Origin of the sequence: Wolbachia endosymbiont (group A) of Anthophora plumipes (assembly GCF_964028115.1) — a bacterium.
Taxonomy (GTDB): domain Bacteria; phylum Pseudomonadota; class Alphaproteobacteria; order Rickettsiales; family Anaplasmataceae; genus Wolbachia.
Genome location: NZ_OZ034756.1, coordinates 922,745 through 1,153,430, shown reverse-complemented (window position 1 = coordinate 1,153,430; position 230,686 = coordinate 922,745). Strand labels below are relative to the sequence as shown.

The 230,686-nt window shown below is 35.3% G+C and carries 222 protein-coding genes, 3 tRNA genes, 3 other RNA genes, 8 pseudogenes and 1 riboswitch (2 of these 237 cut by a window edge); of the genes and pseudogenes, 123 read left to right on the top strand and 113 right to left on the bottom strand.

The window, feature by feature from the left end; genetic code table 11:
* The 6 genes from ABWU75_RS05780 to ABWU75_RS05755 all read right to left on the bottom strand — a co-directional run.
* Positions 1–87, bottom strand: partial view of a type VI secretion protein gene (locus ABWU75_RS05780; RefSeq protein WP_353286805.1) — the start only. Its footprint begins 2,268 nt before the window's first position; only the first 87 of its 2,355 coding nucleotides appear in the window; the start codon lies at positions 85–87; its stop codon lies off the left edge, out of view.
* A gap of 44 nt (positions 88–131) precedes the next feature.
* On the bottom strand, positions 132–503 hold the full coding sequence (locus ABWU75_RS05775) for a hypothetical protein (protein ID WP_187297371.1): 372 nt from the start codon (positions 501–503) through the stop codon (positions 132–134).
* 101 nt (positions 504–604) lie between these two features.
* Positions 605–1,930 (bottom strand): DUF350 domain-containing protein, encoded by a 1,326-nt coding sequence (locus tag ABWU75_RS05770; RefSeq protein WP_353286804.1) that lies wholly within the window; start codon positions 1,928–1,930, stop codon positions 605–607.
* 109 nt (positions 1,931–2,039) lie between these two features.
* Positions 2,040–3,035, bottom strand: coding sequence for an NAD(P)H-dependent flavin oxidoreductase (locus ABWU75_RS05765; RefSeq protein ID WP_353286803.1), 996 nt, complete (start codon positions 3,033–3,035; stop codon positions 2,040–2,042).
* Positions 3,036–3,040: 5 nt separating this feature from the next.
* A complete protein-coding gene (locus tag ABWU75_RS05760) occupies positions 3,041–3,562 on the bottom strand; it encodes a cytochrome b (RefSeq protein WP_353286802.1) in 522 nt (173 codons plus the stop codon).
* Between the two features lie 940 nt (positions 3,563–4,502).
* On the bottom strand, positions 4,503–5,525 hold the full coding sequence (locus tag ABWU75_RS05755; protein ID WP_353286589.1) for an IS110 family transposase: 1,023 nt from the start codon (positions 5,523–5,525) through the stop codon (positions 4,503–4,505).
* A 650-nt stretch (positions 5,526–6,175) separates the two neighbouring features.
* Here ABWU75_RS05755 and ABWU75_RS05750 point away from each other — a divergent pair.
* Positions 6,176–6,709 (top strand): HK97 family phage prohead protease, encoded by a 534-nt coding sequence (locus tag ABWU75_RS05750; RefSeq protein WP_253309059.1) that lies wholly within the window; start codon positions 6,176–6,178, stop codon positions 6,707–6,709.
* Positions 6,710–6,881: 172 nt separating this feature from the next.
* Positions 6,882–8,396 carry a hypothetical protein gene (locus tag ABWU75_RS05745; protein WP_353286801.1) on the top strand — a complete coding sequence of 505 codons (1,515 nt, stop codon included), beginning with the start codon at positions 6,882–6,884 and terminating at the stop codon, positions 8,394–8,396.
* Here ABWU75_RS05745 and ABWU75_RS05740 read toward each other — a convergent pair.
* Together ABWU75_RS05740 and ABWU75_RS05735 are read right to left on the bottom strand one after the other, a co-directional pair.
* A complete protein-coding gene (locus ABWU75_RS05740) occupies positions 8,380–9,552 on the bottom strand; it encodes a CCA tRNA nucleotidyltransferase (RefSeq protein ID WP_353286800.1) in 1,173 nt (390 codons plus the stop codon). The two genes, ABWU75_RS05745 and ABWU75_RS05740, sit on opposite strands and share 17 nt — an antisense overlap.
* 82 nt (positions 9,553–9,634) lie before the next feature.
* Positions 9,635–10,672, bottom strand: a complete 1,038-nt coding sequence (locus tag ABWU75_RS05735; protein ID WP_353286799.1) for a hypothetical protein — start codon at positions 10,670–10,672, stop codon at positions 9,635–9,637.
* 118 nt (positions 10,673–10,790) lie between these two features.
* Here ABWU75_RS05735 and ychF point away from each other — a divergent pair, with 118 nt between their 5' ends.
* From ychF to ABWU75_RS05700, 8 genes are all read left to right on the top strand, one after another.
* Positions 10,791–11,885 (top strand): redox-regulated ATPase YchF, encoded by a 1,095-nt coding sequence (ychF, locus tag ABWU75_RS05730; protein ID WP_353286798.1) that lies wholly within the window; start codon positions 10,791–10,793, stop codon positions 11,883–11,885.
* The gene (locus ABWU75_RS05915) at positions 11,878–12,072 is read left to right on the top strand and encodes a hypothetical protein (protein WP_410529701.1); all 195 of its coding nucleotides are present in this window, start codon (positions 11,878–11,880) and stop codon (positions 12,070–12,072) included. Before ychF ends, ABWU75_RS05915 begins: the two co-directional genes overlap by 8 nt.
* A gap of 488 nt (positions 12,073–12,560) precedes the next feature.
* Positions 12,561–13,754 carry an ankyrin repeat domain-containing protein gene (locus ABWU75_RS05725; protein WP_353286797.1) on the top strand — a complete coding sequence of 398 codons (1,194 nt, stop codon included), beginning with the start codon at positions 12,561–12,563 and terminating at the stop codon, positions 13,752–13,754.
* A complete protein-coding gene (locus tag ABWU75_RS05720) occupies positions 13,747–15,552 on the top strand; it encodes a pentapeptide repeat-containing protein (protein WP_264732545.1) in 1,806 nt (601 codons plus the stop codon). Before ABWU75_RS05725 ends, ABWU75_RS05720 begins: the two co-directional genes overlap by 8 nt.
* Entirely contained in the window at positions 15,536–16,144 is a 609-nt protein-coding gene (gene gmk / locus ABWU75_RS05715; RefSeq protein ID WP_353287075.1) for a guanylate kinase, read from the top strand. The genes ABWU75_RS05720 and gmk overlap by 17 nt, the downstream gene beginning before the upstream one ends.
* A 444-nt stretch (positions 16,145–16,588) precedes the next feature.
* Positions 16,589–19,102, top strand: coding sequence for an ankyrin repeat domain-containing protein (locus tag ABWU75_RS05710; RefSeq protein ID WP_353286796.1), 2,514 nt, complete (start codon positions 16,589–16,591; stop codon positions 19,100–19,102).
* Between the two features lie 455 nt (positions 19,103–19,557).
* Positions 19,558–20,247 carry a hypothetical protein gene (locus ABWU75_RS05705; RefSeq protein WP_353286795.1) on the top strand — a complete coding sequence of 230 codons (690 nt, stop codon included), beginning with the start codon at positions 19,558–19,560 and terminating at the stop codon, positions 20,245–20,247.
* Positions 20,248–20,418: 171 nt separating this feature from the next.
* Positions 20,419–21,795 carry an ankyrin repeat domain-containing protein gene (locus ABWU75_RS05700; protein WP_353286794.1) on the top strand — a complete coding sequence of 459 codons (1,377 nt, stop codon included), beginning with the start codon at positions 20,419–20,421 and terminating at the stop codon, positions 21,793–21,795.
* A gap of 7 nt (positions 21,796–21,802) precedes the next feature.
* On the opposite strand, the gene sdhA is transcribed toward ABWU75_RS05700, so the two are convergent.
* Positions 21,803–23,608: a succinate dehydrogenase flavoprotein subunit gene (gene sdhA, locus ABWU75_RS05695; protein ID WP_353286793.1), complete on the bottom strand. Its 1,806-nt coding sequence runs from the start codon at positions 23,606–23,608 to the stop codon at positions 21,803–21,805.
* 180 nt (positions 23,609–23,788) lie between these two features.
* On the opposite strand from sdhA, the gene ABWU75_RS05690 reads away from it, so the two are divergent.
* The 3 genes from ABWU75_RS05690 to gatC all read left to right on the top strand — a co-directional run bounded on the left by ABWU75_RS05690 (position 23,789) and on the right by gatC (position 25,607).
* The gene (locus tag ABWU75_RS05690; protein ID WP_264732250.1) at positions 23,789–23,986 is read left to right on the top strand and encodes a hypothetical protein; all 198 of its coding nucleotides are present in this window, start codon (positions 23,789–23,791) and stop codon (positions 23,984–23,986) included.
* Between the two features lie 351 nt (positions 23,987–24,337).
* A complete protein-coding gene (locus ABWU75_RS05685) occupies positions 24,338–25,264 on the top strand; it encodes a ribose-phosphate diphosphokinase (protein WP_264732252.1) in 927 nt (308 codons plus the stop codon).
* Positions 25,254–25,607 (top strand): Asp-tRNA(Asn)/Glu-tRNA(Gln) amidotransferase subunit GatC, encoded by a 354-nt coding sequence (gatC, locus tag ABWU75_RS05680; RefSeq protein WP_353286792.1) that lies wholly within the window; start codon positions 25,254–25,256, stop codon positions 25,605–25,607. The genes ABWU75_RS05685 and gatC overlap by 11 nt, the downstream gene beginning before the upstream one ends.
* 181 nt (positions 25,608–25,788) lie before the next feature.
* Here the strand turns inward: gatC and ABWU75_RS05675 are convergent, their stop codons facing one another.
* Positions 25,789–26,034: a hypothetical protein gene (locus ABWU75_RS05675; RefSeq protein ID WP_353286791.1), complete on the bottom strand. Its 246-nt coding sequence runs from the start codon at positions 26,032–26,034 to the stop codon at positions 25,789–25,791.
* A 92-nt stretch (positions 26,035–26,126) separates the two neighbouring features.
* Between ABWU75_RS05675 and ABWU75_RS05670 the strand changes: the two genes are divergently transcribed.
* The 3 genes from ABWU75_RS05670 to ABWU75_RS05660 all read left to right on the top strand — a co-directional run bounded on the left by ABWU75_RS05670 (position 26,127) and on the right by ABWU75_RS05660 (position 29,705).
* Positions 26,127–26,630 (top strand): DUF2924 domain-containing protein, encoded by a 504-nt coding sequence (locus tag ABWU75_RS05670; protein WP_341822264.1) that lies wholly within the window; start codon positions 26,127–26,129, stop codon positions 26,628–26,630.
* A 105-nt stretch (positions 26,631–26,735) separates the two neighbouring features.
* Positions 26,736–28,298 (top strand): glutamine-hydrolyzing GMP synthase, encoded by a 1,563-nt coding sequence (gene guaA, locus ABWU75_RS05665; RefSeq protein ID WP_353286790.1) that lies wholly within the window; start codon positions 26,736–26,738, stop codon positions 28,296–28,298.
* A 309-nt stretch (positions 28,299–28,607) separates the two neighbouring features.
* Positions 28,608–29,705, top strand: a complete 1,098-nt coding sequence (locus ABWU75_RS05660) for an ankyrin repeat domain-containing protein (protein ID WP_353286789.1) — start codon at positions 28,608–28,610, stop codon at positions 29,703–29,705.
* A 3-nt stretch (positions 29,706–29,708) separates the two neighbouring features.
* Here ABWU75_RS05660 and secA read toward each other — a convergent pair whose 3' ends face one another.
* On the bottom strand, positions 29,709–32,369 hold the full coding sequence (gene secA, locus ABWU75_RS05655) for a preprotein translocase subunit SecA (protein ID WP_353286788.1): 2,661 nt from the start codon (positions 32,367–32,369) through the stop codon (positions 29,709–29,711).
* A gap of 219 nt (positions 32,370–32,588) precedes the next feature.
* On the opposite strand from secA, the gene ABWU75_RS05650 reads away from it, so the two are divergent.
* Together ABWU75_RS05650 and ABWU75_RS05645 are read left to right on the top strand one after the other, a co-directional pair.
* Positions 32,589–34,793 (top strand): NB-ARC domain-containing protein, encoded by a 2,205-nt coding sequence (locus ABWU75_RS05650; protein ID WP_353286787.1) that lies wholly within the window; start codon positions 32,589–32,591, stop codon positions 34,791–34,793.
* Positions 34,736–35,080, top strand: coding sequence for a tetratricopeptide repeat protein (locus ABWU75_RS05645; protein WP_353286786.1), 345 nt, complete (start codon positions 34,736–34,738; stop codon positions 35,078–35,080). Before ABWU75_RS05650 ends, ABWU75_RS05645 begins: the two co-directional genes overlap by 58 nt.
* A 40-nt stretch (positions 35,081–35,120) precedes the next feature.
* Here ABWU75_RS05645 and odhB read toward each other — a convergent pair whose 3' ends face one another.
* Positions 35,121–36,293 (bottom strand): 2-oxoglutarate dehydrogenase complex dihydrolipoyllysine-residue succinyltransferase, encoded by a 1,173-nt coding sequence (gene odhB, locus ABWU75_RS05640; protein WP_264732269.1) that lies wholly within the window; start codon positions 36,291–36,293, stop codon positions 35,121–35,123.
* A 262-nt stretch (positions 36,294–36,555) separates the two neighbouring features.
* Between odhB and ABWU75_RS05635 the strand changes: the two genes are divergently transcribed.
* Positions 36,556–37,263: a pyridoxine 5'-phosphate synthase gene (locus ABWU75_RS05635; RefSeq protein WP_253309395.1), complete on the top strand. Its 708-nt coding sequence runs from the start codon at positions 36,556–36,558 to the stop codon at positions 37,261–37,263.
* Here the strand turns inward: ABWU75_RS05635 and ABWU75_RS05630 are convergent.
* The 3 genes from ABWU75_RS05630 to rplM all read right to left on the bottom strand — a co-directional run bounded on the left by ABWU75_RS05630 (position 37,256) and on the right by rplM (position 38,637).
* Complete coding sequence (locus ABWU75_RS05630; RefSeq protein WP_264688310.1) at positions 37,256–37,567, bottom strand: HU family DNA-binding protein; 312 nt, start codon at positions 37,565–37,567, stop codon at positions 37,256–37,258. The two genes, ABWU75_RS05635 and ABWU75_RS05630, sit on opposite strands and share 8 nt — an antisense overlap.
* Positions 37,568–37,712: 145 nt before the next feature.
* Complete coding sequence (rpsI, locus tag ABWU75_RS05625) at positions 37,713–38,168, bottom strand: 30S ribosomal protein S9 (RefSeq protein ID WP_353286785.1); 456 nt, start codon at positions 38,166–38,168, stop codon at positions 37,713–37,715.
* Between the two features lie 10 nt (positions 38,169–38,178).
* The gene (rplM, locus tag ABWU75_RS05620) at positions 38,179–38,637 is read right to left on the bottom strand and encodes a 50S ribosomal protein L13 (protein ID WP_253309391.1); all 459 of its coding nucleotides are present in this window, start codon (positions 38,635–38,637) and stop codon (positions 38,179–38,181) included.
* A 132-nt stretch (positions 38,638–38,769) separates the two neighbouring features.
* Between rplM and ABWU75_RS05615 the strand changes: the two genes are divergently transcribed.
* The 3 genes from ABWU75_RS05615 (at position 38,770) to ABWU75_RS05605 (ending at position 41,255) form a co-directional block, all read left to right on the top strand.
* Positions 38,770–40,005: a TolC family protein gene (locus tag ABWU75_RS05615; RefSeq protein WP_264732273.1), complete on the top strand. Its 1,236-nt coding sequence runs from the start codon at positions 38,770–38,772 to the stop codon at positions 40,003–40,005.
* A 19-nt stretch (positions 40,006–40,024) separates the two neighbouring features.
* Positions 40,025–40,600 (top strand): PopZ family protein, encoded by a 576-nt coding sequence (locus ABWU75_RS05610; protein WP_264732275.1) that lies wholly within the window; start codon positions 40,025–40,027, stop codon positions 40,598–40,600.
* 76 nt (positions 40,601–40,676) lie between these two features.
* Positions 40,677–41,255, top strand: a complete 579-nt coding sequence (locus ABWU75_RS05605; RefSeq protein WP_264736312.1) for an RlmE family RNA methyltransferase — start codon at positions 40,677–40,679, stop codon at positions 41,253–41,255.
* Positions 41,256–41,845: 590 nt separating this feature from the next.
* On the opposite strand, the gene ABWU75_RS05600 is transcribed toward ABWU75_RS05605, so the two are convergent.
* Positions 41,846–42,007, bottom strand: coding sequence for a hypothetical protein (locus ABWU75_RS05600; protein WP_353286784.1), 162 nt, complete (start codon positions 42,005–42,007; stop codon positions 41,846–41,848).
* Between the two features lie 150 nt (positions 42,008–42,157).
* Between ABWU75_RS05600 and ABWU75_RS05595 the strand changes: the two genes are divergently transcribed.
* The 8 genes and pseudogenes from ABWU75_RS05595 to ABWU75_RS05560 all read left to right on the top strand — a co-directional run bounded on the left by ABWU75_RS05595 (position 42,158) and on the right by ABWU75_RS05560 (position 47,280).
* Entirely contained in the window at positions 42,158–42,469 is a 312-nt protein-coding gene (locus tag ABWU75_RS05595; RefSeq protein WP_007548422.1) for a hypothetical protein, read from the top strand.
* Between the two features lie 402 nt (positions 42,470–42,871).
* On the top strand, positions 42,872–43,420 hold the full coding sequence (locus ABWU75_RS05590; protein ID WP_353286783.1) for a head-tail connector protein: 549 nt from the start codon (positions 42,872–42,874) through the stop codon (positions 43,418–43,420).
* 200 nt (positions 43,421–43,620) lie between these two features.
* A pseudogene (locus tag ABWU75_RS05585) lies at positions 43,621–43,707 on the top strand (DUF3168 domain-containing protein); the annotation flags it as partial.
* Positions 43,700–44,149, top strand: a complete 450-nt coding sequence (locus tag ABWU75_RS05580) for a DUF3168 domain-containing protein (protein ID WP_353286782.1) — start codon at positions 43,700–43,702, stop codon at positions 44,147–44,149. The pseudogene ABWU75_RS05585 and the gene ABWU75_RS05580, both read left to right, overlap by 8 nt.
* A complete protein-coding gene (locus tag ABWU75_RS05575) occupies positions 44,124–44,513 on the top strand; it encodes a phage tail tube protein (protein ID WP_182159821.1) in 390 nt (129 codons plus the stop codon). Before ABWU75_RS05580 ends, ABWU75_RS05575 begins: the two co-directional genes overlap by 26 nt.
* A 65-nt stretch (positions 44,514–44,578) precedes the next feature.
* Positions 44,579–45,355, top strand: a complete 777-nt coding sequence (locus tag ABWU75_RS05570; RefSeq protein WP_353286781.1) for a hypothetical protein — start codon at positions 44,579–44,581, stop codon at positions 45,353–45,355.
* Between the two features lie 253 nt (positions 45,356–45,608).
* Positions 45,609–45,710, top strand: a pseudogene (locus tag ABWU75_RS05910) (IS630 family transposase); the annotation flags it as partial.
* Positions 45,711–46,278: 568 nt separating this feature from the next.
* A complete protein-coding gene (locus ABWU75_RS05560) occupies positions 46,279–47,280 on the top strand; it encodes a latrotoxin-related protein (RefSeq protein WP_353286780.1) in 1,002 nt (333 codons plus the stop codon).
* 34 nt (positions 47,281–47,314) lie between these two features.
* Here the strand turns inward: ABWU75_RS05560 and ABWU75_RS05555 are convergent, their stop codons facing one another.
* Positions 47,315–48,214, bottom strand: coding sequence for an Rpn family recombination-promoting nuclease/putative transposase (locus tag ABWU75_RS05555; RefSeq protein ID WP_264732295.1), 900 nt, complete (start codon positions 48,212–48,214; stop codon positions 47,315–47,317).
* 396 nt (positions 48,215–48,610) lie between these two features.
* Here ABWU75_RS05555 and ABWU75_RS05550 point away from each other — a divergent pair, with 396 nt between their 5' ends.
* Entirely contained in the window at positions 48,611–49,705 is a 1,095-nt protein-coding gene (locus tag ABWU75_RS05550) for a helix-turn-helix domain-containing protein (RefSeq protein ID WP_264732297.1), read from the top strand.
* 450 nt (positions 49,706–50,155) lie between these two features.
* On the opposite strand, the gene pth is transcribed toward ABWU75_RS05550, so the two are convergent.
* Complete coding sequence (pth, locus tag ABWU75_RS05545) at positions 50,156–50,704, bottom strand: aminoacyl-tRNA hydrolase (protein WP_253309378.1); 549 nt, start codon at positions 50,702–50,704, stop codon at positions 50,156–50,158.
* 2 nt (positions 50,705–50,706) lie between these two features.
* Positions 50,707–51,315: a 50S ribosomal protein L25/general stress protein Ctc gene (locus tag ABWU75_RS05540; RefSeq protein WP_250295275.1), complete on the bottom strand. Its 609-nt coding sequence runs from the start codon at positions 51,313–51,315 to the stop codon at positions 50,707–50,709.
* Positions 51,316–51,460: 145 nt separating this feature from the next.
* Between ABWU75_RS05540 and ABWU75_RS05535 the strand changes: the two genes are divergently transcribed.
* Positions 51,461–51,760, top strand: coding sequence for an ETC complex I subunit (locus ABWU75_RS05535; RefSeq protein WP_253309377.1), 300 nt, complete (start codon positions 51,461–51,463; stop codon positions 51,758–51,760).
* Between the two features lie 51 nt (positions 51,761–51,811).
* Here the strand turns inward: ABWU75_RS05535 and ABWU75_RS05530 are convergent, their stop codons facing one another.
* On the bottom strand, positions 51,812–52,117 hold the full coding sequence (locus ABWU75_RS05530) for a hypothetical protein (RefSeq protein WP_096617865.1): 306 nt from the start codon (positions 52,115–52,117) through the stop codon (positions 51,812–51,814).
* Positions 52,114–53,067, bottom strand: a complete 954-nt coding sequence (gene rsmH, locus ABWU75_RS05525) for a 16S rRNA (cytosine(1402)-N(4))-methyltransferase RsmH (RefSeq protein ID WP_253309686.1) — start codon at positions 53,065–53,067, stop codon at positions 52,114–52,116. Before rsmH ends, ABWU75_RS05530 begins: the two co-directional genes overlap by 4 nt.
* Before the next feature lie 220 nt (positions 53,068–53,287).
* Here rsmH and ABWU75_RS05520 point away from each other — a divergent pair.
* Positions 53,288–54,498: pseudogene (locus ABWU75_RS05520) on the top strand (MFS transporter).
* Positions 54,499–54,548: 50 nt separating this feature from the next.
* Here ABWU75_RS05520 and map read toward each other — a convergent pair.
* From map to ftsA, 3 genes are all read right to left on the bottom strand, one after another.
* Positions 54,549–55,331, bottom strand: coding sequence for a type I methionyl aminopeptidase (map, locus tag ABWU75_RS05515; protein WP_264732301.1), 783 nt, complete (start codon positions 55,329–55,331; stop codon positions 54,549–54,551).
* Between the two features lie 150 nt (positions 55,332–55,481).
* Positions 55,482–55,883, bottom strand: coding sequence for a nucleoside triphosphate pyrophosphohydrolase (locus tag ABWU75_RS05510; RefSeq protein ID WP_353286779.1), 402 nt, complete (start codon positions 55,881–55,883; stop codon positions 55,482–55,484).
* A 41-nt stretch (positions 55,884–55,924) separates the two neighbouring features.
* Positions 55,925–57,163 carry a cell division protein FtsA gene (gene ftsA / locus ABWU75_RS05505; RefSeq protein WP_264732303.1) on the bottom strand — a complete coding sequence of 413 codons (1,239 nt, stop codon included), beginning with the start codon at positions 57,161–57,163 and terminating at the stop codon, positions 55,925–55,927.
* Between the two features lie 138 nt (positions 57,164–57,301).
* Here ftsA and def point away from each other — a divergent pair, with 138 nt between their 5' ends.
* Both def and ABWU75_RS05495 read left to right on the top strand, forming a co-directional pair.
* Positions 57,302–57,841, top strand: coding sequence for a peptide deformylase (def, locus tag ABWU75_RS05500; protein WP_353286778.1), 540 nt, complete (start codon positions 57,302–57,304; stop codon positions 57,839–57,841).
* Entirely contained in the window at positions 57,831–58,652 is an 822-nt protein-coding gene (locus ABWU75_RS05495) for a uracil-DNA glycosylase family protein (protein WP_253309680.1), read from the top strand. Before def ends, ABWU75_RS05495 begins: the two co-directional genes overlap by 11 nt.
* An 89-nt stretch (positions 58,653–58,741) precedes the next feature.
* Here ABWU75_RS05495 and ABWU75_RS05490 read toward each other — a convergent pair whose 3' ends face one another.
* On the bottom strand, positions 58,742–59,014 hold the full coding sequence (locus tag ABWU75_RS05490) for a hypothetical protein (protein ID WP_264329155.1): 273 nt from the start codon (positions 59,012–59,014) through the stop codon (positions 58,742–58,744).
* Positions 59,015–59,313: 299 nt separating this feature from the next.
* Between ABWU75_RS05490 and ABWU75_RS05485 the strand changes: the two genes are divergently transcribed.
* The gene (locus ABWU75_RS05485; protein WP_353286777.1) at positions 59,314–59,412 is read left to right on the top strand and encodes a hypothetical protein; all 99 of its coding nucleotides are present in this window, start codon (positions 59,314–59,316) and stop codon (positions 59,410–59,412) included.
* On the opposite strand, the gene ABWU75_RS05480 is transcribed toward ABWU75_RS05485, so the two are convergent.
* Entirely contained in the window at positions 59,372–59,686 is a 315-nt protein-coding gene (locus ABWU75_RS05480; RefSeq protein WP_353286776.1) for a helix-turn-helix domain-containing protein, read from the bottom strand. The two genes, ABWU75_RS05485 and ABWU75_RS05480, sit on opposite strands and share 41 nt — an antisense overlap.
* Before the next feature lie 388 nt (positions 59,687–60,074).
* On the opposite strand from ABWU75_RS05480, the gene ABWU75_RS05475 reads away from it, so the two are divergent.
* The 3 genes from ABWU75_RS05475 to ABWU75_RS05465 are packed head-to-tail and all read left to right on the top strand — an operon-like array spanning position 60,075 to position 61,737.
* Positions 60,075–60,995: an Rpn family recombination-promoting nuclease/putative transposase gene (locus ABWU75_RS05475; protein ID WP_353286775.1), complete on the top strand. Its 921-nt coding sequence runs from the start codon at positions 60,075–60,077 to the stop codon at positions 60,993–60,995.
* Positions 60,996–61,015: 20 nt separating this feature from the next.
* Positions 61,016–61,540 carry a pyrimidine dimer DNA glycosylase/endonuclease V gene (locus tag ABWU75_RS05470; RefSeq protein WP_253309106.1) on the top strand — a complete coding sequence of 175 codons (525 nt, stop codon included), beginning with the start codon at positions 61,016–61,018 and terminating at the stop codon, positions 61,538–61,540.
* Entirely contained in the window at positions 61,513–61,737 is a 225-nt protein-coding gene (locus ABWU75_RS05465) for a hypothetical protein (protein WP_253309107.1), read from the top strand. The genes ABWU75_RS05470 and ABWU75_RS05465 overlap by 28 nt, the downstream gene beginning before the upstream one ends.
* Positions 61,738–61,818: 81 nt before the next feature.
* Here ABWU75_RS05465 and ABWU75_RS05460 read toward each other — a convergent pair whose 3' ends face one another.
* The 4 genes from ABWU75_RS05460 to ABWU75_RS05445 form a co-directional block, all read right to left on the bottom strand.
* Positions 61,819–62,604 (bottom strand): latrotoxin-related protein, encoded by a 786-nt coding sequence (locus tag ABWU75_RS05460; RefSeq protein WP_341822463.1) that lies wholly within the window; start codon positions 62,602–62,604, stop codon positions 61,819–61,821.
* Positions 62,605–62,927: 323 nt separating this feature from the next.
* Positions 62,928–65,051 carry a hypothetical protein gene (locus ABWU75_RS05455; RefSeq protein WP_353286774.1) on the bottom strand — a complete coding sequence of 708 codons (2,124 nt, stop codon included), beginning with the start codon at positions 65,049–65,051 and terminating at the stop codon, positions 62,928–62,930.
* Positions 65,052–65,067: 16 nt separating this feature from the next.
* Positions 65,068–65,322, bottom strand: coding sequence for a DUF1016 N-terminal domain-containing protein (locus ABWU75_RS05450; protein WP_264688114.1), 255 nt, complete (start codon positions 65,320–65,322; stop codon positions 65,068–65,070).
* A 163-nt stretch (positions 65,323–65,485) separates the two neighbouring features.
* On the bottom strand, positions 65,486–66,172 hold the full coding sequence (locus tag ABWU75_RS05445) for a TerC family protein (protein WP_253309112.1): 687 nt from the start codon (positions 66,170–66,172) through the stop codon (positions 65,486–65,488).
* 269 nt (positions 66,173–66,441) lie between these two features.
* Between ABWU75_RS05445 and ABWU75_RS05440 the strand changes: the two genes are divergently transcribed.
* The 4 genes from ABWU75_RS05440 (at position 66,442) to mutS (ending at position 71,713) form a co-directional block, all read left to right on the top strand.
* A complete protein-coding gene (locus ABWU75_RS05440) occupies positions 66,442–67,599 on the top strand; it encodes a Fic family protein (protein ID WP_353286773.1) in 1,158 nt (385 codons plus the stop codon).
* 185 nt (positions 67,600–67,784) lie between these two features.
* Positions 67,785–68,594, top strand: coding sequence for an ankyrin repeat domain-containing protein (locus tag ABWU75_RS05435; RefSeq protein WP_264732319.1), 810 nt, complete (start codon positions 67,785–67,787; stop codon positions 68,592–68,594).
* Positions 68,595–68,836: 242 nt separating this feature from the next.
* Complete coding sequence (locus ABWU75_RS05430; RefSeq protein WP_353286772.1) at positions 68,837–68,974, top strand: hypothetical protein; 138 nt, start codon at positions 68,837–68,839, stop codon at positions 68,972–68,974.
* Positions 68,975–69,199: 225 nt separating this feature from the next.
* Positions 69,200–71,713, top strand: coding sequence for a DNA mismatch repair protein MutS (gene mutS, locus ABWU75_RS05425; RefSeq protein WP_264732324.1), 2,514 nt, complete (start codon positions 69,200–69,202; stop codon positions 71,711–71,713).
* A 186-nt stretch (positions 71,714–71,899) separates the two neighbouring features.
* Here mutS and ABWU75_RS05420 read toward each other — a convergent pair whose 3' ends face one another.
* From ABWU75_RS05420 to ABWU75_RS05410, 3 genes are all read right to left on the bottom strand, one after another.
* Positions 71,900–73,063, bottom strand: coding sequence for a porin (locus tag ABWU75_RS05420; RefSeq protein WP_264732547.1), 1,164 nt, complete (start codon positions 73,061–73,063; stop codon positions 71,900–71,902).
* Between the two features lie 62 nt (positions 73,064–73,125).
* Entirely contained in the window at positions 73,126–73,695 is a 570-nt protein-coding gene (locus ABWU75_RS05415; RefSeq protein ID WP_264732326.1) for a hypothetical protein, read from the bottom strand.
* On the bottom strand, positions 73,692–73,940 hold the full coding sequence (locus ABWU75_RS05410) for a hypothetical protein (protein WP_353286771.1): 249 nt from the start codon (positions 73,938–73,940) through the stop codon (positions 73,692–73,694). The genes ABWU75_RS05415 and ABWU75_RS05410 overlap by 4 nt, the downstream gene beginning before the upstream one ends.
* A gap of 439 nt (positions 73,941–74,379) precedes the next feature.
* Between ABWU75_RS05410 and ABWU75_RS05405 the strand changes: the two genes are divergently transcribed.
* From ABWU75_RS05405 to ABWU75_RS05385, 5 genes are all read left to right on the top strand, one after another.
* On the top strand, positions 74,380–74,592 hold the full coding sequence (locus ABWU75_RS05405) for a hypothetical protein (protein ID WP_353286770.1): 213 nt from the start codon (positions 74,380–74,382) through the stop codon (positions 74,590–74,592).
* Between the two features lie 206 nt (positions 74,593–74,798).
* A tRNA-Arg gene (locus ABWU75_RS05400) sits at positions 74,799–74,876 on the top strand.
* An 82-nt stretch (positions 74,877–74,958) separates the two neighbouring features.
* Positions 74,959–76,077, top strand: coding sequence for a molecular chaperone DnaJ (gene dnaJ / locus ABWU75_RS05395; protein ID WP_264732332.1), 1,119 nt, complete (start codon positions 74,959–74,961; stop codon positions 76,075–76,077).
* A gap of 217 nt (positions 76,078–76,294) precedes the next feature.
* On the top strand, positions 76,295–77,929 hold the full coding sequence (locus tag ABWU75_RS05390) for a ribonuclease J (RefSeq protein ID WP_353286769.1): 1,635 nt from the start codon (positions 76,295–76,297) through the stop codon (positions 77,927–77,929).
* Positions 77,930–77,938: 9 nt separating this feature from the next.
* Complete coding sequence (locus ABWU75_RS05385) at positions 77,939–79,201, top strand: Tol-Pal system protein TolB (protein WP_253309121.1); 1,263 nt, start codon at positions 77,939–77,941, stop codon at positions 79,199–79,201.
* Here ABWU75_RS05385 and ABWU75_RS05380 read toward each other — a convergent pair.
* Complete coding sequence (locus ABWU75_RS05380; protein WP_264732636.1) at positions 79,192–79,488, bottom strand: hypothetical protein; 297 nt, start codon at positions 79,486–79,488, stop codon at positions 79,192–79,194. The genes ABWU75_RS05385 and ABWU75_RS05380 overlap by 10 nt on opposite strands.
* Between ABWU75_RS05380 and ABWU75_RS05375 the strand changes: the two are divergent.
* A pseudogene (locus tag ABWU75_RS05375) lies at positions 79,450–79,728 on the top strand (IS66 family transposase); the annotation flags it as partial. The gene ABWU75_RS05380 and the pseudogene ABWU75_RS05375 sit on opposite strands and share 39 nt — an antisense overlap.
* A 52-nt stretch (positions 79,729–79,780) precedes the next feature.
* On the opposite strand, the gene ABWU75_RS05370 reads toward ABWU75_RS05375, so the two are convergent.
* From ABWU75_RS05370 to ABWU75_RS05350, 5 genes are all read right to left on the bottom strand, one after another.
* Complete coding sequence (locus tag ABWU75_RS05370) at positions 79,781–80,374, bottom strand: Maf family nucleotide pyrophosphatase (protein ID WP_064125248.1); 594 nt, start codon at positions 80,372–80,374, stop codon at positions 79,781–79,783.
* Positions 80,352–80,615 (bottom strand): translation initiation factor IF-1, encoded by a 264-nt coding sequence (infA, locus tag ABWU75_RS05365; protein ID WP_164224845.1) that lies wholly within the window; start codon positions 80,613–80,615, stop codon positions 80,352–80,354. Before infA ends, ABWU75_RS05370 begins: the two co-directional genes overlap by 23 nt.
* A 28-nt stretch (positions 80,616–80,643) precedes the next feature.
* Positions 80,644–80,775, bottom strand: a complete 132-nt coding sequence (locus ABWU75_RS05360) for a hypothetical protein (protein WP_264732335.1) — start codon at positions 80,773–80,775, stop codon at positions 80,644–80,646.
* Positions 80,776–80,812: 37 nt separating this feature from the next.
* Entirely contained in the window at positions 80,813–83,734 is a 2,922-nt protein-coding gene (locus tag ABWU75_RS05355; protein WP_353286768.1) for a hypothetical protein, read from the bottom strand.
* A 317-nt stretch (positions 83,735–84,051) separates the two neighbouring features.
* The gene (locus ABWU75_RS05350; RefSeq protein ID WP_353287074.1) at positions 84,052–85,329 is read right to left on the bottom strand and encodes an adenylosuccinate synthase; all 1,278 of its coding nucleotides are present in this window, start codon (positions 85,327–85,329) and stop codon (positions 84,052–84,054) included.
* 180 nt (positions 85,330–85,509) lie between these two features.
* Here ABWU75_RS05350 and ABWU75_RS05345 point away from each other — a divergent pair, with 180 nt between their 5' ends.
* Positions 85,510–87,177 (top strand): hypothetical protein, encoded by a 1,668-nt coding sequence (locus tag ABWU75_RS05345; RefSeq protein WP_264735789.1) that lies wholly within the window; start codon positions 85,510–85,512, stop codon positions 87,175–87,177.
* A 67-nt stretch (positions 87,178–87,244) separates the two neighbouring features.
* Here the strand turns inward: ABWU75_RS05345 and ABWU75_RS05340 are convergent, their stop codons facing one another.
* Positions 87,245–87,412: a hypothetical protein gene (locus ABWU75_RS05340; protein WP_264688104.1), complete on the bottom strand. Its 168-nt coding sequence runs from the start codon at positions 87,410–87,412 to the stop codon at positions 87,245–87,247.
* Between the two features lie 71 nt (positions 87,413–87,483).
* On the bottom strand, positions 87,484–88,194 hold the full coding sequence (gene ccmC / locus ABWU75_RS05335; RefSeq protein WP_264732341.1) for a heme ABC transporter permease CcmC: 711 nt from the start codon (positions 88,192–88,194) through the stop codon (positions 87,484–87,486).
* Between the two features lie 149 nt (positions 88,195–88,343).
* Between ccmC and ABWU75_RS05330 the strand changes: the two genes are divergently transcribed.
* From ABWU75_RS05330 to ABWU75_RS05315, 4 genes are all read left to right on the top strand, one after another.
* Positions 88,344–89,162, top strand: a complete 819-nt coding sequence (locus ABWU75_RS05330) for a pyruvate, water dikinase regulatory protein (RefSeq protein WP_353286767.1) — start codon at positions 88,344–88,346, stop codon at positions 89,160–89,162.
* 69 nt (positions 89,163–89,231) lie between these two features.
* Positions 89,232–89,360, top strand: a complete 129-nt coding sequence (gene ykgO / locus ABWU75_RS05325; protein ID WP_006279631.1) for a type B 50S ribosomal protein L36 — start codon at positions 89,232–89,234, stop codon at positions 89,358–89,360.
* 49 nt (positions 89,361–89,409) lie between these two features.
* Positions 89,410–89,724, top strand: coding sequence for an FtsB family cell division protein (locus ABWU75_RS05320; RefSeq protein ID WP_264732344.1), 315 nt, complete (start codon positions 89,410–89,412; stop codon positions 89,722–89,724).
* Positions 89,693–89,830: a hypothetical protein gene (locus tag ABWU75_RS05315; protein WP_264688100.1), complete on the top strand. Its 138-nt coding sequence runs from the start codon at positions 89,693–89,695 to the stop codon at positions 89,828–89,830. Before ABWU75_RS05320 ends, ABWU75_RS05315 begins: the two co-directional genes overlap by 32 nt.
* Before the next feature lie 189 nt (positions 89,831–90,019).
* Here ABWU75_RS05315 and ABWU75_RS05310 read toward each other — a convergent pair whose 3' ends face one another.
* Entirely contained in the window at positions 90,020–90,949 is a 930-nt protein-coding gene (locus ABWU75_RS05310; protein ID WP_253309260.1) for an AEC family transporter, read from the bottom strand.
* 466 nt (positions 90,950–91,415) lie between these two features.
* Here ABWU75_RS05310 and ABWU75_RS05305 point away from each other — a divergent pair, with 466 nt between their 5' ends.
* Positions 91,416–92,579, top strand: coding sequence for a multidrug effflux MFS transporter (locus ABWU75_RS05305; RefSeq protein WP_353286766.1), 1,164 nt, complete (start codon positions 91,416–91,418; stop codon positions 92,577–92,579).
* A gap of 28 nt (positions 92,580–92,607) precedes the next feature.
* Here ABWU75_RS05305 and prfA read toward each other — a convergent pair whose 3' ends face one another.
* Complete coding sequence (gene prfA, locus ABWU75_RS05300; protein ID WP_264732350.1) at positions 92,608–93,687, bottom strand: peptide chain release factor 1; 1,080 nt, start codon at positions 93,685–93,687, stop codon at positions 92,608–92,610.
* Positions 93,688–93,790: 103 nt separating this feature from the next.
* On the opposite strand from prfA, the gene yihA reads away from it, so the two are divergent.
* Both yihA and argB read left to right on the top strand, forming a co-directional pair.
* Complete coding sequence (gene yihA / locus ABWU75_RS05295; RefSeq protein ID WP_406719219.1) at positions 93,791–94,387, top strand: ribosome biogenesis GTP-binding protein YihA/YsxC; 597 nt, start codon at positions 93,791–93,793, stop codon at positions 94,385–94,387.
* Between the two features lie 4 nt (positions 94,388–94,391).
* Positions 94,392–95,303, top strand: coding sequence for an acetylglutamate kinase (argB, locus tag ABWU75_RS05290; protein ID WP_319803924.1), 912 nt, complete (start codon positions 94,392–94,394; stop codon positions 95,301–95,303).
* A 429-nt stretch (positions 95,304–95,732) separates the two neighbouring features.
* Here the strand turns inward: argB and ABWU75_RS05285 are convergent, their stop codons facing one another.
* On the bottom strand, positions 95,733–95,936 hold the full coding sequence (locus ABWU75_RS05285; RefSeq protein WP_309166368.1) for a hypothetical protein: 204 nt from the start codon (positions 95,934–95,936) through the stop codon (positions 95,733–95,735).
* 265 nt (positions 95,937–96,201) lie between these two features.
* Here ABWU75_RS05285 and ABWU75_RS05280 point away from each other — a divergent pair, with 265 nt between their 5' ends.
* The 7 genes from ABWU75_RS05280 (at position 96,202) to ABWU75_RS05250 (ending at position 103,408) form a co-directional block, all read left to right on the top strand.
* Positions 96,202–97,917, top strand: coding sequence for an ABC transporter ATP-binding protein (locus ABWU75_RS05280; RefSeq protein ID WP_353286765.1), 1,716 nt, complete (start codon positions 96,202–96,204; stop codon positions 97,915–97,917).
* Between the two features lie 267 nt (positions 97,918–98,184).
* Complete coding sequence (locus tag ABWU75_RS05275) at positions 98,185–98,457, top strand: hypothetical protein (RefSeq protein WP_353286764.1); 273 nt, start codon at positions 98,185–98,187, stop codon at positions 98,455–98,457.
* 86 nt (positions 98,458–98,543) lie between these two features.
* The gene (locus ABWU75_RS05270; protein WP_353286763.1) at positions 98,544–99,692 is read left to right on the top strand and encodes a hypothetical protein; all 1,149 of its coding nucleotides are present in this window, start codon (positions 98,544–98,546) and stop codon (positions 99,690–99,692) included.
* A gap of 347 nt (positions 99,693–100,039) precedes the next feature.
* Positions 100,040–101,746: an arginine--tRNA ligase gene (gene argS / locus ABWU75_RS05265; protein WP_353286762.1), complete on the top strand. Its 1,707-nt coding sequence runs from the start codon at positions 100,040–100,042 to the stop codon at positions 101,744–101,746.
* A 95-nt stretch (positions 101,747–101,841) separates the two neighbouring features.
* The gene (locus ABWU75_RS05260) at positions 101,842–102,066 is read left to right on the top strand and encodes a hypothetical protein (RefSeq protein WP_264732366.1); all 225 of its coding nucleotides are present in this window, start codon (positions 101,842–101,844) and stop codon (positions 102,064–102,066) included.
* A complete protein-coding gene (locus ABWU75_RS05255) occupies positions 102,044–102,346 on the top strand; it encodes a type II toxin-antitoxin system RelE family toxin (protein WP_353286761.1) in 303 nt (100 codons plus the stop codon). The genes ABWU75_RS05260 and ABWU75_RS05255 overlap by 23 nt, the downstream gene beginning before the upstream one ends.
* Before the next feature lie 144 nt (positions 102,347–102,490).
* Positions 102,491–103,408 (top strand): ankyrin repeat domain-containing protein, encoded by a 918-nt coding sequence (locus ABWU75_RS05250; protein WP_353286760.1) that lies wholly within the window; start codon positions 102,491–102,493, stop codon positions 103,406–103,408.
* A 463-nt stretch (positions 103,409–103,871) separates the two neighbouring features.
* Here ABWU75_RS05250 and ABWU75_RS05245 read toward each other — a convergent pair whose 3' ends face one another.
* From ABWU75_RS05245 to rpsD, 8 genes are all read right to left on the bottom strand, one after another.
* Positions 103,872–104,978: an FtsW/RodA/SpoVE family cell cycle protein gene (locus tag ABWU75_RS05245; protein WP_264732371.1), complete on the bottom strand. Its 1,107-nt coding sequence runs from the start codon at positions 104,976–104,978 to the stop codon at positions 103,872–103,874.
* Positions 104,975–105,691 (bottom strand): bifunctional demethylmenaquinone methyltransferase/2-methoxy-6-polyprenyl-1,4-benzoquinol methylase UbiE, encoded by a 717-nt coding sequence (gene ubiE, locus ABWU75_RS05240; protein WP_353286759.1) that lies wholly within the window; start codon positions 105,689–105,691, stop codon positions 104,975–104,977. The genes ABWU75_RS05245 and ubiE overlap by 4 nt, the downstream gene beginning before the upstream one ends.
* Positions 105,692–105,751: 60 nt before the next feature.
* On the bottom strand, positions 105,752–106,615 hold the full coding sequence (lipA, locus tag ABWU75_RS05235) for a lipoyl synthase (protein ID WP_353286758.1): 864 nt from the start codon (positions 106,613–106,615) through the stop codon (positions 105,752–105,754).
* A complete protein-coding gene (gene rpmB / locus ABWU75_RS05230; RefSeq protein WP_006279619.1) occupies positions 106,608–106,922 on the bottom strand; it encodes a 50S ribosomal protein L28 in 315 nt (104 codons plus the stop codon). Before rpmB ends, lipA begins: the two co-directional genes overlap by 8 nt.
* A 37-nt stretch (positions 106,923–106,959) precedes the next feature.
* Positions 106,960–107,301, bottom strand: coding sequence for a DUF721 domain-containing protein (locus ABWU75_RS05225; RefSeq protein ID WP_182182927.1), 342 nt, complete (start codon positions 107,299–107,301; stop codon positions 106,960–106,962).
* 478 nt (positions 107,302–107,779) lie between these two features.
* Positions 107,780–107,974: a Fe-S cluster assembly protein IscX gene (iscX, locus tag ABWU75_RS05220; RefSeq protein WP_353286757.1), complete on the bottom strand. Its 195-nt coding sequence runs from the start codon at positions 107,972–107,974 to the stop codon at positions 107,780–107,782.
* 30 nt (positions 107,975–108,004) lie between these two features.
* Positions 108,005–108,091, bottom strand: a tRNA-Leu gene (locus ABWU75_RS05215).
* Positions 108,092–108,101: 10 nt separating this feature from the next.
* Positions 108,102–108,716 (bottom strand): 30S ribosomal protein S4, encoded by a 615-nt coding sequence (rpsD, locus tag ABWU75_RS05210; protein WP_264732377.1) that lies wholly within the window; start codon positions 108,714–108,716, stop codon positions 108,102–108,104.
* A gap of 113 nt (positions 108,717–108,829) precedes the next feature.
* Between rpsD and ABWU75_RS05205 the strand changes: the two genes are divergently transcribed.
* From ABWU75_RS05205 to ABWU75_RS05180, 6 genes are all read left to right on the top strand, one after another.
* Positions 108,830–110,974: a transketolase family protein gene (locus ABWU75_RS05205; protein WP_353286756.1), complete on the top strand. Its 2,145-nt coding sequence runs from the start codon at positions 108,830–108,832 to the stop codon at positions 110,972–110,974.
* 748 nt (positions 110,975–111,722) lie between these two features.
* The gene (locus tag ABWU75_RS05200) at positions 111,723–112,358 is read left to right on the top strand and encodes a hypothetical protein (RefSeq protein WP_353286755.1); all 636 of its coding nucleotides are present in this window, start codon (positions 111,723–111,725) and stop codon (positions 112,356–112,358) included.
* 465 nt (positions 112,359–112,823) lie between these two features.
* Positions 112,824–114,098, top strand: coding sequence for an MFS transporter (locus tag ABWU75_RS05195; RefSeq protein WP_264732440.1), 1,275 nt, complete (start codon positions 112,824–112,826; stop codon positions 114,096–114,098).
* Between the two features lie 383 nt (positions 114,099–114,481).
* Positions 114,482–117,784 carry a carbamoyl-phosphate synthase large subunit gene (carB, locus tag ABWU75_RS05190; protein WP_353286754.1) on the top strand — a complete coding sequence of 1,101 codons (3,303 nt, stop codon included), beginning with the start codon at positions 114,482–114,484 and terminating at the stop codon, positions 117,782–117,784.
* A 129-nt stretch (positions 117,785–117,913) separates the two neighbouring features.
* Positions 117,914–118,075: a hypothetical protein gene (locus tag ABWU75_RS05185; RefSeq protein WP_264688451.1), complete on the top strand. Its 162-nt coding sequence runs from the start codon at positions 117,914–117,916 to the stop codon at positions 118,073–118,075.
* Between the two features lie 29 nt (positions 118,076–118,104).
* Positions 118,105–119,385 (top strand): hypothetical protein, encoded by a 1,281-nt coding sequence (locus tag ABWU75_RS05180; RefSeq protein WP_264731774.1) that lies wholly within the window; start codon positions 118,105–118,107, stop codon positions 119,383–119,385.
* A 284-nt stretch (positions 119,386–119,669) separates the two neighbouring features.
* Here ABWU75_RS05180 and ABWU75_RS05175 read toward each other — a convergent pair whose 3' ends face one another.
* Positions 119,670–120,485, bottom strand: a complete 816-nt coding sequence (locus ABWU75_RS05175) for an SDR family oxidoreductase (protein ID WP_264731773.1) — start codon at positions 120,483–120,485, stop codon at positions 119,670–119,672.
* A 5-nt stretch (positions 120,486–120,490) separates the two neighbouring features.
* Entirely contained in the window at positions 120,491–121,135 is a 645-nt protein-coding gene (locus tag ABWU75_RS05170; protein ID WP_309166945.1) for an alpha/beta hydrolase, read from the bottom strand.
* A gap of 540 nt (positions 121,136–121,675) precedes the next feature.
* On the opposite strand from ABWU75_RS05170, the gene ABWU75_RS05165 reads away from it, so the two are divergent.
* Positions 121,676–121,912 carry a transposase gene (locus tag ABWU75_RS05165; protein ID WP_353286753.1) on the top strand — a complete coding sequence of 79 codons (237 nt, stop codon included), beginning with the start codon at positions 121,676–121,678 and terminating at the stop codon, positions 121,910–121,912.
* A 122-nt stretch (positions 121,913–122,034) separates the two neighbouring features.
* Here the strand turns inward: ABWU75_RS05165 and folD are convergent, their stop codons facing one another.
* The 5 genes from folD to ABWU75_RS05140 all read right to left on the bottom strand — a co-directional run bounded on the left by folD (position 122,035) and on the right by ABWU75_RS05140 (position 126,385).
* Positions 122,035–122,913, bottom strand: coding sequence for a bifunctional methylenetetrahydrofolate dehydrogenase/methenyltetrahydrofolate cyclohydrolase FolD (gene folD, locus ABWU75_RS05160; RefSeq protein ID WP_264731772.1), 879 nt, complete (start codon positions 122,911–122,913; stop codon positions 122,035–122,037).
* A complete protein-coding gene (locus tag ABWU75_RS05155) occupies positions 122,897–123,562 on the bottom strand; it encodes a UbiX family flavin prenyltransferase (RefSeq protein WP_253309371.1) in 666 nt (221 codons plus the stop codon). Before ABWU75_RS05155 ends, folD begins: the two co-directional genes overlap by 17 nt.
* Positions 123,555–123,821 carry a DUF2312 domain-containing protein gene (locus tag ABWU75_RS05150; protein WP_064125346.1) on the bottom strand — a complete coding sequence of 89 codons (267 nt, stop codon included), beginning with the start codon at positions 123,819–123,821 and terminating at the stop codon, positions 123,555–123,557. Before ABWU75_RS05150 ends, ABWU75_RS05155 begins: the two co-directional genes overlap by 8 nt.
* A 13-nt stretch (positions 123,822–123,834) precedes the next feature.
* Positions 123,835–125,118, bottom strand: a complete 1,284-nt coding sequence (locus ABWU75_RS05145; protein ID WP_253309372.1) for an HlyC/CorC family transporter — start codon at positions 125,116–125,118, stop codon at positions 123,835–123,837.
* An 88-nt stretch (positions 125,119–125,206) separates the two neighbouring features.
* Positions 125,207–126,385 (bottom strand): aspartate aminotransferase family protein, encoded by a 1,179-nt coding sequence (locus ABWU75_RS05140; RefSeq protein ID WP_353286752.1) that lies wholly within the window; start codon positions 126,383–126,385, stop codon positions 125,207–125,209.
* 274 nt (positions 126,386–126,659) lie between these two features.
* Between ABWU75_RS05140 and ABWU75_RS05135 the strand changes: the two genes are divergently transcribed.
* On the top strand, positions 126,660–127,832 hold the full coding sequence (locus ABWU75_RS05135; protein WP_264731771.1) for an NADH-quinone oxidoreductase subunit D: 1,173 nt from the start codon (positions 126,660–126,662) through the stop codon (positions 127,830–127,832).
* Positions 127,833–127,850: 18 nt separating this feature from the next.
* Here the strand turns inward: ABWU75_RS05135 and recJ are convergent, their stop codons facing one another.
* On the bottom strand, positions 127,851–129,590 hold the full coding sequence (gene recJ / locus ABWU75_RS05130) for a single-stranded-DNA-specific exonuclease RecJ (protein ID WP_353286751.1): 1,740 nt from the start codon (positions 129,588–129,590) through the stop codon (positions 127,851–127,853).
* A 126-nt stretch (positions 129,591–129,716) separates the two neighbouring features.
* Between recJ and ABWU75_RS05125 the strand changes: the two are divergent.
* Both ABWU75_RS05125 and ABWU75_RS05120 read left to right on the top strand, forming a co-directional pair.
* Positions 129,717–130,644, top strand: a pseudogene (locus ABWU75_RS05125) (IS481 family transposase); the annotation flags it as partial.
* A 90-nt stretch (positions 130,645–130,734) separates the two neighbouring features.
* Positions 130,735–131,901 (top strand): aspartate kinase, encoded by a 1,167-nt coding sequence (locus tag ABWU75_RS05120; protein ID WP_253309957.1) that lies wholly within the window; start codon positions 130,735–130,737, stop codon positions 131,899–131,901.
* A gap of 178 nt (positions 131,902–132,079) precedes the next feature.
* Here the strand turns inward: ABWU75_RS05120 and ABWU75_RS05115 are convergent, their stop codons facing one another.
* The gene (locus tag ABWU75_RS05115; protein ID WP_151807721.1) at positions 132,080–132,568 is read right to left on the bottom strand and encodes a transposase; all 489 of its coding nucleotides are present in this window, start codon (positions 132,566–132,568) and stop codon (positions 132,080–132,082) included.
* A 158-nt stretch (positions 132,569–132,726) separates the two neighbouring features.
* On the bottom strand, positions 132,727–133,020 hold the full coding sequence (locus tag ABWU75_RS05110; protein ID WP_253309376.1) for a transposase: 294 nt from the start codon (positions 133,018–133,020) through the stop codon (positions 132,727–132,729).
* A 178-nt stretch (positions 133,021–133,198) separates the two neighbouring features.
* Between ABWU75_RS05110 and ABWU75_RS05105 the strand changes: the two genes are divergently transcribed.
* From ABWU75_RS05105 to ABWU75_RS05095, 3 genes and pseudogenes are all read left to right on the top strand, one after another.
* The gene (locus ABWU75_RS05105) at positions 133,199–133,300 is read left to right on the top strand and encodes an IS630 transposase-related protein (protein WP_253309320.1); all 102 of its coding nucleotides are present in this window, start codon (positions 133,199–133,201) and stop codon (positions 133,298–133,300) included.
* Between the two features lie 52 nt (positions 133,301–133,352).
* Positions 133,353–133,637: pseudogene (locus ABWU75_RS05100) on the top strand (IS630 transposase-related protein); the annotation flags it as partial.
* Between the two features lie 184 nt (positions 133,638–133,821).
* Positions 133,822–134,040: a transposase gene (locus ABWU75_RS05095; RefSeq protein WP_264736254.1), complete on the top strand. Its 219-nt coding sequence runs from the start codon at positions 133,822–133,824 to the stop codon at positions 134,038–134,040.
* A 26-nt stretch (positions 134,041–134,066) separates the two neighbouring features.
* On the opposite strand, the pseudogene ABWU75_RS05090 reads toward ABWU75_RS05095, so the two are convergent.
* A pseudogene (locus ABWU75_RS05090) lies at positions 134,067–134,511 on the bottom strand (winged helix-turn-helix domain-containing protein); the annotation flags it as partial.
* A gap of 75 nt (positions 134,512–134,586) precedes the next feature.
* On the opposite strand from ABWU75_RS05090, the gene ABWU75_RS05085 reads away from it, so the two are divergent.
* Entirely contained in the window at positions 134,587–135,099 is a 513-nt protein-coding gene (locus ABWU75_RS05085; protein WP_264731566.1) for a hypothetical protein, read from the top strand.
* A 43-nt stretch (positions 135,100–135,142) separates the two neighbouring features.
* Here ABWU75_RS05085 and ABWU75_RS05080 read toward each other — a convergent pair whose 3' ends face one another.
* Both ABWU75_RS05080 and ABWU75_RS05075 read right to left on the bottom strand, forming a co-directional pair.
* Entirely contained in the window at positions 135,143–135,418 is a 276-nt protein-coding gene (locus ABWU75_RS05080) for a type II toxin-antitoxin system RelE family toxin (RefSeq protein WP_353269801.1), read from the bottom strand.
* Complete coding sequence (locus ABWU75_RS05075; protein ID WP_253309216.1) at positions 135,409–135,630, bottom strand: hypothetical protein; 222 nt, start codon at positions 135,628–135,630, stop codon at positions 135,409–135,411. The genes ABWU75_RS05080 and ABWU75_RS05075 overlap by 10 nt, the downstream gene beginning before the upstream one ends.
* A gap of 97 nt (positions 135,631–135,727) precedes the next feature.
* Between ABWU75_RS05075 and ABWU75_RS05070 the strand changes: the two genes are divergently transcribed.
* Positions 135,728–136,549: a hypothetical protein gene (locus ABWU75_RS05070; protein WP_353286750.1), complete on the top strand. Its 822-nt coding sequence runs from the start codon at positions 135,728–135,730 to the stop codon at positions 136,547–136,549.
* 742 nt (positions 136,550–137,291) lie between these two features.
* Positions 137,292–140,126 (top strand): ankyrin repeat domain-containing protein, encoded by a 2,835-nt coding sequence (locus ABWU75_RS05065; protein WP_353286749.1) that lies wholly within the window; start codon positions 137,292–137,294, stop codon positions 140,124–140,126.
* A gap of 72 nt (positions 140,127–140,198) precedes the next feature.
* Here ABWU75_RS05065 and thyX read toward each other — a convergent pair whose 3' ends face one another.
* From thyX to acpP, 4 genes are all read right to left on the bottom strand, one after another.
* A complete protein-coding gene (thyX, locus tag ABWU75_RS05060) occupies positions 140,199–141,053 on the bottom strand; it encodes an FAD-dependent thymidylate synthase (protein ID WP_265017404.1) in 855 nt (284 codons plus the stop codon).
* Positions 141,054–141,062: 9 nt separating this feature from the next.
* Positions 141,063–142,340, bottom strand: a complete 1,278-nt coding sequence (murA, locus tag ABWU75_RS05055) for a UDP-N-acetylglucosamine 1-carboxyvinyltransferase (RefSeq protein ID WP_264687745.1) — start codon at positions 142,338–142,340, stop codon at positions 141,063–141,065.
* A gap of 122 nt (positions 142,341–142,462) precedes the next feature.
* Positions 142,463–143,731 carry a beta-ketoacyl-ACP synthase II gene (fabF, locus tag ABWU75_RS05050; RefSeq protein ID WP_253309221.1) on the bottom strand — a complete coding sequence of 423 codons (1,269 nt, stop codon included), beginning with the start codon at positions 143,729–143,731 and terminating at the stop codon, positions 142,463–142,465.
* A gap of 13 nt (positions 143,732–143,744) precedes the next feature.
* Positions 143,745–144,005, bottom strand: coding sequence for an acyl carrier protein (acpP, locus tag ABWU75_RS05045; RefSeq protein WP_341811841.1), 261 nt, complete (start codon positions 144,003–144,005; stop codon positions 143,745–143,747).
* 145 nt (positions 144,006–144,150) lie between these two features.
* Between acpP and ABWU75_RS05040 the strand changes: the two genes are divergently transcribed.
* Entirely contained in the window at positions 144,151–144,942 is a 792-nt protein-coding gene (locus tag ABWU75_RS05040) for a polyprenyl synthetase family protein (protein ID WP_253309222.1), read from the top strand.
* Complete coding sequence (locus tag ABWU75_RS05035) at positions 144,935–145,876, top strand: FKBP-type peptidyl-prolyl cis-trans isomerase (protein ID WP_353286748.1); 942 nt, start codon at positions 144,935–144,937, stop codon at positions 145,874–145,876. Before ABWU75_RS05040 ends, ABWU75_RS05035 begins: the two co-directional genes overlap by 8 nt.
* A 68-nt stretch (positions 145,877–145,944) precedes the next feature.
* Here ABWU75_RS05035 and hslU read toward each other — a convergent pair whose 3' ends face one another.
* Together hslU and hslV are read right to left on the bottom strand one after the other, a co-directional pair.
* Positions 145,945–147,435 carry an ATP-dependent protease ATPase subunit HslU gene (gene hslU / locus ABWU75_RS05030; protein WP_253309224.1) on the bottom strand — a complete coding sequence of 497 codons (1,491 nt, stop codon included), beginning with the start codon at positions 147,433–147,435 and terminating at the stop codon, positions 145,945–145,947.
* A gap of 1 nt (position 147,436) precedes the next feature.
* Entirely contained in the window at positions 147,437–147,991 is a 555-nt protein-coding gene (hslV, locus tag ABWU75_RS05025; RefSeq protein WP_096617344.1) for an ATP-dependent protease subunit HslV, read from the bottom strand.
* Positions 147,992–148,106: 115 nt separating this feature from the next.
* Between hslV and gshA the strand changes: the two genes are divergently transcribed.
* Positions 148,107–149,267: a glutamate--cysteine ligase gene (gene gshA / locus ABWU75_RS05020; RefSeq protein WP_353286747.1), complete on the top strand. Its 1,161-nt coding sequence runs from the start codon at positions 148,107–148,109 to the stop codon at positions 149,265–149,267.
* 3 nt (positions 149,268–149,270) lie between these two features.
* Here the strand turns inward: gshA and ABWU75_RS05015 are convergent, their stop codons facing one another.
* The 3 genes from ABWU75_RS05015 to ABWU75_RS05005 all read right to left on the bottom strand — a co-directional run bounded on the left by ABWU75_RS05015 (position 149,271) and on the right by ABWU75_RS05005 (position 151,880).
* Positions 149,271–150,092 (bottom strand): hypothetical protein, encoded by an 822-nt coding sequence (locus ABWU75_RS05015; RefSeq protein ID WP_353286746.1) that lies wholly within the window; start codon positions 150,090–150,092, stop codon positions 149,271–149,273.
* A gap of 78 nt (positions 150,093–150,170) precedes the next feature.
* Positions 150,171–151,118, bottom strand: coding sequence for a ferrochelatase (gene hemH / locus ABWU75_RS05010; RefSeq protein WP_353286745.1), 948 nt, complete (start codon positions 151,116–151,118; stop codon positions 150,171–150,173).
* A complete protein-coding gene (locus tag ABWU75_RS05005) occupies positions 151,119–151,880 on the bottom strand; it encodes a hypothetical protein (protein WP_353286744.1) in 762 nt (253 codons plus the stop codon).
* 113 nt (positions 151,881–151,993) lie between these two features.
* Here ABWU75_RS05005 and ndk point away from each other — a divergent pair, with 113 nt between their 5' ends.
* On the top strand, positions 151,994–152,413 hold the full coding sequence (gene ndk / locus ABWU75_RS05000; protein WP_253309229.1) for a nucleoside-diphosphate kinase: 420 nt from the start codon (positions 151,994–151,996) through the stop codon (positions 152,411–152,413).
* Between the two features lie 660 nt (positions 152,414–153,073).
* Here the strand turns inward: ndk and ABWU75_RS04995 are convergent.
* Both ABWU75_RS04995 and ABWU75_RS04990 read right to left on the bottom strand, forming a co-directional pair.
* Entirely contained in the window at positions 153,074–154,363 is a 1,290-nt protein-coding gene (locus ABWU75_RS04995; RefSeq protein WP_264731590.1) for a bifunctional folylpolyglutamate synthase/dihydrofolate synthase, read from the bottom strand.
* The gene (locus ABWU75_RS04990; protein ID WP_353286743.1) at positions 154,360–154,950 is read right to left on the bottom strand and encodes a phospholipid-binding protein MlaC; all 591 of its coding nucleotides are present in this window, start codon (positions 154,948–154,950) and stop codon (positions 154,360–154,362) included. Before ABWU75_RS04990 ends, ABWU75_RS04995 begins: the two co-directional genes overlap by 4 nt.
* Positions 154,951–155,059: 109 nt before the next feature.
* Here ABWU75_RS04990 and ssrS point away from each other — a divergent pair.
* From ssrS to ABWU75_RS04975, 3 genes are all read left to right on the top strand, one after another.
* A non-coding RNA gene (ssrS, locus tag ABWU75_RS04985) (6S RNA) lies at positions 155,060–155,221 on the top strand.
* Positions 155,222–155,240: 19 nt separating this feature from the next.
* A complete protein-coding gene (locus ABWU75_RS04980; RefSeq protein ID WP_353286742.1) occupies positions 155,241–155,702 on the top strand; it encodes a type II toxin-antitoxin system RatA family toxin in 462 nt (153 codons plus the stop codon).
* A 53-nt stretch (positions 155,703–155,755) separates the two neighbouring features.
* A complete protein-coding gene (locus ABWU75_RS04975; RefSeq protein ID WP_353286741.1) occupies positions 155,756–156,454 on the top strand; it encodes a DsbA family protein in 699 nt (232 codons plus the stop codon).
* 29 nt (positions 156,455–156,483) lie between these two features.
* On the opposite strand, the gene ABWU75_RS04970 is transcribed toward ABWU75_RS04975, so the two are convergent.
* Positions 156,484–156,762 (bottom strand): DUF2671 domain-containing protein, encoded by a 279-nt coding sequence (locus tag ABWU75_RS04970; protein WP_253309235.1) that lies wholly within the window; start codon positions 156,760–156,762, stop codon positions 156,484–156,486.
* A 258-nt stretch (positions 156,763–157,020) separates the two neighbouring features.
* On the opposite strand from ABWU75_RS04970, the gene ABWU75_RS04965 reads away from it, so the two are divergent.
* Complete coding sequence (locus ABWU75_RS04965) at positions 157,021–157,668, top strand: O-methyltransferase (RefSeq protein WP_253309236.1); 648 nt, start codon at positions 157,021–157,023, stop codon at positions 157,666–157,668.
* 1 nt (position 157,669) lies between these two features.
* Here ABWU75_RS04965 and ABWU75_RS04960 read toward each other — a convergent pair whose 3' ends face one another.
* Entirely contained in the window at positions 157,670–158,323 is a 654-nt protein-coding gene (locus ABWU75_RS04960) for a glutathione S-transferase family protein (RefSeq protein ID WP_353286740.1), read from the bottom strand.
* The gene (locus ABWU75_RS04955) at positions 158,320–158,484 is read right to left on the bottom strand and encodes a hypothetical protein (protein ID WP_353286739.1); all 165 of its coding nucleotides are present in this window, start codon (positions 158,482–158,484) and stop codon (positions 158,320–158,322) included. The genes ABWU75_RS04960 and ABWU75_RS04955 overlap by 4 nt, the downstream gene beginning before the upstream one ends.
* Before the next feature lie 62 nt (positions 158,485–158,546).
* Between ABWU75_RS04955 and ffs the strand changes: the two genes are divergently transcribed.
* The 7 genes from ffs to ABWU75_RS04920 all read left to right on the top strand — a co-directional run bounded on the left by ffs (position 158,547) and on the right by ABWU75_RS04920 (position 164,478).
* Positions 158,547–158,636, top strand: an RNA gene (gene ffs, locus ABWU75_RS04950) — signal recognition particle sRNA small type.
* Between the two features lie 21 nt (positions 158,637–158,657).
* A complete protein-coding gene (gene dnaX / locus ABWU75_RS04945; protein WP_265016627.1) occupies positions 158,658–160,142 on the top strand; it encodes a DNA polymerase III subunit gamma/tau in 1,485 nt (494 codons plus the stop codon).
* Positions 160,143–160,163: 21 nt separating this feature from the next.
* Positions 160,164–160,478: a YbaB/EbfC family nucleoid-associated protein gene (locus ABWU75_RS04940; RefSeq protein ID WP_064125278.1), complete on the top strand. Its 315-nt coding sequence runs from the start codon at positions 160,164–160,166 to the stop codon at positions 160,476–160,478.
* Positions 160,479–160,970: 492 nt separating this feature from the next.
* On the top strand, positions 160,971–161,669 hold the full coding sequence (locus ABWU75_RS04935) for a P44/Msp2 family outer membrane protein (RefSeq protein ID WP_353286738.1): 699 nt from the start codon (positions 160,971–160,973) through the stop codon (positions 161,667–161,669).
* A 141-nt stretch (positions 161,670–161,810) separates the two neighbouring features.
* Entirely contained in the window at positions 161,811–161,969 is a 159-nt protein-coding gene (locus tag ABWU75_RS04930; RefSeq protein ID WP_253309240.1) for a hypothetical protein, read from the top strand.
* Between the two features lie 271 nt (positions 161,970–162,240).
* The gene (gene mtaB / locus ABWU75_RS04925; RefSeq protein ID WP_353286737.1) at positions 162,241–163,476 is read left to right on the top strand and encodes a tRNA (N(6)-L-threonylcarbamoyladenosine(37)-C(2))-methylthiotransferase MtaB; all 1,236 of its coding nucleotides are present in this window, start codon (positions 162,241–162,243) and stop codon (positions 163,474–163,476) included.
* 66 nt (positions 163,477–163,542) lie between these two features.
* Positions 163,543–164,478 (top strand): outer membrane protein, encoded by a 936-nt coding sequence (locus ABWU75_RS04920; RefSeq protein ID WP_253309242.1) that lies wholly within the window; start codon positions 163,543–163,545, stop codon positions 164,476–164,478.
* Positions 164,479–164,485: 7 nt separating this feature from the next.
* Here the strand turns inward: ABWU75_RS04920 and ABWU75_RS04915 are convergent, their stop codons facing one another.
* The 4 genes from ABWU75_RS04915 to ABWU75_RS04900 all read right to left on the bottom strand — a co-directional run bounded on the left by ABWU75_RS04915 (position 164,486) and on the right by ABWU75_RS04900 (position 170,782).
* A complete protein-coding gene (locus tag ABWU75_RS04915; protein ID WP_353286736.1) occupies positions 164,486–166,000 on the bottom strand; it encodes a type II secretion system protein GspD in 1,515 nt (504 codons plus the stop codon).
* Between the two features lie 622 nt (positions 166,001–166,622).
* Positions 166,623–167,678, bottom strand: a complete 1,056-nt coding sequence (locus ABWU75_RS04910) for an ankyrin repeat domain-containing protein (RefSeq protein WP_353286735.1) — start codon at positions 167,676–167,678, stop codon at positions 166,623–166,625.
* A 753-nt stretch (positions 167,679–168,431) separates the two neighbouring features.
* Complete coding sequence (locus tag ABWU75_RS04905; protein ID WP_353286734.1) at positions 168,432–169,988, bottom strand: penicillin-binding transpeptidase domain-containing protein; 1,557 nt, start codon at positions 169,986–169,988, stop codon at positions 168,432–168,434.
* Positions 169,943–170,782, bottom strand: coding sequence for a polysaccharide deacetylase family protein (locus ABWU75_RS04900; protein ID WP_319803083.1), 840 nt, complete (start codon positions 170,780–170,782; stop codon positions 169,943–169,945). Before ABWU75_RS04900 ends, ABWU75_RS04905 begins: the two co-directional genes overlap by 46 nt.
* A 125-nt stretch (positions 170,783–170,907) precedes the next feature.
* Between ABWU75_RS04900 and ABWU75_RS04895 the strand changes: the two genes are divergently transcribed.
* From ABWU75_RS04895 to ABWU75_RS04870, 6 genes are all read left to right on the top strand, one after another.
* On the top strand, positions 170,908–172,416 hold the full coding sequence (locus ABWU75_RS04895) for a YifB family Mg chelatase-like AAA ATPase (protein WP_264731608.1): 1,509 nt from the start codon (positions 170,908–170,910) through the stop codon (positions 172,414–172,416).
* Between the two features lie 84 nt (positions 172,417–172,500).
* Complete coding sequence (locus ABWU75_RS04890; RefSeq protein WP_353286733.1) at positions 172,501–172,956, top strand: hypothetical protein; 456 nt, start codon at positions 172,501–172,503, stop codon at positions 172,954–172,956.
* A 244-nt stretch (positions 172,957–173,200) separates the two neighbouring features.
* Positions 173,201–174,397, top strand: a complete 1,197-nt coding sequence (gene ftsZ / locus ABWU75_RS04885; RefSeq protein ID WP_253309308.1) for a cell division protein FtsZ — start codon at positions 173,201–173,203, stop codon at positions 174,395–174,397.
* Positions 174,397–174,795: an EVE domain-containing protein gene (locus tag ABWU75_RS04880; RefSeq protein WP_253309309.1), complete on the top strand. Its 399-nt coding sequence runs from the start codon at positions 174,397–174,399 to the stop codon at positions 174,793–174,795. The genes ftsZ and ABWU75_RS04880 overlap by 1 nt, the downstream gene beginning before the upstream one ends.
* Positions 174,789–175,241 carry an rRNA maturation RNase YbeY gene (gene ybeY / locus ABWU75_RS04875; RefSeq protein WP_253309310.1) on the top strand — a complete coding sequence of 151 codons (453 nt, stop codon included), beginning with the start codon at positions 174,789–174,791 and terminating at the stop codon, positions 175,239–175,241. The genes ABWU75_RS04880 and ybeY overlap by 7 nt, the downstream gene beginning before the upstream one ends.
* 86 nt (positions 175,242–175,327) lie before the next feature.
* Positions 175,328–176,116 (top strand): succinate dehydrogenase iron-sulfur subunit, encoded by a 789-nt coding sequence (locus ABWU75_RS04870; protein WP_353286732.1) that lies wholly within the window; start codon positions 175,328–175,330, stop codon positions 176,114–176,116.
* A 3-nt stretch (positions 176,117–176,119) separates the two neighbouring features.
* Here ABWU75_RS04870 and ABWU75_RS04865 read toward each other — a convergent pair whose 3' ends face one another.
* Genes ABWU75_RS04865 through ABWU75_RS04850 form a run of 4 tightly spaced genes read right to left on the bottom strand, consistent with a single transcriptional unit; the run spans position 176,120 to position 179,553 of the window.
* On the bottom strand, positions 176,120–177,256 hold the full coding sequence (locus ABWU75_RS04865; protein WP_264731617.1) for a hypothetical protein: 1,137 nt from the start codon (positions 177,254–177,256) through the stop codon (positions 176,120–176,122).
* A gap of 42 nt (positions 177,257–177,298) precedes the next feature.
* Positions 177,299–178,078: a GNAT family N-acetyltransferase gene (locus ABWU75_RS04860; protein ID WP_253309312.1), complete on the bottom strand. Its 780-nt coding sequence runs from the start codon at positions 178,076–178,078 to the stop codon at positions 177,299–177,301.
* On the bottom strand, positions 178,068–178,550 hold the full coding sequence (locus ABWU75_RS04855; protein ID WP_264731620.1) for a phosphatidylglycerophosphatase A: 483 nt from the start codon (positions 178,548–178,550) through the stop codon (positions 178,068–178,070). Before ABWU75_RS04855 ends, ABWU75_RS04860 begins: the two co-directional genes overlap by 11 nt.
* A gap of 19 nt (positions 178,551–178,569) precedes the next feature.
* A complete protein-coding gene (locus ABWU75_RS04850) occupies positions 178,570–179,553 on the bottom strand; it encodes an NAD(P)H-dependent glycerol-3-phosphate dehydrogenase (RefSeq protein ID WP_096616583.1) in 984 nt (327 codons plus the stop codon).
* A gap of 325 nt (positions 179,554–179,878) precedes the next feature.
* Here ABWU75_RS04850 and ABWU75_RS04845 point away from each other — a divergent pair, with 325 nt between their 5' ends.
* On the top strand, positions 179,879–180,649 hold the full coding sequence (locus tag ABWU75_RS04845; RefSeq protein ID WP_096616586.1) for a response regulator transcription factor: 771 nt from the start codon (positions 179,879–179,881) through the stop codon (positions 180,647–180,649).
* Positions 180,650–180,697: 48 nt separating this feature from the next.
* On the opposite strand, the gene rnpB is transcribed toward ABWU75_RS04845, so the two are convergent.
* From rnpB to ABWU75_RS04830, 3 genes are all read right to left on the bottom strand, one after another.
* Positions 180,698–181,046, bottom strand: an RNA gene (gene rnpB / locus ABWU75_RS04840) — RNase P RNA component class A.
* A gap of 157 nt (positions 181,047–181,203) precedes the next feature.
* The gene (locus ABWU75_RS04835) at positions 181,204–183,231 is read right to left on the bottom strand and encodes a hypothetical protein (protein ID WP_353286731.1); all 2,028 of its coding nucleotides are present in this window, start codon (positions 183,229–183,231) and stop codon (positions 181,204–181,206) included.
* A gap of 261 nt (positions 183,232–183,492) precedes the next feature.
* Positions 183,493–183,942, bottom strand: a complete 450-nt coding sequence (locus ABWU75_RS04830; RefSeq protein ID WP_265016635.1) for a hypothetical protein — start codon at positions 183,940–183,942, stop codon at positions 183,493–183,495.
* Positions 183,943–184,285: 343 nt separating this feature from the next.
* Between ABWU75_RS04830 and nuoE the strand changes: the two genes are divergently transcribed.
* The 3 genes from nuoE (at position 184,286) to ABWU75_RS04815 (ending at position 187,818) form a co-directional block, all read left to right on the top strand.
* Complete coding sequence (gene nuoE, locus ABWU75_RS04825) at positions 184,286–184,786, top strand: NADH-quinone oxidoreductase subunit NuoE (RefSeq protein ID WP_264731629.1); 501 nt, start codon at positions 184,286–184,288, stop codon at positions 184,784–184,786.
* Positions 184,787–186,004 (top strand): tRNA guanosine(34) transglycosylase Tgt, encoded by a 1,218-nt coding sequence (gene tgt, locus ABWU75_RS04820; RefSeq protein WP_353286730.1) that lies wholly within the window; start codon positions 184,787–184,789, stop codon positions 186,002–186,004.
* 143 nt (positions 186,005–186,147) lie between these two features.
* Complete coding sequence (locus ABWU75_RS04815; RefSeq protein ID WP_353286729.1) at positions 186,148–187,818, top strand: hypothetical protein; 1,671 nt, start codon at positions 186,148–186,150, stop codon at positions 187,816–187,818.
* A 103-nt stretch (positions 187,819–187,921) separates the two neighbouring features.
* Here ABWU75_RS04815 and ABWU75_RS04810 read toward each other — a convergent pair whose 3' ends face one another.
* Complete coding sequence (locus ABWU75_RS04810; RefSeq protein ID WP_353286728.1) at positions 187,922–189,193, bottom strand: M16 family metallopeptidase; 1,272 nt, start codon at positions 189,191–189,193, stop codon at positions 187,922–187,924.
* Between the two features lies 1 nt (position 189,194).
* A complete protein-coding gene (locus ABWU75_RS04805) occupies positions 189,195–189,803 on the bottom strand; it encodes a superoxide dismutase (protein WP_264731636.1) in 609 nt (202 codons plus the stop codon).
* A 697-nt stretch (positions 189,804–190,500) separates the two neighbouring features.
* Between ABWU75_RS04805 and ABWU75_RS04800 the strand changes: the two genes are divergently transcribed.
* On the top strand, positions 190,501–190,704 hold the full coding sequence (locus tag ABWU75_RS04800) for a hypothetical protein (protein ID WP_353286727.1): 204 nt from the start codon (positions 190,501–190,503) through the stop codon (positions 190,702–190,704).
* Here the strand turns inward: ABWU75_RS04800 and ABWU75_RS04795 are convergent.
* On the bottom strand, positions 190,701–190,880 hold the full coding sequence (locus ABWU75_RS04795) for a WPE palindromic element domain-containing protein (RefSeq protein WP_353286726.1): 180 nt from the start codon (positions 190,878–190,880) through the stop codon (positions 190,701–190,703). The two genes, ABWU75_RS04800 and ABWU75_RS04795, sit on opposite strands and share 4 nt — an antisense overlap.
* A 6-nt stretch (positions 190,881–190,886) precedes the next feature.
* On the opposite strand from ABWU75_RS04795, the gene terL reads away from it, so the two are divergent.
* The 3 genes from terL to ABWU75_RS04780 all read left to right on the top strand — a co-directional run bounded on the left by terL (position 190,887) and on the right by ABWU75_RS04780 (position 193,360).
* Entirely contained in the window at positions 190,887–192,347 is a 1,461-nt protein-coding gene (gene terL, locus ABWU75_RS04790; protein ID WP_353286725.1) for a phage terminase large subunit, read from the top strand.
* Between the two features lie 119 nt (positions 192,348–192,466).
* On the top strand, positions 192,467–192,718 hold the full coding sequence (locus ABWU75_RS04785) for a hypothetical protein (protein ID WP_353286724.1): 252 nt from the start codon (positions 192,467–192,469) through the stop codon (positions 192,716–192,718).
* 12 nt (positions 192,719–192,730) lie between these two features.
* Positions 192,731–193,360 (top strand): ankyrin repeat domain-containing protein, encoded by a 630-nt coding sequence (locus tag ABWU75_RS04780; RefSeq protein WP_353286723.1) that lies wholly within the window; start codon positions 192,731–192,733, stop codon positions 193,358–193,360.
* A 283-nt stretch (positions 193,361–193,643) separates the two neighbouring features.
* Here the strand turns inward: ABWU75_RS04780 and ABWU75_RS04775 are convergent, their stop codons facing one another.
* Entirely contained in the window at positions 193,644–194,708 is a 1,065-nt protein-coding gene (locus tag ABWU75_RS04775; protein ID WP_264731642.1) for a 5-(carboxyamino)imidazole ribonucleotide synthase, read from the bottom strand.
* A gap of 96 nt (positions 194,709–194,804) precedes the next feature.
* Between ABWU75_RS04775 and apaG the strand changes: the two genes are divergently transcribed.
* Both apaG and ABWU75_RS04765 read left to right on the top strand, forming a co-directional pair.
* Positions 194,805–195,206, top strand: coding sequence for a Co2+/Mg2+ efflux protein ApaG (gene apaG / locus ABWU75_RS04770; protein WP_353286722.1), 402 nt, complete (start codon positions 194,805–194,807; stop codon positions 195,204–195,206).
* A 341-nt stretch (positions 195,207–195,547) separates the two neighbouring features.
* Positions 195,548–196,441, top strand: a complete 894-nt coding sequence (locus ABWU75_RS04765) for an Rpn family recombination-promoting nuclease/putative transposase (RefSeq protein WP_353286721.1) — start codon at positions 195,548–195,550, stop codon at positions 196,439–196,441.
* Positions 196,442–196,451: 10 nt separating this feature from the next.
* Here the strand turns inward: ABWU75_RS04765 and ABWU75_RS04760 are convergent, their stop codons facing one another.
* Entirely contained in the window at positions 196,452–198,050 is a 1,599-nt protein-coding gene (locus ABWU75_RS04760; protein WP_264687949.1) for an ABC transporter permease, read from the bottom strand.
* A 129-nt stretch (positions 198,051–198,179) separates the two neighbouring features.
* Here ABWU75_RS04760 and ABWU75_RS04755 point away from each other — a divergent pair, with 129 nt between their 5' ends.
* Positions 198,180–198,986, top strand: coding sequence for a rhodanese-related sulfurtransferase (locus ABWU75_RS04755; RefSeq protein WP_264731646.1), 807 nt, complete (start codon positions 198,180–198,182; stop codon positions 198,984–198,986).
* Between the two features lie 185 nt (positions 198,987–199,171).
* Here the strand turns inward: ABWU75_RS04755 and topA are convergent, their stop codons facing one another.
* Positions 199,172–201,622, bottom strand: coding sequence for a type I DNA topoisomerase (topA, locus tag ABWU75_RS04750; protein ID WP_353286720.1), 2,451 nt, complete (start codon positions 201,620–201,622; stop codon positions 199,172–199,174).
* 293 nt (positions 201,623–201,915) lie between these two features.
* Between topA and ABWU75_RS04745 the strand changes: the two genes are divergently transcribed.
* Both ABWU75_RS04745 and ABWU75_RS04740 read left to right on the top strand, forming a co-directional pair.
* Positions 201,916–202,038 (top strand): hypothetical protein, encoded by a 123-nt coding sequence (locus ABWU75_RS04745; protein ID WP_353286719.1) that lies wholly within the window; start codon positions 201,916–201,918, stop codon positions 202,036–202,038.
* 301 nt (positions 202,039–202,339) lie between these two features.
* On the top strand, positions 202,340–203,338 hold the full coding sequence (locus tag ABWU75_RS04740; RefSeq protein ID WP_264731652.1) for a pyruvate dehydrogenase complex E1 component subunit beta: 999 nt from the start codon (positions 202,340–202,342) through the stop codon (positions 203,336–203,338).
* A 2-nt stretch (positions 203,339–203,340) separates the two neighbouring features.
* Here the strand turns inward: ABWU75_RS04740 and ABWU75_RS04735 are convergent, their stop codons facing one another.
* The 11 genes from ABWU75_RS04735 to pgsA all read right to left on the bottom strand — a co-directional run bounded on the left by ABWU75_RS04735 (position 203,341) and on the right by pgsA (position 215,164).
* The gene (locus ABWU75_RS04735) at positions 203,341–203,697 is read right to left on the bottom strand and encodes a TrbC/VirB2 family protein (RefSeq protein WP_264731653.1); all 357 of its coding nucleotides are present in this window, start codon (positions 203,695–203,697) and stop codon (positions 203,341–203,343) included.
* Between the two features lie 1,081 nt (positions 203,698–204,778).
* Entirely contained in the window at positions 204,779–206,575 is a 1,797-nt protein-coding gene (lepA, locus tag ABWU75_RS04730) for a translation elongation factor 4 (RefSeq protein WP_353286718.1), read from the bottom strand.
* A 79-nt stretch (positions 206,576–206,654) separates the two neighbouring features.
* Entirely contained in the window at positions 206,655–208,058 is a 1,404-nt protein-coding gene (locus ABWU75_RS04725; RefSeq protein WP_353286717.1) for a malonyl-CoA decarboxylase, read from the bottom strand.
* Positions 208,059–209,046: 988 nt separating this feature from the next.
* The gene (locus ABWU75_RS04720; protein WP_353286716.1) at positions 209,047–209,736 is read right to left on the bottom strand and encodes a thiamine diphosphokinase; all 690 of its coding nucleotides are present in this window, start codon (positions 209,734–209,736) and stop codon (positions 209,047–209,049) included.
* A complete protein-coding gene (locus tag ABWU75_RS04715) occupies positions 209,717–209,992 on the bottom strand; it encodes a SemiSWEET family sugar transporter (protein ID WP_353286715.1) in 276 nt (91 codons plus the stop codon). The genes ABWU75_RS04720 and ABWU75_RS04715 overlap by 20 nt, the downstream gene beginning before the upstream one ends.
* A riboswitch (TPP riboswitch) is annotated at positions 209,981–210,083 on the bottom strand. Its footprint overlaps the gene before it by 12 nt.
* 76 nt (positions 210,084–210,159) lie before the next feature.
* Entirely contained in the window at positions 210,160–211,005 is an 846-nt protein-coding gene (locus tag ABWU75_RS04710) for an SPFH domain-containing protein (protein WP_264688468.1), read from the bottom strand.
* Positions 211,006–211,012: 7 nt separating this feature from the next.
* Positions 211,013–211,951: a M23 family metallopeptidase gene (locus ABWU75_RS04705; protein WP_353287073.1), complete on the bottom strand. Its 939-nt coding sequence runs from the start codon at positions 211,949–211,951 to the stop codon at positions 211,013–211,015.
* Positions 211,952–211,954: 3 nt separating this feature from the next.
* The gene (locus ABWU75_RS04700) at positions 211,955–212,695 is read right to left on the bottom strand and encodes a YebC/PmpR family DNA-binding transcriptional regulator (protein WP_353286714.1); all 741 of its coding nucleotides are present in this window, start codon (positions 212,693–212,695) and stop codon (positions 211,955–211,957) included.
* 59 nt (positions 212,696–212,754) lie between these two features.
* Positions 212,755–213,462: an outer membrane protein assembly factor BamD gene (locus tag ABWU75_RS04695; RefSeq protein ID WP_264735694.1), complete on the bottom strand. Its 708-nt coding sequence runs from the start codon at positions 213,460–213,462 to the stop codon at positions 212,755–212,757.
* A 60-nt stretch (positions 213,463–213,522) separates the two neighbouring features.
* Complete coding sequence (locus ABWU75_RS04690) at positions 213,523–214,521, bottom strand: hypothetical protein (protein WP_353286713.1); 999 nt, start codon at positions 214,519–214,521, stop codon at positions 213,523–213,525.
* Between the two features lie 100 nt (positions 214,522–214,621).
* Entirely contained in the window at positions 214,622–215,164 is a 543-nt protein-coding gene (gene pgsA, locus ABWU75_RS04685) for a CDP-diacylglycerol--glycerol-3-phosphate 3-phosphatidyltransferase (protein ID WP_253309177.1), read from the bottom strand.
* 126 nt (positions 215,165–215,290) lie between these two features.
* Here pgsA and ABWU75_RS04680 point away from each other — a divergent pair, with 126 nt between their 5' ends.
* From ABWU75_RS04680 to grxD, 3 genes are all read left to right on the top strand, one after another.
* A complete protein-coding gene (locus ABWU75_RS04680) occupies positions 215,291–216,613 on the top strand; it encodes a malic enzyme-like NAD(P)-binding protein (RefSeq protein WP_353286712.1) in 1,323 nt (440 codons plus the stop codon).
* A 78-nt stretch (positions 216,614–216,691) separates the two neighbouring features.
* Positions 216,692–216,910: a BolA/IbaG family iron-sulfur metabolism protein gene (locus ABWU75_RS04675; protein WP_353286711.1), complete on the top strand. Its 219-nt coding sequence runs from the start codon at positions 216,692–216,694 to the stop codon at positions 216,908–216,910.
* Positions 216,911–216,925: 15 nt separating this feature from the next.
* The gene (gene grxD / locus ABWU75_RS04670; protein WP_164224629.1) at positions 216,926–217,249 is read left to right on the top strand and encodes a Grx4 family monothiol glutaredoxin; all 324 of its coding nucleotides are present in this window, start codon (positions 216,926–216,928) and stop codon (positions 217,247–217,249) included.
* Positions 217,250–217,322: 73 nt separating this feature from the next.
* Here the strand turns inward: grxD and ABWU75_RS04665 are convergent, their stop codons facing one another.
* Together ABWU75_RS04665 and dnaG are read right to left on the bottom strand one after the other, a co-directional pair.
* Positions 217,323–218,405 (bottom strand): efflux RND transporter periplasmic adaptor subunit, encoded by a 1,083-nt coding sequence (locus tag ABWU75_RS04665; RefSeq protein ID WP_353286710.1) that lies wholly within the window; start codon positions 218,403–218,405, stop codon positions 217,323–217,325.
* A gap of 184 nt (positions 218,406–218,589) precedes the next feature.
* Positions 218,590–220,338 (bottom strand): DNA primase, encoded by a 1,749-nt coding sequence (dnaG, locus tag ABWU75_RS04660; protein ID WP_353286709.1) that lies wholly within the window; start codon positions 220,336–220,338, stop codon positions 218,590–218,592.
* A 175-nt stretch (positions 220,339–220,513) separates the two neighbouring features.
* Between dnaG and ubiG the strand changes: the two genes are divergently transcribed.
* A complete protein-coding gene (gene ubiG / locus ABWU75_RS04655; protein WP_353286708.1) occupies positions 220,514–221,683 on the top strand; it encodes a bifunctional 2-polyprenyl-6-hydroxyphenol methylase/3-demethylubiquinol 3-O-methyltransferase UbiG in 1,170 nt (389 codons plus the stop codon).
* A gap of 205 nt (positions 221,684–221,888) precedes the next feature.
* Here ubiG and ABWU75_RS04650 read toward each other — a convergent pair.
* Positions 221,889–222,163 (bottom strand): annotated as a pseudogene (locus tag ABWU75_RS04650) (TrbC/VirB2 family protein); the annotation flags it as partial.
* 157 nt (positions 222,164–222,320) lie between these two features.
* On the opposite strand from ABWU75_RS04650, the gene metG reads away from it, so the two are divergent.
* Positions 222,321–223,910, top strand: a complete 1,590-nt coding sequence (metG, locus tag ABWU75_RS04645; protein ID WP_353286707.1) for a methionine--tRNA ligase — start codon at positions 222,321–222,323, stop codon at positions 223,908–223,910.
* A gap of 30 nt (positions 223,911–223,940) precedes the next feature.
* On the opposite strand, the gene ABWU75_RS04640 is transcribed toward metG, so the two are convergent.
* Together ABWU75_RS04640 and ABWU75_RS04635 are read right to left on the bottom strand one after the other, a co-directional pair.
* The gene (locus tag ABWU75_RS04640; protein ID WP_353286706.1) at positions 223,941–225,092 is read right to left on the bottom strand and encodes a hypothetical protein; all 1,152 of its coding nucleotides are present in this window, start codon (positions 225,090–225,092) and stop codon (positions 223,941–223,943) included.
* A 120-nt stretch (positions 225,093–225,212) separates the two neighbouring features.
* Positions 225,213–226,664 carry a replicative DNA helicase gene (locus tag ABWU75_RS04635; protein ID WP_353286705.1) on the bottom strand — a complete coding sequence of 484 codons (1,452 nt, stop codon included), beginning with the start codon at positions 226,662–226,664 and terminating at the stop codon, positions 225,213–225,215.
* Positions 226,665–226,771: 107 nt separating this feature from the next.
* Between ABWU75_RS04635 and ABWU75_RS04630 the strand changes: the two genes are divergently transcribed.
* Positions 226,772–226,854 (top strand) — tRNA-Leu (locus ABWU75_RS04630).
* Positions 226,855–226,878: 24 nt separating this feature from the next.
* Entirely contained in the window at positions 226,879–227,475 is a 597-nt protein-coding gene (locus tag ABWU75_RS04625) for an RDD family protein (protein ID WP_353286704.1), read from the top strand.
* Positions 227,476–227,508: 33 nt separating this feature from the next.
* On the opposite strand, the gene ABWU75_RS04620 is transcribed toward ABWU75_RS04625, so the two are convergent.
* A complete protein-coding gene (locus ABWU75_RS04620) occupies positions 227,509–229,044 on the bottom strand; it encodes a lysine--tRNA ligase (protein WP_265016662.1) in 1,536 nt (511 codons plus the stop codon).
* A 116-nt stretch (positions 229,045–229,160) separates the two neighbouring features.
* Between ABWU75_RS04620 and ABWU75_RS04615 the strand changes: the two genes are divergently transcribed.
* Both ABWU75_RS04615 and ABWU75_RS04610 read left to right on the top strand, forming a co-directional pair.
* Entirely contained in the window at positions 229,161–229,457 is a 297-nt protein-coding gene (locus tag ABWU75_RS04615; protein WP_253307377.1) for a type IV secretion system protein VirB3, read from the top strand.
* A 9-nt stretch (positions 229,458–229,466) separates the two neighbouring features.
* On the top strand, positions 229,467–230,686 hold the 5' portion of the coding sequence (locus ABWU75_RS04610; RefSeq protein WP_353287072.1) for a VirB4 family type IV secretion/conjugal transfer ATPase. The gene runs 1,186 nt beyond the window's last position; only the first 1,220 of its 2,406 coding nucleotides appear in the window; the start codon lies at positions 229,467–229,469; its stop codon lies off the right edge, out of view.

Genomic DNA, 230,686 nt, shown 5'->3' with positions numbered 1-230,686 from the left:
AATGAAATCTAAATCAATGCTCTCTAGTAATGCTAAGTTGTTCTTTTTTTCAAACTTAGAGTTAATTGCTTGTACTTTTAGCTGCATATGCGTATTCAATAAAGATAATTAAAAAAGATAAAAATACTATCTTAATTTTTATCTTTTTTTTCGCTATCGGATTGTAATTTTATATCTTTTGCAAAATTAAATTTTTCTTTTAAGTAGTCTGTTGCCTTTTCTGTACTACCAAACATCATGATCAGTACACCAAACATTATCATAAAAAAGATTAGACCTCTGAACACTACTGCAAGTATCACCGCAGCTATACACAACCCTATGATTGTTGAAGGACTCATATTTTCTACAGTATCTTTAATTGAAAATGAAGAAATAAAATCTTTTACCGTTTCTTGTACATCCTTTAATTCATCACTCACCGAAGCTTCGCTAGAATATGATGCAAAAATGAAACTTAATAAGGCTATAAAAACCAAAACTTTATTCAATTGAATGCGCATCAACTAAATACCCTTTAAATATTCCTCAAATATAACAACTTTTATATCAATATGCAAGAACTGAATTCACTTATCCACTACAAGTAACACATATTTAATTTTTACAGATGTGAACATGCTGTAAGCTTTTTATCATCAATAAGAGGTTCCACATTAATGGATGTTAATTTACTTGATAGGAAGTTTGAATGCAATTCAGCTACTGCTGCTATAGCAAACACTGCAGCCATAGCAAGTAGTCCTGCTCCTACCAGTCCTGATGTCATTGCTCCTGCAACAATGCACCCTATTGTAGAGAGAGCACAACCTGCTACGAGTGCAACGTGAAGATTTCTGTTATTGGGTTGTTTAACTTTACTCTTATTTTCGTAATTAGCAGCTTCTTTTTTTTCGGATTGCATTGCCTGACTACCTGTCACTGAGATCACACACTGAGGTGACTCTTTTTTAACTTGATCTTCAATCTTTTCATGATATTTAGAAGGAGATCTTCGTCCGCTTGGCCCTTTGGGCCTGGTTTTGGTTAGGTGTGCTAATTTTGTCTCTCCTTCATCCTTTGGTTGCAAACTATTACTTTCTTCAGCTGAGCTTACACTTTCCTCAGATGAATTGCTTGCTACTGAAGTTAAGCTGCTCCTTCTGCTACTTGATACCAAGCCAGATGAATTTATTCCACTATCTGAGTCATTTTTTAAATCTTTACAATCAATCGAAAGGTCAGATTGACTAGAGAAACCATTCAATTGTGATTGTGGGATCTCCTTTCTTGCTTGTGATTGTTCTGATGTAGGAGTTATTAAAGCACCATAATAACCTGAACTTCTCAAAGGATTATATGTTCCAGAGATTCCTGTTCCACCTACACCCTTGTCTACAGAATCCTCTTCCTGAGGAGTCATATCCGAACTTGTAGAATTTGGAACTTCACCAGAAAAACTTTGTTTGTTAAATGGTTTCATAACATTACCTTGTCTATCTGTTTGATTATTTCTAGAACCTTTTTGATTTTGAATAGTGCTACTAGAATAATTTTTGTCACTACTTTTATTGGTAATCCCTGTAATCTCTAAAATTATTCCTAATATTTTTGCTTTTATTGTTGGTGATCTTTGTGATGATTTTTCTTCATTGTTAAGTACTGAAGGTTTCATTAATTCCTCTGACTCTGTCACTTTTGTTTCCAATGCTGGAAGAAATTTCTCGGTGTAATAATTATGGTATTTTTGATATTTTTCTTGCTCTCTCAGTGATTTTTCTAATTGAATTAATACGTTAGGGTCAGCTCCTTTGTTGAACAACTCTATGCATTTTGCGATAGTTCCATCTCCATTTTTTTTTGGACTTTGATTACTATGTGTTTTTTTTGTTACCTTTTTGTATATAGTGTCGCGCAATTGTTGGTTAATATCTTTTTTAGAACTTGGCATAGACTCCTCCATACATAATAAAATGTATAGATACCCCTTTAGCGTTAATTTTACATTAAAACTGGGCAATTATGCTATATTATGGATAATTATGGTTAACTATTTACTTCTACATTTCAATATAATTGTTCGCTTGTTGAACTAACATATTCACTACTTCTTTTACAGGCTTTTCCCTATCAACCATGCCAACACTTTGACCGGCCATTAAAGATCCCGTTTCAACATCTCCATCAATTACTGCTCTTCTTAAAGCCCCAGCCCAGAACTTTTCTATTTCAAGCTGCCCATCTTCTTTTGAGATCTGTCCCTTTTGGTATTCATCAATAACTTTTTTTTGATGCTTCATAAAATCATCACTTGCTTTGTTGGCTATAGCTCTTACTGGAATTACAGGAAAATCAGCACTTATCTGTACAGAAGGTATTGCATTACGTGCGGCTGATTTAATAAACACTTTCTTAAAATTTTTGTGGGCAATTGACTCATTAGTGCAGACAAATAATGTACCTATTTGACAGCCACTTGCCCCCATTTCTAAGTAATTAACTATCATTTCACCTCTTCCTATTCCACCTGCAACAAACACTGGTATTTGTTCATTTTTAAAATGAGGCAATATCTCTTGTGCGAGAACAGAAGTGCTAACTGGCCCTATGTGCCCGCCTGCTTCCATTCCTTCTATTATTAACGCATCTACTCCCATTTTTACTAACCTTTTCGCAAGGCTTAATGCTGGTGCAAAGCACATAACTTCAATGCCCGCACTCTTGATTTTTTCTATATTAGGCTTCGTTGGCAGTCCACCGGCAAGAACTATGTGGCTTACTTTCGTTTCAATACACACATCTATCAACTCACTCAACTTTGGGTGCATAGTAATTAGGTTTACACCAAATGATTTGTTAGTTAATTTCTGTGTTTCTATGATTTCTTTTTTCAATAGGTCTGGAAACATTGCACCACATGCAATTACACCAAAACCACCAGCGTTTGAGATTGCCGAAACCAAGTTTCTCTCTGAAACCCAGCTCATAGCACCACCCATTATCGCAAACTCACTACCAAGAAAATCTGTTCCTTTTTTCCAGAGGCTACTTAACATATAACCTATATCATACGTTTAAAAATGTTTTGCTTATCTGTAAATGTGTGTTTCAAAGCGCCAAGTATATGCAAGATTATAAAGAGTACCATAAAACATGCAAGCATCGAATGTAGCTGATTAGCCGTGTTAGCTAGATCTTTGTTTTGATTAATCAACAAAGGGATATGAAAAAAATACTTGATCTTTTTGCCAGAAGCAGAAGACATAACATAGCCAGATAGTGGCATTAGCACCATTAAAGAATATAAACCAAAGTGTACTGTTTTACTTGCATTGATTACAAACCGAGAAAAATTTGCTGGAAGTCGTGGAACATAAGTAAAGACGCGAAAAAATATGCGTACTATGATTAGTCCAAGAATAGTGATACCGCAAGCCTTATGAATAGCGTATATGTTGAACTTAATCTCATTGCTAAGTGGTAAGCTTTTCATATAAAGTCCAGAGCAAAGCATACCAATAATAAAAACAGCCATCAACCAATGGATAACTCTTAAACCTAGGCTATATTTATCGTCTTCCATTTTGATTACCCTAAAGTAGCATTTATATAATAGAAAAACTATTTTTCAATCAAAATTATTAAAGCAATTTAGATTTACCGACAATGTAGCTATACAAATTCGACCCAGCCGGGAGTCAAATAGCTGGCCGGCACCTAAGCCATAAACGGATTAAATGCAAAACTTCCTTGACAAACTCCGCCAGCCCCCTTATTGTAGTATTAAGGGTATTTCTGACTCAAAACTTGTTTTTGACCTGCAGGCTCAATGACAAAATTCAGTAAAAAACTTAGGGTATTTTTTGGCGGATTACATAAAATTATAGCGGCTGCATGTCTTTTAAATTTTTTCTACATTCAGCCAAATCGCGCTTATTTTAAGCGTTAGCACATTATTACAGCGCCACTTACAGTAATATAGAGTCAAAACTCGCACCACGGGGCTTCTTTTGCCTTTTTTTTCGTTTGGTAAATTTCTTAATGTTTGTAGCTAAAAGAGCCCAAGAGAGGTGTCATCCCGCTGCTTGTTAGCGGGATCTATGTTAAGAGATACCGCGAATGAATCGCGGTATGACGTGGGACTGCTGTCATTCCAGTGCTCCTTTTTTTGTCATCCCAGTGCGTGACACTGGGATCTAGAAAAAAAGAACCAGTGTCAGCTACTTTCATGACATCATCATAAAGTAAACCAGTGTCAAGCTACTTGGATGACAGGAGATACCGTCTTGTTAGTCAACAAAAAAATTATAAAAATTTCCCAAGTTGCATCATAAAATCAAAAAATACTTCCAATTGTGTAACAGTACACAGATTATAGTTAGTGGATATGTTGATAAGTAAATTAGTTTTATACGCACAAAACAGATGAAGTTTACTTATCAACATATCCACTAACCAACAACACTCAATAAATTTGTGTAAGATACCACTTTACATAAGATAGATAGGAAGCATTTTTGATTTTAAAGTACTAAACCTTCAGTCAACCTCCTAGCCCTGTAGTTTTTGATATGGTTAGGATCAAAAGCACTTTTGGATGTCAGAATACCGAAAATGATATGGAGTAGCTTACGCATTGCAGCACCAACGATGGCCATATTATGCTTACCCTTTTCCTTTAATCTTTGGCAAAAGCTCATAATGATAGGATTGTGATTCTTAGCTACTATGGCAGGAAAGAAAAGTGCCTTACGTAATGTTTGTGAACCGGATTTACTTAATCTGGGTTTGGCATATACAGAGGAACCTGACGTCATATTTCGTGGTATAACTCCTGTATATGCTGCCAATTGCCTGGCATCTCTAAAAACCTCTATATCAGAAACTTCAGCTAAAATAGCTATTGCTGATTCTTCTCCTATGCCTGGAATAGTCAATAGAAGTTGAAAATTTTCCAACAATTCTTTGTGTTGATTTAATAGTTCACGTACGGAGTTTTTTATTGTTTCTATTTTTTGAGCTATATTCATTGCAAGGTCTTCCCAAGCATTTGCAACTTCTTTAGGCAGTCTCTCTTTTTTTTCTAAGTGGTTATTTACTAATGTTAACTCATCTTTTAACGCAACTGAGCAACGATAAAGATGTTTTAATTTTTTCATTTCAGGAGAAGGTGGTGTCCAACTAGAAGGTTCCTGTCTTTGGCAATAATCAGCAATAACTTCTGCATCGGTCTGATCATTCTTTTGTCGTATCAGCTTACTCCTTGCATAAGATTTTATGCAATAAGGATTTACAACACTTACAAAATGTCCAGCATTGTGTAGAAATTCAGCCAGTGCTTCGCTATAACAACCAGTAGATTCCATGCAGGTTTTTACTTTTTCTACATTATGTTTGTGTAGAAAATTCAGTAGACTTTGAAACCCATGATCATCGTTCTTAAAGCTTCTTTTTCTAGTTTCACGCTTTCCTTTTTTGCTTATAAATGAGAGAAAAACATCAAAGCGATCTTTTGATATATCTATGCCCAAAAAGTTGTTGATCATATATAACCCCATACGTTACCATTAAAAATGAAAAGTAAGGCTAGTCTTGTGAATACAGAATTAGAACCATTCAGGTCTTTCTACGATACCGTCCAGCCTATACTTTTGAGAAGGGAATTCTTATCTCCTCTACAGATTTTATATCTAAGAGGAAGCACAGAGTTCCTCCCTTCTCCACCTAATGCTTAAGCTTAAAACATTAGATGCTTTTGACAAGATACAAGAAGGAGGCACTGGGATGACATCATCATAAAGTAAAATGAGATCCCAGTGTCACGCACTGGGATGACATTATAGGGGCTACTGGGATGACATTATAGGGGGCTACTGGGATGACATTATAGAGAGGCACTGGGATGACACCCTGACAATCGTCATCCCGCTGCTTGTTAGCGGGATCTAGAGGTACCGCGGCGGTATGACGGTTCGCGGTGGCATCTCGTTATCCCGCTGCTTGTTAGCGGGATCTAGAGATACCGCGGCGGTATGATGTAGAAGCTATACTTTTATAACCCAGTGTCCAATCTGGATTCCAGTTAGCGTTTTTAGTAACTAAGAAAAGTGCTTCCCCTTTTTAGAGAACTGCATATAATAGATTTGACATTGCAGTGCATTGTGCAAACAAAATTCCCAATACTACAGGAGGCTTTATGAATAAGAAATTTCTCTATTCACCATTGTCAATAAAAAGCATAGGAGAAAACGGTGTATTTTCTGGTTATGCTAGCGTTTTTAATATAGTTGATAAACAAAATGACCTGATCTTACCCGGAGCATTTAAGGAAAATTTAAACAGAAATAAAATAAAACTCCTTTGGCAGCACAATCCAGGTGAACCTATAGGTAATATTATAGATATTTGCGAAAATGATGTTGGCCTGTATATAACCGCACACTTACTTTTGGGCATCCAAAAAGCAAAGGAAGCGTACTTAATGCTCAAAACTGGAGTAATCAATGGACTTTCCATCGGCTATATACCTATAGAGTATGATGTTGATCATAAAAGCGGAGCTAGAGTGTTAAAACAAGTGGAATTATGGGAAGTCAGTTTGGTCACTTTTCCTGCAAACTTAGCTGCTCAGGTAATCAATGTGAAAAATCAGAACAATGAACAGGAAATGTTAGCAAGAGCGATAGAAAAAGCAAATGCTGTACTTACAGACATGTACATTTCTGCTTAAAGTGTATTAGGCGGGCAAAGACTTTACCATAATTTGATACCTGCGTTAGTATTTATTTAACATTTATACTAATATATATAACTTTACTACTGTTAAAATTTTCTGTAAATCGAAGTTAAAAAATAAGGTAATTTTATGCTAAATACTAACAATACGGTTAATTATGAAATTAATGTTAAACGAAAGGAAAAAAAATACAGTTGGTCTACTGTATTTGCTTGGTGAACGCAAAATGCATGAGGAAAGTCAGCGTGAGTTAGAACGCAAATTAGAGAGCTTGGGAAGTCAATTAAGAACTGCTGAAGTAGAGAAAAAGAGCTCAGAAAATGAGGTTGCTAGGTTGCAAGAACAAGTGCAGATCTTAGAAGGAAGTAAAGAATGGGAGTTAGCTGGAATAGGTGATACCTTAAATAAAACTTCTTTGAGCGTGATGGAATTGTTAGCGCAGCAACTACCACTAAATAATCAAGAGCAACAACTACAGGGAAAAAAAGTTGACTTAGAAGATAAATTAAAAATTTTAATCAGTCAGCTAAACGCTACTGAAGAAGAAAAGCAGATCTTAGAAGGAAATAAAGCTGAAGAAATAGAAAGACTAAAGGCAGAATTAAAGAAAGAATCAGATGAAGCGTTACAAGAAAAGCTTGCAGAACAAGAGAAGTTGATTAAGCAGTTACAAAAGGAGCAGCAGCAAGTAGAAGATCAATTGAAAGCTGATATTAAGAAACTACAGGGAGAAAAAGAAAACATGGAAGAACAATTAAAAATAATGCAACAACAACTGTTAAATAATCAAGAACAACAAAAGTTGGAAGAAAAGTTAAAGGATGTTGATAAAAGGTTAGAAGATATTGATGAAGAAACTCAAAAATCACAAGGACAAACAAAAACTAAAGCGTCAGATACAGTGAGTTTGGTAAGCGCAGCATCTACTGCAAAATCAACTACTGAATCAACTCTTTCAAAATTACGAAACTTGCCCAATAAGCTTTTTGGGGATAAGAATCTCAATAACTTTTTATCTAGGAAAAACGAGGAGTTAAAAAAAGGTTTTCCTGAATTTAAAGAAAAGCACTTTTGCCATAACGTGCTTGATGAAACCATAAAATCTCTATCAAATAAAAATAGTGGAAAATTTGAAAGTAAAGAATTACTTAAATTATTAGAAAGTAATTTAAAACAATCCGCAAGGGAGATCATAGAAGCCAAGGTTAAAGAAGTTGTCAACAAACATTGCATTGAAAAAAATATAGGTAAAGAACTACGAGATGACACGTTAAAAGCCAAGTTGTTAACTTCTGTTAAGCAATGCATGAAAAAATTAAATTTTAACGAAAAAGATGCAGTTGCAACTAGAGATTCTATCTTGCACAGCTTTAATAGCAAAAATAATAATAATAACGACTCAGGAAAATTACTTAAAGAAATTGTTGTGAAAGAGCTAGTAGAAGCTAGAATGAGATTTTTTTCAGATAAGATTCAAGAGTTACAGCTGACATCAAGCATAAGAGATAAATTTTTATCTCCAGATCAGAAAATGTGTAATCAAACTCAAGGAGGAGTAAACGAATACCAATTAACAGAAAAAGCTAAAAAAGAATACACACCTAATTCCTCGATGAGTCACACTAATATTGCAAGCATACATTCATTGAACAGTCGGAAAGCAGTTAGAGTAGGCTCTTAGCATAAAGCACCAGCTCCTCTTTTGTTAAAGTGTAGGAGCTGTCTTCCCAATGTTGTTTTAGCAATTCCAAGCTCCTACCTAAACTTTTTCCTGGCTGGTGACCTATACTTATTAAATCATCGCCAGATAAAGGAAATTTTGGAATATTGAATGTATTAGCAAACGAAATGTATTTATCAACATTTTCTCCAGACTCAACACCACAAATTTTTACTAAATCACAATATAATTCTCTACCAAATAAAGATATGTATTTTTTTTGCTCTTTTTCTGAAAGTTCTGTTTTGATATCGTTGGATAGTAAAAATAGCAGCTTTTTCTTTTGCTTGTTTGAAAGACGTAAAAATTTGCTTACATATTCTCCAAGACTTAGCCTGTCATTTTTGGTGGTCCTAAGGAGTAACGCTAATTTTACTAGTGCATCAGTGCCGAAAAGAAGTGACGAAGACAGAATTTCGCATTTTACTTCTTTTGGGATAATCTTTTGCAAAACATCAGATTCTTGCATGCTCTTAAGTGTTGGAAAAGGATCATTGCACTCCAGCAATTTAAGTATTTCATCTCTTATTCTCTCTCCAGAGAGGTTTTGGATCATATGCGAATGCTTTTTGCATACGCTTAGTATTTCATCACTCAAATCTCCGACACATATTTTTGCATGAAAACGAAATGCTCTTAAAATACGTAGATAGTCTTCTTTAATTCTATCTTCAGCGTTGCCTATAAAGTTTAACCTTCGCGCCTTTAAATCCTCGATACCACCAAAGTAATCATATATATGGCCATGCTTATCTGCATATAGAGCGTTAAATGTAAAGTCACGCCTTGAAGCATCAGCTTGCCAATTATTAGTAAATTCTACTTTCGCATGCCTGCCATCACATTTCACATCATGCCTTAGTGTTGTGATCTCAAAAGATCTTTGATTTAGAACCGCAGTTATAGTCCCATGTTTTAAGCCAGTTGGAATAGTTTTTATATTACGGAGTTTTAGCGCTTTCATCACCTGATCAGGAAGCAAATTGGTAGCGAGATCAATATCATGGACATCACGCTGCAAAATTGAGTCTCTCACACACCCGCCGACAAGCCTAGCCTCACCACCAAATTTCTCTATGGCATCGATGATTAAACTAGTTTCATGGTCAACTTGCATTTAGGTTAGTATGTACTGCAAGTTCATATTATATGAAATGCTTGCAAAAGCCCTATATAAAAATATACAGGGCTATGAAGATTTACTTTACAAGTATTGGTTGCTGCTGATGAAATGGTTGTTCTGCCATCGATTCCGTACCACATCTTGAACTTAGTAAACTTGAAGGGTTTTGCTCTTCAGAGCGCTCTATGCGCTGCTTTATATCACTAACGCACTGCTCTACAACATCACAAATTTTTCCATTAGCATTTTCTGCCAATAACTCATCAAATCTCTTTTCAACCTCTGCTCTCTCAGAGATATCCTTTGAAACGTTACAATATTCCAAGATCTCATCTACCTGAAGTTTTTTTGCTAATAGGAAATCTTTTTGTTCTTGCTCTTGTTTAAGTTTGGTTTCCTCTTGCAGTTGTTTTGCTAAACTTTTGTTTATATCAAGCAATGGTTCGAAATGAGCATAGCCTTTGTTTATTACATGCAAAACACTACTGTCGTCGTAATTAACTTTATTGTATTCACCTGCATTTTTTGAACCTGAATTGTCTATTAATTGATGCAAGAACGGGTCTTGTTGATTGTCAGCAACACGCAATGGGTTACTCTCTACAACATGCAATTTCACACCATACTTTCCACAAAGTATTCTGCCTTCAACTTCAGGATCACCCCATCTATTGTTGTCCATGATATTTGCTGTATAATCACTTGCAGTCTCATTACGGCGCTGGCCATCATTATCGTAACTGTTAGCAGTAGAATGTACAAACCATTCTGGCGGATTGTTTTGTGCAAATTCCTTGCAGTCCACCCGTAGCTGTTCAACAGTAACCTTTATCTCTTTCTGCTGCTCTAAACTTTGTCTAAATGAATCAAAAAAGCAGCTTCCATTACCAATTGCTTGCCCTACATAAAAATTGTCAGGGTGAGGATTACTATTTAAAGAAGCTATTTCTTGCCCGGAGCTCTTGAGCCTTTTCGGACTTTCAACACCGTGAAAATCACTTGATAGTTTCCGTTTCCTAGGTACATTCATTTGCCCTGAGATCTTGGGCCTTTTTATTCCAACCTCAACATCATGAAAATCACTTAGTAGCTTCTGTTCCCTAGATTGAAGCATAATTTTTACCTTAATTTAAGCTATATATTACTATACCAACAAAACTGTCAATAAGTAACTAATTAAGTATAGCAGAAATTCTTAAATTGTGCAATAATTATGGCTTTAAATAGCAAATATGAGCTTTAACTGTGGTATAGTTGGGTTACCAAACATAGGAAAATCAACTTTATTTAATGCACTTACAGAGTCAAGTGCAGCCGAAGCTGCAAATTATCCTTTTTGCACAATCGAGCCAAATATAGGCAAGATTTCGATAAAAGATCAGCGTTTGAAACAAATCGCAGCAATTGCCGGTTCAGAGAAGATAATTTATAATCAATTAGAAGTTGTGGATATTGCAGGTCTTGTAAAGGGCGCAAGCAAAGGTGAAGGACTCGGCAATAAATTTTTAAGCCATATCAGAGAAGTTGATGCCATCGTGCATCTGCTCAGGTGCTTTACGGATGACGATATCAGCCATGTACACAGTAAAATAGATCCAATATCAGATGCTGAAGTGGTGGAAATGGAATTAATCCTAGCTGATATTGACAGCATAGAAAAAAGGCTTCCTCAATTGGAAAAGAAAGCAAAACAAGGTGATAAAGAGCTAAAGAGACAACTTGAATTAATGCAAGAGGTATTAGCTACTTTAAAACTCGGTAACCCTGCAAGAAGTTTGGAAAACATGGACGAAGCCGAAATGAAGTCACTTCAATTGCTGACAACAAAGCCCGTTATGTACGTTTGCAATGTTGAAGATACAAATGTTATAACTGGCAATGAATTATCTCAAAAGGTAGAGAGAATGGCAGAGGAAAATAAAAGCAAATTTTATTGCATTTCAGCAAAACTTGAAGCAGATATTGCAAATCTTGATAGTGAAGAGGAAAAACAGAGTTTTTTATCAGAATTTGGCTTACAAGAATCAGGCCTTGATGGAGTAGCGCGTATTATGTATGAAGTGCTGAGTATGATAACTTTCTTTACTGTGGGCCCCAAAGAAGCACGGGCATGGCCAGTAAAAATAGGATCAACAGCTGATAAGGCAGCAGGTGTAATCCACACTGATTTTGAGAAAGGCTTCATAAAAGCAGAAACTATAAGCTTTGCAGACTACATAAAGTATGGAAGTGAATCAGCTTGCAAAGACGCAGGAAAAATTCGCTTTGAAGGCAGAGATTACATCGTGCAAGATGGTGATATAATGCACTTTAGGTTTAATGTGTAGTTTATTATGCAGCCACTTATTTAAAGTTAAGTTTTCTGGATCCCAGTGTCTGGGCACTGGGATGACAAGAAAGGGAGCACTGGAATTTTTGTTTCAATATTTGTACATTAGCCATGCATCTGAACAGATACCTCCCCTAAACGGATACACTGTAGAAGGAGAGTTTCTTCTCCCCAGTAAAGACTAGATTCCAGACTGGAATGACAGCAGTCCTACGTCATACCGCGATTCATTCGCGGTATCTCTTAGCATAGATCCCGCTAACAAGTAGCGGGATGACGGTTGTCAGGGTGTCATGCAAGTAGCTGACACTGGTTCCTTTATGACGGCAGTGCTCGACACTGGAATCCAGCTTTTAATACAACCCCTCACCAAAAATATTGTGTTTTAACATAAGGTTAGCTACTTTTATACTCACCAACTTAATCTCTAATCAAAATTCCTGGATCCAAGTAGTCAGGGCACTGGGATGACATCCTCCCTAGCGGAGATTGCTCTCAAATCACAATGTTCGTACAGTAAGCACTGACCACTTTGCTTCAATATTTGCGATGCCCCTGAACAGATACAAAAAATCTATTGTTTTTTTATAAATTAAATCCTAAGGCATTTTTTACTGTAGATTAATCATTTGATTATAGTATCATCTTAATTAAGCTTATGCTTGGAATATTTATGAAGAGTATTTTATACTTTGTATTATTAGTTGTTGTATTTGGATCACTGAGTCTATTTGCTGTAGAGCAATTTGAAGAAAAGAAAATTGAATCAGTTCATAAAAACGAAAATGTAGGTGTAAGGAAGCAAGATAGCACAAATCAAAAAGATGAGTTGAAAAGCAACGTCGATGCTAAACAAACACAAGAGGCTGAGAGCAAAAGAGTAACCGATAAAGAGAAGCTGCAACACAACGAGAATAAAGCTTCTGTGGTTGAAAAAACTATAAGTGAAGGTGAAAGGATTGATAAAGATTTGCCAAATGGCCAGCTAGAAGAAAGTACAGGCGAATTTGCTCGAAATTTACCAAATGTGGCCAATAAAGAAGTGAATAAAGATTTGAAACCAGAGCCTTTGCCTTTAAGTGCTGATTTAAATGAGAATACAACTGACCCGCAAAAAAATCTACAAGCTGATCAGAAGATTGATATAAAAGATAATGAACTTTCAAAAAGTGATGCGAGTCAATTATTAGAGGGAAAAAAAGAAAAAGTAGAGAATCAGTTTGAAGAAAAAAAAGTGAAAGAAACAAACAATAATTCTAAGGACCGCAATAGAGTAAAACCTATAACTAAAAAAGATGAAGAAGAGCAAAGTGAAAAGAAAAATTTACAAAAATGGACAAAGCTAAACAGAGAACCAATAAAAGAATGGGGTCATAAAGATATACAAAGCAAGTCAATATATAAACGACAATATGATAGCCTTAATGAGCATCTTCCTACAACTGTATTTATTGATGATTACAGTAAGCAATTTTTTTACTGTATTAAGAAGAACAACTTAACTTGCTTAAGGGGAATAATAAGCAAGTTAGAAAAAATTGGATTAACAACTCAAGAGATACTAAGGTTTAGAAATAAATTGGGTGATACTCCTCTCATTTATTCAGTTAAACAAGGTGAGGTAGACATAGTGCGCTTTCTCTTATTACAAGGCGCTGATCTTAGAGTAGTTAATAATAATTTTCAATCCCCAATTGATATAGCAATCGAAAAAAAGCAGATCAATATAATAAATGCGATTGCCGAAATGATGCCACACCTTTTGGAGGATAGAAAAATAGACAATAAAGAAAGCTCAGCAATTTACGATTGGGCTGTGAAAACGAAAGAAAACAATGAGTCGCAGTGCGATAAGCAAGATGATTAGATTTTTGATATTAATTTTAGTTGGTCATTTATGTTATGGAAACGAAACAAATGATGAAAAAAATCAGATTAGTGATTTTTTAAACGCTCTACATGATGCAAAATACGTATCTTACAGTAAAAAAGACTTTGCTGAATTTTTGGTGCAGTGCCACAAAGAGGGCGTGCCAGAAGATTTTAAGAAAGGTTTTGGCTCTAACTTAAATGGAGCTAATTTTAGCCAATTGTACCTAAGTGGATCTGTTTTTGATGGAGTAAGTCTGATTGGTGCTGATTTTTCTAACACCGATTTATCCGACGTGTCTTTCATTGATGTTGATTTACGTGGTGCTAATTTCTCCAATGCTAATTTACGTGGCATTAAAATAAAAGGTACAAATTTGAGTTTTACAAAATTTGTTTCTGCAAACTTAACAGATATCGTATTTGATCAGTCTCATGTTAGTTATGCTGATTTTATCAGTTCCGATCTCAAAAAAGTAAGTATGCACAACGTAATTGGTTTGCATACTAATTTCTCGAATGTGCAAATGAATCTTTCCAACTTATCAAACTCGAATGTTAGCTACGTAAATTTTAATGATAGTGAAATAAACGATACTGTTATGCAGAAAAATAACCTTGATAATGCAAGTTTCTTTGGAGTGGATGCATATAAATTAAAGATACAATTTTCTTCATTAAAAAATGCTAACATATATGGTGCAGAGTTAAAAGAATCAGACTTTACAGGTAGCAATCTTTCCGATGCCTGCCTTAATTCTTCTATCATAATTAACAGTAACTTCGACGAAGCTAATTTAAGCAACACACAAATTTCCTATGTGAATGACGATAATTCAAGTTTTGTTCAATCTATACTAAATGGTTCCAAGATAAAACATGTATATGTTTCTGGAGCAAGTCTTCAGGATGCTGATTTATCCAATATTGATTTTAGTTTTAGTGAACTGCATCAAGTTAATGTCTCTAATGCTGACATTCGTCACGGAAAGTTTCATAATACTAAAGTTGCGAATTCTGACATGAATGGCTCATTTTTTGACCATTCACTATTCACCTCTGCGAAGATAGAAGATTCAGACCTTTCTACAACTTCAATGTATAAGATAAAAATCCAAGACTCTCAAGTTTATAACAGTACACTTTTTCACCATAATATTGATTCCAGTGAAATAGAAAATTCAACATTCTTTAATTTATTAGCTGATAATTCGAGCTGGTCCAATTTAAAAGTAACTAATTCAAATTTTATTGAAAGCGATTTCAGATCTTCTTTGCTTCACGCTAATGCCTTTAGGAAAACTAGCTTTTTTCTTAGCAATTTGAGCAATTCAACAATTAGTGATATGTCTTTTCACTCTTCAAGCATATATAAAAGTTCAGTTGCTGATGCTCATTTAACAGATTGCAAGTTTGATAATTCAATTTTGATTGACAATCAAGGGCAGAAAAAACTTGCAGGGTTAGAAAATGCTATAACTTCAATTGGAGATTTGCAAGAGAAAATATCACAGGGTGAAAAATTTAATGTAAATTATTCTTACTTTGAATTTAAGAATATGAATTTAGAAAATGCTGATTTTTCTAATTCAACATTGAGTAGAGCAAAGTTTGTAAACGTTAATTTGAATAAGGCAAATCTTGAAAAAACCGATTTGCGCTATACTGTCTTTGATAACTCTTCTCTCATTGGCACCAACTTATCAAATTCTAATTTAGAAGGTTCTAGCTTTTTAAACTCTGATCCAAAAAGCGCCATATTAAAAAATGCAAAGAAAAATGACCATAAAAAGTGAGGGCATATTATTGGTTCTATCCTCTCCTTCTGGAGCTGGAAAAACTACTATATCAGAAAAATTACTTGAGCAATCAACTAATTTAGTTAGGTCTGTTTCTACGACTACGCGCAAGCCTCGCTCTGGCGAAATAAATGGAAAAGACTATTTTTTCGTTACCGAAGAAAAATTTCACGAGTTATGCGAAGCTGGTCAGATGCTTGAATACGCCAAAGTTTTTGAGAATTTTTATGGTATACCAAGAGATTTTATAGAGCAAAACTTAAGCAGTGGAATAAGCGTTTTACTAAGCATAGACTGGCAAGGGGCATTTCACTTATTCAAGCTCATGAGAAAAAAAGTTGTAAGTGTTTTTATACTTCCCCCTTCAATAGAAGAGCTGAGGTTACGCCTGCAAAAGCGTAATAGCAACAGTGCGGATGAAATAGAGCGCAGATTAGCCGAAGCTCAAAAAGAGATAAGCAAACGTGATAAATATGATTATGTAATAATCAATGATGATATTGATAAAAGTGTAGAAGAGATAAGCTCCATACTAAATAAAGAAAGACTTAAAAAACTAAAAGAAAAACCAAGTCTGGAAGATTTATAGAAGCATCGATCTGCAGCTATAGTTTCTTATCCTATAGCTATACCGCCGCGAACCGTCATACCGCGATTCATTCGCGGTATCTCAGCATAGATTCCGCTAACACGTAGCGGACCGTCATACCGCCGCGGCGCTAACGAGTAGCGGAATGACGGTTTTTCAAATTGTCGTAAGTCAGTTTAGCTATATTTTAGCCAGTAGCACGTTTTGCAGTTACTCACTTTAGCTATATTTATTATTTTTTAAGATTAAATGGTTAAAATAGTAGACAACTGTTCAAGTGAGGATTTGACTATGATAACAGATTTTCTAATAGAAACTAGTTTTCTGCCTTTCCACCTATATTTTGATCACATATACAACGTTTAGCTCAATTTAAAAGTCAAACTTCTTGGTTGTTAGTTTAGTGCTGACAACTTAAATAGCTTTTAATACTGGGGTTTTAGTATGGGTATAGATCTAAGCGCACTAGCTACTAATGCAGATAAATTAGACGAATGCATAGATAAAAATAAAAAGCGAGAGCAGGATAGAAAAGACGAGCAATTGTATGGCACTATAGAGAGAAAGGTAAAAAAAGAAAAACACAAGCGTGAAAAACCAAGAGGTCAAGATGGAACCCTCAAGAAGTGCAAAAGGTTATTTGAGGAAGGTGCTAGCTCTGAAGTATTAACTAAATTAGAAGAATCACTTAGAGAACAAGAAAAATATTATAGGTATTATGTCCAATGCTTCCTTCCAGTGCTAGATGAAGTAATAGAACGATCGAAAAAAACACCAAATGAAACAAAAGAGCGAGTAAAGCAAGCAATTTCAGAAATTACTTATAATAGCAAATATTGTTTTACCCACAACCAAAATGATCGTAGGGACAGTGAAACAGAGAGTCGCTACGGTAGCGATGTTGAAGATGATCATGAAGTAGAAATAAGCAACGGAATAACGAATAATAATGTTCAATTACTAAAAGCGATCAAAAATGGAAATAACAGGAAATTTAGAAAATATCTAAAAGATTGTACGGATATTAGCAGCATAAAAGATGAAAAAGGAAATAATATTTTACACCTTATTGCATCGCTCGAAAAGAAACAGAAATGCAAGTTTCTGGATATCCTAATAAAAACGGTCACCAAGGAAGATTTAGCACAACTCATTAATAGTGAAAATCAGGACGCTCTTCAGGTGGCACTAATTAACAAGATAACAAAAGAAAAACATGAGTCTCATACAATCCAAGATAACGATAACACACTTAAGTTTCTTACAAAATTGTTAGAGCATGGAGCCAGCTCTGATAATTTAGGATTATCTACAAAAAAATTACAAGACTTAAAAGAAGAGCAAAAGACATACTATCGTAATTTCTTAGAAAAATTAGCAGAGCAAGGAAAGAACTCTAAATTAAAGCCAGAAATAAAAATCAATACAGAAGCAAAAATTAAAGAAATTATACCACGTACCATAAATACTCCAGATAGTAATGATAATTATCAATTACATTTAGCAATTAAAAATAATGATAAAGAACTTTTTAAAGAACTATTGCAAAAAGGGGCAGATATTAGCCTTAAAGACACAGATGATAATAATGCTTTACACTTGATTGTTAAACCTGAAACAAAACAAAAACTTAAACTTCTCCATATATTGCTAGAAGCAAGCCAAAAAGAACAATTTATAAAAGCTGTAAATGATAAAAAAGAAGGGCAAACACCGCTCCACCAGGTACTCCAGCGCATACAAGAGAAGAGTGAGAACCGATCACTTAAGAAATTTGAGAAAACTAAGAGATATAAAACCCTAGAGCTATTACTACAAAACGGTGCAGATATTACTGTGCAAGATAAAGATGAAAAAAATGCTCTGCACTATATTGCTTCATTCAAAGGAGAACAAAAAGTTGCATGTTTGAAGTTGATTTCAGATAAAGATAGATTTAGTAATGCTGTAAATACTACTAACAAGGAAGAACAAACACCTCTTCATCAGCTGCTTCAGCATATAAAAGAAAAGAATGAGGATCGATCATGTACAGATAGAAAATTTGAAAAAACAAATAGATATAAAGCCTTAGAGTTATTTTTACAAAATGGTGCAGATATTACTGTGCAAGATAAAGATGAAAAAAATGCTCTGCACTATATTGCTTCATTCAAAGGAGAACAAAAAGTTACATGTTTAGAGTTGATTTTAAATTCGGTGGAAAAAGAGAAATTTAGTAAAGCTGCAAACGCCACTAACGAAAAAGAACGCACACCACTACAAGTAGCGCTAATTACTAAGACGACAAAAGATAAACATAATTTGGTCAATCCTAAGAGCCGTGATAACACGATCAAGTTTTGTGTAAAATTAGTGCAAAATGGTGTTGACCCAAAGCAGTTAATACTACCCGAAAGATTATGGAGCAAAGAGTATTATAAAATTATAAAAGGAATAGAGAAATCAATGGGTAGAGCGCTTATTCCAGATGATATGAGAACTGAACTGAAGTGCAATTTTGGCAAGAAGTTAAAAGCACGCGATATTGTGAAGTATGTCAATAATGTTGTTTGTAAAGTAGTGACAACGCTTGTATTTACTGCTTTAGCCTGTGCGGTAATATTCAGCGCTTCTCAAGGAAGTATTACAATTGCAACTGCCTCATCTATTATAGCAGTTATTGGAGTTTGTTATCTTATTTACTTGAATTTAGAAAATATTTATGAAGGATTTGGAAAAATTAAAGGAAAGTTTACTGAAGAAAAGCAACTTACACTTCAAGATAACGCACCAAAAAATGATACACAATGCAATAACTCTGTTAAGGATATAGAAAATAAGTCCAACGATTTAGAAGAGCAAGAGGTACAAAAATCATCAAGTCAATCAGAATATACAGAAAACCCAGCTACTAAAATGAGCGATGTATCAATACTACGTCAATTCATGAATAAGCTAGTAGGGAACGTTCTATAGCTAGCTACAATTTGATATGCCGTCATTCCGCTACTCGTTAGCGCCGCGGTATAGCACATTTTGCACCTGTTCACTTTAGCTATATACCAATATTTATCCTTTCTTAAAACTAAACATTTAAAATAGTAGATAATCGTTGAAGTGAGGTTTAACTATGATACTAGCAGAAACGCTCTTCTGCCTGTATTTCAATTACATATACAACATTTTAAAATTTAAATCTAGCTTTTTAGTTGTTAGTTCTCAATCTCAAATTGTTGACACTTACAACTACAAAGATACACAAATAGTTAGTTTTTAGTGAGGCTTTGGTATGACAAAAGAAAATTCTACATCTAGTGAGTTATACCAATTCTCAATAATAATGAGACAAATGAAAAAGAGTGCTTTCCGCCTATAACTGGAGGTTTAAGTGAATTTATCGTATATTCTATTTGTCTTCCCAATAACGAAGTTTGGTATTAGTACACAACAATGAATTATTGAGCATTATAACGAAAAAAGTAACAAAAGGAAAGCACAAACACCTACACCCAGAAGTTGGGAAAGACAAGACTCTCAACAAATGCAAGGGATTGTTCAAGGAAGGGGCTAGTCCTAAGATATTAACCGAAGTATTAACCAAATTAGGAGAATCACCTGAAGAACAAGAAAAATATTATAAGTATTATACTCAACACTTCCTTCCAGCATTGAAAAAAGAAATCAAACAGTCAAAAAAACTAGACCCAACAAAAAAAGAGGAAATAGAACAAGTAATTTCAGAAGCTATTAACAAGAGCAGCAAAAAAGATCATCCTGATAACGTTGATCAAAATGAAATTGGTCGTAGAGGGAGTAGGGAGAGTGAAACCAAAAGCGGCAACAGTGGCGAAGCTGAAGATAATCATGACGCTAGTAAGAAGCATTCAATCAGTAGTGCTAACACAATAAGTGAAGATCAAGAAGTAGAGAACGGGATAACGGGTAAAAGTGAAGACAGTGGAATTGAAAGCGGCAACAGTAGCGAAGCTGAAGATGATCATGCTGACGAGAAAGACCACATTTCGGGTATACCAATTTTCCACACAGCAAATGAAAACCAAGAAGTGGAGAAAACCAACGGGATAACGAACAGCAATGTTCAATATACTGATGAGGAATAGCCAATATTCAAAGTAATCAAAAATGGAGATCAAGGGAAATTTAGAGAATATCTGAAAGGTTGCACGGATATTAGCAGTGTAAAAGATAAAAAGGAAAATAATATTTTACACCTAATAGTTACACAATTAGAGAAAAAACAAAAGTTTGATTTTTTAAATACAGTACTAGATGTGAGTAAGAAGGAAGGAAAAGAGCAACTTAAAGCACAACTTGAAAAAGCTGTAAACGATAAAAATGGCAACGGTCAAACACCACTGCAAGCATTGTTACTTAGTAAAGTAACAAAAGAAAAACATAGTTTTGAGACTACACCTAGAAAAACTTTAACACCTTTTAAAAAACTTATACCACACTACGACAATACAATAGTATCTGCTATACAATTGCTCAAATTAGGAGCAAATATTGATGATTTGCAGTTGTCTAAAGAAGAATTACAGGAGTTAAGCGAAAAACAAAAAATATATTATCTTAACTTCTTAGAAAAATTGGCAGAGTCAGTAAAGAAGTCTGAATTAGAACCAGAAATAAAAACCAATACAGAAACAAAAATTAAAGAAATTATAGGGTATACCATAAATACTCCAGATAGTAATCCATTACATTCAGCAATTGAAAATAATGATAAAAAACTTTTTGAGGAGTTACTACAGAAAGGGGCGGATATTAGCCTGAAAGACACAAATGGCAACAATGCTTTACATCATATTGCTTTACTTAAAGGAGAGCAAAAAGTTGCATATTTGGAGTTAATTTTGAATTTAGTAGAAAAAGAAGTGATATCTCAAGATAAATTGAGAGAAGCTGTAGATGCTACCAACCAGAAAGAAGACACGCCTCTACAAGCGGTGCTAAAAACAAAAGCAAGGAAAGAAAAAATTGAATATCTAAAGCAAGGAACAATTTTTGATTCAACAGTTAGTTGTAGCAATACAACAAAGTTTTGTGCAATGCTGCTAGAAATGGGCGCTGATCCCTGTTCTCTAGAGTTGGAAGGTCAAACATTTGATACTAAAAAGTATTATCTAACTTTACTTAATTTAAAAGAATATCCAAGAATTACACAAGAAGCACAAAAAAAGGTTAGAGAGCTAAAGGAGAAACTCGAGGAAAAATACCACTGTAAAACTGCTTCAAAAAAATGTCAGTCTGGCATTGAAAAAGCAGGTTCTTTTATAGAAAAAACAGCATCTACTACAGGAAAAGCAGTATCTGCTGCTGGAAAGTACATAGATCCAGCAAAGAGAACCCGTCAAACATTAATATCCATAACAACGGTTATTTTCATTTCAGCTGTAGCATATGGTGTCTCTCAGGGTTACATTGGGGCCCTTGCCGCTTTATTCCTCGCAGCTATTGCTATAGCTACATGTCTTGCTCTCACTTTAGGGTTTAGTGGTGTTAAGAAATGTTTTGAAAAACTAACTAATAAAACAAAGAACTCTACTGACAATGACCGACAGACAAAGCGTGCAAGAAATCCAAAAAGTGAAGTAAAAGATACATCTATTAAAGAGCAACGCACAAATGTGTTGAAGGTTTCCTAGTTATAAGCTAGTATACCCTCTTTTCCGGAGCGATGAAGTCAATTTCATCGCTCAGAGTTTTTTCAGCCACTTTTTTATAATCAATTTTTACGTTAATTTGACCTTTCTTTTCTTCAAGCCACGCTATGGTGTGTTTCATCCAGTTTTTATCATCACGCTCAGGAAAATCTTCACGAGCATGAGCACCTCTACTCTCCTCTCGATTGGCTGCGCATTCCATGGTAATAACCGCTTGTGGGATCATGTTAGCAAGCTTCAGTGCTTCAACTAAATCACTGTTCCATATCATACTGCGATCCTCAAGTGAAACATCAGGCATCATTTTTGCTACCTTTTTTATAGCTTTTTTACCTTCTTCTAAAACTTCAGCAACACGGAACACTGATGCGTACTTTTGCATAGTGTTCTGCATTTCGCTGCGTATTTTTGCTACTTTGAGCTTCCCAGAAGCAAATCGCATTTTATTAAACCTATCTATTATCCAATCTGTACAATCTGAGCTCAATTTTTTATGTGGTGTACCGGATTTTAGTTTCTCTTTTGCTCTGAGCGCTGCAGCTCTACCAAAAACCACAAGATCAAGAAGTGAGTTAGAACCAAGTCGATTTGCACCGTGCACAGAGACACATGCAGCTTCTCCAATTGCAAATAGTCCATCTACCACTTCTTCCTTACCTTGCTTCAGCGTGATCACTTCTCCATGATAATTGGTTGGAATGCCGCCCATGTTGTAGTGAACAGTTGGAATAACAGGTATTGGATCTTTAGTGACATCAACTCCAGCAAAAGTTCTTGCGGTTTCGCTGATGCCCGGCAATCTGAGTTTTATTACTTCCGGATCAAGATGCGCTATAGTTAAATACATGTGATCTTTTTTCGGTCCAACTCCCCTTCCCTCTCTAATTTCAATTGTTATTGCACGACTTACCACATCACGGGAAGCTAAATCTTTTGCTTTTGGTGCGTAACGTTCCATAAACTTTTCGCCCTGAGAATTAACGAGGTACCCCCCTTCTCCACGGCACCCTTCTGTCATCAAGCACCCTGAGCCATATATTCCTGTTGGATGAAATTGTACAAATTCCATATCTTCAAGTGGTAATCCAGCCCTTACTACCATGCCATTACCATCACCTGTGCAGGTATGCGCACTTGTTGCAGAGAAATAAACACGTCCATATCCACCTGTTGCTAGCACCACCGAATGTGCGCGAAATCTATGTAATGTACCGTCGCATAGCGACCAAGCAAGAACTCCACAGCATGCTCCGGTTTCGCTATCCATAATTAAATCAATCACAAAGTATTCAACAAAAAATTCAGCGTTGAATTTAAGACACTGCTGATATAGAGTGTGAAGGATTGCGTGCCCAGTTTTGTCTGCTGCCGCACAAGTGCGCTGCGCTGATTTTCCTTTACCAAAGTGAGTTGTCATTCCACCAAAGGAACGCTGGTATATTTTGCCATTTTCTGTACGAGAAAAAGGTACGCCAAAATTTTCAAGTTCAATAACAGCTTTAGCAGCGTTTTTACACATATATTCTATTGCATCTTGATCACCAAGCCAGTCTGAACCTTTTATTGTGTCATATGCATGCCAGCGCCAATCGTCTTCACCAATATTACCTAAAGCTGCACTAATTCCGCCTTGTGCTGCAACTGTATGACTTCGTGTAGGGAAAATTTTAGAAATGCAGGCAACTGAAAAATTAGTTGCAGCCATCCCAAGCGTTGCTCTGAGCCCTGCTCCACCTGCACCCACTACTACCACATCATACTCATGTTCTATGATCTCATACGCTGACTTATCCATATTTGCTTATTTTATCATTACAGGCTTATGATATCACAGAAGTAGAAAAAATCTATACAAGTTTTCTATAGCTAATACCAATTCTCATTATTAGTGAACCACTTTTTCATCCAATAATTTTGATCTTAATGCCATTTAAACCTCGCTATTTTACTTACTTCAGGTGGAACATACAATAAAATGGTTGAGTCTTTATCTGGCTTGCATCCATCGGTAGTTATTACACTAAATAAACAGGAAGTTGGTGGAATGATAAAAGAAACGATTACTCAAAAATTTTCTGAAATGGCCAGGGAAAACCTTGCCAATTTCTCTGAGGAAGAGCAGGAAAAGATTCGTAATGAGTTGCCGGAATTATTGTCTGAAACAGTAAGATAGCTACACGCTTAGCTCTTGAGAAAAAGTGTCAGGGGTTTAGCAGTGGACTAGATAATGATAAAAAGGAGGAAATATTAGGAGAATGTATGAGTAATTTATCCTATGTTGAACTGGAGAATCAAAACGAAGTGGTAAGGTAAATTATATTTCATTAAAGTCATTTATCTTGAAACATAAGCAGGATTTTGTATAGTTGTTTCAATTTGGGTCTGTATATTGAAACAATGCGTGAAAATGACAGGTCATTGTACAAGAGGTACCTAATTTGCCGACAAGAATGCTAGATAAAGAAACTTACATTTCAATTATTTCATAATTTCTGTATAATCTTACAAGCTCAATTGGTATATTATGAAGATAATAATAGGTAATGCTAGTAAAGAATTAGGGGAATCAGTAGTTAACCGGCTAGATGTTCAACCATCCTCTGCTTGGATATCAAAGTTTACCGATGGCGAGGTAAATGTAGAAGTAGCAAATGATCTATATAATCAAGAAGTATACATAGTACAATCTCTTTCTCCCCCTGTGAATGATAACCTTATGGAGCTTCTGCTTATAATTGATGCAGTAAATAGATTAGGAGCCAAAAGGATAGTAGTAATTATTCCTTATTATGGATATAGCAGACAAGATAGAATTATCAAGAACAATAATATGCAATCTGCTTTAAATGCCAAATTAGTTGCAAATCTTATTCAAACTGCAGGTGCAAGTAGTGTTGCAGTGATTGATTTGCACTCAAGTCAAATTGAAGGATTCTTTGATGTACCGATAACTAATTTGAACTGCTTTGAAGCATTTGTTGACTGTATACACAAGGAAAATTTGGCAATTGTTGCACCTGATGTTGGAGCAATTGGCAGAGCACGTGCTTTTGCAAAGACTTTAGAGGAAAAGTATAAGATAGGGTTAAGTGATAAGATTATTGTAGTAGATAAATATAGGGAGAAAGCAGGCACATCTCAAGTAATGAACATAATAGGAGAAGTTGCGAATAAAAATTGTGTCATTGTTGATGATATAGTTGACTCTGGTGGAACATTGTGTAATGCAGCCCTTGCTTTAAAAAATTGCGGAGCAAAGTCCGTAATTTCATGCATCACACATGGCGTGCTTTCAGGAAGTGCAGTTGAAAAAATTTCTTCCTCTTCTTTAGATAAATTAGTGATTACGGATACTATACTTCACAAACTTGAAAAAACTGGTAAAATAGAAGTTGTTTCGGTCGTAGATATTTTAACTCACTTCATCCAAGGAGGTAAAGATGCCAGCTAAGTCAACAGAAGACGTTATTACTTCACTAATAGAATTTGCAAATAAGAGAAAAATAACAATTACCAAGGAAGAAATGCTTAAAATTGCACAGCTTGTAAGGATTAAGTTATCAAATGACGAGATTGATCACTACTCCAAAGAACTGACAATGCTGGATTGGATACATGATACTTTATTACAAGTTAATACTGAAGGTGTTTCTCCTATGCGTTATGGCAGTATAGACAAGGACATTCATATACGCGATGATGTTATAAATTCTCAAAACATTAAAGAAGAGATATTGTCCAATACAAAACCTGAGCATGGGTATTTCGTAGTGCCAAAGGTTACAAACGATTAGGGTAAAATAAGGCTCATATCAATTCTATAATAGATCTACTTTCAAAGTATCCGTTCAGCAGAGTGGCAAAACAGATATAGCTAACCCAAGAAGGTTTCCCTACGTCATACCGCCGCGGCGCTAACAAGTAGCGGAATAACGAATTTGTTGTTTTTCAAATTGTAGGTAAACCTAAGCCACTTTAGCTATAGTTTACTTGCCCCATGATTTTCTTTATTATCAGATATTGCTTTAAATAATATGGAGGGGTAATACCAATTCTCAATAATAATGAGACAAATGAAAAAGAGTGCTTTCCGCCTATAACTGGAGGTTTAAGTGAATTTATCGTATATTCTATTTGTCTTCCCAATAACGAAGTTTGGTATAAGTTGTCAGCAATTGCCATCATTGATTTTGGTTCACGTACGATATCGGTAGTTAACATTAGCTACCTGAGGGTCAGAGTCGCCTTTCTTAAAGATATTTTAAGTATACTAGATGTATTATTGATACGTGATAATAAAACTGGGGGTTTTTATGGAAACATCTGAATTAACTTTACTCGACTTACAGGATTTGCTTGAAAGTTTGAAAAGGCATGTGCGTAGTGAAGTAGAAAAATATGTAGATAAAAGGGTAGAAGAAGTCAAAGATGAGGCAGTAACATATATAATAAATAAAGTATTAAACAATATGGTGGGTAATGAGCCACTAAATGAGCTCAAAATAGATAAACCTAAAGAAATTGTGCAAGTTGATGATGGCTTGACGCAAAATCAAAAAGTTATTAAAGCTCTTTTTATAGGTAGAACACTTGTTGGAGAATATAAAAAGAAAATGTATGAAGTTACAGTCAGTAATGAGGGAAAGTTTATTTACAATGGGGAAGAATATAGTGCTCCTTCTACGGCTGGCACAAGAATTACCGGTAAAAGTTGCAACGGTTGGGATTTTTTTAAAGTATGCCTTGACCCCAAAGAAAAACTGAGGACTCTGAGTCACCACCGTGCAAAGTTTCTGTCAACTCAAAATAAATCATAGCTAACGTTTAAGTCATACATCAAAGCTTTTAAGAGGTCTTAGTTTACTTACTTCTTTATTTTCTTTATTATCAGATATCACTTTTAAATAATATGGAGGAGCAAATTGTCAGCAATTGCCATTATTGATTTTGGTTCACAATTTGCACAGCTTATCGCAAGACAAGTCAGGGAAATGGGTGTGTATTGCGAAATATTTCCAAGCAACATCAGTTTTGAAACAATATCAAAATTCAATGGGTTTATTCTCTCTGGAGGACCACAATCTGTAAATGATGATTGTTCTGAAAAAAGTAGAGTAGTACATGAAATTATAAAACTTAATAAGGCAACAAACGTTCCTATACTTGGAATATGCTATGGACAGCAACTCATTTGTCATTATTTTGGAGCAAAAGTAAAAGAGAGTTTCAAACAGGAGTTTGGCAGAACTAAAATCAAGATACTAAAAGAATCCCCCATTATAAAGGATACCTGGGATGTTAATTCTGAAGTGGATGTATTAATGAACCATGCGGACAGTGTTGATACTATACCACAGGGATTTACTGTTATCGCATCAAGTGTGATAAATCAAACAATTGCAATAATTGTCAACGAACAGCGGAAGATTTACTGTACTCAGTTCCATCCTGAAGTGAGGCCCACAACAAATGGCAGTAAATTGCTCTCTAACTTCTTGGATATTGCAAATTGCGAGAGAGACTGGACAATGAAATCGTTTATTGAAAAGCAGAAGGAAAAAATCAAAAATGTAGTAGGAGAGAAAAAAGTAATCGCTGCAGTAAGTGGTGGGGTTGATTCAAGTGTTGCAGCGGCTCTCACACATAAAGCTATAGGAAAACAATTGAACTGTATTTTTATCGATACTGGGTTGTTACGCAAGAACCAGACCATTGCTATGTTGAAAGAAATTCCGATAAACTACGTTGATAAATCAAATTTATTTTTGAGTAGGTTAAAGGGAATAACTGATCCAGAAAAAAAGCGAAAAATTATCGGTAACGCTTTCATTGAAGTGTTTGAAGAAGAAGCAAAAAAAATAGGTGATGTGGATTTTTTGATGCAAGGTACCATCTACTCTGATGTAGTTGAGTCAGGGCATGCCTCAGACAACACTAGTACAATTAAGTCTCACCATAATGTTGGTGGGTTGCCAGAAAAGATGAACCTGAAGCTAGTAGAGCCTTTACGCTACCTCTTTAAAGATGAGGTAAGGCTACTTGGAAAAGAAATTGGGCTTTCAGACGAGATAATATTTCAACATCCATTTCCTGGACCCGGACTTGCAGTGAGGATTATAAGTGAAGTCGATGAAGAAAAGGTGCGAATATTGCAAGAAGTAGATGAAATATATATTAATACGATGAAAAATTACGATCTATACGATAAGATATGGCAAGCTTTTGCTGTATTATTACCAATAAAAACTGTAGGCGTCATGGGAGATGGTCGTACATACGGATATGTTTGTGCTTTAAGGGCTGTAACATCGTCCGATGGTATGACGGCTGATGCATTTCCATTTGAAGATAAGGATCAGCATTCGCTAGTGTTTTGGGACTTTTTACAGAATGTTGGCAGTATAATTGTTAATAACGTTTCCGGAGTAAATAGAGTTGTCTATGACTTAACTTCTAAACCACCAGCAACCATTGAGTGGGAGTAAATCAAAAAGTCTAGTCATCCCGCAGCGGGATCTAGAGATACCGCGGCGGTATGACGTAGGATTGCTGTCATCCCGCTTTGTTAGCGGTTGAGATACCGTGAATAAATCACGGTATGACGTTAAGTAACTCGTCATCCCGCTACGTGTTAGCGGGATCTAGAGATACTGCGGCGGAATGACGAATTTGTTGTTTTTCAAATTGTAGGTAAACCTAAAGCTATAGAAAAAAAGAAGAACCAGTTTCTTAGTTCTTCATTAACATAATCCACTTCATATGCCATAATAAAATTTTATATCTTGGAGAAGGAAATGACATTAAGGTTAATACTACAAGAAGTCAACAGTAGTCCAGATCTGAGTAAGGAAAATTTAATTGATAGAATTAAAGATAAGCTGCAGCAGGAAAATCAACTTATATATGATGAGTGGAAAAAAAGCGAATTTGATATAAATTACACGTTTATAATACTCAAGTGCAATTTATTACTTATAGCAGCTGAAAATGGCTATGAAAAAGTAGTAAGATACTTAACAAAAAACGGAGCTAATGTTAATGTACAAGATGAATGGGAAAAAACCTCCTTACATTATTCTGCTCAGCATGGGCATACACAAGTAGTAGAAGTTTTGCTAGAAGAAGGAGCAGGCGTTAATGCACAAGATGAAGATAAAGGGACTCCTTTGCATTATGCTGCCAAACACGGGCATACAAAGACAGTGAAACTTCTACTAAAAAATGGAGCTAATATCAATCTACAAGATGAAGGTGAAAGAACTCCTTTGCATTATGCTGCTGAGCACGGGCATATAAAGACAGTGAAACTTCTACTAAAAAATGGAGCTAATATCAATCTACAAGATGAAGGTGGAAGAACTCCTTTGCATTATGCTGCTGAGCACGGGCATATAAAGACAGTGAAACTTCTACTAAAAAATGGAGCTAATATCAATCTACAAGATGAAGGTGGAAGAACTCCTTTGCATTATGCTGCTGAGCACGGGCATATAAAGACAGTGAAACTTCTACTAAAAAATGGAGCTAATATTAATCTACAAAATAAAAATAGATATACCCCTTTGAGTTGTGCTTGGCATAGTAAATATCCAGAAATGGCAAAACTTCTGCTAAATTATGGTGCAGACCCATCATGTATACATAGGCCTAAAGCTACAAAAGCAGGAGCCGTTGGGGTTGTTATATCTGCTGTTGTAGTTCCATTAGGACTCGTTTACGCTACTGCATTACCTGCACTAGCAATAGTTGGAATTACTGTGGCATCTGCACTGATCGTTGGTGGAATTTCCTATGGGGTTGCATATAAGTCATCAGAGCATTCATTAAACAGTAAGCTAAGTGAGGTTAGCTGCAGTAATGTTGATGGAAATAAACAAACTGTACAACCATAGTTACTAATTTACCACAGTAACTGCGCCGTGGCAGTGTTTGTACTTCTTCCCAGAATTACAAGGGCACTTGTCGTTTCTTGAGACTTTTGGAAGTCTGCTATTTCTCGCAGAATGTAACCTATTGCCTATCTCTTGGTTGTCTGCCAACTTAAAGTGTGCTAAGCGATGAGTGGTGAGTTCCTTCCATTTTTCAAGCATTGACTCAAACATCAAGAAAGCTTCGCGTTTAAATTCATTCAGTGGATCTTTCTGCCCCATGGCACGTAAGCTTATGCTTTGTCTTAAGCTTTCTAAAGTTGAAAGGTGCTCCCTCCATAAATGATCAAGTGTCATTATCATTACTTGCTTCACGATCGTATTCCACAAATCTGTAGTGTGCTGACTGTTGAAATATTTTTCTTTCTCAGTAAAAAATTCTTGTATCTTATCATTTATATAATTCAAAGCTTCTTGTTTGTTTAAAAACTTTGCTAAATCTTCTTTATCAAGCGTTATTCCATACCTTGTATGGAATTCTTTGACTATATCTTCAATATAATCCTCATAATAGCCACTTTGGATTATACCTTCTACTATGCTCTCATTTACTTCGCTATATACTTCAAGTAAATCATTAATTTCGTTGCCTAAGATATTGTTTCTCTGCTTAAAAATAACTTTACGTTGGTTGTTGATTACGTCATCAAACTTAAGCAAAGACTTCCGCACATCATAGTTTCTAGCTTCAACTTTCTTCTGCGCCTTCTCAAGTGCCTTATTGATCCATGGATGATGAATAGCTTCGTTATTCTTTAACCCTACTTTTTGTAAAAAGCTTCTCATTCTATCAGAACCAAATATTCTCATTAGATCATCTTCAAGCGATAAAAAGAACTTAGAAAGTCCAGGATCCCCCTGACGACCAGAACGGCCGCGTAATTGATCATCTATTCTCCTGCTTTCATGTCTTTCGGTTCCAACCACGCATAAACCACCAGCTTTTATAGCAATTTCCTTATCTTTTTTTACTCTTTCGACTATTTCTTGGTATTTTTTTTCTCTTTCATCAGCATTTTTTATCTTCTTTAGCTCTACCTTTGCAATCATTTCAGCGTTTCCACCGAGTTGAATATCAGTTCCACGTCCTGCCATGTTAGTTGCTATAGTGATACTACCTGGCACTCCAGCTTGTGCTATTATGTACGCCTCTTGTTCATGATAACGAGCATTCAATACTGAATGCTTAAGAGAATGGCTTTGCAAAAGCGCAGAAAGCTTCTCAGAGTTTTCGATGCTTACCGTGCCAACAAGGACCGGTTGAAGGCGTTTGTGGCATTCTTCTATAAACTTCAACACAGCATTAAATTTTTCTTTTCCTGTGCCATAAATTTCATCATCAATATCAACTCTTTTTACAGGTACATTGGTTGGAATTTTTACTACATTTAGTCTGTATATATCACGAAACTCTTCTGCCTCTGTTGCTGCTGTTCCAGTCATTCCGGAAAGTTTATTGTACATACGAAAGTAATTCTGAAATGTGACCGATGCTAAAGTTTGGTTTTCATGCTGAATTTCAAGATTCTCCTTCGCTTCAAGTGCCTGATGAAGACCATCGGAATATCTCCTGCCCTCCATCATACGCCCAGTAAATTCATCAATAATCACTACCTTGCCATCCTTTACTATATAATCTTTATCAGCAGTAAACAGCTTATGTGCACGTAATGCTTGGTCTATATAATGAGTCATTATCATGCTGTCAGTATCATAGAGCGAGGAATTTTCAGGAATGAGATTGTATGACCTGAGTAGTTCTTCCACTCGTGAAATACCATCTTCAGTAAGGAACACTGCCCTACCCTTTTCATCCACTTCATAATCAGAGTCAACTAATTTGGTTACTATTTTATTGATATGCTTATATATCTGATTGTTTTCCTCAATCTGGCCAGAAATAATAAGCGGAGTGCGAGCTTCATCAATGAGTATTGAGTCTACTTCATCAACTATTCCGTAGTGAAAGCCTCTCTGAACCATGTCTTCTTGAGAAAATTTCATATTGTCTCGCAGGTAATCAAAGGCAAGCTCGTTATTTGTGGAATACACGATATCTGCACTGTAAGCCTCTTTTCTCTCTTCGTCTGTCAAGTTATTCGTGATAAACGCAACAGAAACCCCAAGAGAATTATATAATTTGCTCATCCACTCTGTGTCTCGTTTCGCAAGGTAGTCGTTAACAGTTACGACGTGCACGCCTTTCCCTTCTAAGGAATTTAGATATGCTGCTAAAGTTGCAACGAGTGTCTTTCCCTCTCCTGTTTTCATTTCTGATATCATGCCGTTATGGAGCACCATTCCACCGATCAGTTGAACATCGAAGTGTCTCATATTAAGAAACCTTCGAGAGGCTTCACGCACAACTGCAAATGCAGGTACGAGAAGATCATTTAACGTTTTCCCATTTTTCAATTCCTGTTTGAATTCTTGAGTTTTACCAGCAAGCTCCTCATCAGATAAGCTCTGCATTTCTGTTTCTAATGCATTTATTTGCTGAACAATTTTCCTAAAGGATTTTATTATCTTCTTGTTTGTTGACCCAAATATCTTTCTTATAAAAAAGAATGACAACGTAAAAATGAAAAATATAAGAATGGCTGTCAAAATTAGCGGAGAATCTAGCATAAACTTAAGTAAAGTCTTATTTAATATGAGATTATATTACTAAATGCAGCCTACAGCAATGACATATTAGATTCGGGGAGTCTTTATACTTAAGATAGAAAACAAAATCAACCCTGTTCGGCACTGTTATCGAAATATTAAAGAATCTGTTGCATTATCTTAGGCACTTGGTGACTTTAATTTTTTATAGAAAGAAGTTATTCGTAGGTTTAGTAGGGTATGAATGTAGAAAATAAGCAGTCTGAAGAACTTGGTAATCCTAAATTTAAGAAGAGAGATGGCACATCAACAGGTGATCAAGGTCGTAAGTATGAAGTAAAATTATTAATGCTGTATCTACTTCATGGGTTAAGTAGTAAAATTGACTTTTGGTTAGCATCAAACATAGAAGGCTTTGGAGCCTTTGATGATATTTTTTTTAAATGTAAAGATCAGGAAAACAAATCGAGAGTTGTCTTGGCTCAAGCTAAGCACTGCAATACATATCGCCCTTCGAAGAATATTACTTTTGAAGATTTGTTTATTGATGGAAATGATAGAAAGCAACAGAAAGAAGATTTCGGGTTAAACAAATATTTTGAATCTCATCCTGAGATTAAGCAAAACCCTGAGTGTAAGGACAGTGATATCACACTTGTCATTCATACTAATGTTAATGTGAACTTAAAAAAAGGTGCAGAAAAACAAGGTAGCATAGAGACATTAGAGAAGTATTTGGAAGAGTCAAAGTTAACAAATGATAACATTTTAAGTATTTATGAAGGTCAAAAAGGAACGTGCTATAAAATAAAAAATCATATTGAACTGAAAAAATACTTCAGCTGCGGCAGTGAAGATGAAATAGAAGATTTTTTACTTAGAATAAGGTTTGTAGTTAATCAACCTAATCATTCAAAATCAGATGATATTATTAAGAAAGAAATAGGAAATGTATACAAAATATCAGGGGAAGAAGATATTGATACAGTTTTTGTCCGTGTATATGACAAGGTAGAGAAATGGTGGGCACAACAGGGTAGCAAAGTTTCTTATCTAACAAGAAAAGACGATTATTTTAGGGAAGTTATAGAACATCTTTATAGTCTCAAACCTAGAGAAGATCTATTTGAACGGTGGAACATTCCACCTAAAATAGCTAGTGGAAATTTCATTGAACGAGAATATCTCAATGAAGAAATAGTAAATCATCTAAAGACAAAAAATGAGCCAGTTATATTAACTGCTTTGTACGGGTTAGGTGGAGTAGGTAAAACACAGTCAGTGCTAGATTTTATTCAAAAACATGGGAAAGAATACAAGGCAATATGTTGGTTTAATGCAAAAGATGAAGATCAACTACTCAGTGAATATGTTAATTTAGGAAGAAAATTAAATATTATTCACGATGAAGACAACATTTCTATTGCACAGCGAGCTTATTATGTGAAAAACTGGCTAGAAGATTCTAAACGTGAAGGCTGGTTGTTGATTTATGATAATGTATCAAATTATGAAGTCATTTCTAAGCTCAGACCTACAAAAGGCGGCAAAATAATAGTTACGTCTCGTAATACTGAATGGCCACAAGGGAGTATAGGTGTAGACGTTTTTACTCCCCCAGAATCAGAATTATATGTTAAGAAAATTCTAGGCCAGGTTTCAGAAAGCGATAGGCCAAATATAGATATATTGGCAGAAAAGTTAGGTAGATTACCTTTGGCCTTAGCTCAGGCTTGCGCTTACATCAAAGAAAACAAAATGACTATCTCACGTTACTTAGAAATTTATGCAGAAAGGAAGCTTTATTTATTATCTCATAAAACACTACCTAAGGATTCTAACCATGAGCCTGTGTTTATTACTTGGGATATTACAATGGACGCAATTCGTAATGAGTCTAAACTAGCAAGCAAGTTGTTAGTAGCTTGTGCATATTTAGACAATGATATTCCTAAAGATTTGTTAAGAATATTTCCTGAGATTGTAGAGAACAATTCTGAAGAAAAACCTTTTGAAGAAGTATTAGGTATATTATTGAGATATTCGATGCTAGTGTCCAATGAGCAGAGTAGTAGTGTTTCTATTCACTGTTTAGTACAAGATGTAATTAGGCTAAAGTCAGAGGAAAGTGGAAAAATTAAAAAAGATATAAAAACCGTTTTTCAATTATTAAAAGAAAGTTCCCCTGATGACAGTAACAAATTAAAAAATTATGCTAAGGAACAACAATTATTACCACATTTAGAGGCGTTCTCATCATATATAGATGATTGGCTAGAAAACAATCCTTTGGAAAAACAAATACTAGAGGAGAATTATCTTGCAGATTTGTTAATATGGATAGGTAATAGACACATTAGCTTAGGTAATGTTCAGAAAGGCAAGAGTTGCTTGAATGGTCTTCACCTGTTTTTGAGAAACACTATGGCTCTAATCATTTCATAGTTGCTAAATTACTGAAAAGCTTAGGTGCCGCTTATAGGTTTTTAGGTCATCCTAAGAAAGCAAAAGAGTTGCTTGAACGGGCTTTACCTATCTTTAAAAGACATTATGGACCTGATCATCCTGAAGTTGCTAAACTACTGATAAACCTAAGCGATGCCCATGGTGCTCTAGGTAACCACAAGAAACAAAAGGAGTTGTTTGAACGGGCTTCATCCATCTTTAAGAAACATTACGGCCCTGATCACCCGGAAGTTGTGAAACTACTGGCAGAGCTAGATGATATTTAGGTTTTTAGCAATACTAGATTAACAATCACTTATTTTATAATCACACTTCCAAAACTAATCTATTTGGATCTTCTATATAATTTTTTATTTTAACGAGGAAAGTCACTGCTCCTTTGCCATCCACTATTCTGTGGTCGTAAGAGAGGGCAATGTACATCATAGGTCTGATTTCTACTGCATTGCCCACGGCAACTGGCCTATTTTGTATTGAGTGCATTCCAAGTATTCCAGATTGCGGAGGATTTATTATCGGAGTAGAAAGGAGTGAACCGTATACTCCGCCGTTTGAGATAGTGAATGTTGCGCCTTCCATTTCTGATACTTGTAATTTACCCTCGCGAGCTTTTTTGCCAAGAGCAACTAAAGTCAACTCAATTTCTGCAAATGACATCTGATCAGCATTTCGAATAACTGGTACAACAAGACCTTTATCGGTGCCAACAGCAACACCTATGTCATAGTAATGTTTATATATGATCTCATCGCCTGAGATCTCAGCGTTAATTTCAGGGATCTCTTTCAGTGCTTGCACCGCTGCCTTTATAAAAAACGACATAAAACCAAGTTTTATTCCATATTTTTTTTCAAAAGTGTCCTTATATTTTGCTCTTAGATCCATGACATTTTTCATGTCAATTTCATTGAACGTGGTCAGTATTGCAGCAGTATTTTGCGATGCCTTCAAACGAGCAGCAATTACTTGTCTTATTTTGCTCATTTTTACTCGTTCCTCTCTTTGCTCTCCACTCACTACACTTTTTGGCAATTCATATTGTTTTATTGCAGGCTGTTCAGCTTTGTTCATGTGGCCTATCACATCTGCCTTTGTTACTCTGCCTCCCATGCCAGTTCCTTTGACACTTTCTGCATTAATTGCATTTTCTTCCATAATTTTGCGAGCTGATGGAGCATCTTTTTTAGCAGAACTTTCGCTTTTATCTTCTTTTCTCGCTTCCTCTTTTACTTCTCCCACAGAAAGCTTCGCTAACAATTGATCAGGACTTATCACATCATCTTCCTTTACGAGAAATTCAGTTATTTGCCCTGAAGCTTCTGCAGTTAATTCGAGTGCTGTTTTGTCAGTCTCAATTTCAAAGATCAAGTCATCTACTTTTACTGCTTCTCCAATATTTTTCTTTATTTTTACTATACCTTCCGTAACTGACTCACCACCAAGAGTTTTTGGCGCTCTGATTTCTATAATTTTGCTCATAAAACAACTTCCGTATAAAACTTTCTATAGATTTATACATGAAAAGAGACATATAATAAACTAATAAATTCATTGAGGCTTTTATCATTTAGAAGTGACAAACGGATAATATACTCCCAAATGTCATTCCAGCGCGTGATGCTAGGCCATCTTGACACATTTCGCCAACCCCGTCTCTCGGCTATGGTATTGCTAATCAAACAATGACTATGCAAAAGACCTAATAACATGTATAATCCATAAATAATTTTTGAGGTAGATTGTGAAACTAGGTGTTAATATTGATCACGTTGCAACCCTCCGCAACGCACGCGGAACTTCCTACCCAGATCTATTGAAAGCAGCAGAAATAGCCATTGACGCTGGAGCAGACTTTATTACTGTACACTTACGAGAAGATAGAAGGCATATTAGAGATGAAGACGTATTTAACCTAAAAAAAAGCATTAGCACTGAGCTAAATCTTGAAATTGCAGCCACGGAAGAAATGCTTAAAATAGCAAAAAAGGTAAAACCCTATTCGATTAGTATAGTACCAGAAAAAAGAGAAGAATTAACAACCGAAGGTGGCCTGGATATCATTAATATGCACAGCAAACTTTCTAGTATAATAGAGGAAATGCATAGCTCTAGCATAAAAGTCTCACTGTTTATCGATCCAAATATTAATCAACTAAAATATCTTGAGAAGCTAGAGATAAAACCTGACATAATAGAAATTCACACAGGGGATTACTGTGATAATCCATCAGAGAAAAAGTTACAGTTAATTACTAATGCTGCAGAGTACGTCAATAAATTAGGAATAGAATGCCACGCAGGACATGGCATAACTTATAAACACGCTAAGAAGATGACAAGAATACCTCACATCTCAGCTCTTAACATAGGCCACTATTTAATTAGCGAAGCTGTATTTTATGGCTTACACAGCGTAGTAAAAACAATGAAAATGATAATGTCTAACTAACTGCTGCTTTTTCCTTCTCATTTAAAATACTTAAAAGAGTTTGGCTTGCTTTAAATTTTACCCTTGTCTTTTCAGGAACAGTCATGATCTCACCATTTTGGGGGTTACGACATTGTTTCTCCTGACTTATAGCAGTAGAAAATGTTCCTATTCCATGCAAACGTATTTCACCTTTCCCATGCAGCTCATCCTTTATTATTTTAATAAACGCATCATGAATCTTGCTCAAATCAGATTTTGTTATATCTATATTCTGACCAGAACAATCTTCCTTTAATTGTTTTATTATATCTTCTTTACTCATAAATTACCTTAATATTGAAAAATCACACAAATAGCATATTATGTTGACACCGATAGTCAACTAAATTCATCACAAAAATAGAGGATATTATATACTTTTGCAAATATTTGTATAATACTTACAAAAAAACACCACTATGAAATAACTATCTCTTAGAAAATTGACACTTTTTCCGAGCTTTATGTTGACCATATTTCTTACGTTCAACAACACGCGAATCTCTAGTTAAGAACTCACCATTACGTAATATAGAATGCAAATCTTGGCTTACACTACTTAAAGCTCTGCTTATTCCATGAGCTAGAGCACCTGCTTGACCAGATAGCCCTCCACCTTTTACAGTTGCGAATACATCATATTTGTCTAACGTAGAAGTTGCTACAAATGGCATTTTCACTATTTGGCACACTGACTCTCTTTTAAAATAAGAAATTAGATCGCCTTTTTTGTTAACACTAAATTTTCCACTTCCCGGCTTTATCCATACTCTTGCTGCAGATTCTTTTCTTCGGCCTGTAGCATATAAACGACCAAGCGAATCAGCTGCTGATTTAATTGTCTTTTCTGACCAATCATTATTATTTATTGTAGAACTCTTCATTTTTACTCCATTACTTTTTATTTTTACGATTCAAAGAGGCAAAATCTATCTTTTCAGGTTGCTGCCCTTGATGCTTATGCTCTGAACCAGAATAAACATACAAATTTTCAAAGCGTCTACGCGCCATAGGGCCATCATCAAGCATCCTTTTCACTGCCATTTTTATTACACGCTCAGGAAATTTGCCATTTAAAATATTATCTGGAGTAGTTTTCTTCAAACCACCAGAATAACCTGTATGCTTATAGTAAATTTTATCTTTAAGCTTCTTCCCGGTAAAATGCACCTTTTCTGCGTTGATAATAATTACATTATCGCCACAATCCATATGAGGTGTATACTCAGGTTTATGCTTTCCACGCAATAGTGTCGCTACAAATGCTGCAAGCCTTCCTACCACTAATCCTTCTGCATCTATGACAAACCATTTTTTGTCGATTTGTTTCTCTTTTAAGAAAAAAGTTTTCATTGTAATTTAACTAAACAATAGTAAGCTACTATATACTTAATTTCTCAATAGTGTCAACAATATTAGTTATTGATTATTAAAGTAATTTATGTTAGTAATTGAGCTGCGCAACCAATATGCACAGGAAGTAGAATGTTTCGATTGATTATTACACTTGCGATCATTTTTAGTACTATAAGTTGCTATGCAACCGATGTGGGAGAAGTTATAAGCAAAGCGATCAAAAATAGCTCAAAAATAAAGTCTCAATTTTACCAATATAAAAGCGCAGAAAAACAGCTTAAGTCTTCTGGGTTAGCTGGATTTTTACCTGACATTAGTTTGCAGTACAATTTTGATAGTAATTTTAATCTTTATAATCAACCTAATTTACCTGGAAAACGTCTGATATTAAGCCAAAGGATAATAGATGGAGGTGGCACCTTTGCCACATTCAGTCGATCAAGTCATCTTCTCAAAGCAGAAAAAATGCGATTTCAGCAATTAAAACAAGAGGTTGCACTTAATGCTGTGAAAGCATATGTTGGTGTTTTACAAAAGACAGAAATATTAAAGCTCAGAGAACATAAAGAACGCGTTTCTTTGGAACATTTGTCAGCTATGAAAAAACGCTTTTCCCTTGGAGAAGTTACTAACGCTGAAGTTTTGCTAGCAAAAGCAAAATTTTCGTCTTCTATATCCGAAAGAGTTGATGCTGAAGGTAAATTAAAATTGGCAAATATTGCTTATTATCATTTGATTGGCGAAGATGCTGATGACCTTTCTGAAGCTAATGATAAACTACCTTCTGTCCCAGAGCTAAATGAATGTTTACAATTAGCAAAAACCAATAATTTATCTCTAAAAGCAGCAGTTTATCAAAAAAGAGCAGCCGGAATGGAAGTGATCGCTGAAAGCTCCAAGTGGCTTCCTTCTTTAAATCTAAGCGCAAGCAAAAATTTTGGGAATGATGGTGTAAAATTAGACAAGCTATTAGAAAATGTTCATATAGTTTTTACTCTTGATGTTCCAATCTTTAAAAAAGGAGCGAATGCTTTTGGTGTCAGTAAAGCTAAAATGGATGCAAAAAAATCTACCTACGATTATTATGAAACGGTAAAAAATATAGAACAAGCAGTTGTAAATGCTTGGAATAATGTGCTAACAGCAAAAGCCATTATTAAAGCAAGTCAAGAAGCGGAAAAAGCAGCAGCTTTAGCATTGGAAGGAGTTGAGCAAGAGGTAAACTTAAGTTTAAAGAGTACATCTGACCTTTTGGACACTGAAGATGCATTATTTAAAGCACGTTCAGACTTAGTTGAAGCAAAAAGCAATTATGTAACTAGTGTTTATAATTTGCTTTTTATAATAAATAGTATAAATCTCTAAATTTAATGGTATTAGCACTATGCATGATGAACAAGGCAATCAATCTGTAAAGGATATTCTAGAAGATATAAAAAAAGCTATATCGGGTAAAAACGCAAGTAACGATAAAGCAGAAATAAAGGATGAAAATGATGATGTGCTATGCCTTGAAGAAGAGTATCCAGAAGACATGGAAGAAGATGGCAAAAAAGAAAATGGTAAAGAAGAGAACATTGATAATGATGACCAAAGTGAGGAAATGGCTTGCAACAACAACCAATTTAATGGCCATAGCTACAATTCAGAAGAAAAAAAAGACATTGATTTGTACGATAATATCCAAATGAGTAATAACAAAGCGAGTAATAGCGGCTTACAAGCGCAAAATAATGATCATCTAGTTTTAAAAGAGAATATGGAAGAGATCAAAGCGCTGCTTGGAAAAATGCAAAACGAATTGCAGCATAAACAACAAAAAAGAGCGAATCTTACTGTTGAAGAATTAGTTACATCTCTTTTAAAACCTCAGCTCTCAGAATGGCTGAATAAATATCTACATGCACTGGTAAAAGAAGTAGTTGAAAAAGAGCTCAAAGATATAATCAATAATAAGTAGGGTATTAGCAATAAAAACTAGAGTAAAGACGGCTAGAGGCAGAAAACTATCTTCAACAAGGTGGCTACATCGTCATTTGAATGATCAGTATGTGCGAAAAACTAGCAAGGATGGTTATAGGTCACGCTCAGCATATAAGCTGGTAGAAATGGATAATAAATTTAAATTATTCCAAGAAGGGCAAAAAATTATTGATCTTGGTGCTTCTCCTGGTGGATGGTCACAAGTCGCGTCTCAGAAAGGTGCAAATGTAGTTGCTCTTGACATGAAACCAATGAACGCAATTAATGGAGTAGAGTTTATACAATGTGATATTATCAATGGGCTTGAAATTTTAAGAGAAAAATTCAAGGATCAAAAATTTGATGTAATTTTATCTGACATGGCGCCCGAATCTTGTGGTTTAAAATCGTTGGATCATATCAGAATTATGCTTTTATGTGAGGCAGCGCTCAATTTTGCAAAGCATTTCTTGAGCCATGGTGGCACGTTTGTAGTAAAAATTTTCCAAGGAGAATCTGATAAAGATTTTTGTAACGAGCTAAAAAAAATGTTTAAAACAGTAAAATATTTTAAACCAAAGTCAAGTAGATCTGAATCTACAGAAATGTATTTGGTAAGTTTAGGCTTTATTGGCAGCAGACCTCCTATATAATATTAACCCAGGTAGCCCGCAGAAGTGAAAAAACTTCCTTGACAAACTCCGCCAGCCCCCTTATCATGAAACTGAAGCTATTTATTTATCTTCTCTGTACAGATTAAATGACAAAAAAACTCACGTATCTGGCGTCTCATGTTTAATTTTTTGCACTATGTGCACTCTATGTCTTTATCAAATTTCTAGGTTTTTACCTACACAAGCTGAAATACGCTATTTAAAACATTAAAAAACGCCAACTTAAAAAATGGATAGTGAATAATTAGCTACCCTAGGGTTTCTTTTGCCTTTTTTTCTGTTTAGTAAATTTCTTAATGTTTATAATTTAGATTAGTTGCGGCTTAAAAGCAACTGAATCGCGGTTATTAAACGTTTAGAATAAAAAAACGCCATACTTGAAAGTATAATGTAAGTAATTAGCCAACCATGGGGCTTCTTTTGCCTTTTTTTCTACTTGGTAAATTTCTTAATGTTTGTAGCTAAACGACAATCGTCATCCCGCTGCTTGTTAGCGGGATCTATGCTAAGGAGATACCGCGGCGGTATGACGGGTTAAGTAGGGTGTCATTCCAGTGCTCCTTTTTTTGTCATCCCAGTGCGTGACACTGGGATGACACCCCACTGGTGGCCCAAACTACAACGTTCGTACAGTTGTGTGCTTGACACTGGGATCCAGGAAAATTGATTGTAAACGAGCAAACATTTTCGGTAAAATTACCAAAAAGCTGGATCCCAGACTGGGATGACAAGAAGAGGGTACTTGGATAAAAGGCATTGCCCTCCTGGTAGGCCCAAATTGCAATGTTCGTACAGTTATGAGTTACACAGTAGTGTGAATTTTTTACTTCGGTAGTTTTTCATTATCATTATAATCATAATAGTAGTTGAGTTTAATTGATATGAAAACTTTTACGAAAAATTTTAAAAATAACGAAAAAAAGCTAGAGGAGTTTAATAAGGAAATTGAAGATATAACAACTATAGCTCAAGATAAATTTGCACATGAACTTGAAAATATCGCATATGACAGTGTGCAAAAATTTCGCAGTCTGCTTGCTAAAGAGTTAAACTCCATCTTCAATAATATTCATTCTCAAAATGTTAATCTACTAAAATCCAGCCTAGTTGAATATGCTATAAGTTCAAATTTTATCAATAAAAAAGGAGAAACAGCTTTAATACGTTCTCTTCTTAATATATTCATACGATAAAGAATTTATAGCATAATCGTGGTGTCATGAAAGTAGCTCTGTACGAACATTTGTTTGCGAAGAAATATTATAGCCAGTTTTGCCTCAAACACAAAGATGTCATCCCAGTGCCCTGACTACTTGGATCCAGAAATTTTGATTAGAGATTAAGTTGGTGAGCACGAAAGTGACTAACCTTATATTAAAAATAACATCTTTGACAGTGAAAGGCTGGATTCCAGTGTCAAGCACTGCCATCATAAAGAAACCAGTGTCAGCCACTTGGATGACACCGTCATAAAGGAACCAGTGCTCCTTTTTTTGTCATCCCAGTGCGTGACACTGGGATGACAGAAGAAGGTGCTGGGATGACAAAATAAGGAGCGTTAGAATGACAAAAATATATTTATAAGGAGGGTTATCATGTCAACAAGATCTACTTCACCAAGAATACATGTGCAACGTAAATCTAAGCCTGAATCTTTTCCAGTTACTTTAGAAGAGGTTAAATCTTTTTTACGCATTGAGAACGACCAGGATGATAAATTGATTTCAAGTTTAATTTTTATGGCAACTGATTACGCTGAATGGCATATGGAAAAGTCACTAGTAAAGCAAACATGGCAAGTTTCATATGAAGATTATGTACCTCGTAGGATCTATTTAAGCTATGGCCCTGTGAGTAAGATAGTATTGGCTACTGCAATGATGTCTAAAGGTCAAGAGAAGAGAACACTTAAGTATTATTTTAGTGATGTAGGGGGCTACGTTGAGTTTTTCAATTATTTGAATGCAATAAGAGTTGATGTTGTATACGAGGCTGGCTATGACAATGTTCCTGAGCAGATAAAACTAGGTATTATGCGGCATGTTTCTGCTATTTACAAAGATCGTGAATCGGGGGTAAGTAGCCATTTGTCTGAAGTGAAGAAGGTGTATTCTCCATTTCGCGAACCAAAGGTTGTTTTGTAGCTCTTTCTTGTCATCCAAACTGGGCTACCTACGTCATATCGTCACGGTATCTCACATAGATCCCGCTAACACGTAGCGGAATGACAGCAGTCCTACGTCATACCGTCACGGTATCTCGGCTGCTAACAAGCAGCGGGATGACGAGTTTGTATCGGGAAACGCTGCTTATGTTTTAGCTATATATCTTTCGAGGATTAATCATGGAAAAAATTCAAGCTATAAACGAGTTGTACAATAGTATTTATGCAGCACTAAAAGCAAACTCTGATTTAAGGAAATATGTTACTAATACCAATTCTCAATAATAATGAGACAAATGAAAAAGAGTGCTTTCCGCCTATAACTGGAGGTTTAAGTGAATTTATCGTATATTCTATTTGTCTTCCCAATAACGAAGTTTGGTATAACATTTATGACTACTTACCTAAACAGGTCACCATTCCTTACCTGAGATTGCATGTAGTGAATTATAATAATCTGCACATGCTGTCCAATTTTGCTACAAAGGCAAGATTTTCATGCGACATATATACCCATCATATAGGCAGTATGTTTGCCATTATAAGGCATATTAACTTGATACTTAAGAGTATTAAATATTCTGATAATGAAACTATTTTGGAAAGTAATTGTGCTATGAGTCAGCACGATGAAATTTTACATTCAACAATTAATTTTGATATTTTAATGAAAGGAGGCGATAATGAGCAAATTACAGCTAAAAATTAAAGATCATGACAATAATTTTATTGTGTTAAATAATATACGAAACCTAAGGTTTACTTTGCGTAATAACAGAGAAGAGGTGAAAGATATTTCTTCTTTTGGCTGGAGAAAAGTGCTCGATTGTGCTGGAAGCAGACACATTACGATAAAAATTAATGGAATTTTAGACTCTGTATTAGCTGATGAATTATTACGTAATTCTGCTATATTAAACTCTAATAATGATTATGAAATTAATTTTAACACTAAGGAAAAGATCAGATTACGGTGTTCAGTTGAACTGTATGAGAGATATTATGACCCCGCTGCTTTTGACAGTTTTACTGTAATTTTAGCGAGTGCTGAAGTTGTAAACGCTTTTCATTAATGTTAATTTAATTTTTTCATATACAATAGTAACTGGTGAGAATTTTAACTAAATTAAAAAAAATCATGAACGACAAAAACCTTTTCGAGGAAGACGGTGGTAATATTGAAGAAAATAACAATGACAGAAGAGAGAGAAGTTTAGAAAATGAAAATCAAGAAGAACAATACAAAGAGGAAGATAAGCAATACATCATACAGTATATTCAAGACTATTTAAAAGTTTTTGAGGATATTCTAAATCAGATCGACGAAGGAATTGATAATTTGGATAGTTACGAAAGGACTATGCAAATAAAGCGAAGCATAGACAGGCTCATAGAGACTTTATATAGTCAGGCTGCGTCTGAAGATATTGATGCAGAATTTGAAACCACAAAGCATACTCGCGATAAATCAGAATCTATGAAAAGGGTTAGAGAGAAAAGAAGGAAGCAAGCAATAGAAGAAGTATTAAGTAGCATGTTTGCCCAGCAACAAAAGGAGCTAATGAACGCTAAACACTTAAGTCATGGACATGAAACAGCACATGATGATGAAGCAAAAAAACGAGTGAAGTCTTCAATCAGGGGAGTGTTGTTTTCGGTGATTGCTCATAGGATGGATCCAAGAAGGAGAGCAGGGGAAACTGCTGACGATAACGAAAAGCAAGCTCATATATATGGCAGGGAAGCAGTTGGTGGAGCTTTAGGTGCATTGTTAAAAACATTTTTAACAGCAGTTACTGCCGTTGTGCGCGAAATTGCTAAGCCACTTCAGCATATCAGCAAACAGGAAACATCTTTTGCAAAACAAGTTGAAGAAAGCAGAAACGCAGATTCACAAAAAGGTCGATCTGTGTAGACTTTTCCTTGTAATAATCTTTCGATTCTACTGTCTGTTAATTCATAATTAGGGTTATATAGCTAACTGAAAAAAGGTTACCCCAGAAGGGATAAAAAGGTATAAAATGGCTTTAGATAAGGTAGAATGATGCCAAAGTGAGGATCTGAGGGAACGTGTTTTGAAAGTAGTAGACGAGAAAAAAATGACTATGGAGAAGATAAGCAAGAGAAAAGATAATTGAAAAATTTGGCAATATGTGCAAAGACAAAGATACTCGCCGGATTTAAATCCAATTGAAAAGTTATGGTTTGCCATCAAGCATGCCATAAGAAAAGCTCTGCAGAACTTTTGGCCCGATATCAATTCAGCTATTGATTTTAGCACTCGGGGAAACCTTACTTGGGTTAGCTATAGTTTGCTTGCTCACAAGCAAACTTTCCTGGATCCAAGTAGTCAAGCTACTCGGATGACATCATCCCTAGTGAATATTGCTCTTAATTTGTAACTAACCTAAGCTATAAATGTTAAGAAATTTACCAGGCAGAAAAAAAAGGCAAAAGAAGCCCCGGTTACTATCTATTTTCAGTATTAACGAAAAATAAAAAGGGTAATACCAAACTTCGTTATTGGGAAGACAAATAGAATATACGATAAATTCACTTAAACCTCCAGTTATAGGCGGAAAGCACTCTTTTTCATTTGTCTCATTATTATTGAGAATTGGTATAAGTTAGTAAATCAAGAAGGAAGGGAAAGTAGAATAAAAGAGCTAGGAAAAGTTTTGCTTTGCAGAGAACGTGGAGCAAAGAGATCTAACGTATTATATTTTCAATAACAGGGCAGATTTTCAACAGTATAATGACATTCTGGGTGCTAACAGCGATGGGTCAGAGGGGGTGATCGTAAACAATCGTAATATTGTAACATTCAGATCACGTGCTATGGATAATATCTTAGCTCATGAGATAACTCATTTATTGCAAGCTAAATTTGCACCACAAGCAATTCGAAGTTTCGCTAGTCAAACACCTGAGGTAATACCGTTTTTTATTGGAGAAAAGGTAGAGAAATTGAACAACGAAAAAATGCAAGCAGCAAAATCTTCAAGTGAAGCAGAGAATGGGCGACGCAGCCGTCGTTCTATAGATCAATCCCACATAGAACCACCTTTCTCAACTAATTCTGACAATCAGGCTTTAGCTCCTAATACAACAAGAGCGTTACCTTCACTAAATCTTGAATCAAAGATAAAGAACAATCAGGCTACAAGTGGAGCAAGTAAGCCATCTTCATGGGTAAATGTTTTTGCTAATACTATAGTAGATGCTGTTAAAGGTATTTCTCAGTTTATCTCTTCTCCTTTTAAGCCAGCTATAGATATGAAGCATTCCCAACCTTCTAAAGCTATTACAACTCAAGGTATTGATACAAATGGTACACTTCTTTTATTAGATGTATTTATAAGAAAAGTTACAGGCCAAAAGTATATTTCTAACAATATAAGAAGTATTTCTAAACAGGAAGCGCAAATTCATGCATTACCTATTGCAAAAGAATTTGAACAAGCATTAGAGGGTGCTGCTATTGAGTCAGGAATACCAGTTACAAATCTAAAATTTAATCCTGTAGAAGTATTCTTAAAGGTGGCCGGGCAAATAAGAAGTGGTAAATTCTCTGAAATATCAAAAACCTTATACTCATCTGCAAAAGAAGCTTGTCCAGAGTTTGAACAAACTGGTGAGTTTCTAGTTCATGTGAAAAGCCATCTAGAAGAGTTTTTGGCTAAAAAGGAAACTGTATTTCTACAACAAAAGCAGACTGCAGATCAGCCAACATCTAGTGTTTCAAGGAAAGTAGTTGCAATGGAGCCATCTAAAAAGCCTGATACCTTCTTAAGCGATACATCAGTAGTTAAAGGCATAAAGCATGTTTTAGGGCTATGAAATCCCTCTTTTGTGAAGAGCTTAACAAAAATGGTTAAAAAGTATTTTCTTCCTGAAGTTGTTTTATTTCAGCTTTAGGAAGACCGGTTGTTTGGGAAATGACGTCAATCGAGATACCAGCCTTAAGTAGGTTTTTTGCGACTTCAATATCCCTATCTTTTCGACCTTCCGCTCTGCCTTTTTCATGTCCGATTAGGATGCCTTCATTAAGTTTTTCTTCAAGGGTAGATAAATAATCATCGGTACGTTTCTTAGCTTGATCATATGCAAGACGTTCTTCTTTACTCCAATTATATTGGTTTAACTCATCATAAGCCCTACCAATAATTACATCACTACCTATTATTTTTTTTAGATCCTCTTCGCTCGTTTCATCTGCGTGCTTAAAAAAATAGATCCATTTTTCAACAATATTTTCTAATTGATCTTCTTTTGTTTTGTTAAACTTTGGTAGCTCTATGAAAGTGAAACTAAAGTCTTTGAGATCATGTTCAAAGGTCATCTTATCAAAAGTCACGTGATCAGACTTATAAGCCAGCTTATTAGGAAATAGGATAAAATCAGCAATAGCAATAAAGATAACCCCTTTAAGGTCATGATACTGATCACCTACATCAGCTTGACTTGAATAAGCTTTGGCAGCGTAATATTGGGCACGTTTTTCAAAACCTCTTGTTTTAGCGACTTGCATCTCAATTATGGTTTTGACCCCTGTAGAATCAACACAGAGAACATCAACAATACTTTGCTTTTGAGAGGCAATAACAGGGTCTTGAATGGGACTGAGAAAGGAGACATCTTTAATCTGGTTGTCATCAGTAAGATCTAATATATCATTAAGAAAGTGAATAAGAATGTCTTTGTTCTTTTCAGTACCAAATATTCTCTTAAATGCATAATCATTTCGCACATTGAGAAATTTCGAAAAAGCCATGAGAAAGTAAGTTAAAAAGCATTAATAATTATACACAATTCTGAAGAAATATTCAACGTTTTTATGCTGAGGTCTATTAAAGTGGTAAATTTAGCTAAATTTCAAGAGTTGGCAAAAAAACTACCTTCATAGATGACCCTAGAATGCTACTACGCACCTTAGATGTCCTTTTTGTACATCTTTTTATAACCCCCTCATAAAGTGCCTAAAACCCCCAGCAAATGAATCTCATGAGTTTAGTGGTCTTAAACATACCTATTTAAAGTGTGAACTTCTCATTTTAGCTTGTCACAGCATAGGCATTTAATATACTAGTTTTCAGCAAAGGTACCAATATGCTAGCAAAATTTCTATCTAAAACTTCTAAAGGAGATTTATGGCAGGCTACGAAAAAGAATGACTGCTAGCATACTAGACCACAAAGTAGGACAGAAAGTAAGAAGTTGTAGGCTAGCAAAGAGGTATACTCAAAAGGATTTAGCGGAGAAAATCGGGGTAAAATACTGGGTAATACTTCATTACGAAAAAGGAAAGCGTAAAATTTCAATCAGAAGGTTATATAGCATCGCAGAAGCACTATCAGTTAGCATTATAGATCTTATTCCTGAACACACAATATCAAATGAAGAAAGTTATCTCGAGAATGAGATATTAGATCTAGTAGAAAAGTATGAGAAAATTGAGAATCAAGAATTACGTAATGTAGTTTATTCATTAATTACATCTGCACAAGCTAGCAAGGAAAATAGTAGAAAAGTGGCAAGAATAGAGGTGGCAAAGAATCTAGTTAAAGCAGGAGTTTCTGTTGAAATAATTTTCCAAGCAACGGGCTTATCAACTGAAGAATATAGTAATACAGAAGAAAAAACTGATTCTGCAGACTATAGCTACTATCGTTGTAATGCGCGTGTTATGATTAATAGTCACGATAAATGTAGCAATAAATATATCCGTGCAGATATGTTAGAAATGGTTATATGGGAAGAAGTAAAAAGTTTGTTAAAGAACCCAGAGAGGATTAAAAAGGAGTACCAAAGTAGAGCTTCAGAAAAGAAAAATGATGAATCATCAGATGAAGAATTTGCAAGAAGGGAAAATCAAATAAAAGAAGGTATCGAAAAACTTATGGAAGATTATTATAGTCAAGAAAATGCAGGAGAAAAAAAATATATAAGTGAGGGAGAATTTAAGCGGACAAAAGAAAAACTTAATGAACGTTTGAAAGTGGTAGAAAAAGAGAAGAAAAAAGTTATTGATCAAAAGACACTACAGGAGAGAATGAGCATTATTATCAATAGCATAAAGGGTTTTTATTCTAGTGTTAAATCGAACCTAGACTACCTAGATTGGCAAACTAAACGTGGTATTGTTAGGACATTGATAAAGCAAATTAACATTGGTCTTGATAAGGTGGAAGTAGCATTTCGGATCAAAGAACTAGCGCAGGAGGAGAATTTGCAACATTGTATTAAACGCGTTGGCGTTTTTTAAGTCTTAAACACTACAATTTAGCTGCTTTTAAATGCAACTAACCTTAGCTTTAATATTTAAGAAATTTACCAGGCAGAAAAAAAAGGCAAAGAACTCCCGTGGTGCGAGTTTTGACCCTATAATAATTTAAACTGGCGCTGTAATAATGTGCTAACGCTTAAAATAAGCGCGATTTGGCTGAATGTAGAAAAAATTTAAAAGACATGCAGCCGCTATAATTTTATGTAATCCGCCAAAAAATACCCTAAGTTTTTTACTGAATTTTGTCATTGAGCCTGCAGGTCAAAAACAAGTTTTGAGTCATAAATACCCTTATTGTCATAATAAGGGGGCTGGCGGAGTTTGTCAAGGAAGTTTTTTGTTTCCACTGAATGACAGTTGTGGCTTGGGAGGTAGTACAAGAAATCTGTTATTTTAATTGTGTGAAATTTAGTTTTGTGTTTCATAATATTATACAATCAAATTGATAAAAGCTGTATTATCTCCTTGCAGCATTAAGTGTATATTTTTTGCTATTTTTTCCACTAAGGGAGTAACGTTATCAAAATTTGAAAATTTTGATAATACATAATCTGCTAAGCTTTTTTCATCTTCAGGTCTACCCACCCCAAATCTCAAGCGCCAATAATCATTACCAATAAAACTATCTATGGATTTAAGTCCATTATGTCCAGCAGAGCTACCACCTTTCTTTATTTTTATTCTTCCAATTTCCAAATCAGCGTCATCGTGTATGACAACGATATTATCTAGCGATAATTTGTAAAAGTTTCGTATTTTTGCAACAGGGATGCCTGAATTATTCATAAATGAATAAGGCTTTATTAACATGATTTTATTATCATTAATTATGCCAGAGGTTATTAGATAATCGGCTTTTTTAGAAAACGACTGGAAATTCCAATATTTGTAAATTTTATCAACTACGATGAAGCCGATATTATGATGAGTTAACTCATATTGACCACCAGGGTTACCAAGTCCAACTATCAGATGCACTATTACTCTGTTTCTGCTTGAGGTTCTTCAACGTCACTATCGGCAGCAGAAATTGTAACAATAGTAAAATTTTCTTCTTCATGAGCTACAAACTTAACACCTTCTGGTAATTTTACATCATTAATATGTATAGACTGGCCAATCATTTTACCGGATAAATCAACTTCAATAACCTGAGGTATTTTATCAGGAGAGCATTTAACAGCAATAGAACGACACAAAACATTAAGCACTCCACCTAACTTGATCCCTGGAGCTTTACTTTCATTCACAAATGATAGAGGTATGTCTATTTTAATTTCGCTGCCTTTATCAACAAATTGAAAATCAACATGTTGCACAGTATCCTTTACTACATGCAATTGGATATCGCGAACAAGAGCATATTCCTTTTTGCCCGAAATATTCAGCTCTATCAAATGTGCAGAAAGAGAGCCTGATTTATATTGCTTCGTGAATTCCTTTGCAGACAATGTTAAATTTACATTATCATGACCCTTTCCATATATGATTCCAGGGATGTTTCCTTTCTTCCTTAGAGAATGCATCGCTTTTGTTTTTGTTATATCACGTAACTCTGCATTAATTGTTACTATTTCTTGTTGCGTCATCGATTACTCCTATTCAGCTAATCCTTTTAATATAATTTAATAATAATATAACATAAAAATATTTATTTCAAACTTCATTCTTTCATACTAATTGTTTGTGAAAGGATTTATTTAGATGTATATTTAAGCTTATTTAACAAGAACTATGGGCATTGATGATAAAGTAGTTTTTAGGATTTATAAACCAACAAAAACTGCAACACAATCTGGTTTAGGTAATACAAATCTCTGGCACCTAAAAATTGAATCTGGTTCTTACTACATTGAACCTTTAATGGGGTGGGTTGGCTCAAAAGATCCAAAAAAACAGATTGTATTAAAGTTTGATTCTCTTGAAAAAGCAGTATTCTACGCAAAAAAACGCAACGTTAAATACGTAATTGAAATGCCAAAAAATGTTAAGAGGCTGCCAAAATCTTACGCAAGCAATTTCATACTAAAGTAAGGTTTATTGTGGTGTGCTTATCTGTAAAAGATAAAGCTTAGTATAACCAATTTAACTCTGGGTTTTAAGTTGTGCTAACACACTGCGGCCATTTAAAGAGTCAAGATTTTTAACCTGGCTAGCCAGTATTAAAGAGTTATTTTTTAGGTATTTCTTTACAAGGCTTGCAAGTCTTTTTGGATTATTCAAATAGCTCCACTCTGCTTGTAAAACTTTTATATCACTTTGTACTAAACTAATTTCACTTTTTATTTTTATTAGCTCTCTATTTAATGACTGAACATGTAGTTTTATCTTAAATAGTCCTACAATGCTAAGAAAAAACATAACTATTGAGATGATGCAGAAAGTTCTCATGACAACTTCTGTATAGCTCTTAGTTTTGCTGAGCGTGAACGCGGATTTGCACTTACTTCTTCTATACTTGCTTTGATCACTTTTTTATTTAGAAGAGAGAATGTCTTACAATCAGTAGATCTTGGCTCACATAGATCTTTAAAAAAAGTTTTGACTATACGATCTTCCAAAGAATGAAAGGTGACAACAATTAATTTGCCATTCTCATTTAAAATTTCAGATGCAGCTTTAATGCCCCTCTCAAGTTCTCCCAGCTCATCGTTTACCCATATTCTGATTGCCTGAAATGTTCTGGTTGCAGGATCAATTTTGCTTTTTCCACGGAACACCACAGAACGTACAATGTTCGCAAGCTCAAATGTAGTTTTGATAGTTTTCTTCTTCCGTGCACTTACTATTGCTCTTGCGATTTTGCGAGAATGATGCTCTCCTCCGTAGTTATATATAGTATTTGCAATTTCTTCTTCGCGTAAAGCGTTAACAAACGTTGAAGCGTTTATATAAGAAGAGTTATCCATGCTCATATCGAGTGGACCATCATGTAAAAATGAGAACCCTCTATCTCCGTTATCAAGCTGCATAGATGAAACTCCGATGTCAAAAACCACCCCATCCACTCCGTTTGATTTCATTCCAGCGCGTGACCAGTTATTTTTTCCAGTATCAAGTACTGGGATGACAGGAGATGGCTCAACGCTGCTTAGTATACTTTTAATATTACTAAACTTCTCAATGAATAGTTTTATTCTATCGGGATATCTAACGCTTAAATCATCATAAAACTTAGTTACCGTTTCATCTCTATCAATTGCATATACCTTGCAATCAGCTGACTCCAATATTGCTTTGCTATACCCTCCAGCTCCAAATGTGGCGTCCACGTATATACCACCATCCTGCGGTGATAGTAGTGATAGCATCTCTTTTAACAAAACTGGAGTGTGTGTCATAGTGCTCCATCAAAAGACTCTGTGCATACAAATAAAAATAGCTTCCCACTAAAACATATGGAAATATATAGGCAATAATATAAAAATACTTGAATATAGTCAATGATATAAAAATATTAAGATTTAATAAGATACTATTATTGATATAATGTTCAAATTTTTCTATTATATAAAAAAAAGTAATGTATATTACTAAATACTAAACAAACTATAGAAAATTATGCAGCAAATAACAAAAGTAATATTTTCAAGTTTGATTTGTAACACTTTATTGTGGTATGACCACATGCTTTTTGGCCACTTAATAAACATAATAGGTGGTGTGTTTTTTCCATCGGATGATCAACTAACCAGCGTATTGAAGGCTTTTGGAGTGTTTGCAGTGGGTTTCTTAATGAGACCAGTCGGCGCTGCTATATTTGGTCACATTGGTGATAAGCATGGCAGAAGAGTTGCCTTATTGCTCTCGATTATATTAATGACTTTATCAACTGTATTAATTGCTTTTGTTCCAGGTTATCAAAGCATTGGAATACTAGCGTCAATGCTGGTAGTTTGTTTAAGATTATTGCAGGGTATATCCCTTGGAGGAGAAGCAGGAAATGCACCATTTTTAATAGAACACGCTCCTAAAAACAAAAAAGGATTTTTTGGCAGCATTGAAGTATTAAGCGCAATTTTTGGTTCAGTATTAAGCCTGATAGCAGTACTCATATGCAAAAAAGTATCTGATTTTGAATCTTGGGGGTGGAGATTACCTTTCATTTTCAGTTTAGCAATGGGATTAATCAGCATATATATGAGATATATACTTGATGAAAGCCCAGAGTATAAAAGACAGAAAAATCCATCTAAACTGCCATTAAAAGAGTTATTGAATAGCTATAAAAAACCTTTTCTGATATCAGTTGGGGTTGATATAGTTGAAAACTCATCTCTTTACATATATCTGGTATTTTTCAATGTGCTTACATCAACAATAAATACTCATTTTAACCATATGGTAGAAATACTGAGTCAAATTGCGCTTGGAGGATTGACAATATTGTTTGCAATACTTTCTGATAAGGTAGGAAGAGAAAAAGTTATGAAATTTTCATTTATAGCTTTTGTAATAGTGAGTTATCCAGTTTTCTCAATGTTATGTAGTGGCAATTACTTACTCACTTTTACGGCACATATTCTTTTATAATTCCAATAGCTGCATCGCTTGGTCCTGTCAGTGCATTTATGTGTGAATTATTTCCAACAAAGGTTCGGTACAGCGGATTTGGCTTGTCAAGAAATATAGCTGCTGGATTTTTTGGTGGCCTTGCACCATTTATATGCACAACAATTATCAAAGTTACAGGACAAGAGACTTCAGCTAGTTTTTACATGATTTTCTGTGCATTAATTGGGCTAGTTGCTATATCGCAAATTAAGGATTAGCTTTCTTCAAGATCCAAGTATAGTTGCAGTATAGCAGAGTTTAAAAAAATCTAATTATATGGTGGGAAGTGCCAATTTTTAGGTGATAATGTGAATATTTCAGCACCATCTTTAGTTACTCCGAGCGTATGTTCAAATTGAGCAGAAAGTGAAAGATCACGTGTTGTCACTGTCCAGTCATCGAGTTTACTGAGCAGAGTCTCATGTTTTCCAGCATTAATCATTGGCTCTATTGTAAAAAACATACCTTCCTTCAAGATGAGATTTTCATCTTGATCATAGAAATGCACTACATTTGGTGGAGCATGAAAGACTTTTCCTATACCATGTCCGCAGTAGCTGCGTACGATAGAATATCCAAAATCTCTAATATATTTCTCTATAGCAAGCCCTATTTCATTTAACTTATTGCCGGGTTTAACTTGTTTAATTGCTTCCATCAATGCATGATAAGTAGCGTCACACAAACGTTTTGCTTTTATTGATGGCTTGCCAACCCAAAACATGCGACTTGTATCACCATGCCAACCATTTAAAATCACCGTGACATCAATATTTAAAATATCTCCATCTTTAAGCGTTTTATCATCGGGAACACCATGGCACACAACTGCATTTTTTGAAGTGCAAATCGATTTTGGATACCCCCTATAGTTTAGTGGTGCTGGAATTGCACCTGCATTAATTATAAAATCATGACATAGATCATTTAACTCATTAGTTGTCACCCCTACCTTTACGTACGGTGCAATGAAATCAAGAGTTTCAGCAGCAAGCCTGCCAGCCTTGCGCATAAATTCAAAATCTTCTTGTGAGTGTATAGTTATGTTCATATTTTCCATGTCTTATTGTAATTGATACGCTTACTTGCAAGTATATAAATGTAATAACTTTACGTATTATGAAAATAAGCCCTATGGATCCTAGTGTCAAGTCATTTGTATGAAAGGTGGTCAAGCAAGAAGTCTATTTAATAATCTGAACTATACAACTACTATCTCAGGATAATCTGAAGGTTTTTTGTGATAGTAATCGATGCTATTAGAATTCACCTCAATGTAAGTATTGTAGATACGATTCTCAAAACCACCTCTCTCTTGTTTTTTAGAGATACGCTTTTCTTCAATTTGTTCTATAGATAGTCCACTTTCTTTGCCTAATGCATGTATGACCTCAAGTAAATCAGCTAACTCTTCAAGGTTTTCATCTGAGGTTTTAGAGGCAATAACTTCCTTTGCTTCTTCTAAAAGTTTATCTTTGAGACGTTCAATGTATTCATCTTTTTCCATCACCCTCTCATAAACAATAATTCCATGGGAACGTATAATTTCAGTTGTATGATCACGAACAAGTCTATTAATTTTGAAACAATGTTTTTTATTCATAATGTTTCCTTTGACAGATATAAGAATTTCATTCAGTAAAATTAAACTGTAACTTTTGATTTAACCCAATGGTACAACTTACTTATTTTACCATCTTGACCGAGCATTCCAGAGTTATTCTTATAAAAAGTGTCAACTATTAGCTTTATAGAACCTATAGCAGCAGAAAATACAGGATTTTTATCATATTCGCCATCAAGACCGCTACAAGACTCAGGGCACCCAATTCGAACTTGCTTATTGAATATATAGCCTGCAATTTCCTTCATGCTTGTGAGTTGACTAGTTCCACCTGTGATCACTACTTTATTAATTGGATCTTTCTGCTCTTGAAATTGCTCTCTTACCATTTCAAGTATTTCTTCAACTCTTGGTCTTATGATGTTAATAAGCTCAGATTTGAATACTTGAGTAGGTTCATCATTTTCACTATTTTGGACTGTAATATATTCGTTCTCATCTATTGAAGTTACGATAGTGCTACCATACAGTATTTTTATATACTCTGCACGTTCTATGCTTGTGCATAGCCCGTAAGCAATATCTCGAGTGATATGAACGCCACCAATTGGAACGCTGCTTGCATACACAAGTTTCCCTCTTTTGAAAATTCCAATTGCAGTGCACCCACCGCCTATATCAACAATAGCAGTCCCGAGCTCTTTTTCATCTTCACTCAGACAGGCAAGACCTGCAGAATATGCAGAAGCAATACAACCTGCCATATTTAATCCACCATTATTGGTAATACAGTTTTCAATATTGGTAAGCGCTGGACGCGAAGCAGTGACAACATTAACATCAGCAGATAGTCTTTTTCCGTACAATCCACCAACTTCTTTTATGTCAGTCATGTCATCTAAGTGATATTTCAGTGGTATATTGTGAATGATAACATTTTCTTCAATATATTTCTCAAACGTCTGAAAAACTACACGTTTTATATCCCGGTCAGAAATTTCATGATTAGCTGCAATAATTTCATTATGTACATTAAAAGATGAGATGCCACATCCAGCAATGTTCACATATATCTGGTCTATAGTTTCCTCTGACACTTGCTCAGCTAAACCTATAGTTGATGAGATGGAGTAATTTGCGTGTTTTACATTAGTTATCGACCCACCGTTTACACCTTCTGCAATCTTATAGCCCGTTCCTGTCACTTTATAGCTGAAGTTGCCATTTATTTTAACGATTAGACAAATAATCTTTGTTGTACCTATGTCTAAAACAGCAAAAACGTTTCTCTTTGGTTTTGCTATTACTGCAGAGTACATTAGTTAACCTTATTACGCAATTTCATTTAAATTGTAGCTTTCTTTAATAATTTATATTTCTATTATAGATATAGCAACATTTTAATATACACTAAATTCTGGACAAAAGGAAAAGCAAAACATAGAATTATAATTTTTATGTCCATATTACCAATTGTAATTGCCCCTGATGAAAGACTAATCACACGTGCCAGTGAAGTAACAGATATAAACGATAAAATTAAAGAATTAGTAAACGACATGTTCGAAACTGTGTACGATGCAGAAGGTCTTGGCCTTGCTGCAGTGCAAGTTGGAGTGCTGAGGAGAGTTTTTGTTATGGACATTCAGCTCTCTCGAGCTGAAGACAAGCCAGTAGGGTATGAATCGACTGGCAAATTTTACATGATTAACCCTGAAATTACGGAATTATCCGATGAACAAGTAATTCTCAAAGAAGGGTGCCTTTCAATTCCAGAGCAAAGCTATGAAATTAAGCGTCCAAAATATTTGACTGTGAAATATAAGGATTTAAATAATGAGGAACAGACGCTAAAAGCTTGCGGCTGGCTCGCAAGGTGTATTCAGCATGAGCTAGATCACTTAAATGGCATATTATATATTAGACATTTATCTAAATTAAAGTATGATATGGCCATGAAAAAAGCACAAAAGGTTAAAAAGCATTATGAGCAATGAAGACCTAGAATTATTAAAATTTTACCATGAAGTGGGCGTTGATTGCACACTAACAGAGGGTGAAGAGGAAAAAAAGTTGGAGAGCAAAGAGGGTGTGCAACCCTCTGTTATCCAAACTGGGACCCAGAAGAAAGATGCAGATACGCGCTGGGGTGACACTAAAGATGGAAAAGACATGTTTCCAAGTGATTGGATAATTGAAGCAAGGAAACTTGCAAGTAAATGTAGTAGTGTGGATGAACTAAGAAGTGCAGTTGAATCATTTGAAGGTTGTGAGATAAAAAAAACTGCAACTAATACTGTTTTTTCCGATGGTAATCCAAACGCAAAAATTATGCTCGTTGGTGAAGCTCCAGGAGCAAATGAAGACCTTCAAGGCATACCATTTTGTGGTGCAAGTGGAATGTTGCTCGATAAAATGTTAAATGCAATCAATCTTGATCGCACTAAGGTATACATAAGCAATACCGTATTTTGGCGCCCACCTGGCAATAGAAAGCCAACCGACCTAGAGCTTGATATGTGCAGACCATTTGTTGAGAAGCATGTTGCACTGGTTTCACCGCAAATTCTAATTTTGGTCGGGGGAATTGCGTGTTATAGCCTTCTTGACAGCACAAAAACTATATCGAATTTGCGTGGTAGATTTCATACGTACACTAACCAATATTTATCTCACTCAATCACTACAGCTGCTATATTTCACCCAGCTTACCTACTGCGTCAGCCAATGCAAAAACGTTTAGCCTGGGAGGATTTAAAGAAGATTAGGGAGTATCTTAATAATACCAATAACTGTACGAATACTTAACACCACTGGTGTCAAGAAGTAGCCCGCAGAAACGAAAAAACTTACTTGACAAGTTTCGCCAGCCCCCTTATCATGAAACTGAAGCTATTTCATTTAACTTCGCAATCTGTGCAGATTAAAACGACAAGAAAACTTGTATTTGTCGTACTATGCTTAATTTTTTGCACGATGACACTCTCGCATATAAACTCACTACTTTCATTTGTTTCTTTCTCTCTATTTTCTTTTTTTCTCTTTATCAATCTCTCTATCAGTTGCCCGTATACATCCGATAAGCGTTTATCTGCTAACTCATCAGGCTCATATCGACAGGTAACAGTTAATGTTCTTTTTCTCATAGTTTCTCCTGTAAATGTTTTCATAGTTCAGGCACTCCTTTTTTCCATAAATCCATTTATCAGCTATTCTTGCGAAAAAGACGCAACTGTTAACCTTCGTTTTGTTTTACTTTTATGCACAATTTTGGAAACACATAGCGCTATCTTTCATCAATTAAGCTCTCTTCCAAATCATCAAGCTCCTCTTTTCCCTCTAATGATCTTCTTTAGCTGAAGGTAATCTTAAAAATCTTGAAAGGCTTCACTTAAATGGTAACAATATTGGTAATGAAGGTGCGAAAGCTTTAGCTAATGGTAAGCTTACAAGTTTTACTTCACTTAACTTGGGAAAAAATAATATTAGTGATGAAGGTGTAAAAGAATTATCTAAGCTTACAAATCTTACTTCACTTGATTTATCGTTTTCATGTATTTTCCCATGAAATCGTACGTCTCTTGCGCCTTATCTTTATCAAAACAACTGTCTTCTCTTGGTGGAGAAAGTAGATTACTAATAGGAACTGACAATGCCTTTGCTATACGTTTTAACTTTTCAGTTGGAATGCCACATTTTCCTTTTACATACCTTGGCAGCGTATAGTATTTTATACCTGTTTCATTTGCCAAATCTTTTGCGGTATATTTCCGCTTTAATATCCAGCTTCTTACATTCTGCGCTATTTCGTATCTTATAGAGATAGTAGTACGTTTTGTCATGCCGCTAACAGAAATAAACTACACATTATTACACAGGTGAGCATAAATTTACCATGAAAATGTTGACTTCAAGCTCTTTATTATGAAAGGTGTGAGAGCTCGATGACGCTCGCGCTTTTGTTAGGCTCTTGCACCAAAAATAAGTGTTTTTAAAGCTCTTTATAGCTCATGAATTCATTTGCTGGGGTTTTTAGGCACTTTATGAGGGGGTTATAAAAAGATCTACCTAATAGACCTCTAAGGTGCGTAGTAGCATTCTAAAGCCATCTATGGGAGACATTTTTTTCATCAACGCATTCAAAACTTAAAAAAATAAACTAAAAATAAAGAAGTTGAATATTTTTTCAGAATTATGTATAATTATTAACGCTTTTTAGGTTAGTTCGTTATGGCTCTTTCTAAGTTTCTCGATCCCAAAAATGATGTCGCCTTTTGCCGTATCTTTGGTACTGAAAAGAATAAAGATATCCTCATTCACTTCCTCAATGATATTCTTGGCTTCACTGGTAAAAATGAAATAAAGGATATAGAGTTTTTAAGTACTATTCAAGACCCTGATATCGCCGCTAAAAAGCAAAGTATTGTTGATGTTCTCTGTAGAGATTCTACAGGTGCTCAATACATTTGCGAGATGCAGGTCGCTAAAACTAAAGGCTTTGAAAAACGCGCCCAATACTATGCAGCTAAAGCTTATTCAAGACAAGCTGATAAGGGCGATCAATACTATAACCTTAAGGAAATTATCTTCATTGCTATAGCAGATTGTGTACTGTTTCCTAATAAATCTGAGTACAAATCAAAGCATACTATTCGAGATGAAGACACTAATGAACACGATCTAAAAGATTTTTATTTTATATTTATTGAATTGCCAAAATTTCCGAAAACAAAAGAAGATCAGTTAGAAAATATAGTTGAAAAATGGATATACTTCTTTAAATATGCAGATGAGACTAGTGAAGAAGAGCTGGAAAAAATAATAGGTAGTGATGTAATAATTAAAAAGGCCTATGAAGAGCTAAATAGATTCAATTGGTCAGAGAAAGAATTTATTGCCTACGAACAGGAAATAAAACGTATTCTTGATGAACAGGCTGTACTCGCTCAAAAACTCGATGATGCTAAACAAGAAGGTAGACAAGAAGGTAGACAAGAAGGCATCCAAATCGGTCATGAAAAAGGCAGAAAAGAGGGTGAAAAGCAAGCTAAAATAGCAGCTGCAAAGAATCTACTTAAAGCAGGGGTTTCTATTGATATTATAGCTCAAACTACTGGTCTTACAGTTAACGAAGTCAAAGACTTAAGCTAATTCTATCTTTGGGTGTATAGATGAACATCTTTATACTAGATGAAAACCCAGCAATTGCGGCTCAAATGTTATGTGATAAGCATATAGTAAAAATGCCATTAGAAACTGCTCAATTATTGAGTAATGTTTTTTCAACAGCATTGAAAGTGCCAAATCCTTTTGTCAGTATCATAAATCAGAATATAGAAGTCCCATATAAACTGACTCACAACAATCATCCTTGTTCTTTGTGGGCTAGGCAATCGAAAGGGAATTTTTGTTGGTTGATAGAGTACGGAAGAGAATTATGTAAAGAGTACACTTGGCGATACAAAAGAAAGCATAAATCAGAGGAAGTAATAAATTGGTGTGATAGTAATAAGGATTTACTCATTTTTCGATCAACTGATATGCAAGCTTTTATACAAGCACTGCCGGATCAGTATAAATGCAGCAGTTCTGTGGAAGCTTATAGGAGATATTATCTCAAGGAAAAGATGAGATTTGCTAAGTGGGAAAATGGCAGAGGAGCACCAGATTGGATAATAGGAAATCCTGCTACGTAATACCACAGCTAATACAGCTCATAAATAGAGAAGCCATCCAAATCGGACATGAAAAAGGCATCCTAATCGGCGAAGAAAAAGGTGAAATGAAAGCTAAAATAGCAGTGGCAAAAAATTCACTTAAGGCCGTTGTCTCTATAGATGTTATAGCTGAAATCACCGGACTTTCCCTTGACGAAATCAAACAGACTTTCTGATCAATCAACATTAGTTAGAGAAACAGTAGGAGCAAGTAGCCACAAAAAATGCAAACACCTGCTCCTTCCTTCACTCAGGCTCTATCTGATCAATTCAGTAGAATTAGTTGTAATTGATACGTTATTTAAATTGGTTCTAGGACCAGATAGAGCTACAGCTTTATTAGTACTTACTGATGAAGGATCAACATTTGCTTTGTCCAGTAAAGGCATCATTTCTTTCTGCAACATTTGCTCGATTTTACCTTTAAAAGACATTGAGAATTTCTCCTTTTGCTCTAATGCTGGACAAGCTTTTTCTGCATATGAGTACAGCATACCTGAGATTTCATGATAGTTTCCCGCTATGACTTTCTTAAGTACACTTAATTGTACTTCTTGAAAATTAATTTTTAATTGTTGTACCGATATACCACAACGAAAAGCTGCTTGTTTTAGTTCTGCTTCAAACTTATCTACGATATTTAATGAATAGCCTTGTGCCTCTTGCAAAGAAATCTGTTTATCTGCTGAAGAAGTATACATTTGTCTTTTACCTCTCTTGGCCAGCAACATATCAGCTAATAGTATTCTTCCATTTATATCAGATTGTGCTGAAATGCTTCTAATGTCTGGCACCACTTTAGTTTTATCGTCAATTCCTTTTACAAATTCTTTATTTACTAAAGGCGCTGATAATAGAGTCTGCTTGTTGGAAACGCTTTGAAAAGATAATCGACTCATTATGTTTACAAACCAACCTCGGATCTGGAACAAAAGTGGTTTTAAATAAGGTTGATCGATAGAACGACGGCTACGGTTCCCATTCTCTACTTCCATCGAAGAGTTTGCTACTTGAATTGTTTTGTAGTTTCTTTCCTTTACCAAACAACCTGTGCGAACTTTTATTTATAGTAACTTTGCTATACGCTAAAACTACCTATATTAGCCTACTTTAACTAAATTTATATATGAACTAGTTTGCTTAGCTTCGTTGCAACAATTTTACGTTTTTATTTTCACAACGCTGCTTTTATTTAAATTGTTCTCACAAAGGTAGGTACTTTTTTGTGATTTTTGGAAAAGTAAATGAACAAACTTTTTGTGACGCTAAAGGGACTTGTGTTTTTATAAAAGTAATACTTTTTATGATAAAAAGAGCATACAAAATAATAGCCACAAATCCAAGTTTTTCACAAACTTTAAAACTCTTATCTCCTACAAGAAGGTCCTGCAATTGGTTCATTAGTTACATTGTTAAATACAGAGCTTGGCGCCTGCATATCTTGCAAAACAGTACTGTTATCAACTTCTATTACTACCTTCTCTACCATTTCTTCAACTATTTCATTAATAGTCAAAAAGTTTCTTATAACTACTTCTATCAATTCATCACTAACAGCGCCTTCTCTTACAACTCGTTCTTCATTAAACTTTATTCCTTCCATTATTGCACCTAGCACCTGCTCTAGAGAAAAGTTGTACTCCATAATACACTTCACAATCTTCCGTTTAATCTTTCTTTGATCTTTCAATATTGCTTTCCCTAATTTACTATCCATGTTGAAGTCAGATAACCTTTCCGCAAAAAGATCCTCCACTTCCTCAATAAGTTCTGCTTTGTGTTTTGTTTGTCTTAATCCTTCTTCTGCTTCCTCTCGTATTTCTTTAAATTGCTCAGATTCTTCTCTTTGCCTTTGGAAAGCTGTTTTCTTGCTTTGAAATCTATTACTCAATAATTCCTCTAAGCGTTTTAACATGAATACTATTACATTTCCTATTTCTTCTTTAGTCGGTACTTTACCTACCTTCGATTCCTTATAGGATCTCTTTACCTCTTCATTTAATTCATTATTCTTAACATAGGAATTTACCATAGCTCTTGTATGAAATAGTAATTCTCTGTAGGATAACTTATCCTCCTTTATGTTATCTTTATAAGATAATTGATTTTTCTTCTCTATTCTCTCTTCATGCGATGATTCACCCTCTACCTCTTCTTTGCTTTTTTCTTTCAAAACTTCCTTGCTATCTTTACTTTCTTTCAGTATGGAACTTATCTTATCAAGAGCATCTGAGTCGGAACGATAACCCTGAAGACTATAGCAATTCTTTTTGTCCTTAAGTAGTTTAGTAGCAAACTTATAGTATGCTTCCATCAAAGTAAAATAGTCTAACATAGGTAGTACAAAATTCTCATCTGGATTCACGCCATAAGATTGCCCTACTAGCATTTCATATTGTTCCTTGCTCTCTTTTAACAACTTTTCTACTGCTTCCTTTATTACCTCAAGCAACTCAGATTTTTCATAACGAGCATTCAAAGACTCTAAGTAACTTACCCAATGTTTATAATATTCCTCCACATACCCATTATAAGCACTATCAAACTCCTTCCATCTTACTTCTATAACGTTGCTTAAAGACTCAATTTCTTTATATGTTATGTTCTTTATTGCCAACAACTTTTCACAAAGGAATTCAACAGATGCCTTTGCATCTTTTAAGTACCTATTTCTTGCCCTCATCAAAAATTCTTCTTCCTGATCAGCCAAGCTACTCAACTCAGACAAAGCAGACTTTCCATCTATGGACGACACCTTTATGGTCCTGACTAATTTATCAATCCTACTTGCCTCTTCTAACCTATTTTCTTCCCTATATGCTTCCTGTGCAGTTTCAGGTACTTTTTCATCACTAGAAATAAGATTGTTGCTTTGTAGTAATTTTTTACATGAACCTATTATATCAAACCCTAATACCATTTTCCCTCCAAGTTTATGATAACTATAAAGATAACTTAGCCTTGCAACGTAAAGTTGATGCAACGCAACGTTAGTAAATAAGGAATAGATTAAGCGTGAAGCAATCGAGTAATCATTGTAGTTCACTGCTCTATTTATTTGTTCTTCAGTGATCGTAATATCCTCTATCTGTTTACTCCATGGCCACCACCAATACTGCGGCATTCTCTCTAGTGCTTTCAGCAATTTAACACAATCCTCTTGGCTTACCACCCCAGCCTTTCTTTTTGTCATTTGATAGTCAACGGCAAGTGTAGTTATAATCCCTAGTACTATTAGGCTAGAAGTTACTACTGCAGCAAGATATACCCTGCGTGTTGATACAAATGAAACAAGCCCAGCAGAAAAAGCAACTATAGGAGTGAAAAAAGCTCCAACTCTTATATAGTCTGTGCGATAATCCCTTATCCCATATAACTCATCAAGTAAAATTGGACCAAACTCCCATCCAAATAACCGATACTTTCTACGACTAGATAAGAACTCAACAACATTTTTTTGCCACTCAGGCAAACTGGATGCATGTTTCATCAATTTCTCCCCATTCCTATATTTGCACCATCCGAAACAATGAAGCTCTATCAAACCCACGTCCATATTTAATCTGAAGTTCTTTTGCAAGTTGGGAGATGATTCGTTTGCCATAGTCTGCACGTTTGTGCTTTAAGATATCTTGACCAATTCTGAAGCCAATTTCCCAATTTAACAATACTAGAGTAGAATTGAAATGTGTAGCAAGATGATTCTTTGCTCTATCTATTAAATTACTAATATCCCCTAATAAGCTAGTAGTGATATCCATCAACGCTATTTTCAATAAAGAACCATTATAGCACAAAAACTAACTTTCCTAGATTTTAATATGTATGCAAGAGGTTACTTTCACCCCGAAAAAACATTACTACTTCCTCTTATTACCTTAAATCCACAGGAAAATCTCGCTTGAGTGAGGCTATATCTACACACTACGTTTTCTTTATTTTGCTTATAACTTCCACAAGCAGTGCAAACATAAATGAAGAATACAAATATCCTTTTGGTAATTCTATATGAAATCCATGAAGTATGAGGTACACACCGACAAGTAAAATAAATAAGATAGCAATTACTTTTAAGCCTGGGTTAGATTTGATTAACTGGGCGGTATAACTTGATAAAAACAGCATTGCTAGCATGGAAAATGTAAACGCTGTGGCAATTATTATCATGTTATAAGTTAGTGCTATAGCAGTTAATATCGAATCAACTGAAAAAACTAAATCTATTAATATAATTTGTAGCACAACTAAAAAAAATTTTGATTTAACGTTTGCTTTCTTTTTATTTTTCTTACATACAAAGATGTCATCCCATAACTCCATAGAGCTTTTAACAATAAGGAATAATCCCCCTGCGATCATAAGTAAATCCCTTGCTGAAATATTTAGCGATGCAGTGTGAAATATAGGTTTTTGCATTGACAATATAGATGATGTAAAAAATAGTATTACAAAACGCATTAATAGCGCTAATCCAAGGCCCATAAGGCGCACTCTTTCTCTCAGCGCATTTGGTACCTTATCTATTGCTAGAGAAATAAAGATTAAATTGTCTACACTAAGTATAGTTTCAAGTAGTGTAAGTGTCAGTAAAGTCCAAGCATCAGCTAGCATTTTTGTCCCAAATTCGGCTCTTCTTACTCTACAATAAATGTGTAAAAATTAAGTGACTTCACTCAGAAGTTAGCTCTCCAGAAAAACAGGATGACTGAAGCAAACGTAATATAAAGTTCAGCAGCTTCTTCTATTTTTGTTTTTGAGCAAAATCGACAATAAGAGAGTTTCTTATTTTCATGCACGCAAATAAGATAAAGCCTTATTTTCATTTTTGACTTTATTTGAAAATAATATATACTATAAAAATAGTGTGCTAGGTTGAATGAATGTATATTAAAGGATCACCATCAGGCAAAGTATTCGCTGGTTATCAGGCATTTATACCTAACCCCTTGCCACCAAAATTTGAATGGGACAATTATTTAGTTAATAGTCTTTCCAGAGCAGATCATATTTTGGGTATGTTATCCAGGGAAGGAGCTAAATTGCCTAACCCTCATCTTCTCATACGACCCTTTATAGCACGTGAAGCAGTTCTTTCAAGTAGAATCGAGGGAACTCAAGCAACTCTTGGTGAAATTTTGGCTCAAGAAGCAGGTGCTAATGTAGATCGCAATCCCGATGATTTACAAGAAGTACGCAATTATATATCAGCGCTCGATTATGGACTAAAACGTTTACAATCTTTTCCACTGTCGCTTCAGTTGGTTAAAGAAATTCACGGAAAACTTATGCAAGGTGTAAGAGGTTCTCACGCAACTCCAGGAGAATTTCGCCGAGTGCAAAATTGGATTGGAAGCCCAGGATGTACAATAGACACAGCAAAATATGTGCCACCAATGCCAGGTGAATTGATGGGTTGCTTGGACTCTTTTGAAAAGTTTCTACATGATAGAACATTACCCCCACTTATACATATAGCTCTATGTCATTATCAATTTGAAGCGATTCACCCATTCTTGGACGGCAATGGACGTATTGGACGTTTATTAATAACATTACTTCTGATCGAAAGAAAATTATTACCATTACCTCTGTTATACTTAAGTGCATTTTTTGAAGCTACAAAAAGTGAGTATTATGACCAACTTTACAATATAAGCAACAGAGGCACGTGGCATGATTGGTTCTCTTATTTCTTAAATGGTGTAGTACTGCAATCATTGGATGCATTGTCAAGAGCAGAACGAATTAACATTTTGATTGCAAATTGGCAAACTGAAGTTAGTTCTAAAACTGAAGGAGTTGCGAGTGGTATTGTAAGGTATCTCGCTGTAAACCCTTACTTTACTATAAGGAAAGTGGTTGAAAACTTAGGTGTCGTATTTACAACAGCCCAAAGAGCAATCGTAAAGCTTGAAGATTTAGGCATCGTTTCACAAACTTCTCAAGGAAAGAGAGATCGGGTTTATTGTGCAGCTGATATTTTGAATATTCTAGAAGAACCAACTAAGATTACAGAGAACTTCGATAGCACATTGTAGCTATTGTGATGAATAAATTCAGCAAACAGCAAGCTTAAAGAGTCTGATCCAATGGACATGCTGAACAAAAAGTAAGGAGCTCCTTTTGGAGAATTATATTAACTTATTAATTAATTGCTTGACTTTTAGCAGGATTTATTATATTATTTATTAATGAGTAATGCAATCAAATCAAGGAGGATAGCATGACTGGTGACGATAACAGAAAAACTTTACAATCGATAATTGCTAGCGAAAATCACAGTATAAATAGAGTTGGAAAGTTAAAAGATTTCCTTAAACAAAACAAAGAAATAACTATTAATAAAGACACATTTGCATGTGCTTTACGATACCAAAAAACTACAAAGGAAGCAATAGTACACGAAATTCTGCTTCATTTTATACAAAATCCTGGCGAGCAATCACTAGAACAAGTGATACAATGCTTAGATAGAGCAATAAAACCTAGGATATATGCAAAAAACAACCCAATAAGAAATCTAGATGAGGAACTTCGTACTCATATAAACTTTAAAGATGAAAAGGGAAATACATTACTACATCATGCAGTTATAGGTAAGAAAACTGAAGAAATAATCACCCTTCTTGTTACATATAGTGCAAATCCTTTGATACAAAACGCGGATAATAAAATTCCTTTAGATTTAGCTCAAGGAGAAACAAAAAAAGTGCTTATTAAAAGTATGAAAGAACAAGCTAATACGAAAAAAGAAAGCGCTATGATAGGCAGTTTGGTGCCTGGCGTAATAATTGGTGGTTTTCTTGGTGTTGTACTTGGAGCTGGTGTGTGTGTTGCAGTAAGTCTTTCTGGTGGTATGATACTAGGTGTAATGATAGCACCTGTTCTTGTTGCTAGTATAGCTGTTGGGCTGGCCATGTATTTTTTGAGTCAAGACTATGAACAGGCTAAAGCGATAGAAAAAACTATTAGCACTGTTAGCTCTGAAATATCTGTTGATGGTGCAAAAAGAAGGGCCACAACCTACGTATAGCTGACCCAAGCAACACGTCATACCGCGATTCATTCGCGGTATAGATTCCGCTAACTAGTAGCGGAATGACGAATGTGTCGTTTTTCAAATTGTCGTAAGTCACTTTAGCTATAATACACACAAGGAGGGTGTCATCCCAGCGCCCCTATGATGTCATCCCAGTGCTTGACACTGGGATCCAGAAAAGTTTGCTTGTTCACAAGCAAACTAGCATGGAAAGTAGCTGATCTTACACTAAATGAATGTTTTTGATGAGGTTGCATAGAAGCTGGATTCCAGTGTCAAGCACTGGAATGACACCATTTGCTGTGCAATTTACCTTCAAAAATGAATGTTCGTACAGCTATGGATTCATTCGCGGTATAGATTCCGCTAACTAGTAGCGGAATGACGAATTTTTGTTTTTCAAATTGTCGTAAGTCACTTTAGCTATAATACATACAAGGAGGGTGTCATCCAAGTGTCCTGACTACTTGGATCCAAGAAATTTAATTGTTTTAAATTTTCCCCTCTATACACCTATCTAAAATTTATGTTATTCACATGTGCAATATAATCTATAATAACATTGAATTTATTACCAATACAATATATTAAAAAATATTATGAGCTTTGTGAAAGAAAGAAACACTCCTGTGATGGAGCAATATTTGAACCTGAAAGCTCAATACAAGGATCATCTGCTATTTTATAGGCTAGGAGATTTTTATGAGTTGTTTTTCGATGATGCTATTAAAGCTGCGAAATTGCTGAATATAGTGCTAACCAAGAGGGGCAATTCAAATGGGCAAGAAATACCAATGTGTGGAGTGCCAGCACACAGTAGCGAATCTTACCTACACAAGCTAATAGATTTAGGATTCAAAGTAGCAATCTGTGACCAATTAGAAACTGCTGATGAAGCAAAAAAGAGGGGCTATAAATCCATAGTAAAACGTGATGTAGTACGAGTTGTAACTCCAGGTACAATTATAGAAGATTCGCTACTGGAGGATAAAAGCAATAATTATCTCGCATCCATAGTTGAACAAAATGACGAATATGCTATTAGTTGGCTTGAATTATCAACGGGAAAATTTTTTCACACTTTAACGAATTTGAAAGCTCTAGATAGTGATTTATTGCGTATATCACCAAGAGAATTATTAATTTCTGAAAAATTCACTGAGGACGAAAAAATTAGATCGATTTTAAAAAATTATAAAATATCAATTACACAACACGCACAGAGTTTTTTTGAGTATAGTAAATCTCACAGAACGTTATGCGAGTTTTATAAAATCAGGGAACTTGGGAGTATAGGAAATTTCAGCAAAGTAGAAATCATGGCGTGCGGTGCACTGCTTGAATATGTCAGAGTAACACAAAGGGGCTCCATTCCAAGGCTTGAATTCCCAAAAACCTATAAGCAACAAAATTTCATGCTTATTGATGCTTCAGCAAGGAGAAATCTTGAGTTGTTTTCAACTCAATTTGGTGAAAAGAAAGGTTCACTAATTTCAGTTATTGATCACACAGTTACAGCCTCTGGTGGACGCCTGCTCAAACAAATGCTCGCTTCACCACTTGCTTGCTCCAAGGCAATCAATTTGAGGCTCAGCACCGCTCAATTTTTTGTAAATAATCATGAGCCACGCAGAAAAATACGAGAGATATTATCTAACATTCCGGATATTGAGAGGTCTTTATCGCGCTTAATACTAGGACGTGGTTCACCAAAGGATATGAACCTATTAAAAATAGGCCTAGGAAAAACTTTAGAGTTATCTGAGTTCTTATGTAAAATTGAATCAGGTGAAAATGGATCTCTCCCACAACAATATGTCATCCAAGTAGCTGACACTGGAATCCAGATGCAGATTCCAGCGTCACGCGCTGGAATGACAGTAAAATCAGACGAGAGTGAACTAAGCACAATACATAAAAGTCTTGGTAATCATAAAGATCTATTCGAGCTTCTAAACAGCGCTATACTTGATAATAACCTCAGTTCCGTGAAAGAAGGAGGATTTATCAATCCAAAATACAACTCAGAATTATCTGAGTTATCTTATATATTGAACAACAGTAACAAGTTGGTAACTAAGCTCCGTGAGTCTTATCGCGACCTAACTGGCATTGCCGCACTCAAAATATTACACAACAATATACTTGGTTATTACGTTGAAGTGTCAGCAAATCACAAAATAACTTCGGACATATTTATTCATAGGCAAAGCTTAGCAAATAGCATGCGCTACACTACTAATGAATTGAAAGAACTAGAAAATAAAATTCTTACGGCACGTGATGCTGCAATCGGCTTAGAAGTGAAAATTTTTAGTGAACTGTGTAGTGAAGTCGCTAAAGAATCTGAAAAAATTGCTCTTGCTGCAAATGCTTTGGCAAAACTTGATATTAGAGCCACTTTTGCGGAGCTTGCAGTGCAAAATAATTACGTAAAACCCATTATCGATGACAGTAAAGAGTTCAATATTCGCAATGGAAGACATCCAGTGGTTGAAGTTAACGATAAATTCATTGCAAATAGCATCAATTTAGCTGGTATACATCTAATTACTGGTCCTAATATGGCTGGAAAAAGCACTTTCTTGAGGCAAAACGCTCTCATTGCAGTTTTAGCTCACATGGGGTCATTTGTGCCAGCAGAGAGTGCGCATATTGGAGTGATTGACAAGATATTTAGCAGGGTTGGTGCAACAGATAATATAGCAGCTGGTTATTCTACCTTCATGGTAGAGATGATCGAAACAGCAACGATAGTAAATCAGGCAACAGATCGTTCCTTGGTGATACTTGATGAAATTGGTAGGGGCACAGGAGTGTATGATGGATTATCTATTGCACAGGCAGTGATTGAACATATTCACAATGTAAATAAGTGCCGCGCCATTTTTGCAACTCATTATCATGAATTAACTAAAGTAAGCAAATACTTGAAGAACGTGAAATGTTTTTGTGTAAAAATAAGAGAGTGGAACGGAGAGGTTATCTTTCTACATGAAGTAATTGAAGGCATTGCAGATGAGTCATATGGAATACATGTAGCAAAACTTGCTGGTTTTCCTGATTCTGTTTTAAATAGAGCAAGTGAAGTATTTGAGGAGCTAAAGGCTTAAGAGGAAATTCTAATCTTACCCAGAAAAAGTAGAGAGAACCCTATGATATTATTTTTTGTAACATTGTTATACACGTCATGATAAGGGGGCTGGCAAAATGTGTCAAGTAAGTTTTTCGTTTCTATGTTATCCGCTACTTGGATGACAGAAAAGAGTGCTGGGATGACAGGAGGCAATGTAACCTCATTAAAAACTTAATTTCAGTCCAGTCAAGAGCACATAACCAGAGTTGCTATTTTCTACTTCAGGCTCTTTGGTACTAAATTTTACAATATCGAAATAGTATGAAGTGCCCATAAAAAATGGATATTCAAGGCTTAAAGCATATGATGTTAACTCGTTTGCTGCAATATCCCTACCACTATTGAAATATGTTAAGCTCAATTTACGAGAATCAGAATGGTAAGCAATACCTGCATTCATATAATACGTATTATTTATTTCAGGATTACGCTTCTCACCAGATTTACCGCCATTACCATACGAAAAAATGCAATCAAGATCGAACAATTTTAGCTTCAAACCAAAATTCCAGTGCAGTAATTGATTACGACATTCATAATTTTTAGAAGTTCCATCTGAGCAATCAGTTAAATTTTCTCTTGCAAATTCACCAGTTAAGGCAGTAGTAAAATTTATATCATCTGATAGGCCATTTTTATAGGAAAGGCCAGCAGCAATTAAATTGCTGTACTGTAAGTTATTTTTTCCTGGGACATAACTGAACCCGAGTTGAAAGTTATAGATTTCAGGGGAGATGTAGTTAATTGATGATTGTTTTAACCCTAGTTCGAGTCCATTATAATTACTGTAAATGTTGGGTTTTACCCAAAATACCTTGTCTTTATCATATCCAGGGCCATTATCTCTGTTTTCGTTACCACGCAAATTTGCATAGTTTGTCCAATGACCATTTACTCCTCCAGCAGCTGTATAAATTTTTGAAGTGTTAATTAACATGCCCTGACTAACTAAACTTCTTTTACCATATTCAATTGATCCAAGCACCTGATTTTTAATGATGAAATACCATTCCTCCATGTCTAACTTTTCTATGTCTAACGCTTTTAGGTTTGCAATACCAGAAACTCCTGCCTTAACATTAAACCCCATTTGAGTATTTGGATAAACTTGCTGTAAATAAAGAAAGCGCAAGTATGAATAACTTGAAGTTTTATCCTTAGCCTTAGCATTGAAAGAACCTCTGTTGAAGGCGTAGCCGAATCTCAAATCTACTTTTCCATCTAGTTCTGCATAAAATATTTCCTTATCCAGAATTGTTCTAGAGCTAGCACTATTCTGCAAAAATAATGATGAAAGCAATGCTACCAGGTAGTACCTTAACTTCATAAATAAACTTAAATTTTTATAAAAATTTAAGTTTAAACTCAATATAAATAAAAAACAACTTTTCAGAAGGCGCCGCTGGTAGATTTTGCTGCCCGTTTTTGAGCTATATTCCCATAAATTATTGATACACTTGGTAATTTTCGCTTTAATAACTGCTTATTAATGGCAGAATGTATACGATTAATTATTTTAGACGTACTTTTTACATCGCAGTTAATCAAAACAAAAAGCACTTTATTCTCATCAATATACCCTAGAAAATCATCACTACGGCAATTTTTACAAAAATGTTCTATGATAACTTTCAGTGCATCATTTGTCTCACTACAGCTACTATTTAAGCCAATCACTCCTATAGCTGCATTAATTTGATGTTGAAAGGCAAAATTTAATATAACGTATAACTCTAGAATAGTAGACTCATTGTTTGGTATATCGAATAAGTCATGGTTTTTATATTTTTTACCCATTAGATATTCATCTCTAAAGATTCCTAATTTATGAGACAAGCTGATATCACGTATCAATAGCTCATAATTTATTTTATTACTAGCAAATTGTGCAGTGCGGAAAACTTTTACTTTTGTCTTTATATCTTCTCCTTTAGCATCAGTTAAGGAAAAACCTATCACTTTAGGTAATACATCAAGTAAATCGTGCCATTTTCGGTATACTCTAAATAATTCTTCATGTCGTCAGCTGCTCTTGCACTTAAAATATTGATTAACGGCTTATTAAGTAAATTCCCTTCCTCGTATTTTAACAAATTCCTTGCGGCTTGATTGAGCCCTAAAATTAATACGTTTTTTTTCTTATTATCCTGACAAACAGATACCACAGCATCATCTTTCCTTCTTGCAGTTATGAAATCATCCATACTTTCATTCTATACAGCATATTTATAAGTATAATAAGATTATATTAAAATTTACTTACTTATTAATATGCTTGATTAGATATAGATAAAATGTCATACGGAATGGCTTTGTTAGCTATTTTAGGTGGTAATAAATGGATAGTCAAGCAAAGTTACAAATGTAACTTTGCTTGACTTATCCGTTTTTTTTATATCTTTATTACAATCATAACCTCTAGCTCTGAGTTATACCCCTTTGTTACATTGTATTAGATGGAAGTAGAACAAGTCACGTTTAGTTGTTCTGAAAGATCTACTATAGCTAACTGAAAAAAGGTTACCCCAGAAGGGATAAAAAGGTATAAAATGGCTTTAGATAAGGTAGAATGATGCCAAAGTGAGAATCTGAGGGAACGTGTTTTGAAAGTAGGTAGCTTGTGCTGTTTACCCAGTCTTACCAGTGTGGGGTTTAGCTATCCTTGGCGTTAATTCTCTCGTATGTTTTGCTGGTGGTTTAGCTTTTCATATGAAGCATGAGAAAGAATCAGACAATGTTGAGGAGGCTGAAGAAGCAGTTAGGAATTATGGACCACCTCCTCCTTACTCTCCTCCTTATAGTGAATTTAATAATTCTAATGCGGAACAGCAGTTTGGGAATTGTGAGGGGTTCTAAACCCACAACTATACGAACATTGCAATTTCAGATCCAGTGCCTTGACTACAAATGTTCGTATAGTTGTGAGCTTGACCATAAAATGATTCTTAAGAAAACAAATGCAATTTTTTGCAGGTTTCACGTATGATAAAAATTAACAGTTTTATTTTTAGCCAAATTAATTGAATCAAGCTACAAAACCTGCTAAAGTTAACTTTATGAAAGCACCCTTAGCTCAGTTGGATTAGAGCATTTGACTACGGATCAAAAGGTCGGGCGTTCAAGTCGCTCAGGGTGCACCACATTTTATAGGAAACAGAAGTCACACTTGAAATTAATATATGCAATACCTATCTTTAAAGGTTAAACACTAAACTATTATATATGAGCAAAAAAGACTACTATGATCTGCTGGAAGTAGGAAGAAATGCCAGTATTGATGAGATAAAAAAAGCGTATAAAAAATTAGCGTTAAAATATCATCCTGATAGAAATCCTGGCAATCAAGAAGCAGAGGAAAAATTTAAAGAAGTAACAGCTGCATATGAAGTTCTATCTGACTCTGAGAAAAGGGCAAGCTATGACCGTTATGGCCACGAAGGTGCTTCTGGTGGGTTTCAAGGCTTTAGCTCTGCAGGAGATTTTAGCGACATATTCAATGACTTCTTTGGTGGAGGATTCGGTGGTGGTGCAAGTAGATCAAGAGCAAAGAGGAGCACAACAGGAGTGTCTGGAGCAGACCTACGTTATGATCTTGAAATTACCTTAGAAGATGCATTTAAAGGAATACAAGCGCCTATACATTATGTGACAAATGTAAAATGTGACACATGCCAAGGCACAGGTAGCGAAGGAGCAATTAAACCAGTTCAGTGCCCCACATGCCAGGGAAGCGGTAGGATTAGAACTCAACAAGGCTTTTTTACCATCGAAAGAACATGTACTACATGCTATGGGGAAGGAGAAATAATACAAAATAAATGTAAGAAATGTGGTGGAAGTGGACGTAGAAGAGATGAAGTAAATATATCCGTTTCAATTCCAAAGGGCATAGAAGAAGGAGCTAAGGTAAGGATAAGTGGTAAAGGAGAAGCTGGAGCAAGAGGTGGAAAAAGTGGAGATTTATACGTATACGTGAAAATAGCTCCCCATAAAATCTTTACTCGAAATAAGGCAGATTTACACTGTAAAGTACCTATAAGAATGACACTAGCTGTGCTTGGTGGTGAAATTGATGTTCAGTCAATTGATGGAGCTAAAACAAAAGTAAAAGTTCCAGAGAGCACTCAAACTGGTACCAAGTTACGTTGTAAGGAGAAGGGTATGCCGCATATGAGTTCACATGTTCGCGGTGATTTGTATGTACAGGTAATAGTTGAAACCTTAAATCTAAAAAGTTTAACCAAAAAGCAAATTGAGCTATTAAAAGCGTTTGAAGAAGAGGAAAATGCAAATGTACAACAACGATCTGAAGGGTTTTTTAGTAAAGTAAAAAAAAAATAAGAAATCTGCTAAATGACATGAAGGAGTAACTGTTTACGGGTTTTCATTTAATCCTGCAATTCTTTGACCTTATTAATGGAAAACTTAACAATAGTGTTGATATCAACATTATTAGCCAACAGAAACTTCTTAGTTCCTTAAAATTATGTAAAAGCAATAAATTTCTTTATTTAAGGTCGAAGTTTTGCTACTCTCAGGTTTTAATAATTTAAATTTAATGAATATAAACAAAAATGAGTTTTTATTTCTTCCGCTTGGGGGAGTAGGAAGAATCGGGATGAATGTTAGCCTATATCATTATCAAGGTAAGTGGATTATGATCGACCTTGGTGTTGGTTTTGCAGATGAAACTATGCCAGGTGTTGAGCTGCTCATTGCTGATGTAGATTTTATTGCTCAAAGAAAAAAAGATTTGCTTGGAATAATAATTACACATGCACATGAGGACCACTGCGGTGCAGTGCCCCACTTGTGGGAAGAGTTGCAGTGCCCCATATATACAACAAAGTTTACGGTTAATTTTCTTAGGGAGAAACTAAAGGAGTTTCGATTAGAAGATACAGTACCTGTGAAAGAGGTGGACATAAATGGCAGCACAAATTTGGGTCCTTTTACCGTCGAGTTTATAAATATAACTCATTCAATTCCTGAGGCAAATTCAATATTAATTAGCACTGAAATGGGTAGTGCACTCCATACCGGAGACTGGAAATTTGATCCAAAACCTGTTGTTGGATTAACTTCTAATATAGAGCGTCTAAAAGAAATTGGCGATAAAGGTGACCTGCTTGCAGCAATTTGCGATTCAACCAATATATTAAGCAAGCATCACCCTGAGTCAGAAGGTGAAATTTATAATAACATTTATAACATAATAAAGCGGTCTAAAAAATTAGTTGCTGTTTCGCTATTTGCTTCAAATGTGGCACGAATTGAAACGATAAGCCAAGCTGCAAAAGCACTAAATAGAAAAGTAGTTTTACTTGGTAGATCTTTATGGAGAATAGTGAAGGTTGCGCAAGATAGTGGTTATTTAACTGATTCTCCTCAGTTTCTTGAAGCAAAGGAAGCAGTAAATTTTCCAAGGGAAAAACTGGTGCTACTTTGCACAGGTTGTCAAGGTGAGCCACTGGCAGCAACTTCAAGGCTTGCTAATAAGAGTCATCAAGCATTTAAAATGCAGCAAGGTAATACCATGATCTTTTCGTCAAAAATCATTCCTGGAAATGAAACTCGTGCGCACAACATGCTCAATGCCTTTATTGAGATGGGGGTAGAAGTTGTTACTGAAAAAACAGAGCATGTTCATGCTTCTGGGCATCCAACAAGAGAAGAGTTAAAGGAAATGTATTCTTTAATAAAACCGAAGATGTCTATTCCAGTTCACGGCGAATATATTCACACGCATGCACATGTAAAATTTGCTAAAGAGTGCGGTGTGGCAAAAGCAATAATGATTGCACCAGGTGATATTGTTAATTTGGAGAGCGGAGAAAAAGTTGATTCAATCGATGTTGACTACTTTGGTATTGATGGTATGCTGCTACGTCATCCGGAGAGCAGTGTTATAAAAATGCGTAAAAGAATGAGAGATGCCGGAGTTATTGTGGTAATAGCAGTTGTAAACAAGAAAAATAAATTGCTTACTAAACCGAAAGTATTTGTACCTGGTGTTTTTGAAGTGCTAGAAGATGCAGCTATTATACAGAAAATTGTCAAGAAAGTTGAGTCGTTGTTTAGTTTGCAGCCAACAAAAAAAATTAAAAATAAGATTGAAAGTTCAATATTGAGTATCTTAAAGGAATATTTACTAAAAAGACCTATAATTGAAGTCCAGATAGAACAGGTATGAAATGAAAGAATGAAGTTATTCGTTCAATTAATATTGCTTGTTTCGTTATTTATTCCTTATTTTACAAAAGCTGCTTTATATGTTGATATAAAAAAAAGCAGTGTTGGTAACATTGGTCTTGTTGTATCTAAATGTACATGTAAAACAGCGCTGGAAAGCGAATTAAGCGAAAATATTGCAAAGGTAATAGGAACAAATTTATCTAATTGTGGCTTATTTAATGTAAAACGTGGCGCGGAAGCTGAATTTAAATCTTGGAAAAGCGATACTGTAGTCACAGTAAGTTTAAGCGAAGTATCTGGTAGTGCATTAGAGCTATCATTTCGTTTATTTGACACTTTTACAAAAAGAGAATTACTTACTCAGTCAGTTGTTTTTCCAGCAAAAGACTGGAGAAAAATTGGCCACCTCGTTTCGGATGTGATACATGATAGATTGATTGGTGAGAAAGGGCACTTCAACACAAAAATCACGTATATTGCTGAAGAAAAAGATAGCAATTATAAATCCGTACGTAAAATTGCTGTGATGAATCAAGATGGAAGTAATATAAAATACTTAACAAATGGCGATAGATTTGTGTCAACACCGAGATTCTCACCAAATGGAAAGGGTATTGTTTATATCTCATACGCAAATGGTAAAAGTTATATAGTATTAAAAAATTTAAAAGACCACACTGAATCAATAATCAGCGCATTTGAAGGAGTTATTTCTGCACCAAGATTTTCTCCTGATGGTAAATCTCTTTTAATTTCCCACTCATTGGGTGGTGAAACGAATATATTATCTTTGGATTTAAGTAGTAAACGGACAAAAAAAATTACTAAAGGTTCAGCTATAAGCACTTCTCCCTCTTTTTCTCCAGATCAAAAGTATATGGTTTTTAGTTCCGATATGAGTGGGAGTCAGCAGCTGTATGTTATCGATTTTACTAACAAAAGTAAAAAACCTAAAAGAATTAGTTTTGGAAGTGGAAGATATGCTACGCCTGTTTGGTCGCCAAAAGGAGATCTGATAGCTTTCACAAAGATTCAGTCAGGAAAATTTTACATAGGAGTTATGAAGCCAGATGGCAAAGAAGAACGTCTACTTTCAGAAGGGCATAAAATTGAATCTCCGGCATGGCTACCAAATGGTAGAGAAATCATTTTCACAAGAACAGAATCACCAAGCAACTCTAAACTATATTTAGTAGACTTAGTAAAGAAAAATCAAAAAATGGTTTCCACTCCCACAAATGCTTCTTTACCGGATTGGTCTTATTCTTGAACTACTGAGCTGCTTGCTCCACAGCATTGATTTATTGCCACATTAACAAGATATCCCGCTACACCACCTACTATAGTACCAGCGATTCCTGACAACACAACAGTTGCAATTACTCCAATAGCAGCAATTTCAGGTATAATTCCCATTGTAGCCAGTGTGGCTCCTATAGCGCCAAACAATAATGCTGAGCTTATAATTATCCAGCTCCTCCCTGAAGATTGTTTTTGTGGAGAATTATGTATTAAGATGTATATGAACAAGTAGAGAGAGCAAGCAAAGTTTTGCATATTGATGAAACTAGCCATTATTCTAAAGGTAAACTTGGCTGGTGCTGGGTGTTTGCTAATAATGAAGCAAGCCTTATTAAATTAGCAGACACAAGAGGAGTTAAGTTTCTAGAGAGTAGTACATTTTCTAGTTATAAGAATTTGGTTGTTACCGATAGGTATGCGGTTCACAACTACTTCAGTGACGAAAAAAGACAGATTTGTTGGGCACACTTGTTAAGGGATTTCGAAAGGCTATCTACCCACTTTAAATGGTGCTATATTGGGCCTTAACTTGACGCGTATGGTTTATTTAACACTCCCGGTTAAAATAATTACTTAGCAAACAATAGGTTTCATGTAATGGTAACCCTATAACGGAAGAGTAGGAGCCGCGTAAGAACAATACGAACATCCCAGCTAGGCCTTGTATATTGCATCCCCCTGCCCTATTTTTCCACTCTTCTGATGCTAAATAATACTTAATTTCTTGTTCACTGAGACGTTTAAATTTCACTATTGTAACCACAGTTCTAATATGTTGTTTAGATTGATCGGGAGTTAATAGACACACACTGGTATATACTCTATGCCTTCTTCCTGATAACAAGCGGATGCATTTTTCTGCTTGCTCAACGTTTTCAGCTTTAAGCAATATCCTTCTACCACAAGCAACAACTGTATCAACACCAAGCACAAAGTAATTTGGATTTGAACTTTGTATTTTCTCAGCTTTACTTTTTGCCATACGGATTGAGTAATCCTTCGGAAGTTCCTTTTTTAAAGGGGCTTCATCTATGTCTGCTGGCAAAATTAAACCTGGCTCAATATTTATTTGTTTTAGTAAAGCTATACGCCTTTTCGATGATGAAGCAAGAATAAGATTATTTAGAGATCGTTCTGTCACTTGTACCTTTAAGCCTTCTAATGATCCGACCTTTTTTCGCATTCCTATCGTAAATGCTCATCTCAACTAACACCCTATCCCCGATAATGATGCGTATTTTACTTCTTCTCACTTTCCCTGATACATGACAGATAATCTCATGTTCATTGTCCAGTTTCACTCTAAATTCTGCTGCAGGTAGTAAAGCAGTTACTGCCCCTTCCACTTCAAAAATTGTTTTCGATTTCTCGTCTTTTATCATATGTTATATTATAATTTAATAATCTTTTTCAGTCTACTATAGATTTTAAATTATTATCAACACAAAAGACTTTTTGCACCCCACTTAAGTATTTCTCTTGCAACTTAATCCCAACCATCTTCACAATAATGCTTTCGAAGTGCAGCCCTGCATTTTTCACTTTCTCCAACCTAACCGAGCTTTATGGCAACCAATTCCTAACAGAGAGAAGGCGAGCTACCTACGTTTCTACTCTCTGCCACCTTCTCAATAGAACTTATAGGACTTATGTTGGAAGATAAATCATTATCACAATTCTCCTCATTGCTATCATATCCTTTATCAAAGCTTGAAGATCTGGATAATTTTCTCTCCTCTTCTGGTGGAACGCTTGAAGGTCTGGATAACTCTATCTTCTTTCGTGGAGCATTGTCAGGCTCACTAGAAATGTCTCCTGTTAGAGTATAAAATTGATCGTTGAGGCTCCTTTGTCCATCAGCACGAATTTTTTCTTCCAGTCCATTAAGCATTTCTACAACTTTATCATCCCATTCATTAACTTTATCATCCCATTCATTCTCACGCTCTAGCTCGTTTCTTAACTCTTCAACTCTCCATGCTAGGTTGCATATCTCTTGTTTAGAAGATTCCTGTTGTGCTTTATACTCATCTTCCAACTCTTGCATTTGACGTTTTAAATTGCTTATAAACCGCTCCTTTTCCTCCATTATGTGTGCTGCTTGGCCTATCTCTTTTTCAAATTCTTTTAATTTGTCTTCTAATTCCTTCTTTTCTGTATTAACACCTTTCAGCTTGTCCTCTAGCTTTCTTTTTTCTTCATGCACACTTTTAAATTCTTCCTCATTCCTCTTCAGGTTTTCTTTAAGCTGCGTTAACTCCTTGCGCATTGCATCTATTTCTGCCTTTGATCCTCGCTCCTTTTTTTCAAGTTTATCTTGTAAATCGCTAGTCCATTTTTTTAATGTTTCAATTCTTTGCCCAGCTTCTGCAAGTTTCTGATTCACTTCTTTTTTTTCTGCTTCAGCACTTTTTAACTTATTGATTAATTCTTGGGTTACCTCTTCCGAGCATGATAATTCTTTTTGCAGATCTAATACTTGTTTTGAAAACCATTCTTTATCTTCCTCTATATCCTTATTAGAGCGTTCTAACTGATCAAACTTGTCCTCTAAATCAGACTTTCCTTTCTGCACATGACATAGTTCTTCTTGCGATTTCTTTAATTTACTTTTTAACTCCTCCTTTTTTGCATTAGCAACTTCCAGCTCTTGCCTTAGCTTTCCTTTTTCTTCACATACACTTTCAAGTTCTTGTGCTTTCCCTTGTAGCTCTGCTAACGCACTTGCTAACTTTTTATCTTTTTGTGCCAGTTCAGTTTGCAATTCTGTGTTTTTTTGCTCTTGCTCAATTTCTACAGGTCTCTGATCCGATACATAATGCTCATCACCAAGTCCACTATCAACGCTTGAAAATCTGCGTAATTTTTTCTTCTCTGGTGTAACATTAACGTTATCTTCATCTTCAGTGAGTTTAAGTATAAGCATTGTATCTCCTGGGAATTCCTCGTACTCGTTTTCTGGAATGTCGAATTCTGGTCTCTCTTCTCCAAGTTTATCTTGTAAATCGCTATTCTGCCTCTCTTTTACAATTGTTTGATTATCTTCTGCTTGGGTTGTTTCTAGTTTCTCCTGTAGTTGCTGATTTTCTTGTGTTAATTCATGGTGCTTTTTATTTATCACTTGCAACTCTGCTTCTTCTTGCTTCAATTCAACGTTTTCTTCGGACAGCATCTGATTATTTAAAATCAATTCATCCATTTGTTGTGAAGCAACTTCTGGTTGAGTTTCAGTGTGCTGTAAATTGACTTCTGTTTGAATTAATGCATTGCTATTAATAGAAGGAGAAGAAGGAAGGCTATTGTCATCATCAACTTTAGGGTCTGGACCTTTCGATTCCCCCCCTGGTTCCTTATCTTGATAGGCCACTATAGATTCATTTTGAAAATTATTATTAGCAGTAGGTACAACATCAGCAGCCTTACCCTTTTCTAGTGATTTCATTACAGCATCATGTAAGACGAGGCCTTGAATATATAATTCATCATTTTGCTTTATTAATTCTAGGATCTCCTCCGATGACACAAAATCTTCACCATCAAATTTTAGTACTTCAGTTATGCCGCTACTACTCACATTCATAATCATGGTACACATTCTGGATCCATTCTCTACAGGCCAAGTGCTTGTCATTTCATAATATGCGCCTTCTTTAAATTCATAATATCTTTTCTTATCTTCTTGATGAGCGTGTATTTCATGTTTTTTATTGCAATAGATATTCAATTCTTTAATATCTTTCTCTTGCTGTAAAATGTCACTAATTCTTGTTGGCTCACTTCTATTGTAATTAATAAGGTTAACATTCAAAACTCTATCAGCGTTATCAGTTTCTGTGTAATAAGCTCGAAGCTCTACGTCTTTCCTCTCAAAATATTTACTTGCAGCTTTTTTTCCCTGCTCTGCCAACTCTATGCATTTATTTATATCTTCCTTAAAGCTCTTATTAGCAGACTCTGTTACTGCTTTATCTATGTACGTTTGTTTAAAATCTCTATCGTTTATTAGGTCATAAAAACTCCACTCATCCCTATAAGCCTTTTGTATAGCAGTGAAGTCACTTTCTTCTTTCAAAAGTACTAAGAAGCCTACCTTGTCTTCTAGATCTTTTAGTTTAAAACCTGTTATTATCTTCTCTAATTGAGAATCAAATTCTTTATTGGCAAAATTTTCAGCAAGATTATTTAAATTTCTTAATTCTTTGCATAATTTATCATTTTCTGCAATTGAGCGGCAGAACTTTATTGTAGCAGAGTCCTTAGTGGAAGGATTTTCTTTTTCCACTTCATTGATACGGTTCTTGAGAGATATAAAAGGTAGTGTAAACCGTGATGAATAACATAATTTTTCTTTTTCTTCTCCATACAACACCAGTAGGCGATGTATTGCATACCAGGTACATGATGCTGCCCTTATAACTGATTCAACATCATAATTCTCTGACTGATCACTTGTTTTTCCCGCCTCTGCTGCTTTGTCTCCCTTAGTCAAACCTCCAATCATAACACACCTCCTTTGACTATATTTATATTATACTAATTAACATATATTCAAAAAAATCAAACCACGTTCTACACTAACTTTTATTATTAACTTAATTGTGTTGAAAATAACTGCAAGTGTTAAGCTTTTGTCTTTCATTGTACACTACTCACTATAAGTTTATAATATATCTTATATAATAGACTTAGTATAGTATTAAGCTTTTGTCTTTCATTGTACACTACTCACTATAAGTTTATAATATATCTTATATAATAGACTTAGTATTTTGAGTTATGCAAGTATTTTTTTTATTGGATAAAAGTTAAAAGACGTTTTCAGAAATCTTTAAGCTCAATAACATCCTCTCTTTTTGGACTAGTTGAAATTAGATGAATTGGTACACCTATTAATTTTTCTAACTTGTCTATATATTTTATTAAATTGATAGGCAATGCTTCAATCGACCTTTTACCTTGAGTATTTTCTTTCCAGCCAGGAAACTCTTCATATATTGGCTCTAATTCCTCCTGTATTGAATGCGATGCGGGTAAATAATCATACATTTTCCCGCTATACTTGTAACCAGTGCATATTTTAATTGTATCAAAAGAATCAAGCACATCTAATTTGGTTAATACAATGCTTGAAACTCCAGAAAGTTGCACAGCCTGGCACACTAAAACTGCGTCAAACCATCCGCAGCGCCTTCTTCTATTGCTCACTGTTCCAAGCTCCTTGCCTATAGTAAATAAGCTATCTCCAATCTCGTTCTTTTGCTCAGTAGGGAATGGACCATTGCCCACTCTTGTTGTATAAGCTTTTACCACACCAATAATGTAAGCATTGGAGGCTAATCCTGAGCCTGTTATTGCTTGCGACGCTACAGTATTACTTGAAGTAACAAAAGGGTAAGTTCCGTGGTCGATATCTAAAAATGTGCCTTGGGCGCCTTCAAATATTATTTTCTTACCTTCTTTCACAAAGTCATTTAATATCCTCCACACAGGTTTTTTATATGAAAGAATTTTTTTTGAAATCCCTTGAATTTCTTTTAATATTTCTTCTTTTTTAACGACCTGGTAGTTAAGGCCTTTTCTGATAGCATTGTGGTAATTCAGAAGAGTATCCACTCTTTTATTGAGCTCATCTGCGTTTTCTAAATCACAAAGGCGTATAGCTCTCCTTCCAACTTTATCTTCATAACATGGCCCTATCCCTTTGTTTGTTGTACCAATTTTGTGATTTCCGTTTAAATCTTCAAATAGCTTTTCCTTGTCCTTATGTACGCTAAGTATTAATGGACAGCTCTCGGATACCATCAAGTTGTTATAGTTTACGTCCACTCCTTTAACTTTCAATGACTCTATTTCTGAGATTAGAGCATGTGAATCAAGAGCAACACCGTTTCCTATGATGGATATTTTGCCCGTTCTCAAAACAGCAGAGGGCAGTAAATTTAATTTATAAACCTCATCATCTATTACTATAGTGTGCCCTGCATTATTTCCTCCCTGAAATCTCACAACTACATCTGCATTCCCAGAAAGATAATCTACTATTTTACCCTTGCCTTCGTCACCCCATTGCAGACCAACAATTACAATGTTATTCATCATTATTTTCTAAATTAATACATAAATATTAATGCAGTACGCTACAAATGGAAAGAGAAATCTGCGCCTTTCCTGCACCTCTTAAATAAAGAAATATACTGTCGATTTTCTTAATATATTACCAAATTATTCATCATTATATGATATAACTTACAGCATATTTACAGTAAGGTGTTATTTATGAAAGAGGCAAAAGGAAAAAATAATAAGAGTCCAGTAGTTAGATTAAAGGCCACAGCTAAAGAGTTCAATTTTAGTAAATTAAGAGCAGGTCAAGATAATGAATTAGCAAATTCTGGTGAAACAATGTTCTTAGATTTTCAAAGGATGAATTTTATTATTAACGGAAAAGAAATAGATAAAAATCTTATTATTGCATTTAAGGAAGGAGCTAAGCACCACAAAAGCGAACTTTTTAATAGTGATGATATATATAATGACGAAATATTTAACAAAAAAGGAACAAGAGAGATAGATACGGATCATGGCAAAGCTTTTGTTGCTTCAGTACTCGAAGATATTGAGAAAGAGCTTGTAAGTAATGCATTGGGTGAGCTATGGAAAAATCACTGTGAAAATCCCAAAACTGCCAATCATCAAAAAACCGATTCATATAAGAAAGAATTTGAAGAATTTTACAATGCTGGCCAACATCTATTACCAACAGAGAAAGATGAAAACAAAGACTACCGTTCCTTTGCAAAAGAAGTTTTCAAGAAAATGTTCAGATACGCTGGGGCAGAAGTTCCAAGTAATGCTATTTTAGAAGAGCTAGTCACCAATTGTAATCAAGCAGGGTATGAGGCTGCTCCATTTATACAAACCCAACTTGCACTTGGACAGTCGTTCATAGTAGAAAATCCTAAAAAAGTAATAAATATTGATTGTGCTAACCAAAATAATGTAAGAATTAGATCTGACATGAGGCTACCAATACTCTCTGTTAAAAATCAAGTTATGCATGGTGATAAGATATGTGATCTGTCTAACTCATTAGAATTTACACTTGAGTCTCAAGATGGTAAAGACTTTGTAACATACAGAGATGGTAAATTGTCACTTACTATTCCTAAAGAGTTAAAAAATTATAAAGATAATGGCAAGAGCTTGTTTGACATTATTAAAGAATATTTTCAGAAATTCTGTGCAAAATTAGGATTTAAACCTGAGACAAAAATACAAATAGAGCACAGCTTAGGTACTCAAAGTAACTATTTAGATGGTACAATATCTGCTACAGGATCGGATGCAAATAAAGAGTTTATCAATCTTTTAAGCAAAAATCTCAGAGGGAGGTTATTGGAATCAGGAGTTGCTTTAGGAAATGAAGATGTTGATGGTATTGTTGAAGTCAGAGTATCTACAGTTATGGATCTGTTGAGTAATTATGCTAAATTGGAAGATAATAAAGAAAACAGAGAGTTATTAACAAGTGAAGTAGCAGATAATTTAGGGCTTTCCACTCAAGATAAAACAGCATCAGAAGTATTGAAAGAATTTGATGATGAAATAATAAAGTTAATGCATACAGAAGGTATAAAGAATAACATAGGTCAACATATAATGGAATTAGGATCTTTACCTTCTTTGATAAAAGGTCAGGTTAATCATAATCAAGTGCAGTCTGTTGTAAATACTTTTATTAAGTTAATTATTGAAGGGAAAAGCGAAGTATACAAAGAAAAAAATGCAATTAATGCAATTGATGCAATTTATCAGAAGGTAGATAAGGCAATTGTTGAGCAAGAAAAAAGAGCAACCAACAAACAAGATATAGAAAATGATAAATGGACAGATAGAATCAAAAAACAGAAATTATCTGTGGAATCACATGAACATTTACTTTAAAGATACTGGTAGGCTCCTTGAATATTTTAGAGTTCATGGTTGCAACGGTTGCTATTTTACAATGCACCTAATCGTAAAAACTACGTGCCGTTGCATCATATGTTTCAAGAACGTTGGTAAAATGTTCAAGTTGATCTCGATTCAATACCTGATCTATTCTAGTTAGTTGGTCATTGCTGCTTTTAAAATTAGTTAGATCACATAACATAGCACGTTCTTCAGTTTCAGCAGGCAAGTATTTAAAGTGACCAAAGATATTTTACCTAATTTTCTCTAGCATATTTACCTGTATACTTACAAAGCTACCTAATACCGCATACTGATTTCTCTCTTTATTTTGTACAAATTAATTAAGTGAAGTGAGTATAGTATCCACACTACTAAAAAAAATGTGGCACAAAACATAAACATTACAATGAGTGGCAACAGCAAAGAACTTTCTATTGCTACTCCACCTCTTCTCAAAATGCTTGCTGGCTGATGGAGAGTAGACCATAAATTCACAGAAAATTTTACTACGGGAATATTTATAGCACTAAAAATGGCAAATACTGCTGCTGATTTTTCTGCCCTCGCTTCATTATCAAAAGCGCTCCACAATGAAAGGTAGCCAACATATAGGAAAAATAAAATTAGCATTGAAGTAAGCCTTGCATCCCATACCCACCAAGTGCCCCAGGTTCCTTTTCCCCAGATGCTACCTGTGATTAAGCATATTGCAGAAAAGACTGTCCCTGCAGGAGCAGCAGCATGTGCCAAGACACTAGCAATGCTATTGTTCCACACCAATGAAATGAAACTAAGTGATGCAATGAGTCCATATATTCCAAGAGCAAGCCATGCAGAAGGCACATGAATGTACATAATTCGTACAATTTCTCCTTGTTTATAATCCTCTGGGGAGAAGAGTAACGCCAAAAACATTCCAATTAAAAAACATGCGAAACAAATAACCCCAAGCCAAGGTAGTGCTTTTTTAGAAAAAGAAGTGAAATTTGTAGGCTTTAATAAAAACATTCGTTTTGAGAATAATTGCGTTAAGAATTTACCAATTAGTTTGAGTTTTATCAACAGGATAGTTTTTCTGCATTGACATAGATTAACAAATTAGCACAATTTCAGTAGCCGATTGCTTGCTATTATTTTAGTATAACACTATATAAAACATGACCCTTAAAAAGCTTAATTTACACTTAGTATCAGATTCAAGTGGTGAAACTGTTATATCAGTTGCAAAATCAGCTCTGAAACACTTTCGTTCTGTAGAAACAATCGAATATGTTTGGTCTTTTGTAAAAGGAGAAGAGCAGATTGACAAAATTCTGGAGGAAATTAATAGGAAAAGTGATGAGCATAATTTTGTTATATGCACTATTACTGATGATGAGCTAAGAAAATATCTAAAAGATAACTGTATAAAGTTGAAAATTCCCTATAGAGCAATATTATCACATATTATTAGAGAAATTTCGTCCTATCTTGAAATTGAAAAAGACGAAAAGCTTGACTTGCATACTGAGATAAATAACGAATATTTTCAGCGCATTGAGGCAATAAACTACACTATTAATCATGATGATGGGCAAAATATTCAAGATATTGATAAAGCAGATATAATTTTGGTTGGAGTTTCACGTACATCAAAATCTCCCACCAGTACGTATTTAGCTTACCGAGGCTATAAGGTTGCAAATATTCCTTTTGTTAGTGGAGTACCCTTTTATGTCGACTTGGCAAAATTAAAAAATAAACTAACAATAGGGGTAACAATAGACATAAGTAGGCTAATAGAAATACGCAAAAATAGACTTACTTCAATTAACAACGAAGATAATAATATATATGCTAATCCTAGAAAAGTAGAAAAGGAAATTAAAGAAGCAGAGGAACTATTTAAGCAGAATAACTGGCCAATTATTGATGTCACGCAAAAGTCAATCGAAGAAGTATCAGCAACAATTATACAGTATTTTAATAAAATGTGAAAAATTTATCAATTGACTAACTCTCTGTAAGTGATCATAATGTAAGGTAATTTAATTCTTACTATAGATATGAAAGTCAAAGGGTCGCTAAAATCTCATCGTAACAGAGATAAAAATTGTAAAGTTGTGAAAAGGGGTGGTAAGATTTACATTATAAACAAGGTAAAGCCAAGGTGTAAAGCGCGTCAAGGTTCTTAGCTTTTTGTTCACCTTTTCATGTTATACATTTCTTGTATGTGAAAGTACGGTGTTTATACCTAAAAAGAAGCAAAAGTTACTGTGTTTAAGCGCAGCCTTATTCATTTCTTCTCTTACATTATATTTTAGCATTAGCACAATTACAGGTAAACGTGGCTTATTGACGTTAATCGACTTAAAAAAAGAGATTGAGTACAATAAGCTTTTGCTAAAGGATGTCTCTTCTGAAAAGGAAAAGTTGGACAATAAAGTATTTGGCTTATATGAAAAAAGCTTAGATTTAGATCTGCTTGATGAGCAAGCAAAAAATGCTTTAGGTTATGTGAACCCTAATGAACTTATGGTTGTTCTTGACATGGAATAGCAGTAGACTTCTTGCGTTACCTCCTGTCATTCAAGCCCCTTTCTTGTCATCCCAGTGCCCCTATGATGTCATTCCAGTGCTTGACACTGGAATGACATCATTATAGAGTGAACCAGTGTCAGCTACTTTCATGACACCATTCTTTTTTCTGGATTCCAGTGCCAGTTACTTTCATGACACCATCATAAAGTGAAACTAGATTCCAGCGTCACGCGCTGGAATGACAAAAAAGAGTAGGTTTTTTATGTGATTATGCAAGAAGCTAGTGTAAATTTAAGTTTTATCTACCGCTTGATCAAAAAAGAATAAGTTTAGTAAAAAATAATGATATTATTAGTGGAACATAAAATAGTCCCACTGCAGTACTAATTAGAAGCAACAGAGTAGCTTTATCTGGTTGATAATTCAAAATATTAGCAAGTATTATACTGGACCCAGAAACTGGAATAATAGCCAGCAACATCAGTGCTTTATATATACTCTCGTCGTATACACCTATAACATGTTTGTCTAGAAGGACAATTCCTAAAACAAACAGTGGCCAGAATACGTACTTTGCTGTAATAGTGATCAAAGCAAGCTTCCAATCTACTTTAAAGCTTGTAATATTTGCAATGCTCACTCCAAGTAGCATCATCCCTAATGTGACAAATGTACTTCTAATATTCATCATAACATCTGTTAAAAAAGTAGGTATTTGTATATCATATATACTTAAAAAGAAGCCCAGAACCATCGCATAAAGCGAAGGAAGTTTGAACAACTTTAATATGCATTCTTTTGCGGTATAAATACCATTTGCAGCTATGTAAAATCCTAAGCTATTTTCAAACAACGCCATTCCTATATAACAAACAACATATACAGATACTGAATCTTCATCAAACAAAGCCATGGCAATCGGCAGGCCAAAATACCCCATACTTGTGCTGCCCGAGCTAAACGCTAATATGTTTCTCGTGTTATCCTTAAATAAAAAAGAAGAAAGATAATACACTGATAAGGACATAGTGCTACCTATAAACCATATCAAAATCGGCAGAGAAATTACTTTTAAATTAACTTCTGTATGAGAGACTCCATATAAAATCACTATTGGATTAGCTATATAAAAGAGTATTTGAGATATAGTGTTTCTGTCAATTTTAAGACATTTTCCTGATAAATAACCAATAAATATTGTAATATAAATAGGTAATATTTTTAGGAAAAGAGTAAGGAACATACTAGCCTATTGTGATACTTTTGACTGATAAAGTGATATTAGATCTTAAGGTATTATAAAAGTAAACAAAATTTATTTTCCAATTTATCCAGCTCATAGTTAATTAAAAAAGATTCACTTAGTGTCAAAATTTGTTTTTACATAAGACTTAAGAATGACATTTTTATGATAAAATTATGTTAAGTTTCTATAAAGCTCCTTGCATATTTTTGAATAATGATGAAAAATTAAACTGCTTGTGGTAATTTAGACGGACTGTTGAAAAAGTAAGAGGAAATAAGTAAAGTTAGGACAGAGAGTAAGGGCTTTAACATAGTTGTCATATTTTTCTTTAATTAACCCTAGTGTCCAATTTACCCACCATAGCTTCACATGAGGTGTTTCTAACCATTTTAATAACAGTAAAAAATGTTCTTCTTTCAACGCTTTAAATGTGATATTTTTATTCATTAATTAAAAATTTCAAATGTTACTATCCTTTCTATTAATCCTGTCTCTAATTGCTAAGTTCATTGAAATTGACATTTCCGTACCTAGTTTTCCTGATATGGTGCACTATTTTAACGTATCAGAAGGCACAATTCAATTAACTATTGCTTATAATTTCCTAGGCTTTTGCATAGGAGGGTTGTTTTTTGATCCATTGTCTGAATGCTATGGCAGAAGAAGGATTATGATCATAGGTAACACTTTGTTATTAATCGGCGCTGTTGGTTGTGTTTTTGCACCGTCGATTTTTTGGCTTTTAATTTCTCGCTTTGTTCAGGGCATTGGTGTTAGCACATCTGTAGTTGTGTTTGCAATCGTTGCAGACAGCTACAAAGGCGACGAAGCGGTGAAATTTATTGGAATCATGAATTCTGTTCTTACAGTTGTCATGGCAATTGCGCCAGTGTTAGGCAGTTTCATTAATGAAATTGTAGAATGGCGTGGTAATTATGCAACTGTTGCAATACTTTGTTTGATCTCTTGGGTTTTGCTGCTTTTTCTGTTACCAGAAACAAAAAAGGATCGCGATGCTTTCAGTTTGAAAAAAATAATGAAAGATTACAGAAAACTACTATCTAGTCCGAGGTTTGTTACGTTGTCTTTAATGTCAAGCCTCTTTTCTGCCGCTTATATGTCATTCATCACTTGTGGACCTTTTCTGTATATGAAGACTTTTGGTTTATCTAGCACTATTTATGCACTACATCAAGGTGCAATAGTTGGGTGCTTCTCACTCATTAGTCTATTTGCTGGCAAAATCTTACAGAAACTTGGAGCAATATGGTGTGTAATTTCTGGTACGAGCGTGGGTGCTATTGGGTCTCTATTGCTTGTAATATTCAGTATAATTGTACCCCACTCTTTCTACTTAGTAACACTGTCTATGATTATTTTTTCTATCGGTTGTGCAATTTGCCAGCCAGTGATTTTTAATGCATCAATAAATGTTTTCCCTGAAATTAAAGGCACAGCTTCTTCTGCAGTCTCGTTCATTAGAGCTTTTATTATGGCTATTTTTATCGGCTTAACAAGCTACGTTTACAACGGTCAAGCAATTAGTGTAGCTGTTCTTGTTCTATCCGCGATAGTACTAGAACTTGTTTTTACTGCCTGTTTATTGTTTTTAAAAGATCCGGTATAATTAATGATCTTTTTACAGATGTGAGCGATTAACTTTCCCCGGCCAATCTTTCTGCTTCATTACGTGAAATTAATGCCTCAATAAATTCATCTAGTTCACCTTCTTTTATAATCTGCTCTAGCCGATGTGAAGTTAGATTAATTCTGTGGTCTGTTATTCTTGATTGTGGAAAATTATATGTTCTTATGCGCTCGGAACGATCACCAGAGCCAATCTGACTTTTTCTCATTGTTGACCTTTCCATTTCTTTTTTTTGTCTTTCAATTTCGTATAGCCTTGCCCTCAATACTTTAAGCGCTTTAGCTTTATTTTTGTGCTGCGATTTTTCATCTTGCTGTATTACAATTATCCCTGTTGGCAAGTGGGTGACCCTTACTGCGCTGTCAGTTGTATTCACTGATTGCCCTCCAGGACCACTGGATCTATAAACATCTATTCGTAAGTCTTTTTCTTCTATTTTAAAGTCAACTTCTTCTACTTCAGGTAATATCGCAACAGTAGCGGCAGAGGTATGTAACCTTCCTGAGGATTCAGTTTCTGGCACTCTCTGTACTCTGTGTGCTCCTGATTCAAATTTCAACCTTGCAAAAACTTCTGTTCCATTAATGAGTGCAGAAGCTTCCTTATAGCCACCTATACCTGTATTAGAAATGCTTATTGGCTCGAACTTCCAATTTCTTCTTTCTGCATATTTTTGATACATACGAAATAACATTGCTGCAAATAATGCTGCTTCTTCTCCTCCTGTACCTGCTCTGATTTCCAATATTGCATTTCTTAAGTCATCTTCATCTTTAGGCAATAATGCTAACTTTAGTTTTGCTTTTACTTTTGGTAATAATACCTTGTGCTTTTCGAAAAATTCTTCTTTTGCTAACTCTTTTATATCACCTTCGCTGTTTTCATCTTTCATTATTTCCTCTAAGTCTGAAATTTCCTCTTTCAGCGTGTTATATTCATCAATTATCTTGATTATTGGCCTGAGCTCAGAGTATTCCTTTGAAAGGGTAATGAATTCTTTTTGACTTAAATTGGTAAGGTTTTCCAAGTTCCTTTCTATATCATTAAATTTTTTCTTTAAGTCTTGTAAATTATTCTCTATATTCATATAGCACAGATCTAGTATTTTAACTAAGTAATATATACTGAAATAAAAAATTTCTTATATCAAGCAATAACACTATAATATATCTACTACCTTCTACTTGAATATAATGGCAAGACAGATAACATCAAGCTGCAATTTCATATTTGGAGCTTCGGACATGAAATCATTACCAGATGAGTCGGCTCCAGAGATTGCGTTTGCTGGTAGATCAAATGTAGGAAAATCCAGTCTGATCAACTTACTGATAAACAGCAAAAAAGCTGCCAGAGTTTCCTCTAAACCTGGATGTACTAGACAAATAAATTTTTACTCTATGTACAATGATAAATTCAGACTTGTTGACCTACCAGGGTATGGTTATTCTCATGCAGGTAAGGAGGAAATTATACAATATTTAAACTTAATTGAGTATTATCTAATTCAAAGAAAAAATCTAAGAAGAGTGTTTGTGTTGATAGATAGCAAGGTAGGATTAAAAGAAATAGACAAAGACTTCATTTATTGGTTAATATATAATAATATTAACTTTAACGTTGTGCTAACAAAAATAGATAAAGTGAGTCAAAAAAGCCTAGATGCCATTCTAGAAGATACTCAAAAATGGATTAATAATGAGAATGTGTCAATTCATCAAATAAGCATCCGTGTTAAGCATAAAATAACCAAGGTAAGAGATGAGTTTTTCAAGTTTACAAGATAAAAAAATGAAAAGTAGTGAATTTTTAAAGGGTGAAGTATCATTTGAACAAAAAGCAGAAATATTACTTGAAGTGCTGTCTAGCATACCTAGCTTTGTGGGTGAAACTTTTGTCATTAAATGTGGCAGCGTAACGATCTCAGATGAAACACTATTCTATACTTTTGTGCATAATGTTGTCTTATTAAAGCAGCTTGGTATAAATCCGGTGATAGTTCATGACGGAGAATATGAAATTAACTCAGTGTTAAAAATGCTGGGTATGGACAGTAAGTTTGTGAATGGTATCAGACTTACAGACAAAGACACTATAAAAATCATTGAAATGGCACTGTGTGGTTCAGTTAATAAAAAAATTGTTCAGCATATAAATTCTGCTGGTGGTTCAGCTATTGGATTATGTGGAAAAGACGGCAACTTAATAAAAGCTGAAAAGATAAGCGCTACGCTTAAGGAAGACAGATCAAATAACATCGAAAAAATACTAGACATGGGATTCATCGGTAGGCCCACTGAAATCAATCCTGATATATTATTTTTTATTGAAGAATCAGATTTTATACCAGTTATTGCACCAATTGGTCATGGAAAAAATGGGGAAACATATCATATTGATGCCGATAGCACTGCAAGCACAATTGCAATTGCAGTTTCTGCATCTAAAATGATAACCTTTAGCGATACAGGTGAAGAAATAGATAAAATTGGTGGCAGGAAGATATCTGTTAAAAATTTAAATGCATCGATTGATTGTGGCAAAATTCAAGGAGAAAAATTTATTGGAAGGCTTATGGCATATACTAAAATGGTAGAGGAATGTGCTGGAGTTGTTCACATAGTTGATGGTAGAATACCTAACATTATGCTTGATTTATTTACTGAGAATAATTCAAGCATATCAATTGTGAGTGATTTATAACTAGACAACTACACGAATAGACTTCTTGCATAACCATATGACGAACTTTTCTTGGGAATAGAAACGAAAAAACTTCCTTGACAAACTCCGCCAGCCCCCTTATTATGACAGTAAGGGTATTCATGACTCAAAACTTGTTTTTGACCTGCAGGCTCAATGACAAAATTCAGTAAAAAACTTAGGGTATTTTTTGGCGGATTACATAAAATTATAGCGGCTGCATGTCTTTTAAATTTTTTCTACATTCAGCCAAAACGCGCTTAAACTAAGCGTCAGCACATTATTACAGCGCCACTTACAGTAATATAGAGTCAAAACTCGCACCACGGGAGTTCTTTGCCTTTTTTTTCATTTGGTAAATTTCTTAATGTTTGTAGCTAAAAGAGCCCAAGAGAGGTGTCATCCCGCTGCTTGTTAGCGGGATCTATGTTAAGAGATACCGCGAATGAATCGCGGTATGACGTAGGAATGAATCGCGGTATGACGTAGGACTGCTGTCATCCCAGTGCCCAGACACTGGGATCCAGTTTTCCATATAATCTCATCGAAAATGTTGTAACCACTTTCTATGCTAGTTTGCTTGCTTACAAGCAAACTTTTCTGGATCCCAGTGTCTGGGCACTGGGATGACAAAAAAGGGGCTACTCGGATGACAAAGAAATAGGCACTGGGATGACGAGAAAGGAGTACTGGGATGACACCTACGCACGCTCACTTTGTCATTCCAGCGTGTGACCAGAAAAAACATAGACCCCAAGTGTCAGCTACTTGAACAACATCACTTTGCTTAAAAATTGCAACGTTTGTACACGGTATGACGTTAGCTATTGTGCTACACCTTTCCCCTTTCCCCTGAAACTAAAATCTATATACTTAACTTTAGAAACTTCAAAATACGATGCGATCTAATATTAGAGAGTTATTTTGCTATATAAAGCCTAATCTATCTTATTTCATCATAGCTTTTATTGCAGTTTTATTTTCAGCCTTAACGATCCTCCTCTTTGGCAGAGGCTTAAGCAACATAATTGATTCTGGCACAGAGCACGATTTTACTACCAAACTATTAGTTGCAATACTTATAGTTTTAGCCATTTCTCTCACTGCATTTACTCGGTTATATTTCATTGGCATTGGCAGCGAGAAAGTTATCGCAAGAATCAGATATGACTTATATAGCAGTATCACTGACTTGCAACCAAGTTTCTTTGAGAACACAGGCGTACAAGATGTTATCTCAGCACTCATTACTGATACCTCTGCGCTGCAATCAATAATAAATAGCAGCCTACTCACCATATTGCGAAATTTTGTAATATTAATTGGCAGTGTTGCCATGTTATTATATACAAATCTGCTCCTAACTGCGTATGCAGCCGCAATAGTACCTATACTACTCATTATTATGACCTCATTTGGAAAAAAAGTGCGTAGCTATGCACGCTTTGCCCAGGATAAATTAAGTGAGCTTGCATCACTTAGTGAGGAAAATTTTCGATCTATAGTGACTATCAAATCGTTTGTACTCGAAGAAAATGAAAAAACCCGTTTTAAGGAGCATTTAAACTCAGTATCAAAATCATACGTAAAATTAGTACTCTTGCGTGCTATTTTAGTAACTCTAGTTATCACGTGTGTGATAGGTTCACTAGTTGTTTTGCTCTTTTTTGGTATTAAAGAAGTCTTAAGCAATAATATAACTATTGGAGAACTCTCCTCATTTGTGTTTTATTCAGCGCTTGCGGCAGGAGCTATAAATAATTTGAGCGATAATATCAGTGATTTACAACGAGGTCTTGGAATAGTAGAGCGTTTATTTGAATTTAAAAATATGAAAAGCTCTATAGCAGATGCCAATGATCCTATAAAAATTTGTAGTGTTCAAAAAGGAATTTCGTTTAATGGCGTGACATTTTTTTATGAATCTCAGTCTGATAAGCCAGCGTTAAATAACATATCATTTTCTATAAAGGCAGGTCAAGTAGTATCAATTGTTGGACCATCTGGCAGTGGTAAAAGCACCATTTTAAAACTTCTGCTCCGTTTTCATGATCCAAGCAGAGGCAGCATTACTATCGATGGGCACAATATTAAGTCAATTGCGTTAAATGACCTCAGATTGTTGTTTGGCTTAGTGCCACAAGATAACATAATATTCTCTTGCTCAATAATGGAAAATATACTATATGGCAAACCTGGTGCTGAATATGAAGAAGTGAAGCAAGCAGCTATCAGCGCTTATGCGATGGAATTTATTGATAAGCTGCCTGATAAATTTGATACATTTGTAGGAAAAAGAGGATTAAAACTTTCTGAAGGACAAAAACAACGTATTATAATAGCAAGAGCCATACTCAAAAACCCTCAGGTTTTAATACTGGATGAAGCAACCTCTGCCCTTGATTATAAAAGTGAGAACCTCGTGCAAAAAGCATTAAGCAAGTTAATGCAAAACAGAACAACGATCGTAATTACACACAGACTATCAACTGCACTTAAAACTGACAAGATTATAGTAATTAATCACGGAAAAGTAGAAGAAGTAGGGACTCATGACTCCCTAATAAGTAAAGACGGGTTGTATGCAAAACTGGCGAAGATACAGTGGAATTGAAAGAAAATTTACATCATATCGTTAGTTGATATGCTAGATTTATAATTAAAGTTATTAAATTTTTAATCATTTTAATTTATAATAATCTTATAGTATTTTTTTAAGGATTTTTATGACTCATAATTTTTTTTCATCTTCATGCGCTTCTGCAGACACAGCTTGCGTAATTGACCCACGGTGCTGTATTGGACCAATATAAAAATACTGCCTTGTCTAAAACCTGATCCAGAACCTAAACAACCAGTTGACCTTTCAAAACTTGCAATAATGATCAATCCGGTAACTGGTGATATTCTTGATTCTGCTACTAGGCAGTCGACGGGCAAAAACTTTAAAGAATGCGCAGAGATTATTCAAAACACTAAAAATGACCTTGAGATTAATTCAAAAGGTAAACTTGTGGGCAGCTGTGAAAACAGTTCTTCATGTGATGCATGTGTAGAAGCAATAAACTCTTCTGTGTTAGATTTTAAAAAGGTTGAAACCTATTTTTCTGTCCATGATATGTCAGTACCAGAGGGCGCTGTTGATATTATATAAAAGTAATGCAGCGTGTACATTGTTGGTACATGCTTCCACTTTGTGGTTAATTTTTTAACAATTTTATTTACCAATGGAGGTACTTTATGCTAGTGAAAAATCTTTCTTGCCCGAATCAAGAAAATACAAATTATACATATCGGTTGCCATTTAATATGTGCTGTCCCAGTGATACATTAGGAGTCAATCTTTTTATAGGACCATGTGATGATACTGCCAATAAAGGCAAGGTGATCTATGATAAATGTAGTAAAGATCTTAAGTGCGAAATTGATGATAAGACTAAGAATGAAATGAAGGAAAATATTAAGAATGAACTGAAGAAAGACCTTAAGTGTGAAATTGATGATAAGACTAAGGGTGAAATAAAGGAAAATATTAAGAATGAACTGAAGAAAGACCTTAAGTGTGAAATTGATGATAAGACTAAGGGTGAAATGGAGGAAAATATTAAGAATGAACTAAAGAAAGATCTTAAGTGCGAAATTGATGATGAGACTAAGAATGAATTGAAGAAAAATATTAAGGGTGAACTAGAAAAAGATCTTAAGTGTAAATGTATTGAAGAAGAAATTACTAAAGAAATTGACGAGAGTGGGTGTAATCGAAGGGGATGTGAGAATGCTAGAGAAGATGGTGAATATGTTAATGTAGGTAGTGATGCTAAGCTTTACATAAGAAAAGCATTGGATAAATTTTATCCTGACTTAAGCGCAGAAATTATTGACAAAATTAAAGCTGGGGATTATTATGTAGAACAATTTGGTATAGAAGTAACTAACTGTGATAAGAATGGCACAGACTACAGTTATATCACTTCTAGGGGAGATATGAATGAATGGTGCGTTAGTATTCCTCCAAGTGATCTTTGCAAAGAATCTTATGATATACTGCAAACTATTAAAGATGATTGGTATGAGAATTGTAAAAATCATATTTTTGATGATGAGGCTCATGTAGTAAGCGCAAAAGTATATTACAAAGGTGGAAGCATCGACAAAAATAAGCCAGTGGTAGTGCTTTCTCAAAATCAACCACTGATTATTGCTGACAAGAAAACGCATAAACTTGTAAAAAAAGATGGGACAATAAGTGATAAAACACTTGATGAATGCAAAGAATTTTTTGATAGTGATAAAAGAATAACTAGTTGTGCAGAAGAAAAAGGAGATTGTGAAGTTTGCAAAGAAACAATTTGGGATTTTCAGGATGTAGTACAAGCGTTTTTTATATAAATGATATTTTGAACAGGGAATGGTATAAGCTTATACGATTTTGATACATGTGCCATTAAAGAAAAGACTGCAAGATTAGGCTTTTGCATAACCATATGAAAAACCAATAGCCCATTCTTCTTTGTTATTCCAGCGTTACGAGTTGGAATGACAGGGCTATAGGTGTCATCCAAGTAGCTGACACGGAGCAACACGTCATACCACCGCGGCCGCTAACGAGTAGCGGAATGACAGTTCTTCAAATTGTCGGTAAACCTAATCACTTTAGCTATAGATTACATCAGATAACTCTTCAACTAGCCCCACTTATTCGCTATACTGCTACAAGTCTTATAGCTTTTTAGTTAATGAACATTTTCAAACAGGTTTCCTCTCTAATTTCCAGCAAATTAAATGAGTTGAAGCAAAGGGGTGTCATAAATACAAGTGCGGCAAATTTTATTGTAGAGCCTCCAAGCAATAGAGCACATGGTGATATCTATACAAATGTTGCTATGGTGCTTGCAAAGCATGAAAAGAAGAATTCAGTCGAGATTGCAGGGATGTTAGCAAGAGAATTTAAACCTTTTGATGAAGTTGCAAAAGTGGAAATAGCAGGCCCTGGTTTCATCAACATGCACTTAAAAATAGAAGTATGGCATGGAATTTTAAAACAAATAAATGAGCTGAAAACAGAGTTTGGCACCCTAGATATAGGGAACAATCAGGCCATCAATGTTGAATTTGTATCGGCAAATCCAACTGGTCCACTGCATATTGGTCATGCAAGAGGAGCAGTATTTGGTGACGTTTTGGCAAATTTATTGAAAAAAGTTGGTTATAAAGTTACTAAGGAATACTATATTAATGATGCTGGAGCGCAGATAGATACACTAATAAAGTCAGTATATTTGCGGTATAAGGAAGCTCTGGGAGAAAAAATCAGCATTGAAAAAGGTTTATACCCAGGTGAATATTTAAAACCGATAGGGAATGGGCTGGCCAAAAAATATGGCAAGGAGCTTCTAGAAAAGCAAGATAATCAGGTGATTAGGGAATATACTTTAAGTTCTATATTAAAACTCATAAAGGAAGACATGAACTTACTTGGGGTAAGTCATGATGTTTTTACTTCAGAGTATGAGCTACAAAAAAGTGGCAAAATTGAAGAGAGTATAAAGATATTGTCTGACAAGGGTTTGGTGTATGAAGGGTACCTGGAGAAACCAAAAGGCAAAGAAAGTGAAAACTGGACTTCCAGAAAAGAGATGTTATTTCGCTCTACAAAATTTGGTGATGACGTTGACCGCGCATTGAAGAAAGAGGACGGCAGTTGGACTTATTTTGCCTCAGATATCGCTTACCATTTTGATAAGATATCACGTGGTTTTAATAATATGATAGTAGCAGTCGGTAGTGATCATAGTGGTTATATCAAAAGGCTAAAAGCAGTTGTCTCTGCACTGAGTGATAATCAAGCAAAAATAGAGGTAAAACTGCATAATATTGTGAATTTTTTCGAGAATGGCAAACCTGTTAAGATGTCCAAAAGATCAGGAAACTTCCTCACAGCAAGAGATGTAGTGGAAGAAGTTGGCAGGGACATAACTCGTTTTATAATGTTAACACGCAAGAATGATATGGTCTTGGACTTTGATTTTGCTAAAGTTAAAGAACAGTCAAAAGACAACCCTATTTTTTACGTGCAATATGCGCATGCTCGTGCTCATTCGTTAATGCGTAATGCTCCAAAAGAGCTCCCAACAGCAGACCCTTCACTTTTAAAGACCGATGGGGAGCTCTTCCTCATAAAAACCTTAGCAAAGTGGCCAAATGTGATAGAAACAGCGGCAAGGCTTTGTGAGCCACACAGAATTACTTTCTACTTACTTGAAGTTGCAGAAGCGTTTCACGTTTTATGGGGGTATGGCAAGAGTGATTTAAACATGCGGTTCATACTGGAAGACAACTTAAACCTCACCGCTGCAAGAATGTTCCTTGTACAAGCCTTAGCGCACGTCATCGCTTCTGGACTTTCCATCTTTAATATAGAACCTTTGGAAGAGATGAGTTGACTTTTTTTGTGCAAGATTGTTTTTTCAACGAATAGAGAAGTTGACAAAATTAAGTAAAAATGTTATAGTTTATAGTAGTATTTTTTGGTTAATATATGGCTCACAGTCAAAAAAAGCTCAATGTTAATGTAAGTTTTGACAGTAAATTGGCTCAGTATCTTACAGAAATGGCAGAGATCCAAAATAAAACTATCCCTGAAGTTTTAGTAGATTTAGTGGAAGAAGAGTTCGAAGAAGATGTAGAGCTATCCCAAATAGCTGACGATCGCCTCTCTGAAGGTGAAGAAGAAGTAGAGGATGATGAAAACATCTGGAAATAAAACTTACACTATAAAATTCTTAAAAAATGTTATTGAAAAAGAAATTCCAGCTCTTCCGGCAAAGATTAAATTAATGGTTCAGGAGGCCATAAAGAAACGCCTTACAGTTGATCCTTTTAATCTAGGAAAGCCTTTATGCCATAGCTTTAGAGGGCAATATAGGATAAGGGTTAGCAACTACCGTATAATTTACATCATAAATCATTCAGAACGTAAAGTACTTATTACTGCAGTGGGGCATAGAAAAAACATTTACAAACACAGAAGATTACACAATTAAAAATATAAGAAAGACCTCACCTCGTACAAGCCTTAGATCGCTTCTGGACTTTCCATCTTTAATATAGAACCTTTGGAAGAGATGAGTTGATTTTTTTGCCATAATACATGATAATTAAAATATTATTGAAGTAGGGGTAAAATTATGACAATGAACTATGAGCAGTGGAAAAGAATGTTAAGCGCAGTTGATAAGGAGGAAGGCTTAAGTAAAGACAACGTAATTGACAAAATAAAAGAGGAATTAAAGAAATATCCAGAAGAATATAAGAAATGGGAAGAAGCTGGTTTTGATGTAGATTACCTATTTGAAATTAAAGATGATACATTAATAGCATATGATCGATTTATGTTATTGCATTCAGCTGCTAAAAATGGTCATGCAGATGTAGTAAATGCTCTAATACAAAACAGAGCAAATGTTAATGCAGAAGATAATTTTAAAAGTACTCCTCTACATGATGCTGCTGAATATGGTCGTATAGGCACAGTAAATGCTCTAATACAAAACGGAGCAGATGTTAATGTAAAAAATAAATGTAAAGGGATTCCTTTACATTGGGCTGCTAGAAATGGTCATATAGACACAGTGAAAGTTCTAATAGCAAAAGGAGCAGATGTTAATGCAAAAGATCAAGATGGATGGACTCCTTTACATTTTGCTGCTTACAAGTGTCATATAGATATAGTAAAAGTTCTAATAAAAAAAGGAGTAGATCTTTTATTAAAGAATAATTCTGGAAAAACTCCAAAAGATTTAGCTAGAACTGGTGATATAAAGAAGCTTCTGAAAGAAGCAGAAGAAAAACAACTGAAGCAGCAAACACTTAATAAAAGTATTTCTGCCGGTGGTGCAACCGTATTATTAGGCACTGCAGCAGCAGTGGCACTTTTTGTAACCGGAACGGTTGCAGCTGAGTTAATACCTATAGTAATAGCAGTGGTTGCAATTGCAGCAGCAGCACTAGCAGTTGGTGGTATCACATATATGATGTTAAAACCTAGTACTAAAGTAGAAGAAGTGAAAAAAGAACAAGGCCTACCAAATGAGCAGAAAGCTTGATCTGCTGGATCCCAGTGTCTGGGCACTGGGATGACAAGAAAGAGGCTACTTGGATGACACCCTGACAACCTTCATCCCGCTACGTGTTAGCGGGATCTAGAGATACCGTGACGGTATGACGTAGGACTGCTGTCATCCCGCTACGTGTTAGCGCCACGCACACCTGTACGAACGTTGTAGTTTGGGCCACCAGTGGGCAGTGCCCAGACACTGGTTCTATGCAACTTAATTAAAAACGTTTGTTTTAGCGTAAGACAACTACCTTTAGCTCATCAGCTCAGTTATAAGCAAAATTTCTGGATTCCAGACTGGAATGACACCATTTGCTGTGCAATTTACCTTCAAAAATGAATGTTCGTACAGCTATGCATAACTCTTTCAGATTTCATAATATCTCTTGCCACTCATCTGAACAGATACCCATTTTGGAGGGATACCAATAATAGTTGTGAGCGGGTGACCACTAGTCCACAAGCATAACACGCTCACGAAACTTTAATGCGATAGCTTGATTTCTACTGAAAGACAGCATTATGCCAAGTGCGATGCTCGAAGATAAAAGAGAAGAACCACCATAGCTAAGTAGTGGCAGGGTTATGCCGGTGGTAGGAAAAACACTCAATGTTACCCCTGTGTTTATTATGAATTGTGTGATGAATTGAATTGAGATACCAAGAATCACCAATAGATTGAATAATTCATTTTCTCTATATGCAACGTAAAGCAAGCGGGCGGAAATGATGCCAAATAACATCAATGTGGCTAAGCACGTAATCAAACCAAATTCTTCTGCTAAAACAGAAAACACAAAATCTGTATGACAATCAGGAAGAGAGGTTTTTACGCTACCTTCACCAGGTCCAACTCCAGTTAATTGACCTCTTTTGAATGCTTCTAATGATTTTGTGACTTGAAAGTTATCGCGTTGCGTAAAAAAGACAAAATTGTAAATCCTTTGCTTTATATGTGGGAGGCATAAGTAAGCTATTGTAGTTCCAGTTGTGGCCATTCCTATTATGCATAGAAAGTATAAAAGTGGTATACATGCAATAAACATTTGACCAATAAAAGAATATGTTAAAAGCATGGACATACTGAAATCAGGTTGCAAAAGTAACAACACAAAAACTAACAGAAATATTATGATTGATATGTGCATTTTAAACTTCATTCCGCTGGCTAAGATACTAGCTATAACAACAGAAAAAAATGGCCTTACGAACTCAGATGGTTGAACTGAAATTTTGACAATATGTAACCATCGTTTCGCACCTTTTACCTCTATACCAAGTATTATCGCAGCTGCCACTAAAATAGTAAATAAAATGAAACCTGCAAATGAGAGGTTAAGTATAGTTCTTGTGTTGAGAAAAGAAAATGTCACCAGGGTAATTAGTGACAGGACTATATAAATTGTATGGCGCCGTATAAAATAATCTTGTGGTAAAGAAAGACGCTGCGCAATTACAGGGCTTGCTGAATAAACAAGAATGAAGCTTATAGTGAGCAAAAAAAACACTGGAAGGATGAGATAATAATCCAGCGTTCTATACCAGAATTTAATATTCATTTTGTTCCAATGTGTAATGCCACTATTCCATAGCTCATATTATGAAACTCAACATTCTTAAAGCCTACCTCTTCAATTTCCATTTTAAAATCAGCCTGAGTTGGAAACTCTCTAATGCTCTTCACTAAATATTCATAAGAACTCCTGTCTTTAGCAACTATGCTGCCAATTTTAGGAATTACTTTAAATGAATATAAGTCATAAAGTTTGGTAAATATCTCATTTTGATAGTGCATAGGGGCAAATTCTAAGCAGATAAATTTCCCATGTGGTTTTAATACCCTGTGCGCCTCACTTAAAGCCTTCTTGCGGTCAGAAACGTTTCGAATGCCAAAAGCTATTGTGCAATAATCAAATTCGGAGTCTTCAAATGGTAAACTTTCTGCATTCGCACATACCCAATCAAAATTAATTTGGTTTGAATTTATAGCTTTATCACGTCCTCTGCTTAGCATATTTTGATTTATGTCACATACTGTAACCTTAGCACTTGGCTCTTTTCTTACTATTCTTATTGCTATATCTCCAGTTCCTCCAGCAATATCTAAAATCTTAGAGTTTTTTGTAAAATGCACACTATTTACCATCTTATCTTTCCATAATCTGTGCATTCCGAGGCTCATTATATCATTCATGGTGTCGTAGCGACTTGCCACGGAATCGAATACCTCTTTAACTAATTGTGATTTCTTCTCGATTTTTATAGTAGACATTACGTAAAGTCGCTCAACTCCTTTATAATTAGTAAAAATTAATTTGAATTAACACAAATGTCAACGACAGGCCTTGAGCCTGTTGAAATCTTCTTCAGCGTGGTATGATGACCGAGTTAGTGGGCTTGATGCAACCACTAAGAAACCTTTGGAGTAAGCAACGTATTTATAATGCTCAAATTCCTCTGGGGTAACATACCTATCAAGTTTTGCATGTTTTGGAGTTGGTTGTAGATATTGACCAATTGTAATAAAATCAACCTCAGCACTGCGCAAATCGTCCATAACCTGAAGTATTTCCTCTTTTGTTTCTCCAAGACCAACCATAAGCCCCGACTTTGTGAAAACTTTAGGATTAATCTGCTTTACCATCTTCAACAAATGTAGTGAATGAAAATAGCGAGCTCGTGGTCTTATTTTTGCATACAATCTCGGCACTGTTTCAATATTGTGGTTATAGACATCAGGTGATGCAACAGCAATTGCTTCAAATGCTCCTTTCTTATTTAAAAAATCAGGAGTTAAAATCTCTATTGTTGTTTCTGAAGTTATCTTTCTAATTTCTTCTATGCACTGTATAAACTGATTTGCGCCACCATCTGGTAAATCATCACGATCAACAGAGGTAATGACAACATGTTTTAAGTTTAACTTTTTTATCGCTTTTGCTAAATTTTCTGGCTCATGAGGGTCTAGTTTATCAGGAATGCCAGCTGCAACGTTGCAAAATGCACAAGCACGAGTACAAACAGAACCAAGAATCATCACAGTAGCATGACGTTTATTCCAACATTCACCAATATTTGGACATGCAGCTTCTTCACATACCGTATGTAAGTTATGCAGTTTAACGATGTTTAAAGTTTCATTGAATACTTCACCGGTCGGAGCTTTTGCTCTGAGCCATTGAGGTTTGCTATGCATCTGAAACGGCTAACTCTACCTCTTGCTTTACTAAAACTTTTTTCAACCTTCTTTTTATCTTCTGCGCTTTTTCACTTAGTTTAATCGTTCTTGTGTTGAGCAAAAAAGCATCTAAATCACCTTTGTAATCTATAGTTCTCAAAGTTCTTGTTGCCACACGAAATCTAAACTTTTTATTCAATATATCACTTGTCAACGTAACCTTATGTAAATTTAAAAGAAAGGTACGCTTTGTTTTACGATTCGAATGTGATACCTTATTACCAAAAGATTTTTTTCTATTTGTTAATTCACAAACTCTACTCACTTCAATATACTAAATTATTCTATGTACTTAGATTACCTTATATAGTCAAATAGTCAATACTCTCTTGCTTAATTTTTATACCATATACTGCTTTATAGCCAAAAAATATCGTAATTTTTTCTATTATAAGAGAAATCATATGCTGAATTTCTAATGCTTTACTGCCATTTGTTACTACTAGATGCAATACACCAGAATTTACATTCTGTGCATATGAGATCTTTTTCGGTTTTGTACACTCTGCTATTTCTTTCCCTACTATATTTCGCCAGTTTAAAATCAGACGTATTTCATTTTTGCTAATCTTATTTTTCATGCATTTTAATGCGTAATTTTCAATTATAGACTTTAATTTTTTTGGACCGCTACGTTTGAGCATTTTTCTGTTTTGTTTCTAGTATAACTAAATAAGTAAGGTTTACTACTACATTGGATTTCCTCAGTGCCAAATCCAAGTAGCTAACACTGGGATGACAACCTTCTAACTACTTTACAAACCTCTAGCCTCACACCGTAAAAAGCAGTATTTTTATGTAAAATTTATCTCAACGTAGCACTTGTCAGGCAAGTCGTAATCACGTTCCATCCAAAAATTTTTGTGCTGCCATCTTTGCCTCATAATTAACCTTCTAGCTGTTTTAATTGTAATTAGTTAAATTATTATTAACCTGAGTGAATTTTAAATTAGATTTAAAAAGTACAGTATTGTCTAAAATGAATGATATACGGTGTCCGAATTTTAGACTCCTTCTTTTTTGTTGTCATCCCAGTACTTGATACTGGGATCCATTTTTCTTTTTTTTCTGGATTCCAGCGTCACGCGCTAACTTTTAATAGCGATAGTTATTTCTTATTTGTTAAGATCTTTCCTCAATCCAAGCTGCTTGAATGGCTTCGAGTATTTTCTCGTTACAGCGTTTTTCATCATCATCAAATTCCTCTAAACTCAAGACCTTTTTTTTAAGCTCAGTGAATCCGATATTAATTATATTCTCATCTGGAAATTTTTCCTCTAGAGCTTCTACAATATCTTCTATATCAAGCCATTTCATACTTTTTTGTATTTATCTGCTAAGTTAAATTGGTGCCCATGGGGAGACTTGAACTCCCAAGGTCGCAAAACCCACGGATTTTAAGTCCGCTGCGTCTACCGATTCCGCCACACGGGCTTTTTTTTATCTATCTAGAGTAAAACTCTACTACTAAATTGACTTCCATGTCTGCTGAATAAGGAACCTCAGAATATTGAGGTGACCTCAAATACTTCACTGAATGCTCTTTACTATCTGTCTCTAAATAATCCGGAGCCTTGCGCTCTTGTTTTTGTTCAGCCTCTACTACTACAGGGATTTTTGCTGCCCTTTCTCTTATTTTTACTATATCACCTGGTTTCACTCGATAACTCGATATGTTGACCACCTTATCATTAACTGTAACGTGCTTATGAGATATGAGCTGCTTCGCTGCATAAATTGTTGGCACAAGACTAGAGTGGTATAAAACAGAACTGAGCCTTGATTCTAAAATACCGATAAAATTATCAGCCGTATAACCCCTTCTGTTATAAGCATCTAAAAATGTACGTCTGAGCTGCTTACTTGAAATCGCATAGTAAAACTTAAATTTCTTATGCGCAGCAAACTGCTTACCAAAGTCGGATAACTTCTTGAATCCAAGAATACCATGTTGACCTGGAGGGTATTTCCTTTTGTTTACTGGGTCTTTAGCTCTACCCCATAAATTTACACCAAGTCTACGGCTAATCCTATACTTTCTAGTGATAACAGTTGTCATATAAAAACTCTCACGATTTAACTTTAGATTATTAAGGATTTTAGCACTCAGTGTCAACTTGTTTTTGCTGATATAATCTTTTATACTTCATTTTTAAGTTTTTCTATTAACACATGAATCATTCACATTTGGAATCTATGGCAAACGCCATCCGTTTTTTATCAATTGATGCAGTACAAAAAGCAAACTCTGGACACCCAGGTATGCCACTTGGCATGGCAGATGTTGCAGCTGTTTTGTTTGCTAAATATCTGAATCATAATCCTGATGATTCTAAATGGTTCAATAGAGATCGCTTTGTTTTATCAAACGGTCATGGGTCAATGTTACTATACTCAATATTATATTTGACAGGTTATACTAGCATAGATGAGCTAAAAAACTTTAGGCAAATGGGATCCAAGACCCCAGGTCATCCAGAGTTTGGCTTGACTTCCGGGGTAGAGGCAACAACAGGCCCGCTCGGTCAGGGGTTTGCCGCTGCTGTTGGCATGGCACTTGCTGAATCAATCCTTAAAAAGCAATTCAGAATCAATCACTACACTTACGTAATGCTAGGGGATGGCTGTCTTATGGAAGGAATAAGCCATGAAGCAGCATCACTTGCTGGGCATCTTAAATTGAATAAATTAATAGCCCTTTTTGATGATAATGATATCTCTATAGATGGCGCTACTTGTCTTTCCTGCTCTGATGATGTAGAGAAACGCTTCTTAGCGTATGGATGGAATGTTGACAAAATTGATGGCCATGATTTTGATGCCATATCCCTTGCAATAGAGCAAGCAAAAAAGTCTGATAAACCTACAATGATCTGCTGCAAAACTATTATCGGAAAATTTTCAAGCCGTGCTGGCACATCCTCTGCTCACAGTGGTGCTTTTTCGGAGGAAGACATCAAACAGATGAGAGAGAAATTAAACTGGAATTACGAGCCATTCCATGTGCCAGAAGATGTGAAAAACGCCTGGAAGAAAACTGTTGAGAGAGCAAAACAAAATTACAATTCATTGTCATTCCAGCATGTGACCAGTGAAGAAGAAAAAGAACGGATCCCAGTGTCAAGCACTGGGATGACAGAAGAGAATGCTGGGATGACAGGATATCATGCAGAACTTCAAAGGCGACTAGATGAGCGTCTGCCAGATAACAGCAATTCGGTGTCATTCCAGTGCTTGACACTGGAATCCAGTGAAAATAAAGAACTTCAAAGACGGTTAGATAAACGTCTACCAGACAATATCGATAATGTTTTGGCTAACTTGAAGAAACAAATACACGAGACAATGCCAAACGAAGCTACACGTTCTTCTTTCGGCATGGTAATGGAACTTTTAACACAACATATGCCGGAATTAATCGGCGGTTCTGCTGATCTTACTGGGTCAAATTGCACTAAATATAAGCACATGCAGGTAATAGATAGTAATAATTATAGTGGTTCTTATGTCCACTATGGAGTGAGAGAACACGCTATGGCAGCATGTATGAATGGTATGGCACTTCACGGCGCGATTCTTCCTTATGGTGGCACTTTTTTGGTATTTTCCGACTACTGTCGTCCTGCTATACGTCTTTCAGCTTTGATGAAACAGCAGGTTATCTATGTGATGACTCATGACTCAATTGGAGTGGGAGAAGATGGCCCAACTCACCAACCAATAGAGCATTTAGCCTCTCTTCGTGCTATACCAAATCTATATGTTTTTAGGCCAGCCGATGCAGTTGAAACTCTAGAGTGTGTTAGCATTGCACTCGAAAAAAAAGAGTCACCTGCACTGTTTGCGCTCTCAAGGCAAAACGTAAGTTACATGCGCAAATTCTATTTTGATATCGATCAATCTGCTAATCTATCGAAGTTTGGTGCATATGTTTTGTGTGAATGTTCAAAAGAATTAAAAATGACAATATTTGCTACGGGGTCCGAGGTTGAAATTGCAGTTGAAGCAAGGGAGAAATTGCAGGAAAAGGGTATAGGTACAAGGGTTGTTTCTATGCCATGCTGGAGACTTTTTGATGAGCAAAGTGACGAATATAAAGCGGCGATATTAAATAATGACAGCATCAAAGTTGCAATTGAAGCTGGAAGTGAAATGGGTTGGCATAAATATATAGGTTCAAACGGTATATTTATTGGCATGAAAAGCTTTGGAGAATCAGCACCTTATAAAACACTTTATGAGCATTTTAATATCAGCGCCGATCACGTAGTAAAATGTGTGTGTGAATTTTATCATTCCACTGTATATATTCAATAGAAACCACTTGACAAACTCTGCCAGCCCCTTTATCATGAAACTGAAGGTATTCAGTTATCTTCATCTGTGCAGATTAAACAGCAAGAAAACAACGTAGTTGGCGTCTTATTTTTAATTTTTTGCACTATGTGCACCTTATGTCTTCACAATACTTCTAGGTTTTTACCTATATAAGCTGAAACGCGCTTATAAGTCGTTTAAGACAGTATAGTACGCCAATTTGCAGGATTAGAGAGTGACAACTAGCTAACACGGGATTTCTTTGCCTTTTTTTCTGCTTAGTAAATTTCTTAAACATTTAAACAAAGGTGAGTTGCATTTAAAAGCAGCTAAATTGCAGTGTTTAAGACTTAAAAAACGCCAATACTGAAAGTAGACAATGACTAGGGCTTCTTTTGCCTTTTTTTTCGTTTGGTAAATTTCTTAACGTTTGTAGCTAAAGTAACTTAGGTTCACCGACAACCGTCATCCCGCTACTTGTTAGCGGGATCTATGCTAAGAGATACCGCGGCGGTATGACGTAGGACTGCTGTCATTCCGGTGCTCCTTTTTTTGTCATCCCAGTGCTCCTTTTTTTGTCATCCAAGTAGCTGACACTGGGATCTAGCCTTTATTATTTGGTTGAAATTAAGTCTTCTGGATCCCAATGTCAGCTACTTTCATGACATCATCATAAAGTAAAATGAGATCCCAGTGTCACGCACTGGGATGACAGGAGAAGGTACTGGGATGACAGGAGAAGGAGAAATTGCATGAAGAGTTACAAATCAAAATAGAATCTATAATAGGGACTGATCAAAGTAAAAATGCAGATGAAATTGTGGATTCGATTAAGAAAGAGTTAAAGAACAGTATAATAAATGCAAGTAAGTTCAGTAAGGAAGTTGCGGACTTAAAGGTAGAATTAGAAGATGCAAAAAAAGAAGCCGAGAAGGAGAAAAATAAAGCACTAGAAGATGCAAAGAAAGAAGCCGAGAAGGAGAAAAATAAAGCACTAGAAGATGCAAAGAATAAAGCTAAAGATCAAATAACCAAATTAAATGATGAAGTTAAAAGCCTAAAGAAAGACTTAGAAGATAAAAATGATCGAGTTCAGCAATTAGAGAAGAAAAATAAAGAATTAGAAGCTAAAAACAAAACAATTGAGCAACCAAAACAAAGCAATGCAGCACGGTACACTGCTGGTGTTGGTATGGGTCTTGCTGCTGGACTGATAGCATTTACTGCACTTGAACGTACAGTTAGGTTAGAGATGTTAGTAATGATTGGTATAGCAGTAGCATCTGCACTCGTAGCTGGTAGTATTACATATGTAGCATTACCTAGTACTCAAGTAGATGGAGCGAAAGCACAAGAAGTAAATGAGAATGGGAAAAAGAAGTAACAAAGGCACTGGGCTGAAACCGTCATAAAGGAACCAGCGTCAGCTACTTGGATGACAAGAAGAGGGCGCTGGGATGAAATCATTATAGAGTGAACCAGTGTCACACTACTAGGATGACATCCTGACAATCGTCATCCCGCTACTTGTTAGCGGGATGACGATTAATTATTCTGCGCGGGATGACAAGAAAGGAGCAGCAGGATGACGCCTCACCATGTCATTTGAGTAGCGGACACTGGAATGGCTTTGTTGCATCGCTAGCTATGATGGATTAAAGATAAAAAAGATGGAGAATATCAGTAGCTTATTATTCTGGTGTTTATAACAAGAACGGTCAGTGAATACCTAAATTTTAACAATCTCAATTATCACATACCATAACAAAAAAGTCAACCCACACCTTAGGTTGCAAAATCCCAAAAAGCAGCCAGAATAGAATAAGCAAACATTTACGAATTAAATTTAGTGGATAATCACCAAATAAGGGTATTGATATCAACCATACTCTGCAGAATCGCAATATGGTATGACTACATGCTCTTCACTGATTTGATTAACATAATTAGCAGAGAGTTTTGTTTTGCAAAAGATGTCTACAGTAACATACTGCAATTATTTGGAATTGTAGGGCTAGGTGCAATTGTAAGGCCACTTGGTGCATTCATATTTGGTCACGTTGGTGACAGGTATGGAAGAAGGATAGCATTAATAATTACTATCTTGCTAATATCGATACCATCAAGTCTCATTGCATTTATTCCAAGTCACAATCAAGTAGGTATAATTTCTACTATATTGCTTCTTGCAATCCATGTGACACAAGGAATTGCACTTGGTGGTGAACAAGGAAGTTCTGTTTATCTTATAGAACATTTATCCAGTAGGAAAGAGAACTTAGGGATGTATTTTGGAATAATGGGCTTTGGCCGCTCCATTGGTGTCTTGCTTTCTGCGGTGATAGTAATTATCTGCAAAAAAACTACTGATTTTTGTACCTGGGGTTGGAGATTGCCATTTGTTTTCTCAGCTATTTTAGGATTAATTAGCGCGTATAGCATATACACATTGGGAGAAACTCCAGCATATGAAAAAAATCGAAAACAAAGAAATTTACCTGATTTGCCAATAATAGAGCTTATAAAGCGCCACAAGAGAGCTCTTATACTTGCTATTTTAATATCTGTACCTGTTAATGTTGCTGTCGGATTTACCATATTTCTTCGAACACTCGCAAAGGAAATAGCATCAGTGGATGTGTATGTAACGACATATATCAACGAAATTGTGCTCATTATAACCAGTGTATTAATGCCGATATCTTCAATAGCGTTTGGAATGTTGGCTGATAAAGTTGGAAAAGAGCGCACTGCAATCTTATTTATAGCAATTACAATGGCACTATGTTGTCCTGCGTTATCTATTGCATATTACTACAAAAATTACCTTATAATTATGCTTAGTGTAATGGCTCTTTCTATAATAGAAAGAGGTATAGTTCCCATAGGAATAGTTGCATCTGAACTCTTTCCCACCAATGTTAGATTTAGTGGTGTGAGCTTATCACGCAACATCTCTTATGCGTTACATGGAGGATTTACTCCTATGGTTTGTATTTGGTTGACTGTAACATTTCCTCAAACAAACCTTGCTGCTGGGCTTTATATAGTCTTCTGCTTGTTGATCAGTGTGGTAGCAATATTGCAAATAAAACCGCAAGATAAAAAATGTGATTGGTCTTAGTTTTCTCTTATGTGATTTGATAGTGATCTCCACCGGAAAAGGGTTTCATCTAAGTAGCTAACACCCTGACAACCGTCATCCCGCTGCTTGTTAGCGGGATGACGGTTGTCAGGGTGTCATCCGAGTAGCCTCTTTCTTGTCATCCGAGTAGCCCCTCCTTGTATCTTGTCAAAAGCATCTAATGTTTTAAGCTTAAGCATTAGATGCTTTTGACAAGATACAAGGAGGGGCTACTTGGATGACACCCTCCTAGTGGACTCAAATCACAATGTTCGTACAGTTATGCGTCAAGCCTAAAAACAGTTAGCTAATAGGTTTAATAAAAATTCACATATACAGGAAAGATTGGTAACATTATTTGAACAGAAATCGTTATTGTAATTATGCCAAAACGCACAGATATAGAATCTATATTAGTAATAGGAGCAGGCCCAATAGTTATAGGTCAGGCATGCGAGTTTGATTATTCCGGAACGCAAAGCTGTAAAGTATTAAAAAGTGAAGGTTATAAAGTCATTTTGGTTAACTCCAACCCCGCAACTATAATGACAGATCCTGAGTTTTCTGATGCAACTTATATTGAGCCGGTACTGCCTGAAATCATAGAGAAAATTATAATTAAGGAGATGCCAGATGCAATATTGCCAACAATGGGCGGGCAAACAGCACTCAATTGCGCAATAAAACTTGCAGATGATGGAGTGTTAGACAAATACAATGTAGAATTAATAGGGGTAAATAGAGAAGCAATAAAAAAAGCAGAGGATAGAGAGTTATTCCGTCAGTCCATGGATAAAATAGGGCTAAAATACCCCAAAAGTATCATTATAAAAAATCAAGAACAAATAAGAAAGGCTTTGGATTACATTGGATTACCAGCAATCATCCGCTCGTCATTCACCCTTGGTGGTGCAGGTAGCGGCATAGCATACAATAAAGAGGAGTTTTTCAATATTGCAGAAAGTGCTCTCAAAATTTCGCCAATAAATGAAGTTCAGATAGATGAATCAATTATCGGCTGGAAAGAATATGAAATGGAAGTTATCCGTGATTGTAAAGATAACTGCATAATAGTCTGTTCGATAGAAAATATTGATCCAATGGGAGTGCACACCGGAGATAGTATCACGGTTGCTCCTGCTTTGACTCTGCGTGACGTAGAATACCAACAGATGAGAAATGCATCTATAGCAGTGCTAAGAGAAATTGATGTTAGTGCCGGTGGTGCAAATGTTCAGTTTGCAGTGAATCCTAAAGAAGATGGAAGCCTCGTTGTGATTGAAATGAATCCAAGGGTTTCTCGCTCTTCTGCACTTGCTTCAAAAGCAACAGGTTATCCTATTGCAAAAGTTGTAACTAAACTTGCTATCGGCTATTCACTCGATGAGATACGTAATGATTGCGCTCCAGTTATACCTGCTGCATTTGAACCAGTGATTGATTACATCGTCACTAAAATTCCTCGTTTTGAATTTGAGAAGTTTAAGGGGACGAATTGTGAACTATCAACTTCCATGAAATCAGTGGGGGAAGTGATGTCGATCGGCCGCACTTTTAATGAGTCGCTGCAGAAAGCTTTTCGCTCGCTTGAAACTGGGCTTACGGGACTTAATGAAGTATTTCCTGAAAATACTGATATTGATCACATCAGATCTCAATTAGCAAAATTGCTGCCAAACAGATTACTGATTGCTGCTGACGCAATGCGTCATGGAATAAGCATAGAAGAAATAAATTCGATTACAGGATATGACTTATGGTTTTTGCAGAATATACAGCAAATTATATTAGCTGAACAAAAAATCAAGGAAAACGGCCTTCCTGAGACTGCATATGAAATGTTAGAGCTGAAAAAAATGGGGTTTTCAGATGCAAGATTGGCAAAATTAAGCAATAAGAAAGCAGAGCAAATTGAAGAAATAAGAAAAAAATTTGGCATTAAACAAGTTTATAAGCGTGTAGACACCTGTGCAGCTGAATTTGAATCGAGCACTGCTTATATGTATGGCTGTTATGAGGGTAACACAATGATGTCATTCCAGCGCGTGACGCTGGAATCCAGAGATAAGGAAGAATGGATCCCAGTGTCAGCTACTCGGATGACAGAGGGAATGGAGTGCGAAGCAGATGTTTCTGACCGAGAAAAGGTTGTCATTTTAGGAAGTGGTCCAAATCGCATTGGTCAAGGTATTGAGTTTGATTATGCATGCGTACATGCAGCTTCTGCCGCCAAAGAAATGGGGTATGAAACAATAATGATCAACTGTAATCCAGAAACCGTTTCAACTGATTATGATACCGCTGATCGTTTATATTTCGCCCCACTGATTGCAGAGGATGTGCTTGAAATACTAAGTAAAGAGCAAGAAAATGGCACACTGGTTGGTGTAATAGTTCAAATAGGTGGTCAAACACCTTTAAAGTTAGCCAAAGTGCTTAACGAGAGAGGTTTCAAAATTCTGGGAACTTCGTTTGATTCTATTGACCTTGCAGAAGATCGCATGAGGTTTAAAAACCTTGCTTTGCAACTTAATTTAAAACAACCTGAAAGTTCTATCTGCCATTCAGTAAAAGAAGCGTTAACCAACGCAGAAAAGGTGGGGTTTCCACTAGTAGTCAGGCCATCATATGTCCTCGGCGGTCAGTCTATGTCGATTAGACACGATACTCAGAGCTTTAAAGAGTATGTCTTGAATCAAACCAAAATTTTTGAACACGGATCGCTGCTTCTTGATAAATTTTTAGTCAATGCAGTTGAGGTTGACGTTGATGCTGTGTGTGATGGGAAAAAAGTTTTCATTGCAGCGGTCATGGAGCATATTGAAGAAGCTGGTATCCACTCTGGCGATTCAACATGCTCAATACCGACAAATACATTGAGTGACGAAGTAATAAAAGAGATCGAGCTCCAAACTGAAAGAATAGCTCTTGCACTAGAAGTGAAAGGTCTGATAAACATTCAGTTTGCTGTTCAAGAGAGTTATGTATACATACTTGAAGTAAATTTACGAGCTAGTCGAACCGTTCCTTTTATTTCCAAGGTAATCAATATTCCTATTGCAAAGCTTGCCACTCAGGTTATTTTGGGTAAAAAATTGAATCAGGAAAACAAGCCTTTCAATCATTTTGCAGTTAAAGCTGCTGTTTTTCCATTCACGCGCTTTTCGGGAATTGACACTCTACTTGGCCCTGAAATGAAATCAACAGGAGAAGTAATGGGAATTGACTCATCGTTTGAAGCTGCACTTGCAAAAACGCACATGGCTGCAGGATACAAGTTACCAATAGAAGGAACAGCTCTGGTTTCAGTAAAAGATGATGATAAAGAGTATATATTGCCTGTTGCACGAATGTTGAAAGAACTGAGTTTTGAAATATATGCAACCAAAGGCACAGCTTTATATCTGAATAATAACGGCATTGCTGCAAAAGCTGTAAATAAAGTGAGAGAAGGCAGACCCCACATAGTTGATATGCTCAAAGATGGAAAAATAAATCTAGTAATCAATACTTCAAAAGGTGTGAAATCAGTCTCAGATAGCAAAGATATCAGGAGAACTGCTATTTTGCAAAATATAGCTTATAGCACCACAGCTTCTGGGAGTAAAGCGTTAGTGCTTGCAATTCAATATGTAAAGAATAGCAAATTGGAAGTGAAATCATTACAGCAGATACAAAACGTTTAAATGCCAAACGAAAATAATTCATTACTCTATCTCAAAATTGTGGTAGAGTAATGTAAGTCAAATTTTTTTACTGACTTGCCTATGTATTATGGTGTTTGTTAAAGAATTATTGAATAACGGTTATGCAACATGAATAAGGTAAAAAGGAAACGAACTCAATTTTATCAGCCTTATCCATTACGTAAGACGAGGAAAACAGAAGCAAAAAATACCCAAGAATTATATGATCCAACACTAACTGATATTAGGTTAGGCGAAAGTGATAATCAACAAAGTTTGGAAGTAATATAAAAGATCCGATGGAGTTCTCTCGCAGTGATTTGTCAAACAAAACAGATGAACACGAAAGTGATAATCGACTACAGAACTTTAGTGATTATGATTCATATCATAGTTCTGCTGATGGTAATCAGACGCCTTGTACTGAACCAAGTGATTGGGACTCAAATTCGAGCTGTAGTTCAGATTATTCTTATTTTCCGGAAGGTGGCTCACTTTTAATGGATCTAGAAATACCATTAACTGAAAATGAAGAGAAGCTGATTGATGAATTTTGTAAGGAGATGAAAAAGGTGGAAGAAGAAAATAACAAAGGAAGTGCTTTAAGGCTTGTTCGAGACATAACAAATAAATATTTAGGGAAAGGGATAAGACTAAATTCATGTTATGGTGATCGTTATAGAACTGTAACAAATTTGATATTTGAAGAAATAATAGATGTTATCAATAATGAAGGCCTATGCCCTAGCAGTAAAGCGCATGCATTTAGAGGTCAGGATGTTTCCTATAGCAATGAAGATAAAGATGATGACAACACGAATGAAGTACTGGAAGATGGTAATTTAGACATCATAAGAAACACCATTAGGGATTTATTGTTAAAAGGTGGGAAAGTAGAAAGAGGTCTTTTCGATGGTGGTGAGCTAGGACATGTAACTTCTGATTTTGATTATGTCAACGATCTCTTTGCGGAATGTAAGGAAATTGAAAACGATCTAAAAAATGTAGCATATGAAAGTATTGTAAACAAAAATGAGCAAGCTCAAAAGGACAAATTAGAATTAAAAGTAGAGATAGATAATGAGTGCTTTTGTATAAAATATCCACAAGATAGTACTGTTGAAGTTGCAAAAATCCTAAGCAATGAAAAGAATGAAGGTTTAAACTTAAGAGTTGGTATACTGCAAATTGGGAAAAGTATAGTAAGAGTTGAAAGCTACAACGGAAAAAGAAATTATCTGGATGTTTGTAAGCAAGGTGTAACATTATCTTTTGATAGTGAAGCAGGAAAAATCAGTATTCATCTAAATCCTAAGGAAAATAGTAATGAAATAGAAGTAAAGATTGATAAGGAGAGCGAAGCAAGGCTTAACGAGTTAGAAGATAAGGGGAAAAGTTTAGGAGAAAACTGTCTTTTAGGAGGAAAAAGCGTTCTGGAAGCTATACGAGATGGAAATTTTGAAAGAAATAGAAGTATTATACCAACTAGCGTAATTGAACAGCCAAATACTGCAACGAATACTCCACAATCTTACCTAGAGAACATTTTCCTGAACGGACACAATTACAGAACTAAACGTATTGATTCAAGGCATGGCTAATGTGCAAATATTGAAGCAAAAGTGATCAGTGCTTGACACTGCTCTCCTTTGTCATCCCAGTGCCCAGACACTGGGATCCAGGAATTTTATTAAGTTGGTGAGCATAAAAATAGCTGTTTTACGTTAAAATACAATGTTTTTGATGATTATGGAAAGGCTGGATTCCAGACTGGAATGACACCATTTGTTGTAAACTTACTTTTTTCTTGATTTTTTGGTTTATCTCGCCTACCTATTTTGCCACTTTGCTGAACGGATACAACTAAACAATAGGTCTATCTACTTCATTCTAATGTGATTTCAGTTTTTTTTACATGCAAACTCTCTAATCCCACCTTATAGTTAGGATAAATTAGAGAGACATTAAGATCTTTTTTAATTTTAACATTACTTACTTTTTTTGACCCTAAATAAAAACTCTGTGCATAATCTGGTAAGGAAGAAACCTCAATTGGCTCTGGAGAACTAACATTGAGAAGTTTGGCTGCATACATTATCACTTCAGATTGTGTAGTGGGTAAATCATCTGCACAATTATATACTTCACCAGGTTTTATGTTTTGCATGGAAGAAAATAGAATGTTCGATATATCTTCAACGTGAATACGAGAAAAAAAATGCCCTTCTTTTTTCACATTTTTTGCTTTGCCAAGCTGCAAGTCAATTAACACGTTCCTACCAGGACCGTATATTCCAGCTAAACGAAAAATATGTACAGGCAGTTTGCTATTCAGCCACTTCTTTTCAGATCTAAGGCGCTTTTCTCCTCTGATTTCTATAGGTTTTGTTTCAGATTCCTCATTCACCCAATTACCAGAGTAATCACCATAAACGCTAGTTGCAGACAAATAACCAAACCATTTAACATTTTGCAGGCAATCACCATATCTCTCCATAACATCATCACCATCTGGAGGAATAGAAATTAAAACGTGCGTTGCGCTTTTAAGCAGATCTTGACTAACTTTCTCATAATTAAAGAGGATTACATTTTGTATATTTTTACTTCTTGATGTGCCACTGACTTTCCAACCTAAGTTCAGCAGTTTTTTCGATAAAAATTTAGCCACATATCCATAACCAAAGCAAAACAAGTGCATGAAAATTAATTTTTAAAATTCTTCTTGATAAATTCTACTCCTAATTTTATCCCCTCTTCATTAATAATATGACCTAATGCATGAATTGGGTGCCCTTCAACATTTATTCCATTTTCTTTCAAAGCTTTAACCGCTAAGTCGAGGGACGAAAAAGGTACCACGTCGTCAGCATCACCATGGATAACACATATGTTAGGTTTTGACTTGATCTCTGGTGCAGTTTTTGAAGGTGAAAGAAACCTACCAGAGTATGCAACAACTGATGCACAGGATTGAGAGCGGGTGAGAGCTGTATGTATTGCAAGCATTGCTCCTTGAGAAAATCCAACCAAAGAAAGTTGCGTATCTTTTAAATTAAGCTCCTTTAATTTTGTATCAATGAAATGATTTACAATTGATGTAGCATTTTTTACTCCATTATATAGCGCTTCCTCACTACGATCTTCCAAGCTGAACCACTGATAACCATCACCTATTTCTCTTTCAAACGGAGCATTGGGTGCTACAAAATATGACTCGGGTAAAAACTTGCTCATAACTTTAGCAAGGTGAATGAAATTATCGCCACTTGAGCCCCAACCATGTAAAAAAATAATCAAATTTTTCTTATTTCCGCCTGCACAAATTTCTTGGCCTTTAAGTTCAATCATTTCTTTTCCTTTTGCATTTATATTTTTATTTAACACTAATTTTCAAATTTGTAAAAACATACTGTGATTGCTGTTGAATGATGGAGAGACATACTCCATTATTTTATACCTATAGCTAACTGAAAAAAGGTTACCTCAGAAGGGATAAAAAGGTATAAAATGGCTTTGGAATAAGTGCAATTTGGTATAGGTTAAAACAGCTAAAAATAACCTTAAAAAAAGTCACATTCTATCAAGAGCGCAATCAAGAAGATAGGCAGCAATTTATCGATAAAGTCTCAAAAATAGACCACTGTAGCATTTTATATATAGATGAAGCAGGAGTTGATAATAGACTATACCGAGAATATGCATGAGCTCCAAGAGGAGAAAAAATATATGCTGATGTTCCAGGAAAAAAGTGGGAAAGAGTGAGTATAATAGGTGGATGGATTGAAAAGAAGTTTATTGCACCAATGACCTTCACAGGAGGGTGTAATAAAGATGTATTTAATGTATGGTTAGAGCGAACCACAATTGCAGCGTAATACAACCATAGTTATGGATAATGCTACATTCCATAAAACTCCCAAAACAAAGTCATTAATAGAGTCTTTTGGCTGTCATTTGCTTTATCTTCCAACATATTCACCTGATCTAAATCCGATAGAGCATTGTTGGCACATCATCAAAAGTCGCCTCAGACCTCTAATGCATCAATGTACAGACTTACACCTTTTAGTTGGTAATACCATTTTAGACGTTTATCATTCGCTTTTGAAAATACTATACTTGTAGAGAAAAAAGAATAGATGATGATCCTAAATATTTAATAAATTTGACTACTGAGGAATTTCAAAAATCTCAATTTTTTATTAATTGTGAGATGTCTATCTTCATACAGCTTTCCTCTTCATACCTCAACTAATAAAATTAGAAGCATCAACTCCCTTCTGTAAGCAAGCAGCAATGGCGGTGTTCATCATTAGAAATGCAATGGTCATTGGGCCAACGCCCCCGGGTACTGGAGTAATAGCTTTGGCTTTCCCTTTTATTCCCTCAAAGTCAACATCACCTACAAGCTCTCCTACATTAACACTATTTATGCCAACATCGATCACTATTGCACCTTTCTTTATCCAGTCTGCTTGAACAAAATTTGGCTTTCCGACTGCTGCAACTACTATATCCGCTTTAGAGCAATATTCAGCTAAATCTTTACTCTGTGAGTGCAAGATGGTAGCAGTGCAATTTTCCTGCAGCAATAGGTGAAACATTGGCTTGCCCACGATATTTGACCTACCAATCACCACTGCGTTTTTACCGGAAAGGTTCTCTTCAATTGATTTAATTAAATGCAAAGAACCTTTAGGAGTGCAAGGTATAAGGCAGTTTTTTTCACCTTTAACTAATCTACCAACGTTTTCATCGTGGAAGCCATCTACATCTTTTTCAATACTTACTGCGTTAATTACTCTGCTTGCACTAATATGATTTGGTAAAGGCAACTGTACTAAAATGCCATGCACAGATCGATCTTCATTTAACTCATTGATTTTTTCAATCAATTCATCTTCTGAAATATTATTAGGCAAAACAATGGTCTCAGAACTTATGCCTATTGATTCTGCTTTTTTCTGTTTGTTGCGAACATAAACCTGACTTGCTGGATTGCTGCCCACGAGAATTACTTTCAGGCAAGGAAAAATGTTATACTCTCTCTTTAAAATATCAATTTTTTGTGATAGCCTCTCACATAGGTCGTTTGCTATTTTTTTACCATCAATAATAATTGTCACTTCCTTGCCACTCCTTAAAGTCAGGTAATTTGATATCAAATAAATCCAATACTTTGCCAACAGAATGATTAATAATATCATCCAACGATTTTGGTTTAATATAGAAAGCAGGCACTGGTGGAGCAATTATTGCTCCCATCTCCGTTAATTTTAACATATTTTGTAAATGCCCAAGATGTAGTGGTGACTCTCGCACCATAAGAATTAATTTTCTTCTTTCTTTTAGCGTTACATCTGCAGCCCTTGTCAATAGATTGGAAGTAACACCTGATGCAATTTCAGACATTGTCTTCATAGAGCATGGTGCTACAATCATTCCTGAGGTTTTAAATGAGCCACTTGCTATTTTTTCTCCTATTTTTTCTTCAGAATAGTAAAAATCTGCAAGTGATGTAATATCTTCAAGTTTTTCTTTAATCTCATGAGCTAGAGTTATTTTTCCAGCACGACTTATCACTAAATGAGTTTCATAACCAAATTTGCAGCGCGTGACGCTGGAATCTATATTTCTTTTTCCCTGGATCCCAGTGTCAGCTACTCGGATGACAGGGATAAGAGATCTATTAATATTTCTTAACGCCTCTAAAATACGTACACCGTAAATAGAACCAGATGCTCCACTTATTCCAATTACAATTCTGCTATTCACTTAACTCTTCTTCGTAGCTCATTCCCAATGCACGTTTATAGGTATCAAGCAATATTTCCTGTTCCTCTCTGTCATCATCATCCATCTTCCTCAGCCTAATAATTTGTTTCATCACTTTTATATCCCAACCTTCATCTGCGGCTTTTACATATACATCACGAATGTGATCTTGCACATCCCTCTTTTCTTGTTCAAGTTTTTCGATTCTCTCTATGTAACCCTTCAACTCTTCAGCCGTTATTTTTACTGTATCTTCCATGAAACTCCACTAATTAATTGCTGCTACTAGTATTACCAGTTTTTACTTGCACTTCAACAACAGTAATAATATTTTTATCTTTTTTTAAAATCTTAAAGCGAAAACCATACATGGAAAACTCCTCGCCTTCGTCAGGAATGCGCTCTATTTCATTCACAATCATACCTGCTAGAGTTGTAGCTTCTTCATCAGGGAGATTCCAGTGTAACTGCCTGTTAATGTCCCTAATAGTAGATTTTCCTTCTATGTGATACATATTGTCAGATATTTTCTTTATGAAATTCTCCGTGATCAAATCATGTTCATCCGAAATTTCTCCAACTATTTCTTCCAGTATGTCCTCAAGAGTTACAATTCCCTGCAGTGCTCCATACTCATCAATAACAAATGCAAGGTGTTTCCTGTTCTTACGGAAGTTATGAAGTTGCACGCTGAGCGGTGTACTTTCTGGTATAAACCAAGGCTTTGACATAACTTGGGTAATGTCAACTTCTTCCGCTTTATTATTCTTTTCACGCAAGGCATTTATTAGACCCTTCACGTGAATTACACCGATAATATCATCTGGTTCTTTTTGCCATAAAGGTATCCTACTATGACTGCTAGTTAAAATTTCCCTTATTAACTCTTCTTTACTTCGATTTATATCAAGAGAAAATAAATTTCTTCTATGGGTCATAATTTGTGATATTTCTGTCTCAGCCAAATCAAGTATGCTGCTTAGCATATCTAAATCCTGTTGTAACATAGTTCCTTCACTGCGGTGAAGAGTAATCATATTACGCATTGCATCCGCTGCAGATATTACTTCCTTATCTTTATGCAGCCCACATAATTTCAGGATGAGGTTAACAATAAATTGAATACCTAGCGTCAATGGAGAAAAAATCTTTACAAAAAACAATACAAAATAAGCAGAAAATGATGCAAATTTTTCAGGATTTTGAATAGCATAAGTTTTTGGTAGAACTTCGCAGAATAATAAAATACAAAATGTCATTATAATTGTTGATAGGAGAATGCCCTCATTTCCAAAAAGATTGATAAATATTGCTGTAAATAAAGCAGAGCAAGTAATATTAATAATTGTATTGCCGAGCAATACCGTTCCTATTGTCAATTCTTTCTTATTTAATAAGCGGTCTATTATCCTGGCTCTTTTGTTACCGTCTAGCTTTAGCTTATTAACTCGAGAACGGCTAATTGAGGTTAAGCCTATTTCTGCTCCTGAGAACAAAAACGATAAAATTAACAAAATAAAAATTGCTGATGATACTAAGACCAATAACCAATCCATTAAAGTACGATGTTATTGTGATAAAAAATAAAATTAATTTTACATGTTATGAGAGGTATTTGCAAGCCTGAATTTATATTGCCGAATTTTATATATCTTTAATCTTAAAAAATAAATCATAAAGCATATTACACGCCGCATTCACATGCTCATCCTCAATGATAAGTGGTGGGGTTATCCTTACTACTTTGTTGTTTGAAACCCTAGTTATTACTAAACCTTTATCAAGAGATCGACTAATAACTTTATCAGCTACAGGAGTTGCTAGTTCTATTCCCATTAGTAACCCTTCTCCACGAACTTCTGAAATCATCTCAGGAAATTCTTTAGCTAAAGGCAACAGCTTTTCTTTTAAATATTTACTAATTCTCTTAACATGATCAAAAAAGCCTTCTTTTAGCATTATATCGAGCACTGCATTACCAACAGTCATGGCAAGTGGATTGCCACCATAGGTTGATCCATGAGTTCCTGGAGTGATTGCTTCTGCTATGTAATCTTTTACTAAACATGCAGCTAGAGGAAAACCGTTACCCATAGCTTTTGCACAGGTTAGCATATCAGGTTCAATGCCGACATTTTGATAATAAAATAAAGAACCGATGCGTCCATATCCGCATTGCACTTCATCAAAGCACAAAATTATCCCTTGAGCTTTTGTTATTTTCCTTACTTTTTGAAGATATTCTACGTCTAGTGGATATACTCCGCCTTCGCTTTGTATGGGCTCTAAAAACACAGCAGCTGTTTCATTGCTGATTTTTTTCTCCAAAGCTTTAATGTCATTTCTTGGCACTTTATCAAAACCAGAAAGAAGCGGAGCAAAACCTTCGCGTGATTTTTCACTGTTTCCAGCAGAAATTGCAGCAATACTGCGGCCATGAAACCCTCCTTCAATTGTAACAATACGATTACGTTTTGCTTGCCTTTTTGAATAAAAGTAACGACGAATAAACTTAATTGCAGCTTCTGTTGCTTCAAGCCCACTTGAGCAGAAAAAAACTTTATCTGCAAAAGTAAGGGTTGTTAAACGGTCAGCAAGCCTTTCTTGCTCGGGAATAGTGAAAATGTTAGAGCAGTGCCATAGTGAGCTCAATTGCTCTTTCAGTTTGTCTGTAATGTATGGATGACAATGCCCTAAAGAAGCTGTAGAAATACCTGCAGCAAAATCTAAATACTTTTTACCATCTTTGTCAAAAAGATATGCCCCTTCTCCCCTAACTATAGGAGTGTCAAGTCTATTGTACGCATTAACAACATGATCCATTTTATAAGTATTGTGGTATTATCTGTATTATACCTGAAATGAATCCATTAACGCAAAGCTTTTCCTTTAACCTCTTATGCTACCTCAACTAAAAATTTGGCTAATGCAAACCCTTTTTGTCATTCTATAGCTAAAGTGACTTAGTTTTACCAACACTTATTAGCATTGTAAAAGTTTTTGTTTCTATTGAATGACAGTTGTAGCATATGCAAGAAGTCTATTGACTTTGAGCGCACTTTAGCCTATACAATTTTAATATCTTAAACTACTGGACATGCCCGATCTAAAGACAATGATGTTAAATTTTGGCCCTCAGCACCCAGCTGCACATGGAGTGTTGCGCCTTGTTTTAGAGATGGACGGCGAAGTGGTTGAGAGAGCTGATCCTCATATTGGGCTTTTGCATCGTGGTACTGAAAAATTAATAGAACATAAAACGTATCTTCAAGCTTTGCCTTATTTTGATCGCCTTGACTATGTGTCACCAATGTCACAAGAGCATGCGTATTCACTATGTGTAGAGGAATTGTTGCAATGCGAAATTCCAATTAGGGCAAAGTATTTACGTGTCTTGTTTTGTGAACTGACGAGAATACTAAATCATTTACTGAACGTTTCTTCTCAAGCGCTTGATGTTGGAGCAATGACCCCTCTTTTATGGCTCTTTGAAGAAAGAGAAAAAATACTGGAATTTTACGAAAGAGCTTCAGGCGCAAGGTTTCACGCAGCTTACATCAGACCAGGTGGAGTTGCAGCAGATGTTCCAGAAGGCTTGATTGAGGATATTGCAAAGTTTATAGAGCAATTTCCAAAGTATATAGACGATGTTGATGAACTTTTAACAGAAAATAGGATATGGAAGCAACGCACTGTAGGAATCAGTGAAATATCAATTAAACAGGCACTTGACTGGGGCTTTAGTGGACCAATGCTGCGTGCTGCTGGGCTTGCTTGGGATTTGCGAAAAAGTCAGCCATATGAAATATATGATCAGCTAGATTTTGATATACCTATTGGCCAAAATGGCGATTGTTATGACCGTTATCTAGTTAGAATGGCAGAGATTAGGCAGTCTGTTAGCTTGGTGAAGCAGTGTATAGAGAAAATGCCTGGAGGCCCAATAAAAACTGAAGATAGAAAAATTTCTCCACCGCCAAGAGCAGAGATGAAAAAATCTATGGAAGCTCTTATTCACCATTTTAAACTTTACTCAGAAGGATATCACGTACCAAAAGGTGAAGCTTACACAGCTGTTGAGGCACCAAAAGGTGAGTTTGGAGTGTATATAGTTTCAGATGGTACCAATAGACCTTATAGATGCCGAATAAGAGCACCTGGCTTTGCACATTTACAAGCTTTGGATTTTATGGCAAAAGGACACATGCTTGCCGACGTTGCAGCAATTATTGGCTCACTCGATATAGTTTTTGGTGAGATTGATAGGTAATTATTGTAAAATAGTAACTCAACTAATGGTCAATACATCTTCTATTAAAAATTGTACAAATTCATTGCCATTCCAGTAATTCATAGAGATTTTACCCAAAATGGCTTTAACATTACCCTGCATGATAGCAGAGCCAAGGTGAGTATTTGCAGAGCGAAATGCAATAGCTCTTACCATAACATTATCATCAGCAATAAAACATTTTATATGGTCAACTCCTATAACTTCAGGCTTTCTTATCTTTGCTCCCTGAATGATAAACCTTGGTTCAGGATTCCCAACTCCAAATGGTCCCAAGCGTTGCAGTTGGTTCCACAGAGATAAGTTTATTGCTTTAGCAGTTACTATACTATCAGCTTTTAAAGTTTTCTCATTTATAGAGTTTGAAAATCTTTCAGTAAAAAAATCATGCAAATCATTTATTTTGTCTTCTTTAATTGAAAATCCTGCCGCCATACTATGGCCACCACCTTCAATAATTAAATTTGTAAACTTTGCGGAAAGGACTGCAGCACCGATATCAACTCCCAAAATTGATCTACAGCTTGCTTTTCCTATTCCATTGTTTAAAGACATCACTATTGTTGGTAAGTGAAACTGCTCCTTTAGCCTCGATGCAATTATACCAATTATTCCCTGGTGCCAGTTGCCGCTTACCATTATAAAATTTACACCTAATTGGGCAAATTTTTCCGCTTGTGCTGTAGCTTCCAAGAGAGCCTCATTTTCTAACACTTTCCTTGCATTATTCAAATCTATTAATTTTAGCGCGATTGAATGTGCCTCTTCATCATCATCGGTGAAAAGCAACCTTGCACCGAGCGATGCTTCTCCAATTCTTCCTCCAGCATTTATGCATGGCCCAATACTAAACCCTAATCGTGAAACACTTGGTTTTTCAAGGATCCCCAAAGCATCAAATAAAACACGCAAGCCAACGTTTTTTCTTGCTGACATAACTTTTAATCCTTGTGAGACAAATGCTCTATTGAGGCCTGTAATCTGCATAACATCGCAAACAGTTCCAAGGGCAACTAAATCCAGCAGATCAAATAAATCTGGTTCTTTTTTGTTGGTAAAAAATCCTTGCTCACGTAGGCTTTTATTAAGAGCAATAATCAGCAGAAATGACACTCCAGCTGCTGCAAGGTTAGTATAATGAGAGCTTTCATCAAGGCGGTTTGGGTTAACAACTGCTACGGCGCTTGGTAACTTTTCCGTACCAAGATGATGATCGACAACTATAATATCAAGACCAAAGACCTTTGCATCTTCTATTGGTTGATATGCAAGCGTACCGCAATCAACGGAAATACATAAATCGATCCCGTTTTTTTTAAGTTGTAATAAAGCATCTGTGTTTAATCCATAGCCCTCATCAACACGATCTGGAATGTAGATTATAGAGTGTATATCGATTGCTCTCAGGTACCTGTTAATCAATGCTGACGACGTTGCACCATCAACATCATAGTCACCAAATATTGCAATGTTTTCATTATTTTTTATTGCCCGTATTATACGAGAAACAGCTTTATCCATATCAAGAAGGTGAAAGGGATCTGGTAATAGCGATCTGATTAGTGGATATAAGAAGTCGCTCGCATTTTCTATGTTAACACCACGAGTAACCAATATTCTTGCTAGTACTTCTGGCAACTCAAATCTCTGTATAAGAGTTAAGATTTCCCTTTGATCTGCTTCTTGCAACTTCCACAATGCATTTGTTATGCTGCGCTTTTCAATTTCAAGTAGCATATTCTTTGTAAATAAAACTACTTTACCAGAACTTTTAAACTTGTTCTATAATTGTATTAGATGCACAGTTCCAGAGTGTGATGGTATGATAAAATGTGAGAAAAAAATACCATCAAGGGAGGAATTATGGGACAAGTATTACATGGGTGCGCCAGAACAACAGAGACAATTCGTAGAGCAATACAAAATAGTAAAGAGAGCATAGCAAAACTCTCCAAGTGTTATAACCTTAAACCAAAAACTATTATTAAGTGGAGAAAACGCTCATTTACCAAAGATGCTGGTATGGTCCAAAGCATCCAAGATCAACTGTTTTAACTTTAGAAGAGGAGTGTTGCATTTCGTAAGCATACTCTATTGCCATTAGATGACTGTCTCTACGCTTTGCAAACCTCAATCCCACATTTGAGTCGCTCCAGCTTACATCGTTGTTTACAAAGGCACAACATTAGCAGACTACCAGATGTCGATGGTGAAGTTAAATCAAGAAAGAAATTCAAACAATATCCTATAGGCTATTTCCATATTGATATCGCGGAAGTTAGAACAGAAGAAGGAAAGCTGTATTTGTTTGTTGCAATAGATCAAATTCACCTACGTTGAGTTGCACAAAAGTGCTACAAAACCCATAGCTGCTGAGTTTTTAGGTAATCTGATTAGAATTTTACCGTATAAAATCCACACTATTTTGACAGATAATGGCATACAATTTACAAATCAGAAGCGCCATAAATACGCCTTCCAACACATATTTGATAGAGTTTGTGAAGAAAATAACATTGAACATCGTCTGACAAAAGTTAGCCATTCTTGGACAAATGGACAAGTTGAACGTATGAATAAAACTTTAAAGAATGCTACAGTTAAGAAATATTACTATCGTTCGCATCAGCAACTTAAGGAGCATCTTTATGACTTTGTTATGGCCTACAATTATGCAAAGAGACTCAAAGCTCTTAGGGGTCTTACGCCTTTTGAATTTATATGTTCTCAGCTGACAAAGTCTCCTGAATTATTTATAATAGATCCACACCATCACACTCTGGAACCATACATCTTATACTCTACCTTAATTCTAGTTTTCGGACAACCTCTATCTCTACAAAAACTATATTTTTCTTCAGAAGAGAGTTATATTGTAACTATGGACAAAATAATCATAAAAAAATTTGGTGGGACTTCGCTAACTGATTTAAACCGAGTTGCAAATTTGATAAAAAACGATATTGAGAAAGGTTGTAATGTAATCGTTGTTGTATCTGCTGTTGCAGGATTTACTGACCAAATGGCTTTTCAGGCTAGGCAAATCTCAAATTTAAGTTGCAGACAAGAGTTATCAGAGTATGACGTTATGCTTTCAGCAGGAGAACAAATTTCTTGCGGTCTATTAGCTATCACTCTCCAATCGATCGGAGTTAATGCTAAATCGTGGCTTGCCTGGCAGTTACCGATTGTAACTGATGATTTTTATTCTGAGTCTAAAATAAAAACAATAAAGATTGACCGTGTGAAAAGATCTTTTGCTGAGGGTTATACTGCTGCGATCATCGCTGGTTTTCAGGGTATAAATGATGATAGAATCACTACTTTTGGAAGAGGAGGCTCTGATATATCAGCAGTTGCCTTCACGGTAGCCTTTGGTGTTAGAACTTGCGAAATTTTTACTGATATTGATGGAATATATACAGCAGACCCGAGAATTGTTCCAAAGGCACGCAAGCTCAAATTTATCTCTTACGATGAAATGTTGGAAATGTCGTCATCTGGTGCTAAAATACTGCATAATCGTTCAGTACAACTTGCAATGAAGCATAACATTAAAGTGCAAGTGCTATCCACTTTTAAAGAAGTAGAAGGCACCACAGTACTACACAAAAGGGATGTACTAGAGAGATACTTAATTACTGGAATAGCTTATAGCACTAATGAAGCTCTTGTAACTTTCACTAACCTTGCAAATAACTTGCGTACTTTAAGAGATATAGTAGGGGCAAACGTTAAAATTGATATGATACATGGGTCAAGTTTTGTTATCTCCAAATTTGATATTGATTTAATGGAAAAGTTACTGAATAAGAATGAAAATTATGCTATAAACGATAATGTAGCTAAAATTTCAATAATTGGTATTGGTGTTATGTCTAACACTGAAGTGATGCACCGCACACTCAAGGTTTTAAGCGAAAAAAAGATAGAAATACTTGCTATCACAACATCCGAAATCAAAATCAGTATAATTGTTCAAAAAGAATACGTTGTAGCTTTGGTCAAAGATTTACATACTGAGTATGAGCTTGATATGCAACACTAGGATAGGCTCGACGTCCACAACTGTACGAACATTGCAATTTGGGCCTACCAGGAGGGTGTCATTCTCCTGTCATCCAAGTAGCTGACACTAGTTCCTTTATGACGGTGTCATCCCAGTGCCCAGACACTGGGATGGCTTTGTTGCATCACACTTTATGAGATGGTGATTTATGGTAAATTCATGTAACTATCTCAAATTTAGCCATACCAATATCAGTGAATTTATTAAGCAAATAGCATTTGATTAGCAGTTCTTTTTCTCGATTTATCTCAGATTTATTCCTAAAACTAAATCCGAATATTTGCTTTAATCTTGAGAAAAACCCTTCAATATAAGATCTTTTCCCATAATTTACTTCTTTTTTCCATTCTTTCATGCCATCTTCACCGTATAATTTTATTAACCTAATAGCAGCATTCCTGTCAGACATATAATCTATTTCTGGATGTTCTGCCGCATTGTTTATTGGTGGAATTTTTGTCTTTATATCATATTCGTTACACAACTTATAAAACTTGTGCCTATCACATGCTCTATCTGCATATAGTGCTTTTATGGCATGCTGAAAATCAACTTCTTTTAGCAAATCACAAGCTCCATAGTGATCAGAGTAGACACCGTTACTGTATTTTACAGCTATGGCTTTTTTGTTGTTTATATTCAACATTACGTGCAATTTTCTCGTTTGCTCATAGCCACGATATTTTCTGTCAGTGCTATTTTCCTTGCTGTGTGTTGTTGTATATACTAATTCCTGTACTGTCTATAGCAATTTCGATATCTTCCATATTATTTTTATCAATTCTGCAATCATTTATCTTAATATTAAGTTTCTTTTGATGCTTGTGAATAGCTGATAACTGCCAAATCTCTTCCTATTTGTTGCAAATACCCTTTTATAAACCCGACTGTTTGTCTTAAACCAATTCTAAAGAAACTGACGATTATATGCACCAAAATCACAACTTTATCACTATAAATATAGTTGCCGCCCTGCATTTTTGGACAATTCTCGTACCAATTTTCTATGGCGTCATTGATATAACAAAAAATGCTTCCTCTTTCTTGGAGAAATTTGTTATATTCATGGCAGTTACTGACTCTCATTTTTTGTGGCATATTTTTTCTTCAACAGTTAAATGGCTATTTATAATGAATTTTGTCAGTAACTGCCAGTTCTTTTCACTTGAGCGATGCAACAAAGCCCACTGGGATCCAGGTTGCTCATAAGCAAACTATAGTATTTTCAAAAGCGAATGATAAAGGTATAATATGTTTTTTTTAAGTAGGGAAAGCGATGGTATATAGTGTAGATTTAAGGGAAAAAGCAGTGTCTTTGGTAGAAAAAGGAAAGTCAAAGGTTGAAGTTGCAGAGGTTTTTGAGATAGAAACTATATAGATGGCTAAAAAAGAAAGCTACTGGCCAAGGTCTCAAAGCGGTAAAAAGTACTGGTTTTATTCGGAAAATAGACCCAAAAATACTTGTAGACTATGTTAAAAAACACCCAGATCACACACTAGCAGAAATGAAACAAAACCTTGGCTTTGGAATAAGTGCAGTTTGGTATAGGTTAAAACAGCTAAAAATAACCTTAAAAAAAGTCACATTCTATCAAGAGCGCAATCAAGAAGATAGGCAGCAATTTATCGATAAAGTCTCAAAAATAGACCACTGTAGCATTTTATATATAGATGAAGCAGGAGTTGATAATAGACTATACCGAGAATATGCATGAGCTCCAAAAGGAGAAAAAATATATGCTGATGTTCCAGGAAAAAAGTGGGAAAGAGTGAGTATAATAGGTGGATGGATTAAAAAGAAGTTTATTGCACCAATGACCTTCACAGGAGGGTGTAATAAAGATGTATTTAATGTATGGTTAGAGCGAACCACAATTGCAGCGTAATACAACCATAGTTATGGATAATGCTACATTCCATAAAACTCCCAAAACAAAGTCATTAATAGAGTCTTTTGGCTGTCATTTGCTTTATCTTCCAACATATTCACCTGATCTAAATCCGATAGAGCATTGTTGGCACACCATCAAAAGTCGCCTCAGACCTCTAATGCATCAATGTACAGACTTACACCTTTTAGTTGGTAATACCATTTTAGACGTTTATCATTCGTTTTAGAAAATACTATAGTTTCATTAAGATTTTTTTTTAAACTCCTCTTGTTTACTTTTATCTTGTCCGTTATGCACTGGTCTTGGTGTGATATATGAGAATTTCATTCTTTGCATATTACGGTGTACTGTAGACTTGCTAAACCAAACTTTTCCTGAATTCTTATTCTCGTTTCTTTAATGGTAATGTTGGGATTTTCTTGTATCCATGCTTCAACTTGTTCAAGTTGGCTTTGGTTCAATATAGTTTTTCTACGGCGTTGAGGTGGAGCAAATAATTTTTCTTCTCTGCCAAATTTTAGGTCATGCAGTAAGTGCCTTTCTTGAAATGCAACATATTTTTGCTACGGCTGTTATACTATGCTTTTTTGCTGCAATTACAGCATTTAGTTTTTTTGCAACATATGCATTATTTCTTACTTTCTTCAGCATTTCTTTTGCTCACTTTTTCATCCAATAATTTTGATCTTAATGCCATTTAAACCTCGCTATTTTACTTACTCCAGTATGGCTTTTTTCCATTATTGTCTATCCGTTACTTGTATAGCGGGAATTGGTATTAGGAGATTTATTTGACTTTCTTTTTGGTAGTTCTAAAGCTAATCGCCAATTTGAAAATAATATCGGAGTACAAAAAGAATTGTATGGTCGGTACAATAAATTCATGGATAGTCTTGGGGGCTTAGGAAAAGATGGTCCAGGAGGATTTATCAATGAAATAGCGTCGCAATACTGTGAAGGTCCTTATCAGCAGTTTGTTAGCAATCAAATGAACACCGCGCTTGGCAATCAATTACGTGCCAGTGGACTTAATCAATCAAGCTATGGTCTATCTAAAGTTGCAAGTTTAAACTCTGAACTTGCGTCGCGTGGCTTGAATGACTTTATCGGTTCATCTTTAGGAGGGCTGCAAAGTCTTATCGGAGCACATGGACTTGGTGCACAAATTGGTCAAAATCTAGGTGGTGGTTACACTTCTTACGGAAAATCTTTAAATGATCGTTGGATAGCTATGAATCAAATGTTAGATAATTTTGGTCAGGTTGCGGGTAAGGCTGCAATATAGCCAACTACAGCATTTTATTTTTTCAATAAAGAAAAGAATGTACTTATCTCTTGTAAATAGTATCTCTATGTCCTACCTCTGTGATAACCACTGTACGTTCTGATTGATCTACCCTGTAGACCACGCGATAGTCACCTACTCTTAACCTTCTGCGCCCTTTTAAGCTATGATGTAGTGGTTCACCAAGATTTATTGGATCGACTGTAAGTCGTTCTTTTATAGCCTTTTGAACTCTTAGCCTTATTGTCTTTGGAAGATTTGGTAAATCCCTTTCAGTAACGCTCTTTAGAGACTTAATTTTATAACGTTCTAGTCCCACTTAATATCTTCAAAATCAACTGTTTCTGCGCCTTCAACATCACGCTCATCAGAAATTTTAGACACTAAAAAATCCTCGATTTCAAGCTCAATTGCTTCTTTGAGTAGTTTCTCTGCTAATTCTTGAGCAGGCTGCTTAGTGAGCTCAGCTAGCTCGGCAAGGTGCAGTAAAGTTTCTTTACTGAGAACTATATTAGCGTTTAAGTCTGCCATAAGTTTTACCAAAATCTACTACTGTAACAATTTTACAACATTTTTTTTAATTTTTCAATAAATTAGTGTATGCTGGAATTAGTTTAAAGGATGAAAAATGCTATCTCAGGAGGATATTATTTTATGCCGCAAAGATTTTGGCTTCTTTGCGTTTCAGGGCATGCTGCGAGTATTTAATATCAGATTAAATTTAAAGAGAGAGGATGGTAGCAAAAACTATCTGTGGCTGCTCTTTAGCAGTGTTAATCGCTTGGTGTTTGAAAAAGCACACAGTCAATGGTGGAACATACCACCACGCTGTGCCAAGACAACACTGGGTTTTATATTTCATGTGGCGTTTGCCCTCGGTAATAATCCAAGGGCAAAGTTTATGTATATTACGCACCAAAGAGATTTGATGCGTGAAAAAATCAATGAACTGCACATTGTCCTTGAGTCTCCATTTTACCGTCAAGTCTTTCCAAACGTAAAAGTAGTTGGTCGCAAAAGTACGCGAGTAATTAGAACTAAAGAAGGAGGTTTTGTTAATGGCTTTTCAATATCAGGGCATGTAACAGGTACAGGAGCTGGGGATAGTTCTCTTGATTTTGATGAAGGTCGAAAGTACGGTGGTTGCATTATCCTTGATGATTTACATGATGCAAGCTGCGCTTATAGTCGGGTATCGCTGATCAGTGCCTGTCAAAAGTTTGAACAATGCATAACTTCAAGGCGTAATACTGCTGATACGCCATTTTTAGTGATTGGTCAAAGGATCAGTGTTTATGACATATTTGGTTATTTAGAGAAAAAATCAGAACGGCAATTTGAGAAAGTCATAATACCTGCAGTACTTGAAGATGGCACGAGTATTGATGAAAACAGACTGCCAATGCAGGAACTTAGGATCAAGGAAAAAGCAGATACCGTCACGGAATAATTAACCGTCATACCGCGATTCATTCGCGGTATCTCTTAGCATAGATCCCGCTAACACGTAGCGGGATGACGATTGTCGATGAACCTAAGTTACTTTAGCTATAAACATTAAGAAATTTACTAAACGAAGAAAAAAGGCAAAAGAAACCCCGTTGGTGGTTGGCTATTTACTATGTACTAAAATATCGGCGTTTTTTTATTCTAAAACGCTTGATAAAGAGCGATTTAGCTGCTTTTAACTTGCAACTAACCTAAATTATAAACGTTAAGAAATTTACTGAGCGGAAAAAAAGGCAAAGAAACCCCGTAGTAGCTAGCATTCAAATTCTCCCTTGTCAATTTGACGTTTTTTGCTGTCTTAAACGCTTTGTAAGCGCGTTTCGGCTTTTATAGGTAAAAACCCAGAAATTTTTAAAGACATGCGATGCACGTAGTGCGAAAAATTAAACATGAGACGCCAAATACCCTAAGTTTTTTGTCATTAACCTGCACAGATTGCGAAGATAAATAAATAGCTTCAGTTTCATGATAAGGGGGCTGGCGGAGTTTGTAAAGTAATTTTTCGTAGCTCTCATGACTTAAAAAGCTGGATTCCAGCTTCACGCGCTGAAATGACAGATTACTGTTACCTTATCTAGATACAGAAAAAAAAATCTTAATACTTAACACATTTTTCATAGTACACACCGTATGATTGATAAATAAAATAATGAATAGATTTACATAATGTTTGGAGGCTACCAATGGTCAACGACAAGATTACTTTGAACTTTGAGATAGAAAAAGGCGAACCTATAGATCGATACTACTTTTCTGCACGTATGAGGCTTACAGATGAAAGCAAAAATCTTTTGCGTGAGAAGCTTGGCAGTACAATTCAATTCGATAACCTAGATGATCACTTCAATCTTAACCATGAGAATTTTTATATCTACTACAATAAATATAGTGAGCACAATGGTAGAAGTGAGCTATACGTTAGGGATGATAACGGTAGATATTTAACTTCCAATCTTCCACTTAATCACTATGGATTCTCAATGGAACTATCATCTGATGGGGCGTCAATAGCAGATTATGGTTTTTATCCTCTTTATGCAATCTATAACCCAAATCACTATGATAAGGCAAAGGAAAAAGTATTTGATGATCACGGTGAATTGTCACCAATTGCATCAAATATGTTAGATAATTTTTTAAGCAACACAAATAGCTTAACCACACAAGAGATGTTTTTACAGTTGCAAAATGGAGCTACTGAAAAAGAGGAGAAATTGATAAGAGAGAAAAGACAAGCAGAAGAAGAATTAGATCAAAAGAATGAGAAATTAAAGGAGTTCATAGAAAAAGGTGAAATTACCTTGTTTAAAGTGGTAAAAGGTAATGACGTAGGTAACGGGCGTTCAGAAGTAGTTTTACAGTTTACTGCAGAAGGTAAGGGGACAAATGAAATTACCCTTGATTCCGAAAAATTCTATATAGCAGATTATGAAGATAGTGAATTCTTGCATTGTGTTAGCTCTGATTATGACATGCTACTTGATTATGAAAATTTATTTTTCGCGCTCAATCAAAGCTTCTACTCAGACTTTGAAAGTGGGTTTTATTCAGCAGACAGCACTGATCCCTATAATTACGCTAAATATTCAAAGGAACCATATTTGAGTGGTGATCAGCTATCTGAAAAATTATCTCATGAGTTGGAGAAAGATAGTAACCAGATAGATGCAGAAGTTATGTTTAGTGATCAACCTATGAACGAAGAAGTTACAGTGAAAAGTGAAGTCAAATCTAGAAAGAAAAGGGCAGTTGAAGAAGATACTATAGGAAACATAAATGAAACAAATGAGGTAACCGGTGCGACGCGTTTGCACTCTGCTTCTTTATCAGGGGATTTGAATGAAGTTATCGAACTTGTAGAACATAGCGCAAATATTGACGCGAAAGATAAAGCCGGACAAACACCGCTACATCATGCTATTAAATCAGGAAATACAGAAATAGCAAAATATCTTATCGATCAAGGTGCAAATCTCAATTCTCAAGATATTTATTACGAAGGAACTGATTACTCTTGTTTTAAGACACCTTTGCACTATGCCATAAAATCGGGAAACATGGAAATAGTTGAATACTTAGTGGAACATGGTGCAAATCCTAATATTCCAGATGCTCACAATCTCAGGCCGCTCGACTATGCTATAAAGAACACAGCTTTAGTAAAATATCTTGTGGACAATGGTGCAGATATTAATGTACGTAATCCGATATTCCATTTTGTTAAGCTAGGTGACCTGGATATGGTGGAATATTTAGCTCAACATGGTGCAGATCTTAATGTCAAAAACACCTCTGCTCAAACACTACTACATTATGCTATTGAACTCAAACATACAGAGATAGCTAAATACTTAATAGATCACAATGTAGATATTAATACTCGAGATATTAGTTCTGGTAAATCTCCATTACATTTTGCCATGAGCATGAAAAATATAGAGGTAGCAAATTACCTAATAGAGCATGGTGCAGATGTTAATGTTAAAGATAGTTACGGTTTAGCACCTTTACACTTTGCTGTTAATTTAGGAAATCAAGAGATATTAGAATATTTAATAAAGAATAATGCAAATATTGAGGTTCGAGATAGTGAAGGCTGGACACCACTTATTCATGCAGTAAGGCATGGACAATTGGACAAAGTAAAGTACCTGATAAAGAATGGAGCTGATGTTGATATTCGTGGTAATGAAGGATGGACGCTATTTGAGCATGCTGAACAATGGATAGATGATAGAAGAATATTAAAGGATGTAATCAATAATGATAGAAAATATGCAGATGCTGCAAGTTGGGAAAAGACTGGAAAAGATATGCTTGATTACCTTAAGGGAGTTACAAAAAATACTATACAGGAAGAAGAATCTAACTATATAGATCAAATGCAAGCAGATGATAGCAGCAGTTATGTTGAAGATCAACCAGCTTTGCAAAGCAATCGTGACGGTTATGCTGACATGGAAAAAGCTCTGCAGGAGAAATTGCATGGAGATGAAATACGCAAGCAAAGTAATGAGAAAGCTCAAAAAGATATGGAAACAAGAAAAGTCACTGTGGAAACTGACAGTAGCAATAATAAAATTGAAAAACAAGCAAAACCAATAGAAGACGAACAAGAAACTGTTATGGCAAGTGTGATAGAAAATATGGATAAAAATTCTGATAGTGAAGCAGAAGATTCTAACAGTATTGCAAATGCACAACATCCCTTTAAAATAAGAACAGGAAGTCCTCTTGAAGTGGGAAAGTATGAGGTGGAGCTGCAAGTGACATATGATGATATAAAGAATTTTTATGATACCGTACGTGGTAAATATCATGCTGGTGATGGATATAACTACGAGCAAGTAATGGTTTTATATAATGAAATTGTTAAGCCAGCATCGCAGCATTATGATAAACCATTTACCCTGCCTAAGGCATACATAACAGATGGTCATCTATTTGTTCAAAATAAAGATTTTGGAACTTTGGATGATTTTAATGAGATGTTCTATAAAAGTGATGAGTTAATGTGATGTAAAAAGCAAGATTCAATTTGGTGAACGAGAGTTAACTGACAGAGGAGATTGATACGTATGCCTTTATCTTTAAGATTGTTTATCAAGTATAGACATCAGCTCGTCCCATTCTCTTTTACCAATATTACTTTCTTCTCTAGTAACGTTTTCCCCTTTAATTAATTTGCGAATTATTTCTAGACCAGTTCTTGAAATACAAGCTGATTCTAGGCAATATTCAACAAAGGCATTGTAGGCCAATGGGACCCATTTTTTTATTATATCCAGCATAACTTCTGCATAAACTCTGATTTCATATTGGGCATGCTTATCAGCTCTAAGCTTCAAAAAATGAAGGAGGTTATGCAGATCTATTTTCCAATAAAATTGCGTGTAGTAATTAAGCGTTAGATTAGTTCGGGCAATTTCTCTTGCAAGCCCCTGCTCAATAAATTTTTCATAATGAGAATATACTAAATTAGAGTCGTTTGTTAGAGAATCTATTATTTCCTTTGAGGTATCCGGATCAAAAGCTTCACCGCTACCTTGTTTATTATTATCAGATTGTTTTGCAATCTGTTCTGGTTTTGGTATATAAAATTCATTGTCAAGTATTGAATATCTTGCCGAATATTCATTCACATTTGCAGTTCTATGCCTTATCCATTGCCTTGCAACAAAAATTGGAAGTTTCACGTGAAACTTAATTTCACACATTTCAAATGGAGTTGTATGATGGTGTCTCATTAAATACTTTATAAGTGCTTCATCCTGACTTATCTGTTTTGTTCCCTTGCCATAAGAAACACGAGCAGCTTGAACTATAGCGCTATCAGAGCCCATATAATCCACTACTCGAATAAATCCATGGTCTAATACCTTATGTTCTTCATATAAGATTTCATCTATTTCTTTTACTGTAGTTCGTTTAGTTGCTTCATTCATAAAATATCCTCAAGATGAAATGGAAATATCAGCTCCACATGAATTGAGTTTTTCGTGCATTGCTTCATATCCTCTCCATAAATGATGCGAATTATTTATTGTAGTTTCTCCACCAGCTACCAAAGAAGCAAGTACCAAAGCTGCTGTTGACCTTAAGTCAGTGGCACACAGATTAGCTCCAGATAAGCTTTTTATTCCACTTATAGTAGCTTTGCTTTTCTCGATGCTGATATTGGCGCCTAACTTTCTCAATTCATCTGCATGTGCAAATCTGTTTTCAAAAATGTTCTCTTCAATTACTGATATCCCATCAGCGATGCACATTGCAGACATCAGTTGTGGTTGCATATCACTGGGAAAGTTGGGGTATGGATCTGTTGCAATGTTAGCAGACCTAATAGAGCAATTTTTTCTGGAAATCATAACCCCCTCATTATATAGTTCAACATTAGCCCCTATAGCCTTCAATTCATTCACAATACATCTTATATCAGATAGACTTATTCCTTCTAACTCCAACTTACCACCGGTTATTATAGCAGCTAGTGCATAGGTGCCTGCTTCTATGCGATCTGGTATTATTTTATGAACACATCCATTTAATTCTTCAACTCCTGTTATTGTGATCCTTGTATCACTAATCTCAATATTAGCACCCATTTTCTTTAGGAACTCTATTAAATCAAGAACTTCCGGCTCCGTTGCAGCATTGTTTATTATTGTCACTCCTTCTGCAAGTGTTGCTGCCATTATTACATTTTCTGTTGCACCAACGCTTATTTTCTCAAGTATAACTTCTTTTCCTTGTAGCTTTCCTTTCACTGTTGCAATTATATTACAGCCTTCAACTTCAATTTTAGCTCCCATTTCTTCTAATGCTTTGATATGCATATCAACGGGACGCTTTCCGATATTGCATCCACCAGGAAAGACTGTTGTGATTTTACCAAATCTACTGAGAATTGGACCTAGCATTAAAAGAGATGCTCGCAGCTTACTTGCAGTTTCGTGTGACATTACGTGATTGTTGATATTACTGCAATCAATTTCCAAAGTATGATTTGCTTTATAATCTTTATTGCGTGTAAAATTCACTTTCGCTCCAAGACTCTCAAGCAGCTTAGACATTAGATGCACATCAATTAAATCAGGTACATTATGCAAAATTACCGAGAAGCTACTCAATAGACTTGCTGCCATTATCGGTAAAACAGCATTTTTTGAGCCATTAATCTTGATTTTTCCGACCAGAGGTTTATGGTTACTACTTACTAATATTTTGTGCATTTAATTAAGCTAGATCTTACCAAATAAGTATAGTAAATCGACAGTAAAAGGCAAATTACAGATAATATAGCTATCACAGATCATAATGTTCGTACATTTTAGCTATTTAGCAGCAAAATTGATTACACTTGTCCAAAGATGAGCGATGCATTAGTGCCACCAAAACCAAACGAATTAGAAAGTGCATATTGAATTTTATGCTCCTGAGCTTTAAACGGTACAAAATTTAAATCACATCCTTCTGAAGGTTTATGTAAATTTAAGGTTGGCGGAATAATTCCATTATTTAACGCAAGAATACTGAATATTGCTTCAACGCTCCCTGCAGCACCAAGTAAATGTCCTATAGAAGATTTAGTTGAAGAAACAGGTATTTTATAAACGTAGTCACCAAATAACTGTTTCATTGCTATTACTTCAATTTTATCTCCAAGTGGCGTTGAAGTTCCATGTGCATTGATATATCCTACTTGATTTGGATTAATTTGCGCACTTTTTAAGGCAAGCTGCATTGCCTTAAATGCGCCTCTTCCTTCTGGATGTGGTGCTGTAATGTGGTGCGCATCTCCTGTGAGTCCGTACCCAACCAGTTCAGCATGTATTTTTGCCCCCCTTTTTTTTGCATGTTCGTATTCCTCCAGCACCAATATACCTGCTCCTTCACCCATAACAAAACCATCGCGTTCTGCATCCCATGGCCTTGAAGCTTCTTCCGGTTTATCATTGAATTTAGTTGATAATGCCTTCATAGACGCAAAACCTGCAATTCCAACTCTACACAGTGCACTTTCTGCTCCACCTGCAATCATAATATCTGCTTCACCAAGTTTTATAGTTCTTGCTGAATTTATGATTGCATGCGCACCTGTTGCACATGCGGTTACTGCTGAATCGTTTGGACCTGTAAATTCGTATTTAATAGAAATATGGCCAGATATCAAATTTATTAGACTTGCAGGGACAAAAAATGGACTGACACGTCTGGGCCCTTTTTCCTGCATGGTAATAACATTTTCCTGAATTGACGGAAGACCACCTATACCAGAGCCAATAGTTACGCCAACACGTTCTCTATCTACTTTTGAATCTTCTAAAGATGAATCTTCCACAGCTTGAATCGCTGCTGCAATGCCGTAATGAATAAAACGATCCGTTCTTTTTAGATCTTTTTCAAAAATATAACCTACAGGATTAAAGTAATTCTCAATGTTATCGGATTGCACAGGCACCTGCCCTGCAACCTTGCAAGCAAGATCAGAAGAGTCAAATCTATCTGTATTGATTGCTTTTATGCCAGACTCGCCTTTTATCAGCCTTGACCAAGTGTTGTCAACATCTGCCGCTAGTGGAGTGATTAAACCAACACCAGTGACTACTACTCTTCTGCTCATTTAACACTAACTATTAGCCTTTTTTACTATTAATGTACTCAACTATTTGCTCCATAGTTTCCATTTTTTGTGCGTCTTCATCTGGAATTTCTATTCCGAACTCTTCTTCTGCTGCCATGATGATTTCAACTGCATCTAAACTGTCTGCACCATGCTCCGAAAGCTTTGAAGAGCTGTTGAATTTCTCTACATCCTTACTAATGTGCTCTAGTATAATCTTTTTCACTTTCTCTTCTATGTCTTCTCTAGTGCTCTTTGCTAGTTCGCTATTCACATTTCTTACCAAAAAAATAACCTATTCTTTGATGTTATAAAAAATTTTTATGTTTGCAATATCTTTTATAACTGGTAAACTACAGCAAAGTTTTCTACTGCCCTAGCTGGCTAGCGTTACGTGCTAAACAATTAACAATTCAAAAATGCTAGACGAAACAACAAAAAATTTGCTTATTGTAGAAGTAAATAAACTTTTACCAGAAAATAGCGAGAATAAGCTTATATCAGCTATGCGTTATATACTCCTTGCTCCTGCAAAACATATACGCTCCTTTTTAGTCGTAGCTTCATCGCGAGTGTTTAACGCGGAAGCTAAAAAAGTAATATCAGTTGCTGCAGCAATTGAATTTGTTCATGCTTACTCTCTAATTCACGATGATTTACCGTGCATGGACAACAGTGATACTCGCAGAAGCCAGCTAAGCTGCCATAAAAAATTTGATGAAGCAACAGCAGTGCTTGCCGGAGATGCACTACTTACTCTGGCTTTTGAGGTATTATCTTCGTTAAATGAGAAATGCTGTGAAATCATGAAAGTTCTTTCTCAGGCAATAGGAATTAGGGGAATGGTAGGAGGACAGATTTTAGATATTGGTGCAGATTTTAACAAAATAAAAGAAATTCATTTGATGAAAACCGCAAAACTATTTGCAGCTTCATGTGAAATAGGTGCTATAATAGGGAATGCTACAGATAAGCAACGTAAAGCGTTATATAACTACGGGATAAACCTAGGGCTTATCTTTCAAGCTAAGGATGATATTGAAGATTACGAACAAGATAAAACAAATAATCTAATGTCTGTACTTGGTAAAAGTGAAGTAGAGGACTATATAGACGCCCTCTTTAAACAAGGCTTGGATAATTTGAGTGCGCTTTCAGGGGATACTAATTATTTATATGATTTATTGAATCAAGTAAAGAAAGATGGTTAGAAAAATTATATTACAAATGCTTATTTCCATAGTAATGATTCTCACTTTAACCTCTGCTTTTATGTTTACTATTGTCTATATAAACAAAGGTAAACCGGGAAAAAAGGACAAGCTTTATGAGATAAGTGCCACGCATGGTGGTTTGATACAGACAATAGCACATTATCTAGTGAAGCCAATACTTGAATCAGCACTCGACCGCTATATTGAAAAGCATGGGCTAACAGAATATTTAGAAGAAATGACGCAGCAAAAGAAAGAAGATTCGATAAATTTTTATGAAATTACTGAAGGCAGTGGCAGCAAGGCTTTCTGTGGCATGGAAGTCCTATTGCAAATATATAAAATTTCTAATAATAACTCAGCAACACTCCCTAGCAAAGTTTCTGATGTTACTTTGAAAATAGGTCAAGATGACCTAAAAGAAGTGGGTTTAGGGGTGATAGGTATGAAAGAAGGCGGAGAGCGTGTAGTTACTATTGCCAATGATAACAAAATGAATTTTAATTCTTATTACGTCAAACTGATCGAAGTAAAGGATAAATATCCCGACTCAGTGAATAATCTGATGGTTTTTAATGACTTAATTAACAAGACTGGAAAACAAGTAAGGTGCGGTGATGAGATATCAGTTAAATATAGCGTAAAGGAGCATAATGGGGAATATATAGTCAAAGATCAAACAGTGCAATTTAGGGTTGGCGATAAAAAAATACCACTTGCTATAGAGCTTGGAGTTGTGGGAATGAGAGCTGGTAATAAAAGAACTATTCTTTCTCCGCCTGACCTTTTGACTATTACTGACGATATGTTAATAAAAGACATAGATTATGATGAAGAAAATATCTCAATAATTGACTTAAGCTTAGATATTAAGCAAGAGGTCGCAGCACACCATTCTACTGTTGAAAAACAGCCTAAAGAATATAGCTGAAATTTTAGGTTTACTGGCTGACCTTCTGAACACTCTCTATACTACTTAAAGTAGGCTTTTTGTTTTTCCTAAAGTATAAACTTAGATAAATCAAGCTGCTTCGAAATTGACTCAAGTTTATCTTTTACATACTTGCTGTCTATAATGAATTTTTCGCTATTTTTCTCAGAAGCAATGAAACTTATTTCATCTAAAAGCTTCTCCATGATAGTGTGAAGCCTTCTTGCGCCTATATTTTCCACTTGCCTATTAACTGTAAACGCTATTTCAGCTATGGTTTTTATACCATCATCAGTGAACTCAAGCATCACATTTTCTGTTTTCATTAAAGCTATGTACTGCTTTAACAAACTAGATTCTGGTTCCTTTAATATTCTTATTAAATCCTCTTGAGTAAGTGCCTTAAGTTCTACCCTGATCGGTAATCTGCCCTGTAATTCCGGTAAGAGGTCAGATGGTTTAGACTGATGAAAAGCACCAGATGCAATAAATAATATATAGTCTGTTTTTACATGGCCATACTTAGTTGTAACAGTTGTTCCTTCAAGTAGTGGTAACAGATCGCGTTGCACTCCTTCTCTGTTTACTTCACCTTTTACTTCTGTACGCGCTGCAATTTTGTCTATTTCATCCAAAAATACTATACCGTCATTACTAACAAGATCAATGGCTTCTTTGATTATCTTATCTTCATCGATTAGCCTTTCACTTTCTTCATTAATTAATATTTCACGCGCTTCTTTTACCTTCACCGTAATAGTTTTTGTTTTTTTGCTCCCGTTAAACATCTTGCCCACTATTTCTGTTACATTCATCACACCAACTTGCCCACCTGGCATGCCTGGTATATCGAAAGTAGGTAACATACTCTTGCTCTCTCTGACGTTAATAGAAACTTCTCCGTCCTCAAACTCTTTATTCCTCAACCTTTCTCTAAAAATTTTTTTACTCTCTTCGGTTGCATTTTCGCCTACCATAGAGTTTACTATTGTTTTCTCAGCTAAAATTAAAGCCTTGTTAGCTAAGGCTTTACGGGCTTTCTCTTTAACTAAAACTATTGCTGCATCAACTAAATCGCGTATTATCGAATCAACGTCACGTCCAACGTATCCTATTTCAGTAAACTTCGTTGCCTCAATTTTTATGAACGGTGCACCGGCAAGTTTTGCTAAGCGGCGAGCTATTTCAGTTTTACCAACCCCTGTATGACCGATCATCAATATATTCTTAGGTATGATTTCATCACGCAATGGAAATGGAACCTGATTGCGACGCCAACGATTTCTGAGCGCAATAGCAACAGCACGCTTTGCATCATCCTGTCCGATTATGAATCTATCTAATTCTTTAACTATCTTCTGTGGTGGCAGGTCATCTAACAAAACTTGAGTACTGTCATTAACTTGAATATCGCTGTCATTTGAATCAAAACCACTCTTAGTATCTTTATAGAGGTCATTTTTTTCATCATAGGTGTCACTACTACAAGGCCGCCCTTCTGAAAGGGTTATAGGCTGATTGGAAAAATTAGTGCACAAAGTTTTTTGCTTGGAAGACATATCACTCCTCTATCTTTTCAATAACTACATTATGATTTGTATAAACACATATATCGCCAGCTATCTTCATAGCCTTTTTTGCAATCTCTTCTATTGATATTCCTTTAATGTCAATTAAAGCTCTTGCTGCAGATAGAGCAAAATTTCCCCCAGAGCCAATAGCTGCGATTCCATCTTCAGGTTCAAGAACATCACCTGTTCCCGTAATTACTAATGAAATAGATTTATCTGCAACAATCATCATAGCCTCTAATTTTCTTAGATATTTATCCATTCTCCAGTCTTTTGCAAGTTCAACACATGCTCTCATTAATTGCCCTGGGTGCTTGTCAAGTTTAGATTCTAGTCTTTCAAAGAGAGTAAATGCATCGGCTGTTGCTCCAGCAAAACCGGCAATTACAGAATCACCAGAAAGACGCCTAACTTTTTTTGCTCCGGATTTTATAACAGTGTGGCCCAGTGAAACCTGTCCATCACCTATTACTACTACGCTTTTATCTTTTCTAATTGACAGTATAGTAGTTCCATACATTTTATTGTTATCGTGTTGAATCATTTTTCTATTACTTTAAATAAGAATCTCATTATACTTTAATCTTTAGTCAAATTTGCTAAATATGTTTAATTATAGCTTATAATATAATACCTTCCTTATAACATTTAAAGTGTAGATGCAAAACATAATTCACCCAGATTTGGAAAAAAGTATAAATAATTGGTTTGAGGCAAAATTTAACGGCCTTACATTGCCATTTTATAGCTCTATAGATCTTAGAAACTCCAGCTACAAAATTGCCCCAGTGGACGCTAATTTATTTCCTGCAGGGTTCAACAATCTAAGTGAGACATCAAGAGCAACAGCAGCAAAACTAATAAAAAGTTATTTTGAAACAAAACAATATAAAAAGACTCTTATAATACCGGAGAATTACACACGAAATAAAATGTATATAGAAAACGTATTTGTTATAGAGAAAGTACTGCAGCTCGCAGGTTTTGAAACTAGAATTGGCCTCTTTCACAACGAAGCATATAATTTAATAGAACCATATGAAACTATCGTGAAAGAAAACTCTCTGCTAAAGACAACTTCAGGATTTGTGTCTGATGTTATTATACTGAATCGTGATATGACGAGCCACATTCCAGACACGCTAAAAGACGTAAAGCAAGATATAGTACCAAGCCCACTATACGGTTGGCATAGCAGACAGAAATTTAAGTATTTTGAAATCTATCAAGAATTAGCGTCCGAATTTTGTAGCGAATTTAAAATGGACCCATGGCTTGTTTCTGTGCTTACAGAAAGCTGTAATGGAGTTGACTTTAATGATGATTCATCACTAGGAGCAGTAGCGACTAAAGTTGACCAAATATTATCTCTAGTGCAAAAAAAATATGAGGAATATGAAATAAAAACACAACCTTACGTTTTTATCAAAGCAAGCAATGGCACATATGGGATGGGCATTATAACAGCAACAAGTGGAGAGGAAATATTAAATCTCAATAAAAAAAAGCGTCATAAAATGAAAAAGATAAAAGAAGGAATAGCAATCAATAGCGTTATTATACAAGAAGGTGTACCAACCATTGACATATTTAAAAGCAGTTCTGCAGAACCGCTGATATACTATATAGGAGATACTCCAACATGTTACTTATACCGATGTAATAGCAGGAAAGATGTATATTCTAGCTTGAATGCCACTGACTGTGAGTTTCATGATGTTAGCCAGGTTGTGGAAGGTAAAATTCTGTCACTTTGGAGTATTGTTGGCAAATTAGCAGTACTAGCGTTGGCAGTAGAAATAAAATCTTTTCACCTCTAACCCTTACATTCCCACAGCGTTGCCATCGGGCAGATCATTATCATCATTACCGGGCTGAATATGGTTATGGCCAGCATTATCAAGTTCAGTGGAAGGATCATCATTGACAGGTTGTTGAAACAATTTGTCAAGCTGAACTGCCAGAAATACTGCACTATATATTATGCTAACTGTTACGCTTAAGTTGAAATTATAGATTATACCATTACCTAAGTTTATTGGTATGGTTGCAGTCTCCATTCTTTTTAATATGAAGTTTAACAAACCTAATGACAAAGTTAATGTGCTGATAATAAGGTCCTTCTTACACTTAGCAGACTTTTCAGGATCCTTATTATCTAAGTATTTTCTCCATGAATAATAGTAGCTTATAGGTTCCGAAATAAACAGAAATAGGATCGTTGATGTTAAGTGAATGTGACTTATTACGTCTGCATTACCCCTAGTAAAAAAATGGATGACTTTCAACATCATCAATGCTTCTATGATGCTGCTTGCAAGATTAGCCGATTTACCCACAACTTTTGCCAGCTCTTTTTTACTCTCAGGGTTTCTGTAATCCTTAATTAGATCCTGTAGAGTAAATGCAGAATGGGCAATATATAGAATAAATGTCGGAAACTTTACTAGTCGAGCAACATTCCGTATAAGAAAGATATTGGATCTATTATTGTCAATGAACTCGCAGCAAAATTGCAGTGAAATCTTACACAATAGGGCTGTTAAACCTGTTGTGATGCAGATTACCTTCCTGAAATCATGATCATAAATATCATGCACCTTTTGTGCGAGTATGTTAGATTTCTTTTTTAGCTTGTTTGGCATGAAATAGTTAACAAAATAATAACTCCCTTTTATTCTATCACATAAAAGCCTTGAAGAAAAGCCCTATAAATCAGGACTTTAAGGGTGATTTATGCATAAATCGGCTAAGCATTTTATAAACAAGGAATCAATACTGAGAGTTGGTACGCGAAAATAATATCCATCCTTGATAATTGCTTTATATTCTATATCAAGTTCAACTAGAGTTTCTGAATGCTCAGAAACAAAAGATATAGGTGATAAAACTACAGGTACACCATCAGCTTTTGTACGTGATAGCTCACTTTCAGTGCTTGGCTCTAGCCATTTTACAGGACCAATCTTACTCTGATAACATATTGACCAATCTAAGTTATTGATAGCTAACTTTTCTACTATTAACTCTACGCTTCTTTCTACCTGTGAAGCGTAAGGGTCGCCTTTTTTAATAACGCTAAGGGGCAAGCTATGAGCTGAAAATAGGACTCTTGGCTTACCAATCCTGCTGGCTAATTTGTAGTACTTGGCTATCAAGTTAGTATGAGCCTCAATAAAGTTTTCATTGTCATAATAATGATGAATTATTTTTGTATTGCATTTTAGGCCATGCTTTTTAGCATTTTTTTGCCAATTTTCGATGGATGACAAAGTTGTGGTAGTTGAATATTGAGGGTATAGTGGCAGCAAAATTACTTCATCAGGATCAAACTGTTTTACACTTTTAACAACTTCGTCAGCAAATGGATGCCAATAGCGCATGCAAATGGATACCTTGTGTACATGGTTTCTATCTTCATTTAATTTTAGTTCTAAAGCATTAGCTTGCATTTTTGTATTCTCCAGAATTGGCGATTTACCTCCGATTTCCTCGTATATTTTTCGTGCAGTATTTTCTCGTTTCGCAGATATAAACTTTGCTAAAAGAAACCGAAAGGGATTCGGTAGATTGATTATTCTCCTGTCATAAAAAAGGTTGAATAAAAAAGGACGGACCGCATTTAGTGAATCAGGCCCGCCAAGATTAAATAAGATAACTGCCTTTTTCACCTACGCACTACTACAACAAGTTACTTCTGGGGTGCCTATAAAATTAGCTACACACTCATCAAATTTAGTTATAGGCACTAAATTTCTTACACTGGCATACAATAAGTGGCCTGATCTCTTCAGGTTACTCTTGGTGGATGTGAAGTTCCAATCGAAAAATGTATCGACAAAAAGACTTGGTACCGTTTCAAGAAGTTCAACAGCAGCTAAAGATAGCATTATACAACTTTGCAGGACATTCAGAAGAGACCTTGAGGGGAAAAAGTAAACTTTAACGAAAAGAGAGGTGCTACTTGTTTCATCCAGTAGTCGCCCTGAGTTAGGCGAATTATACTCGGTGTGTTTTCTATTTTGATCAAAGATAGGAAATTTTATAGTATCTTTCTTAAATTCCTCGTCTATTTCTTTTCTAATATGGTTAGTGATTTTTTCCATTAACTTCTCACGCAGATGAAAAGTTCTGACAATAAAACATGTGGCAATCATTAAGGCAGCACATAAAAGTGCGCATTGCATGAGGCTCATACTGCCTACCATAGCTGGCAGCGCAAAACAAACAAATGGCACTATGATAGCCATTTCAAGCAATGGAATAGTATTCCTTTTCATTGCAAAGGCAGCACCTTTTTTTAATTCTGTATTATGATGTAAGCTATATTCCAAAAAGCTTAAAAATGCCAAATTAAAAGTCAAAAATCCTTTTGTTCCACAAAAAATTGATGACTTAAGATTATTTGCTAGTTTTTTACGACAGTAACCCATACAATACCTCCTTGATGGTTTATTCTTAACTATAAATAAAAAACTGCTTTTATCAAATCAAAATTTACAATAAAATAAATCTATAAATATACTATTTTATATAAGGAAATAATATGGCAATTGAGAGAACACTTTCGATATTAAAACCTGATGCAGTAAAAAATAATATTACAGGCAAGATAAATTCATACATTGAAAGCTCTGGGCTCAAAATTATAGCACAAAAAATGATGTTACTGACAAAAAAACAAGCAGAGCTGTTTTATGAAATTCATAAAGATAGGTCTTTTTTTGGGGAATTGGTAGAGTTTATGACTTCTGGTCCTGTGATAGTTCAAGTTTTAGTTGGTGAAAATGCAGTAAGTAAATACAGACAAATCATGGGAGCTACCGATCCAAAGCAGGCAGATAAAGGTACAATCAGGGGTGATTTTGCTGATGACATTAGTGAAAATAGAGTTCACGGCTCGGATAGTCTAGAAAATGCTCGTAAGGAGATAGCTTTCTTTTTTGCTGAACGTGAGTTGGTGTAGTCAAATCAGATTTTCCTATATATAACTAAATTTTCTGGATCCTATGTCAAGCATACATCTGTACGAACGTTGTAATTAACAGGTGGCAAATCCAAGTAGCTGACAACATAGAAACGAAAAAATTCCTTGACAAACTCCGCCAGCCCTCTTATCATGGTACTGAAGGTATTCAGTTATCTTCATCTGTGCAGATTAAACAGCAAAAAAAACAACGTACTTGGCGTCTTATTTTTAATTTTTCGCACTATGTGCACCTTATGTCTTCACAACATTTCTAGCTATATAAGCCGAAACGCGCTTACAAAGCGTTTAAGACAGTAGAGAACGCCAATTTGCAGGATTAGAAAGTGACAACTAGCTAACACGGGATTTCTTTTGCCTTTTTTTTCGTTTGGTAAATTTCTTAAATATTTATAGCTAAACGACAACCGTCATCCCGCTACTTGTTAGCGGCTGAGATACCGCGGCGTTATGACGTAGAAGCTATACTTTTATACTCACCAACTCAGTTTGCTTGCTTACAAGTAAACTGCAACCCTAAATGTTGGAGCACTGTCGTACACTAAGCGCTGTAATGACAATTTTAGTCGCTTCATACAATACTATAAATAATCAAAGTCATTTTCCCATCGGTCAGTTAATGCTCACATATCATCAAAGTTAGTTATTCTCCATAGCGAAGTCTCTAGCTAGGAACAATGAGCCACAGATTAGTATGGTTTTGATGTTTTGGATAGAGGCTTTTAATATGTGATTTGATATTGCATCGCCAATTGATTCACATTCAACTGCTTTTATTCCTATGTTATTGGCTTTTTCCCTAATCAAATTTGTATTTGTTGCTTTAGGTTCAGACTTAACACAAACCGCACATAGTAGCTTGATATATGGCTTTAAGTGCTCTAAGAACTCTGCCACATTTCTGTTACGAGTAACACCAAAAATTATATAGATACCTTCAGCAAAATTATCTTTTACCCACTGAGATAGCACTCTAGCACCGTCATTATTGTGCGCAACATCTAAAAATAATTGCCAATCTTTCGGTAGTAGGGAAATTAAATTACCCTCTTTTATTAGCTCTAGTCGTGCAGGCCAGTAGGTACGCTGTAAACCTGAAGTGATATCCTCTTCTCCAATATCAAATCCATATTTTCCACTTAAAATACTACATGCTGCAATGGCGTTTCCTGCATTGATTATTTGGTGTTCACCCTTCAGAGATGGCAAAGGAAATTCTATTGATTGAATAGCTGATTGGAAAACCATTTTGTTGTTCTTTTTTTTGCAATTCCATTCAAGACCTCCTCTATATAGAGGAGATTTCTTATTTATTGCATGGAATTCTAGTGTACTCATCACAGACTTTTCTTGTGGTGCTATTACGCAAGGAACATTAGGTTTCATTATTCCAGCCTTTTCACCTGCTATAATTTCTACAGTAGGGCCAAGATATTCTGTATGATCAAGTGCAATGGAAGTAATTATTGTTAAAATCGGACTATCTATAACATTTGTTGCATCAAGTCTTCCGCCCATACCTACTTCAACTAAAGTAATATCGGCTTTATGACGAGAAAAAGCTAAAAAAGCTGCAATAGTTGCAGCTTCAAACAGAGTGATAGGTTGTTCTGCAATCACGGCACGGCATTCTTCTAATAAGCTATATAATTCATTATCGTCGATATAACTGCCTGCAATAACTATTCTTTCATTAAAATTCACCAAATGTGGAGAAGTGTATGCATGGACCTTATACCCTGCTGCTTGCATTATATATCTTATAAATGCTAGTGTTGAGCCTTTCCCGTTAGTCCCAGCTATATGAATTACGGGAGGCATTTTTTTCTCAGGATTGTCCAATTTATTTAGAAAGCTTTTTATGCGATCAAGAGAAAAATCCTTTGGTCTACTACCAAGCGGTTTAGGCCAATGAGGCATATATATCATGGATTGTTATTGCATTTTAATTCAGCTATAACGCTTGCTATGCCATGCGTGTCGATTTTTTCACTAAATTGAGAACGTTGATTAATAGCAATACTTATTCCACTCATTACAACATCACTTATCAAGAAAGAACTGTTATTTTTAGTAACTTTAAAATCAATATTTGTAAATTCTTCATCACCGTAAGAAAATCTTGTACCAATTAAGCAAGTTTCATCGTCAGCTGCTTTTGTACTCATTATGATCATTTCACTATCATGCATGTATTTATATAAAATTTTAACGCACAAACGCGTAAGATACACTTCATACTCTCTTAAAAAATCTTCTTTTTCTTTTTGTTTAACTAAAGCCCAATGTTTTCCTATAACGAATTGCGATATTCCTTTGAGGTTAACATTATTCTGAATGACCTCCTGAAGCTTTTCGTGTACATGCCCTAGGTTTTTTCTATTTCCTTTTGTAGATATACCATCCACTTGTTGCTTCATAGTATGCACAAAAATTTTGTGATCTGTACAACTAGTGTAAGCTCTTGAAGAAATTGCAATAAAAACAATAATGATTAAAACTTTAGTAATGTTCATAAGATAAACTATAATACTTAAAATGCAAAATTTAATAAAGATTAAATAATAATCGCTGACTTTAATATACCTATAGACATGCCCTGTGTAAATCATCTATAATTCAAGTAAGGGTCTGTGCTATGCGTTATGAGTTAAGTTAAATTTCCCGAGCGATAATTTCTAGAGAAGGGAATTGCCTCTGCTGGTTTCGTTGAAACTAATATGCGATGCCCACCTTAACTTCAGGTCTCAGGAATCTACTAAGGCTGACGGTAGATACGGATCCTTTTTTGATTGGTACTAAATTTATGCTTCATCAATGCAGAGAACAAGGTACCTTCCTATGTTTGCCTAATGAAGTATTCCAAATTGTAATTGATGTTGAAAGGTATCCTGATTTTGTTCCTTGGTGCAAAGCCGTTTATATAAAAGAAAAAATTGACAACCAAATGGTTGTGGATCTTCTCGCAGTTTTTCATGGAATTAAAGGAAAGTACACATCAGAAGTAACCTTTCTTTCTCCAAGTGGAACAAATGAAGGTTGGATAAAAGCTGTATCATCAAATGGAATATTTAAACATCTATACAATGAATGGCAATTCATTCCCATAGATGAAAATAAAACTATGGTAAAGTTTTATATAGAGTTTAAGTTTAAGTCCAACTCATTTTCCACTTTATTAAACTCAGTATATAAATATACACAGAGTAAAATAATTGCTGCATTTAAAGATAGGGCTGAAAGCCTTGCTAAACAAAAGTTATCTTGACATTATTAATATAAATATGTAATTTTTTTAGTAAGTTAAGTGTTTGTATTGTAATGATTTTCAGACTATTGTTTTTACTAATTCTTATGAGTGTTAATTCTTATGCAGTTGTTAAATCCAGTAACCAACATATTCAAAAAGAAACTAATGAAATAACATCAAAGGAGTTACTATCACTATTACCTGATGATAAATTATTAGGAGATCCAAAAGCACCAATTCTAATGATAGAATATGCTTCATTAACTTGCTATCACTGCTCTCTTTTTCATAAGAATGTTTTTCCTAAAATTAAAGAGAAATATATAGACACAGGTAAGATGTTATATATATTTCGTCATTTTCCTTTGGATTACAGAGGGCTAAAGGCTGCAATGCTAAGTCATTGCTACGAAAAACAAGAAGACTACTTTAATTTTAACAAAGCTGTTTTTAACTCAATAGATTCGTGGAATTACTACAATTTAAGTGATTTGACTTTACTACAAAGAATTGCTGCACTAAGCAACTTAAAGCAAGATGCATTTAACCAATGCATTAATGATAAGAAAATTATGGATAAAATCGTAAATGATAAATCACTGGCAATCAATAAACTTGCTATCACAGCCACTCCAATATTTTTCATCAAGCTTAACGATGATGGTAAGTCATATATAGAGCATAATAAAGTTAAACATGAAGGGTATAAAGAGCTGAAATATCTTACTGATGTGGTAGATAAATTATATGGAAAAGCTATAGTGAAGTAATACCACTGTAGCTTACCATATAAAAGACTCTATGCTGAGTCATTGTTTTTCACTACTGTTTGTTGTTTTTTACGCTCAAACTCTCTTTTTTTACTGTGCCAAGTGTAGTAATACATAGCGATTTTATTCTCTATTAATACTATTGTCCCATCATAAAACTGAACCATATCCATAACTTTTCTCTGAGCTTCATTAAAACGTTCTTTATACTTTTCACGATAAGCTGGATTATGTAGTAACATAACCCCTTCATTCTTGTTAGATTTTTTGTTTAACGTTTCAACTTCACTAGCAATAGTATAAGACATATAACCCCCTCTAATTGATTATAAAAATTATATTTTAAAAAGAGAAATGCGCATAAACAATCCCTTTAATTCTAGTATAATAATCGATTGTTTATTATACTAGTTAACCATAGTACGATATATAATAATTTTTGTCACTTAAAATTTTATACTATGAAATAATAACTTAAAATAAATGTTTTTATTATTTTAAACTATATTATTATATTTATAAACTGTGTATGAATTAAGCTTCCCTAATTTATAATATAAAACGTAATGCGTAATAATTTTAGTATAAAATTATCATATATAAGAAATCTATTTGCAAAAGAATATAAAAAAATAGAAGAATATTGTATTCTTGAAAAAAAGCAACATATTCAGATTGGCCCTGAAGAAGGAAAGCTATTAAGTTTATTTATAAAAATCCATAAAATCAAAAGTATTGTTGAGATTGGCACGTTATACGGTTATTCGTCGATTTGCATGGCAAAAGCTCTACTGAAAGACGGTCATATATATACAATAGAAAATAATCCTCAACACTCAAGAATAGCAAAAAAAAATTTTAGTGCTTTTAATCTAAGTGATAAAATTACTCTAATAGAAGGTGATGCACTGGAAAAAATTAATGAATTATCAGCAAAGGCACCATTTGACATGATATTCATCGATGCTGACAAAAGTAGTTATCCTAAGTATTTAGATTGGGCAGAGTCATACATTAAACAAGATGGGCTAATCGTTGCAGATAACACTCTATTATTTAATACAGTATTTTTAGAATCGCCTCCAAAAGAAGTATCAGAAAAATCATGGCATGCTATGAGGGAGTTTAATAATAGATTATCAGATGAAAAGAAATATTTCTCTATATTGATTCCAACTGATGAAGGAATGACTGTAGCTTTAAAGCTAACATAAGTTAAAAATCAAGGTCAGCGTAATGTTTAGGAGGGGTTAAACCGGAAACTCTCTCTAATAATATCTCACGAAAACAAGGCTTTGATTTAACAATGGAGTACCATTCTTTTAAAATTTTACTTTTTTCCCATGGAAAACTACTTACATAATCCATTACGGAAATATGCGATGCTAAAGCAATATCAGCCAAAGTGAACTTATCAGCTGCAAGCCAAACGTTCTTGTTAATTAAGTGTTCGATGTATTCCATATGGCAAGGCAGGTTATGCTGAGCTGCATGAAGAAATCTAGAGTCAGGGCTGCGGTTAGTAATTACTTTTTCATTCATAATATACTTAGTAACTTCATTGTAAAATTTGTTGTCGAACCAATTGATTAGAGCGCGTATTTTAGACTTAATAATAGTGGATGAACCAAGTAATTTGACGTCGCTATTGTAAGTCTCTTCTATATATTCACAAATGGCATTACTATCCGCTATTACAAAGTTATTATCTATTAATACTGGTACTTGCCCAGTTGGATTGATCTCCATAAATTCATTCCGTTTTTCCCACGGATTTTCATACACTAGATCGCAGCCTAATTTTTTTTCTTTTAGAAAAGTTCTAACTTTTCGTGAAAATGGACAAAGAGGAAAATGATATAAAATCATAATATTCCTCTTTTGTTATCCCAGTACCTATAGGTTGTTATTCCAGTGTGTGACACTGAAATCCACATCTTTTTTCTCTGGATCCAAGTTGGGATGACAAGAGAAGAGTATTTTAGGTAACAGTTGTTTAATCCAAAGTAATGTTGCAAGAGATCTAACATATAAATTATTAAGGTTAATATAGGATATACCTTGTTAAATAAAAAAAAAAGTATAATATTTTATAAGGTATGCAGGCAAAAACTCTGTAATTTGGTCAGATCAGAAATGAAGCAGCCATATCAGAACCTTTTTGGGTTGCATACCTATTTCATTATTTGTTTTATCCGAGGCTATGAATATAGCATTAAAACATCGTCCTAGTAGCTTCAAAGATCTAGTAGGTCAAGATATATTAGTGCGTGTATTAGAAAATGCTTTTATTTTAAACAAAATCCCACAGTCTATACTGCTCTCTGGTAGTAGTGGAGTTGGTAAAACCACCACTGCAAGGATAATAGCTTTATGTTTGAATTGTTCCCTGGGGCCAATTTTTGAACCTTGCGGATCATGTGAAAATTGTCTAGCAATAAAAAATTCAAGCCATCCAGATGTAATTGAAATCGATGCAGCAAGTCACACTAGCATTGACGATGTTAAAGTAATCCTGGGAGATATTTGCTATTCACCTATAAGCTCTAAATTCAAAGTCTACATTATAGATGAAGTACACATGTTATCCAGCAGTGCATTTAACGCATTACTTAAAACCCTAGAAGAGCCACCCTCTAGTGTAAAATTCATTTTAGCAACTACAGAAATAAAAAAGATACCAATAACTATTATTGCACGTTGTCAAAGATTTGATTTACACAACATTCCTGTAGCTAAAATAGTAGAACGTTTAAATGATGTTGCACAAAAAGAGAGTTATTCCATTGAAAAGGGGGCATTAGAGTTAATTGCACGACATTCTGGAAATTCAATGCGTAACGCCTTGTTTTTGATGAATCAAGCAGTGCTATATAGCAAAGATGGTGCAATATCCACTAAAAATGTGATAGACATACTTGGCCTAGTGGATAAAGATATTATATTCGATCTATTAGGAGCAATATTAGAAGGTGATTTACAGAAAGCTCTATCAGTGTTTGACAAGGCGATAAAAACAGCAAACCCACTTAGTATTTTTGAAGGTCTATTGCAAACAATTCAGTTAGTATGCCGTTTTTTGATTACAAAAGAAATTGATAATGCAGTTACAGAGTATGAAAAGAACAGGATAAAAGATTTAAGTATAAAGAAGTCTTTAATATTTTTTTCGAGATTGTGGAAGGTGTTGCTTAAAGGTATTCAAGATATAAAAACTTCAACATGCAACGATGTTGCTGCTGAAATGATGTTAATTAGCCTCTGTTATCTTTCTGATCTGCCTTCTCCGGAACAAGTGGTCAAAAAAATTCTTTCGCAGAATGCACAGCAGGGAAATACGCATAGTATAGGAAATGAACAGCAACAAAATTATGATTTTGACAAAGTTTTGCAACTATTAAGGCGGAGTAACCAAATTTATCTTTACAAACAACTGTGTAATAATCTACAATTAATAGATTGTAAACCTGGATATTTAAAATTAAAAGCTGTATCTAAGTTGGATAGTAATTTTTGCAATGATTTAAAAAATTACTTAAACCAGGTGACTCAGCAGGAGTGGGTTATTACAGTTGATACGGGTTATATAAATAGGGAAGTGAGTAATTTAAATTATGCACCTGCAGTTAAGGATATACTTGATACATTTAAAGGTGCAAAAGTAGTTAATATAGAAAATAAGGAGTAAGTTGTGGATTTTAGTCAAATAATGAAACAAGCGCAAGAGATGCAAAAAAAGCTTGCAGAAGCTCAAGAAAAATATGTTGGGAAAGAGTTTCAAGGTATTTCTGGTGGTGGCAAAGTTTCTGTATTAGTGGAAGTCATAAAAATAGGTAGCTATAAAGCTAAAAAGGTGAACATAGACTTAGAACTTATGAGAAATGAGGAAAAAGATATAGTAGAGGATTTAGTAACAGCAGCGTTTAATGATGCCGTTAAAAAAGCAGAAGAAGATATGGCAAATGCAACTTCTGATCTTGCAGGTATGATGGGTTTACCACCTGGGTTCAAACTTCCTTTTTGAATTCACTACTGAAGTTTCTTTTAGTGTAAGTATTTCTTTTTTAATATTTCTAACGCCAGTACTTCTTCATATAATGCACCTATAGCTAGCACAGCCCTACGTCATACCGCGGTTCATTCGCGGTATCTCAGCCGCTAACACGTAGCGGAATGACAGCAAGTCCTACGTCATACCGTCACGGTATCTCTAGATCCCGCTAACACGTGGCGGAATGACAGCAGTCCTACGTCATACCGTCACGGTATCTCATCCGCTAACAAGCAGCGGGATGACGAGGTCTTTCGATAGTAAATCTTACCTGTGTTAGCTATACCAAAAAATCAAGAGTAAAAAAGTCGTGTAACTCTATTTATTCATTAATAAAATCTTTGTCTTTTCCCAAAAATTAGTTAAAATGTAGAATATTTTGTGTTATTAAGTTAGCACTTGACTTAACTTTAGTTGTTACTTAGACTGCTAAAGTGGAATTTTAATTTTTTTACGAGGACAATTATGCATTATAAAAAGTTTTTTTCAGCAGCCGCTTTAGCAACGTTGCTAAGTTTATCAAACTCTGCTTTTTCAGATCCTGTTGGTCCAATAAGTGATGAAGAAACTAGCTACTACGTTCGTTTGCAATACAACGGTGAAATTTTACCTCTTTTCACAAAAATTGATGGTGTTACAGGTCTTAAAAAGAAAACTGGAGATACAGCCGACACTACTGATTTGTACAACGCTTCTTTTATAGCCGGTGGTGGTGCATTTGGTTACAAAATGGACGATATCAGAGTTGATGTTGAAGGGATTTATTCATGGCTAAATAAAGATACTAACGTAACTGGAACTGCTGTCCCAGGGGCAGTTGCAGAAAGCTTAACAGCAATTTCAGGATTAGTTAACGTTTATTACGATGTAGCGATTGAAGATATGCCTATCACTCCATATGTTGGTGTTGGTGTTGGTGCAGCGTATATTAGCACACCTTTGGCAGCTGCTGTGAGTAGTCAAAATGGTAAATTTGCTTTTGCTGGTCAAGCAAGAGCTGGTGTTAGTTACGATGTAACTCCAGAAGTCAAACTTTACGCTGGAGCTCGCTATTTCGGTTCTTATGGTGCTAACTTTGATAAAACTGACAAAGACGGCAAAGGGGAACTCAAAGTTCTTTACAGCACTGTTGGTGCAGAAGCTGGAGTAGCGTTTAATTTCTAGTCTATCTCAATCTTGTTATCCCAGTGGGTTTTTTCTTGTCATTCAAGTAGCATGACACTGGGGTGGCTTTGTTGCATAGCGTTCAGAAAAACTAGTGATTACTGACTAAATTCATTATAAAATGACGATTTAAGGATAAATATGCCACAAAAAATGAGAGTCAGTAACCAAAACGAATATAACAAGTTTCTAGAAAAAAGAGGAAATATTTTTCATGATATCAACGAAGCCATAGAAAATTGGTATGAAATTGGGCCAAAATGCAGGGTGGCAACAATATTTACAGCAACAAAGTGGTAATTTTGATACATATAATAACCCATCTGTTCAGAATAGGTTTGAGACAAACAGTCGGGTTTATAAAATGATATTTGCAACGTAATTGGTATGCCTAAATTTGAAATAGTCGCATAGAATTATTTACTCTGGAAAAAACTTACGTTGCTATGCAACAAAGCCATCCCAGTGTCTGCTGCTTGCGTAGCATTTATCTACCAAAACAATGGTCATGCAAGAGACTTTGCTTGGATGTGTGATATAATTTAAATTGTAAGGTCTAAAAAATACTAGCATGAATGAAGTGATAACATTTGGTTGTCGTCTAAATTTTTACGAGAGTGAGTTAATCAAAGAAGCATTAAAAAAAGCAGAAAGAAAAAATGTTGTTGTGGTACATAGCTGTGCAGTGACAAACGAAGCAGAACGCCAAGTAAAGCAAAAAATACGTAAGATCTATAAAAACGACCCAAGTAAAGAAATTATCGTAGTTGGTTGTGCTGTTCAGTTGGATCCAGAAGTTTACAGTAGCATTCCTGGTGTAAGTAAAGTGCTCGGTAATCAAGATAAGCTAAAAGCTGAAAATTACTTACTAAATGACGATAAAATCTTAGTCAGTGATAACCAAGTAAACAAATCAGAACCTGTTCTAATTAATGGATTTGAAGATAAATCAAGGGCATTTATTGAAATTCAAAATGGTTGTAATCATAGCTGCACATTTTGCTCAATTACTGAGGCAAGAGGGAATAATCAATCTGTGCCAATAAACAGTATTATAGAGCAAATTAGGATCTTTGTAGAAAATGGATATCAAGAAGTAGTGTTTACAGGTGTTGATATTACTGACTTTGGTACAGATTTGTTTGCCAAGCCATCACTTGGTTCAATGATTAGGAGAGTTTTAAAAGATATACCAGAGTTGAAGAGGCTAAGACTTTCCTCTATCGATGTTGCTGAAGTTGACGACGAATTAATGGATTTAATAGCTAATGAGTCAAGACTTATGCCTCATTTACATTTGAGTCTACAATCTGGTAATAATTTAATACTAAAGAGAATGAAGCGTCGTCACAACAGAGAACAAGTAATAGAATTTTGTCATAAAATGAAGAGCTTGAGGCCTAATATAGCATTTGGCGCTGATATTATTGCTGGATTTCCAACAGAAACTGATGAAATGTTTCAGGATACAGCTGATTTACTGAAAAAAACAAATATAGTTTACCTACATGCTTTTCCATATTCAGAGCGGAAGAATACACCTGCTGCACGAATGCCACAAGTACCAGAGAATGTGCGTAAAGAACGAGTAAAAAATTTAAGAGAAATGAATAGAGAAATGATGAGTAGCTTTTATCAATCTTTGATAGGCACTGAACAAAGTGTTCTGGTTGAGCAAAATAATGTCGGTAGAACAGAAAATTTTGCATTAGTAAAGCTTGAATCAAAAGCTCAAGCCAAGAGTATTGTGAAAGTTAATGTTAAAGGAGTGGAAAATAATTATCTAATTGGAAATATTCTTTCTTAATTTTTGTACATTAAAGAAATATATGATATAGTAGTTATACTATAAATGATAATTATGGGTTCATTTGTGATAACTAAAATATCTATTACTTTATTTTTGATTTTCATTCCATGTGTCTATTTTTTTATTACTTATATTAGTAATACACACATTGAGCAAGTACAACTCTTAAAACTAGAAACGGACAATAATGAAGATGTAATGCATTCTGAAGAGGTTACTGAGAAAAAAATACTAATAAATGATTTAAAATATCAAGAACTTGAAAGTAGTCCTACTGAACAACCTTCTATTCTCCAAGTAGCTGATCAGAAAAATATGTGGTCACGTATTGCAGATCAAGCTGATAATGAGCAGCCTACAAAAGAAAAATCAAAAAAACTTGATTTTTATGTTAGTGCTAACGGTGGTAAGGTATACCATGATAATTCAGAAACATTTGTAAAGGGTATAAAGGCAATAGGGGAGAGAGTCCTAACTTTAGTTGAAAGTCATTATGGTTTTATGATAAAAAATATAGTGGCAAATGAAATTAAAAGCATAAAAGAATTTAATGGTAAAATTGATTTCCAATGGGTTAACAGCATATCTTTAGGTTACTATGCTGGAGAAAATGGCCGAGTTGATTTTGAAGCCATGTATTCTAGAGCCAATATTGAAAATAGTAATTCTCCTCTGGTATTTGATAAATCAGCAAGTATATTTGCGTTTTTGTTAAACTTATATTATAATCCCAGCTTTCAGGATACGCAATTTGCTCCATACATCGGCCTTGGTATAGGACCAACAGTTTTTAGATTAAAAAGAATTAATGGATCACCCCAAAGTTCAATGCCACTTAATGTTCCTTGGTTTGCTTATCAAATAAAGCTTGGTATTAACTATTCAATAATCCCAGAAGTCAAAACCTTTCTCGGCTATCGTTACTTTAGCGTTCCGATACCTGTTGCAGATGACATATCCACTCATAATATTGAAGTTGGTTTGATATTTAATTTTTAGTAGTGATTTAATATATACATAAATTCTTATCTTTTCTATCTAACAAACCAAATGTTGGTACGATTGTTGCTTTTAAAAAAATGACAGTTTCTACTGTTCTAATGTTATTCGCTAGCCTTTTTGACTTCTGATGTAATGTAGCTTTAAAGCTTTGCTTATCTTCTCTATGTTCTATAAGCCCGCCGATTACCATAATTTCACCGCTCTTAATTTTTAACATAGAGTTCATTTCTCTGATTTCAACAATTGGAATGTCGCTATTTAATTTCATTTTACTCTGCTGTGCGACGTACTCTATATCTGGATCTTTAATGTAGCCGTTAATTCTTGATAAAGTTGGATGTATATCCATGAATATTTCACTAGTATCAATGTTAATGCTTGGGTGGATTATTAGCACAACACCTATTGGAACACTATTCATCTTGGTAATTAAGGTCTGATTAGAGTTTCTAGTATCTTTTTGTATATCGGAAGTAAAATAAATATGGTTTTTGGTAAATGAAATCATCGCTTGCTGATTATTTATAGCATGTACTCTAGGGCTTGAAATTACAGTTGAAGCGCCAAATTTGTCTAAATTTTTTACTAAATCTCCTAGATCACTCGCACCAAAGTTCATTGCTAGGTTAATAATGGAGTTATCTTGATTTATTATAGACTTAGTTCCATCGCGTAAGTCATTTAAGTTTATACCAGAAAGATATTTGTCATCTAACACAACTTCAACTATTTTTGCCTCTATCATTACTTGAGAAGACGCTAATTTCTTAACCTTATTAATATATTCTTCAACAGCTTTATGGATATCTTTTCTAGCATTCAAAATAATAACACCAGCTTCTCTGTTGGATGAAAGGAATTCGCCATCATCCACCCCGTTAACATCCATTATTGCATTCAAGCCTTTTTCTAATGAATTCCATAAGTCACTACTGTATTGAGACTTCATAACATTGTTATAGTCCCTATCAGTGTGACTTCCATCACTGTTAGTAATATTGTTACTAATGACGAAACTGCTTTGAGCAGAATGTTGAATATTAATGAAGTCTGCGTAATAATTTTGCGCGTATGGCAAGTCCTGCTCAATTCTAATTACACCATTGCTTGTTGAGTAACGCAATTTGGCGCTATTTGCTATACTCTGAATTACTTCATTTATATTCTTATCTTTTAGCTTTAAAATAATATTACCTGATATTTTTGGGTCTATATCCAAGTTAACGTCAGAAAGTTTTCCTATCTCAATCAGCAAATCTTTTACTGATACTTCTTCACTAACATTAATAGAAATAAGCTGATTACTGATTGTGAGATCGGGAAACTCTATTGGTAAAGGCATAATTTCTGGTATTGCCGGTTCATTAATCTCCAAAGAGGTGTTGTATTGCTGCAACGAATAATCGTGCTCACCTATATCATGATGATCTTCGTTGCCTATATTAGTGAGATGTTGCTTAGTAGGCAGGTGTGTGCAAGAAATAATGAAGAGGAGTATTAAGCATTTAAAAATAGCCATTAGAACAGCATATAGATCTATACTAATAGATTTCTATAAAAATATTAAAAATGTATTTAATTTCGTTTTCATCGAGCAGATAATTGTCATATATTAGCTTGACCTACACTGGCTATAGCTAAACTGACTTAGATTTACCGACGATTTGAAAAACCGTCATCCCGCTACGTGTTAGCGGGATCTAGAGATACCGTGAATAAATCACGGTATGACGGTTCGCGGCGGTATAGTAACTCGTCATTCCGCTACTCGTTAGCGCCGTGGCGGTATAGCTATATATGTTTTTTTGTACGCCCCTCTTGTACTTAAATGTAGAGTAAGTTTTCCAGCATAGCCTTAGTTTTTTTATATATTTTACTTCTTTCTCTATATTTAATAATAGGCTTAAAAATAAATGGTAAGCCTATAATTGTTAAGCTTAGAGCTAGGGTTGAAAGTATACAACAGGCTTTGTGTTTACTATGTAGCTCTTTCAGGTAAAGCATCAAAAATCTATAAAATTTTTTGTAATTTTCTTCGATGTTTTTTTTGCTATGAGCCTTGCTAATGAATATATCTATTGCGGTATGACCGTTATTACACTTAATGTTAAGGTCTGCACCTTTTTCTGTTAACAGCTGAGCTATATCAAAAAATCCTTTTGAACAGCAAGATGTAGAGGTGCAAAACCTTGTTGCTCACAAATGTTCATATTGGCTCTAACTTCCAATAACATTTTCACAATTTTTGTATGGCCTTTTTTAACTGCCAGTAGCAAGGGAGTTCTGTTACATTTAGTAACAGCATTAATGTTTACCTTAAGCTTCAATAAGAGCTTAACTGTTTTAGTGTTACCATTATGGCTAGCTTTATGCAGCCTGGCGTTGCCATTAAAATCTTGATCATTTGCATCTATTCCTTTTGATACAAGAAATGTTACCATTTTTCTATTATTATGCTCAATAGCGCAATCTAATGCATCAAAACCATGGTTGTTTTTTGTGCAAAAAAACTCTTTAAGTTTAATTTCATCGTTACTTGCTTGCTGTCTTTTTGCAATAAGTTTAACTATTTGCATTTTGTTGTTATACGCTGCTAGGAAAAGCGTAGTGTTATTTTCTGCATCTTTGGCTTCTATATTTGCACCTTTCTTTATCAGATATTCTATAATTTCTGCTCTGCTGTCATAATGTGCAGTGCATTGATAGATAGTTAAAAACAAAGGAGTGCGAAAATTGTTATCTTCACATTCGAGATTTGCTCCGCTATCAATTAAAATTTGGACGCTTTTTTTAGAACCGTATAGTGAAGCTATATGAAGAGGAGTATAGCCCTCTTTAGCGTCTTTTTCATTAATTTTTGCGCCTTTTGTTATCAAAAAATCTATTAATTCCGTGTCATCTTGTAGTGCAGCAAGGTGCAGTGGAGTGAATCCATTTTTATCCTTGGAATTGATTGTCAGCTGATTAACAAAAAGTTTAGCAATTTTCTTGTGTCCATGCATAATGGCGTAATGCAGTGGGTTTCTATTTTCGTTGTCTACGACATTAAAATCAGCTTCGTGCTCTAGCAATGATTTTACTCCAACTAAATCACCTTCTTTTGTGAACTTATGCAAGAGAGTGATTCCACTTGCATCTTTTGAGTTAATATCAAATCCATTTTCTACTAATTGGTTTATATCTTCCTCACGCGCCATATCACTTAAGTCTCTAATTGAACCCTTTTCGCGTTAATAATACTCCTACTTGATTAAGTTTAAATGAATCTGTGAGAAATGGCTAGGATACTATGCATTCTTGCATAACAAACTTTTGGCAGCGCGTTGGATGAAACAAAAAAACCACTTGACAAACTCCTCCAGCCCCCTTATTATGACAGTGAAGCTATTGTATTTGCTTTCGCCAATCTGCAGATTAAAAGGTAAGGATTACTTAATGTATCGGCGTCTTATGTTCAATTTTTTGCAGTATATAGATACTGTATGTCTTTACAAAACTTCATCTACATCTAGATTTTTATCTAAATAAGCTGAACGCGCTTACAAAGCGTTACAAGACATCAAAAAATGCCAATACTCGACAAAGATAGTAAAAGACCAGCTAACTCGGGGATTCTTTGTCTTTTTTTCTGCTTGGTAAATTTCTTAAACATTTGCAGCGTAGGTTAGTTGCAATTAAAAGCAGCTTAATCTCGCTTGTCAAGCGTTTAAAACATAAAAAACGCCAATATTTTAAAGCGGATAATAACCACGGGGCTTCTTTTGCCTTTTTTTTGTTTGGTAAATTCCTTAATATTTATAGCTAACATGAACAAACATTTGAGAGTAACTTCCGCTAGTAGAATGATAATTTAATAATAACTAGATTATCATCATTCGTCAATAGTTTATGACTAAATTAATGTTTATATTAAGATAATACACGACAAGTAATAGCCATAATATTTATAGTTACTTTTCAAGCATATATTGAAATATCTCATTAGCCATAGCAACATCTTGGCGCGGGGCTTTGCCGTGTTCTATAAACACAGAGATTGCGTAGCGCGGGTTATGGTAGGGACCATAAGCGATAAATAACTTATGACTTTCACCCTTAGAGTTTATCTCTGGTGTACCGGTTTTGCCGGCAATTTGTATGCCGCTTAGCCCTTTTCTATAGTTAGAATTCACCACGTCAAACATAGCTTTTCGAATTATGCTAAAATGCTCATAATCTACATCAATGTCAGGGAAATTTTGCACTGTATTACTCATTTCAATGTGGGGAATTACCTCTTTTCCTGTTGCAATCCTCGCTGCAAGAACTGCAAGCTGCAGTGGTGTTGTAAGCAAATACCCTTGTCCTATAACTAAGTTGATAGTGTCACCTAAATACCACTGCGAATATAGTTTTCGTGCGCGCCAATCTCTATCGGGCAACAATCCCGGAGCTTCTTCCTTAAACGTTCCAATCAGCGACCCACCGCCAATACCAAATTTTCTGGCCATTTCCACCAGAGAGTCTACACTTATTTTTTTTCCTATGTTATAAAAGTAAGTGTTGCATGATAATGCCATTGCCTCATTTAAAGATACATACCCATGGACTTTGCTTTTCAGGCAACGAAATTTCCGCTCACCTATTTTCATATAGCCCTTACACGAGAATTTCTCTTCTGGTGTTATTATCCCGTCTTTTAAACCCGCAAGCGCAACTATTACTTTAAATATTGAACCAGGTGGAATTTGATACGACAATGCACGATTCACAAGTGGTAATGAAGGAGCATTCAAGCTTTCCCAAGTCTCATTTGATAGTCTACTTGCAAAAAGATTATTATCGTAAGAAGGTGAATTATATAGTGCTAAAATTTCTCCGTTACTTACATCAATTACCACTGCGGAGCCTTGGTGATCTTTAAATACCTTTGCGATTTTCTCTTGCAGATTAATATCAATTGTTAGCTGTACATCTTGTCCGTCTTGTTGTGGTATGCTTGATAATTCTTTTATGACGCGTTTTTTAGAATTTATTTCCTGCTCAGATTTTCCTGACTTGCCTTTCAATATATGATCATATGTATATTCAATACCGCTGATTCCTACTTCGTTTATGCCTTGCTGTCTTTTTGTATATCCGATTATATGAGAACATATTGAACCAAACGGGTAATAACGTTTATAAAGAGCAGTTACTTTTGTTTCTGACGATCTTGCTATTTTAGACTCGACTTCTGATAATGTTTGCAAATCGACCTCCTCACCAGAAGTTTTTTGCCCATCAAACAGAACAACATACGAAATTTTGTTTACCGCAAGTTCAGTGCTATTCCTATCTAAAATTTTGCCCCGCTGAGGCATAATAGTAGCGACTCTTATTCTATTACTATTAGATAGTGCTTCGTACTTTTGTCTGTTTCGTATTTGTAAATTATATAACCTATAGCTAAAAATAGCGGAAATGGTAAGCTGAATACCACCTAATATGAATGCTCTGCGGTTAAAGACTTTGTTTTTTGTCCACATAACATTCCTTCAAAACGCACTTTTTCCCCCTCTTTTATTGTTACACTTCTGGCTTTTACCGTATTACAAACCCTTTCCTCCCACTCACTTAAGGTAACAAACTTGTAACCCGATTTTTTTAGTATTTTAATAATATGAGGTAAAGCTTCAATTGTGTTTGATCTGTTATTGTGATCATGAAACAGTATAACTGCCCCATTATGTACATTACTTAAAACTCTTTCAACTAAAGCTTCTGGTTTATCACCTTGCCAATCTAGCGAATCAACTGTCCATAATATCGAATACATATCCAATTTATTAGTATTTTCAATCAGATTATTGTCATGACATCCATATGGCGGGCGAAACCATTTTACATCTTGTTTTATTGCATTTTTAATTGCTGTATTTGTCTTTTCCAATTCTTGCAATTGTTCCTCACTTGAAAGTGATGTCAACTTCCTATGCGACCAAGAGTGATTGCCTAACTCATGACCTGCTTCATGGATTTTCTTTACTATCTCATATGTTTTTTTATTTATACGTTCACCAAGCACAAAAAACGTTGCTTTTGCTTCATAGCTTTCCAGAACATTAATAATATCGTTTACTCTATTGTTGGAAGGCCCATCATCAAACGTAAGCGCAACAAACTTATCGTCGTTATTCAACAATTTTTTTATATTACTTAAATTTCTATATGATAGATCCAGATTACAACTGAGCCCACAGTATGGTAAATTAAAATTACAATCACCACAGAAAGCCGTGCTTGAGTATAGCAAAAGAAAAGTTATTATCCTTATAAACATTTTATAATCAGCAAAGTGATAGGATACTATGCACTTTTTTGCTAAGTTAAGCCATCTTTAATTGCTGTAGCCTTTACTTCATCACTTCTTTAATATATTATATTAACAATTTTATATAATATATTATGATTGCAAATATAAATACCGTTGCGCTTCAGGGAATTAGCACAGTAAATGTCAATGCACAAATTCATATGGCAAATGGTATTCCAGCTTTTAATATTGTTGGATTGCCGGATAAAACTGTTGCGGAATCCAAAGAGCGCATCAGAGCAGCGTTAAATTCAATCAATCTACTACTACCTCCAAAAAGAATTACAGTTAATCTCTCCCCTGCGGATTTGCTGAAAGAAGGTAGTCATTATGACTTGGCTATTGCTATTGGACTACTTGTTGTAATGAATGTGATACCAGTTGAGAAAGTTCAGTCTTATATAATCATGGGTGAACTGGCTCTTGATGGCAGAGTTATTCCAGTTTCAGGAGTGCTGCCAACAGCAATTAATGCAAAAAAGGCAAATAAAGGAGTAATTTGCCCAAGGGGAAATGGAGTAGAGGCTTCATGGGTAAAGAATGTTTCAATTCTAGCTATAGAGAAATTAACTGATATTATCAGACACTTTAAGGGTGAGCAATTAATTCAGCCAGTAATTTTTAATTATAGTGATGCACCCAAAGAAAAAAGATTGGTTCCCGATATGAAGGATATCAAAGGCCAAGTTGTTGCAAAAAGAGCAGCTGAAATTGCAGCAGCAGGTGGGCATAATATGCTTCTTGTTGGCCCTCCTGGTACTGGAAAATCAATGCTTGCTAAGCGCTTTATAGGATTGCTGCCTGATTTGACCGAACAGGAGATGATTGATGTTAATATTATTTCCAGCATAACAAAAACTGGTAATGAAATATTCAAAGTAACTCGTCCCTTTCGTGAACCTCATCATTCATGCTCTATGCCAGCAATGATAGGGGGAGGAAAGAATGCAAAACCTGGAGAAATCACTATGGCTCACAATGGCGTGTTATTCCTTGATGAGCTACCTGAATTTCCAAGACTTGTGCTTGATTCTCTGCGCCAACCACTTGAAGATAGAAAAGTTACCGTTGCAAGGGCAAATGCTCACATAACCTACCCTGCAAATTTTCAACTGATTGCTGCGATGAACCCCTGCAGATGTGGTTACTTGGGGGATGCAAGTAGATCGTGCAACAAAGCTCCAAAGTGTGGCACAGATTATAAAAACAAAATATCAGGACCATTGCTTGATAGAATAGACATATGCATTGAAATGCCAAACGTTAGCATACTCTCTCCTGAAATCTCTGTGGAGGGAGAAAGTACTAAAATCATAAGAGAAAGAGTGATAGCAGCAAGAAAAGTTCAAACTGAGCGTTATAGTAAATTGAATGTTCGTTGTAACGCAGAAGTAAGCGGTGAAGCATTTAATAAATTTACTGAACCAGATCAGGCAGGGTTAGAATTGCTAAAATACGTACTGAAAGAAAATTACATTTCCAATCGAGGCTACACACGCGTATTAAAAGTTGCAAGAACCATTGCAGATCTTGCAAAAAGTGAAGAAGTAAAAAGAGCACACATTGCTGAAGCGCTGAATTACAGAATAAGGATATATTAAAAAATTAGTTTACTTGACAGACAATTTGTTTCATTATATACTGCCCTTAATGAAATTTTAACATTCTATTTAAGGAGTAGAGTTATGGCATTAACAAAATATAATTACGAACAAGAAGATAGTGTTTTTCGCGCTATTTTAGAGGGATATAAAAACCCTGATAATGAACACTGGGGAGTTACAGGTGCTGCTGGTGGGCTTGGTCAGTATATTAAGAATAATAAGTTAAGAACAGCATTATTTCCGCTTGCAGTTGCAAGTGTTGTCTTTACAGCAATGCATATGAAAGCAGGCTTTGTTAGTGCAGCAGAAGCTTCTGGGTTTCTTGCTAAGACTGCCAGCTACTTTGTTGGGACAAATCAAGCAATAGCTGCTTCATTACCTGGATTTATCAGAACAGGTGTTGCTGGTCAGATAGTTGCAGGTGCCATAATGGCAATTGCTGCAGCTGCTGTTCTTTATGGAACATATCAAGTTGCCTCAAAATTAAAAGATGTTGTGGTTGAAGCACGGGAAGGAAAAGGAGAAACTATACAATAACTTCAACAAAACAAAAAGGGATAGGTTTCTGTCCCTTTTTGTAAACATTTTCTATTTTCTATTTTTTTTTGAAGTAATATCATCCAAAAATCTAGTAATTATAAAATAGCACTTATTAGTATAAATATTAAGAATAAGTAAATCCCGTTTACTGTTTACGCCTATAGAAGTGAAAAGTATTTGCATATTATTAAAAAAGCGGTAACTTACTATCAAGTGAATTCGCTAAATTTGAGTAATTTAAATGTCTATTGATCTTAGTCTGCCGGAGTTACCTATATTACACCCAAGGATTACCGTTGTGGGAGTGGGTGGTGCTGGTGGAAATGCTGTGAATAACATGATCCAATCTAATTTGCAAGGAGTGAATTTTGTTGTCGCAAATACCGACGCTCAAGCACTAGAAAAGTCGTTATGTGATAAAAAAATTCAGCTTGGCATTAATTTAACTAAGGGTCTTGGTGCTGGTGCTTTGCCTGATGTTGGGAAAGGTGCAGCAGAAGAATCAATCGATGAAATTATGGAGCATATAAAAGATAGTCATATGCTTTTCATCACAGCAGGAATGGGCGGTGGTACTGGAACAGGTGCAGCACCGGTAATTGCAAAAGCAGCCAGAGAAGCAAGAGCTGCAGTTAAGGATAGAGCGCCAAAAGAAAAAAAGATATTGACTGTTGGAGTTGTAACTAAACCGTTCGGTTTTGAAGGTGTGCGCCGCATGCGCATTGCAGAGCTTGGACTTGAAGAACTGCAAAAATACGTGGATACACTTATTGTCATTCCAAATCAGAATTTATTTAGAATTGCAAATGAAAAAACTACATTTTCTGATGCATTTAAACTTGCTGATAATGTTCTGCATATTGGCATCAGAGGAGTAACTGACTTGATGGTCATGCCAGGGCTTATTAATCTTGACTTCGCTGATATAGAAACAGTAATGAGCGAGATGGGCAAAGCGATGATCGGCACCGGAGAGGCAGAAGGAGAAGATAGAGCAATTAGTGCTGCGGAAGCTGCAATATCCAATCCATTGCTTGACAATGTATCAATGAAAGGTGCGCAAGGAATATTAATTAACATTACTGGTGGCGGAGATATGACTCTGTTTGAAGTTGATGCTGCAGCCAATAGAGTGCGTGAAGAAGTAGATGAAAATGCAAATATAATATTTGGTGCTACTTTTGATCAAGCGATGGAGGGAAGAGTTAGAGTTTCTGTTCTTGCAACTGGCATTGATGGTCGCAATAATAAGTCAGAAACTTCACCTATAAGTCAGAGCGAAGACTCAGAGAAAGAGAAATTTAAGTGGCCCTATAGTCACAGTGAAAGTACGCAAGACAAAACACTGGAAACAAAACCAACTGAACAGGTAAGCGAAGGAGCTAAATGGGGCAGCAATGTTTATGATATACCGGCTTATTTAAGAAGAAAAAAATAATGCAACTTTGGCTACTCAAGTCAGAGCCAAGTGAATATTCATGGCAAAAAATGGAAAAGGAGCAGGTAGTTGAGTGGGATGGCGTGCGCAATTATCAAGCTCAAAATTACATGAAAATTATGAAAGTAAGCGATCTTGCGTTTTTTTATCATACAGGTAAAGAGAAAGCAATACTTGGAATCGTTGAAGTATTTAAAGAGTATTATCATATTAATGATCCCAAGTTCGGATTAGTGAATGTAAAGTTTTTGAAACCTTTAAATAACCAAGTAACGTTAAATAATATAAAACAAAACCCACTTTTGAAAAATATGTCTATATTAAAACAACCACGTTTATCAATTGCCCCAGTTTCGGAAATTGAATGGAATGAAGTAATAAGGATGAGTGAATGTTAGAAGTAAATATTCTTGACAAGAAATGGTGCAGCATTATAGAAAATCCTAAAAATTTTGTATTAGGTGTCATCAATGCTTCTCTAAAAGAATTAAAAATAGACCACTATAAACCAAATATATCAATAGCTCTGGCTGATGATGACTTGCTACATCAACTTAATTTAAAATTTAGAGAAATGGATAAGCCAACTAACGTACTATCATTTCCGTGTGAACAATTGTCTAATGAGTGCGATTTAGGAGACATAGCAATTTCAATAGACACAATAAAAAGAGAATCGCATGAGTATTGTATACCTATTCTTGCTCACATTGCACACATGTTAGTGCATGGATTACTGCATTTACTTGGTCATGATCACCAAAAAAAAGATGAAGAAATTATAATGAAAAATCTAGAAAGAGAAATTTTAGCTTCGCTTGGCTACAATATGTGCGCGATTTAAAAGGAATTTAATAAAAATATAGTAGATGATAATAAAATATGTTATCTACAAAGGGTTTTAGCTATAAACAATAAAAGGTAAGTGATATGGTTCAGTTTTCTTTGCCAAAGAATTCTAAAATTAATCAAAAGGGCAAAATTTATCCTATTCCTGCTAGAGCAAAAAACATCAGAAGATTTCAAATTTACCGTTGGTCTGCTGATGACGAGAAAAACCCTAGAATAGACACATTTTTTATTGATATGGATAGTTGTGGCCCTATGGTACTTGATGCATTAATAAAAATAAAGGATGAAATAGATTCGACTTTAACTTTCAGACGTTCTTGTAGAGAAGGCATATGTGGATCTTGTGCCATGAATATTGACGGAACCAATACTCTTGCATGTACTAGATCTATACACGATATAAAAGGTGATGTAAAAATATATCCATTACCTCACATGTATGTGATAAAGGACCTAGTCTCGGACTTGAGCCAATTTTATGAGCAATACAAATCAATTAAACCTTGGTTACAAGCAGATAAGCCTGCCCTACCAAATAAAGAATACTCTCAATCTCCTGAAGATAGAAAAAAATTAGATGGCTTGTCCGACTGTATATTATGTGCTTGCTGTTCGACTGGTTGCCCAAGCTACTGGTGGAATAGTGATAAATTTTTAGGACCAGCAATACTATTACAAGCCTACAGATGGATTGCTGACAGCCGTGATAATAAGGCAGGTGAAAGACTTGATGTTTTAAATGACCCATTCAAGTTGTATCGTTGTCATACAATAATGAATTGCACAAAAACTTGTCCTAAAGGACTTAATCCAGCAAGAGCAATAGCGAAAGTAAAACAGCTCATGGTAGAGAAAGAAGGAGTTTAAGTATCATCTTTTGCATTCTTCGTAAGAGAACAGCAAACCTTCCGAAGCGTAGGGTATTGTTAATACCCTGAACGCTTTTCCATTCGTGAAATGCATCGTATCATCATACGATGCAAATAATTTTTTGAATAACTCATGTCTTTGGTTACTAATAGTTTGAAAATCCTCTTTTTCTAAAAGCTTTTTAGATTCGAAGAGGTAAAGCATAACTTCATGATAAGTTGGGTAAGATGCCAAAAATTTTGGGTCAAATTGAAAGGTTTTTATGAAAGCATTATTATAAAATTTTAGCTTTTGATTCTTACTATATATTACTATAGCAACCGGCAACCTCTCAAGCAAATTTTTCTGTGTAGCTAAATAACTGTTTAATTCAGTATATAATTTCTCTGCATCACTAACATCTTTCCCATACATTACTATGCTACCAGAACCTTGTATTGGAATTTTAACAAAATCGAAAACCTTAGGTTCGTTCTTGTAAGTTACGACATGCCTTCCTGGTTTTGTGCTATGAGCGCTACTGGTAATAGCAAATTTCTTAGAGCCATCTACATATTTATCATAAAACAAATTATAAAATTCTACCTTTCTATTCTTGTTATATTTTAGTATTGGAAATGGTAAAGAGTTGAAAACATTTTTATAGCTCTCCACTTCTTGTGTAAGCTTACTATTTTCTAGCTCAAGTCCGTGAGCTTTTATTTTACAGTCTGAGACATTCCTTATCCATAACAGCACACCAATCACATTGTTAGAATCATCTATTATGCTTCTACCATAACATATGCAATAAACCTCACTGTCTTTTGACTTTAAATCTAGAGTAAAAGATTTATTTATTTCCTTTGCCTCAGCAAAATTTTTAATTAAACTGTCTGATTGCTCAAAAAAATTCACAAACTCATTAAATGAGTAAAAAACAGTATTAAGCAAAATTAGTAAGTTGGGAGAGAACTTTTCTATACGCTTTTTTGCATCCCAAATATAAAACCCATCATTCACAGTATCAATTAAATTATTTATGATAACATTTCGATGTTGTAAGTTCTTAATCTTATTACTAATTTTTAATTTAGAATAAGAGAGAAAGAATAATATTAGAATCAATATTAAAACCACTTCATACAAAAAAAACATAGCACTTCTAAAACAGATGTAAAAACTTGTAACCGCTCAGAATTATGCTGAAGAGTTATATAAGTAAAGATTGCCTAACATCTGAAAGCCCAATCTCTTATAAAGGTTTACAGAAGGTTTCATACAATGTGCTACTATATATTTGCATTCAAGCTGTTTAGCTATCTTTATTCTTTCTAAAACCATTTGGGTACCTATTCCACGATTCCTGTAAATTGGTAAAACTCCATCACTATAAAAACCAGCTACACTGTCTTGAACATAAAGACCGCATGTCCCAATAATTTCACTATTTAGTGTTACAAGAAAAAATCTTAATCTTGAGTTTTTATCATCATAATTTGATAATCCGCGAAAAAATGTGCTGACAATTCCAACGCCATGATAAAAAATTTTAGAAGTGTGTAAATCTAACTGTTCTAAGAGGTCGCTACCATTTACAGCATTTAACCTCAAGTTTGGAATAACATCAGCAGGTAAAAAGTAATTTTTCATATTAAGTAAAGCTTTTTTTGGTGTGCTAACGTGTTTTATTTCACACTTTTCTAAAATATCTCTTATTTTCATATGTGAATTTATTACCCATGTTGCTTCTATATCTCTTGTTCTGAGATAATCTAGAGTTTTTTGTATAGAAAGCTCGGTACATTGATCTCCACAGAACACAAAATTAAATAATGACTCCCTAGTACCATTTATTGTAAATGTAACGTTATCAAATTCATCGTGTACTTCCCACTCAGATAAATTCGCTGTGTACAGTATATAATCCTTTAAATTTTGAACAATTAAGCTTGAATAATAAATTTTTTTATCCTGCATACATCAACAATAAACAATAAAAGGCTCCTATAAGAACACAGGCTAAAATTGCAGCTATAATGTCATCTAGCATAACACCTAAAGGACCTTTGGTATTTTTATCGATCAAATTTATAGGCCACGTTTTTATTATATCAAAAAACCTAAAAGAAAAAAAGCACAACAACAATGAAGAGCAATTCATCTCTTGGCTTAACAATATCGAAACTAAAAGTATTGTCAGCAATTGACCAACTACTTCGTCAATTACTACCTCTTTTGGATCACATGAAGTCTTGTAGTGTTTTATATAATTGCCTATAGACCATAGTCCAATCAAAAATAAAAAAAAAATAATTGCTGCACCTAAAATTCTGTCACTCAGTATCACAGGAACAATTGGATAAGAAGCTAAGCTGCCTACGGTACCTGGCATTTTTTTTACTGTGCCAGACAGCCACCATGTTGATATCAATTTATATAAAAATTTCACAATACACCAAAGTACAAAACTAATTTACAAGAACAGAAATAGTATCCTCTATAGAGGCGCTTTCATACAATAATCTATAGACCGCTTCACATATAGGCATTTTTATCTTTAGCTTTCTTGCTAAATTAAATATGGGCTCAGCAGTGCTAAAACCTTCAATCACTGACTTGCCTTCTGACAAAATCTGCTGAACATTAAAGCCATTGTCACTATTACCTATTTTAAACCCAAAAGATAGGTTTCTTGAATTCAAGGATGTGCATGTCATAATTAGGTCACCCAGACATGCCGGTCCAAGTAGTGTATTTATATCCACATTACCGTTACCAACTTTTGCTGAGTATAAAGCCTTAATTTCGCTTACACTTTTCGTAATCAATGCTGCATGAGCATTAAACCCAAGTTTACTACCTAGAACAATCCCACACGCTATAGCAAAAACGTTCTTTAACGCTGCACAAACCTGTATCCCTATAACATCGCTACTAAGGCGTAATTTAACATTTTCTTGCTGTAGTTCTGATACTAGCTTTGAACCCAATATGTTATTTCGGCATGCAAGAACCATTGAATAGGGTAATTTTCTTGCAACTTCTACAGCAAAACTAGGGCCTGAAAAAATAGCAATAGGATTGTTAGGTAAAACTTCATTTACTATTTCACTAGGTAATTTTAATGTAGACTTTTCTATTCCCTTACAAGCTAAAATTATTGCTACATCTTTTTTCAGATTACAATTATGCAATTGCTGACATACCTCCCTCAGAGATTGAGTGGGAACAGCGAGGATTGTTACTGAAGCATTAATTGTGTCTTCAATAGCCAATTTTACTGACACATTATCAGAAATTCGACAACCGGGTAGCTTGTCACTTTCTCTTTTCCCGTTGATTGATTCAAATGTAGTTTCATTGCGAGTCCACAAAATCACATCTTTCTTACTACCTAATGAAATTGCGATTGCTGTACCCCATGCACCAGCACCTAAAATTGATATTGCCACACAATATTCCTGAAAGTATTACTTATACTTTAAAACAGTAGGATAAGTAAATTAAAAATATAACACAGACATATAGAATAGTTAAATATTTATTAACCGAAGTATTCTTTTAATAATAGTAACTTTAATTCAATATTTACTAAAAATATTATTACTACCATGGTATATCTATTATATTTTAGATCTATTTATATAACTTTGAAACAATATATTTATTATTAATTAATAAGTGTAATTTTGATCATTTGTTAATAAAAATTTGATTTATTACTTTCCTTAGTTATATATATTACTAAAATTATAAATTATTTATGGGGTGTAAAATATGCGTATATTATTAATCGAAGATGATCAAGTAAGTGCAAAGACTGTGGTTAATGCCTTAACTTCTGATGGACACTTCTGTGACGTTGTTACTTCTGCACAAGATTATAACAATAATATGGTTTCCTCAAACGGAGATTACTATGACCTAGTTATTTTAGATATACACTTGCCTGGTGATATTGACGGATATGATATATTGTTAAGACTAAGAAGTGCAAAAATCAAAGTTCCTGTCTTAATACTTTCATGTATATCCGCTGTCAATCACAAAGCTAAAGGGCTTGGGTATGGTGCAGATGATTACTTAACCAAGCCATTTCATAAAAGCGAGTTATTAGCTCGAATTAAGGCCATAGTGCGTCGTACTAAAGGCCATCCTGAATCGGTGATAAAGATTGGTAATATAAATATCAATTTTGATCACAGGATTGTTGAGGTGAAAGGTAAAACGGTTCACCTTACTAATAAAGAGTATTCTATGATAGAATTGCTAGCACTGCGTAAAGGAACAGTACTAACAAAAGAAATGTTCTTAAATCATCTTTACAATGGCTTGGATGAACCTTCAGATAACAAGATAGTTGATGTTTTTATGTGCAAATTACGTAAGAAACTTGAAAGTGCAAATGATGGAAAAAGCCACATAGAAACCGTTTGGGGCAGAGGGTATGTTCTGAAAGAGTATATTGATGATGAAGAATATTCTAATGTTAATGTAGGCGAAAGTAGTGATGGCTATCAAGCAGAACAAGTGAAGGACAACGCATGAAATGCCTACACTTAAATATAGCATGGCTTATATCGCACGTATCATGTGACGCCTAGGTGAAATATAAGCCGAGTTCTGTTTATGTAGCTATTTATCTGGAGTAAATGTTACCATTTACCTCATGCGATTTACCCGAGTAGATATGAGAAAAACATAAAATCTACTTCTATTTAATCTTGCTCCTAGTGTTGGTTACTCGACTACCAATGTTGCCATTGCCATGGTGTGCTCTTACCACACCTTTTCACCCTTACCTAAAATATTTTAGGCGGTAATTTTCTGTAGCCCTATAACTGGAGTTGCCTCCGGCGGGCGTTACCCGTCACTATTTTTCCTTGGAGCCCGGACTTTCCTCTGCTATGTTTATCACACAACAGCAGCTACTTATTTCACCCAGGAATTATACTTTAACATGAAAATCACAAAAGCAAAAGACAATTTCCTAACAGTCTACATATTAAAAACATTCAGACAAATAGCTAAAGGTGATATTCCGGCACATCATCGCTATCCCAAGATAAGCTTTTTTCACTTTTAGACTCCGCTTCAGTCAGTCAAGAGCTTGGTCCACCGCCTGAAGACGATGAGCTACTTCTTGACCTACTACTACTTTCTACCGATATACTGTCTAGCATTGTTTCAGATTGATACGTAGTTTGTATAGATATGTTATTATCACTGCTTGTTCTGCTATGGGTGAAAAAAATTTCTTCATTGCTGCTATTTGAATGCGATTCCAAATCAGCTAATTCTAACACATGAGCAGCATTATAATAACCGTGATATTTCTTAATACATTTATATGCTATAAATCCTATAATTCCAGCAATACCTATTGTTCCAATCAAAGATCCTCCTATCATTCCTGCCCTATTAGACCCTATAGCAAGTTGAGTAGGCTGTGGTGAAGAAGTAGGTTGAGGAAGTAAAGTCGTGGTAAATATAGGAGTTGTTGACTCTTTTGTTCTAGTACTTGGTATACTAAATACTGTTTGTATAGTTTTCTCTGAGTTTATTATTGGCACACTAGTTGACGTTGTAGCAACCGTGGTCACTTGTGAAGTAGTAGTTGTTTTTGCTACTGTTGTTGGCTTCACTGTTACTGTACTTGTTTGAGTCGTTGACTCCGTTGAAGGTTTACTCATTGTAGAAGTAGGTGTAACGGCTTCTGTTGTTGGCTCCACTGTTACTGTACTTGTTTGAGTCGTTGACTCTGTTGAAGGTTTACTTATTGTAGAAGTAGGTGCAACGGTAGTTGATGCTTCTGTTGTTAATTTGGTAGTCTTTACAGTGTCGGTTTCTGTTGTGCTAGTAATTGCAGCAGTCAGCGTTTTCTTAGAAGTCACAACCGTTTCTGTAATAGTTACAGGAGCCACGGTACTACTAGAAATGATATCAGGTGTCAATCGACCATTAATGATATCAACAAAATCACTGAGAGTTTTGATACTACTTGCCGGTATTATTGTTACCTTAGAAGGTTTTTCAAATCTCTGATGATTGAAAATTGCGATGTTTTCTTCACTTATTGCAGTTACAATAAAACTGTCTTGACCATTGTCTTTAACGTACAATTGCTCTATAGAATCTGCAAATTCGCAAATAGTAAAGTTCGATTTTGATCCATTCTTAACAAGACTTGTTAAATGTAACGTTTGTTTATCAGACAACCGGTCTTCTGCAAGAAAGGCAACTAGATCATTGCCTTCAGTTCGCTTTACATACTGCAAAAAGCTTATTTCATATTCTCTGGAAAGAGATAGTGCTTTATTATCTATCTGACATCTCTTACTAAGCAAACATTCATCTTTCTTGCCACTTTTTAGATCCTTAACCACTTTAGCCATATCGAACTTAAAAATATTTGTTCTTACTTCTTGATTTTCAATACTATTTTTTCTCACTTGCGAATAAAGTATTGTATTTTCATCTAGTACTAATTGCCCTGGATTATCAAATTTGAATAATTTTCTTTCTATAAGACCGTTTTTTTCACGCAAAACCTTAAATTTTCCATTTGTGTCTGATTGTAAATACCAAGAAACTAAAGTTTGATCCTTTAAGTTATGAGCAATTACAATAACATTACCATTACCAACTTTTACTGCTTTTGGTTGAAAGTAACTATTGTCTTCATTTGCAAGACTATCTCTATTAATGTTCTTGTATAATTTTACTTTTCCTACGTATTCAACTAAGGGAACATTAATTGAATGCTTGATTTCGTAAGTGTTGAATGTTAAGCCTTTGATGCATTTTTCTTCTTTGTTAATTTCTTCTGTAGGAAAGATAACTCCAACTTTATCTGTTTCAGCTGAATCTTCTATTAATGTGAGAGACAATTGATCTTTGAATTCATTTACTACGCTGACATTTGTACCCCATTCGTATGTTTTTGATTGATATAATGGACTAATAAGTAATTTTACTTTACTGCTCCCATTACCATTATCTTGATAGCTAAGTCCATAAGCGACTCCATCTCCTTCAATCAACCCTACGTTTGCTGGGTTAAAACCTACCGCTTCTTTAACTTCCGGTGTATTTGAGTTGATCCCGAGCAATCTTCCTAATATAGACATAATTTTATTTAAAATATTAATAAAATGCTATTATGATTACTCCTGTGTGTTAATGTCAATGAAAATTTTAACTAAAATTAAAAAATTAACGTCTTTATTTTATACTAAAAAGTAAGTATAGGCTCGAAAATGGCTAAGAAGTTTTATAGATGAAAGGAAGGTGGAGTTCTCAAAACCCTATAATCTATATTTAAAGGTAAATTTTTATTCGTTATGTCTTATGCAGATTCCGCTAACAAGTAGCGGAATCTTAAGTTTTGGCTAAATTTCTTTTTTACTCCCTAATAGGGCTTCTGCCTTTAGCTCATCTATAATTGTTTGAACCTCAGGAAGCTCCTTATGTTTTTCGTGATCTGATACATATTCTCCCTTTTTGTTGGAGGCTTTATATTCATGTTCTTGATAAAGTGAGTATAGAAATCCAACTCCAAAGATAACAATTGCTGCAAGTGCCATGTATTCAAGTGGTTTTTGCACTTTTTCTCTTAGATCGAAATATCGAGATAGCAGAATGAGAGCACAAGATCCTATTACTACTGCACCAGAACCAATTTTGTTGTACATGAAATACTTTTCATTGTAACTTTGTTCGTAATTTCTGTAAATAGTTGTGGCATGCTTTTGAAGATTTTCTTTATCTAGTGATGTGAGAAAATTTTTAAATTTCTCTTCACCAGTTTCTTTTATCCATAAATTTAATTGTTTACTCATAGTTTAACCTCATATTAATAAATATAGTTTATTATACACAACATTTATAATAAATGTCAAGGATAGTGTATTTATAAATAATATACTATAATTTCTTAAGCATTTTTTTTAAAGTAGTTAGCTGTAGCTAAAATAATTGAGATTTACTAAAACAAACTTATGAAACAATTGAAGTTAGCGCATGATCAGATTTTTTAACTGGATCCTATGGCCAAGCCAAAAGAATTTACAAGTTGGGCAGTATGGGTAGTATGATACTGCAAAATGCTATTTCTCAAAAAACCAACAATTGCAATCATTGGTTCTACAGGTATAATCTGTAAAGTTTACACGAGTCTCATGAATGATAGAAAAAGAAGAGCAGTTTAGTTTTACATCAGAAAACCTTAAGAAAGCGGAAAAGTTTATAGAGATGTATCCCAAAGGTAGAGAAGGTAGTGCTGTCATGCCTTTACTATACCTGGTTCAAGAGCAATGCGGATGGGTTTCTGAATCTGCTATGCGTTATGTTGCTGATATGCTGCATATTCCACATATTCGTGTATATGAAGTGGCAAATTTTTACACCATGTATAATTTAAAACCAGTAGGCAAATATCTAATACAAATTTGTAGAACAACTCCTTGCTGGTTGTGCAATAGTGAAGAAGTTTTAAATACCTTTAAAAAAAAACTTGGAATCAATATCGGTGAGACTACTAAAGATAATTTGTTCACTTTAAAAGAAGTTGAATGCCTAGGTGCATGCGTTAATGCTCCCGTTGTGCAGATCAATAATGACTTCTATGAAAATCTTACTCCTGAGAAAGTAGAAAACATCATAACAGAACTTTCAGGCAAATAGATGAAAGAAGAATTTGCATTCAAGATAATCAAGCAATCAGGTTCTGCAAAAGTTGGAACAATTAAAACTCCAAATGGAAGCGTAGAAACACCAGCTTTTATATTCTGTGCAACAAAAGCTGCAATTAAAGCTGCAGATATCGAGAGAATTAGTGAAGCAGGTACTCAGATAATACTTTCCAACACCTATCACCTAATGCTCCAACCAGGGGAAGATACCGTAGCAAAACTTGGTGGTTTGCACAAGATGATGGGATGGAGTGGACCAATGCTCACTGATTCTGGTGGATACCAGATATTTAGCTTAGGGCACGGATCAGTTTCGGAAGAGATAAAAGGAATAAGAAAAAAACAAAAAACTCTGATCAAAATTAATGAGGATGGGGCAATTTTTCGTTCTTACATTAATGGTAAAACTTATTGCTTGACTCCTGAAAAGTCTATACAAATTCAACAGAAACTAGGTGCAGATTTAGTCTTAGTCTTAGATGAATGTACTCCATTTCACATAAGCAAAGAATACACAGCAAAATCAATGCTCATGAGCCACAAATGGGCTGAACGTTCTTTAAATGAATTTGAAAAAAACAATAATGGCAAGCAGGCACTGTATGGAATTAGTCAAGGCGGAGTATATCAAGATTTACGTAGAGAAAGTTGTAATTTTATTAACGATTTGCTATTTTTTGGTCAAGCAATAGGTGGATCACTTGGTCAAAGTAAAGAGCAGATGTACGATGTAGTTTCTTTCACTATGGACCATCTGAAAAAAGATAGGCCTACTCATTTGCTTGGTATTGGTGGAATTGTGGACATCTTTCGCGGAGTTAGTCTTGGAATTGATACGTTTGATTGCGTGCATCCAACCCGTTTAGCAAGGCATGGTGGTGCGCTTATTAAAGTAAAAAATAGAGATTCTATTTCTTCAAAGTGCAAAGAGCATATTAATTTGCGAAATCAACAATTCGAGCTGGACAATAACCCAATTGAAAGTGACTGCTTATGTTTTACCTGCAGAAAGCATTCAAGAGCTTATATACACCATTTACTGAAAGCTAAAGAGCTCCTGGCTTACACACTCGTTACCATTCATAACGTTTTCTTCATGAATAAGTTAATGGCATCTATAAGGCAGGCAATATTGGATGATAGGCTAGATCAAGAGAAAAATAATTGGATTAGTGAAATACCATTGCACTTTGATTTGGCCTCTCTTTAAGTCTTTTCTTTATGCCGTTGATTTTTACTTCTTGTTATATTTACTTTATTTATCACACTATTAATTAGAAAGGTTATAATAAATAATTAATCTATTAATGTTAGTCTCTACCCGTATGATTTGTAAGGATTAGAGGTGAAGATATGGCTAAAGGAAATAATACCCTATTAATATTTGATTTTGATAACACTATTACTAATGGACACATGCATAATATTTTCTCCGGTAAACACTCCGGGTTCAAAAAAAGTGATTTCAATTCTGGTGCAGAATATGCAGTGAAAGATACTGATATAGGAAATTTTCTAAAGAATACAGGCGGAGTAAAAAATAAGGAGACATTAAAATCTGTGTTGCAATCTGCACTTTCAAATGGAGTGAAAGTTAATATCGCATCGTATACAGGATATTCAGACGCTGTGAGAAGGGTTGTAGAGAATCATTTGGGTTTATCTAAAGAACAAGCAGGCGGTATTTCTGTATTTGGTGGGTTTCCAGGAGATTATGATAATGAGCTTCCAAAAGGTCTCAAAGAACAAAAAAATCAAGTTGGAAAAAATTTACACATCTGTAAGGCAATTGTGGAGTATAAGGATAAACATGGTGAGTTGCCAAAAACTGTCATGCTAGTTGATGATGATGTAAAAAATATTCAAAAGATTAATGAGTTTGTTGCATCAATGAGTAAAAGAGAGGAATGGCTTGAAAAAAATGGGCTGAGTATTGAAGAGATACAAAAAATCAAATTTGAAGGTGCGCGAGTGCCTAAAGAGGATAAAAATGTTGGTTATCTAGAAAGAATACAGGAGTTTGTCAATGCTAACTTAGTGCAAGAACCAATTTATGAAAATTTGAAGAAGGAAGAACCTATATACCAAAATCTTCAAGATATTCAGAGATCATTGTCTGAAACGGTACCAAAAGAACCTATATATCAGAACAATGAAAATCGACCACCATTGCCTCCTAAAAAAAGGAAATCAAGTGATGGTATGGTTGCTGATGGTGAGAATAAAAAACAAGATATTAAGGACATGTCGTCATCCGAAACACAAGCAAACCCAACACGCTCAAAACGTCATGCAATGATGCTTGACCCTCAGCAAATAGAATCTATACACCAGAATGCTGAAGAGTTATCACCAGGTAAAAAATACGCACATATTCAAATCGTTTCCTTAGCACAAGAATTCAAGGCAATCAAAGCTTTTTTTAAAGATTGTGCTCAAGAAATAATAGATGCCATTTGCAATTTATTTAAAAGAGAAGTGGCAACAAAAATTGAAGGGCAGGGCTATAATGTAAGTAGTAAGCAAGGAAGTAGTGAAATTACTGTCAAAGGAAGTAAGCCAATAGATGCTTCAAGAATAAACAAAGATATTATTGTCGAGTCCTTAGCTCAAATAATCGAGAAAAAAGGGAAAATCAAAGATCTTAACAATAATTATAAAGGTGATCAGCTAGGGCGAGAGATATCGAAATTATTGAACGCTGGTTCGCAAAAGGAAAATATAAACTCAAACTATAATGATGGAGAGCCTATATTCCAGACTCGTGAAGAGGCATCGAATTATCCTCCGCAAAAGAAAGACATAAACTCAAACCCTGTGAGAGGAAACTATAATGATGGAGAGTCTATATTTCAGACCGTTCAAGAAGCACGGAACTATCATCGGCAAAAGAAAGGTATAGACTCAAACCCTGTAAGCAAAAAACCACTTGCACCACCAGTACCTCCTAAAAATTATACGGAAAAAGTTACGCAAAATAGAAATAATAATATTATTGAAAGAGGAGGTCGAAGATTCGTATAATTTCTTGCATATCCGGTTCATGGCACATTGTTTCAACTTACACTTCTTTAATCACTGTGCTAAATTATATTGTAAAGCAGCCAAATCAATATAATAGAATGCGCTAAGCTTTAAGCATAGAAACCACTTTATCGTAACTTGGCAATGATTTAATTTCTCCAATTGCAGCTAGAGTGGTTTTTTCATGCTGAGATAACAATTCTTTTGCTGCTTTTTTTACGTTAGCAGTGGTAACTGCACTAATTTTTTCTATTAATTCATTTTTACTGATGTACCTATTATAGTTACCATAGTAGTGCCCCAATGTTTCAGCGCGTGAGCTAACACTTTCGCGTGACATTAAAATTTGGGATTTTATTCGCTCTTTCACTCTATTTACTTCTTCTTCCCTCAGATTATCTGTAGACAGCTTCTTCAACTCTGTCGTCATAGATTTTAAAAGCTTATCTAAGTTACTACTATCTGTGCCAGCAAAAATGGAAAACATCCCTGTATCAGTGTAGCTGGAATTAAATGAATAAACAGAGTAAGCTAATCCCTGCTTTTCCCTTACTTCCTGGAACAGACGTGATGACATTCCGCTCCCTAATATAGAATCAAGCACTTGAAACGTGTGATATTTATCGTCATGGCGAGAAACACTAGGTAGACCAATTAGCAAGTGTACCTGATCTAATTTACGATGTTCTAAATACTCACCACCAGTACAGCTCGCATTTTGGCTTTTTTTCAGCTTTTTAGAATGAATCTTTGAGAGAAAATCTTTGGTTAATGCAATAACTTCTTCATGTTCAACATTTCCTGCAACGGTAAATAGCATATTCTCGCCAAAGTAATGTTCATTTATGTAATTATCTAGATCTCCTCGAGTAAAAGATTTTACAGTATCTTGCGTGCCTAAGATTGACCTGCCAAAAGGTTGATCTTTATAAGCTGCCTCAAAATATTTATCGAAAACAATGTCACTTGGTGAATCATTAGTTTGAAAAATCTCTTGTATTACAACGCCCTTCTCACGTTCCAATTCATCTTCTGGAAATGTTGAATTCATCAATATATCTATTAATATATCAATACCAGTTTTTATGTCTTTCTTGAGGACTTTTGCATAATAGGTGGTGCTTTCCCTACCGGTGCTGGCGTTGAAAACCCCACCTATGTCGTCAAAAGCTTTTGCAATTTCAAACGCAGTTCTTGTCTTCGTTCCTTTGAAAGCCACGTGTTCTAGAAAATGGGATATTCCATTTTGATTTGCACTTTCTGCTCTACTGCCAACACCAACTCGTATGCTTAAAGCTACGGAATCAACATCACGCACCTGCTCAGTTATTATGCGCAGACCATTATCTAATTTTGTTACCTGAGGTGTATTCATCTTATGTATTCTTTTTTAAATTTTCTTCTGCAAAATCCCAATTAATCAAATGTTCAAGGAAAACTTTTATGTAGTCAATTCTACGATTTTGACAATCTAAATAATAGGCGTGCTCCCAGACATCCATAGTGAGTAATGGAACTTGGCCATAAATTAATGGCAAATCTGCATTTGGAGTTTTGGTGATTTTGAGCTTTCCTTTTTCGAGCACTAACCATACCCATCCACTACCAAATTGGCTTACTCCATGATTGGCAAATTCCCCACAAAACTTATCAAAACCACCGATATCATCTTGAATTTTTTTTGCCAGAAAACCATCATCTTTAGGTTTACCACCACCATTCTTCTTCATTGAATTCCAATAAAAAGTGTGGTTCCAAACTTGCGCTGCGTTATTAAATATGGGAACTTTATCGCTATTACCATGCACTTTTGTTATTATTTCCTCAATTTTCACATGTTGATAATCTGTATTTTCAACCAGCTCGTTGAGTTTATTTAAATATCCTTTATGGTGCTTATCATAATGAAAATCTAAGGTTTTTGCAGATATGTAAGGCTCTAAAGCTGTTTTATCATATGGCAATTCAGATAAAGTAAAACTCATGACAATCTCCTTATTTTCGACTTACTGGAATGGTATGGTAATATGTGTTTTTGTGCAACATATAATTAATAGCTAAAACATTAGGTATCTATTGCATTATTCTAAATTATACTACAATAATAATTATTATATAAGCCATAGAAACGGATTAAATACAAAAACTTCCTTGACAAACTCCGCCACCTCCCTTATCATGGTACTGAAGGTATTCAGTTATCTTCATCTGTGCAGATTAAACAGCAAAAAAAACAACGTACTTGGCGTCTTATTTTTAATTTTTCGCACTATGTGCACCTTATGTCTTCACAACATTTCTAGGTTTTTACCTACACAAGCTGAAACGCGCTTATAAGTCGTTTAAGACAGTATAGTACGCCAATTTGCAGGATTAGAGAGTGACAACTAGCTAACGCGGGGTTTCTTTTGCCTTTTTTTCTGCTTAGTAAATTTCTTAATGCTTATAATTTAGATTAGTTGCGGCTTAAAAGCAGCTAAATTGCAGTGTTTTAGACTTAAAAAACGCCAAATACTGAAAATAGACAATGACTAGGGCTTCTTTTGCCTTTTTTTTCGTTTGGTAAATTTCTTAATATTTGTGGCTAAAAGAGCCCAAGAGAGGTCAGTGCTCCTTTTTTTGTCATCTCAGCACCTTCTTCTGTCATCCAAGTAGCTAACACTGGGATCTAGCCTTTATTATTTGGTTGAAATTAAGTCTTCTGGATCCCAGTGTCTGGGCACTGGGATGACAGAAGAAGGTACTAGGATGACAGAAGAAGGTACTGGGATGACAGAAGAAGGTGCTGGGATGACAGGGAAGGCACTGCCGTCTTGGATGGAAACCAGTGTCAGCTACTTGGATGCATCCCACCATGTCATTCCAGTGCTTGGCACTGGAATCTAGTCTTTATTATGCAGCCACTTATTTAAAGTTAAGTTTCCTGGATCCCAGTGTCTGGGCACTGGGATGACAAGAAGAGGGCACTGGGATGACAGAAGAAGGTACTGGGATGACAGAAGAAGGTACTGCCGTCCTGGATGGAAACCAGTGTCAGCTACTTGGATGACATCTTTCAACATTATATCATGAACAAAATCAACTTTTTAAAATTCATTGAACTGTGCTTTCAAACGGTAGTGCCGGGGTGTGAATATAATGATTATCAATATATAAAAGTCATAGCAGATAGGCTAGAAGCAGCGAGCGTTGGTGAAGTGAGGCGAATAATATTCAATATGCCTCCGCGTTCAATGAAGTCCATGTGCGCTAGTGTTGCGTGGCCCGCATGGATACTGGGAAATCAGCCAACCGCGAGAATAATAGTTGCAAGTTACTCTCGGCTGCTCAGCGAAAAGCACTCGCTTGATACAAGGTGCGTAATGCAATCTGGTTGGTATAAAAAGCTATTTCCAGAAGTAGAACTATCCAAAGATCAGAATACCAAGTACAAATTTCAAACAGTGCAGAGAGGATACAGAATTGCAACGTCCGTTGGAGGAACATTAACCGGTGAAGGTGGAGATTTCATCATCGTGGACGATCCGCTCAGTTCTGCTCAAGCTTTGAGCGAAATGTTTAGAAAGCGTGCCACAAACTGGCTTGATCAGACTCTAGTAACCAGGCTTAACGACAGAAAAAAAGGAGTAATCGTTCTTGTGATGCACAGGCTACATCAGGAAGATTTGACCGTACACCTTCTCTCCAAACCGAAAAACATATGGCATCACATTTGTTTGCCAATGATATCTGAAAATAAGGAGATCATTTATTCAATCAAAAAGCCAGCGCTTCCTGTTCCTGTCGTCCAAGTAACTGCAACCAGGCGGTTGTATAATACAACAGCATCATGCGCTGCACCTGCAATAATATTATATTCAAGAGAAGAAGGTCAGTTGCTATATCCCCTCTATGGCGGAAAAGAAGAAGTTGAGATGATAAAGGTTGAACTTGGGAGCTATGCTTTTGCTGCTCAATATCAACAAAACCCTCTACCACTTTCAAGTGGTATAATTAAACGAGAGTGGCTAAAGCGCTATAGAAATTTTCCTGATAATCTCTCATATGTAACTCAAAGTTGGGACACTGCGGTTTCAATAAGCGATTCTAGCAACTTTAGCGTCTGCACCACCTGGACAAAAGTGGGCAATAAATTCTATTTACTCGATGTATATCGCGCAAAGCTTGAGTATCCAAAACTTAAAGAGCAAGTCCTGTCACTAGCTGCAAGGTGGAAGCCACATGCAATTTTAATCGAAGCAAAAACGAGTGGTCAGCAATTGGTGCAAGAGCTAAAAGCGAACAGTGATTTACCCATTATCGAAATAGTGCCACATAGCGGTAAACTTGCTCGATTCTACCAAATTGTTCCAATAATAGAGACTGGTAAGGTTTTTCTGCCACACCAAGCAGTATGGCTCAACGATTTTGAGTATGAAATTTTAATATTTCCAGAAACCCGCCACGACGATCAAGTAGACAGCACTGTGCAATACCTCCAGTGGATGAGAGATAGCAGCTCTCGGGTCGCAGCTATACGGACATTGTGATTTAAGAGACAATAAGAGCGTATTTAAGCTTGATTATTCACTTATTTAAAATAAATATTGATTTCTTATTATAATTATATAGTAATTGAATATATTATTTAAGATTAGAAGTAAAAGTTATGACAACAAATTATCAGCAGTGGCGGGAAATATTAAGTACGGTTAATAGTGATAATAAACGGGAAATATTCAGTACGGTTAATAGTGATAATAAATTAGATAAAAGTAACGTAATTGAAAAAGTAAAAGAAGAGCTAAAGGCAAATAATGAAGAGGTATTTAAACAGTGGGAAAAGAGTGATTTTTATGTAAATTATAAATTTGAAGTTGGAGATAATGAATTCACATTATTACATTTGACTGCTCAGTAGGGCTATACGGGCTTGACAAAGGCTTTAATAGTAGCAAAAGGGATAGATGTTAATATAAAAGATAAGAATGAAAAGACACCTTTACATTTAGCTGCTGAAAATGGTTATAAAGAGGTAGTAGATGCTCTGTTGGAAAAAGATGGAATCAAGATTAATGAACAAGATAAAGATGGTTGGACTCCTTTACATTTAGCTCTTATAATTGGCCATGTAGACGTGGTAAACTCTCTCATAGAAAACGGTGCGAATGTTAATATAAAAGATGACTATGGAACGTCACCTTCATTTTGGATTATTCTAAGAGATTATGTAGTTACTCCGTCAAAAGCACGTAAAGTCTCTGTTAATATGAAAAATTGTGCTGAACATACTCCAAAAGATTTAGCTAAAGAGGAAAAACAACCTACATCAGCAACTATGAAAGGTTTTTTTGCCGGTAGTGCAACTGCATTATCAGGTGCTATAATAGCGATAGCACTTTCTGCAACCGGAACAGTTAAACAACCTACACTAATAGCAGCGGTTGCAACTGCGGCGCTAGTAGTTGGTGGTGCTACATATGCATTGTTAAAGCCTAGTACTAAAGTTGATGGAGCAGTCTTAACAAATGGACAGAAAGAAGCTGCTCATGCTTCCTTATAGTAGGGTTCCTAGCGCATGATACTGGCCTTTTGGATGGAAACCAGTGTCAGCTACTTGGATGACACCCTCATAAAGTGAAATGAGATCCCGCTAACACGTAGCGGGATGACGAGAAAGGGGCTACTCAGATGACAACAAAGGGGCTACTTGAATGACATCCTTCCTGGTGTGCTCAAATAACAATGTTCGTACAAATACGTGCTAGAGTGAAACCGTTTACTATGTAACATCTCATCATATCACAATGTTCGTACAGTTGTGGCAGAATGACGTAGAAAAACTATTAACTTAAATCTATATTGACATGTCCCATTTTACGCTTATCTCTAACCTCTTTTTTCCCATATATGGTTAAACTAGCTTTTTCGTTGCTCAAATACTTATGAGAATCATATATATCGTTACCTATTATATTTTTCGTCATACAAGGAAAGCGTAATACTACTTCCTGCATAGGTAGCCCGCATATTATCCTAACCAGCTGTTCAAATTGACTAACGTTACATGCATCCAAGCTCCAGTGGCAAGAATTGTGAGGTCTTGGAGCTAGTTCATTAACTAACAATTCGTTATCTTTAGTAACAAAAAATTCAATAGCCAGAATTCCTATTACATCGAGCGCATTTGCTATTTTCTTTGCAGCTCGTTGTACCTCTTGAGTTAATTTGCTATCTATTTTAGCTGGCACTGTTGAAGTATCAAGTATTCCATCAACGTGGTAATTTTCTGCTATAGGAAAAAAAGCTACTTTACCGTTTTTATCTCTTGCAACGACTATTGAAACCTCTTTCAGTAAATCAACACTTGCTTCAAGAATGTACTCTGTATTCCAATCAAAGGAAGCAAATTGCTTCACTTCAGAATCATTCTCAAGCACATATTGCCCTTTTCCATCGTAACCCATTTCTGTTGTTTTCAGCCTTGTTGGATAGCCAAAAGTTCTACTGCTTTTCAGTAGCTCATTATAATTTTGTATACTTTTGTATTCAGCAGTTTTTATACTCAAGCTTCTAATGAAATCTTTCTCTCTAAGCCTATTTTGCGCAATGTGTAACGCTTTTTTACCCGGATAAAAATTTACATCGATATCAATTGCACTACATGGAATATTTTCAGACTCAATAGTGACCAAATCCACACTCTGTGCAAAAGATTCAAGCGCTTTCTTATCAGAGAAATCTGCTATTGTGAAATCATCAGCAACAGAGCAAGCCGGATCGTCCTTAGCACTGGCAAAAACATGTGTTTTTTGTCCAAGTTTTGTTGCAGCGATAGCAGTCATTTTACCTAATTGTCCACCACCTATTATTCCTATTACTTTTTTGCTAAGCGCATCTGGTTCGTTCATACTATAAATTGATATTTCCTAATTAAAGTATACTTGAAAAATCTATGAAAAAAGTATATAATTAAAATACTATCTTTTTATCATGAATATTCTATAATGATAGAGTACACACTAACTACCAACTTTGTTGAAGTTACAGTTTTACCAATTTATATTGAAGAGCAATCCATTCCTTATGAAAATTGCTATATATGGATGTATAACGTTAAGATAAAAAACAAAAGCCAATCAACTATTCAATTATTAAGTCGTCATTGGCAAATAATAGATTATAAGGGAAAAATAAATGAAATTGCCGGAGTTGGTGTTATCGGAGAACAACCTGTGATAAAATCTGGAGAGGTATTTAAATACACAAGTGGAACATACTTAAATGTACCGTCAGGAATAATGCAGGGTAAGTATGAATTTCTGAATGAAGAAAGCATAAAAATTTTTGAGGTTATGATACCACCCTTTTCTTTGGATAGTCCATACGTCAAAACTAGACCCCATTAACTATCAAAATAGTTTATTTGTAACCGTTCACTGTTAGACTGCATTCTGTGATTTTTAGCAAAACATGATCTTTCATTTGAGCTTTCTTCAATTTAAAATAAATACAGAAAATTGCTGCCTATAGCTAAACTGACTTAGATTTACCGACAATTTGAAAAACCGTCATTCCGCTACTAGTTAGCGCCGCGGCGGCATGACGATAACCTCGTCATCCCGCTACTTGTTAGCGGGATCTATGCTAAGAGATACCGCGGCAGCATAGCTATAGCTATCTTCAAAAATATGGTTGAATAATTGTTAATAATAGTGTATAATTATTAATATTTTCAAGCATTTTTGCCATGGCTCTTTCAAAATTTCTCGATCCTCGCAATGATTTGTGTTTCAAAAAAATCTTTGGAACGGAAAAAAATAAGAATATCCTGATCCACTTTTTGAACGATATTTTAGGGTTTACTGAGATAAATGCAATACAAGAAGTTGAGTTTCTTAGCACTATTATGGATCCCGAAGTTGCCTCTGATAAACAAAGTATTGTTGATGTTCTCTGCAAGGATTCTCACGAAAATAGATATATAGCAGAAATGCAGCTCGCTAGAGACAAGGGCTTCGAAAAACGCGCTCAATTATATGCCGCTAAAGCCTACTCAAGACAATTAGATAAATCTGGCAACTACATTGATTTAAAGAAAGTCTTCTTTATTGCTATATCAAATTGTAACTTACTTCCTGAAGAAGTTGATTATATTTCTACTCACAATATACGTGATATAAAAACTAACGGCCATTACTTAAAAGATTTTCAATTTATCTTTATAGAATTGCCCAAATTTTCAAAAAGTAAAGTAGAGCAGTTAGAAAGTATAGTAGAAAGGTGGTGTTTCTTTTTTAAATACGCAGAAGAAACAACAGAAGAGGACTTAAAAGAGATAGCAGAAAAAGCGCCAATAATAAAGCTAGCATATGATGAATTAGACAAGTTTCGTTGGAACGAAAAAGATTTAGTAGCTTACGAAGAAAGAATAATGGATCTACGGAAAGAAGAAGCCATTCTTGAATACAGACTTGATCTTGCTGAAGAGAAAGGTATACAAAAAGGTATAGAGAAAGGAAAAATTGAAGGGAAAATTGAAGTCGCAAAAGCAATGCTGGCTAATAATGTTGATGTCAACACTATTGTCAAGTTTACAGGCCTTTCTATTAGTGAGATTGAAGAATTAAGTGGAAATCTGTGAACGGTTACGTTTATTTTTTATCCTTATCATCAAGTGTAAATAAGGTTATTGTAGAGATTAAGCCTATTATAACTATTATCAACGAAAATGGGGCAGCTTCTCTATAGCGCTCATCGCTTACAAGTTCATATATTCTGGTTGATATAGTTTCAAAACTAAATGGTCTTATAATGAGTGTTGCTGTGAGCTCCTTGATAGTATCCATAAATACGAGCAAAAATCCCGATAATATACTCTTCTTGATGAGAGGGATATGAACATTCAAACATGTGGAAATAGGCCCATGACCCATGGTATATGCAGTCCACTCAATTTCATTTGGTGTTTTTTTGAGCCCTGATTCTACCGCCTTGAAAGATATAGCAAAAAAACGAAATAAATATGAGTAAACTAATGCGCCAATAGTTCCTACCAAGCTAATTTCCACAATATATTGAGTAATGAAAGAAGATATTCTGCTTAAAAATATTATTATGCTAATTGCGATAATTGCATTTGGAATTGCGTAGCCTAAAGAAATGAGACGTGCTACATTATTGATTACCTTACTTTTACGCGCCGTATATCCAATCATTATTGCAATGCTAATTGAGATTAATGCGGTGATAAATGATAAACTAACGCTATTTGCTATTATATTATAGAACCTTGCTTCGTATATGAAAAACCCCTTCTCTATGCTCCAATATATGAGCGGAATCATTGGCAAAATAAAACCTATTAATATCGGCAATACACACATAAGATAAGCAAAGATCAATGGTATAGTGCCACTTACACTCCGTTTGTTGTGATAATCTGCATTAGCGTTGATTGAAGAGTAAGATATTCCTTTTTTTTGTAGTTTCTTTTCGATAGCTATTAGTGTTGCAACGAAAATCAATTCTGCAACTGCTAAAACAGTAGTTGAATATTTATCATGCAGTAAAAACCAGGTGCGATATATTCCTGTCGTAAAAGTATCGATAGCAAGAAACTGTGGTGTGCCGAAATCCGTAATTACCTCCATTAGTACCAAGGACAACCCAGCTATAATTGATGGACGTATGGAAGGTATGATGACAGAAAACAGGCTCTGTAATGAGGAGAACCCAAGTGTTGACGCAATAGTGACTGAGTTACTAACATTCTTTAGACTTGAGCGGACTAGCATATAAACGTATGGATATAAACTAAATCCCATTACTAATATTCCACCACCTAGGGATTTTATTTCAGGAAACCAATAGTCACCTTTGCTCCACTCTAAAATGTCTCTTAATGAGCTCTGCACCGGACCTGAAAATTCTAGTGTATTTACATAGACGAACGCTACTATATATCCAGGAATCGATATCGGAAAGAACAAAGCAATCTCAAAAATTTTACTTCCAGGAAATGAAAAAAATGTGGTGAGCCATGCTGGAATCACTCCAAATATGAAGGATATCCCCCCCACTCCTATCATCAAAATTAGCGTACTCAGTATATATTCAGGGAAAAGTGTGCTGATTACCCATCCAGAATTTGCTGATTCTGTAAATAGAATCGATATTAACGATAGTATAGGACAGACGAATAATATACTTACTAAAAATAAGAATATATTTTTAAATACTCTCAAAAACATTAATTTGGATCTATATTTGATATTAAAATGTTATATGTAAAAACTGAAGATATCCAGTAATTAACAGCCGTACTATTGAATATCTTTATAATTTTGTATATCATGTTTTTAGTTGATAAGTGAATAATCATGAGCTTCGTCATTGCAACTTTCTATCACTTTGTAGAACTCTCTAATTATTATGACATGAAAGACGAAATAAAAACTGCATGCGACAACATTGAATTAAAGGGTACTATACTCCTTGCAGAAGAGGGTATTAATGCAACCGTATCTGGTGAAAGAAACGCGATTGATAAAATATTCGATTTTCTACGTTCTGATTATAGGCTAAGGGACCTTACATGGAAAGAGAGTGCAGCAAAATATCAACCATTTAGCAAGATGAAGGTAAAATTAAAAAGAGAGATTGTGAATCTTGGTGTAGGCAATCTTGATATTTCCCTTAAGGGTAAATATGTTGATCCAGAGCATTGGGATGATTTTACTTCTCAACCTGACGTTTTAGTAATAGATACACGAAATGAGTATGAAGTGAAATTAGGCAAGTTTAAAAATGCAATCAATCCACATACTCAGCGTTTTCGCGATTTTCCTGAGTGGGCAAAGTCTTTCTCTGAGAGTAAAGACCTGAAAGTAGCTATGTACTGCACTGGTGGGATTAGATGCGAAAAATCAACAGCGTACATGAAAAATCTTGGATTTAACAATGTATACCACCTGAAAGGCGGCATTCTTTCTTACCTTGAAAAAACTTATAATAAAAATGGTAATTGGGAAGGTGAGTGTTTTGTTTTTGATGATAGAATTACTGTTGATAACTCACTTACTCCAAGCAACACAATAAAATGTATATTCTGCTCAAATCAAGTTTCAACGGACAAGCTGAAGTCAGTTCCACGTGGCCAAGTGGTTTGTTTCAACTGTAAACTTTAGTGTTATAGCTATAATAAATAAAACATCATGCCGCTGCAGTTGTATGCACGTTGTGATTTGAGAGCAACCTCTACTAGAAAGGGTGTCATGCCAGTGCCCAGACACTGGCATCCAGGTTCTTTTTTTCTAGATTCCAGCGTCGCGCGCTGGAATGACAATAAAGAGCATATGGTTATGCAAGAAGTCTATTTCTTACCCTTAATCAACTCTAAAGCCTTCTTCAAATCTATGCTTTCAATATCTGCATTCTTACCCAAAGCAACGTTTGTTCTATCGCATTTTATATAGAACCCGTACCTGCCTTTGCAGATAAAGATTTCTTTTCCTTTTTCATTAACCCCGAGAGATTTTAACTCTTTGCGTGGACTGTTTGCAATAATTTGTACAGCTTCGCTCAATTCTGTATTCAGCACCTCTTTAGAGCTTTTTTTAAGAGAAAAATATCTACCATCATAAAAAATATAGTACCCAAATCGTCCAAGGCCTATTTTTATTTCCTTTCCGGTCTCAGGGTGTTCTCCGATTACTTTTGGCAAGGAAAGTAACTGAGTAGCGGTATTCAGATCAATATCATTAACATTTAGATCCTTTGGTATGGAAACTGTTTTTTTCTTTTTGGACTCACTATTAAACTCAAGGTAAAGCCCAAAAGGGCCTTTTTTGATTACCACCTCTTGGCCTGTTATATCATCTACACCTAAACTTTTTGGATATTCTAAATTGTCATTACTACCTGTAATTTCTTTTGTATGGTTGCATTCAGGATAGTTAGAGCATCCAAGGAACACTCCTGCTCGCCCAAAGTTCAATTTTAATATACCATCAGAGCAAGCAGGGCATTTCTTACCTATTTCTTCTTTTCCTTCCTCTGAACAAAACCAATTAACTACCAAATCGTGAATGCCGCTGAAAACTTCATCATGTGTCATTTGCTTGACAGAATTTACATGACCAAAAAATGGCACCCAAAAGTGGCTCAATTCTTTTTTCCAATCTGCATGTCCATTTGAGATTAAATCAAGCTTCTCTTCCATTTGTGCTGTGAAGTCATACTCTACACAACGCTGAAAAAAAGTTTCTAAAAATATGGTAACGATCTTACCACGACTGCTTGGAATAAATCTTTTATTATCCAGTGTAACATACTCACGATCCTGCAATACCGAAATAATTGTCGCATAAGTTGATGGACGGCCTATACCGATTTCCTCCATTTTTTTAACGATACTTGCTTCACTATAACGAGGTGGCGGTTGAGTGAAATGCTGTTTTGGCTCAACTGAAATCAGCTTACACGCTTCCCCTTCCTTCATGGCAGGTAGCAGGCCTTCATTTTCGGCTTCCATGTTATCTTGATAGACTTTATAAAAACCATCAAAGAATATACTTGATCCACTTGCTCGCAGAATCACTTTCTGATCAGTAGAACTAATTTCAACTACCACTTGATCAAGAATCACCGATTCCATTTGACTTGCAATGGTTCTTTTCCAGATTAAATCGTACAATTTAAATTGCTCTGGCGTTAAGTAATCCTTAATACTACCCGGCGTTCTATTGATATCAGTTGGACGAATTGCTTCATGTGCTTCTTGAGCATTTTTGACCTTTTTTACATATTTACGAGGAGACTGTGGTAAATATTTATCACCATATAACGACTTAATTGACCCTCTAATTGAGTTTATAGCCTCATCTGCAATATGAAACCCATCTGTACGCATGTAAGTTATCAACCCTACAGTTTCACCACCAATATCGATACCTTCATATAAATTTTGCGCTATGCGCATAACATTTTTCACATTAAAATACAGCTTATTCACTGCATCTTGCTGTAGAGTAGAGGTAATAAATGGAGGAAGCGGATTTCTCTTAACTTGCTTGCGTTCTACTGTGCTTACAGCATATTGCCTTGATTCAATCTCCCTGACTAAGTTCTTTGCTTCTTCTTCATTTTTAATATCAAATTTTTCTAGCTTCTTATTGTCATAGTGACTCAGCATAGCAAAAAAAGCCTCATCTTTGCTATTTTGTATTTCTGCCTTTATGCTCCAATACTCCTGTGTTATAAACTTACTGATTTCATCTTCTCGTTCGCATATAAGCTTTAATGCAACAGATTGAACTCGCCCCGCAGATTTGCTTCCCGACAATTTTGTCCACAGCAGCGGTGACAAGCTAAATCCAACTAGATAATCCAAAGCTCTGCGTGTTTGCTGTGCGCGCACTAAGTCCATATTAATTTCACGTGGATTCTTTATTGCTTCTTGAACTGCTCTCTTTGTTATCTCATTAAAGACTACTCTATAAATGTTGTTTTCATTACTGATTGCTTTCTTTTCTTTTAATGTCTCTATCACATGCCAAGCCATTGCTTCCCCTTCTCTGTCTGGGTCTGTTGCAAGATATATATCTGATGCTTTACTCGCTGCTTTTACTAACTCTTTTATATACTTTTCTGCTTTTTCAATGGTTTCATACTTTATAGCAAAATCATTATCCGGATCGACAGAACCGTTTTTTGCTGGAAGATCCCTCACATGTCCAAAGGATGCAGCTACTTTGAACTCTTTACTTAAATATTTGCCTATTGTCTTTGCTTTCGCAGGTGATTCAACTATTAATAATGCCATATTGTTAATTATTTTAGTATTTAAAGATAATATGTTGAGAAATATACGATGAAAAGTAAAAAAATATTTTAATAGGTCTTGTGAATTTTACAGAGTAGGTTGTTCATGGTTTCCAGAAAACCCTTGGACCTTGCTATTTTCAAGTGAATTTGAAGGTCTATTACAATAGTATATGATTGCAGCAGCAACCAGACAACAAGCTCCAACTGCTATTCCCACTGCTATAGGCTAACCCAAGAAAGGTTTACCTGAAGGATAGAATAGGTTATAATGGCATATTAAAGAGATGAAAAATGCCAAGCCCATATAGTGAAGACCTCAGAGAACGAGTTCTCAAAGCAGCTGATGAAAAAACAATGACGATAAAAAGAATTAGTGAAATATTTAAACTGAATATAAAAACAATATATTTATAGAGGAAAAGGAAAAAAGAAACAGGAAACATAAAGCCATCTTCAGGCTATCAAAAGGTGACTGAGCCTCACCGGTGGCAGAATCTGGGTCACGAGGTCTTCTTCCTACACTCCATGTAAGAGCAGACAGTGCCTCAAAAGAACTGCCACCTATCCACTCTGAGAAGTTATTATCTTCTCTTGCTTTCAACCAAGCAATACTTATTCATATCATCTGAGTAAGGTCAGTTTGTAAAACTTAATTTGTACGCTTCCTAGTAATTCTGATATAGTTACTTTAGTTAAAGTCTATAAAAGTTTATAAATGGCAACCTTAAGTGTAAGAGAAGCTTTATGCACAGCGATCAGAGAAGAAATGCAAAACGACCCTGACGTGTTGATCATCGGTGAAGAAGTTGCAGAGTATGATGGTGCCTATAAAGTAACAAAAGGATTACTGAAAGAGTTTGGAGAAAATAGAGTGGTTGATACGCCTATTACCGAACATGGATTTGCTGGCCTTGCTGTTGGAGCAGCATTCGCTGGATTAAAGCCAATTGTCGAATTTATGACTTTTAATTTTTCTATGCAGGCTATCGACCAAATCGTGAATTCTGCAGCAAAAACAAATTATATGTCAGGTGGACAACTTGGATGCCCCATAGTATTTCGTGGGCCAAATGGTGCTGCAGCAAGAGTTGCTGCACAACACTCTCAATGCTTTGCATCTTGGTATTCGCATATACCGGGATTAAAAGTGATAGCACCTTACTTTGCCTCCGATTGCAGAGGTCTGCTTAAAGCTGCAATTCGTGATCTGAGTCCGGTAATATTTCTAGAAAACGAAATAGCTTACGGACATGAACATGAACTTTCTGACTCTGAGCTGTCAAATAAAGATTATCTACTTGAGATAGGCAAGGCTGCTGTTATACGGGAAGGAAAGGATGTAACTATCACTGCTTTCTCACTGAAATTAATGGATGCTTTAAACGCAGCAGATTTACTTTCAGGTGAAGGTATAGAAGCTGAAGTTATTGACCTCAGAACCTTAAGACCACTTGACACTCAAACTGTTATTAACTCTATTCAGAAGACTAATAGGTTAGTTAGTGTAGAAGAAGGATGGCCATTTGCAGGAATAGGAGCAGAGCTGTCAGCCGTTGTTATGGAACAAGGATTTGACTACCTTGATGCTCCAGTTATGCGCGTAACTGGCAAGGACATCCCCTTACCTTACGCTGCAAATCTAGAAAAAAAAGCATTACCACAAGTGGAAGATATAGTTGAAGCCGTGCATCAGGTCTGCTTTAGAAAAAAATAACCCTATTGGTTCTTTTTTGTGTCTCCTGTTCCACATTGGTCCATCAAGGAAGTATTTCCAGTGCTGCCTATACCACCCATCACTTTTGTCACAATAGTTTTAGCACCGAAAAATACAGCACAAAATATACCGAGTGCAAAAAGAGCTGGCCATGGCATTCTACCAAATATCGCAAGCAAAGCTGCACCTATTATCACTACGGTCATAAGCGGTCCGCCTATTCCCCAAACGTAGCCAATAATATTACATATTACTTGAGCAGTTGTATCAGCATTAGTGTCAGCGGCAGCACTCCCAACATGAGAAAAAGAAATAAATAATACTATAAAAAGAATATTAAAAACTTTCCTAGGGTTCATCCCTATACCTTAAATTTAGATATTGCAATTATACCTAAAATACTATAATTTTTAGTAAAGCTAGCATAAAGATTGAATAACAAACGGTGCCACAAAAGTAGTTGACACACAACTGCACGAACATTGTAATATGGCACGATATCACATAGTAAACAATGTCATCCCAGTGCTCAGACACTGGGATCCGTTTTCTTTTTTCTAGATTCCAGCGTCACGCGCTGGAATGACAGCAGTCCTATGTCATACCGCCGCGGTATCTCTAGATCCCGCTAACACGTAGCGGGATGACGAATTGCTTAACCGTAATACCGCCACGAACCGTCATACCGCCGCGGCGCTAACAAGTAGCAACTGTTCTCCCTCGTCATACCGCGATTCATTCGCGGTATCTCTTAGCATAGATCCCGCTAACAAGTAGCGGGATGACGAGATGCCACCACGAACCGTCATACCGCCGCGGTATCTCTAGATCCCGCTAACAAGCAGCGGGATGACAGCAATCCTACGTCATACCGTGATTTATTCACGGTATCTCTTAGCCGCTAACACGTAGCGGGATGACGGTTGTCGGTGAACCTAAATTACTTTAGCCATAAATGTTTGAGAAATTTACCAAACGAAAAAAAAGGCAAAAGGAACCCCATGGTTGGCTAATTATCTATATTAACTTTATAAATTGGCGTTTTTTACTCTCAACGCTCCAATTTAGCTACTTTTATAACAAAATTGTAAACGTTAAGAAATTTACTAAGCAGAAAAAAAGGCAAAAGAAACCCCGCGTTAGCTAGTTGTCACTCTCTAATCCTGCAAATTGGCGTACTATACTGTCTTAAACGACTTATAAGCGCGTTTCAGCTTGTGTAGGTAAAAACCTAGAAATGTTGTGAAGACATAAGGTGCACATAGTGCGAAAAATTAAAAATAAGACGCCAAGTACGTTGTTTTTTTGCTGTTTAATCTGCACAGATGAAGATAACTGAATACCTTCAGTACCATGATAAGGGGGCTGGCGGAGTTTGTCAAGTAAGTTTTTTCGTTTCTAACGGTTGTTGCCAAAAACTATACAAGAAGTCTTTTAAGATCAATCACTTATCTTCAAAGCTTGAATAAAAGCATTCTGTGGAATATTTACGTTCCCTATAGAATGCAACCTTTTTTTACCCTTCTTTTGCTTTTCAAGCAGTTTCATTCTTCGTGTCACATCTCCACCATAGAGTTTAGCTGTTACATCTTTTCTATATGGATTAATCGTTTCTCTGGCAATAATTTTCCCGCCCACTGCCGCTTGAATCGCGATTTTATATTGCTGACGTGGTATTAGATCCTTCAAGCGTGCGCATATTTCACGCCCCCTTTTTTCTGCTCTGCTTTTGTGAGCGATACAAGCCAGTGCATCTACGGGCTCTCCATTAATTAAAAAGCTTAATTTATCTATTTGGCTTACCAGATAGCTGGAAATTTCCCAATCCAAACTTGCATACCCCTTGGAAATTGATTTTAATCGATCATAAAAGTCAAAAACAACTTCAGACAGTGGTAACTTATATCTTAACAATGCTGTTGTTGTGTTACCAATGTAAGATAAATCTTCCTGTTCTCCCCTCCTCTCTTCACATAATGATAGAATCTCACCTAAATATTGGTCAGGGACCATTATAGTTGCAGTAATCCACGGCTCTTCTACCATTTCAATCTTTGTTGGATCTGGCATGTCACTAGGATTATGAATGCTCAGAACTTCACCACCTTGCGTTGTAACCTTATATATAACACTCGGTGCAGCTGCTGTTAGATCTAAATCAAATTCTCTCTCGAGCCTTTCTTGAATAACTTCAAGATGCAACATTCCCAAAAAACCACAACGAAATCCATAGCCTAGCGCATTTGAAGTTTCTGCTTCAAAAGTAAAACTTGCATCATTCAAATGTAATTTTTCCAGTGCTTCTCTTAAATATTTAAAGTCGTCCGTTTTATTAGGAAAAATACTACAAAATACCACAGGGTGCACTTCTTTAAAACCAGGCAATGCCTTGCTGCACGGTCTTTTCTCTTCAGTAATAGTGTCTCCCACTCTACAGTCTGCAACTTCCTTCATTGAAGCAGTGATAAAACCAACTTCACCTGCTGAGAGTTCACCTGTCATTACTTTTTTAGGAGTAAAAATACCGATATTGTCCACTTGGTATGTAGAGTTATTAGACATCATAACAATCTTCATGCCCTTTTTTAGCACTCCATTTTTAATTCGTACTAAAATTACTACTCCCAAATAAGTGTCATACCAACTATCAACTAAAATTGCCTGTAGTGGAGCATTCACATCACCTTGAGGAGCTGGAAGTTTTGTCACTATAGCTTCTAATACATCCCTTATTCCAAGACCAGTCTTGGCTGATATTAAAACTGACTCACTTGCGTCAATGCCAATTACTTCCTCAACCTGGAGTTTTACCTTTTCTGGATCTGCAGCAGGGAGATCAACTTTATTGAGTACAACTATTATTTCATGATTGTTGTCAATAGCTTTATATACATTTGCAAGAGTCTGAGCTTCAACACCCTGGCTACTATCTACCACTAAAAGTGAACCTTCACATGCAGCTAAGCTTCGACTTACCTCATAAGAAAAATCAACGTGACCTGGGGTGTCCATGAGATTTAGGCAATATTGATTACCGTCGTTTGCCGTATAATTGAGTTTTACCGTCTGTGCTTTAATTGTAATGCCACGTTCACGCTCTATATCCATTGAATCGAGTATTTGATTGATCATTTCTCTTGCTTCAAGGCCGTTACATTTCTCTATTAAACGGTCAGCAAGCGTTGACTTACCGTGGTCTATATGCGCTATTATTGCAAAATTTCTTATGTTGTTCATTTATGGCCTACTATACTTAATTAGTAAAACTATTTTACATTTTAAGTGTTGTGAGGGCAATTATTTATTAAGAGACTATTTACTCCTTCAACATAGACGACACTTTTTTCGAGCAGGAAATCACTTTATTAACCATATAGTTTTCATGATTGTTATCTATTTTAGGCAACTCATACAGATAATTCACCATCATTCCAGCCGACTGACTAATACCCTTTTCAGAAGTATCCGCCATCCAGTTTAATTGTTTTATTGATGCGCCATTGCTTAAATGAAAATGTGCCACCGGATCATAAGCATTTCCATTACTATTATTCACTTTTAGTAAATAATATGTACACAGTTTAAGCATGCATTGTTTAGTTTCATTTGTACATTCAACGTTAGTTTTTAATTGCTCTGCACTTTCTAAAATTTCTGCACTAGATTGTTTTATATTTAGTTTGCCCAATAAAGTGACATCTTGGTTTAGATTGTTTTTTAGCCATTTCGTAAAGCCAGGTATTGGAGAAAGAGTTGCGTATGTTTTTATACTTTTAAACTCTTGCGATAGCTTTTCTACAACCCTTTTGATCAAAAAATTACCAAGGCTGATTCCAGATAACCCTGCTTGAGTATTTGATATTGAGTAGAATATAGCAGTGCTTGCACTACTTGGATCACTTGAAGGTACTGATTCATCTAAAAGGTGTTGAATGCTATCTGCAATCTTATTCACCAATGCAACCTCTACAAAAATTAGAGGTTCGTTTGGTATTTTGTAATGAAAGAAAGCAAAACAGAGACGATCAGAATCTAGTCTGTTTTTTAAGTCATCCCAAGAGGAAATTTTATGCACAGCTTCATATTTTATAAGTTTTTCTAGCAATAATGCAGGTGAATCCCAGGTGATTTGACGAAGATCGAGTAGATCAACATCAACCCAAGTATAGAGTATATTTTTTAATTCATTCTCTAGTGGATTCAAGCTTCTATATTGGTTCTTTAGCTTAAGCACATCAGAACGCATATCAACAATAAACTTGAGGCCTTCTGGTAGAGAAATAAATTGCTTCAATATTTTAGAACGCGGTGATTCAAGAATTTTTATTAAATCCTGTTCAAATTTATAGTTTAACTCGGGATCTTGATTTTCCTTGTACTCTTTTATTTTCTCATCTATTTCTTCTTTATGTAGACTAAATTTTTCTGCCAGGGTTTGCAGAAATTTTATTTTACCTTTCTCTGATAAGCTTAAGTACAAATTACCAAGAGATACAGCATTCTTACGTGCTGAAACCTCCCCTCCCTTTGGATTTAAGCACTCGTTCATCTTCAAGACTAAACTATCGATATCGCGACTGTTGCTTAAATCAGGACCGATGTTACCAATCCACGATCTTACAGCATCTGCCACTTCACCTAGTATTTTAAAAAAGCTTCTTACCGCTTTTTTGTCTTCAACTTTCACTATATCAGTTTTTACCAATGATTCTTTTGTCATAGATTTCCTTTATTATACATGGCTAATGCAAGTCAGGTTTCCCTACGTCATACCGCCGCGGTATCTCTAGATCCCGCTAACAAGCAGCGTGATGACGAATTTGTCGTTTGTCAAATCGTCGGTAAACCCAAGTTATTTTAGCTACATATAGCTTAAGTTAAAGGAAAATTTTAGCTACATAGCAGGCACTATTACTGAATTATTAATAATTCAGTAATACAATAGACTTCTTGCACTACCTCCCAAGCCACAACTGTCATTCAGTAGAAACAAAAAACTTACTTGACAAACTCCGCCAGCCCCCTTATTATCATAATAAGGGTATTCATGACTCAAAACTTGTTTTTGACCTGCAGGCTCAATGATAAAATTCAGTAAAAAACTTAGGGTATTTTTTGGCGGATTACATAAAATTATAGCGGCTGCATGTCTTTTAAATTTTTTCTACATTCAGCCAAATCGCGCTTATTTTAAGCGTTAGCACATTATTACAGCGCCACTTACAGTAATATAGAGTCAAAACTCGCTACTCGGGGCTTCTTTTGCCTTTTTTTTCGTTTGGTAAATTTCTTAATATTTGTAGCTGAACGACAACCGTCATCCCTGTAAAGGTCAAGTATCCCGCTACGTGTTAGCGGATGAGATACCGCGAATGAATCGCGGTATGACGGTTCGTGGCGGAATGACGGTTCGCGGCGGTATGACGGTTAAGCAATTCGTCATCCCGCTACGTGTTAGCGGATGAGATGCCGCGAATGAATCGCGGTATGACGGTCTGCGGCGGAATGACGGTTCGCGGCGGTATGACGGTTAAGCAATTCGTCATACCGCTGCTTGTTAGCGGGATCTAGAGATACCGCGGCGGTATGACGTAGGACTGCTGTCATTCAAGTAGCTGACACTGGAATGACACGTCATAAAGGAACCAGTGTCAGCTACTTGGATGATACCTTTTTTCTACTTAGTTTGGGTTATGCAAGAAGTCTATTTACTTCTTAACTTGACGCACATGATGTCTTGCAGCATCATCTACTGCTTCTAAATAAACCATCGCCAAACATATACCACTGTGTACTTCTATAGATAACTTATTGCCTAAACTTCGATTAAAGCAAGAATTCTTTCCTGGAAAAGCAAGGTTGCTAAGATGCAGTTCCCATTTTAATCCTTTGGTTGATATTTGAGCTCTCGGTATACCAAGTAAAGATATTTTAGTATCTTTCAGCAAAGAAAAATGGGTAATACTTTTTTGTAGGATGTAACCTACCATGGGAGGTGAAGGTGTGTAAAAGATACTGCCCGTACTTAGAAAAATGTTAATATTCTGTAGTATGTGATCAATTGCTCCTCCAGTAATACCCGTTACTATTGATGGCAATAACTTTACTGTTTTTAAGTGAGCCATTGCTTTAGAAAAGTCGCAATAATCTTGATCAGGTAGATATATCGTATTCAAATTAGCACGTAAATCCGGATTTACGCTATCCAAATCTCCTACTACAAGATCAGGTTTTACGCCAATTGATAGAAGCTTGTTTGCTCCTCCATCTACAGCAATAATAGGTATATCTCGTTTAAAAAACGATGAGCTCGGTATTTCTCCATTTAGCACTACAATAGAACGATATTGTTGTTGTGTACTGCAGTGCAGCACATGATCATGGTGCAGGTTTTGCATCGTAGTAACATTTTTGAATAATTGATATTATGCTAATCACTAATCCAGCAATATTGCTAAGCACCACAAAAATTGGGCTCTGGTAAAGACCATAGCCAATCCAAGACAATGAACAAACAAGATAGTTTACTAACATTAGCATCGATACATCACGAGTAACTTTAGTGATATATGCTTTATATACTTGAGGTGATAATCCAATTAGAGATGCAATTAACGCAATTAAGCCGAAGCATTCTTCAATATTTATATACATACATTTTCCTACGCTTGCTTTAACAATATCAGGTTCAAAGGGTTGTACTTTATGTACTCTCAGCTTTTCTAGAGCACCCCTAATGCGTGTAATTTATAACATCATTTAGTCTATTAATCAAGAAATTAATAGTGACTTGCATTCATGAAACCCAATCGGCTTCTATGCTAATTATTATCCAAACTAATCGTCGGTTGTGCATCTTGCTCAGAGATTAGGGCAACCAACAAATTATTTATCAATTGAACCTTTTGCTTGCCATCTAATTGTAAGCTTTTGTTTTTTTCAAAATGAGCTATTACTTCCTCGACAATTCCTATTGCATTTTGCACTATATGCCTTCTTGCCGAAGTGATAGCATGTGCTTGTTGACGCCTTAACATTGCTTGTGCAATCTCGGACGAATACGCCAAATGCGATATTCTTGCTTCTGTAATCTCAATTCCTGCAATATCTAATCTTTGTTGTAACATTGACCGCAATTCATCTGAAATTTTATCAGAATTTTTACGTAAAGATTCCTCATCGCTTTCGCTATCATACGGATAATTGCTTGCTAGTTCTCTTATTACTGAGTCACTTTGTACAAAAACAAATTCGTGATAGTTGTTAACATTATAATACGCCTTTGCAGGGCTGTTTACTCTCCAAACAATTACTGCAGAAATCTCTATTGGACTTCCATTTGCATCATTCACTTTTATTTTTTCTGTGTTGATATTTTGAAATTTTAGGGAAACTATATATTTGCTTGAAAAGGGAAGCGTTACACATATTCCAGACTTAAAATAAGTTCCAATATAATGACCAAAAAACTCTATCACTCTTGCTTCATTAGGGTCATTAATAAAAAATCCTTGAAGAAAAGTCAAAATTGAAACAGCAGCAACTCCAAGCGCAATTGTGCTGTCATATGCAAAAAAAAGCAGCGATAAAATTAATCCTAGCGCTATTAGTACAGGAAAAAACCGGAGTTGACTTAAATTTCTATCGTTTATCGTATTCTTATCCATATTGTCTTTAAACTTCTTTTTCACTTGAACCCTCTCTGTTGATCGTTTTATTTATCTTATTTACAAATAGTTTAAACTCTCTTAATTCATGATCAGGCAATTTTACTTCAGTTTTATGCGCTATCGTAAGCGGATCGACGTGTTTGCCGTTATATATAACTTCGTAATGTAAATGGGGTCCTGTTGCAACACCAGTGCTACCAACATAGGCGATTACCTGCCCCTGCTTTACTTTAGAGCCTAACTTTATATCGCCACTAAATCTACTTATATGCGCATAACAGGTTGAATATTCATTTTTGTGTTTTATTTTGATGTAATTTCCATAGCCACCATTCTTTCCTATATATTCTACCACACCCTCTGCAGCAGCGTATATGGGAGTGCCAAGCTTAGCTGCATAATCCACTCCTTTGTGAAAAGCAATTTTACCGCGAACAGGATGCTTTCTATTGCCAAATTTTGAGGATATGCGATAATCTCCATTTAAAGGATTTGCAAAAATTTCGCCATTTTTTAAGCTTATTCCTTCTTTATTAAAATACCTTTCTTTGCCGTCTTGCGATTTATAATGATATAAACTAATAGCTTTCTTGTTTATTGTCAGTGAAGCATATAAAATCTTTTCTTCAGTCTTCTGATTACTGAGCGATCTCTCAAAAAGAACCTCCAATTTACTCTTCGGCACAATGTCTTTTTTAAAATCAACACCAAAATCTTTATATATGTTGATCAATTTTACCACTGTATTTGGCGCCAACCCTTCCGTGTCAAAAAAAGAGGATTTTATGTCACTAGATATGAATAACAACTTTCCATCACTTTCTGTCGTCAAAGTAGCTTTTTTTTTTCTGATTCCATGCTGGAATGGCTGTGCAAGATCTGTTGATGTTTCAGTAGCATATGCTGGTAAAATATAAAGCAGTATAAATATAATCAGCTTCATCATTTAAACAGCATCAACAAAAGTAAAATTACCTTCAACATACTGTACATCATCATTATCTTCTAATTCTTCAACCAATGTGGATAATTTATCGATCAACTCTTTATCGCTAATTTCAACTAGATCCTTTGGTTGCCACGAAAGACGAGCAAGTTCTGGTTCTCCGAATTTTGCATAAAAGGCATCGCGTACTTTACCAAAATCTTTTATTTCACAAGTTATAACGTGTAATCCTTCTTTGTCATTTTCCTCAACATTCAATACTTCTAACTCGATCCCATAATTAAATAAATCATCAAAATTCACACCCTCTGCTTTATAGACGATTAAGCCTACATGATCGAAAAGGTAACTAACACTTCCTGTTTCTCCCAAGTTTCCACCCTTGCGAGAAAATATATAACGTACCTCAGAAGCAGTACGGTTGCGGTTATTAGTCAAGGCATGGACAATAAGTGCAGTGCCAGAAGGCCCATGACCTTCATATTGGATTTCCTCATAATTTTCTCCAGCAACGTTACCAGCTGCATTTTTTATTGCTGTTTCTATTTTATCTTTTGGTAGATTTTCCTTGCGTGCAGCAAATATAGCAGAGCGAAGGCGCGGGTTGAGTTCGGGATCGGGTAGCCCTTGCTTTGCAGCAACTGTTATTTCTCTAATCAGCTTCGTAAATTTTTGAGAGCGCTTTGCATCCTGAGTGCCTTTCCGATGTTTTATATTTGAAAATTGTGAATGACCAGCCATATTCAAATAGTTAAAAACCTAATTATATATCAAAGCATAGAAAAAACTAAAGCAAATTTTCAAGCCTCCGGCTTGGCATCTTGCAGGTTTTCTGCTAATAACATACTTTCATACTGCTCAGCTTCTAAGTCAAGGCCAAGAGCTGAATGGGCTGCTATTAAATAGTTAATAGACTTAGAAAAATATTTAGAATCCTTATAGCTTGCTATATTCTGGAAACGCTTAATTGCTGCTAAATATTCACCACGCCTCAGGTAAAATTTACCGATAGAATACTCTTTTATTGATATATGTTCTGTGATTAATTTTGCTTTTTCCTTGATTTCATCTATATATTCGCTGTCTGGGAAAAGGTTAATGTACTCTGTAGCCAGCTCTAAAGTTTTATATGCAGTTTGCTGTCCAAGTTGCACTTTATTAATTTGCATGTAACAAGATAATACTCTTAAGTAGTATACATATGGTAAATCTTCACCATTTGAATAAACATATATATAATCATCCATATCACTTGCAGCACTGCTATAGTTACCCATGTTATAATGAGACACACCAGATAATAATTTTGCTTTCCTTGCCCAATAAGAGAAAGGGTACAAATCTTCTATCTTTTGAAATGCCCTAATAGCTTGTTTATATTTTTTCTGGTCAAAAAGTTCAACTGCTTCCTCATATAGTTCAGCTTCAGTTTTTTCAAGATCATCCGCATACGATTGTGTAAAGGAGCAAATTAGGAAAATAAAGCACGTGATTAAAGTCTTATACATAAGATTTTTTTCGATCAAAATAAAGTATAGACCTAAATATTACTTAAATAAATAAATTTCTTAGGCAATAGCCGGCCCTTCCTCTTTATAACTACGGTCAGAACTACCTGCATTCCTCGATTTACCTTGTCCTTCCACTTTTGGATCTTTCAGCGTTTTGCTGTAGGAATGTGTAGTTAATATCTGTACAACCATAAAAAGTGCAATACCTATCAAGCCTAAAGTAGGCCCAACAGCAGGATTTAAGGACGATGCTAATGCCATTAACATTATCCTTCTTATTAAAAATATAGAAGAACCAGCAAGCGCCAATCCGGCTACAGACATATTGCTAGTTTTCTTGCTAGATTTTTCATCAAGATTAGATTTTTCTGTTTCCTTTTTCTTATTTTTTTCATGCTCATCAATATAAGAAACAAGAGTTACAAGAAAAGCAATTGCATTGGCAAGAAATAAAATTGCATCCTCTGCTGCTTCAAGTGAAGATGTTTCACCCATTATCATACCTACAATAATCAGTGCAGTTGTTATAGCCTCAATATAGATCAAACACTGACCTATATCAGAAATATTGTGCTCTTTTTCCTTTACTTCCTCTCCATTTTCAATATTCTCCAACTCTCGTTCTTTTTGTGCTATTTTCCTATTATTGTAAATTAAATATAGCGTACAAATAAGAGATAGGACCATAGAAGGTAATATAGTGTGGCTTAGCGCGCCACTTATCACGCCAAGTAATACCTGATCGCTACATATTTTTTCCAGTTCAATAGCCATAAATAATGCAAATGGAACCATTGTTACCAATGATACACATTGTCTATATAGCTCTCTTTTTTTTAGTGTTAATAGCTCTTGTTCTAGCTTCTTCTTTTTTTCTGCTTCTCCTACTTTTAGCATTAATAACTCCTGTTCGAGTTTCTTCTTTTTTTCTGCTTCTTCTTTTAGTGTTAATGACTCTTGTTCTGACCTTTCTTTTTTGACTTCCTTATCAGCTGTCAGCCAAAAATCCCCAAAAAAATCTTCAGGAGAAAACGTAGTCTTAAAGTTATCAGTCATATAAACCCTATTAACTAATATATTATACAGAATTTTAACTATTCAGTCAATATTATGAAAGTATTAACCACTTTTGTATATTAACTGTTTCTCAAGAAATTCAGTCAACCTGTTTGATGCCGGCTAGGATATAATTATAGCCTGACCACATAGTTATAATAGCTGCAACCCATAAACAAATTGCACCTATATATTGAGTTGTGTCGTAATCGTTCATTATTAGCGCTACTACAGCAACCATCTGCAAAAATGTTTTAATTTTGCCAGCTTTGCTTACAGGTAGACTAACATTTATAGCTATAAGGAACTCCCGTAAACCCGAAACTAATATTTCCCTACAGATGATGATAATCGATGGTACTATTGTAAAATCATTTATCTTCTGCTTATAAACTAGCATAATTATCGTTGAAACCACTATTAATTTATCAGCAATTGGATCAAATAGCTTGCCAAACTTTGATTGGACTTTCCACGCACGCGCCAAGTAACCATCAAAAAAATCCGTAATGCACGCAAACACAAAGATTGATATTGTTATCAGGCCTGCATATTTATTTTCTATATAAAAACTTAATATTATTGCTGGTATTGCAAGTGCACGAGAAATTGTAAGCAAATTAGGCACGTTTTTCTTAAGCATGTAATATCATCTTACGTAATAGGTAAACTTATACAGAAGTACAACAGAGTTCACAAGCTAATAGTTTACAATTGAACATTTATAAAAACTCCATATACTTAAAAATTACAAGCTTAAAATATAAGAATGAACGATGATTTAGATAATACCACAAAACAAGAGGCACTTAAGTATCACAGTAGAGGTGGTAACTCTGGTAAAATTTCAATCATGCCAACAAAACCTTTATCTACCCAGTATGATTTGTCACTTGCTTATTCTCCTGGCGTTGCAGCTCCGTGCCTTGAAATAGCTAAAAATCCTGAGGTTGTTTATGATTATACGGCAAAAAGCAACTTTGTAGCTGTCATTTCAAATGGCACTGCAGTGCTTGGGCTTGGTAATATCGGTCCTCTTGCTGCAAAACCTGTCATGGAAGGCAAAGCTGTTTTATTTAAGCGTTTTGCTGATATTGATGCAGTTGATATAGAAGTTGGTACAGAAAATATAGAAGATTTCATCAATGCAGTAAGGTACCTTGGGCCAAGTTGGGGGGGGATAAATTTAGAGGATATAAGATCTCCCGATTGTTTTATAATAGAGAAACGTCTGAATGAACTGATGGATATTCCAGTGTTCCATGATGACCAGCATGGAACTGCAGTGGTTGTTGCCGCTGGTATAGAAAATGCTCTTGATATTGTCGGAAAGAAATTAGAGGACGTTAAGATCATTATGAATGGTGCTGGAGCAGCCGGTATTGCATGTTTAGAAATACTAAAGTCCATGGGCGCTAAAAATATAGTGCTGTGTGATAAGCAAGGAGTAATATACAAAGGTAGAAACGAGGACATGAATGAGTGGAAGGAAAAATATGCAATTGATACTTCCGAACGTTCTCTACTTGATACAATAAAAGGCGCTGATGTATTCATCGGATTATCTGCAAAAGATGTGTTAAATGAAGAGATGTTAAAGAGTATGGGCAAAGACCCGATTATTTTCGCTCTCGCCAACCCCGATCCAGAAGTAAGGCCTGAGTTTGCAAAATCTGTGAGGCCAGATGCAATAATCACAACTGGCAGGTCAGATTACAACAATCAAGTCAACAACGTAATGGGATTTCCTTATATATTCAGAGGAGCGCTTGATGTACATGCAACAACAATAAATGATGAGATGAAAATTGCAGCTGCAGATGCAATAGCAAAGCTTGCCCGTGAGCCAGTGTCTGACGAGATATCTGCAGCCTATGGCGGTCGTAAAATGAGCTATGGACGTGAATATATAATACCTACTCCATTTGACCCAAGATTAATTTCTATAGTATCTCCTGCTGTTGCAAAAGCCGCAGTTAATTCAGGTATTGCAAGAAAGGCAATACAAGATTGGAGTAAATATGAAAATCAATTGAAATCTCGCCTTGCTAGTGCACTTAACACGCTGAATCTACTGTCTTCACAATATTAGTAACCATATAATCAATAATTCAATTGCACCCAGTCGTTTTAGATTTATAATGAAAGTATTGTAATTTAAAGCAAATCAATGACTATTGCAATTCACGAATTAGAAAGGATCATCAAACAATCGTTCCCCGACGCTGATATAAAGGTTCATGACCTTGCTGGAGATGATGATCATTATCATTTAAAAATAACCTCCAAGCGTTTTCTTGGAAAGACAAAAATAGAACAGCATAAAATGGTATATAAAGCTCTGGAAGGTCAGTATATACACGCCTTGCAACTGGAAACTAATACTTAAAAATAAGGTGAATTTATGAGCAGTTTTGAACAAATAAAAAAAGATATAGCGGAAAATGATGTGGTGTTGTACATGAAAGGCACTTCTGATTTTCCTCAATGCGGATTCTCTGGACTCGTCGTGTCAATCCTAAAAAAATTGAACGTGAAGTTTAAGTATATTAACGTGTTGGAGAATGATGAAATACGTGAATCTATAAAAAAGTTTTCTGATTGGCCAACAATTCCACAATTATATATAAAGGAAGAGTTTATCGGTGGTTGCGACATCACTCGCGAGATGTACGAAAAAGGCGAACTGCAAAATTTATTGAAGGAAAAAAAAATTATTGCGGAATAAGTACCAAGAAACCAGTGCCCAGACGCTGGGATTGGTATAACGTAGTATAAGCTATGAAAAAGGATCTTATGTCTTAAACCTTATCACCAGGCTTAACAAATAGGTGGCCCAATACTATTAACTTTATGGGTTTACCTTCGTTATTTGCTACTATCCAAACCCCATCGCTCTCATGATCAACAATTTCTATTGGTACAAATATTACATAATTATTGTCATCAACAATCTTTATTCCAAGAGCACCCTCGTCACTTAAGCTCAGGGCTGAAGAAGGAACTTTATATGCAAATCTTTCGCCTGAAGGTAGTCTTATGTTGGCAGTTAGTCCCTGCAAGGATATCATTTTATTATTAATTACCTTTACCTCTACCCTATAAGACCCAGTTTTAGGCTCAGCAATTTTACTAATAAAACTTACTTCACCTGCCAATTCTTTTCCGTCCAGTAAACTAATTTGAGCTGTGCTGCCTAGCTCTATTTTATTTACTTCATTTTCCGAAACGTATAACACCACAAGAATTTGATCGAAATCAACCACGTCAGCTATTTTTTGCCCAGCATTAACAAAATCCCCTTCGTTTGCATTGATTTTATCAATATAACCATCTATAGGAGATTTGACTGCAGTATTTTCTAAATCCAATTCTAGCCTTTTTAGGTCAGCTTTTGCACTTTGTAACGCAGTAAAAGCTGCTTCTACTTGTATTTGTGCTCCATAGCCTGTTTTATTCAGTTTGTGAGAGGAATCATACTCAATTTCACGCTGCTTTAATAAAGCTTTGGCTTTCTGAGCTTGCTCAATCCTGTCATAATCTTCTATCTTTAACACTACATCATCTCTTTTTACCTTTTCACCATCAGGTAAATAAATAGCAATAATCTTACCACTTATTTTTGAGACAAGGCTAGCTCTATGTAAGGGATTTACTGTACCAGAAAAATTTAAATATATAGTGCGGTTTTGCGGCGCACATTCTTGAGTTTTTACTGAAAAGCTACTAGTTGCATTATCACTATGAACCGCCTGATCTTTTTTTAAAAATGCACTGCTGATAAAAAACAGTAGAATAAAAGCAATACTAGAAATGATGATTACTTTATTTCTCATCTTTAAACAATAGAATTTGTTGACTAATTTTGTTAGAAACAACTGCATAAATTTTCGAATCAAAAATGTAAGTATAATACATGCACCATTGTCACTCCATAAATAGTTTTATATGAGAACAAACACAAGATTTTCCTACAATAAGTAAGTTTTTTATTGCTAAGAGGCAGTATAAATTCCGTTAAAAAGCAGCAGAATGACAAACAACCTAAAAATAATTAACTGTAGCAGCCTACTTTTCAATAAACTCCATTTGCATTTCTTGTATATTACTTTCTATTTGCTCTATTTGTTCTATCAACCTTTCCTCTAAGTCAAGATTACCGCTCAGCCTCGCTTCGGTTCTTTCTTTTCGTAACGCATTTAATTCTTTTAGTAACACTATATTATTCCACACAATTTCTGCAGATTTTCTCTCGTTCAGCTGGCTATTTAGTACACTAGTTTTTTCAAATACATACTTTATAACGTCAAACTGTTTCAATTCTTGTAACAAAGCCTCTTTACCAAGTTTGCTTTTGTTACTTATTACATCAATTACACGCTGTTGTAATCTTTTCATCTCATTAGTAAATTCAAAATGAGAAAATTGCTCAAAAAATATAGGACGGTTCAAGATTTCAGGAAATTCTACGGCTATACGCAAAATTATGGCCTGATTTTGCTCTGCCTCAATTAGCTCTGGAGATTTGTTATGAAGATACTCACCTTTTGTTGCTCTAGTTTTACTATTAAAAATCTGTTTTTTGAAGCTACTTCTTAGTTCACTAGCCTTATTGTAAAAATAATCTCTATAATACCTTCTAATACTGCTGTTGCTAATAGTATTTACATATTCCATGAACTTGTGCTCAAGAATTGAATATTTTTCCGGAGCAAGTTTTTCATAATTTTGAAAGTTGCTATCGATTATGTGACGCCATAAATATTCAGAATGCAGTTTTGTTGAATGGTCAAGAGCAGTCAACACGTCTTCTTTCTTGTATGCCAGTTCGTTACATATATCGTATGGATCTTTATTACTCGGCAAAGTCACAAACTTTAACGTGTATCCAGGCTCTAATATTGGCAGAGCAAGTTCTGCAACTCGGGTAGCAGCATGACGTCCAGCATTATCGCCATCCATACAGATGGAGATTTCTTTAGCAAATCTCCATAGATTTTTTATCTGTTCTGCAGAAATTGCGGTACCAAGTGGAGCAACTGCATTACTAATTCCCGCTTGATGTAGCGCTATAGTGTCCATATATCCTTCAACAACAAATATGTGCTGTTTTTTACGTATTTCGCTTAAAGCAAAGTTTAATCCGTATAAATTCTCCCTCTTCTTGAAGAGCTGACTCTCTGGGCTATTTAAATATTTTGGCTGTTGCTCAGAACTCAGCGCACGTCCGCCAAAACCAATAACTCTTCCTGCAATGTTGTATATAGGAAATATCAGCCGGTCATAAAAATAATCATGAAAATTTTTGTTTACTAATCCAATATCAATTAAAATTTTGTCTTCAATACCTGAAGAGTTTAAATACTCTTTCAAACCAGAGCTTGGTGCATAACCTATCTTAAATTTATCTATGATTTCAGGTAAAATCTTGCGCTGCTTTAAATAATCTACAATGCCCTGATTTTTTTGTGCAAACCAATTTGCAGCTAAATCAAGCGCTAAAAATAGTTTATTGTCCCCTTTTGTAATACTAAGACTTTTGGGCAGTTCAACACCTGTAACCGATGCTAATCTTTCCAATACTTCTTTAAAGCTTAATCCTTCAGTTTGTGAAATAAATTCAAATGCATCACCACTAGCTAAGCAACCAAAACAGTAATATAATCCTTTAGTATTGCTCACCGAAAAAGATGGGGTTTTTTCGTTATGAAATGGACAGAGCCCAACAAAACTATCTCCTCTTTTTATTAGCCTGACTTTTTTACCTACTATGTCAGATAATAATAATTTTGATTTTATAATATCTATGTGATCCATCTTATTGAATTAGTAGTAGGATAAAAATTATATGGAATTTATACACATCTGACTCGAAATTTATTTCAAGCTTTAGGACTCCCGAAAGATCAGGAGTATTAAAACGGCTTGACAGAAAGATCAAAATAAATTACCCATATAAATATCCTTAAGTTATGCAAGATCAACTTTTTATATGTCAGATATAATATCAATTGCCTCAGATCATGCTGGTTATGAATTAAAATCAGAAATAAAATCCTACCTGGAAACCCTGGGTTACACAGCGGTAGATCAAGGCTGCACTGCTAAGCAAAAGTGTGTAGATTACCCAGACTATGCTGTTAAAGTTGTAGAAGATATAACAAGCAAAAAAGCAAATTATGGGATATTAATTTGTGGTACAGGTTTGGGCATGAGTACTGTGGCAAATCGTTTTGAAGGAATCTACGCTGCTTTATGCAATAGTGTTGAGATCGCAAAATTAGCTCGCGAGCATGGCAACGCAAATGTACTGTGTCTTGGTGCAGGATTTACTGCGAGTGGATTAGCAAAAGACATAGTCAAACAATTCCTCGAAACAGAATTTTCAAAAGAAAGCAGACATAAAAAACGCCTTGATAAACTCAGCAATATAACCTCTAAGAAAAAAAAAACAAAAACTTATAACGAAGATGAAATATCAAAATTCGCTAAAATGGCAGGTGAATGGTGGGATGAGAATGGTAAATTTAAGCCATTGCACATGATGAATCCTATTAGAGTATCTTACATTATTGAGAAAATAAAAGAGTTAAAAAAATGCGATTTAAAAGAATTATCATTGCTTGATGTTGGATGCGGTGGTGGCATTTTATCAGAATCAATGGCACGCGTTGGCATTAATGTTGTGGGAATAGATGTATGTGAAGAAAACATCAAAGTGGCACAGTCACATGCGAAAAAAGTAGGGCTTAATGTAGAATATATGCACACCAGCATTGAAGAGCTAAGCAATGACAAGAAGTACGACGTGGTTCTGCTGATGGAAGTAGTCGAGCATGTAGATAATTTAGAATTCTTTATGAGAAGAGCAATAGAATTGCTGAAACCAGAAGGGCTAATCTTTATATCCACAATAAATAGAACTATCAAATCCTTCTGTCTTGCAATAGTCGGCGCAGAGTACATATTAAATTGGCTACCTAAGGGTACGCATAATTGGAATAAATTTCTCAAGCCGTCAGAAATTGCAAATCACTTAAGAGAAAATAATGTAACGCTGCAAAACATGGCTGGCATGGAGTACAACGTAATAAAGCGTGAGTGGAATTTAACTAAAGGTGTGGATATTAATTATATACTTTGTGGTTTGATGAGTGGTTAGATTTAACTCTATAAAAGCACCATTTTCACTACCAATACTTTGAAGGATCTAGACCAGCTTTCTTACATTTGCCCTTACTAGTGAGCACCCAGCCATTAGGACAACATCCTTGAACCCCGTTTCTCGAAGGGCCACAACGATCACGACCTATGTATTCATATCCAGGAGCAGCAACACACTTTCCATTATTGAATGTTTGTCTCTTATCAAGACAACAAACTTCTTTTTCTGTTACCTTTGTTACAATTTGAGGAGCACCAAAAAACACAGCAACAAACATACCCAGTGCGAAAAGTGCAGGCCAAGGCATTCTACCAAATATTGCAAGCAAGCTTGAACCAATGATTACCACTGTAATCATTGGTCCACCTATTCCATGAACGTAACCTATTACATTACATCTGTTGCTCCATCAGCGTGTGCATCAAATGCATAGGAGAAAATTAAAACTACAAATAGAATTACAAGAAAATTTCCCATTGTTCTTTCAATAATCATACCTGATTGTTTCTTATTTTAATAAAATTTCAGTAAATAGCTTTTTTCAAAAATTATGCTTAACCCAATCAATATTTATTTATTACTGCCTTTTTAATACTATAATTAACTCAGTTGATTTTTATCAAAATGCTAAACCATGGATCGATTTGAGAGTTTTTACATCACCACGCCAATATATTACGTAAACGATAAGCCGCATATCGGTCATGCATACACTTCTCTCTTGTGTGACGTGGTGGCAAGGTTCATGAAACTAGCTGGGAAAAATGTCAAATTTACCACCGGTACAGATGAACATGGACAAAAAATAGAAAAAGCAGCTAAAGCAAAGGAAATGCGGCCAAAAGAATTTACAGATGAAGTGAGTGTTTCATTTAAAGAATTAGCTAAGTTCATGAATTTTGAGTATGACAATTTTATTCGCACTACGGAGGAACGTCATGAAAAAGCAGTGGTAGCTTTATGGAATAGGCTTGAAGAGAGAGGACAAATATATTTGGATTCCTATTCGGGTTGGTATTCAGTGCGTGATGAAGCATTTTATCAGGAATCAGAGCTGATAGATGGCAAAGCACCAACAGGTGCTGAGGTTGAATGGGTAAAAGAAGAGAGCTACTTTTTTCGTTTGTCGAATTGGCAGGATAAATTACTAGAACTATATGAAAATCAGCCAAATTTTATCTTTCCTGAGAGCAGAAAAAATGAAGTGGTATCGTTTGTAAGATCAGGGCTCATTGACCTCTCAATCTCTCGCACTAGTTTTAACTGGGGAATAAAAGTACCAGGTAATGACAAACACGTAATCTATGTCTGGATAGATGCATTAACCAATTATCTCACGTCAATAGGTTTTCCTAGCACTGAAGGTGAAGAATATAAGAGATTTTGGGCAGAATCCAAAACGCAGATTCCAGTGTCAAGCACTGCAAACCTAGCTGACAACTCTTTCAACGTTCATGTAATCGGCAAAGACATATTGCGCTTTCATGCTGTGTATTGGCCAGCGATTCTCCTTGCAGCAGATTTGCCACTGCCAAAACAAATTGCAGTTCATGGTTGGTGGCTAAACGAAGGAGAAAAAATATCCAAGTCTCTTGGTAATGTCATAGATCCAATTGGCCTCGCTCAAGAGTTTGGTGTTGACCAACTACGCTATTTTCTCCTTCGAGAAGCAAGTTTTGGCCAGGATGGCAACTTTAGTAAGAAAAACATGATCAGCCGCATAAACTCAGAACTTGCAAACAATATAGGCAATTTAGTACAAAGAACAATTTCATTTTTACACAAGCAATGTTCTGGAATTGTACCAACAATCGATCAAAGCCTACTTAAAGGTGAAGAAAGTCTTCCAGGTTGCAAAGCTATACTCGATCAGGTGATGAATCACCTATCAAAGTATGAGTTTAACCAGATTATACTTCTAATTATCAACATCTCTTCTGAAGCCAATGCTTATATAGACAAAAGTGCACCCTGGACATTAAGCAAAACTGATAGAGAACGCATGAATTTAGTAATCTACAAATTACTGGAATATATCAGGATAATTGGCATTTTATTGCAGCCAATCGTTCCCAAATCAGCGGAAATGATACTTAATCAATTGCAAATTCCAAAAGAGCAACGTGATTTAAAATCTCTGTGCAACGCATGCGTAAGTTCAGGCATTACACTACCTAAACCTACGCCGGTTTTTTTGAGGGTTGATGCTAAAGAGGAGAAATAGTTTTTTAAAAACTATTTCTCCTGAATGAGATTACATCTGGTAAGGATAGTACGTATCGTTGGTATAACCCGTCTCACTGCCTACAGATGATACTGAAACTCCTTCAAGCATTGTAGAAATATACGGTGCAGCATAATATAAAGCAACACAACCACATGCTCCTATTCCAGCTACCTTAGCCTTACCCCACGCAACCCAACTTTGACCATTTTCTTCTTTAGTTGGCTGATTTTCTGGGCTAGAAATCTTAGTATCTTTTTCATCACCAGATTTTGCGTTACAGTTCTCAACCGACTTACTTTTTAGGCTAGAAATATCAACATTTAAATGATTCAAATTCTTAGAAGTTGCAAGATCTAAGTAATCCAAACGAGTTAGTTCTTGCATACTAGGTTTAGATCCATCTTCACGCTTAAACTGCTCTTCCGAACTAGAAACCTTAGTACCATAAAATCTACTGTAAAAGCTGCTTCCAACGCTGTTAAGTGCTCCTTTTGTATACTCAACTGATGTACCATAAACATTTTTAAATTTATTTCCAATACCACTAAGTGTTCCTTTTACTGACTCAGTTGATGGCATAGCACCATAAACATCTTTTAAGCCATCTTTAACAATACGAGTTACACGACCACTAATAAATGCTTCTTTTGTAGATGTAAATGCTTTTTCAGATGCTGTTTGGATATCCTTCATTGCTTGCGGAACAAAAGTTTTCTTGTGTTTAAGTTCTTCTATTTCTTTTTTTTGATTATTAATCTCCTCATTTTTTTTATTAATTTCAATTTTTTGCTTAGAATTTTCCTCCTCTTTAGCTTTTACTTCCGCTTCTTTTTTAGTCAGTTGGTCATTTTGCCCAGAAATTGTTTGCTCTTGAGCTTGTACTTTATCTTCTTCTTTAGCTAGTTGAGCATCTTTTTTAGATATTTCTTCTACTTTCTCAGCCAGTTGAACATCTTTCTCAGAAATAGTTTTGTTCTTACTAATTGCTTTATACGAAAGTGCAATAGTTACAACAGAAAATACAGCACAACCAATAATAAATGGCAGGCCAACACTTAATGCTGCAACTGGAGCTAAGAAACCAATATAAGGAGCTGCAGCAAACACTCCAGATGCTAATAAAGTTAGAGTAGCCAGAGCACCAGCTACAAGATAGGGTACATTGTTTTTACTTATCATGATTATTCCTCACGTATTATGTTAAATGAGTTTAACATCAATTAAGAAGTAAAGTCAAGTTAATTTTGATACGATAAGATATAAGCTAGTAAATTTAGAAATAAGAAGATTGCTGCCAAGCTACACACTATGCCTCTCCGTGTAATCTTTAAACGAACCTCTGTTAGAGTCAAAATATAGCTTCACACTGCCAATTGGCCCATTTCTCTGCTTTGCAATAACAAGCTCTGCAATATTTCTAATTTTTTCCATTTTTTCTTGCCACTCTCGATGTTTATTGCTTCCTTCACTTGGTTGCTTTCTCAATTCGTAGTATTCTTCTCTATAGAGAAACATTACTATATCTGCGTCTTGCTCTATGCTTCCTGAATCACGTAAATCAGAAAGTTGTGGTTTTTTATCATCCCTCTGCTCAACAGAACGAGAGAGCTGAGATAGTGCAACAACGGGAATATTCAGCTCTTTTGCAATTGCTTTCAAACCCTGCGTCACTTCCGAGATTTCTTGTACTCTATTTTCATTACTTCTTTTTGTTGTTCCTCTGATTAGCTGCAAATAATCAATGAATACCACTTCTACATTATATAATTGATACAGCAAGCGTATTCTGGTGCGAAGGGCACTAATTGATAGCGCAGGGGTGTCATCTATGATGAAAGGCAGTTCAGATAATTCTGTACTAGCATTGATAAATTCATGCAATTCAAAATCACTAATTCTCCCGGTTAATGCCTTATAATAACTAATCCCTGAATCTATAGTGATCAGCCTTGCGGTTAATTGTTCTGCTGACATTTCAAGTGAGAAAAACGCTACATAATGTTGTTTATCTGCTCTTTTTTGCAACATCTTACAAGCATTAAGTGCGATGTTTAGCGCCAGTGCTGTTTTACCCATAGAAGGCCTTGCAGCTAAAATTAATAAATCAGATTTTTGTAGGCCACCAAGAAGCTGATTTAGATCTTGAAGTCCGGTTGTAACGCCCAGCGCTTCTGGATTATTTTTCAGTGTGCTGATCTTCTCAACTACGTCTTTAATTGAACTTGCAAGTTTTATATATGTTTTCTCACCTTGTTTTTTTACTGCTAAGTTGAACAATTTTGTCATTGCTTGTTCAATTTGCGCCTGTGCAGGATTTTCAATATCGTAGTTGTAGCTATCACCAACTATTTCTTGCCCGAACTTAATTAAACATCTCCTTAAGTAAGTATCACGGATTATTCTAGTCAAACTATAGATATCAAGTGCAATACTTGCCTTTGCTGCAAGCTTTGCCAAGTACTCTACCCCACCACACTCGGTAAACGCTTGGTCGTTCTCAAAAAACATTTTGAGGCTTAGTTCATTGGCAACTATACCGTGTTTCCTGGTTTTGGATATCTGCGTAAAAATACTTTGATGTAATGGATCATAGAAATTTTCTGCTGTGATTGCGTCTTCAACTGCATCACAGATTCTATTATCACGAATCATTGCACCAATAAGCATCTGTTCAGCTTCTAAATTATGCGGTAATTTACATATTTCCTTATCTACACTTCTTGAACTGAGGAGACTAGCTAATTCATTCATTTTAAGTTTTGAGAGTAACTGTTGATTATTGTAGAATATTTAGTCCTCATTTGAAAGACATATAAAATTTGACTAATTCCGTGTTGCCTATAGCATTAAAACTTAATGCCCCTGTGGTGGAATGGTAGACACGGCAGACTCAAAATCTGTTGCTTGCAAAAGCATGCTGGTTCAAGTCCGGCCAGGGGCACGTTAAATATTGGAAAGTATATATATGTTACATAAATTTTTTAATCGTTTATTTTCTATTTTTTCTTCTATAAATGTTATTCAAAAGGTAAAGAAAGATGAAAATGGGATATGTTATGTAACAGGACTTAGGCGCTATATATCAGTATTGCTTGATTTGATTATTATCGTTTTGTTCTTGCAGTTTTGCAGCCAAGCTTTAAATAAGCTCTTTATGAACTCAGAGGATAGCAAAATATTAAGTCAAATTGCTGCAAAATACCAAATGCAAGCGCCACTGTCTGCAGAAGGAAAGACAACGCAGAGTAGACTTATAAAATTACAAATCCTAAATCAAATAGTCCAATGCATTATGCTCTTTTGCTATGTAACATATATGTGGGTAAGGTTTGCTGCTACACCTGGAAAACTATTACTTGGGCTTAGAGTTGTGGATGCACAAACTTTCGAAAAGATGACCCTAAGACAAGCAACAAAGAGATTTTTTTCCTTTATATTGTCAGCTGCACCATTATTCTTGGGCTTTTTATGGTCAAATTTCAACAAACGCTGTCAAACTTGGCACGACAAGATCGCAGGCACAGTGGTTGTCACGAGTAAAAGCCTTAGAAGGCAGAACTAAAAACTAAAGAGCTCAAATGAAAGAAGGTAAACTCTAAAGTATACATTTAGTAGCGCTTTCTATGAGAGAAATCGTATTATCTATTCCATAAAGCTTTATGAAAGATCCCATTCTTGGACCGGTTTTTTGGCCAAGTAACGTTTCATATAATAGCTGAAACCAGTCACGTAAGTTGGTATAATCATATTTTTTTCCAATAGAAAATACCTGAGATTGAATTTCTTCAGCAGTAACAGTTGTAGATAGAGAATGTAAAGTGTCCTTCAAATCTAGTAACGCTTCTTTCTCTTTTGCATTTGGAGTTTTATATGATTTTGTTGGTTTGATAAAATCGTGGTAATACTTTACTGCAAAGTCTGAAAGTCTATCGAGCATTTTATTATTTTCTGGTGTGACGCTTGGTGCATAAGTGGATATAAAACCCCAGAGAATCTCTTTGTTTTCAGCGTTACAAGCCGCCGCTAGGTTTAAAAGTAGCGTAAAATTTATACCTGAAGTTTCTATACTGGGAACTTCACCTTGATGAATATGCCATGCAGGATTATTTATATCTTTTTCTTTACTCTCATTATAGCACCTTACAAACTCTAGATACTCATCGGTTGATTTTGGTATCACATCAAAATATAAACGTTTAGCTTTTTTAGGACTCTGAAAAATATACAGTGATAAACTCTCCGTTGGTGCGTAAGTTAGCCACTCTTCAATCGAAATGCCATTTCCTCTTGATTTTGATATTTTCTTTCCTTCTTTATCAAGGAAAAGCTCGTAGCAAAACAGAAGTGGTGGCTTTTCTCCAAGTATTTCACATATTTGACTTGAAAGCACAGCAGATGGAGTTAAATCTTTTCCGTGAGCTTCATAATTTACTCCAAATGCGGCCCACCTCATTCCCCAATCAGGTTTCCATTGCAGTTTACATTTTCCTTTTGTCACTGGAACTTCTATTTTTTCCCCGTTTGGGTCTTCATACGTGATTGTTCCTTTATCTGTATTTGTTTCAATTACTGGAACTTGTAAAACTTGGGAAGTTTTTGGGCATATCGGCAAGAATGGACTGTAAGTCTGCTGCCTTTCTTCCCGAAATGATGGAAGCATTACGTCCATCACTTTATCATAATTTTTCAGCAGGAGTAAAAGTTTTTCATCGTAAACGCCAGATTTATAACACTCTGTTGCACTCCTAAATTCGTATTCAAATTCAAACAAATCAAGAAATTTACACAACAACGAATTCATGTGATGACCATAACTCTCATGAGTGCCAAATGGATCGGGTATCATAGTCAATGGTTTATTTAAGTGCTCCCTTAGCATCTCTTGATTTGGCACATTATCTGGTATTTTTCGCAAACCATCCATATCATCTGAAACTGCAATGATTTTGGTTTTTATACCAGGAGCTATTTTTTTTAATGCATTTACAACAACTGTAGTGCGGAAAACCTCTCCAAAGGTTCCTATGTGGGGTAAACCAGAGGGTCCATAACCAGTTTCAAATATTATTTCTTTTTTATTAGGAAACTCTTGCAATATTTTTTCTGCTTCTTGAAATGGCCAACTTGTCATTATCTGGGTTAAATTATTAATCAATGTATCTTAACTTAAAGTGCTACTAGTTTCAATGGATTTTTAATATAATGATATAGTATTAGTGTTAGAGCTATTATTAGAAGGTTAAAGATATGTCCACAGGTAGTATACAAACAGATCAATTATTTAAAGGTCTTACAAGACCTGCAATGCTCTTTGGTGTGAGTTATATGTTTGCAATATTAAACGTCCTGATTTGCCTGCTAATTTTCATTAATTCAAATGATTTGAGAGTGATTCTCTTAATGTTACCAGGTATACATGGACTTGGCTATATAGCTTCTGCAAAAGAACCTTTGTTTATTGAATTATTTATGGTAAAATTAGGAAAGTGCTCGAAATGTTTAAATCGTTTTTATCATGGAGCCAATTCTTATGATATTGCTTAATGTTGTGTGATGCTGAGGTTTAGGGCTATTCAATCAAAGAGTAAATCTACTCTGAGCAGGGAAGTTCACGCTGCTGAATTTATTCCTTATTCTTGCTATTGGAATAGCACAACCTTGATGACAAAAGAAAATTGGTTGGTTAAGGTTATAAAATTAAGTGGCTTTGCATTTGAAACCGCCGATGACGAGGATTTAGTAATACAAAATAATATCAGGAATCAGATGCTCAGAAGCATTTCATCTCCGGCATTTAGTTTGTATTTTCATACTATCAGACGTAAAAAAAATATTTTTTCTGATGAATTTGCAAGTCAAGGTTTGCCGAATTTTTTCGCTAATCACGTAAATCTAAAATGGAGAGAAAAACACGCAACAAGGCAATCATTTATTAATGACCTATACATTACGATTATCCGTAGAGCAGACACAAAAGGAGTAGAATTTTTGTCATATCTACTAAAAAAATTCGGACATGTAACTTCAAAACATGCTTGGGAAAGTGATATGCGTGCCACGTATGAAGATTTAGAGGAAACGACAAATCGTGTAGTGACAAGCCTTAGAAATTATTCGCCTAAAATTCTTGGAGTAAAAGAAACTCCAGATGGTTTGTTCTGCGAAATAATGGAGTTTCTATCTAGAATCGTAAATTGTGGCTTCGTTACAAGTACGCTTTTTCCGCTAAGAACTGAAATATCAAGATACTTACCAGTACATAGGTTATTCTTTGGCCGTAAGATGATACAGGTTGTGACTCATAATGAGAGTAAATATGCTGGAGTAGTTAGTATCAAAGAATATGGAAATCATACTTCTGCAGGAATGCTTGATTCGTTTTTACAACTTCCTTACGAGTTTATAATTACGCAATCTTTTCAATTTATAAACAGGCAAATGGCGATTGGAAAAATGCAGATACAGCAAAATCGAATGATACAGTCTGCAGATAAAGCTATTTCTCAAATAGCAGAAATTTCTCAAGCGCTTGATGACGCAATGAGTGGTAAGATTGCATTTGGTCAACATCACCTGACTATTTTATGTATAGAAAAAAGTCCTAAATCATTGGATAACGCTCTGTCGTTGGTAGAATCAGAGCTTTCTAATTGCGGTGTTTACCCTGTCCGTGAGAGAGTTAACCTTGAACCAGCATTTTGGGCGCAAATTCCTGGTAATTTCGATTATATAGTGAGAAAAGCTACAATAAGTAGTCTTAATTTGGCTGGATT

Excerpts from the sequence above, each read along its gene's own strand:
- nuoE (WP_264731629.1), top strand. The coding sequence starts at position 184,286 with ATGATAGAAAAAGAAGAGCAGTTTAGTTTTACATCAGAAAACCTTAAG.
- ABWU75_RS05495 (WP_253309680.1), top strand. The coding sequence starts at position 57,831 with ATGAGCAATGAAGACCTAGAATTATTAAAATTTTACCATGAAGTGGGC.
- ABWU75_RS04665 (WP_353286710.1), bottom strand. The coding sequence starts at position 218,405 with ATGCAGTTGTTTCTAACAAAATTAGTCAACAAATTCTATTGTTTAAAG.
- mtaB (WP_353286737.1), top strand. The coding sequence starts at position 162,241 with ATGAATGAAGTGATAACATTTGGTTGTCGTCTAAATTTTTACGAGAGT.
- ABWU75_RS05710 (WP_353286796.1), top strand. The coding sequence starts at position 16,589 with ATGGGTATAGATCTAAGCGCACTAGCTACTAATGCAGATAAATTAGAC.
- ABWU75_RS05150 (WP_064125346.1), bottom strand. The coding sequence starts at position 123,821 with ATGGAAGATACAGTAAAAATAACGGCTGAAGAGTTGAAGGGTTACATA.
- ABWU75_RS05725 (WP_353286797.1), top strand. The coding sequence starts at position 12,561 with ATGAAGAGTATTTTATACTTTGTATTATTAGTTGTTGTATTTGGATCA.
- ABWU75_RS04710 (WP_264688468.1), bottom strand. The coding sequence starts at position 211,005 with ATGGATAAGAATACGATAAACGATAGAAATTTAAGTCAACTCCGGTTT.
- ABWU75_RS04860 (WP_253309312.1), bottom strand. The coding sequence starts at position 178,078 with ATGCAGGATAAAAAAATTTATTATTCAAGCTTAATTGTTCAAAATTTA.
- gshA (WP_353286747.1), top strand. The coding sequence starts at position 148,107 with ATGCAAAACATAATTCACCCAGATTTGGAAAAAAGTATAAATAATTGG.
- ABWU75_RS04890 (WP_353286733.1), top strand. The coding sequence starts at position 172,501 with ATGGCATTAACAAAATATAATTACGAACAAGAAGATAGTGTTTTTCGC.
- ABWU75_RS05490 (WP_264329155.1), bottom strand. The coding sequence starts at position 59,014 with ATGAAAACATTTACAGGAGAAACTATGAGAAAAAGAACATTAACTGTT.
- ABWU75_RS05690 (WP_264732250.1), top strand. The coding sequence starts at position 23,789 with ATGGTTGAGTCTTTATCTGGCTTGCATCCATCGGTAGTTATTACACTA.
- ABWU75_RS04900 (WP_319803083.1), bottom strand. The coding sequence starts at position 170,782 with ATGTTTATAAGGATAATAACTTTTCTTTTGCTATACTCAAGCACGGCT.
- ABWU75_RS05765 (WP_353286803.1), bottom strand. The coding sequence starts at position 3,035 with ATGTTAAGTAGCCTCTGGAAAAAAGGAACAGATTTTCTTGGTAGTGAG.
- ubiE (WP_353286759.1), bottom strand. The coding sequence starts at position 105,691 with ATGTCTACTATAAAAATCGAGAAGAAATCACAATTAGTTAAAGAGGTA.
- ABWU75_RS04640 (WP_353286706.1), bottom strand. The coding sequence starts at position 225,092 with ATGATAAGTAAAAACAATGTACCCTATCTTGTAGCTGGTGCTCTGGCT.
- ABWU75_RS05575 (WP_182159821.1), top strand. The coding sequence starts at position 44,124 with ATGAGCAAATTACAGCTAAAAATTAAAGATCATGACAATAATTTTATT.
- ABWU75_RS04765 (WP_353286721.1), top strand. The coding sequence starts at position 195,548 with ATGGCTCTTTCAAAATTTCTCGATCCTCGCAATGATTTGTGTTTCAAA.
- ABWU75_RS05105 (WP_253309320.1), top strand. The coding sequence starts at position 133,199 with ATGGTATATAGTGTAGATTTAAGGGAAAAAGCAGTGTCTTTGGTAGAA.
- ABWU75_RS04715 (WP_353286715.1), bottom strand. The coding sequence starts at position 209,992 with ATGTATATAAATATTGAAGAATGCTTCGGCTTAATTGCGTTAATTGCA.
- ABWU75_RS05275 (WP_353286764.1), top strand. The coding sequence starts at position 98,185 with ATGATCAATCCGGTAACTGGTGATATTCTTGATTCTGCTACTAGGCAG.
- ABWU75_RS05065 (WP_353286749.1), top strand. The coding sequence starts at position 137,292 with ATGGTCAACGACAAGATTACTTTGAACTTTGAGATAGAAAAAGGCGAA.
- ABWU75_RS05530 (WP_096617865.1), bottom strand. The coding sequence starts at position 52,117 with ATGAGAACTTTCTGCATCATCTCAATAGTTATGTTTTTTCTTAGCATT.
- ykgO (WP_006279631.1), top strand. The coding sequence starts at position 89,232 with ATGAAAGTCAAAGGGTCGCTAAAATCTCATCGTAACAGAGATAAAAAT.
- ABWU75_RS05555 (WP_264732295.1), bottom strand. The coding sequence starts at position 48,214 with ATGGCTTTTTCGAAATTTCTCAATGTGCGAAATGATTATGCATTTAAG.
- ABWU75_RS05015 (WP_353286746.1), bottom strand. The coding sequence starts at position 150,092 with ATGCCAAACAAGCTAAAAAAGAAATCTAACATACTCGCACAAAAGGTG.
- ABWU75_RS05560 (WP_353286780.1), top strand. The coding sequence starts at position 46,279 with ATGGATAATATCTTAGCTCATGAGATAACTCATTTATTGCAAGCTAAA.
- ABWU75_RS04960 (WP_353286740.1), bottom strand. The coding sequence starts at position 158,323 with ATGATTTTATATCATTTTCCTCTTTGTCCATTTTCACGAAAAGTTAGA.
- ABWU75_RS05775 (WP_187297371.1), bottom strand. The coding sequence starts at position 503 with ATGCGCATTCAATTGAATAAAGTTTTGGTTTTTATAGCCTTATTAAGT.
- ABWU75_RS04725 (WP_353286717.1), bottom strand. The coding sequence starts at position 208,058 with ATGACAAAAGAATCATTGGTAAAAACTGATATAGTGAAAGTTGAAGAC.
- ABWU75_RS04620 (WP_265016662.1), bottom strand. The coding sequence starts at position 229,044 with ATGACAAGTTGGCCATTTCAAGAAGCAGAAAAAATATTGCAAGAGTTT.
- ABWU75_RS05120 (WP_253309957.1), top strand. The coding sequence starts at position 130,735 with ATGGACAAAATAATCATAAAAAAATTTGGTGGGACTTCGCTAACTGAT.
- ABWU75_RS04740 (WP_264731652.1), top strand. The coding sequence starts at position 202,340 with ATGGCAACCTTAAGTGTAAGAGAAGCTTTATGCACAGCGATCAGAGAA.
- gmk (WP_353287075.1), top strand. The coding sequence starts at position 15,536 with ATGACCATAAAAAGTGAGGGCATATTATTGGTTCTATCCTCTCCTTCT.
- ABWU75_RS04705 (WP_353287073.1), bottom strand. The coding sequence starts at position 211,951 with ATGAAGCTGATTATATTTATACTGCTTTATATTTTACCAGCATATGCT.
- ABWU75_RS04910 (WP_353286735.1), bottom strand. The coding sequence starts at position 167,678 with ATGGCGCGTGAGGAAGATATAAACCAATTAGTAGAAAATGGATTTGAT.
- ubiG (WP_353286708.1), top strand. The coding sequence starts at position 220,514 with ATGTCAGATATAATATCAATTGCCTCAGATCATGCTGGTTATGAATTA.
- ABWU75_RS04915 (WP_353286736.1), bottom strand. The coding sequence starts at position 166,000 with ATGGCTATTTTTAAATGCTTAATACTCCTCTTCATTATTTCTTGCACA.
- ABWU75_RS04995 (WP_264731590.1), bottom strand. The coding sequence starts at position 154,363 with ATGATATATATGCCTCATTGGCCTAAACCGCTTGGTAGTAGACCAAAG.
- ABWU75_RS04720 (WP_353286716.1), bottom strand. The coding sequence starts at position 209,736 with ATGCAAAACCTGCACCATGATCATGTGCTGCACTGCAGTACACAACAA.
- secA (WP_353286788.1), bottom strand. The coding sequence starts at position 32,369 with ATGCTAGATTCTCCGCTAATTTTGACAGCCATTCTTATATTTTTCATT.
- ABWU75_RS05570 (WP_353286781.1), top strand. The coding sequence starts at position 44,579 with ATGAACGACAAAAACCTTTTCGAGGAAGACGGTGGTAATATTGAAGAA.
- ABWU75_RS05445 (WP_253309112.1), bottom strand. The coding sequence starts at position 66,172 with ATGCTAGCTGATGCTTGGACTTTACTGACACTTACACTACTTGAAACT.
- topA (WP_353286720.1), bottom strand. The coding sequence starts at position 201,622 with ATGGCATTATTAATAGTTGAATCACCTGCGAAAGCAAAGACAATAGGC.
- ABWU75_RS05245 (WP_264732371.1), bottom strand. The coding sequence starts at position 104,978 with ATGAATATTAAATTCTGGTATAGAACGCTGGATTATTATCTCATCCTT.
- ABWU75_RS05720 (WP_264732545.1), top strand. The coding sequence starts at position 13,747 with ATGATTAGATTTTTGATATTAATTTTAGTTGGTCATTTATGTTATGGA.
- ABWU75_RS05595 (WP_007548422.1), top strand. The coding sequence starts at position 42,158 with ATGAAAACTTTTACGAAAAATTTTAAAAATAACGAAAAAAAGCTAGAG.
- ABWU75_RS04865 (WP_264731617.1), bottom strand. The coding sequence starts at position 177,256 with ATGTTTTTTTTGTATGAAGTGGTTTTAATATTGATTCTAATATTATTC.
- ABWU75_RS05475 (WP_353286775.1), top strand. The coding sequence starts at position 60,075 with ATGGCTCTTTCTAAGTTTCTCGATCCCAAAAATGATGTCGCCTTTTGC.
- apaG (WP_353286722.1), top strand. The coding sequence starts at position 194,805 with ATGATAGAGTACACACTAACTACCAACTTTGTTGAAGTTACAGTTTTA.
- ABWU75_RS04735 (WP_264731653.1), bottom strand. The coding sequence starts at position 203,697 with ATGAACCCTAGGAAAGTTTTTAATATTCTTTTTATAGTATTATTTATT.
- iscX (WP_353286757.1), bottom strand. The coding sequence starts at position 107,974 with ATGAAATGGCTTGATATAGAAGATATTGTAGAAGCTCTAGAGGAAAAA.
- odhB (WP_264732269.1), bottom strand. The coding sequence starts at position 36,293 with ATGAGCAAAATTATAGAAATCAGAGCGCCAAAAACTCTTGGTGGTGAG.
- ABWU75_RS04955 (WP_353286739.1), bottom strand. The coding sequence starts at position 158,484 with ATGTTAGATCTCTTGCAACATTACTTTGGATTAAACAACTGTTACCTA.
- lipA (WP_353286758.1), bottom strand. The coding sequence starts at position 106,615 with ATGCATAGCAAACCTCAATGGCTCAGAGCAAAAGCTCCGACCGGTGAA.
- ychF (WP_353286798.1), top strand. The coding sequence starts at position 10,791 with ATGAGCTTTAACTGTGGTATAGTTGGGTTACCAAACATAGGAAAATCA.
- terL (WP_353286725.1), top strand. The coding sequence starts at position 190,887 with ATGAACAAAATCAACTTTTTAAAATTCATTGAACTGTGCTTTCAAACG.
- ABWU75_RS05510 (WP_353286779.1), bottom strand. The coding sequence starts at position 55,883 with ATGAATAAAAAACATTGTTTCAAAATTAATAGACTTGTTCGTGATCAT.
- ABWU75_RS05175 (WP_264731773.1), bottom strand. The coding sequence starts at position 120,485 with ATGCACTTGTTTTGCTTTGGTTATGGATATGTGGCTAAATTTTTATCG.
- ABWU75_RS05070 (WP_353286750.1), top strand. The coding sequence starts at position 135,728 with ATGCTATCTCAGGAGGATATTATTTTATGCCGCAAAGATTTTGGCTTC.
- hslV (WP_096617344.1), bottom strand. The coding sequence starts at position 147,991 with ATGATTCAACACGATAACAATAAAATGTATGGAACTACTATACTGTCA.
- ABWU75_RS05675 (WP_353286791.1), bottom strand. The coding sequence starts at position 26,034 with ATGTTAACTACCGATATCGTACGTGAACCAAAATCAATGATGGCAATT.
- ABWU75_RS04870 (WP_353286732.1), top strand. The coding sequence starts at position 175,328 with ATGGTTCAGTTTTCTTTGCCAAAGAATTCTAAAATTAATCAAAAGGGC.
- ABWU75_RS05420 (WP_264732547.1), bottom strand. The coding sequence starts at position 73,063 with ATGAAGTTAAGGTACTACCTGGTAGCATTGCTTTCATCATTATTTTTG.
- ABWU75_RS05385 (WP_253309121.1), top strand. The coding sequence starts at position 77,939 with ATGAAGTTATTCGTTCAATTAATATTGCTTGTTTCGTTATTTATTCCT.
- ABWU75_RS04880 (WP_253309309.1), top strand. The coding sequence starts at position 174,397 with ATGCAACTTTGGCTACTCAAGTCAGAGCCAAGTGAATATTCATGGCAA.
- ABWU75_RS05225 (WP_182182927.1), bottom strand. The coding sequence starts at position 107,301 with ATGCTCAAACGTAGCGGTCCAAAAAAATTAAAGTCTATAATTGAAAAT.
- ABWU75_RS05650 (WP_353286787.1), top strand. The coding sequence starts at position 32,589 with ATGAATGTAGAAAATAAGCAGTCTGAAGAACTTGGTAATCCTAAATTT.
- pgsA (WP_253309177.1), bottom strand. The coding sequence starts at position 215,164 with ATGCTTAAGAAAAACGTGCCTAATTTGCTTACAATTTCTCGTGCACTT.
- dnaJ (WP_264732332.1), top strand. The coding sequence starts at position 74,959 with ATGAGCAAAAAAGACTACTATGATCTGCTGGAAGTAGGAAGAAATGCC.
- gatC (WP_353286792.1), top strand. The coding sequence starts at position 25,254 with ATGCCAGCTAAGTCAACAGAAGACGTTATTACTTCACTAATAGAATTT.
- ABWU75_RS05740 (WP_353286800.1), bottom strand. The coding sequence starts at position 9,552 with ATGCAAGTTGACCATGAAACTAGTTTAATCATCGATGCCATAGAGAAA.
- ABWU75_RS05350 (WP_353287074.1), bottom strand. The coding sequence starts at position 85,329 with ATGAATAACATTGTAATTGTTGGTCTGCAATGGGGTGACGAAGGCAAG.
- ABWU75_RS05115 (WP_151807721.1), bottom strand. The coding sequence starts at position 132,568 with ATGTTGAATATAAACAACAAAAAAGCCATAGCTGTAAAATACAGTAAC.
- thyX (WP_265017404.1), bottom strand. The coding sequence starts at position 141,053 with ATGAATGAAGCAACTAAACGAACTACAGTAAAAGAAATAGATGAAATC.
- murA (WP_264687745.1), bottom strand. The coding sequence starts at position 142,340 with ATGCACAAAATATTAGTAAGTAGTAACCATAAACCTCTGGTCGGAAAA.
- ftsA (WP_264732303.1), bottom strand. The coding sequence starts at position 57,163 with ATGTACTCTGCAGTAATAGCAAAACCAAAGAGAAACGTTTTTGCTGTT.
- ABWU75_RS05165 (WP_353286753.1), top strand. The coding sequence starts at position 121,676 with ATGGATAATGCTACATTCCATAAAACTCCCAAAACAAAGTCATTAATA.
- ABWU75_RS05345 (WP_264735789.1), top strand. The coding sequence starts at position 85,510 with ATGAAAGAGGCAAAAGGAAAAAATAATAAGAGTCCAGTAGTTAGATTA.
- carB (WP_353286754.1), top strand. The coding sequence starts at position 114,482 with ATGCCAAAACGCACAGATATAGAATCTATATTAGTAATAGGAGCAGGC.
- argS (WP_353286762.1), top strand. The coding sequence starts at position 100,040 with ATGAACATTTTCAAACAGGTTTCCTCTCTAATTTCCAGCAAATTAAAT.
- ABWU75_RS04675 (WP_353286711.1), top strand. The coding sequence starts at position 216,692 with ATGACTATTGCAATTCACGAATTAGAAAGGATCATCAAACAATCGTTC.
- ABWU75_RS05615 (WP_264732273.1), top strand. The coding sequence starts at position 38,770 with ATGTTTCGATTGATTATTACACTTGCGATCATTTTTAGTACTATAAGT.
- ABWU75_RS05390 (WP_353286769.1), top strand. The coding sequence starts at position 76,295 with ATGAATATAAACAAAAATGAGTTTTTATTTCTTCCGCTTGGGGGAGTA.
- ABWU75_RS05735 (WP_353286799.1), bottom strand. The coding sequence starts at position 10,672 with ATGCTTCAATCTAGGGAACAGAAGCTACTAAGTGATTTTCATGATGTT.
- rsmH (WP_253309686.1), bottom strand. The coding sequence starts at position 53,067 with ATGACACACACTCCAGTTTTGTTAAAAGAGATGCTATCACTACTATCA.
- ABWU75_RS05915 (WP_410529701.1), top strand. The coding sequence starts at position 11,878 with ATGTGTAGTTTATTATGCAGCCACTTATTTAAAGTTAAGTTTTCTGGA.
- ABWU75_RS05435 (WP_264732319.1), top strand. The coding sequence starts at position 67,785 with ATGACTGGTGACGATAACAGAAAAACTTTACAATCGATAATTGCTAGC.
- ABWU75_RS05670 (WP_341822264.1), top strand. The coding sequence starts at position 26,127 with ATGGAAACATCTGAATTAACTTTACTCGACTTACAGGATTTGCTTGAA.
- ABWU75_RS05255 (WP_353286761.1), top strand. The coding sequence starts at position 102,044 with ATGATGAAAACATCTGGAAATAAAACTTACACTATAAAATTCTTAAAA.
- ABWU75_RS05630 (WP_264688310.1), bottom strand. The coding sequence starts at position 37,567 with ATGAGTAAAGAAGATATAATAAAACAATTAAAGGAAGATTGTTCTGGT.
- recJ (WP_353286751.1), bottom strand. The coding sequence starts at position 129,590 with ATGCTACTTGAAATTGAAAAGCGCAGCATAACAAATGCATTGTGGAAG.
- ABWU75_RS05590 (WP_353286783.1), top strand. The coding sequence starts at position 42,872 with ATGTCAACAAGATCTACTTCACCAAGAATACATGTGCAACGTAAATCT.
- ABWU75_RS05305 (WP_353286766.1), top strand. The coding sequence starts at position 91,416 with ATGTTACTATCCTTTCTATTAATCCTGTCTCTAATTGCTAAGTTCATT.
- ndk (WP_253309229.1), top strand. The coding sequence starts at position 151,994 with ATGGCAATTGAGAGAACACTTTCGATATTAAAACCTGATGCAGTAAAA.
- ABWU75_RS04785 (WP_353286724.1), top strand. The coding sequence starts at position 192,467 with ATGACAACAAATTATCAGCAGTGGCGGGAAATATTAAGTACGGTTAAT.
- ABWU75_RS04745 (WP_353286719.1), top strand. The coding sequence starts at position 201,916 with ATGCCAAGCCCATATAGTGAAGACCTCAGAGAACGAGTTCTCAAAGCA.
- ABWU75_RS04975 (WP_353286741.1), top strand. The coding sequence starts at position 155,756 with ATGATTTTCAGACTATTGTTTTTACTAATTCTTATGAGTGTTAATTCT.
- ABWU75_RS04625 (WP_353286704.1), top strand. The coding sequence starts at position 226,879 with ATGTTACATAAATTTTTTAATCGTTTATTTTCTATTTTTTCTTCTATA.
- lepA (WP_353286718.1), bottom strand. The coding sequence starts at position 206,575 with ATGAACAACATAAGAAATTTTGCAATAATAGCGCATATAGACCACGGT.
- ABWU75_RS04755 (WP_264731646.1), top strand. The coding sequence starts at position 198,180 with ATGAGCTTCGTCATTGCAACTTTCTATCACTTTGTAGAACTCTCTAAT.
- ABWU75_RS05450 (WP_264688114.1), bottom strand. The coding sequence starts at position 65,322 with ATGGATATCACTACTAGCTTATTAGGGGATATTAGTAATTTAATAGAT.
- ABWU75_RS05580 (WP_353286782.1), top strand. The coding sequence starts at position 43,700 with ATGTTACTAATACCAATTCTCAATAATAATGAGACAAATGAAAAAGAG.
- ABWU75_RS05005 (WP_353286744.1), bottom strand. The coding sequence starts at position 151,880 with ATGGGTTACTGTCGTAAAAAACTAGCAAATAATCTTAAGTCATCAATT.
- dnaX (WP_265016627.1), top strand. The coding sequence starts at position 158,658 with ATGAATATAGCATTAAAACATCGTCCTAGTAGCTTCAAAGATCTAGTA.
- ABWU75_RS05540 (WP_250295275.1), bottom strand. The coding sequence starts at position 51,315 with ATGACGCAACAAGAAATAGTAACAATTAATGCAGAGTTACGTGATATA.
- ABWU75_RS04990 (WP_353286743.1), bottom strand. The coding sequence starts at position 154,950 with ATGAACATTACTAAAGTTTTAATCATTATTGTTTTTATTGCAATTTCT.
- ABWU75_RS05185 (WP_264688451.1), top strand. The coding sequence starts at position 117,914 with ATGAATAAGGTAAAAAGGAAACGAACTCAATTTTATCAGCCTTATCCA.
- ABWU75_RS04830 (WP_265016635.1), bottom strand. The coding sequence starts at position 183,942 with ATGAGTAAACAATTAAATTTATGGATAAAAGAAACTGGTGAAGAGAAA.
- ABWU75_RS05610 (WP_264732275.1), top strand. The coding sequence starts at position 40,025 with ATGCATGATGAACAAGGCAATCAATCTGTAAAGGATATTCTAGAAGAT.
- ABWU75_RS04635 (WP_353286705.1), bottom strand. The coding sequence starts at position 226,664 with ATGAATGAATTAGCTAGTCTCCTCAGTTCAAGAAGTGTAGATAAGGAA.
- ABWU75_RS05380 (WP_264732636.1), bottom strand. The coding sequence starts at position 79,488 with ATGCAAAACTTTGCTTGCTCTCTCTACTTGTTCATATACATCTTAATA.
- ABWU75_RS05075 (WP_253309216.1), bottom strand. The coding sequence starts at position 135,630 with ATGGCAGACTTAAACGCTAATATAGTTCTCAGTAAAGAAACTTTACTG.
- ABWU75_RS04680 (WP_353286712.1), top strand. The coding sequence starts at position 215,291 with ATGAACGATGATTTAGATAATACCACAAAACAAGAGGCACTTAAGTAT.
- ABWU75_RS04690 (WP_353286713.1), bottom strand. The coding sequence starts at position 214,521 with ATGACTGATAACTTTAAGACTACGTTTTCTCCTGAAGATTTTTTTGGG.
- ABWU75_RS04930 (WP_253309240.1), top strand. The coding sequence starts at position 161,811 with ATGCCACAAAAAATGAGAGTCAGTAACCAAAACGAATATAACAAGTTT.
- ABWU75_RS05260 (WP_264732366.1), top strand. The coding sequence starts at position 101,842 with ATGGCTCACAGTCAAAAAAAGCTCAATGTTAATGTAAGTTTTGACAGT.
- ABWU75_RS04835 (WP_353286731.1), bottom strand. The coding sequence starts at position 183,231 with ATGTCTATATTAGGAAGATTGCTCGGGATCAACTCAAATACACCGGAA.
- def (WP_353286778.1), top strand. The coding sequence starts at position 57,302 with ATGTCCATATTACCAATTGTAATTGCCCCTGATGAAAGACTAATCACA.
- ABWU75_RS05110 (WP_253309376.1), bottom strand. The coding sequence starts at position 133,020 with ATGCCACAAAAAATGAGAGTCAGTAACTGCCATGAATATAACAAATTT.
- grxD (WP_164224629.1), top strand. The coding sequence starts at position 216,926 with ATGAGCAGTTTTGAACAAATAAAAAAAGATATAGCGGAAAATGATGTG.
- ABWU75_RS05250 (WP_353286760.1), top strand. The coding sequence starts at position 102,491 with ATGACAATGAACTATGAGCAGTGGAAAAGAATGTTAAGCGCAGTTGAT.
- prfA (WP_264732350.1), bottom strand. The coding sequence starts at position 93,687 with ATGAATATAGAGAATAATTTACAAGACTTAAAGAAAAAATTTAATGAT.
- ABWU75_RS05750 (WP_253309059.1), top strand. The coding sequence starts at position 6,176 with ATGAATAAGAAATTTCTCTATTCACCATTGTCAATAAAAAGCATAGGA.
- ABWU75_RS04935 (WP_353286738.1), top strand. The coding sequence starts at position 160,971 with ATGCATTATAAAAAGTTTTTTTCAGCAGCCGCTTTAGCAACGTTGCTA.
- ABWU75_RS04775 (WP_264731642.1), bottom strand. The coding sequence starts at position 194,708 with ATGAACGAACCAGATGCGCTTAGCAAAAAAGTAATAGGAATAATAGGT.
- rpsD (WP_264732377.1), bottom strand. The coding sequence starts at position 108,716 with ATGACAACTGTTATCACTAGAAAGTATAGGATTAGCCGTAGACTTGGT.
- ABWU75_RS05760 (WP_353286802.1), bottom strand. The coding sequence starts at position 3,562 with ATGGAAGACGATAAATATAGCCTAGGTTTAAGAGTTATCCATTGGTTG.
- dnaG (WP_353286709.1), bottom strand. The coding sequence starts at position 220,338 with ATGGATCACATAGATATTATAAAATCAAAATTATTATTATCTGACATA.
- ABWU75_RS05270 (WP_353286763.1), top strand. The coding sequence starts at position 98,544 with ATGCTAGTGAAAAATCTTTCTTGCCCGAATCAAGAAAATACAAATTAT.
- ABWU75_RS05480 (WP_353286776.1), bottom strand. The coding sequence starts at position 59,686 with ATGACAAAACGTACTACTATCTCTATAAGATACGAAATAGCGCAGAAT.
- ABWU75_RS05745 (WP_353286801.1), top strand. The coding sequence starts at position 6,882 with ATGTTAAACGAAAGGAAAAAAAATACAGTTGGTCTACTGTATTTGCTT.
- ABWU75_RS04965 (WP_253309236.1), top strand. The coding sequence starts at position 157,021 with ATGCGTAATAATTTTAGTATAAAATTATCATATATAAGAAATCTATTT.
- rplM (WP_253309391.1), bottom strand. The coding sequence starts at position 38,637 with ATGAAAACTTTTTTCTTAAAAGAGAAACAAATCGACAAAAAATGGTTT.
- ABWU75_RS05410 (WP_353286771.1), bottom strand. The coding sequence starts at position 73,940 with ATGGATGATTTCATAACTGCAAGAAGGAAAGATGATGCTGTGGTATCT.
- ABWU75_RS05440 (WP_353286773.1), top strand. The coding sequence starts at position 66,442 with ATGTATATTAAAGGATCACCATCAGGCAAAGTATTCGCTGGTTATCAG.
- ABWU75_RS04700 (WP_353286714.1), bottom strand. The coding sequence starts at position 212,695 with ATGGCTGGTCATTCACAATTTTCAAATATAAAACATCGGAAAGGCACT.
- ABWU75_RS04795 (WP_353286726.1), bottom strand. The coding sequence starts at position 190,880 with ATGTTGAAAGATGTCATCCAAGTAGCTGACACTGGTTTCCATCCAGGA.
- infA (WP_164224845.1), bottom strand. The coding sequence starts at position 80,615 with ATGATAAAAGACGAGAAATCGAAAACAATTTTTGAAGTGGAAGGGGCA.
- ABWU75_RS05310 (WP_253309260.1), bottom strand. The coding sequence starts at position 90,949 with ATGTTCCTTACTCTTTTCCTAAAAATATTACCTATTTATATTACAATA.
- ABWU75_RS05035 (WP_353286748.1), top strand. The coding sequence starts at position 144,935 with ATGGTTAGAAAAATTATATTACAAATGCTTATTTCCATAGTAATGATT.
- ABWU75_RS04905 (WP_353286734.1), bottom strand. The coding sequence starts at position 169,988 with ATGTGGACAAAAAACAAAGTCTTTAACCGCAGAGCATTCATATTAGGT.
- ABWU75_RS04970 (WP_253309235.1), bottom strand. The coding sequence starts at position 156,762 with ATGTCTTATACTATTGCTAGTGAAGTTGAAACGTTAAACAAAAAATCT.
- ABWU75_RS04845 (WP_096616586.1), top strand. The coding sequence starts at position 179,879 with ATGCGTATATTATTAATCGAAGATGATCAAGTAAGTGCAAAGACTGTG.
- hslU (WP_253309224.1), bottom strand. The coding sequence starts at position 147,435 with ATGTCTTCCAAGCAAAAAACTTTGTGCACTAATTTTTCCAATCAGCCT.
- ftsZ (WP_253309308.1), top strand. The coding sequence starts at position 173,201 with ATGTCTATTGATCTTAGTCTGCCGGAGTTACCTATATTACACCCAAGG.
- ABWU75_RS04805 (WP_264731636.1), bottom strand. The coding sequence starts at position 189,803 with ATGAGTTTTACTTTATCTGAATTGCCATATGATAAAACAGCTTTAGAG.
- ABWU75_RS05135 (WP_264731771.1), top strand. The coding sequence starts at position 126,660 with ATGCCCGATCTAAAGACAATGATGTTAAATTTTGGCCCTCAGCACCCA.
- ABWU75_RS04895 (WP_264731608.1), top strand. The coding sequence starts at position 170,908 with ATGATTGCAAATATAAATACCGTTGCGCTTCAGGGAATTAGCACAGTA.
- ABWU75_RS05145 (WP_253309372.1), bottom strand. The coding sequence starts at position 125,118 with ATGGATTGGTTATTGGTCTTAGTATCATCAGCAATTTTTATTTTGTTA.
- mutS (WP_264732324.1), top strand. The coding sequence starts at position 69,200 with ATGAGCTTTGTGAAAGAAAGAAACACTCCTGTGATGGAGCAATATTTG.
- map (WP_264732301.1), bottom strand. The coding sequence starts at position 55,331 with ATGAACATAACTATACACTCACAAGAAGATTTTGAATTTATGCGCAAG.
- ABWU75_RS05140 (WP_353286752.1), bottom strand. The coding sequence starts at position 126,385 with ATGGATCATGTTGTTAATGCGTACAATAGACTTGACACTCCTATAGTT.
- ABWU75_RS05280 (WP_353286765.1), top strand. The coding sequence starts at position 96,202 with ATGCGATCTAATATTAGAGAGTTATTTTGCTATATAAAGCCTAATCTA.
- ABWU75_RS05455 (WP_353286774.1), bottom strand. The coding sequence starts at position 65,051 with ATGAAACATGCATCCAGTTTGCCTGAGTGGCAAAAAAATGTTGTTGAG.
- ABWU75_RS05430 (WP_353286772.1), top strand. The coding sequence starts at position 68,837 with ATGTTTTTGATGAGGTTGCATAGAAGCTGGATTCCAGTGTCAAGCACT.
- ABWU75_RS04695 (WP_264735694.1), bottom strand. The coding sequence starts at position 213,462 with ATGTATAAGACTTTAATCACGTGCTTTATTTTCCTAATTTGCTCCTTT.
- ABWU75_RS05755 (WP_353286589.1), bottom strand. The coding sequence starts at position 5,525 with ATGATCAACAACTTTTTGGGCATAGATATATCAAAAGATCGCTTTGAT.
- ABWU75_RS05685 (WP_264732252.1), top strand. The coding sequence starts at position 24,338 with ATGAAGATAATAATAGGTAATGCTAGTAAAGAATTAGGGGAATCAGTA.
- ABWU75_RS05205 (WP_353286756.1), top strand. The coding sequence starts at position 108,830 with ATGAATCATTCACATTTGGAATCTATGGCAAACGCCATCCGTTTTTTA.
- ABWU75_RS05660 (WP_353286789.1), top strand. The coding sequence starts at position 28,608 with ATGACATTAAGGTTAATACTACAAGAAGTCAACAGTAGTCCAGATCTG.
- ABWU75_RS05550 (WP_264732297.1), top strand. The coding sequence starts at position 48,611 with ATGACTGCTAGCATACTAGACCACAAAGTAGGACAGAAAGTAAGAAGT.
- ABWU75_RS05330 (WP_353286767.1), top strand. The coding sequence starts at position 88,344 with ATGACCCTTAAAAAGCTTAATTTACACTTAGTATCAGATTCAAGTGGT.
- ABWU75_RS04940 (WP_064125278.1), top strand. The coding sequence starts at position 160,164 with ATGAAACAAGCGCAAGAGATGCAAAAAAAGCTTGCAGAAGCTCAAGAA.
- ABWU75_RS04615 (WP_253307377.1), top strand. The coding sequence starts at position 229,161 with ATGTCCACAGGTAGTATACAAACAGATCAATTATTTAAAGGTCTTACA.
- ABWU75_RS05535 (WP_253309377.1), top strand. The coding sequence starts at position 51,461 with ATGGGCATTGATGATAAAGTAGTTTTTAGGATTTATAAACCAACAAAA.
- ybeY (WP_253309310.1), top strand. The coding sequence starts at position 174,789 with ATGTTAGAAGTAAATATTCTTGACAAGAAATGGTGCAGCATTATAGAA.
- argB (WP_319803924.1), top strand. The coding sequence starts at position 94,392 with ATGAAAAGTAGTGAATTTTTAAAGGGTGAAGTATCATTTGAACAAAAA.
- rpsI (WP_353286785.1), bottom strand. The coding sequence starts at position 38,168 with ATGAAGAGTTCTACAATAAATAATAATGATTGGTCAGAAAAGACAATT.
- ABWU75_RS05470 (WP_253309106.1), top strand. The coding sequence starts at position 61,016 with ATGAACATCTTTATACTAGATGAAAACCCAGCAATTGCGGCTCAAATG.
- ABWU75_RS04815 (WP_353286729.1), top strand. The coding sequence starts at position 186,148 with ATGGCTAAAGGAAATAATACCCTATTAATATTTGATTTTGATAACACT.
- ABWU75_RS05040 (WP_253309222.1), top strand. The coding sequence starts at position 144,151 with ATGCTAGACGAAACAACAAAAAATTTGCTTATTGTAGAAGTAAATAAA.
- tgt (WP_353286730.1), top strand. The coding sequence starts at position 184,787 with ATGAAAGAAGAATTTGCATTCAAGATAATCAAGCAATCAGGTTCTGCA.
- ABWU75_RS04980 (WP_353286742.1), top strand. The coding sequence starts at position 155,241 with ATGCTTCATCAATGCAGAGAACAAGGTACCTTCCTATGTTTGCCTAAT.
- ABWU75_RS04760 (WP_264687949.1), bottom strand. The coding sequence starts at position 198,050 with ATGTTTTTGAGAGTATTTAAAAATATATTCTTATTTTTAGTAAGTATA.
- ABWU75_RS05770 (WP_353286804.1), bottom strand. The coding sequence starts at position 1,930 with ATGCCAAGTTCTAAAAAAGATATTAACCAACAATTGCGCGACACTATA.
- ABWU75_RS04810 (WP_353286728.1), bottom strand. The coding sequence starts at position 189,193 with ATGAATACACCTCAGGTAACAAAATTAGATAATGGTCTGCGCATAATA.
- ABWU75_RS05315 (WP_264688100.1), top strand. The coding sequence starts at position 89,693 with ATGAACTTATGGTTGTTCTTGACATGGAATAGCAGTAGACTTCTTGCG.
- metG (WP_353286707.1), top strand. The coding sequence starts at position 222,321 with ATGGATCGATTTGAGAGTTTTTACATCACCACGCCAATATATTACGTA.
- sdhA (WP_353286793.1), bottom strand. The coding sequence starts at position 23,608 with ATGGATAAGTCAGCGTATGAGATCATAGAACATGAGTATGATGTGGTA.
- fabF (WP_253309221.1), bottom strand. The coding sequence starts at position 143,731 with ATGAGCAGAAGAGTAGTAGTCACTGGTGTTGGTTTAATCACTCCACTA.
- ABWU75_RS05170 (WP_309166945.1), bottom strand. The coding sequence starts at position 121,135 with ATGATTGAACTTAAAGGCCAAGAAATTTGTGCAGGCGGAAATAAGAAA.
- ABWU75_RS05355 (WP_353286768.1), bottom strand. The coding sequence starts at position 83,734 with ATGATTGGAGGTTTGACTAAGGGAGACAAAGCAGCAGAGGCGGGAAAA.
- ccmC (WP_264732341.1), bottom strand. The coding sequence starts at position 88,194 with ATGTTTTTATTAAAGCCTACAAATTTCACTTCTTTTTCTAAAAAAGCA.
- ABWU75_RS05095 (WP_264736254.1), top strand. The coding sequence starts at position 133,822 with ATGGATAATGCTACATTCCATAAAACTCCCAAAACAAAGTCATTAATA.